Below are 230686 nucleotides of genomic sequence, written 5' to 3'. Positions count from 1 at the left end.
CTGGACATCATCGACGGTATCGAGCTGGAAGCACTGGTGCAGAAACGCACCTCCGGCATGATGCAGCCAAAACTGGCGAAGAAGATCGAGAAGCAGACCCGCGACGAGTTCGCCGACGGCATCGCCAGCTACGGCACCGACGCCCTGCGCTTCACCTTCTGCTCGTTGGCCTCGACCGGTCGCGACATCAAGTTCGACATGGGCCGCGTCGAAGGCTATCGCAACTTCTGCAACAAGATCTGGAACGCCGCGCGTTATGTTCTGGACAAGGGCGAAGACTGCGGCCAGAACGGCGAAGCCTACGAGCTGTCGCTGGCGGATCGCTGGATCATCTCGCAACTGCAGCGCACCGAAGCCGAAGTGACCCGTCAACTGGATCAGTTCCGTTTCGACCTCGCCGCGCAAGCGCTGTACGAGTTCATCTGGAACCAATACTGCGACTGGTACCTGGAACTGTCCAAGCCAGTGCTGTGGGACGAAAACGCGCCGGTCGAGCGTCAGCGCGGCACCCGTCGCACGCTGGTGCGCGTACTGGAAGTGGCGCTGCGTCTGGCGCATCCGTTCATGCCGTTCATCACTGAAGAAATCTGGCAGCGCATCGCGCCGCTGGCCGGCATTCAGGGCAAGACGATCATGCTGCAGCCTTGGCCGGTGGCCAACGAGGAACGCATCGATCCAGCCGCCGAAGACGACATCGAGTGGCTCAAGGGCCTGATGCTCGGCACACGTAACATCCGTGGCGAAATGAACATCGGCCCGGGCAAACCGCTACCGATCTACCTGAAGAACGTCAGCGCTGAAGATCAGCGTCGCCTGACAGAGAACGAGGCGCTGCTGAAGAAACTGGCGCGTCTGGAATCGATCACCGTTCTGGCGGCTGGCGAAGAAGCGCCGCTGTCCGCCACCGCGCTGGTCGGCGAGATGGAAGTGCTGGTGCCGATGGCCGGCCTGATCGACAAGGGCGCCGAGCTGGCACGTCTGGACAAGGAAATCCTGCGTCTGCAGGGCGAAGTCCAGCGGGTTGGTGGCAAGTTGTCCAACGCCGGTTTCGTCGACAAGGCCCCGGCCGAAGTCATCGAGAAGGAACGCGCCAAACTGGCCGAGGCTGAACAGGCCCTGGGCAAACTGGCCGAGCAGCACGCGCGGATTTCCAGCCTGTAAGGGCAGGGCAAGCCGAAATGAAAAAGGGAGGCCCGCAAAGGCCTCCCTTTTTTATTCAAGAATCGCTACAAATCCCCTGTGGGAGCGGGCTTGCTCGCGAAGGCGGTGTGTCATTCAACCTATGTGTTGGTGGACACACCACTTTCGCGAGCAAGCCCGCTCCCACAGTTTGAACGGTGTTGCCTTTAGATGTGGGACAATACCCGCCACTTTCAGCCATACCCGAATCGATCACACCCATGAACGCCCCCCGCACACCCAAACCAGCGCGCAAGAAGCCTGATGCCGCGACCCCGGCCAAAGCCGTCGAGCCGCGTGAAAAGGCCAGCCTGCACCCGCGCAATCGCCACCAGGGTCGCTACGACTTCCCGGCGCTGATCAAGACCACGCCGGAACTGGCGAAATTCGTGATCACCAACCCGTACGGCAAGGAAAGCATCGACTTCGCCAGCCCCGACGCGGTGCGCGTGTTCAACCGGGCGCTGCTCAAGGCGTTCTATGGCATCGAGCATTGGGACATTCCGGCGGACTACCTGTGCCCACCGGTCCCGGGCCGTGCCGATTACGTGCATTTCCTCGCCGACCTGCTGGCGAGCATGAACGACGGCAAGGTGCCGCGCGGTGCGATCGTCAACGTGCTGGACATCGGCATGGGTGCCAACTGTGTGTATCCGCTGATCGGTAACAGCGAATACCGCTGGCACTTCCTCGGTTCGGAAATCGACCCGACCGCCGTGGCTGCCGCCCGAGCCATCGTCCAGTCCAACGGGCTGAACAAAGTGATCCAGCTGCGCCAGCAGGAAAACCGCAAGCACATCCTGATCGGCTTGCTGGAGCCGGGCGAGCGCTTCGACCTGACCATGTGCAACCCGCCGTTCCACGCTTCGATGGAAGAGGCGACCAAGGGCAGCGAGCGCAAATGGCGCGCACTGGGCAAGGCCGACCCGAAACGCAAACTGCCGGTGCTGAACTTCGGTGGTCAGTCCGCCGAACTGTGGTGTGAGGGCGGTGAAGCGCGTTTCGTGACACAACTGATCGCCGAAAGCGCGCACTTCCAGCACAAGGTGCTGTGGTTCAGCACGCTGGTGTCGAAAGCCTCGAACCTGCCCGCCATCGAAACCGCGCTGAAGAAGGCCGGCGTGCTGGAAAGCCAGGTGGTGGAGATGTCGCAAGGGCAGAAACAGAGCCGCTTTGTGGCGTGGACCTTCCAGACCAAGTCCGAGCAGCAGATCTGGCGGCGCGAGCGCTGGACGCGCTGAGACACTGCTGATCACCTGTGGGAGCGAGCCTGCTCGCGAAGGCGGCGTGTCAGTTAACTTCATTATTGACTGACACAGCGCTTTCGCGAGCAGGCTCGCTCCCACATTGGATTGCGTGGCGCCGCCAAATCGCAGACACAAAAAAACCGTGCCCGGATCGCTCCGGTGCACGGTTTTTTTATCGCTGCGTCTTACTTGTTCACAGCGTCGGTCAGGCCTTTGGCCACAACCAGCTTGATCACTTTCTTGGCAGGGATTTCGATGGCAGCGCCAGTCGAAGGGTTACGGCCAGTGCGGGCAGGACGCTCGGTCACTTTCAGCTTGCCGATACCTGGCAAGGTGATTTCGCCGCCGTTTTCCAGCTGATCGGCAACGATTTGGCCCAGTTGGTCCAGAGCGTTACGCGCGGTGGTTTTCGGCGCGTCGATAGCTTCAGCGATGTCGGCGATCAGTTGGTCTTTAGTAAGAGCCATGTAGTGTTCCTTCCCTATCAAATTCATATGGATTGCAGAGTGCAGTGTCAGCCATCGAGCCCGATCTTCTGGATCTGGCACCCTCGGCGATAACCACGACGAGTCGGGTTATAGATGCCGAAATCAGGGTTTGGTTCGACCTGACAAATGCTGATTGCACGCTTAACGCAGTGACTTCGCGTAAGACCGGGCAAAACTAGCACAGAGACGGGGAAATATCCGCCTCTAGCTACCCATTTGGTCAGGTTTATTGCTCTAAATCGGTAAAAAACTGCATAAGGGCACCCACCCGCCCTGGATTTGCCCTTCACCCCGCGCCAAAACCAGTGGTTGCGGTACACTGGGCGCTTTTTCGGGGGAGCCTGCCCTCCTCCCTTCCACCAGCCGAGAAGCCCATGCCGATCCGTCATTGCATCGTCCACCTGATCGACAAAAAACCCGACGGCACGCCCGCAGTTCTGCACGCCCGTGACTCTGAACTGGCTGAGTCCGCGGCCATCGAGAACATGCTCGCCGACCTCAACGAGAGCTACAACGCCAAACAGGGCAAAGCCTGGGGCCTGTTCCACCCGGAATCCGGTGCGTTCCCGTTCAGCGGCTGGCTGAAGGAATACATGGAAGGCGGCAAGGACTTCGCCGCGTTCAGCAAAGTCGCGGTCGAGCATCTGCAGAAGTTGATGGAAGAGTCGAACCTGTCGGTCGGCGGCCACGTGCTGTTCGCCCACTATCAGCAAGGCATGACCGACTACCTGGCGATTGCCCTGCTGCACCACAGCGAAGGCGTGGCGGTGACCGATGAGCTGGACGTGACGCCGTCGCGTCACCTCGACCTCGGCCAGCTGCACCTGGCGGCGCGGATCAACGTCTCCGAGTGGCAGAACAACAAGCAGTCCAAGCAGTACATCTCGTTTATCAAGGGCAAGAACGGCAAGAAGGTTTCGGAATACTTCCGCGACTTCATCGGCTGCCAGGAAGGTGTCGATGGCCCGGGCGAGACACGCACGCTGCTCAAGGCCTTCAGCGACTTCGTCGAGAGCGAAGACCTGCCGGAAGACTCCGCCCGCGAAAAAACCAAGACCCTGGTCGATTACGCCAGCAGTCAGGCCAAGCTCGGCGAGCCGATGGGCCTGGAAGAGCTGTCGGAGCTGATCGACGAAGAACGGCCGAAAGCCTTCTACGATCACATCCGCAACAAGGACTATGGCCTGTCGCCGGAGATTCCGGCGGACAAACGCACCCTTAACCAGTTCCGCCGCTTCACCGGCCGCGCCGAAGGCCTGTCGATCAGCTTTGAAGCGCACCTGCTGGGTTCGAAGATCGAGTACGACGAAGAGGCTGGCACCCTGATCATCAAGGGCCTGCCAACCTCGCTCACCGATCAGCTCAAGCGCCGCAACTGATGCTCGGCAATGTGCTGAAGAAGGTTGCGCTGGTTCTGCTGGTGGTGGTGATCTATCAGAACTGGGGCAAGATCGAGCGGGTGTTCAACCCGTCGCAGATGGTCTCTGAACAGGTTCGCGCCAACGCCCATGTCGTGCTGTATGCCACCGACTGGTGCGGCTACTGCAAGCAGACCAAGCGCTTTCTCGACAGCAAGGGGATTCCTTTCAGGGAATTTGATATCGAGAAGAACGCCGAGGCGCGCAAGGCGTATGAGGCGCTGGGTGGGCGCGGGATTCCGCTGATCGACGTGAATGGCACGTTGATTCGCGGGTTCGACCCGGACGAGATCCTCGCCGCCCTGAAATAACACAACTCCTCTGTGGTGAGGGGATTTATCCCCGATCGGCGGCGAAGCCGTCGCAAAATCTGCTTGGTAGGGCGTGCAGTTTTTTGGGGGCGCTTCGCGCCCCATCGGGGATAAATCCCCTCACCACAATTGCCCCCCAAGCAAAGGCCGCTTGCTGATCAGCGAGCTTCGATGCGGAAACCAAAGCGCGGGAAGTGCACATGCACCACGCCGCCACGCGGGTCTTCACGGCGCAGGATCAGCTCTTCGCGGCCAGCAAACAGCAACTCACCCACCACCGGATCAACCCCGTAATCTGTCGCGGCAATCGCCACCTGCTGCCCGGCCTTGAAACCGTTCGGATCGACAAACTGCTCATCCGGCAGCGCCGCCGGCGTCGAACTGCGCGCCACTTCCAGCGCCTCCTCGGCAGTCATTTCGCTCGCGGCACCATGACCAAAGCCCAGCACACGGCCCAGCCAGGCAGTCACGGCCGGATATTCATCGACCAACGGCGCAGTGACGTGCGTCGCCTTGAGGAACCACAGTGGATGCGCCAGGGCGAAGTCGGCAATCGACGGCTCACCGAACAGGAAGTCGCCCTGCTCGCGCTGCAACTGCTGCTCAAGCCGCTCCATGAGCGTTGGCCATTGGTGCTTGGCCTGTTCGGCCGACAGCCGCGTGGCGCTGCCGCCACTGAACAGCCCGGCACGGTCAGCGATAAAGGCCTTGATCGCTTCCGGCGGCAACTTGCCGAAGCGCACCGCGACCGATTCCGGCTGGGACACCAGGCTGACCGCATGCTGGAACACCACCGAATCGGCCCAAGCGGCGAAGCTGGCGCTGGTCATTTCCTGGCCTTCCGGGAAAAACGCCGGCAGGGCTTTTTCCTGCTCCAGACGACGGGCAATCAACGATGTGTCGCAATAGATGTCGGCGCCGATCTGCAACACCGGGGTCTTGCGGTAGCCGCCAGTCAGCGCGGTCAGATCCGGCTTGGGCATCACCGGCGAAATGTGCACCGAGCGCCACGACAAGCCTTTGAAGCCCAACAGCAGACGAGCCTTTTCGGCAAATGGAGAGGTCGGGTAATGATGCAGAATCAACTCGGACATGCTCGGCTCCGCCGCACAGAAAGTGAGTCCGCAGCTTAGCGTGCATTTGATTAGCAGCCTACAGATCTGCCTGATGAGAACCAATCAGTCAGATTGATAAGACGCGACCAGGCATTCCTTGGCGCTCTTGCGCAGTTTTTTGATCAGCCGTTCCTGACGCAACGCGTCGCTCTTGTCGCGGCAACGCTCGGTGTAGACCAGCGCCATCGCCGGGCTGGACAGGAAGAAGCGTGCGCCCTTGCCGCTTTGATGCTTGGCGAAGCGGCGCACCGGGTCGTCGCTGATCCCGCAGTACAGCGAACCGTTGGCCGCGCGCACGAGGTAGACGAACCAGGCCTTGCTCACTGGCTCGACGACTTCAACCGGTTTTTCGCTGAGGCTGGTCACTTCGGGATCTGGACGTGTAGGAAACAGGCCGCGATCTTATCAGCGAGTAGCCTGAAATGCCTTCAGACCTTTAAGCGCCTGCGCCCGGACCGCGTTGCGCACCAGCGGAGTCCAGCCGAGCAGCAGGCCTTTGAAGCCCAACGCCTGCCGCGACCAGCGCCACAGGTCGAAGTGATCGTGGTGCTCGCAGATCTTGCCGTCGCGAAAGACGAAGCGCGCCTGGATATCGTTGATCACCACGTTGCCAGTCTGGCTGAACAGGTAAGTGGCCACCCAGTGCGCGCCGCCGCTGCGCTCGTCGGCGCGGACATTGTCGAAGGTCAGGGAGAAGTCCTTGGCGCGGGTGGTGAGCATGCGCCACATGTCGCCGGCATCGCGCCCGCGCAGTTCACCGAAGGCCGGATCGCTGAACACCACATCGTCGGTATAGCAGGCGGCCATGGCCTCGGCGTCGAGGCGCTGGAAGGCCTGGTAGAAGCGGGTGATCAGGGCGGCGTGGGCTTCGCTCATGGGCAAACTCCGGAAATGGACAGATTGCCAGCACGATAAGCTGCAAATCGCAGAAACACTATCGGCATTCGCAAAGCGAATACCATGCAAGATTTAAAGCACCGCAAAAACTGTGGGAGCGAGCCTGCTCGCGAAGAGGCCGGCACATTCAACACGATCGGTGCCTGAACCACTGTCTTCGCGAGCAGGCTCGCTCCCACATGAGATATCACTGGCCCAAAAAAAGGGTTACGCGTCAGATCTTTTCGCTTTGCACTTGCACGTACAGCGCCCGGCCGGCACCAAGGCCGGCAATGATCGCACCGGTGCCAATGATGCCGAAGATCCAGCCCACCGCATTCCAGCCGCCGGTCCAGTCATGCACCACGCCGACCGCGAACGGCCCCATCGACGCCAGGGTGTAGCCGAAGCCCTGGGACATGCTCGACAGGTTCGCCGCCACATGCGAATCCCGCGAGCGCAGCACGATCAGGGTCAGCGCCAGACTGAACGTACCGCCCTGCCCCAGCCCCAGCAGAATCGCCCAGCCCCAGAGCCCTTCAATCGGCGCATACAGGCAACCGAACAGACCACCGAGGGTCAGCGCCATCACCACCACGATCGCCAGCCGCTGATCCTTGCCACGGGTCGCCAGCCACGGCGCAGCCAGCGAACTGGCGAGCTGGATGATCACCGAACCGGACAGCACCAGGCCGGCCTGGGTCGGAGTCAGGCCGCGGCCGATCAGAATCGACGGCAACCAGCCGAACACGATGTACGCCAGCGACGATTGCAGGCCCATGTACAAGGTCACTTGCCACGCCAGCGGATCAAGCAGCAGACCTTTCACCCGATAGGCGACGTTGTGCGCGCCGTGTTTCTGCCCGACCTGCGGCAGCCAGAACAACGCCGCCACCAGCGCCGGGATTACCCAGAAGCCCAGGCCCAGTGCCCAGCTGTGGTCGAAGTGTTCGCTCAACGGCACGGTGGAACCCGCGGCCATTGCCGCGCCCAGGCACAGGGCCATGGTGTACACGCCGGTCATGGTCCCGGCGTGTCTGGCGAAGTCGCGTTTGACGATGCCCGGCAGCAGCACGCCGATAATGCCGATGCTCGCACCGCCAAGCACGCTACCTGCAAACAGCCCGATCTCACCGAAGTTGCTGCGCACAATGATGCCGGCGGCCAAGGTCAGCAGAATCCCCAGCACCACCCGTTCAGCGCCGAAACGCCGCGCCAGTATCGGCGCCAGCGGTGCGAACAGGCCCAGGCACAGCACCGGCAACGTGGTCAGCAAACCGGCCTGAGCCGCAGACAGGCCAAGGCTTTTCGACACTTCGCTGAGCAGCGGCGCCATGCTCGACAGCGCCGGGCGCAGGTTCAGCGCCACCAGAATCAGCCCCAGCAGCAACAGCCACGGCCGGCGCACCAGCGGATGGCTTTGCTGTACTTGTTCGTCGTCGGCCTCGGCGTCGATCAGCAGCTCTTCGAGTTCTGCCGTGCGCTTGGGGGTTGAAAAGTTTTTCTCGCTTTCAAGGTTCATTGATCAACTGCCTCGATATGGCTTTGGCCCGTTCCGGGTCGCGTTGTTCGACGGCATCGAGCAACTCGATGTGCAGGTCGAACACTTCCTGACGGCGCGGGACGATGTTCAGCGTCTGGCGCAATTGCGCGCCGACGATACTGGAGAAATAGCGATACAACTCGCTGAGGGTGGGGTTGTGCGCGGCGTCCACCAGACGGCGGTGGAACACCAGATCGCAGGCAATGTAAGTGTCGAGATCGCCGTGGTAGTGGCTGCCGCTGGTGCCGAGCGCTTCGCGCAGTGCGAGCAGGTCTTCATCGGTGCGGCGCAGCGCGGCCAGGCCAATCGCCTCAACTTCGAGGATGTGCCGGGTCTCGCGCGCCTGCTCCAGCGAGCAACGGGACAACGCCTTGAGCGTGTCCATCGGATCGACCACTGCGCGCAGATAACTGCCGTCGCCCTGCCGGATTTCGATCAACCCGGAAAACGCCAGCACGCGCATGGCTTCGCGCACCGTGTTGCGGCTGATGCCCAGTTCGGCGCACAACTCAGGCTCAGTCGGCAGCCGTTCGCCGACGTGCCACACGCCATCGCTGATGCGCTGACGCAACTGATCCAGAGCCTGATCGACCAGGGATCGCTTGATCAAAGGTGAGATGTCTGTCATGAAATTCGCCCTTTCATCCAATCATAGGATGAATTTTCTGACATGGTAGTCAGGCAGCCGAATCGGCACAAGGGGCAAATCGCGGGCAAAAAAAACCCGGAACAGGTCCGGGTTTATTTCACTGGCTGATTTCGATCAATGCAGGATCTGGCTCAGGAACAGCTTGGTGCGGTCATTCTGCGGGTTGTCGAAGAAGTCGTTCGGCGCCGCCTGTTCGACGATTTCGCCCTTGTCCATGAAGATCACACGGTTGGCCACGGTGCGGGCGAAGCCCATTTCGTGGGTCACGCAGAGCATGGTCATGCCGTCTTCGGCGAGACCGATCATGGTGTCCAGCACCTCTTTGACCATCTCCGGGTCGAGGGCCGAAGTTGGTTCGTCGAACAGCATGATTTTCGGTTTCATGCACAGCGCGCGGGCAATCGCCACACGCTGTTGCTGACCGCCGGACAGTTGCCCCGGGAATTTATGCGCCTGCTCCGGAATGCGTACGCGCTCCAGATAATGCATGGCGATTTCCTCGGCCTTGCGCTTGGGCATCTTGCGCACCCACATCGGCGCCAGCGTGCAGTTCTGCAGGATGGTCAGGTGCGGGAACAGGTTGAAGTGCTGGAACACCATGCCGACTTCGCGACGGATCGCTTCGATCTGCTTGAGGTCGTTGGTCAGCTCCACGCCGTCGACAACGATGCGCCCCTGCTGGTGCTCTTCCAGACGGTTGAGGCAGCGGATGGTGGTCGATTTGCCGGAACCCGACGGGCCGCACAGGACGATGCGCTCGCCCTGTTTGACGTTGAGGTTGATGTCTTTCAGCACGTGGAACTGGCCGTACCACTTGTTCACGCCCTGCATCTGGATAATGCCTTCAGGGCCGACAGGCTTTTTGATTGCTTCGCTCATTTACAGAGAACTCCTAACGCTTGTGGCCAGTGTCGAGCTTGCGTTCCAGATGCATGGAATAGCGCGACATACCAAAACAGAAAATCCAGAACACCAGGGCGGCGAATACGTAGCCTTCGGTGGCCATGCCCAGCCATTTCGGGTCGGCAGCGGCTTGCTTGACGCTGTTGAGCAGGTCGAACAGGCCGATGATGATCACCAGGCTGGTGTCCTTGAACAGCGCAATAAACGTGTTGACGATGCCGGGGATTACCAGCTTCAAGGCTTGCGGCAGAATCACCAGGCCCATGGCGCGCCAGTAACCGAGGCCCATCGCCGCTGCCGCTTCGTACTGACCTTTGGGGATCGCTTGCAGACCGCCGCGCACCACTTCGGCAACGTAGGCCGACTGGAACAGGATCACCCCGATCAGCGCCCGCAGCAGCTTGTCGAAGTTCATGCCTTCGGGCAGGAACAGCGGCAGCATCACCGAGGACATGAACAGCACCGTGATCAACGGCACGCCGCGCCAGAACTCGATGAAGGTCACGCAGACCACACGAATCGCCGGCATGTTCGAGCGCCGGCCCAGCGCCAGAATGATCCCCAGCGGCAAGGCGCCGGCGATACCCACGGTGGCGATGACCAGGGTCAGCATCAGACCGCCCCACTGGCTGGTCGCCACGGCGTCGAGGCCGAACACGCCACCGTGCAGCAGGCACCAGGCGACAATCGGGTAGATCACCAGGAAGCTCAGGCCGTACACAGCTTTGTGTGCCACGCGTTTGATGAACAGCGGTGCCACGCCGATCACCGCCAGCCACACGGTCAGGTCAACGCGCCAGCGCAGTTCCGCCGGGTAATAGCCGTACATGAACTGGCCGAAACGCTGCTGAATGAACACCCAGCAGGCGCCGTCCTTGGTGCAGTCGGCGCGGGTGGTGCCGACCCAGTTGGCATCGAGAATCGCCCAACTGAGGATCGGTGGTACCACGAGGTAGATCAGATAAAACGCAAACAGGGTCAGCAGGGTGTTGAGCCAGCTGGAAAACATGTTCGCGCGTATCCATGCCATCGGGCCGAAGACCTTGGCCGGCGGTGGCATGTCGGGTTTGAAAGTATGGGTTGTCATGCGCGTTTCCTCACCGCTCGATCAGCGCAATGCGCTTGTTGTACCAGTTCATCAGCAGGGAAATGCTGATACTGATCGCCAGGTACACGCTCATGGTGATGGCAATGACTTCGATCGCCTGACCGGTCTGGTTGAGCACGGTGCCGGCGAACAGCGAAACCATTTCCGGATAACCGATACCGGCAGCCAGCGACGAGTTCTTCGCCAGGTTCAGGTATTGGCTGGTCAGCGGCGGAATGATCACTCGCAGGGCTTGCGGAATGATCACCTTGCGCAGGGTCGGGCCGTTGCGCAGGCCGAGCGAACGCGCCGCTTCGGTCTGGCCATGGCTGACCGACTTGATCCCGGAACGGACGATCTCGGCGATAAACGCTGCGGTGTACACGGTCAGGGCGAGGGTCAGCGCCAGCAGTTCCGGGATCAGCACCCAGCCGCCGACGAAGTTGAAACCCTTGAGTTGCGGCATTTCCCAGTGCAGGGGTGCGCCGAAGATCAGCGCGCACAAGGTCGGGATCACCAGCAGGATCGCCAGACCGGTCCAGAACTTGTGGAACGGGACGCCGGTGTCTTCGAAACGCTTGTTGGCCCAGCGGCACATCAGCACGATGGCGACAATGGCCAGCACCACGCTGATGAAGAACGCCCAGAAGCCGTCAGCCATTTGCGCGGCCGGCATGTTCAGGCCACGGCTGCTGACGAAGAAGGTGTCGCCGAAGTTGTGGCTGTTGCGCGGTCCCGGCATGGTCAGGAATACCGCGAAGTACCAGAACAGGATCTGCAGCAGCGGCGGAATGTTGCGGAACACTTCCACGTACACGGTCGCCAGTTTGCTGATGATCCAGTTCGGCGACAGCCGCGCCACACCGATGATGAAGCCCAGCAGGGTCGCCAGGATCACGCCGATGAAGGTCACCAACAGGGTGTTGAGCAGGCCGATCACGAACACCCGAGCGTAACTGTCCGCTTCGGTGTAGGAGATCAGGTGCTGAGCGATGCCGAACCCGGCACTGCGCTCCAGAAAGCTGAAACCGGAAGTGATGCCCCGGTGCTGCAGGTTGGTCTGGGTGTTGTCGAACAGATACCAGCCCATGGCGACCACCGCCACGACGGTGATGATCTGAAACAGCCACGCACGCACTCGCGGATCGCTGAGGCTGAGCCTCTGCTTTGGTGCGCCGATTGAATTTTGCATGAAGTGCCCCGGAAGAAATGGAACAGAACATCACCCGGCGGTTGGCCCGCCGGGTGATAGAACCATTAGCGCACTGGTGGTGCGTACTGAATGCCGCCGTTGGTCCACAGCGCGTTCAGGCCACGGTCGATTTCCAGCGGAGTGCTCTTGCCGAGGTTTTTCTCGAAGATTTCACCGTAGTTACCGACCTGCGAAACGATTTTCACAACCCAGTCCTTCGGCAGTTTCAGGTCTTTGCCGTATTCACCGTCAGCACCCAGCAGACGAGCGACGTCCGGGTTCTTGGTGGATTTGGCTTCTTCCAACACGTTTTTCGAGGTCACGCCGGCTTCTTCAGTGTTCAGCAGCGCGTAGCCAACCCAGCGAACGATCGCCAGCCACTCGTCGTCGCCGTTACGTACGACCGGGCCCAGTGGTTCTTTGGAGATGGTTTCCGGCAGCACCACGTAGTCTTTTGGCGAAGCCAGTTTGCTGCGCTGTGCGTACAGCTGCGACTTGTCGGAGGTCAGCACGTCGCAACGACCGGATTCCAGCGACTTGGCGCTTTCATCGGAGGTATCGAAAGTGATCGGGGTGTACTTCAGGCCGTTGGCGCGGAAGTAGTCGGACACGTTCAGTTCGGTGGTGGTACCGGCCTGGATGCAGATGGTTGCACCGTCCAGTTCCTTGGCACTTTTCACGCCCAGCTTGTTGTTGGCCAGGAAGCCCACGCCGTCGTAGTAAGTGATGAAGCCCGGGAATTTCAGGCCCATGCCGGCGTCACGCGAGCTGGTCATGGTGGTGTTGCGCGAGAGCAGATCGATTTCGCCGGACTGCAACGCGGTGAAGCGCTCCTTGGCGTTCAACTGGCTGAACTTGACCTTGTTGGCGTCGCCGAATACGGCAGCGGCCACAGCGCGGCAGACGTCAGCGTCGATCCCGAGGATCTTGCCCGAAGCGTCCGGCACCGAGAAACCCGGCAGACCGTCGCTCACGCCACATTGCACGAAACCTTTCTTCTGCACGGCATCCAGGGTTGCACCCGCCTGAGCGAACCCGCTGACGCCGAGTACTGCTGCTGCAGTCACGACCGCCAGAGTGGATTTCAACATCTTCATTCAAACCTCCAGTTTTGCTCTTGTTGTGTCGGAGCTTGAGTCCAGTCGCACCCTTTTGAGGCGTTGTTGACCCGTGTTGGCTTTTTTTGGGGTCAACCGACGTAAGACCTTCGCTATGAGTCTAGTAGGAGAAAATCCACATCATGGACAACTCACTTCTCACCAATCGGCCGAACGGGCTGTAGCCCTTTCACGTTCGCTTTGCCCGTAGCGGCCATTGGCGAACATCCATCACCGGATTCTTTGCAATCCCGTCGCAAGACGTACACTGATAGTGTTACCGCAAGGCGTAGGACGCTTCGTACAGAATCCTCCATAGCAAAGCCCGTACCACACCGCTTGCTGAAGCGATTGCGCGACAGGTCAATAGCAAAACTTGTAGCCTTGCGACATCTTCTTAACGGATCGACCGGACGCGCACCTCAATCACGCACTTATTGAGAGCGCCCGCACATTTTTGGAGCAGCCATGACCGAGCCCCTGATTCTTCAACCCGTAAAGCCTGCAGACGCCTGCGTGATCTGGCTGCACGGCCTCGGCGCGGACCGCTATGACTTCTTGCCGGTCGCCGAAGCGCTGCAGGAAAGCCTGCTGAGTACGCGCTTCGTATTGCCGCAAGCGCCTACCCTGCCCGTCACCATCAATGGTGGTTACGAGATGCCGAGCTGGTACGACATAAAGGCCATGAGCCCGGCGCGGTCGATTGATCGTGAGCAGTTGGAAGCGTCGGCGGATCGCATCATTGAATTGATCGAAAAGGAGCGCGCCAGCGGAATAGACGCTTCGCGGATTTTTCTCGCCGGGTTTTCCCAAGGCGGCGCCGTCGTTCTGCACACCGCTTATATAAAGTGGCAAGGCCCGTTGGGTGGCGTACTTGCCCTCTCCACCTATGCCCCGACCTTCACTGACGAGATGGAGCTTTCAGCCAGTCAGCAGCGTATTCCCGCGCTGTGCCTGCACGGCCAGTTCGACGGCGTGGTGCAGAACTCGATGGGGCGCAGCGCCTATGAGCATTTGGTGAAGCATGGTGTCACCGTGACATGGCAGGAATACCCAATGGAGCACGAAGTGTTACCCGAAGAAATTCGCGACATCGGCGTCTGGCTGGCTGAACGCCTGCGTTGATCGTTTCAGCTGCATCGCCCCTTTGATCATCCCACTACGCCGCGCCCGTTTCTTGCATTACACTGGCCGGCGTACATTCCTTAACCAATTGATGAGATGACCGTGCTCAAAGCACTCAAGAAAATGTTCGGTAAAAGCGAGGCTGAGCAGCTCGCGCCAGTCCCCAGTGCGCCGTCGCACGCCCCCGGCCCTCGCAGCGATGCGCCCAAGGCTGAACGTCCGGCTCCGGTAGCGACACCCCAGCCTGAGCCGCAACCTGCCGTCGCCACCGAACCGGTCCGCGCCGAAGCGCCGAAACCACCCCGGCCGCGCCGCGAACCGAAGCCCAAGGCACCGGTCATTCCCTGGAAACTCGAAGATTTCGTTGTCGAACCCCAGGAAGGCAAAACCCGCTTTCACGATTTCAAGCTCGCTCCGGAACTGATGCACGCCATCCAGGACCTGGGCTTCCCGTACTGCACGCCGATCCAGGCGCAGGTGCTGGGTTTCACCCTCGCCGGCAAAGATGCCATCGGCCGCGCGCAGACCGGTACCGGCAAGACCGCCGCGTTCCTGATCTCGATCATCACTCAGTTGCTGCAGACGCCGCCGCCGAAAGAACGCTACATGGGTGAACCCCGTGCGCTGATCATCGCGCCGACCCGCGAGCTGGTGGTGCAGATCGCCAAGGATGCTGCAGACCTGACCAAGTACACCGGCCTCAACGTGATGACGTTCGTTGGCGGCATGGACTTCGACAAGCAGCTCAAGCACCTCGAAGCGCGCCACTGCGACATCCTCGTCGCCACCCCGGGCCGTCTGCTCGACTTCAACCAGCGCGGCGACGTGCATCTGGACATGGTCGAAGTGATGGTGCTGGACGAAGCCGACCGCATGCTCGACATGGGCTTCATCCCGCAAGTGCGGCAGATCATTCGCCAGACCCCGCCGAAGTCCGAGCGTCAGACCCTGCTGTTCTCCGCGACCTTCACCGAAGACGTGATGAACCTGGCCAAGCAATGGACCACCGATCCGGCAATCGTTGAAATCGAAGTCACCAACGTGGCCAACGAAAACGTCGAGCAGCACATCTATGCCGTGGCCGCGGCTGACAAATACAAACTGCTCTACAACCTGGTCAACGACAACGGTTGGGAACGCGTGATCGTCTTCGCCAACCGCAAGGACGAAGTGCGCCGCATCGAAGAGCGCCTGGTGCGCGACGGCATCAACGCCGCGCAACTGTCCGGCGACGTGCCGCAGCACAAGCGCATCAAGACCCTTGAAGGCTTCCGCGAAGGCAAGATCCGCGTGCTGGTGGCCACCGATGTCGCCGGTCGCGGCATCCACATCGACGGCATCAGCCACGTGATCAACTTCACCCTGCCGGAAGTGCCGGACGACTACGTACACCGCATCGGCCGTACCGGTCGCGCGGGCGCCGACGGTGTATCGATCAGCTTCGCCGGCGAGGACGACTCCTACCAGTTGCCGTCGATCGAAGAAAAACTCGGTCGCAAGATCAGCTGCGAAACACCGCCGACGCACCTGTTGCGCGCTGTTGAACGCAAGCGTCCGCAGCCGCAGTAAACGCCCCGTAACGCAAAAAGCGCAGCCGGCAACGGACTGCGCTTTTTTTTGCCCGGCGTTTTCAACAGGCGCTTGCGGTAGATAACTAAAAGTCCATAATGGACAAATTAGTTTACATCCAGACCGTGGAGCCTGACATGACCAGTACACCCTACGTGATCGACCATACCCAGGCCCGCGAGCTGCTGGCGCGCATCGACGTGCCGCAGATCCTGCGCAAACTGTTCCGCGACCTCGCCGCCGGCCACGCCGTGCAACCGGCGCAGCAGTTGGTGGAGTTTCCGCAGGGCGCCGGCGACTTCATCAATTATCTGGGGGTGCTGGCCGAGGACGGCGTGTACGGGGTCAAGACCTCGCCGTACATCGTCCGCGAGCAAGGGCCACTGGTGACAGCGTGGACCCTATTAATGTCGATGAAAACCGGCCAACCGCTGCTGCTTTGCGATGCCGGCGAGCTGACCACCGCACGCACTGCAGCGACCACCGCCGTTGCAGTCGATGCCCTCGCCCCGCTGAATGCCCAACGACTGGCGATCATCGGCAGCGGCAAGGTTGCCCAGGCTCATTTGCATTACGTGAAAGGTCTGCGCGACTGGCAGAACATCAGCGTGTATTCGCCGAGCCTGTCTGAAGACGCTGAAACCCGGGCGCTGCTGAAAGAGATCTACCCGGGGGTGAAGATTGCCGACAGCCGCGATGTCGCCCTCACAGACGCGGACGTGATCATGCTCTGCACCTCGTCCGCCGGCCCGGTCATCGACCCGGCCAGCTTGAGCAAACCGGCGCTGATCACCTCGATCAGCACCAACGCGCCACGCGCCCATGAGGTGCCGCCGCAGAGCCTGGGCGACATGCAAGTGTTCTGTGACTATCGGCTGACCACGCCGGGCTCGGCCGGTGAGATGTTGATCGCGACCGAGCAGCATGGCTGGGACAAGTCTGCGATTGTCGGTGACCTCGCCGACCTGCTCAGCGAGAAAGTGCCGCGCCCTGATTACGACCGTCACGTATTTTTCCGTTCAATTGGCCTGGGCCTGGAAGACATTGCGCTGGCGAATGCGGTTTATCAATTAAATAACTGACACCACACATCCCATTGTGGGAGCGAGCCTGCTCGCGAATGCGGTCTGACATTCACCGAAGATGTCGACTGATACACCGCTTTCGCGAGCAGGCTCGCTCCCACAGTGGACTAGTGAACGCCTTGATATTGCGTAAACACCGGAGACCTTTCATGAGCCAGGCAGACTTCATCATCATCGGCGGCGGGATTGCCGGTGCTTCCACCGGTTTCTGGCTGTCGCCCCACGCCAAAGTGATCGTGCTCGAACGTGAATCGCACCCGGCCTATCACTCCACCGGGCGTTCTGCCGCGCTGTACACCGCCGCCTACGGTACGCCGCAGGTGCGCGCGCTGACGCTGGCCAGCCGCGAGTTTTTCGACCATCCGCCAAGCGGCTTCTGCGAGCATCCATTGCTCACGCCGCGTGGCGAAATGACCGTGGACTTCAGCGGTGACGCCGCCGAGCTGAACAACCAGTACCTCAGCGCCAAAGCCACAGTGCCAGAAATGCAGCTGCTCAGCGCCGACGAAGCCTGCGCCCGTCTGCCGATCCTGCGTCGGGAAAAAGTCCACGGCGCGATCTACGATCCGACCGCCAGCGACATCGACACCGACGCCCTGCATCAGGGCTACCTGCGCGGTATCCGCCGCAACAACGGCCAAGTGCACACCGATTGCGAAGTGCTGGGCCTGACGCGCGACGCCGCTGGCCTCTGGCAGGTGCAAACCAACGGTCAGACCTTCAGCGCGCCGGTCATCATCAACGCCGCCGGCGCCTGGGCCGACCAGATCGGCGCACTGGCTGGCGCCCAGGCGCTGGGCTTGCAACCCAAGCGCCGCGCAGCGTTCATTTTCGCCGGCCCCGAGGGCGTGGACATTCATCACTGGCCGATGTTGGTCAGCCTCGACGAATCGTTCTACATGAAGCCCGACGCCGGGATGTTCCTCGGCTCGCCGGCCAACGCCGACCCGGTCGAACCGCATGACGTGCAACCGGAAGAGCTGGACATCGCCATGGGCATCTATCAGATCGAAGAGGCTACGACCCTGACCATTCGCCGCCCGACCCGCACCTGGGCCGGACTGCGCAGCTTCGTCGCCGACGGTGATCTGCTCAGCGGTTTCGATCCGCAGGTGCCGGGGCTGTTCTGGGTCGCGGCCCAGGGCGGTTACGGTATTCAGACTTCACCGGCCATGGGCCAGGCCAGCGCGGCATTGGTGCGTGGTCAGCCGTTGCCTGAGTCGTTGCAGCAGTTCGGCCTGAGCAGCGCCATGCTCTCCCCTTCACGACTGCGCTGATACCCCTTGCGGATGACGCGCCCAACGGATTGCGGCACACTCGCAGCGCCCCCGTGCACGGGGGCGCTGACGCCGCCTGGAGCTCCACAATCATGACCGCCCCCGAATTCGATCCGGCACTGGATAACTTCCGTGCCATCGCCGACGCCATCGCCACGCTGTTCTTTCCCCACGCCGAAGTGGTGCTGCACGACCTGCGCACACAGAAGGTCGACTACATCGCCAACAACCTGTCCAAGCGCGAGATCGGCGACGATTCATCGCTTGAAGACATGCTCAGCGAGGAAGTGAGTGAGCGCAACATCGGCCCGTACGAAAAGCTTAATTGGGACGGCCAGAAAATCCGCAGCCTGAGCACCGTGCTGCGCGACGGTGAAGACCGGCCGCTGGCGGTGCTGTGCATCAACCTGAATATTTCGTTATTCGAGAATGCCAAGGCCGCGCTGGATCTGTTCCTGTCGCCGAGCAAACTGATCCCGCAGCCGGATTCACTGTTTCGCGATGACTGGCAGGAACGCATCAACACCTTCCTCCACGCCTGGCTGCGCGAGCGCCAGCTGAGCCTGAATCTGCTGACCCGCGATCACAAGCGCGAACTGGTGCTGGCGCTGCACGCCGAAGGCGCGTTCAAGGGCAAGAGCGCCTCGAACTATGTGGCCAATGTGCTGAACATGGGGCGGGCGACGGTGTACAAGCATTTGAAGGAATTGAAGGGCTGAAGATCTGCATTGGCATTTCCGGCCCCATCGCTGGCAAGCCAGCTCCCACAGTTTTTTTGGTGTACACAAAATCTGTGCACGACTCGGTCACTGTGGGAGCTGGCTTGCCAGCGATAGCGGGCTGTCAGTCGCCGTAAATGTCAGACTTGAAGTACTTCTGGGAAATCTTCTGATACTCGCCACTCGCCCGAATCCCGTCGATGGCCGTGTTCAACTCGCTGACCAGCTCGGTATTTCCCTTGCGCACCGCGATCCCCGCGCCCTCGCCCACGTACTTCGGATCCTTCAGCTCCGGCCCGACAAACGCATAGCCCTTGCCGCGTGGCATCGACAGGAAATCGTTCAGCGGGATGGTGTCGGCGAAAATCGCATCGAGCCGCCCGGCCGCCAGGTCCATGTAGATTTCTTCGTTATTGCCGTAGCGCTTGACGTTGATGCCCTTCGGTTCGAACACCTCGGTAGCATAACGATCGGTGGTGGTGGCGCGCTGCACGCCGACGGTCTTGCCCTTGAGGCTGGCGTATTGGTCATCGACCGTGGCGCCTTCCTTCATCACCAGTCGCGACGACGTGAAGTAGTACTTGTGGGTGAAATCCACCGACTTCTTGCGGTCTTCGTTGATGGTCATCGACGACAGCGCCATGTCGATTTTCTTCACTTTCAGCGAAGGGATCAGGCCATCGAACTCACCCTCGACCCACACGCATTTGACCTTCATCTGTGCGCACAGGGCGTTGCCGATGTCGTAGTCGAAACCGACGATTTCACCCTTGTCGGTTTTCGAAGCGAACGGTGGATAAGCGGCCTCGATGCCGATGCGCAAGGTTTTCTCGGCGGCAAACGAGCTGGTGCACGCCAACAGGCTCAGGGCCAGACCGGTAATCAGGGGGAGTTTCTTCATGTTCGTTCTCTCGCGGGTTGTTGTTGGTTTGGCAAGACGAAGAAGAGCAGCAGGGAGCAGGGAGCTACGAGCGGCAAGATTGACGTTTTTTTGTACTTATAAATCCATGTTGGACTTATATGTACATTCCGTCAATTGGGCGAAGAAAGAGGATTTTGGTGATGCAGGTGACGCCTTCGCGAGCAGGCTCGCTCCCACAGGGGATCTGTAGCGAACACAATATCTGCGTTCATGAAGATCCAATGTGGGAGCGAGCCTGCTCGCGAAGACGGACTTGAAGGCGCTATAAAAACTATTTTTTCCAGCGATCCGCAGCGGCATGATCACTGTCACGCCCCTCAACCCAGCGCGGGCCGTCACTGGTGTTCTCTTTCTTCCAGAACGGCGCGCGGGTTTTCAGGTAGTCCATGACGAAGGCGCAGGCGTCGAACGCCGCCTGGCGATGGGCGCTGGCCGCGCCGACAAACACGATCGGCTCGCCCGGCTCCAGCGCGCCGATGCGGTGCAGCACTTCCAGCTTCAGCAGCGGCCAGCGCTGCTCGGCCTCGACGGCGATCTTGCCGAGGGCTTTTTCGGTCATGCCCGGATAATGCTCAAGGAACATCCCCGCCACATCCAGCCCATCATTGAAGTCGCGCACGTAGCCGACAAAACTTACCACCGCGCCGACACCGACATTTGCCGCGTGCATCGCGTTGACTTCAGCGCCGGGATCGAACGCCGTGGACTGCACCCGAATCGCCATGCCTCAGCCTCCGGTCACGGTGGGGAAAAACGCCACTTCGTCGCCATCGCTCACCGGCTCGTCGAGCTGGCACAGGTCTTCGTTGCGTGCGCACATCAGGTTCTGTTCGCTCAGCACTTCGGCGCCCTCGCGTTGCGCGAGCAGCGCACGCACAGCGTCGACCGTGGCGAAATCGCCTTCGACCTCGACCGAGTCCACGCCCAGCGCTTCACGATAACGGGCAAAGAATTTAACCGTCAGCTTCATGGCTGCTCCGCCTGAAAATGCCCGCTCTTGCCGCCGACCTTCTCCAGCAGACGCACGCTTTCGATGATCATGCCGCGATCCACCGCTTTGCACATGTCATAGATGGTCAGTGCGGCGACGCTGGCAGCGGTCAGTGCTTCCATCTCTACGCCGGTCTGCCCTGACAGCTTGCAGCGGGCGACGATGCGCACGCTGTCGTCACCTTCAGCGCTGAGTTCGACCTTGACCCCGGTGAGCATCAGCGGATGGCACAGCGGGATCAGATCACTGGTTTTCTTCGCCGCCTGAATGCCGGCAATGCGCGCCACGGCAAACACGTCGCCCTTGGGATGGCCGCCGCTGACGATCATCTGCAGGGTTTCGGGGAGCATGCGCACCAGCGCTTGGGCCGTCGCCTCACGGAACGTCACGGCTTTTTCGGTGACGTCGACCATGTTGGCGCGACCTTGGGAATCGAGATGAGTCAGCACGGGATTACTCCTGATCAGGAGCAGGGATTGTAAACCTGTGGGTCAAATTTCCGCATCACTGATTATGAATTCACCACTGTCCCCTGTGGGAGCGAGCCTGCTCGCGAAAGCGGATTCAGATTCACTATAGATGTCGACTGATACACCGCATTCGCGAGCAGGCTCGCTCCCACAGGGGATATGCATTTATCAATAAAAAACCGGGCGGCTTTTGAGCCGCCCGGTTTTGTTGGAAGGGTTACAAATGCGATTCGGCGTATTCGGCCAGAATCGAGCGCGGCACCCCTTGCAGGGTGATGTGCACCCCGTTGGGGAAATCCTTGAAGCGTTCGGTCAGGTAGGTCAGCCCGGAGCTGGTCGCGGACAGGTAAGGGGTATCGATCTGTGCCAGGTTGCCCAGGCACACCACTTTGGAACCGGCGCCGGCCCGGGTGATGATGGTTTTCATCTGATGCGGCGTAAGGTTCTGGCATTCGTCGATCAGGATCAGGCTCTGCTGGAAGCTGCGACCACGAATGTAGTTGAGCGATTTGAACTGCAACGGCACTTTGCTGAGGATGTAATCGACGCTGCCATGGGTGTTTTCGTCATCCATGTGCAAGGCTTCGAGGTTGTCGGTGATGGCGCCCAGCCAAGGCTCCATTTTTTCCGCTTCAGTACCCGGCAGGAAGCCGATTTCCTGGTCCAGGCCCTGCACGCTGCGGGTCGCAATGATCCGGCGATAGCGCTTGCTGACCATGGTCTGCTCGATCGCCGCAGCCAGCGCCAGAATGGTTTTACCGGAACCCGCTGCACCCGACAGGTTGACCAAGTGAATGTCCGGATCCAGCAACGCATACAGCGCCAGGCTCTGGTAGATATCGCGCGGTTTGAGACCCCAGGCTTCCTGGTGCAGCAGCGGTTCCTGATGCAAGTCGAGGATCAGCAGCTTGTCTTCCTGGATTTCCTTGATCCAGCCGACAAAGCCTTGTTCGTCAATGATGAACTCGTTGATGTGCACCGCCGGCAGGTTATCGATCAACTGCACCTGATGCCAGGTGCGGCCGTGATCCTGACGGGTTTCGACCTTGCTCACGCGGTCCCAGAAGGAGCCCGTCATGTTGTGGTAGCCGTTGGGCAGCAGGGACACGTCATCGACCAACTGGTCGGTGCTGTAGTCCTCGGCATCGATCCCGCAGGCGCGCGCCTTGAGGCGCATGTTGATGTCTTTGGTGACCAGCACCACGGCCTTCTTCGGATCACGGGTGTGCAGGTCGATCAACTGGTTGATGATTTTGTTGTCGTTCAGATGCTCGGGCAGAATCAGGTTCGATTCGGCCTGTTTGCTCATCAGAATTGACAGCAAGCCCTTTGGCCCGCCCTTGCCGCGCTGGATCGGCACACCCAGTTCAACGTCCTCGGGGGAGGCATCGCCCAGGGTCTTGTCGATCAGCCGGATCGCCTGGCGGCATTCGGCAGCAACGCTGTGATGGCCGCTCTTGAGCTTGTCCAGCTCTTCGAGCACGGTCATCGGGATCGCGACGTGGTGTTCTTCGAAATTCAGCAGGGCATTTGGATCGTGAATCAATACGTTGGTATCGAGTACATAAAGGATTGGCTGGTTGGAAGAAGGGCTACGTCCGTGATCATCCATACTCGGTCACCTTTGTGGGAGCCATTCGACGCAATACCTGGGCGGTGCTGCGCCTCGAAGTGACTGCCGAATTCATCCACGAGGGCCTGGATGAACTGCACACAAAAGGAGTCTTGGAAGACGCCACCTGTGTTGCAGGTTTCGGCGGTCTGTCTTCGTAATACTCCAAAACCCATGACATAAAAAAGCACTTTGACGGTTTTTTTAAGTTTATTTTGCAGAGTGACGAAAAGCCCTTGGCGGACCGTCCAGACCCCGCTAAAGTCGGAAGTCCGCCTGCATCGAATTCTCTAGAAAAATCGCCCCAAGCCCAATGTTTCCGGGCTTTTTCCGTTTATCAGCGAAACCCGTCCTGACAGTCTTCAAAGCCGATGCCGCTTTGCGCAGTTTGCGTGATCAGCCACGGCAACGCGGTCTTCACCGCATCCTGTTTCATGTTGAAATTGATCACCCCGTGACGCCACAGCAGCATCAGGGTCAGCACCCGCTGCGCACTCTGCGCGCCCTTGAGCTTGCCGGCGCCGTCCTGGGCATCGATGTCCCACAGCGCCACTTGCAGGCCCTGATTGCGGAAGAAGCTGCCGGCATCACTGCGGCGCTGTCCCTCCGGCGGACGGAACAGCGGCACATAGTTCTCCGGCAACTTGTTCTTCACCAGATCAGCGCTGCGGCGCACCGAGTCCTGCCAGTCCTGCCAATAGCTGTGGGAACGGAACTCCCAACCCTGCACGCCCACACACTGTTTCGAGAACTCCGATTGCAGGTTGCTCACCGAGCGATCGGCCAGACGCGCCTGCACATCCTTGCCCAACAGGAAGAACGTGCCGCTGAGATTGGATTTGCGCAAGTAGTCGGCAATCCAGTCGGTGTTGTCCGGCTGCAGATTGGCGGCGCTGTCGAAGCTCAGCAGAAACAGTCGATCGTGCATCTCGTCGCCGTTGCGCTCGTAGTCGCCGAATTGATCGACTTCGCTGCTGGTTTGCGGCGACAGCGCGGCCTTGCGCATCAGCTCGTCCAGATACTGCAGATGAAACAACCGGCTCGGCTCGGCCCACTTGGTGTAATAGCTGTCGTCGCTGACCACGAACTTGGCGGCCTGCTCGCGCAGGGTCGGCAGGTCTTCGACGAGGAAGCAGAACGAGGCATCCTGATCGCAGCTCTGCTGGGCGAAGTTGTAGTTGGCCAACAGACGTTCCCAGAGCCGCTGGCGCAGGCGGCTGATCGCGTCGACGTTGACCGTGCGCAGCCCAAGGCGCTGGGCCAGCGTGGCCTCGTCCAGCGCCTCGGTGCCGAGCAGGCCCCGGGCGAACATGAGGATTTCCGCGCGCGAGGCGACGTCGAACAGCGTCGGGCTGCTCAGTTGCTCCGGCCAGGTGCTGCGATCCAGCGTCGCCACATCGCCCGGCGCCGCCATGGCCCCGAAGCTCAACAGCCACGCGGTGAATAAAAGAACAATGCGCAAAGGGGTGTCTCCATAACCAAACCCGCGCGGCACTATAGCTGATCCCGCACGATTCCCCTCAGCCACTCCGATTCCCTGTGGGAGGGGGCTTGCTCCCGAATGCGGTGTGTCATCCAACAGATGGGCAGGCTGATACGGCCTCTTCGGGAGCAAGCCCCCTCCCACAGGGAAATGTGGCGAGCCGTCGATCACCTATGGGCTTGATAGCTGGAGTCAACCCGGCCAACCCCCTAGAATCGCCCCCACGATTAAAGGAGACGACTTCATGCTGATGGTGATTTCCCCCGCCAAGACCCTCGATTACGAAACACCGCCGGCGACCCAGCGCTTTACCCAGCCGCAATACCTCGATCACTCTCAGGAGCTGATCCAGCAGCTGCGCGAACTGAGCCCGGCACAGATCAGCGAACTGATGCACGTGTCCGACAAGATCGGCGGCCTGAATGCCGCGCGTTTCGGCAGCTGGACGCCCGCCTTCACCCCGGAAAACGCCAAGCAGGCGCTGCTCGCGTTCAAGGGTGACGTGTACACCGGCCTCGACGCGCAATCGTTCAGCGAAGCTCAGTTCGACTATGCGCAAAAGCACTTGCGCATGCTCTCCGGTCTCTATGGCCTGCTGCGTCCGCTGGACTTGATGCAGCCGTATCGTCTGGAAATGGGCACCAAACTGGCCAACGCCCGTGGCAAGGACCTGTACGCGTTCTGGGGTACGCGCATCAGCGAATGGCTCAACGAAGCGCTGGGCGATCAGGGCGACGATGTGCTGCTGAACCTGGCCTCCAACGAGTACTTTTCGGCGGTCAAACGCAGCGCCCTGAACGCGCGGATCATCAACACCGATTTCAAGGACCTGAAGAACGGCCAGTACAAGATCATCAGCTTCTACGCGAAGAAGGCCCGCGGCCTGATGAGCCGTTTCGTGATTCAGGAAAAAATCAATGATCCCGCCCTGCTCAAGCAGTTCGATGTGCAGGGTTATCGCTACAGCGCCGAGCAATCGAAACCGGACAATCTGGTGTTTTTGCGCGACCACGCCCCGGAATAAAGCATGCCCATTGCACGACTCTGTCTATAAAGAGTCGTGCAGCTCGCACGACGTCAAAAATCCCTCGCAGCATTTCGCCGTTTTATTGGCGCCATAAAATCGTCCTGCCCAATTCTAATTTTAGTTTCACTCGACAGCCTCACTTTTTTTCAGTAGTGGCACGTAAATTTTTTTACGGTAGTGGCACAAAACTATCTAGCTCGATTACGCACCGATTAACAAAGGCCCAAATCGAAAGTGCTATCAAATTGAGACCAGTGCCATCTTTGGCAATATTTCAAAAAATTTCAGATTTCGCGATGAGCGGGTAGGAACTATGTCCAAATGCATAGCTCATACCACCGGTAACGATTCTCGCCGAGTTTGTACGAGATAACTTACGCAGAGCGGAGAACCATGTAACCAAGTTGTCACAGCAACTTGCCTAGATGGTTCACTCATCTGATCAACTAACGATGGATAGGTGATACGCACCATAAACATCCTCTACAAGGCCAAGGCTGCGCCCCTGTAATTGTGCTCGCCTGAGCACCCAACCGCTTGATCTACGGGCCTTTCGTCCGACATCAGGTGGACTGAACACATGCACAAGAGTCTTCCAGCAAGAAGATCCGCTGCATAACAGGGCAAGTCATAACAACTAAGGCCTAGTTGCGCACATCTTGAGTGCACTTATTTAGACACTCGGAACTTAGTATGCCTGCACACGGCATTGTGGCGCCTGTATGCCGCACTTTCGAGTGCACTATGACCGCTGAACACCATTAACTCCGGCCATCTAATGGCTTGATAAAACACAGAGGTAATTGCGATGCGCATCAGCATATTTGGTTTGGGTTACGTTGGCGCAGTGTGTGCCGGTTGCCTGTCTGCACGGGGCCATGACGTGGTTGGCGTCGATGTTGCCAAAGACAAGATCGACATGATCAACGCCGGCAAGTCGCCGATTGTGGAACCGGGTCTGGGCGAACTTCTGGCTCAGGGTATCGAGACCGGTCGTCTGCGCGGTACGACCAACTTCGCCGAAGCGATTCGTGACACCGACCTGTCGATGATCTGCGTCGGTACGCCGAGCAAGAAGAACGGCGACCTGGAACTGAACTACATCGAGGCGGTGTGCCGCGAGATCGGTTTCGTACTGCGTGAAAAAACCACCCGCCACACCATCGTGGTACGCAGCACCGTGCTGCCGGGCACCGTCGCCAACGTGGTGATCCCGATCCTCGAAGACTGCTCGGGCAAGAAGGCCGGTGTCGACTTCGGTGTCGCGGTCAACCCGGAATTCCTGCGTGAATCCACCGCGATCAAGGACTACGACCTGCCACCGATGACCGTCATCGGCGAGTTCGACAAAGCCTCGGGCGACGTTCTGCAATCGCTGTACGAAGAACTCGACGCGCCGATCATCCGCAAGGACATCGCGGTCGCCGAGATGATCAAGTACACCTGCAACGTCTGGCACGCGACCAAAGTGACCTTCGCCAACGAGATCGGCAACATCGCCAAAGCGGTCGGCGTCGATGGTCGTGAAGTGATGGACGTGGTCTGCCAGGACAAGACCCTCAACCTGTCCCAGTACTACATGCGCCCGGGCTTCGCCTTCGGTGGTTCGTGCCTGCCGAAAGACGTGCGCGCCCTGACCTACCGCGCAGGTTCGCTGGACGTCGAAGCACCGCTGCTCAACTCGCTGATGCGCAGTAACGAATCGCAAGTGCAGAACGCCTTCGACATCGTTGAAAGCCACGACAAACGCAAAGTCGCCCTGCTCGGTCTGAGCTTCAAGGCCGGTACCGATGACCTGCGCGAAAGTCCGCTGGTGGAACTGGCCGAAATGCTGATCGGCAAGGGCTACGACCTGAGCATCTACGACAGCAACGTCGAGTACGCCCGTGTTCACGGCGCGAACAAGGACTACATCGAGTCGAAGATCCCGCACGTGTCGTCCCTGCTCAACTCGGACTTCGATTCGGTGATCGACAACTCCGACGTGATCATCCTCGGCAACCGCGACGAGAAATTCCGCTCGCTGGCCCAGGAAGCACCGCAAGGCAAACAGGTCATCGACCTGGTCGGCTTCATGGCCAAAGCCACCAACCCGGGTACTCGCACCGAAGGTATCTGCTGGTAAGTCAGCCTTCCGGCCGGGGGATTTGAACCCTCGGCCGGTTCTTCGCCTGCCTTAACCCCATCGGGCCACCCGACAGGCTCGCCCGAGATAGAGACGGATGCAGATTATGCACAGGCTAAAGCACGGCCTACTTCAGGCCGCCGGTTGGCTGTTTTACCTCAGTTTGTTGTTGGGCCTGGCCTTGATGCTGCCCACGTCCACATTCGACTCCGAGTCGAAGGACTTTATTTTCCTGATTGGCGCCGTGGGTATCTGGCGCTACTCGATGGGTGCAACGCACTTTGTGCGCGGCATGATTTTTCTCTACATCGTTTACCCGCATCTGCGCCGCAAAGTGCGCAAGCTGGGTAAAGCGGCGGATCCGTCGCATGTGTTTCTGATGGTCACCAGTTTCCGTATCGACGCGCTGACCACCGCGCAGGTCTACAGCTCGGTGATCCGCGAAGCCATCGACTGCGACCTGCCGACCACCGTGGTCTGCTCGATCGTCGAAATGTCCGATGAGCTGCTGGTTAAAGCGCTGTGGGCGCGGATGAATCCGCCAGACCGCGTGAAGCTCGACTTCGTGCGCATTCCCGGCACCGGCAAGCGCGATGGCCTGGCCTACGGTTTCCGCGCGATCTCCCGTCACCTGCCGGACGACCGCGCCGTGGTGGCCGTGATCGACGGCGACACCGTGCTCGGCGAAGGCACCGTACGCAAGACCGTGCCGTGGTTCCAGCTGTTCGGCAACGTCGGTGGCCTGACCACCAACGAATTCTGCGAAGTACGTGGCGGCTACATCATGAGCGAATGGCACAAGCTGCGTTTCGCCCAGCGCCACATCAACATGTGCTCGATGGCCCTGTCCAAGCGCGTGCTGACCATGACCGGGCGTATGTCGGTGTTCCGCGCCACCGTGGTGACCGATCCGGAATTCATCGCCGATGTCGAAAGCGACTCGCTGCAACACTGGCGCCTGGGTCGTTTCAAGTTTCTCACCGGCGACGACAAGTCGAGCTGGTTCAGCCTGATGCGCCTGGGTTACGACACCTTTTACGTGCCGGACGCCGCGATCAACACCGTTGAGCATCCGCCGGAAAAGAGCTTCATCAAGGCCAGCCGCAAACTGATGTTCCGCTGGTACGGCAACAACCTGCGCCAGAACTCGCGAGCGCTGGGCCTGGGTGTGAAACGCCTCGGCGCCTTCACCTCGGTGGTGCTGTTCGATCAGCGCGTATCGATGTGGACGTCGTTGCTGGGCCTGACCGTGGCGATCATCGCCAGCTTCAAGTACGGCGGCGCGTTCATCCTCGCCTACCTGCTGTGGATCGGTATCACCCGCCTGATTCTGACCCTGCTGCTGTCGTGCTCCGGTCACCGGATCGGCCCGGCCTATCCCGTGATTCTGTATTACAACCAGATCGTCGGTGCGCTGGTGAAGATCTACGTGTTCTTCCGCCTCGACCAGCAATCCTGGACGCGCCAACCCACTTCCCTGACCCGTGATCTCGCCAGCTTTCAACGTTGGTTCAACACCTGGTCGTCTCGGACCATGACCTTCTCCGCCGGCAGCATTTTCGTCGCCGTGCTGCTGATGATGGTCTGACCTGCCCCTATTGAATTAACAAGGAAATCGCCCCCATGAATACCGCCGTCAACGCCAACGTAGTGCATGAATCCGAAGCCCAGCGTCAGCACGCCCGAGTGAAAATCCCGGCCAAACTGCGTTTCTTCGGCCCAGACCGGACGCCGGTCGAAGCGCGGGTCCTCGACCTGTCCGCCGGCGGTCTGGCGTTCAACGCCGGGCAACTGCCGCTGACCATCGGCGAGGTGTACAAGGCACGCCTGCAATTCGTCATCGACAACCTCGGCCTGGCCATGGACGTCGAACTGCAAGTGCGCTCCTACGACCGCCAGAGCGGCCGCGCCGGTTGCCAGTTCCAGAATCTGGAACCGCAGGACATCTCGACCCTGCGTCACCTGATCACTTCGCACCTGGCCGGCGACATCGTCAGCATGGGTGAAGTACTGGCGACCCTGCAGCGCGACAACTTCACCAAGGCGCGCAAGGTCAAGGACGGCGGGAGCGGCATGACCCCGTTCGGGCGTCTGAAAGCCGTGACTTTCAGCGCCGGCATTTTCGCCATCGGTCTGGTCGCTTTCGGTTTCGTCTTCAAGTCGGTGTACGGAATGTACTTCGTCAGCCACGCGCAAGCAGGTCTGGTCAGCGTGCCGGGAATGAACATCACCATGCCGCGTGACGGCACGGTGCAGAGCCTGGTCAAGTCCGACGGCGTCGCCGCCAAAGGCGCGCCGCTGGCGACCTTCAGCACCAGCATGCTCGACGTGCTCAAGGGCCATCTGGACGAAGACCAGTTGCAACCGGCCAAGGTTGAAGAACTGTTCGGCAAGCAAATGACCGGCACCCTGACCTCGCCGTGCGATTGCACCGTGGCCCAGCAACTGGTGGCTGACGGTCAGTACGCAAGCAAAGGCGACGTGATTTTCACCCTGGTACCGCGCAACACCCAGGCCACCGTCGATGCGCGCTTCTCCTATCGCCAGTTCGGCGACGTGCGTCCGGGGACGCCAGTGAGCTTCCAGATCGCCGGCGAAGACCAGACCCGCACCGGCAAGATCGTCAGCAGCACCAGCCTGAAAAGCGCCGACCTGTCCTCCGACATCCGCGTGCAGATCCAGCCAGACGAACCACTGGACAGCAGCTTCGCCGGGCGCCCGGTGGAAGTGAACAGCGATCGTGGTCCGAACCTGAACTGGCTGATCGACAAAGCCATGGCTGCCGGTCTTTAAGTCGAGGACATGCCTGTGACTACTCCTATCTTGAACACACCGCCGAACCTGTGGGAGCGAGCCTGCTCGCGAAAGGATCAGCGCGGTTTGTCTGAAGTACCGAGTCGACTGCTTCGCGAGCAGGCTCGCTCCCACATGGGTTTGATGGTGTGCTCGCTGGCATTGGCGGTAAGTCTCGCCGGTTGCGCCGGCCTGCCCGACCAACGCCTGGCCAACGAAGCGCTCAAGCGTGGCGACACTGCCACCGCCGCGCAGAACTACCGCGCATTGGCGGATCTGGGTTACAGCGAGGCGCAAGTCGGCCTCGCCGATATCCAGGTCGACAGCCGCGACCCCGAGCAGATCAAACAGGCCGAAGCGACCTACCGCGCCGCCGCCGACGTGTCGCCTCGGGCTCAGGCCCGTCTCGGTCGCCTGCTGGTGGCCAAACCGGGCTCCACCGAGGCCGAGCACCACGAAGCCGAAAGCCTGTTGAAAAAAGCCGCCGCCAATGGCGAAGGCAACACGTTGATCCCGCTGGCGATGCTGTACCTGCAATTCCCGCACAGCTTCCCGAACATCAACGCACAGCAGCAGATCGATCAGTGGCGCAAATCCGGCTACCCGGAAGCCGGTCTGGCGCAGGTGCTGCTGTATCGCACCCAAGGCACTTACGACCAGCATCTGGATGACGTGGAAAAAATCTGCAAAGCCGCGCTCAACACCACCGACATCTGCTACGTCGAACTGGCCACGGTCTATCAGAAACGGGCCCAGCCGGAGCAACAGGCCGAGCTGATCAAGCAGATGCAGGCCGGTTACAGCCGTGGCACAGTCAGCGCGCAGCGCGTCGATTCGGTGGCCCGCGTGCTGGCCGATTCGACCCTGGGCAAGACCGACGAGAAGACCGCGCAGTCGCTGCTCGAACCGATCGCACCGGGCTACCCGGCATCGTGGGTGACCCTCGCGCAACTGCTCTACGACTTCCCGGAACTGGGCGACGTCGATCAGATGATGAAGTACCTGGACAACGGCCGCGCCGCCGACCAGCCGCGCGCCGAACTGTTGCTGGGCAAGCTCTACTACGAAGGCAAACTGGTGCCGGCCGACGCCAAAGTCGCCGAAGAACACTTCCAGAAAGCCGTCGGCCGCGAAGTCGCCGCCGACTACTACCTCGGCCAGATCTATCGCCGTGGTTACCTGGGCAAGGTCTACCCACAGAAGGCCCTCGACCACCTGCTGACCGCTGCGCGCAATGGCCAGAACAGCGCCGATTTCGCCATTGCCCAACTGTTTTCCCAAGGCAAGGGCACCAAGCCCGACCCGCTCAACGCCTACGTATTCAGCCAATTGGCCAAGGCGCAGAACACCCCGCAAGCCGATGAACTGGCGACCACCCTGGCCGCGCAATTGCCGCCCGAGCGTCTGGCCGAAGCCCAGCGCCTGCTGCAACAGGAACAGGCCAGCCGTGGCGCCCTGAACCAGAACACGCTGCAACTGCACGCCCTGCAAGAAGAAGACGGCGAGGAATCCCTATGAAGTTGAATCCCTTTGTGAAGGCTGGCATTGGCCTCACGTTCGCGCTGATCTGGTCTTGCCCGACACTGGCCGCGATCACTGAAACCAAGAACTTCGGCCTGGAAGTGAAAATCACCGGCCAGTCCGAAGACGACCGCGACCTCGGCACCGCCAGCGGCGGCGACGTCAACGGTGTGGGCCTGGACCTGCGTCCTTGGATCTACGGCGAAAGCGGCGCGTGGAGTGCCTACGCCATGGGCCAGGCCGTGACCTCGACCGACATCATCGAGACCGACACCTTGCAGCAGTCGGACGGTGAGCAAACCACCGACAACAGTGATCGCAAAACCAAGAAAAACTACTTGGCGATGCGCGAGTTCTGGGTCGGCTACAGCGGCCTGACGCCGTACCCCGGCGAGATGCTCAAGCTCGGTCGCCAGCGCCTGCGCAATGACGACGGCCAATGGCGCGACACCAACATCGAAGCGCTGAACTGGACCTTCGACACCACCCTGTTGCGCGCCAACGTCGGTGTCGCCGAACGCTTCAGCGAATACCGCACTGACCTCAAAGAGCTGGCGCCGAAAGACAAGGATCGCCTGCACGCCTACGCCGATGCCGCCTACCAGTGGACACCGGGTAACTGGGTCGGCATTCGCGGTCATCACACCCACGACAACGGCAAGCTCGATTACGCCGAACCGGGCGTGCCCCGCGACACCCTCGACAAAACCCAGAACGGCGACATCAGCTGGCTCGGTCTGACCGCCGACAGCGACGCCTACAACTGGCGCAACACCAACACCGTCAACTACTGGGGCAGCATCACCGGCATGAGCGGCGACCTTGATTCGGTCAACCCGCTGAACGCCGATGGCAGCCGTCCGGCCCAAGCCAAGCGCAGTGATGACATCAACGGCTGGGCCACCGATCTGGGCGTGCGTCTGCGCCTCGATCCGCAGTGGCAGGTCGGTGCGGCCTACGCCCGCGCCAGCGCCGATTACCAGCAGAACGGTCTGGAAAGCAACCGCTCCAACTACACCGGTACCCGCTCGCGCGTGCACCGTTTCGGCGAAGCATTCCGTGGCGAAATGAACAACATGCAGACCGCGACCCTGTTCGGTTCGTGGATGCTCAACGACCAGTACGACGCCAGCCTGATCTACCACAAGTTCTGGCGCGTGGACGGCAACAAGCCGGTGGGCAGCAACGGCATCAACGCCGTGGAAAACAACACCGACGACGTCACCGGCGCGATCCTCTCCAGCACCTCGCTGCCGCTGCAGGATGGCAACAAGGATCTGGGTCAGGAAATGGACCTGGTGGTGACCAAGTACTTCAAGCAAGGCTTGCTGCCGGCGGCGTTGAGCCAGTCGATCGACGAGCCGTCGGCGCTGGTGCGCTTCCGTGGCGGTGTGTTCAAGCCCGGTGATGCCTATGGCAGCCAGGTCGATTCGTACATGCACCGCGCGTTCATCGACGTGATCTGGCGCTTCTGATGCAAACCGCCAAGGGAGTGCCCGACATGCACCATGCAAGGAAAGGCTCGCTCAGCCTGTTGGCCGGCGCCATGCTGCTGGCCTCCGCTGGCGCGTTCGCCACGGTGGAACCGGCTGTGCCTCAACAGGGCAAACCGGTGACCACCGCCAAAGAGCTGCAACAAGCCAAGACCTACACCGTCAGCAGCGCGCCGACCGAGGCGCTGGAACTGGCCAAGCCGAAACTGCCCGACCTGTCCGGCTTCACCGCCGAAGCCGCTGCCGCGAAGATCAATCGCAGCAAACCGGGCAAGATCAGCGTGCGCCGGATGATGCAGGAAGACGCCCTGAAGGACTTCATCGGCGGCGACAACAAGATGGCCGAATGGGTGGTGCGTCAGCACGGCATCCCGCAGGCGATCTTCGTCGACGACGGCTACCTGAACCTCAAGGATCTGGCGCAGAAACTGCCCAAGCAGTACTTCAGCGAGACCTCGCCGGGCGTGTACCTGGCGAAGCTGCCGATCGTGGTAGGCCGTAAAGGCATCCTTGAAATCGACGGCCAGACCCAGGAGTTGCGCCTGTCGCAAGAGGCCGGTTCGTTCCTGGTCAACGACGGTCAGCTGTTCGTGCGTGACACCAAAGTCACCGGCTGGCGCGAGAAAGACAACGGCCCGGCCACCTTCCGTTCGCCGAAGGAATTCCGGCCGTTTCTGCTGGCCTGGGGTGGCACCGAGACCTACATCGTCAACAGCAAGATGGCCAGTTTCGGCTACGCCAACAGTAAGTCGTACGGGGTGAGTATTTCCCAGTACACGCCGAACATGGCCAAGGTGCTCAAACGCCCTGAACCGACCGGCTGGATCGTCGGCTCCGAGTTCTCCGACATGTGGTACGGCTTCTACTGCTACGAAACCCGCGACTTCGTGGTCAAGGGCAACACCTACAAGGACAACATCGTCTACGGCATCGACCCGCACGACCGTTCCCACGGTCTGATCATTGCCGAGAACACCGTCCACGGTACGAAGAAGAAGCACGGCATCATCATTTCCCGTGAAGTGAACGACAGCTTCATCTTCAACAACAAGAGCTACGACAACCACCTCTCGGGCCTGGTGATCGACCGTAACAGCGTCAACAACATCATCGCCTACAACGAGATCTACAAGAACCACACGGACGGCATCACCCTCTACGAGTCCGCCGACAACCTGCTGTGGGGCAACAAGGTCATCAGCAACAAACGTCACGGCATCCGCATTCGTAACAGCGTGAACATCCGCCTCTACGAAAACGTCGCCATGGCCAACGGTCTGACCGGCGTCTACGGCCACATCAAGGACCTGACCGACACCGACCGTGACATCAAGCTCGACCCGTTCGACGCGCAAGTCTCGCTGATCGTGGTCGGCGGTGAACTGGCGGCCAACGGCAGCGGCCCGATGGCCATCGACTCGCCGTTGAGCGTCGAGCTATATCGCGTATCGATGCTGGCGCCGACCAAATCCAGCGGCATCAGCTTCAACGGCATCCTCGGCGAGCGCCAGGATGAAATTCTCGACCTGCTGGTACGCCAGCAGAAAGCCGTGCTGATCGACCCTGTCGAACGCCAGACCGAATTGCAGGACTGAGGATAATTTTATGCACCCACACTTGATCAAATTACTCAGCCTGTCGGCCCTGACCGTGGGCATTCTGGCGGCCAGCAACGCTGCCCGCGCCGATGACACGGCGGGCGCCACCCCGCCAAAATTCAGCGCCGAACCGTGCTGCAACCTGTGCCCGGCCGCCCATGACGCGAAGAACTACACCACGCGCTACCAGCAGAACTTCACCACCCTGGTGCAGGCGCAGGGCGACTGGCTGTTCCGTACCCAGGAAGATTTGCGCACCGAGTTCAACACCACTCCGGCCGGCTACAAACGCCTGCAACAGCTGCACGATGCGTTCAAGGCCAAAGGCGTCGAACTGGTGATCGTCTATCAGCCGACCCGTGGCCTGGTGAACCGCAACAAGCTCAATCCGCAGGAAAAAGCCGCGTTCGATTACGAGAAAGCGCTGGGCAACTACAAGACCATGCTCGGCCGTTTCGCGCAGATGGGTTACGTGGTACCGGACCTGTCGCCGCTGACCAACGAATCGCTGCCGGACACCCTGCCCGCCCACGATTTCTACTTCCGCGGCGACCAGCACTGGACCCCATACGGTGCCCAGCGCACAGCGAAAATCGTCGCCGAGAAGGTCAAGCAGATCCCGGCCTTCGCCGACATTCCCAAGCGTGAATTCGAAACCAAACGCACCGGGCGCATGGGCAAGACCGGCACCCTGCACAACATGGCCGGGCAACTGTGCGGCACCAGTTACGCGATCCAGTACATGGACCAGTTCACCACCGAGCCGAAAGGCGAAGCCGGTGACGGCGACCTGTTCGGTGACTCCGGCAACCCGCAAATCACCCTCGTGGGTACCTCGCACAGCGGCAAGAACTACAACTTCGCCGGCTTCCTCGAAGAGGCCATTGGCGCCGACATTCTCAACGTCGCCTTCCCCGGCGGTGGTCTCGAAGGTTCGATGCTGCAGTACCTCGGTAGCGACGAATTCCAGAAGACCCCGCCGAAGATTCTGATCTGGGAATTCTCGCCGCTGTACCGCCTCGACCAGGAAACCATCTATCGCCAGATGATGTCGCTGCTCGACAACGGCTGCGAAGGCAAAGACGCGCAAATGTCCGCCAGCACCACGCTCAAGCCTGGCGGCAAACAGGAACTGCTGGTCAACAGCAAAAACCTGAACCTGCAAAACAGCAGCCATCAGGTCGACATCCGCTTCGCCGACCCCTCGGTGAAAACCCTGCAAGCCACCCTCTGGTACATGAACGGTCGCCACGAGGACATCAAGATCGAGAAACCGGAAACCTCCGACACCGACGGTCGTTTCGCCTTTGAGCTGCGCACGGACGAAGACTGGGCCTCGCAAAATCTGCTGGCAGTCGAAGTCCAGGGCCCGGAAGCGGGTACCGCGCCGCAAAAAGTCGAAGCGAAAATCTGCAAACGCAACGTATTCCCGGGCGCTGGGCCACAAACCGCTCAGCTCGGGCAATGAGGTCTGCTATGCGAAATCGAACGATCAAACACTTGCTTGCGCCATCCCTGCTGACCCTGGCGATGTTCGCCGGGGCCACTCAGGCCGCCGCACCACTGCGTCCGCCACAGGGCTACTTTGCGCCGGTGGATAAATTCAAGAGCGGCGACAACAGCGAAGGCTGCGACGCGATGCCGGCGCCGTACACCGGGCCGCTGCAATTTCGCAGTAAGTACGAAGGCTCGGACAAGGCTCGCGCGACGCTGAACGTGCAGTCGGAAAAAGCCTTCCGCGACACCACCAAGGACATCACCACGCTGGAGCGCGGCACCGCCAAACGGGTGATGCAGTTCATGCGCGACGGTCGTCCGGAGCAGCTCGACTGCACGCTGAACTGGCTGACCGCGTGGGCCAAGGCCGATGCGTTGATGTCGAAAGACTTCAACCACACCGGCAAATCAATGCGCAAATGGGCGCTGGGCAGCATGGCCTCTTCGTACATTCGCCTGAAGTTCTCCGACTCGCATCCGCTGGCCACGCATCAGCAAGAAGCGCAGCAGATCGAGGCGTGGTTCAGCAAGATGGCCGATCAGGTGGTCAGCGACTGGGACAACCTGCCGCTGGAAAAAACCAACAACCACTCGTACTGGGCCGCGTGGTCGGTGATGGCGACCTCGATCGCCACCAACCGTCGCGACCTGTTCGATTGGGCAGTGAAGGAATACAAGGTCGGGGTCAATCAAGTCGATGCCGACGGCTTCCTGCCTAACGAGCTCAAGCGCCAGCAACGCGCCCTCGCCTATCACAACTACGCCCTGCCGCCACTGGCGATGATCGCCAGCTTCGCCCAGGTCAACGGTGTCGATCTGCGTCAGGAAAACAACAGCGCGCTCAAGCGTCTGGGTGATCGGGTGCTGGCCGGGGTGAAAGACCCGGACCAGTTCGAGAAGAAGAACGGCAAAGAGCAGGACATGACCGACTTGAAAGAGGACATGAAATTCGCCTGGCTCGAACCGTTCTGCACCCTCTACACCTGCCCGGCGGATGTGATCGAGAAGAAGCACGGCATGCAGCCGTTCAAGACCTTCCGCCTCGGCGGCGACCTGACCAAGGTCTACGACCCGTCGCATGAGAAGGGCAACAAGGGTTCGTAAGAGTGAATGCAATCCCCTGTGGGAGCGGGCTTGCTCGCGAATGCCGTCTGACATTCAAAACTGATGTCGACTGACACACCGCCTTCGCGAGCAAGCCCGCTCCCACAGTGAAGTGATGTCGCCCCCTGAATTTTCACGGGGGGTTTGGGGGGGCTTTGGCCCTTGACTGTTGGTTCAAACATGGAGAGATCGGGATGGTATTTTCATCCAACGTGTTCCTGTTTCTGTTCTTGCCGATCTTTCTCGGCTTGTACTACTTGAGCGGGCAACGCTATCGCAACCTGTTGCTGCTGATCGCCAGCTACGTGTTCTACGCGTGGTGGCGGGTGGACTTCCTGGCGCTGTTCGCCGGCGTCACCCTGTGGAACTACTGGATCGGCCTGAAAGTCGGTGCCGCCGGCGTGCGCAGCAAACCGGCACAGCGCTGGCTGCTGCTCGGCGTGGCGGTCGACCTGTGCATCCTCGGCTACTTCAAGTACGCCAACTTCGGCGTGGACAGCATCAACGCGATCATGACCTCGTTCGGTCTGGAACCGTTCATCCTGACCCACGTGCTGCTGCCGATCGGTATCTCGTTCTACATCTTCGAATCGATCAGCTACATCATCGACGTGTATCGCGGCGACACCCCGGCCACCCGCAACCTGATCGACTTCGCGGCGTTCGTGGCGATCTTCCCGCACCTGATTGCCGGCCCGGTCCTGCGCTTTCGCGACCTCGCCGACCAGTTCAACAACCGCACCCACACCCTCGACAAGTTCTCCGAAGGTTGCACGCGGTTCATGCAGGGTTTCATCAAGAAGGTCTTCATCGCCGACACCCTCGCCGTGGTTGCCGATCATTGCTTCGCCCTGCAAAACCCGACCACCGGGGATGCCTGGCTTGGCGCGCTGGCGTACACCGCGCAGCTGTATTTCGACTTCTCCGGTTACAGCGACATGGCCATCGGTCTGGGTCTGATGATGGGTTTCCGCTTCATGGAAAACTTCAAGCAGCCGTACATCAGCCAGTCGATCACCGAGTTCTGGCGCCGCTGGCACATCAGCCTGTCGACCTGGCTGCGTGACTACCTGTACATCACCCTCGGCGGTAACCGTAAAGGCACGCTGATGACCTATCGCAACCTGTTCCTGACCATGCTCCTGGGTGGTCTGTGGCACGGCGCGAACATCACTTACATCGTCTGGGGCGCCTGGCACGGCATGTGGCTGGCGATCGAAAAAATGCTCGGCATCAACACCTCGCCGCGCAGCCTCAACCCGATCCGCTGGGCGCTGACCTTCCTGCTGGTGGTGATGGGCTGGGTGATCTTCCGTGCCGAAAACCTGCACGTCGCCGGGCGCATGTACGGCGCGATGTTCAGCTTCAGCGACTGGTCGCTGTCGGAACTCAACCGCGCCAGCCTCACCGGTCTGCAAGTGGCGACCCTGGTGGTGGCGTACGCAACCCTGGCGTTCTTCGGCCTGCGTGATCTGTACACCAACCAGCCTCCGGTGAAGAGCAAACCTGAAGTCAACGTCGAGGCCAACGGCCCTGCCACCGCGACCCCGGGCATGATCAAGGCAGCCCCCGGCGAGAACCCGGCGAGCATCCATGAGCCTGGCTACACCGTCGGCGTCGAGGCGCAGGTGCAACCGGCCTACTGGACGGCGGACTGGTCACGCTACGTGATGCGCGGGCTGATCCTGCTGCTGTTCATCGCCTCGATTCTCAAACTCTCGGCGCAAAGCTTCTCGCCGTTCCTTTACTTCCAGTTCTGAGGGATCTGACATGACCCGCTCATTACGCATCTTCTACATCGCGCTGTTTCTGGTGACCCTGCTGGTGCTCGGTCTGTGGTCGGTGCGCAGCTTCTTCGGCTTCAGCACCAACGCCGATGCGACCGTGCTTAACGGTCGCTGGACCAAAGCCGTGGAAACCCACTACGACGATCAGTTTCCGATCAAGCGTCTGGGCACCAACCTCTGGGCGGCGCTGGATTTCAAACTGTTCAACGAAGGTCGTCCAGGCGTAGTGCTCGGTCGCGATCAGTGGCTATACAGCGACGAGGAATTCAACCCGATCGTCAACGAAGAACTGAACCTGCAAGGCAACTACGCGCTGGTCGAAGGCGTGCGCCAGACCCTGAAAGAGAAAGGCGTGAAACTGGTGATGGCCATCGTGCCGGCCAAGGTGCGTCTGTACCCGGAACACCTGGGTGAAGTGAAACCGGCGAGCATCCACGCCAACCTCTATCAGGACTTCCACGCCCGTGTCGCCGCAGACAAGATCCTCGCCCCGGACCTGCTTGGCCCACTGCAAAAAGCCAAGCAGAACGGTCAGCAAGTGTTCCTGCGCACCGACACCCACTGGACCCCGGAAGGCGCTGAAATCGCCGCCAACACCCTGGCCAAGACTATCGCCGACAAGTTCCCGCTCAGCGGCGAGCCACAGCGCTTTGTCACCACGCCAGCGGAGAAGGTCACGCACAAGGGCGACCTGCGTCTGTTCCTGCCACTGGATCCGCTGTTTGAAAACCTGATGCCGGCACAAGAGCCGCTGCAGAAGCGCAACACCGTGGCCGCCGAGCAGCCTGCCGGTGACGACGCGCTGTTCGCCAGCAGCGAAGTACCGGTCGCACTGATCGGTACCAGCTACAGCGCCAACCCCAACTGGAACTTCGTCGGTGCGCTGAAACAAGCGCTGCACAGCGACGTGGTCAATTACGCCGAGGACGGCCACGGCCCGATCCTGCCGATGCTCAGCTACCTGAAAAGCGATGACTTCAAGAACAGCCCGCCACAGGTGCTGATCTGGGAGTTTCCTGAACGATATCTGCCTGTGAACAACGAAATCGGCGACGCCGACCCACAGTGGGTCGCAGAGCTCAAACAAGCCGGTGCTCGCCAACAAAACGTAGCCATCAACACTAAATCCGAGACGCCCGATCGGGCGCAAAACTGAAAGAGAGGTAACACCATGACTTTCACTACTACTCCTCGTCGTCTCGCCAAACGCTTCGCATTGGTTGCGGGTCTGAGCGTGCTGTCGGTCCAGGCCTTTGCCGGTGGTGACGCCGCGCTGTACGGCCCGACCGCGCCGAAAGGCTCGACCTTCGTGCGCGTCTACAACGCCAGCAACGCCGAAGTCAGCGCCACCGTCGGCAGCACCAACCTGAGCGACGTTGCGCCACTGGCCAGCAGCGACTTCAGCTTCATGCCGGGCGGCGACTACAGCGCCAAGGTCGGCAGCCAGACCCTGCCGGTCAAACTCGCCGGCGACCACTACTACACCCTGGTCAACAACGCGTCCGGCGCGCCGCAACTGATCGAAGAACCACCGTTCAAGAACAAGCAGAAATCCCTGGTGCGCGTGCAGAACCTCAGCGACAAGCCGCTGACCCTGAAGACCGCCGACGGCAAGACCGACGTGGTGCCGAACGTGGCTGCCAAGGGCCGTGGCGAACGTGAAATCAACCCGGTGAAAGTCAGCCTGGCGCTGTACGAAGGCGACAAGAAAGTCGGCGACGTGAAACCGGTCGCCCTGGAGCGCGGTGAGGCAGCGGTGCTGTACGTCACCGGTTCCGGCAGCAGCCTGTCGCCAGTCTGGGTGAAACGCCCGGTGTCGACTCGCTAACCAATTTCATGAACTGACGCAGTAACCCTGTGGGAGCGAGCCTGCTCGCGAATACGGTCCGACATCCAACATCAATGTCGACTGATGTACCGCTTTCGCGAGCAGGCTCGCTCCCACAGGGCCTCTAACCAATCGATTTTTATGGAGTAAACAACATGATTCCGGTGATCTTGTCAGGTGGTAGCGGTTCACGTCTTTGGCCGCTTTCGCGTAAGCAATTCCCTAAACAATTCCTGGCCCTGACCGGTGAACACACGCTGTTCCAGCAAACTCTGGAACGTCTGGTGTTCGAAGGCATGGACACGCCGATCGTGGTCTGCAACAAGGATCACCGCTTCATCGTCAACGAACAGCTGGCCAACCGTAACCTCGAATGCCAGCGCATCCTGATGGAGCCGTTCGGCCGCAACACCGCGCCGGCGGTAGCGCTGACCGCGATGATGCTGGTCAACGAAGGTCGTGACGAACTCATGCTGGTGCTGCCGGCCGACCACGTACTGGAAGACCAGAAAGCCCTGCAACGCGCCCTCGCCCTGGCCACTGTCGCCGCCGAAAACGGCGAAATGGTGCTGTTCGGCGTGCCGGCAACCAAGCCGGAAACCGGTTACGGCTACATCAAGTCCACTGGCGATTCGCTGCTGCCGGAAGGCGTCAGCCGCGTCTCGCACTTCGTCGAAAAACCCGACGTCAAACGCGCCACCGAATACGTCGAATCCGGCGGCTACTACTGGAACAGCGGCATGTTCCTGTTCCGCGCCAGCCGCTTCCTCGAAGAGCTGAAAAAGCACGATCCGGACATCTACGACACCTGCCTGCTGACCCTCGAGCGCAGCCAGCAGGACGCCGACACCGTTACCCTGGACGAAGCCACCTTCGCCTGCTGCCCGGACAACTCCATCGACTACTCGGTGATGGAAAAAACCCAACGCGCCTGCGTGGTGCCGCTGTCCGCTGGCTGGAGCGATGTCGGTTGCTGGTCGTCGCTGTGGGAAGTCAACGAGAAAGACGCCAACGGCAACGTCAGCAAAGGCGATGTGGTCATCCAGGACAGCAAGAACTGCATGATCCACGGCAACGGCAAACTGGTGTCGGTGATCGGTCTGGAAAACATCGTCGTGGTCGAAACCAAGGACGCGATGATGATCGCCCACAAGGACAAGGTTCAGGGCGTCAAGCAGATGGTTAACACCCTCAACGAGCAGGGTCGCAGCGAAACCCAGAACCACTGCGAGGTCTACCGTCCGTGGGGCTCGTATGACTCGGTGGACATGGGTGGCCGCTTCCAGGTCAAGCACATCTCGGTCAAACCGGGCGCGTGCCTGTCGCTGCAGATGCACCACCACCGCGCCGAGCACTGGATTGTGGTCAGCGGCACTGCTGAAGTGACCTGCGATGACAACGTGTTCCTGCTCTGCGAAAACCAGTCGACCTACATCCCGATCGCCTCGGTGCATCGCCTGCGCAACCCGGGCAAGATCCCGCTGGAAATCATCGAAGTGCAATCGGGCAGCTACCTGGGCGAAGACGATATCGAACGCTTCGAAGATATCTACGGTCGCTCCACCCCGATCGAACGTGGCGTGTCGGTGAAAACCATCGCGCAGTGATCGCCCGGCAATGAGAAGCCCCCGTCCAGCCCGCTGCGTCCCCTATCCGCAGTGGGTTGGGCGGGGGCTTTTTTTCAACTCAACGAATGTTGTCGAGTCAGCCTTGGCCGGGAATGTCCCCCCAGCGATTGCTGCCTTCCCGCGTAGGGAGCCGGTGCGAGCAGTCCGATAAAGTCCTGGGTCCGCCGCAGGCTCTGCAGCGTACTGGACGTTTGCATCGACAAGTCGGAGACCGCTTCGAAAAGCTCCGGATCCGCGCTGCCGGTGGTTGCCAGCTCGGTAAGGATGGCCTGCGTCCTGAACTCGACCATGTCGATGTTTGCCGAAAGATGTTCATAAGTGTTGCTTAACGCCTCAGCATTCAGTCCCTGCGCTGCATGGATGAATTCCCGCCCCGTCTGGAACAGCCCCCGAGTTTCTGGTCCCAGTTTTTCAGAGACTGCCTCGATCACTTTGCCCTCGACCTTGGCGCGCGCCATTTGGGTCAAGCGTGATCGACCGTCGGCTGTGCGCGGATCATGCGCTGCCAATTGCAGTTTCACTGTGGCAAGACTCAGCTTCTTTTTCGGCTCGACGCTTTCAACCAGAACCTTGGGATTCAATTCGCTGCCCTTGAAATGGATAGGTCGGTTCAACTGATAGGTGTCCACCACCTTGTCGATGGCTGTACCCGCCAACTTATCGGCGACCTTCGTGCCAATCTTGCCCCCAAGCGAACCGGCTACCGGTCCGAACACGGTGCCCATTGCAGTGCCAATCGTGCCCCCTGCGGCTTGAGCGCCTGCGCTGAACATGCTGCTGGCCAGTTGCGTCCCGACGCGCCTGGCCAAGGCCTGAAACCGGTGTCGCGCCTGAGTGTGATTGAGCAATGAGTTTCTGACGTCCGCTGCCGCCGAGGTCATCGTGCTCATTAATGCCTGCTGCTTTTGCACACTGTCAGCCAACTCAGATGTGGCGGTCTTCCCGCCCCCATCGGTGTCGACATGGTTCATGGGCGAGTTACCCACCATCTGATACAGGTTCGGCCCGTCGATAAAGCCTTTCGGGTCAGGATTCAACCAGCGCTGCAACCACGGCATGTAATAGCGATAGCCGTAATAATAGAGACCTGTGGCATCGCGCTCCTTGCCCGAATAACGCAGGGTTTTGTAACTGGCCTCGGTGTCCTTGCTCCACGCCGTTTCACCGAACGGGAAGAAAGTTTCTTGACTGATGAGCCGGGCATCCTCGCCCAGTTCCAGGCAGGTCGATCCGAGATGATCCGTCAGCGTGTACCGATAATGGTCATTGGAACCGGTGGGCGGAGCACTTTCCCAGTGCAGCACGTGTACACGGCTGATGTGGCCCTCGACGGAAATCACTTGCAGTTGTTCACCGGTGGCCGTGTCGGTACGTAGCTCCAGCCCAGGCAAATAGCGCACCTGGGCCGAGACGCCGCGGGCATTCGTCTGTAACGAGCGAATCTTGCGCACACGTTGGCCGGCACCGTCGTAGCAATAGTGTTCACGGTCATTGGGGCCGCTGGCACGTTCGACCGGCGTGACCGCTTGCAACTGATTACGCAGATTCCACGTCAATGAACTCCCCGCGTACAGCGCTCGCAAATTGCCACGGGCATCGAACGCCGCGGCAATCTCCTCTTCCGTCGGTGGCACGCCATTACGGTAAGGCAAACAGCGATTACTTGATCGCGCAGCTTTGAGCTCGCGGCCATTGCGCGCGCCAACATGCGTCAGCAGCAGCAGATTGCCGGATTCATCGTAGTCGAAGGTCTGTCGATAATTGCTCACTGCTGCCGGATCGTCACGTCCGATGGACGCCGGACCTTGAGTAGCAGCACCTGCTTCCCAACCGGTGGCCACATGCAACTGGTAGAAGCTGTCATAGTCGAAACGCCTGACAGGATCGATACGCTGGTTGGCGAAATACCGGATCGGCAGTGCCTTGTCCTCGATGCTCAGCAAGTTGCCCATCGGGTCATAGTCGTAGATCAGATGTTGCAATACCTCGCCCCCGACTTTCCTCGCATGGCGGGTTCGCAAACGACCGTCCTCGGGCTGATAGGTCAGCGTCGTCAGCACACCATTGCCCGCCAGTTCCTGAGTGACTTGCCCATCAGCGTTGTAACGAATGTCGCTCACCAGCGTTTGCGCTTTGGTCTGGTGCCGCAATTGCAGATGGCAGGCGCGCAACTGACCGTCCAGCGTCAACTCGCGGTCCTGTCGATTATCACGTGCATCGACTTGTTCGAGTACCTGCCCCAGCGGCCCGAAGCGCCAGCGGGTCGTTGCACCGTCACCAGGCTCCAGCAAGCGCTGGCGGTCATCAACGTTTTGCGGCCAATCGGGGACGCTGGGGTCGAGGGTGAAGTGCCGCGTGCTTTCAATGCATTGCCCACTGATTGCAAAGCTTTGCGAGCACACACTACCCGCCGGATCATCGTGCCGAATCAACTGGCCCAGCTGATTCCGGGAGGGATCACCCGCGCCGGGCTGACCGTAAGTGAGACGTTCGACGCACCGCCTAGGCTCGGATGCGCCTTCTTCGAACACGGCAATCGGACGCAGCAGCGGGTCGTGTTGCACCTCGCGCCAGGTCTCTCGACTGTCCCAGTCGTACAGCGTCTCGGCACCCAGCCCGTACAACGCCAGCTGCGTACCGGCATCGACGCTGTCGGAGCGCAGCGTTTGCCCGATCAACGAATAAAGGGTGCGCAGATTCGCTGGCGTCAGCGGCTCGGTCGTTTGCAGTGCCCACAGGCGCGGATCCCACTGTTCCACAACACTTCCGGCAGCGTCACGCACCGTGCGATTGACGCGGGTTTGAGCTGGGCAAAGGTCGTCGGCACGCCAATAACCAACCGTCCGAACCTGCAGTCCGCGCGGGTCGCTTACTGAAAGCGTCGGTGTTTTGCCATGCTTGTTCATCAGCTTGCTCCCGGCACTAGCGTTATCCATGCTTCAGGGCATCAGAGCATCCGCGCTTTGCGATTTTCAACTGTCAGAAATTACAGTACCGACTGACGGTACATTCGGAATACGCGCGAATGTCCATTGCGCCGGCCCTCCGGTAGGATGGTACTCACGAACCAAGGAGCCTTCCCTCATGTTCATCGGCATCCTGCTGATCATCACCTGGTTGATTCTGCTGCTGCGCTATCCCGCCAAGGCTGTGCCGGTCTCAGTGGCCGCGGCTATTGGTCTGGGACTGGTGGCCATGTGGGTGGTGTGGCTGGACAACCGCGAGCTCAAGCAACTGGCGCGTCTTGAGATGCGCATCAGCTATGCACCGGAGCAATGCCCGGCAGATCGGCCGCTGCAATTGAAAATGAAGAACGGCAACGACGTGCCGCTGACTGAACTGCGCTGGCGCATCGCAGCTTACGCGCCGGGCGACACGGTCAATCTGGCCGACAACCAATACACCGCCCCGCGCTATCGCGGCCCCGGCGAACTGCAGGCCGGCGGCGACTGGGAAGACTGCCTGCCGATGCCACCGCTGCGCCCCGGTTATCGCCCACAAACCCTGGAGTTTCGTGCCGAGCGCTTGCAGGGCAGTTTCTCCGACTGATCCCCCTCCCCACTTTTTGCACAAGGAATGCGCCATGCCCGTTGCGTTGATTACCGGTTGCTCCAGCGGCATTGGCCGCGCCCTCGCTGACGCGTTCAAAGCCGCCGGTTACGAGGTCTGGGCCAGTGCGCGCAAGGCTGAAGACGTCGCGGCCCTCGCCGCTGCCGGGTTCAGCGCAATCGCACTGGACGTCAATGACAGTGTGGCGCTGGAACAACTCGCTGAGCGCATCAACCAGCAACACGGCGGCCTCGACGTGCTGATCAACAACGCCGGTTATGGCGCGATGGGGCCGCTGCTCGACGGTGGCGTGCCGGCCATGCAGCGCCAGTTCGAAACCAATGTGTTCTCGATTGTCGGCGTTACCCGCGCCCTGTTTCCGGTACTGCGCCGGACCAAGGGGCTGGTGGTGAACATCGGCAGTGTCTCAGGGGTACTGGTCACGCCGTTCGCCGGCGCCTACTGCGCCTCGAAGGCCGCGGTGCATGCGCTGAGCGATGCGCTGCGCATGGAGCTGGCGCCGTTCGGCATCCGCGTGATGGAAGTGCAACCGGGAGCGATTCAGTCGAGCTTCGCCAAGAATGCCGGGCATGAAGCGGAGCAACTGATCAACGAGCAATCACCGTGGTATCCGTTGCGTGAGGGAATTCGTGCGCGGGCCAAGGCCTCGCAGGACAAGCCGACCCCGGCCAGTGAGTTTGCGGCTGAGTTGCTCAAGGCTGTGCAGCAGAGCACGCCGCCACGCTTGATCCGTATTGGTAATGGCAGCCGCGCGTTGCCATTGCTGGCGACGTTATTGCCCAAGGGATTGCTGGAGTCGACGTTGATGAAGCGGTTCGGGTTGCGCGGCCAGCTCTGAGACCGGGTTGACGCTTTCGCGAGCAGGCTCGCTCCCACAGGAGAATGCATTCCAAATGTGGGAGGACAAGCCGACCCCGGCCAGTGAGTTTGCGGCTGAGTTGCTCAAGGCGGTGCAGCAGAACACGCCGCCACGCTTGATCCGCATTGGTAATGGCAGCCGCGCGTTGCCATTGCTGGCGACGTTATTGCCCAAGGGGTTGCTGGAATCGACGTTGATGAAGCGGTTCGGCTTGCGTGGGAAGCTCTGAGACCGGGTTGACGCTTTCGCGAGCAAGCCCGCTCCCACAGGAGAATGCATTCCAAATGTGGGAGCGGGCTTGCTCGCGAAGGGGCCAGATCAGCCAACACTCAACCCCAACCCTTCATGAAATCTATAAACGCCCGCACCTTCAGCGGCAAATGCCGGGTATCCGGATACAGCGCGTAGACACCCTGCGGGGCAAAGCGGTAATCGGCCAGCAACCGCACCAATCGCCCGGCCTGCAGATCCTCCTGAATCAGCCACTGCGGCAAAATCGCCACGCCTTGGCCAGTCAGCGCAAACGCCCTGAGCGTCGCCGAGTTGTCGGCGACGATGGCGGTGGTCCCCGGTTTTGGCTGGTAGACATGCTCGCTGCCGGCCGGGTCGGTCACGGTCATTTCCGGAACTCGGCCATGGCCCAGCGTCGGCATCGACTCCAGCGTCGCCAGCGTGGCGACCGGCGCGAAGCGCTCGACCAGTTGCGGCGCCGCCACCGCAAACACTTCGAACCTCGACAACTGCACCGCGCGCAGATTGGAGTCGTGCATGCGCCCCAGACGAATCGCCATATCGAAGCGTTCGGAGATCAGATCGGCGTGGGTCGAGGATGTCGACAAGTGAATGTTCAGTTGCGGCTGTTGCTGGCGAAACACCTCCAGCGCCGGCACCACTTGGGCCAGGGCGAATTCCACGGTGGTAGTGATGCGCAACGTGCCCTTGAGTTGCGAATGCTCGGAGCGCGCCTCCTCGATCGCCAGTCGCGCTTCGTCGAGGGTGCGCAGGCAGCGCCGATAGAAGCGCTCGCCGGCATCGGTCAGGGCCAGTTGCCGGGTGTTGCGCGTAAGCAAGGTGACGCCCAGTTCCTCTTCCAGGCGCTTGAGATTGAAGCTCACCACCGCACGGGTCTGGCCCAAGGTATCGGCAGCCGCGGTCAACGACCCGGCCTCGACCACAGCTTTGAAAGTGTCAAAACGGTCCAGGCTGACCATACCCAGCGCGCTCCCTGTCAAAATTATTTTGACAAACTAGCAGGCAAACCAGCGTTTTCCTAACGCCTGAAGCGCACTACCCTGCGCGTCTCATTACAGGGAAGCTGCCATGGCCTATCGCTCGAAAGTCGCGCTGGTGTATCTGTTCGGGTTCGCCCTCGACCTGCTGAACATGTTCGCCGCGAGCATCGCCTACCCGGACATCGCCCGGGAATTACAGGCCTCGGTAACGCAACTGGCGTGGATCACCAACGCCTACATGCTCGGGCTGACACTGATCATTCCGCTGAGCGTGTGGCTGGCGGCGCGGCTGGGCGAGCGGCGGCTGATTCTCGGCTCGTTGCTGCTGTTCGGAATCGCTTCCGGTCTGGTGGCCCAGGCCGGGTCGATTGAAAACCTGATCGGCTGGCGTTTGCTGCAAGGGCTCGGTGGCGGGTTGTTGCTGCCGATCGGTCAGGCCTTGGCTTATCGGCAGTATCCATCGACACAACGCGCGCACCTGACCGGCGTGGTGCTGATGGTCGCGCTGATGGTGCCAGCCCTGTCGCCGGCGGCGGGCGGCCTGATCGTCGAGGCGTTGTCGTGGCGCTGGATTTTCTACCTGAACATGCCGCTGGCGCTGCTCGCGTTCGGCCTGGGTCTGCTGTGGTTGCAAGCGGATCAACCCGGCACGGAACGCCCGACACTGGATCTGCGCGGCCTGCTGCTGGCGGTGGCAGCCCTGACACTGTTGTTGATTGCCGTGAGCCTGGCGAGCGCCGCCGCTACCCGACACCTCGCCGGCGGAGTTTTGCTGCTCGGCGTCCTGACCTTATGGCTGTACCTGCGTGATGGCTGGCACAAACCTGACGCGGTGCTCGACCTGCAACTGCTCAAGAGTCCGTCGTTGCGCCTGGCGATGTTGATCTACCTGTTCGTGCCCGGGGTGTTTACCGGCACCAACATGATTGCCGTGTTGTACCTGCACGACCTCGGTTTCGGCGCCGCGCAGACCGGTGCGCTGATGCTGTCCTGGGCGGCCGCATCGGGGGTGGCGATCATGCTCGGCAAACGCAGTTTCAACCGCATTGGCCCCAAACCGCTGCTGATCACCGGGATGCTTTTGCAGTGCCTGGGGATTGTCCTGCTGATGCGCATCGAACAACCCGCCGCCACGCCGCTGATCATTGCCTATGCCTTGATGGGACTGGGCGGCAGCCTGTGCAGCGTCACCGCGCAGAGCCTGGCATTTGTCGGCATCGCGCCGGAAAAAATGGGCCACTCCAGCGCTCTGTGGAACATCAATCGCCAGCTCGGTTTCTGTCTTGGCGCCGCGTTGCTCAGTTCGCTGTTGGGCGCACTGGGCGGCAACGGATTCAAATACTGCTTTGTCGCGGCGGCCTTGCTCACCTTGTTGCCCATGATCGCCGTGCTGCGTTTCGACGCCTCCACAGTGCTCGCCCTGCTGAGCCCACCTCCCCTTCAGGAAAAATCCACATGACTGACTACAACGAATATTTTGATGAAGTGATCCAGGCCCACTTGGTCATCGAACGCTGGTTTGCCGTGGAGCAGGATTCAGCCGAAATGGAGCGCTTGCTGAGCCGGTTCTCGGCGGATTTTTCCATGGTCACGCCGCTGGGCGTGGCGCTGGATATCGAAGCCTTGCGTGCGCTGTTTCACGCGGCGGGCGGGAACAAGCCCGGGTTCAGGATCGAGCTCAGTGAGCTGCGCGGGATTGCGCTGCATGCGCATGGCGGGACGCTGAGTTATCGCGAGCAGCAGAGCGATGCGAGCGGGTTGCGCACCGATCGCCGCTCGACGGTGGTGTTTGAAAAGACCGAGGCCGGGCGGGTGCTGTGGCGGCATTTGCAGGAGACGTTTTGCGCTGAATGATTACTCGGTTTTGGTCTGAAAGACCGGGTTGTCCTTATCGCGAGCAGGCTCGCTCCCACACTGGATCTGTGGCACATCGAAGATCCCTTGTGGGAGCGAGCCTGCTCGCGAATGGCCGCGACGCGGTCTGTCAGTTGTCCACCGACTCTTGCTTCACCACCACCGTGCAAGTAATCCCCGCCGCCAACAACACCCCCTCCGGCACTTCATCGATGTGAATGCGCACCGGCACCCGCTGCGCCAGGCGTACCCAGTTGAACGTCGGGTTGACGTCGGCGATCAGCTCGCGGCTTTCCGGGTTGTCGCGGTCGTAGATGCCGCGGGAAATGCTCTCGACATGGCCCTTCAACACTTCGCCGCTCATCAGTTGCATGTCGGCCTTGTCGCCTACGCGCACGTGCGGCAGTTTGGTCTCTTCAAAGAAGCCGTAGACCCAGAACGAGTTCATGTCGACCACGGCCATTTTCGCTTCGCCGATGCGCGCGTAGTCACCGCGATGCACGTTGAGGTTGGTCACGTAGCCGTCCACCGCCGCGCGCACTTCAGTGCGTTTGAGGTTGAGTTCGGCGGCTTCCAGTTGCGCTTGTGCGTGTTGGTAATCGGCGAGCGCGGCGTCGGCGATGTTGCTGGCGTCGTCGCGGTTTTCCTTGGAGATCACCAGGTTGTCGAGGTCGGCACGACGATGCGCGTTGACCTTGCGCATCTCCCAGGTCGACTTGCGCGAAGCGACCAGCGACTGCGCCTGCTTGACCGCGATGCGGTAGTGCTCCGGGTCGATCTGCATCAGCAGGTCGCCCTTCTTCACCAACTGGTTGTCGCGCACCGGTACGTCGACCACTTCCCCGGTGACGTCGGCCGCGACGTTGATGATGTCCGCCCGCACCCGGCCGTCGCGGGTCCACGGGGTGTTCATGTAGTGCTCCCACAGGGTCCGGCCGATCCACAGTGCCAGGGCCAGCACCAGCAGGGTCGCAAGCAGGCTGAAAAACTTTTTCATCAGAACGTTCTCAACGGTAGACAGTCAGCGCCATGGCGCCGAACAGACAGGTAAACAGACTCAGGCGCAAAAGCGCCGGGTGCCAGAAAAAGCGGTACAGGTCGAACCCCGAGAGGAACCGGTCCAGCGCCCAGGCCAGCGCCGCAGCGACAAAAAACATCAAGGTCATGGTCGGCATGTACACGCCGTGGAAGGCGATTTCACGAGGCATGGGCAAGTCCTTCGGGCTTGGCGACGGCATAGGCGGCGAGTGGTGATTGCGGGTCGAGCAACGAGGTGCGGATGAAGTGCAGATAGCTCTTCACCCGGCGTAACGCGGACGTGTCAAAGTGCGGCGCGAACGGCTCGTCGGTCGCGGCGACCCGGCTGATCGCATGATCGACCGCCACCAGTGCGCGCTCCAGATTGCTCGGGTTCGGTTGCAGAAACAGTCGCACCAGCGCCCGGCCCATCACGCGGATAGCCTGCCGCCACGGCTGCGATTCGGCATACGCCGGATGCACCGGGAGGATCGCCTGTTCCTTGCGCAACTCGATGATCGCGTGGCCGACTTCGAGTACCACGAACATCCAGCGCAGCAGATTCTTCTGCACCGTCGGCTGACCTGCCGCCAGGCCATAAGCCTGGTGCAGCAGGTCACGGGTACGACTCTCGAAACTCGATGCCAGGCCCTTGAGCTTGCCGCTGATCGCATAGACCACTTGCTCGCGCAGATCCTGCTCCAGGCGCTTCCACAACCAGCGGCTGTTCGGCGGCAGAATGATCGCGCCGGCAGCGGCACACACCAGCATGCCCATGACCATCGCGATGTAGTCGTTGATGAAGCTGTAGGGGTTGTAAATGGTCAGGTTGTCCGGCACCGAACCGGTGCTGAAGAAGATCAACAGACCCAGGCCGATCCCGGCATATTTCGGCCGCGAAGCGAGGAACGAGCCGAGCACGATGACTGGCGCGAGCATCACACACAGCAGCGGAAATCCGTCGATCCACGGGAAGATGAAAAACATCTCGACGAAGCCGATCAGCGCCCCGAGGAACGTACCGCAGGCCATTTGAAAAGCCATGCGTTTGGGGTTGGGCGTGGCGGCAGACAGGCCCACGGTCGCGGCAGCAATCAGGGTCATGGTCGCGCCGCTCGGCCACGCGGTGGCGACCCAGTAACTACCGAGCACAATCAGGATGAACGAGGCGCGAATCCCCGAAGCCGCAGCGGCCCACCAGTTGGTTTGCGGGGTGAACGGCTCGTCCCAGCGCTCACGCTCGTGACTGTGATCAGCCAGCGAGGCGTGGGTCTGTGCATAACTGTGCAGGTCGTCGACGAAGCGATAGAGCAGCTCGTATGCAGTGTGGAAATCCAGTTGCTCGGCTTCACTCGGACCGGTTTCCTGAAAGGCTGCACGCAGGCTGCGCACCCGCGCCGGCAGACCTTCCTTGTAGCTCGCCAGTGCCGTGACCAGACGTGCGGCGTCCGGGCTGGTCAAGGCACGACCACTGAAGCCGTCGAGCACTTCGGCCAGATCCTGCAGGCCCGGCCTGATCGCGGCCACCACGTGTTCTTCGTCATTCACACGCAAGCGTTCGAGCAACTGATGCAACGCGTTGAAGCGCGTGGTAATGCCCATGAACTCGCTGTTCAAACGGCTGAGGCGACCGTTGCGCCGACGCATGTGCGGGTCTTCGAATACGGTGACGCTGCGCAGCCCTTCCAGGCCCACGGCTTCGGCGATGAAACGCACGTTGCTCGCTTCGAACGATTCGGCTTTGCTGCGCCCGCGCAGGCCATCGGTGACGAACAACGCGAACACCCCGAAGCGCTGATACAGCGCGTTGCGCATCGCCGCGCTGGCTGTTTGCGGCAGGATCGCGGCGCTGACCACCGTCGAGCAGAGAATCCCCAGCGAGATCTCCAGCACCCGCCACACGGCGGCCATGAACGCACCGTCCGGATGCGCCAGCGCCGGCAGCCCGACCATCGCAGCGGTGTAGCCCGCAAGAACAAAACCGTAGGCGCGAAAGTTACGGCAACGCGCCGCACCGGCCGAGCAGATGCCGACCCAAATCGCCAGCGAACCGAGGAACAACTCAGTGTTTTGCGCGAACAGCGCAATCAGCGTGACCATCATCGCCGACCCGGCCAGGGTGCCAAGGAAACGATAGAAACTCTTGGCGAACACCTGGCCGCTCTGCGGCTGCATGACGATGAACACGGTGATCATCGCCGTGCGCGGTTGCGGCAACTCCAGGCGCATCGCCAGCCACAGCGTGAGGAACGCGGCGAGCAATACCTTGAAGATATACACCCAGGTCACGCCATCGCTGCGCGCCCAGTCAAACAAACCCCGACGCCATTCCAGGGAGTAGAGCCAGCGTAGAGGTGCGGGCAAGGGAGTCATTAAATTTTGCTCAAGAATTCAGTCGAACCGGAGAACCTGTGGGAGCGGGCTTGCTCTCGAATGCGGTGTGTCAGACACCTGATGCGCTGGCTGACACACCGCATTCGCGAGCAAGCCCGCTCCCACAAGGGTTGTGTGTTCACCGCAAGAGGGTCGGGGTTTTCGGGGCCTGGGTTTGCTCGGCAGTGGGCACATCATTGCCAGCCCCGAGGCCGCCACCCAGCGCCGTCACCAACTCAGCATGCGCACTCAAGCGCGCCGCCTGCACCTGCTGCTGCACTTGCTGCTGCTTGAACAGCAAGGTCTGCGCATTCAGCACGTTGAGGTAATCGGTGAGGCCACGCTGATAAGCGATCATCGCGATGTCGTAGGTCTTCTGCGCAGTAGCCACCGACTCGGCGGCGAAGGCTTGCTGCTTGTCCATCGACTCGCGGCGGATCAACTGGTCGGAGATGTTCTTCAGCGCATTGACCAGCGTCTGGTTGTAATGCGCAACGGCGATGTCATACCCGGCGGAGGCTTCACCCAATTCGCTGCGTAAACGCCCACCGTCGAAGATCGGCAGCGAGATTGCCGGGCCGACGTTGTAATTGAGTTTCTTGCCAGTCAAAAACTCCAGCGCTCCGCCGCCGGTGGCCATGTAGCCGAGGCTGCCGACCAGATCGACGTTGGGATAAAACCCGGCATGCGCGACATCGATGCCGCGTGCCTGCGCCGCCACTTGCCAGCGACTGGCGACCACATCCGGGCGCTGACCGAGCAACTCGGCGGGCAATGCCGATGGCAGTTTCAACGCAGCACCCAGCGCCAGCGTCGGCCGCTGCAACTGCGCCCCGGCGCCCGGGCCTTTGCCCGCCAGCGCGGCGATCTGGTTACGGCTCAGGGCGATTTCTTCGTCCAGCGCATCCAGTTGCCGATGGGTCTCCGGCAACGGCGTTTCCGCCTGACTGACTTCAAAGTGCGTGCCGATGCCGCCGTCCAGACGCTTCTGCGCCAGATCGAGAATCTGCTGTTGCTGCTTGAGGGTCGCGGCGACGATGTCGCGCTGGGCGTAATGCAGCGACAGCTCGATGTAGGCGCGCACGATGTTGTTCTGCAATTCCAGCTGCGCCAGCCGCGCTTCGGCGGCGCTCATGTGCGCCAGATCCACCGCGCGTTCGCTGGCATTGCTTTCCCGGCCCCAGAGGTCGAGGGCGTAGCTGAAACCCAGCGCGGCGTTGTTGTCCCAGGTGGTGGTGTTGGCCAGCTCGCCCGGGCCGTAGAACTGGTCGGTCGGCCAGTTGTGGCGCTTGAGCGTTGACTCGCCATTGATCTGCAACGACTCGGCGGCCTCGGCGACACCGGCCAGCGCCTTGGCCTGACGCACCCGCGCCGCGGCCATGGCCATGCTCGGGCTGCCCTGCACGGCGAGGTCGATCCAGTGATTGAGTTGCGGATCGCCGTAGGCTTGCCACCATTGTGCGGTGGGCCAGTGGGCGTCTTTGGCGGCGTGAGCAATCGCGTCGTCAGTGGCCAGTGCGTCGGCTTCCAATGCCTTGCTATGCGGGGCGATTCCTTGCGTTGAGATGCAGCCGCTGAGACCCAGGGTAAAAGCCAGAACACTGAGCGGCAAAAGCGCTCTGTTGATGCGACGCGGCACAGCTGCGAATTCCTGAAAGAGGATAAGGCGGGGATTTGTGCAGGGGCTGCCGCAGGCGGCGATCAGTTGATCCTGATCCCTTAAAACAAGATCAAAAGATCGCAGCCTTCGGCAGCTCCTACAGGGAACGGCGCAATTCTAGGTGGGCACTTTAGTGGCGATAAGCTGGGATTCCTGTGAATCTTTGTTACCGTTAACGAGATAATCCCTTGGTCGGGGGTCTCAGCCCCTGAAACTTCGTGTCACAATTTGCCATCTCCCTTGAGAGCACCCCATGGACACATTGCAAAACATGCGCGCCTTCAGTTGTGTGGCCGAAGCCGGCAGCTTCACCGCCGCTGCCGTGCAACTCGACACCACCACGGCCAACGTTTCGCGCGCGGTTTCCAACCTGGAAGCCCACCTGCAAACCCGCCTGCTCAATCGCACGACCCGGCGCATCGCCCTGACCGAGGCCGGCAAGCGCTACCTGCTGCGCTGCGAACAGATCCTGGCCTATGTCGAAGAAGCCGAAGCCGAGGCCAGCCAGGCCCACGCCCGCCCCGCCGGCCAGTTGAAAGTGCACACCATGACCGGCATCGGCCAGCACTTCGTGATCGACGCCATCGCCCGCTACCGCAAGACCCACCCGGACGTGACCTTCGACCTGACCATGGCCAACCGCGTGCCGGACCTGCTCGACGAGGGCTACGACGTGTCCATCGTGCTCGCCAGCGAACTGCCGGACTCGGGCTTCGTCTCGCAACGCCTGGGCATCACCTACAGCATCGTCTGCGCCTCCCCGGCCTATGTGAAAGCCAACGGCTGCGCGCAAAAGCCCGCAGACCTGCTGAACCACGCCTGCCTGCGCCTCGTCAGCCCGGTGATCCCCCTGGAAAAATGGGCCTTCAACGGCCCGGACGGCCAGGAAATGGTCACCATCAACAGCTCGCCGTTCCTGGTGAACTCCGCCGACGCGATGAAAGCCGCGATCATCAGCGGCATGGGCGTCGGCGTCCTGCCGGTCTACGCCGCCATCGAAGGCCTGCGCAACGGCACGCTGGTACGGATGATGCCGAACTACCGCTCGCAGGAACTCAACCTGTACGCGATCTACCCGTCGCGGCAATACCTGGATGCGAAGATCAAGACTTGGGTCGAGTATTTGCGCGGGTCACTGCCGGAGATATTGGCGGCGCATCAGGCGGAACTGGCGGCGTATGAGTTGAGTGGGAGCCTCGCCGGAGCCCGCGTCGCCAACTGATTTTCAACACACGGTGTTCACTGTAGGAGCTGCCGCAGGCTGCGATCTTTTGCCCTTGATGTTTAAAAATCAAAAGATCGCAGCCTACGGCAGCTCCTACAAAAGCGGTGATTTGAAGGGAGTTTTCCGACAGGTTTTGACGGTTGTGGCTCGGAAGTGGGGTGGATAGGCTCAGGGGGTCGTTGACGAATCAACGACCGGACTTGGTCGTCCGGGTTTAGAATGGCGCACTTTTTAAGCTTGCTTAATGGCGAGCTGTGCGTGGGAGGGCCTTGGCCCTGCCGGGTTTCCATTCCCTGGTCGACCAACCTGCGTACGGTTCGCCACCCTATTGCTTGGTCGCAGTACGTGGCGAACTCCACATCCCGAATGGAGTTCCACCATGATCAAACCCACACCCAATCCGCCCCAAGCCGAAAGCACCTCCCCCTACGAATCCCTCGATTCAAAAAAGCTCCACGACGCCGCCGAGCGTGCACTCGACCATTACCTGAAACCTTCCGCCGCCGCTGTGAGATTCCACAAATCCAGCAGCATGTTCCAGGTCGCCCCCGACATGGACAACGAAAGCCTGCTGGTTCACGCCTGCGAATCACTGGCCTCGGCCAGCATCATGACCAGCGACATTGCGGCCTATGTCGAAAGCCCGCAGCGACAGACGATACTGGCGATCCAGCAAATCATCATGCTGGCCGAGCTGGCGGTGAATCGGGTGCTGGACAACGTGGAAATCAGCCAACCTGCAGCACACAGCTGAGCCATTGTGGGAGCGGGCTTGCTCGCGAAGGCGTCAGCACATCCAACACTTTCGGTGACTGACACACCGCTTTCGCGAGCAAGCCCGCTCCCACAGGGGGATTGGGTCAGTCAGTTGGAAACTGGTCGGCTGTCAGACCGCCATCGCTGGCAAGCCAGCTCCCACAGGGATTGGGTGAGTCAGTTAGAGCCTGGTCGGCTGTCAGGCCGCCATCGCGAGCAGGCTCACTCCTACAGAAAGGCAAAGCAGTCCAGACAGACCGCATGCTCTTCACCACTCAATGGCCGAGTGTCAGCTCGCCGAAAGCTCTTGATCTTGCCGTGCCGGCCCCATCGGCAGGCTGAGTGGAGGGGTTTATCCGGGGGGAGGCGCGCAGCGCCATGCGGCGAAGCCGCATACATCGAGAGAAGGTGCAGCGAAGCAAACCGGAGGCGATTCCCCCGGATGAACCCCGCAACGAAGGAACCCGAGCCACGGCGAGGGCCGTACGCCGGGGCCAAGACCTTTGGTTACTTTGGGGCGTTTGCCAAAGTGACTCGCCGTAAGGGCGAAACCGCCAGCAGCAGCACCCGAAGCAACGGATATGTCCCCCATCAACCCAAAGCATGGTCGGCCCAGAGGCCGCCAAGACAACCCAAAACAGAAATGTTAGCTTGCTTGGCAATAAAGCCCAGAAGCCGAGCCCATAGCGATGAAAAAAACAGTCCTGGCCTTCAGCCGCATCACCCCACCCATGATCGAACGCCTGCAACAAGAGTTCGACGTCATCGTCCCCAACCCGAAGAACGGCGACATCAACGCCCAATTCAACGAAGCCCTCCCCCACGCCCACGGCCTGATCGGCGTCGGCCGCAAACTCGGCAAGGCCCAACTCGAAACAGCCACAAAACTCGAAGTAGTCTCCAGCGTCTCCGTCGGCTACGACAACTACGACCTCGACTACTTCAATGAACGCGGGATCATGCTCACCAACACCCCGGACGTGCTCACCGAAAGCACCGCCGACCTCGCCTTCGCCCTGATCATGAGCAGCGCCCGCCGCGTCGCCGAACTCGACGCCTGGACCAAGGCCGGCCAATGGCAGGCCAGCGTCGGCGCACCGTTGTTCGGCTGTGACGTCCACGGCAAAACCCTGGGCATCGTCGGCATGGGCAATATCGGCGCCGCCGTCGCCCGCCGTGGCCATTTCGGCTTCAACATGCCGATTATCTACAGCGGCAACAGCCGCAAGACCGAACTGGAACAGCAACTCGGCGCGCAATTCCGCAGCCTTGACCAACTGCTGGCCGAAGCCGACTTCGTCTGCCTGGTGGTGCCGCTCAGCGACAAGACCCGCCACCTGATCAGCCATCGCGAATTGGCGTTGATGAAGCCGGGGGCGATTCTGGTCAACATCTCCCGTGGCCCGGTGGTCGACGAGCCGGCGCTGATCGAAGCCCTGCAAAACAATCGCATCCGTGGCGCAGGACTGGACGTCTACGAGAAAGAACCGCTGGCCGAGTCGCCGCTGTTCCAGTTGAAAAATGCTGTGACATTGCCGCACATCGGCTCCGCCACGAATGAAACGCGCGAAGCCATGGCCAATCGTGCACTGGCCAATCTGCGCAGCGCGCTGCTCGGCGAACGCCCGCAGGACCTGGTCAATCCGCAAGTCTGGCGCGGATAAAAAATGACGGGCAAGTGCAGAACCGCACTTGCCCGTTAGTTGCCGCCCTACACAACTTGAAATTGAACAACAAAGCCAACTTAACAACAGCATTATAAGCTCTGCCTGGCAATCGAATGATCGACCACTGCTATGGAGAGCTAATCCTGTGAACAACCTGACAACCGATAAAGTTATTCGCTACAGCAAAGTTATATTGATGGCTTACATCAGCTTCTTTGGTGTATTGGTGATGATTCACAACTTTACCGACTATGACTCGAACTACACGTACGTGGCTCATATCCTGAGCATGGACACTACCACCGCCAATGAGTCCATAAAGTACCGAGCCGTCGATTCACCGATGATTCATCACCGGATCTACTGGTTCATCATCACGCTGGAAGTGACGTATACGACGTTATGCCTGATAGGCACCTATCAACTCTATCGGCACATCAATGCGCCTGCAGAGGTATTCCACGAGGCAAAAAAGTTCTCGATCATGGGCATACTGACGGCAATTTTCATTTATTACGTGTGCCTGCAAACCGTGGGTGTGGAATGGTTTGACATGGACACCTCACAATCATGGAATGCCAAGGACTGGGCCCGGCATATCATTGACTTCATATTCCCGGTGATGATTTACATCACCTTGAAAGTCGAGCGCTGATGTTCAGTGATCGTTTGTTTCATACCAACTTCCCCTGCACCGGCGCCACCAGCGTTTTCGGCTTACGAAACACCAAGACATTACCCAGCATCACCAACACCAGCCCGAGCAACGCCGGTGCCGTCCACTGATAACCTTCAGCAAACGCTGACACGTTCAGTGCCACCACCGGGAACAGCACGGTGCAATACGCCGCACGCTCCGGCCCCATACGTCCGACCAGCGTCAGGTACGCGGTGAAGCCGATCACCGAACCGGGGATCACCAGATACAGTAACGCCCCGACGTAACGTGGCGACCACTCCATGTCGAACGCAATGCCATTGACCAGACACCACACCGACAACATCGCCGCCCCGTAGGCCATGCCCCAGGCATTGGTGGTCAAGGGTTTCAAGCCTGCCTTCTGCTGCAGACTCGACAACATATTGCCCGCCGAAAAACACAAGGTGCCACACAGCGCCAAGCCAAGACCAAGCAACGTTTCGGGGCTGGCGTGATGGCCGGCCAGTTCCGGCCAGAACAACATTCCCAGACCGAACAAACCCAGCGCCCCGCCCATCAACACGTTGCGCGCAATGCGCTGACCGAAGAACACGCGTGCATTGAGCGCATTCCACAAAGTGGCCGTGGAAAACACCACCGCCACCAGCCCGCTGGGAATCCACTGGCTGGCGGTCAGAAAGCACATGAAGTTGACGCAGAACAGGCACAGCCCCTGCGCCACACAGATCAGATGTCCGCGCCGATTCATCGGTTGCAGCCGCCGACTGAGCAGCAACAACACGAACAGCACCAGCGCGGCGAGACCGAAGCGATAAACGATCGACACCGGAATCGCCACCACGCCCAGTTGCCATTTCAGGGCAATCCAGGTGGTGCCCCAGATCAGCACGGTCAGCAGATACAGCGAAAGGTTCATGACGAAACTCCTGAGAACACCGGGCACTCTGTGGCAAGCGAGCTTGCTCGCGCTTGAGTGCGCAGCACTCACTGATGGGTCCGCTGCGCAGCCCGGCGGGAGCAAGCGCCCTCGCCACAGGGTTGTGTTGTATGGAGGTTCAGGGTGCGACAGCAACGATCGGGGCGCTTGCAGATTCTTGCGCTTTTGTCGCTCGACAGGCTGGCAGCACGAAAGCTACGGAGTAGGATGCAAGGCGTTGGAGAGAACCGAATATGGCCGCTATCGATACCCTGCAAGTCTTCCAAGCCCTCAACCGCTCGCCGAATGCACGCCTGTTGCACAGCGCCGATCTCGGTGACGGCTTGTCTGCGGCCCTGTGGACCAACCACCACGATGCCCAGGAATACGAAACGCCGAGCCACCACACGCTTTCCTGCTACATCGCCGGGGGCACGGGCACCTTTCGCCGTGGCCAACCGGGGCGCAAGGGCGGACCGGACAAGTTGTGCATCCTGCCCGCCGATCACCAATCGGGCTGGGTGATCAACGGCGATCTGCGTCTCGCTCATCTGTATTTCAGCGCCGAACAATTTGCCTTGGGTTGCGTCACGCTGCTGGATCGCGAGCCGCGAGAGATGCAGTTGCGCGAGCAGACCTTTCTGGAAGATCCGCAGCAGGCCCGACGCTTTCGTCAGTTACTGACACTGAATTGGGACGAACCGGCCGAACGCCTGCTGACCAGCAGCATTGCGCATGAATTGATCAGCCATACCCTGCTCAGCCAGGTCGGCGCCCGGCAGGGTGTGCGCCTCAAGGGCGGACTGGCGCCCCATCAGCGGCGGCAACTGGTCGAGTTCATCGACAATCAGTTGGCCGAGCCGATCAGCCTCGGGCAACTGGCCGGATTGTGTGCGCTGTCGGAATACCACTTTGCGCGGATGTTTCGCGTGAGTTTCGGCCTGCCGCCGCATCAGTACGTGCTGGCGCGGCGCTTGAACCGGGCGCGGGAATTGTTGCGTGGCACGGCGTTGCCGCTGGGGGAGATTGCATTGGCGTGCGGGTTTGCCAGTGCCAGTCATTTCACCAACCGGTTTCGGCAGGTGTTGGGTGGGACGCCTGGGGAATATCGGCAGGCGTTTTTGCGTTAGATCCGGGGTTTTTATTGCCTGATCGGGCCGCTTCGCGAGCAAGCCCGCTCCCACAGGGTTCAGAGTGAACTCAGATTGTTTGAATAACACCATCCAATGTGGGAGCGGGCTTGCTCGCGAAGAACGATGACGCGGTCCTGGATCAGAACTCCAGCGTACTGGAGAGCGAAATCTGCCGCGAATCGCCCATCGACACAAAGAACCGGCTCGCCGCCGAGGTGTAGTAGGTGCGGTCGAACAGGTTCTTCACGTTGAGCTGGAACTTGACCTTCTGCCCTTCGAGTCTGGTGTCGTAAGTGGCAAACGCATCGGCCACGGTGTAGCTCGGCAGGTCGAAATCATTCACCGCATTGCCCGCGCGTTCGCCGACATACCGCGCCCCGGCACCGACCCGCAGTTGGTCGCCACCAATCACGCTGCCGAAGTCATACACCGCCGACAATGAACCGCTGTTCTTCGCCACGTTTTGCAAGCGATTGCCTTTGTAGTCCGGGTCTTCGGTGACCTCGGCATCGGTGTAGGCATAGGCGCCGATCAGGCTCCAGCGATCGGTCAACTGCCCAGTCAGATCCAGTTCCAGACCACGGGAACGCACTTCGCCTGCGGCGCTGTAAATGGTGGTCGGGCCTTCAGAATTGGAGACCAGCACGTTGCGCTTCTTGATGTCGAACAGTGCGATATTGCCTGTGATGCGCCCCGGCATATCCAGACGCGCACCCAGTTCCCACGACTTGGCCTCTTCCGGCGCAATGCTGCCGTCGAGCACGGTGCTGCTGCCGCTGAGCGGGGCGATGGTCGAGTTGGGTTTGAACGATTCGGTGTAGCTGCCGTAGAACGATAATTCGTCGGTGTAGCGATACACCAGACCGGCGCGCGGTACGAATTTCTGCCCGTTGCTGTCGGTGTTGGCCTTGAACGGCACGCCTTTGCCGGCGTACTGGTCGTACTCCTGGAAGCGTCCGCCGGCGACCAGAATCCACTGGTCGTTGAGGTGTATCGAGTCCTGCAGAAACACCGAATCGCTGCGCAGCAGATCGGTCTGCGCACTGTCCGCCGGGCTGACCGTGGTGCCTTCGACTTCACGGCCATACACCGGATTGACATAGCTGAAGGTGCTCAGGCTTTTCTGGCGGATCAGGTCAGCGCGGTAGATCTTGCGGTACTCATCGTCAACGCCGAACACCAGATCATGTTGCATGCCCAGCAGGTTGACTTTGCCTTCGAGGCTGGCGGTGGTGAAACGGTCAGTGCTGATCGCGCCTTGCGTGCCGTCCATGCTGCGGGTCAGCGTGCCTTTTTTGGTGTCGATGGCGGTCACGCGTACCTGGCTCGCGTCGTAGGTTTCGCGGTTCCAGCTGTAGCCAAAATGGGCTTTCCAGTCGTCGTTGAGTTCGTGGTCGGCTTCGAAGTGGTACAGGTCGGAACGGCCTTCCATGTCGTTGAATGGCTCGTCCAGACGCTCGTTGCGCGAGATGTCCAGCGGATGGTTGGTGCGCGGATCGATTACCGTGCCCCGGTCGAACGGGGTGAGAAACTCGCGGTGTTCATAGCCGAACGACAGCTTGGTACGCTCGCCGAACCAGGCCAGCGACGGCGCGATCAGCGTCTCGCGGTGGGTGCCGTAGTTGCGCCAGTAATCTTCGTCTTCATGATCCAGCACCAGCCGATAGGCCAGCCCGGATTCGCCCAGCGCCCCGGTGCTGTCGAAGGTGCCACCGCTGCCATTCTTGCCGTCGCCGTAGGTGGAACCGCGCAGGGTCAGCGCGTTGTATTGAGTCAGTTCCGGCTTCTTGCTGACCAGGTTGACCACGCCGCCCGGATCCTGAATGCCGTAGAGCAACGAGGCCGGGCCCTTGAGCACTTCGACCCGATCGACCGTCGCGTTCATGCCACGGCCCTGCACGATCGGCATGCCGTCGCGCATGATCGAGCCGTTGCGGTTGTCGCCGAAACCGCGGGTCATTACCGAATCCTGGGTGCTGCCCAAGGTGTTGCCCTGGGTGATGCCGCTGACGTTGGCCAACGCATCGTCGAGATTGCGCGGGGACTGATCGCGAATGACCTGGGCCGGAATCACGTTGACGGTCTGAGGAATCTCCTGCAGCGAAGCCGAGGAGCGCATCACCGAACTGGTCTGCGGCGGCTGATAGCTCATCGACTCGTCACGCATCGACGTGATGGTGGTCGCGCCAAGATTGAGTGCGCCTGCGGTGGGTTGCGGTTCCAGCGCCAGGGTGTGGCTGTCGGTACGGCGAAAGGTCATGCCGGAACCACTGAGCAGGCGTTGCAGCGCCTGTTCGGCGCTCATCTGGCCGCTGACGGCCGGGGCGTTAATGCCGTACGGTGCCTCATCGGTGTAGACCACGCTTTGCCCGGTGACGCGGCTGAAGTCGCTCAGAGCCTGGGGCAGTGGTTTGGCGCTCAGGGAGAAACTGAACTGTTTCTGTGTCGGGCTGCTGACGGTTTCAGCGGCCAGCGCCACACTCAGCGGCAACAGCGCCAACGCCGAAAAACTCAATGCCGAAACACCCAACCACTGTTTGACCGAACCCGATTTTGCCCTGGACTTCATTGCTCAATGACCTGTGTAGAACCGCAACGGATGCGAATGACTCGCAGTTTCAGTCACTACACGGATGGGGCTGTGGTTTACCTCACCACAAATTTGAAAATATTTTTTGCTGTCTGAAAGAACGCTATCGCGAGCAGGCTCAGCGCAAAATAATCAGATGCCCCAGCACCTGATGCTGCTCAAACCCCATCACCCCTTGCAGGGAACTCAACACAACCTGCGGATCCTTGCTCGGAAAACTGCCGCTGACCTTGCGCGCAGCCAACTCATCGTTGAGCACAACAATCCGCCCCGGGTAATAGCGCCGCAGATCCTCCACCACATCGGCCAGCGACGCCTTGTAGTAATTCAGCCAGCCCTGACGCCAAGCCAGTTGCGCCTCGCTGTCCACCGCGTGCAGTTTTTCTGCACTGCCCTGCCCGTAAGCCACTTGCTGGCCGGCGGTCAGAATCTGCTGTTGCGCGTTGCGATCCGCCGTCACGCCAACGCGCCCGGACAGCACCGTGACCTGCGCACCTGCGGGCTGCAGACGCACTTCGAATTGCGTGCCGAGCACCCGCGACTCGCCCTTCTCCGCCGCGACCACAAACGGATCCCCCGTATGCGTGACACTGAAGAAACCAGCGCCGCGACGTAACTGCACACGCCGCTCGCCATGACTGAAATCCACCGCGATGGCGCTGTCGGCATCCAGCGTGACTTGCGATTGATCGGCCAGGGTCACGGTGCGGATCTCGCCCGGTGCCGAAACGTAATCGGCACCGAGATCATCGATCCAGCGCTGCGGCTGCCAACCCGTGCCAAGGCTGATCATCAGCATCAGACACGCGGCCATCGCCAGCGCGCCCGACCAGCGCAGCAGCGTTGAACGACGCGGACGATCCATCGCATTGAGGTAGCCCTGCAACGCCAACGCCTCTTCATCGGCCAAGGTACGCGCCGGACTTTCGCTCAACTCCCAGAGCACTTGCGCCTGGGCGTAAGCCTCGGCGTGGGCCGGGTCGGCGCGCAGCCAGTGGCTGAAGGTCAGTTGATCGCCGGTGCTTGGCCGGTCGTGCAGCAGACTCAGCCAGGCGAGCGCGGCCTGTTCCTGAGCGGGCGTCGGGATGACGCGGTCGTTGGATTTCACGGTGCTTTCCCTGGCAGGCGTGGCGCGGGTTCGCGCAGGCTGGCCTTGCAGGCCTCGAGGGCGCGCATCATATGTTTTTCCACGGCACTTTGGGACAGGCCCATGGCTTTGGCGATGTCTGCGTATTTGCGGCCGTGGATGCGATTGAGCAAAAAGATCTGCCGAGTGCGCTCGGGCAAGGCGCGCAACGCCGCTTCGACATGGCGCAGATCATTGCCCGCTTCGAGCGCGGCTTGCGGTTCGCTGCCGTGACTGTCCGGCGCATCCGGTTGCCAGCCCTCATTGACCCGCACCCGCGTGCCTTCGCTGCGCAAGTGATCGATGGCGATGTTGCCGGCGCAGCGCAAAAGGTAGGTGCTGAGTTCTTCGACCTGCACCAGCGGCCGTCGCCAGAAACGCAGGAACAGATCCTGCACCAGATCCGCCGCCGTGGCCCGGCAGCCGACGCGCCGGTTGACCAGCGCTTCCATCTGCGAGCGCTGCGACAGGAACACCTGAAGAAAATGCGCACGCGCACCGTGCGGTTCGTCGTCGCGGGATTCCGGGGGATGATCGATCAGCATGTCAGACCTGCGCCCAGGCAGCGACCGGACTGGCCAGCAGGCTCAACCCGGCCAGTGCGAGGGCCAGACGTGGGCGATACGGCAGCAACAGCACCAACGCCAAGGCGCTGAGCATGAGCACCGCGAACCAGTCGACCAGACCGAAACTCCAGCCGTGTGCAGCGACTGCCGCCCAAAGCGACAGCCCGAGCAACAGCCAACCGGCGAGTTTCAGACCTCGTGCACGTCGGGCAGAGGGTTTGTTGCCGAGCAGTTCATCGTGGTGCCGAGGCATCGACAGACACAACGCGCTGAACCCGGCGTAGCACAGCAACAACGCCAGCAACATCAGCTGACCTCCTGCTCAAGCGCGATCGGTCGCGGCTTTTCGCGGGATGTTTTTTTCACGCTGACGGCGCCGCCGGCACGCTGCATTTTCCATGCGGCCCAGCCGAGGAACAGGCCTGCGCCCAGGCACGTCAGATCAAAACCCGCCAGCGTCCAGTCACCTTGCGCCAGCGTTACCCCGAGATTCCACGGTGTGGTCAGATTGATCAGCGGCACCGCGATAAACAGCACGGCAGCCAGCGCGAGCTGTTCGACCCAGGCCTTGCGCCCTTTGCGCAGCAACGCATGCACCACACTCAAAGCCCAGGCGATAAAAAACGCATTCACTTCCTGATCGGCGCGCCCGAGCAGATCTGTCGGCAACAGACGATTGGCCAAAAAGAACACCGCCACCGCCAACACCAACCCGGCCATGCTGGCGATGTTCAGCACTTCCACCAAGCGCAATTCGAACGGCATCACGCCGCTCTTGGCGTGTTTGAGCTGGCGCTTGCCAAGCCAGATCACCAGCCCGGTGCCGATCATCGCGGTACTCGCCAGACCACAGATGAAATACAGCCAGCGCAATGTCGACCCGGCAAAGTGGCCCATGTGCAAACCGTAGAACGTGCCGCCGACCGCCATCGCCACGGGCTGCTCCGGCGTGCTGCCGAGGCGCTCGCCGGTGACGCCGTTGAACGTCACCGCGCGCCCGAAATCGTGGACGACGCGGTCGCCACGGCGCGACAGCACCACCGAGGCATTCGCGTCCCCCGGATTGTTCACCGTCAGCCGCGCGGTGCTGCCTCCCGCCCACTGCTCGCTGGCCTTGGCCAGAAGTGGAGCCATCGGGCTCAGCGGCGCCGCCCGGTTGGCTCGCTCAGGGGTCTTCGATGCCGGAAAAACTTCGTCGTAAAAGGTGCGCACGTCGCCGTTATAGGATGCCAGAATGCTCGCCGGCATGACCATCGCCATGAAAATCACCAGGCTGCTGTAGGTGATCATCAAGTGAAACGGCAACACCAGCACGCCGACCGCGTTATGCCCGTCGAGCCATGAACGCTGGCCTTTGCGCGGGCGAAAGGTGAAGAAGTCCTTGAAGATTTTCTTGTGGGTGATGATGCCGGTGATCAGCCCGACGAACATCACCATCGCCGCCATCGTCGCCAGCCAGCGGCCCCATGGATAAGGCATTTGCAGCTGGAAATGGAAGCGATAGAAGAACTCGCCGCCCAGGCTTTCGCGGGCCTGGACTTCACTGCCGGTCTGCGCGTCGAGTGTTCTGGATTCGAACTTGCCGCGCTCGCCCGGTGTGTTCGGAGCCTGTTGCCAGCGCACCGTCAGGCCGGGATCGCGGGCGTCGGGCAAGTCGATCAGCCAGCGCGAGGCGCCGGCGGCGTGTTGCTGCAGGTAACTTTGCGCCAGGGTCAGGCTCGCTTCGGCATTAATCGGCCGCGCGGGAATTTCCGGCTGCATCCAGTGGCTGATCTCATCCTTGAAATAGGCCAGCGTCCCGGTCAGAAAAATCGCAAACAGCAGCCAGCCGAACACCAGCCCCGTCCAGGTGTGCAGCCAGGCCATCGACTGACGAAAGCCCTCTTTCATGCGTAACCCAAGCCCCGCGCGGCACCCGACACCGTCGCCAGAATCACGCTGGGCACCAGCAAACCGACCCACGCCGACCACGCCGTGCGGCAAGCGAAGCACCACAGCACCGCGACCAGATAGACCAGAAAGGAAATGGTCATACCGGTCACCACCGCTTCGGCGCGGCTCAACGGCAGCCACATCGTCAGCGCGACACTGGCCAGCGCCGCGACCAGATAGCCGCCGAACACCGCCGCCAGCACCCGCGAGGTGACGGCCAGACGATAGGACATGGGAAGTGAGGCGAGTTTGCCTTTCATGTTTCGACCCTGAAACGAAAAAACGTCCGGCCAACGAGCCGAACCAACAGGCGAGCAATATTAATGATAAATATTCTCATACGCAAAAGCATCTGATTGCCGGACACCCTCGCCCGCCCCTACAATGCGAACAGTTCTTGTTCTCTAACGCATCCAACGTGCGCCCGGAGTAATACCCTTGTCGTCCGCCCATCCCGTCGAATCGCTCTACCACGACCACCACAGCTGGCTCACCGGCTGGTTGCGGCGCAGACTCGGCTGCCCGGACAGCGCGGCGGATCTGGCGCAAGACACCTTCATCCGCGTGCTCAGCTCTCGCGAACCCGCAGTGATCATCGAGCCGCGCGCCTTCCTCACCACCCTCGCCAAACGCGTGCTGTTCAATCATTACCGTCGTCAGGATCTGGAACGCGCCTACCTCGACACGCTGGCGCAGATGCCGGAAATGGTTGCGCCATCGGAAGAAGACAAAGCGATCATCCTGCAAACCCTGATCGAGCTGGACCAGCTGCTCGATGGCTTGCCGCGTCTGGTCAAGCGCGCCTTTTTGCTGGCGCAGGTCGATGGCCTGACTTATCCGCAAATCGCCGCCGAGCTGAGCATCTCGGTGGCCACGGTCAAACGTCATCTGCACAAAGCCGCCCTGCGCTGCTATTTCGCCCTATGAACCGCGCTCCGGATTTCTCTGCGCAAGTGGCCGAACAGGCCGTGCACTGGCTGATGGAAATGCAGCAAGGCACGCTCTCCCCGCGTCAGCAACAAGCCTGGCAACAATGGCTGGACGCCCACAGCGAACATCGTCGCGCGTGGGAGCACATGCAGCGGGTCAACCAACGCTTGCGCGGCGTGGCGTCGCCATTGGTCCACGCCGCGTTGAACGGGCAGAAGTCTTCCAGTCGCCGTCAGGCGCTCAAATTGCTGCTGCTTCTCGGTGCCGGTTCTGCCGTCACCTGGGGCATGCGCGAGCACAATCCGCTGCCGACCCTGCTCGCCGACTACCGCAGCCCGCTGGGCGAGCGACGCAAGGTGACGCTGGGTGCGGGCAGTCAGCTGCAGCTCAATACCGCGAGCGCCGCGGACGTGGATGGCGCGCAGCGGCTGATCCGTTTGCTGGAGGGCGAGATCCTTCTGAGCACCGCACAAGCGTTCGAAGTGCACACGGCACAAGGGCTGTTGAAAACCAGTGCTGCCCGGATCAACGTCCGTCAATTTGCCGATCGCACACAAGTTGCGCTGTTCGAAGGCCAGGTCGAATTGATCCGCCACGGGCACGCGCCGATGGGGCTGCCCGTCGCTCGTCAGCTGAGTTTCAGCGCCACTTCCGTCAGCGAAGCCAAGCCACTGGACGCCAACAGCGGCGCCTGGACCGACGGCATGCTGATCGCCGCACACATGCGCCTGGGCGATTTTCTTGAAGAGCTCGGCCGCTACCGTCGTGGCCAGTTGCATTGCGATGCGAAAGTGGCCGACCTGCTGATCTCCGGGACCTATCCACTGGACGACAGCGAGCGGATTCTTGATCTGCTGCAAATCAGTCTGCCGGTGAAAGTGCGGCGGTTTACTCGTTATTGGGTGAGCGTCGAGGCCCGGGTTTAAAACAAAACAGTGGCGAGGGGGCTTGCTCCCTAGCCACAAAAGCAGTCATTCAAAAAATATTCGTAAACCGTGAGCCGTTTTTCAGATCTGGCGTGACAGAGAAGGAAAGCCCCCTTGATTCAACCTTCTCAGGATCAACCTTCATGCACCCCACCCGTCTCACGCCACTGGCCCGCCGCCTGCGCAACCTCTTACTGGGCGCCAGCCTGAGCTTCAGCGCTCTGCCGGTCATGGCTGCCGAAACCAAGGTTTACCACATCGCTCCGGCGTCGCTGGAAAACGCCCTCAACCAGTTTGGTCGTGAAGCCGGCGTGCTGATTTCCTTTGGCTCGCAAGTCACCAGCGGTGTGCAAAGCCGTGGCCTCGAAGGCAGCTACAGCGCTGCACAAGGTCTCGATGCGCTGCTCGAAGGCACCGGCCTGCAAGCTCGCGCCGAGGGCGACAATGCCTTCAGCCTGCAACCGGTCGGCGACACGGCGCTGGAGCTGGACACCTCGAAAGTCGTCGGTGACTGGCTCGGTGAAGCGGCGCAGGTCAACGTGTTCGAACACCCCGGCGCCCGCGATGTGATCCGCCGCGAAGATTTTGAACGGCAGGGCGCGACTCAGGCGCGCGATGTGCTCAACCGCATCCCCGGGGTCAATGCCCCGGAAAACAACGGCACCGGCAGCCACGACATGGCGCTGAACTTCGGCATTCGCGGTCTCAATCCGCGCCTGGCCGCGCGCTCGACCGTACTGATGGACGGCATTCCCGTGCCGTTCGCACCGTACGGCCAACCGCAGTTGTCGTTTGCGCCGATCAGCATGGGCAACATGGATGCCGTGGACGTGGTGCGTGGCGGCGGCGCCGTGCGTTACGGCCCGCAGAACGTCGGCGGGGTGGTCAACTTCGTGACCCGTGCCATTCCCGACGCGCCGACGGTCAAGGGTGGCTTCCAGACGGAGACCAGTCCGTCGTCGAGCCATGACGGCTTCAAGACCAGCGCCAACCTGCTGGCCGGTGGCACCAACGAAAATGGTCTGGGCGGCGCGCTGCTTTACTCCGGCACCCGTGGCGGTGACTGGCGTGAACACAGCGACAGCGAAATCGACGACCTGATCCTCAAGGGCAAATACCAGCTCGACGAGGCCAACAGCTTCAACGCCATGGCCCAGTATTACGAAGGCAAGGCCGACATGCCCGGCGGCCTCAGCGTCGCCGATTACGACGCCGATCCGTATCAGTCGACGCGCCTGAAAGACCAGTTCTGGGGTCGCCGCACAATGTTCAACTTCGGCTATCGCTATCAGGAAGATCGCCGCGAATTCACCGCCAACACCTTCTTCACCAAGACCCTGCGCAGCGGTTATCTGGATCAGGGCAGTTTCCTCTCGCTGTCACCGCGCGAATATTGGGTACGCGGTTTCGAAACACGTTTCGCCCAAGGCTTCGACCTCGGCCCGACCAGCCATGAAGTCGGCGTCGGTTACCGCTACATCAACGAGGCTGGCCACGAATTGCGCTATCGCACGCCGATCAGCAGCAACCAATACCCGACCACCGACAGCCGCAACGACCGTGACACCCGCGGTGGCACCGAAGCCAATGCGTTGTTCGTTGACGACCGCATCGACATCGGCAAATGGACCATCACCCCGGGTGTGCGCTACGAGATGATCGAGTCGCAGCAGACCAACAACCTGACCGACGTCAAATACAAGGGCGACTACAACACCGCGCTGCCGGCGCTGAACGTGCTGTATCACCTGAGCGACAGCTGGAATCTGTACGCCAACACCGAAGGTTCGTTCGGCAGCGTGCAATACAGCCAGATGCCCAACCGTGTGAGCAGCGGCGAAGTCAAACCGGAGAAGGCCCGCACCTGGGAACTCGGAACCCGTTATGACAACGGCACCCTGCGCGCGGAAATCGGTGCGTTCCTGATCAACTTCGACAACCAGTACGAAAGCAACCAGACCAACGATTCGGTGATCGCCCGGGGCGAGACCCGCCATCAGGGCATCGAGACCAGCGTCAACTACGCGCTGGATGACTTGAGCCCGGCACTGGCCGGTTTCGATGTGTACGCCACTTATGCCTACGTCGACGCGACCATCCGTGAGGACGGGCCAAATAAGGGCAATCGCGTGCCGTTTTCCTCGAAACACAAAGGCACGATTGGCGTCGGTTACACCGAAGGCCCGTGGAAACTCAATGTCGACAGCAGCTTCCAGAGCGACCAGTTCGCCGACAATGCCAACACCTCCAAGGAAAGCGCCGACGGCAGCACCGGCAAGATCCCCGGCTACATGCTGTTCAGCAGCCGCGCCGGTTATGACTTCGGCCCGCAATTGTCGGATCTGAACGTGGCGGTGGGGGTGAAGAACATTTTCAACACCCAGTATTTCACCCGCTCGTTTGATGACAACAATAAAGGCAAGTACGTGGGTGAACCGCGCACGGTGTATGTGCAAACTTCTGTAGCTTTCTAATAAAACTGTGGCGAGGGAGCTTGCTCCCGCTCGGCTACGGAGCAGCCGTAAATCCTGCTGATACAGTCTGGCTGTTGAACGCCGTGCAGGTATTGGGGCCGCTTCGCAGCCCAGCGGGAGCAAGCTCCCTCGCCACACTGTTCAGCAACACAAACAAAAACGGGCCTGCTTGCGCAGGCCCGTTCTCATTGGGTGGCTTGAAAAATCAGCGCATCAACTGTTGATCGCTGCCTGTTCGTTCTCGAGAAACTCTTCTTCCAGCAGTGCGTCATTCGCCTTGCTGAATGGCACGATGGCGGCGCGGGGCTTGCCTCGCAGTTTGCCAAACAGGTGCTCCAGCGCGTGTTCCAGTTTTTCGGCTGCACCGTCGATCGCCTGTTCCAGCGAATCGGCTTTGTGGGTGACGGAAATCGGTTGATGGCCTTTTGGCCGCGCTTCCAGTTGGCAGCGCAAGTCATGGGGACCTGGTTTGTCGCCGTTCTCGTCGCTCAGGTGGACTTCGACACGGGTCAGGTCTTCTTCATAACGTTCGAGCGTGCTCTCAATAGTTGTACGTACCCACTCCTCCAGTCGCTTACTGCTTTGAATATGGTTATCGCTGTTGACTTGGATTTGCATAGTTCATCCCTTATTTCAGCTAGCTCGCCAGAGGCCTTGAATTGGATTTCCTGACCTCCTGGTTACAACAATCGGCCCGACCGGCGAACATTTCAACCCCTGAAAAAAGATAAATATTCATTCGCAAAAAAAGCCGGACAACCGGGCAAGTCACTGGTAAGGTCGGGAGTTGGGTCGCTTCGCAACCCTGCAAAATCTGCTCACAATTGCCCGTCGTTCAACGGGTGCAAGCTACGGAAAATTCCCGCCTCCTCCACCAGCCAGTCATGCACCGCGCGCACGCCCGGATGGCTCAAGGCCCCCGGCGCATACAGCAGCACGTAGCGTTTGTGGTTGGGCACCGACAGGCCGAACGGCACAATCAACGTCCCGCGCTCCAGTTCATCGTTGAGCAACGTGCGTCGGGCAATCGCCACGCCCATGCCGGCAATTGCCGCTTCGATGGTCAGGTGATTGCGATTGAACGTGTGCCCACGCCGAACGTCGGCGCCTTCAAAGCCAATCGCGTTCAGATAAAACTCCCATTCCGCATATTCATAACTGCCGCGCCACGCGGTGATGTCGTGCAACAACGGGAAATACACCAGATCCGCCGGCCCGTGTAGCGGCGGGCGTCCGCGCAACAAACTCGGCGCGCAGACCGGGAAAATCTGCTCATCGAGCAAGGCTGTGGATAACAGTCCCGGGTAGCTGCCGTCGTTCAAATCAATTGCCAGATCAAAGTCGCCCTCGTGCAACGGCACGCTGCTGTCCTCGGCCACTAGGCGCAACTGGATATCCGGATAACGCTGTTGCAGACGCGGCAAACGCGGGGTCAGCCATTTGCTGAGAAATGACGGAATCGAGCGCACCCGCAGAATTCCGCTGATCATCCCCGCATCCAGTCGACGCAGTTCAGCATCGATGCTGCCGTAGGCCTCATTGACCGTGATGGCCAGCCGCTGGCCTTCCGCACTCAACTCGACACCCCGCGCCCGGCGATGAAACAGGCGAAAACCGAGACGCTCTTCGAGTTGGCGAATCTGCTGGCTGACCGCCCCCGGGGTGATGTGCAGCTCTTCCGCGCAACGGGTGAACGACAGGTGCCGCGCGGCACAGGAAAACACCTGCAGCCAGACGTAGGTCTGGGCATGCAATTGACGACTCATCGTTTAGTCCTGCTAAAGGCTTTCTTAGGAAGTTTCGTTGGTCACGTAGATCTGACGTAGGCAGTATCGCCGACATTGCGCTTGTCCTACAAAAAATGGCAGCGATTCCTACTCCATTGCTTGTAAGGGTTTAGCATGGCTATCAGTGTTTTCGATCTATTCAAAGTCGGCATCGGCCCGTCCAGCTCCCACACCGTTGGCCCGATGCGAGCCGCCGCGACCTTCGCCCAGGCGCTGATCGATCAACGGTTGCTCAACGATGTGCGCCGCGTGGAAATCCGTTTGTACGGTTCGCTGTCGGCCACCGGTGTCGGCCACGCCACCGACCGCGCGACGGTCATGGGCCTGATGGGCGAATGGCCGGACAGCATTGATCCGGCGACCATCGATCCACGCATCCGGCAAATGCGCGAAAGCGGCCTGTTGCTGCTGGCCGGCCAGAGAGAAATTTCCTTCAACTGGCAGCACGATCTCCTGCTGCTCGACGAAAGCCTGCCCTACCACCCCAACGCCATGTCGCTGACAGCCTTTGGCGAAAGCGCCGAGCTGTTCACGCAAACGTACTACTCGATTGGCGGCGGTTTCATCATCGAAGCGGCGGAAGCCGAGTCCGGTGTGGCGCCGGCCGGCGACGTGGTGTTGCCGTACGATTTTTCCAGCGCCGCCGAACTGCTGAGCCTGTGTAAAACCCACAACCTGCGAGTCTCAGAGCTGATGATGGCCAACGAACGGGCCTGGCGCAGCGACGCTGAAATCCGTAACGGCTTGCTGCACATCTGGTCGGTGATGCGCGAGTGCGTTGAGCAGGGCCTGCGCCACGAAGGCATCCTGCCCGGTGGTCTGAACGTACCGCGCCGCGCGGCGAAACTGCACCGCAGCCTGCTGGAAATCGGCAAGCCGAACGTGATCAGTTCGACGCTGTCGGCGATGGAGTGGGTCAATCTGTTCGCCCTCGCGGTCAACGAGGAGAACGCTGCCGGCGGGCGCATGGTCACCGCGCCGACCAATGGCGCGGCCGGGATCATCCCGGCGGTGCTGCACTACTACATGAAATTCAATCCGGACGCGTCTGACGATGACGTGGTCGCTTTCTTCATGGGCGCCGCCGCCGTCGGCATTCTGTGTAAGAAAAATGCCTCGATCTCCGGCGCCGAAGTCGGCTGCCAGGGCGAAGTCGGTTCGGCCTGCGCCATGGCCGCGGCGGGCCTCGCTGAAGTGCTCGGCGCAACCCCGGAGCAACTGGAAAACGCCGCTGAAATCGGCCTGGAACACAACCTCGGCCTGACCTGCGACCCGGTCGGCGGCCTGGTGCAGGTGCCGTGTATCGAACGCAATGCCATCGCCGCCGTGAAGGCGATCAACGCCACGCAAATGGCCCTGCGCGGCGACGGCAAACACTTCATTTCCCTCGACCGGGTAATCCGCACCATGCGCGATACCGGCGCCGACATGCACGACAAATACAAAGAGACTTCACGGGGCGGCCTGGCTGTGAACTGGGTGGAATGCTGACGCGCGTTCCCTGACCGTCCCGGCGGGCCGCAACTTGCGGCCCGCCAACCGTGAGCCCGAGCAAAAATAATAACGAGGCAAAAACGATGACCGATGTACGTACACCTGCTGCCGAAAATCCCGCTGTAGATCGCACACGCAACACCGAAATAGCCCACAAGGGCTGGAGCAAATCCGACACCACCTGGATGCTCGGTCTGTATGGCACCGCCATCGGTGCCGGCACTTTGTTTCTGCCGATCAACGCCGGTGTCGGCGGCTTCTGGCCATTGTTGATTCTGGCGTTGCTGGCGTTCCCGATGACCTTCTTCGCCCACCGGGGCCTGACCCGCTTCGTCTTGTCCGGGCGTTCGGGCGACATCACCGAAGTCGTTGAAGAACACTTCGGCATCGGTGCCGGCAAGCTGATCACCCTGCTGTACTTCTTCGCGATCTTCCCGATCCTGCTGGTGTACAGCGTTGCACTGACCAACACCCTGAGCAGTTTTCTCGAACATCAATTGCACATCGCGCCGCCACCTCGGGCAATCCTGTCGCTGGTGCTGATCCTCGGCCTGATGGCGATCGTGCGCTGCGGGCAGAACGTGATCGTCAAAGCCATGAGCGTGCTGGTCTATCCGTTCGTCGCCGCGCTGCTGTTGCTCGGCCTGAGCCTTATCCCCAACTGGAACGGCGCGTTCTTCGCCAGCGCCAGGGAAGCGATGCCGCTGTCGACGTTCCTCAAGACCCTGTGGCTGGCGATCCCGGTGATGGTGTTCTCGTTCAACCACTCGCCGATCATCTCCGCCTTCGCGGTTGACCAGAAGCAGCGCTACGGCGCCGAGGCCGAACGCAAGAGCAGCGGCATCCTCGCCATGGCCCACGGGATGATGGTGGTGACGGTGATGTTCTTCTGCTTCAGCTGTGTGCTGGCGCTGTCGCCGGCCGATCTGGCCGCGGCCAAGGCGCAGAACATTTCGATCCTGTCGTACCTGGCCAACCACTTCCAGACCCCGGTCATTGCTTACGCCGCGCCGCTGATCGCGCTGGTGGCGATCACCAAATCCTTCCTCGGCCACTACATCGGCGCCAGCGAAGGCTTTCAGGGCATGATCGTCAAGAGCCTGCGCGGCCGTGGCAAGGTGATGTCGGCGAGCTGGCTGAACCGTGCGACCGCGCTGTTCATGATCCTCAGCTGCTGGGCCGTGGCGACGTTCAACCCGAGCATCCTCGGCATGATCGAAACCCTCGGCGGGCCAGTGATTGCCTGCCTGCTGTTCCTGATGCCGATGTACGCCATCCGCCGTGTGCCAGCCTTGCGCCAGTATTCGGGACAGGCGTCCAACGTGTTCGTGGTGCTGATCGGCCTGATTGCACTGTCGGCGATCATCTACTCGGTTCTGCCCTGAAACGGGCCACAAATGACAAAGGCGAGCCATGGGCTCGCCTTTTTTATGCCGTATCCATTGTCCAACAATTTTCCCGGCACAGCCCTTGCTATGACCTGTGCAGGAGCTGTGTAGGAGCTGTCGAGTGCAACGAGGCTGCGATCTTTTGATCTTCATGACCGAAGTCAAAACAGCGCAGAGCAAAAGATCGCAGCCTTCGGCAGCTCCTACAAAACGCAACAACACAGGCCACGGAATCGCCGATGATCAGGTATTGCGAACCAACCCGATCACGGCCGGTCAACAACTGCACGTTCAATCAGGCGGTGACGCATCATGGACAACCCTTTTCAGATCATTACCGATGCCTTCGCGCCGGACTATCAGATCAACCTGAGCATTCAGGGGCTGGACGGCAGCATCATGCTGACCCTGTCGAACAGCGGCCGAATCGTCGCCAAACGGATGATCAGCGCCGAACAGCGCAACGATCCGGTACGGCTCAAGCGGCTGGTGCAAAGCATTCAGTTCGGCATCGCCATCGAACAGGGCCACAGCGCCATGGCGATCCTTGAAGCGATGACCAGCGGCGACGGGCTGCCTCCGCCACCGCAGCAGAGCAACGGCCAGCCTCGGCCGTCGATGGGGCTTTAAAGCTCGCCCTTCTCGATCTCGGGGTGTTCACCGGAGCCGGCGCCGAGCTTGCGTTGCGGCTTTTCGATCTTCACCGACGGAAATTGCGACGAGGCGTAACGCACCACCAGGATCGAGAACGCCAGCAGCAGAATGCCGCCGCACAGGTAGATGATGCCCATGTCCGGCGGGTTGTGGTGCGAGACGTTGGAGATCAGCAGGCGGGTCAGCGCAGTGATCGCCACGTAGATCAGGAAGCGCACCGGCATGTGGTTGGTCTTGAAGTAAATCCCGACCATCGCCCCCAGTTCCAGATAGATGAACAGCAACAGAATGTCATCGATCTTGATGTGGCCTTCTTCGAGCATGCCGAGAAATTCCATCACCGCCGCCCATGCGGTCACCGCACCAATGGCGAACAGCGCCAGGTAGTGGAAGGTCTCGACGAACAGGTTGCCCAGGGACTCGGCCAGTTGATGCACGTTTTGCCGCAGTTTCTCGGCCCAGTTGATTTTCACGATGATGTTCCTTAGCCCGATGCGAGCGGATGATGCCGGTTGGACGTGACGGTTTTCTGTATGCGCTATGCGCCATGCAGAAACGAGGCCACGCATCATGGCGAGCCGGCATGAAACCTGCGCCGTGGCGTTTGGTCGCACCGTTGAACAGGCACCGTCGCCAGGAATGTTTGTGACGCTATAACTGAAGTTTCTTGATGAATTCGTTACGCTTGAAAAGGCATTAGCTTATAAATGAAATATTATTAATCGGGAAAATCTGTGAACTCGCGCACAAACACTCCGGTTATTCACCAGTTAGTTATCCAATAAATTATCAGGGTAATTATTTCCACAGCAGGCCCATCAGCGAAGCTTTAACTGCAGCGGCGATCTTGTTTTGGCAACCGAGTTTTTTCAGGCAATGGTTAATATGGAAGTTTACTGTCCTTTTGCTGATACCGAGGATCACCGAAACATCGTCCGATGACTTTCCGTCAGCGGTCCATTGCAGGATTTCCTTTTCTCTCTGCGACAGTTCTATCGGCACCGGGAGCACCGAATCGGCGCCGCGCATCTGCAGGCGCGTCAGCCCCAGGTGAGTAATCTGGGCCAGCCAGGACAGCTGCGCCTGTTTGGTTTCGAGTTCCTGCGCGGTGATCGTCCCGCTGCCCCGGGCAAAGGTCACCAGCCCTTGAGTTTCGCTGTTGAGCAGCGTCTGCCCCCAGCCCTCCGAGAGCCCGTGAGCCTGCGCATCCTGCCAGAATTCGGGCATCTGAGCCTTGAGTTCAGCGTCCCACAGCACCGGTTTCACGCTGCGCATTGCGCGCTGGACGTAAGGATCGATGTCCAGGTAACGATTGGCGGAATAGGCAGCTTGCCAGGCGGGCGAATAATTATTGGCGAGAAAAAGACAAGGTTTGGTGATGGGGAAAAGTCGGCGTGACCCGTAAGCCACATAATCAAACTCCAACTGCCTGGCGACGGTCTTGATACTGTCGAACAACAACTCGACATCCGTTGCAGACATGGCGTTTTCCAACAGTTCAGCCTGCCAATATGACATAGAGATTCCTTTCCCACAGTTAATGCTGTCGGCCTCTTGCCAACATGCCTAGCATATTTCCAAATGTTTCCGCTAGCTGTCAAGGGTGACAGGTAGTATGCGAGCGCAGTGTGCACTTTAATCGCCACCCAACCAATCACTAAACGGAATCTGTGATGGATTACTTGTCAGGACGTTATGACGAGTTGACGACACTAAAGCGTCAACGCTTGGCTCAATATCGCTATCAGGTGTTCGTCGAACGCCTCGGCTGGCAATTATCCACGCCGGACGATTTCGAGTTCGACCAATTTGATCACAGCGGCACTCACTACATCGTCGCCGAAGAACACGACGGCAACATCAAGGGATGCGCCCGCCTGCTGCCCACCACCCAGCCGTATCTGCTGAGTGAAGTATTCACTTCGTTGCTCGGCGACAAGCCTGCCCCGTGCGGCGATGACATCTGGGAGCTGTCGCGCTTCACCTCACTGGACCTCGATGCCGAGGGCGGCAAAAACGAACAGATGATGTCCGACGAAAACACCGTTGGCCTGTTCATGGCCACGCTGGAGTACGCCCGAACCTGCGGCGTTTCACATCTGGTGTCAGTGTCCCCGGTTGCCATCGGACGCCTGCTCAGACGTGGTGGCATCGACTACAAATGGCTGGCGCCGCTGCAGGTTCTGGACAACCGAACCCTGGGCGCCTGCTACATCACGGTGCAGTAACCCTGCCCGACACTCGATAACAAGAAAACAAGAAAACACATCAACTGAAGCTGCTGACACGCGTCGAGCAGCACCTTTCGGTGTGGGTCGATTTCACGCCATGGATAGCAACTGCCTTACAACCAACGTTCAACACAGAGGGATGATCATGATCGACATGCACAGGAAAGTTGCCAAAGACATCGTCCACAAGGGCCACGATGACGACGTGCTGATTTACGACGCTCACCACTTGCTGCCGGCCTGGCTGCCGGCCGCCATCGTGCAACGGGCGAACCTTGATCCAATGGATCTGGAGATCGTCAATCAGGCCTATCGGCTCGACAGCGAACGTCTGGTGCTGCGCTCGCTGCCAACCATCATTGACCTGGAAGAGCTCGAACAGGCAGGCCTGTCGGACTGTCTGCCGGAACTGCTGACGAATTACGAAAAGGCCACCGACCACCTGATCCTCAGCGGCATCTGGGTGCTGGAAAGCACCGAAGCCAAACTGGCTCGACTGCCCGGTTGCGGCAACGGCCTGAGCCTCGATCAGCGCCGGCAGGTACATGATGTCCTGAAAAACCTGGACGGCTGCCCGCAGCAGGGTCTGCTCTATTTCACCCTGTTCAACGACACCGCCAATTACTTTTTCTACCGCAAGCACCACGAACACGTGCCCGGCCTGATGCTGATCGAAGCGGCACGCCAGGCGATGTACGCGCAGTTCTACGAGCACAGCGGTTATGCCCGCGGTGAGGTGTCGATTTCCATCGTTGATCTGCTGTCGAGTTTTCCCCGTTACACCGAGTCTTCGTTTCAGGTGGATGTGCTGGTTGGCGACTACGAAGGCATGGCCCAGCCGCGGGCGCGCAAGGTCGACAAGCGTGCGCGATTCTTCCAGCGTGGCGAGCTGGTGGCCGACATTCGCCTGCACGGTGAAGTGATCAAGATGCCGGTGTTCAAGCGCATGCGGAATATCAACATCGACCCCGCCTGCTGGTTCCGTCCGCTCAAGGGCATACGTCATGAAGTGCTGGTGCGCCTGGATTCAGGTCGTCACCTCTCCGCCCGCCTTGAGCTGCTGTCGATGGCCGGCCTGCAAGTGCAATGCGACAGCCCGCTCGAGGCTTCCGAGCGCGGACACGTCTACCTGTACCTGGAAAACGAAGGGATGATCAGCCTGCCGTTGCAATCGCTGCACGCCAGCGACGCGACAAAGGCCGGCACGCTCAAACTGCACCTGGCAGAGCTGGATTCGCCGTTGCGCTTCAAGTGGCGCGAAGTGCTCAAACAGTTCGCTTACTTCTCCCACGAAGAAACCGCCCCGGTTCCGGCGCCCGTCCTCGGCCAACCGTTGTGGATGACCTTCGATCAAGCTTCGGCGATGCCCGAACAAAGGAAGGAAGCATGATGCCGCGCTATCCCCACGTGCTGGAGCCACTGCGGCTGGCCGGCGGGCTGGAGTTGCGCAATCGGCTGTTCTTCGCGTCGATGGGCGTGGACCTGGCCGATCACAGCGGATGCGTGACGCCCGCCATGATCGAGTTCTATCAGGGCATCATGGAGGGCGGCTGCTCCATGGCGTTTCTGTGCAACGCCACGGTCTCGCCGCAGTCGCGCCTGCAGAGCACCGGGCTCGGCCTGTTCGAACAGCAGCAGGGCGAATCGCTCAAGGCGATGTTCGCCATGGCCGAGCAGGTCAACACGCCGGTGGGTGTGCAATTGCAGCATTACGGCGGTCAGGGCACCACCACCCACACCGGCGTTGCCGTGCTGACCCCGAGCGGCGTGCCCTGCCCGCGCGTGTCGAAACTTGATCCGGATTATCGCGTGCGGATCATGGACGAAAGCGACATCGCCCTGGTGATTGAGCAGTTCGCCCATTCCGCCTGGCTGGCCTGGACCAACGGCGCACGTCTGGTGCAATTGCAGGCGTCCAACGGCTACCTGCTGAGCAGTTTTCTTTCGCCGCACACCAACAAGCGCACTGACCGATATGGCGGCAGCGAAGAGAACCGTGCGCGACTGTTGCTCGACGTGGTCAAGGCCATCCGCGAGCGCACCCAGGGCCAACTGATCGTCACTATTCGTCTGGGCATCGACGACCGTCTGGGTGCTGAAGGGCTGCAATATCCGGACCTCAAGGAAACCGTGCAGGCGCTCTGTCAGGCCGGCGTTGCCGCGCTGGAATGTTCGATGTGCATGGGCGCGACCTTCGGCCAGTTGATCGTGCATTCCGAGACCATGGACCATTACCTGCAAGCCGGAGTACGGGCGATCAAGTCGGTGTCGACAGTACCGGTGGGTTACGCCGGTTTCATCGACGGTCTGGACAAGGCCGAGCAGTTGCTCGCCGACGGCGTATGCGATTGGGTGGGTATGTCGCGGGCGCTGTTTGCCGACAACGACCTGATCAATAAAACCCTGCAGGGCCGCTCCGCCGACATCCACAAATGCCGATGGGACAGCCAGTGCTTCAGTGACAAAAGCAATCCGCGACTGGATCGGGTGTATTGCTGCGTGAACCCGAAATATTTACGCCCCGCGTTGGCATAAGGAGATGCGACATATGTACGATTTTCTGGGAAAAGTCTGCCTGGTCACCGGCGGCACCAGCGGCATTGGCGAGACCGTCAGCGAACGCCTGATCAAGGCCGGCGCCGATGTGATCGTGTTCGGTCGGGACGAAGAAAAAGGCGCGGCGCTGGCCGATCGGCTGGGTGAACACTGCCGCTTTATCGCCTGCGATGTCGGTGATCCGGAGCAGGTCGAGCAGGCGTTCGCGACCATTCGTTCGGCCTATGGCCGCCTCGATTGCGCGTTCAACAATGCCGGCGTGACTGCCAAGTACGGAGCACTCGCGCAATCGTGCCCGGACGACTGGATGAAGGTGATGAACATCAACGTCAACGGCACCTACCACTGCATGCGCCATGAACTGCAACTGATGCTCACCCGCGGCACCGGGGCCATCGTCAATACCTCGTCCTGCGCCGGTGTGGTACCGATTGGCGGCCAGGTCGCCTATGTCGCCAGCAAGCAGGCGATCAACGGCATGACCCAGGTGGCGTCGATCGAGAATGCGCGGCTGGAAGACGGCGGCTGCATTCGCGTCAATGCGGTCGCCCCCGGGCCGATCCTCGGCGGCATGAATAGCGAGGCACGCCTGAAAGCCGCACCGGAAAACACCCAGCGTAAAATCAACGTGACGTCGATGAAGCGCTTCGGCACGGCGGACGAAGTGGCCAACGCGGTGCTCTGGCTGCTCAGCGATCAATCCGCATACGTCACGGGTGTGATCATGCCTATCGATGGTGGTTACGCCAGCGGCAAGTTCTGAAATCAAAAAAACCAACGACCCGCCGTGTGCGGGTCGTTTTATTTGAGGCGCGCGCATCAGGAAAAACCCCGAATCCGGTCTACATTGAAAAGCCACTACCCAAAGCGCAGGGATTCGCTTATCCTTTCGCTGTATATAAATACAGTAGTCGCTAAGACAACTAAATGTGAAGGCATGTGAGGTGGTGAATGGCCGTCGAAGTGGTATACCGCAGCAGCCGAGATCTGGAGCGCTTGTTCATGGATAAAGCCGAAGCTGACCGTCATGACAAAATGCTCGAACTGGCCGAGATGCTGTCCGAAGTGTTGCAAAAAGCCGTGCCGTCGCTGAACGAGCAACAGGTTGAAGAAGTCGGGATCTACATGGCGAAGAACCGCGATGTGTTCGCCAAGGCCTTCAAGAGCCAGCCTGATGCACTGTCGGAGCTGATCAATGCACCGGCAGAAGTAGTCGAAAAAGACGCAGCGGCTGAGCCGGAAGAAGCTCCAGTGAAGCCGGTTAAAGCGGCGAAAGCTGCCAAGTAACCACGTTTGAATCGAAAAGATCGCAGCCTGCGGCAGCTCCTACAGGGAATACGCATTCCATATGTAGGAGCTGCCGCAGGCTGCGATCTTTTGCTTTTCAGCGATACAAGACTTTCTCCGCCAACTCATCCGCCACCCGCGCCGGCGAGCGCTTCTCGGCCTGCGCATGGGCAAACACTTCGGTCAGCCGCGAACTGATCTTCGACAGGTGCGCAGTAATCGTCCCCAGCTCTTCGCCGCGATGCTTGAGCGAGACATAAATCAACCCGCCCGCGTTGATCACATAATCCGGCGCATACAGAATCCCGCGTCGCTCCAGTTGATCAGCCACATCCAGATGCGTCAGTTGATTGTTCGCCGAACCGGCCACCGCCGAGCAGCGCAGTTGCGTCACCGTGTGACTGTTGAGCACCCCACCGAGGCCGCACGGCGCAAGGATGTCGCAGGGTGTACTGAGCAAGGCGTCGTTGGCGATCGGATGCGCGTTGAGCTGTTCCATCGCCAGTTGCACCTTGCCGTGGTCGATGTCGCTGACCAGCAATTCGGCGCCTGCCGCGTGCAACTGCTCGGCCAGTGCATAACCAACGTTTCCCAAGCCCTGAATCGCCACGCGCAAGCCTTCAAGATTGTCGCTGCCCAGCCGCGCCATGGCGGTAGCGCGAATCCCGGTGAACACGCCCATCGCCGCATGCGGCGCCGGGTCGCCGGCCGAGGTGGTGCTGGTGACATGCTGGGTCTGCTGGGCAATGCAATCCATGTCCGCCACCGAAGTGCCGCTGTCGATGGCGGTGATGTAGCGACCGTCGAGCTGCTCGACGCAGCGGCCAAACGCTTCGAACAGCGCGGCGCGGTTTTCCACATGCGCCGGGCGCACGATCACCGCCACCCCGCCGCCCTGATCGAGCCCGGCCAGTGCCGCCTTGTAGCTCATGCCCTGCGCGAGGCGTATGGCATCCTCGACTGCGGATTCGTCGTTGGGATAGGCAAGATAACGGCAACCGCCCAGGGCAGGCCCGAGGCGACTGTTATGAATGGCAATGACCGCCTTCAACCCGGTGACCGGGTCAACGCTGAGGTGCAGCGATTCCAGGCGAGTGCTTTGCATGAGAGCGAACATCGGCAGGCTCCCGAATCACTTCTGGTAGACGCCAGTATAGGCTTGCGCCCAAAAATTGCTGAAGCGCACCGGAATAAGCGCCCGCTTCGACGGCGACTTTGCGGCATAACCTGGCCGGTACTGGACGAATGGCGCGGACGGGGCTAAAACGAGGCATTCCCCGGAGATTTCGATGAGTCCGCGCCAACGTTTTTTCGAGTGTCTGCACCGTTCACCGCCCGCGCTGTTCGAAGCGGCGCTGTGGATGGCTGCCGAGCACGAAAAAGGCCTCGATGTAGAAGCGCTGCAGCAGGACTTCAAGGAGCTGCAACAGCGCGTCAGCTACGGCTTGCCGATGCTGCCAGTCAGCGAACTGGCGCAACCGTTGCTGCGGCGGTTGAATGATCTGGGCTTCTCTCAGGACGATTTTCTGCCGCTACGCCCACAGGTCGCGTTGTTGCACAAAGTGTTGCAGACCCGTCGCGGCCAGCCGCTGACCCTGTCCCTGATTGCTCTGGAACTGGCCCGTGGTCTGGAGATTCCGCTGGTCGGGGTGAACTTCCCCGGGCATTTCCTGCTGCGGGTACCCGGTGCTGATCACCTGCTGGATCCCTGCGGCGGTCGGCGGCTGTACCCCAATGACTGTCGCGAGTTGTTGCAACGTCAGTACGGCGCGCACCTCAAACTCAACGCCGACCATCTGGCCACCGCCAGCCCAGAGCAGATGCTCCAGCGCCTGTCACGCAACCTGCGGCAGTTGCATCTGGCGCATGAGGATTACATCGCCGCGCTGATCGATGCCGAGCGCGTGCTGGAACTGGGCGGTGCCAGCGCCGCCGATTATCTGGCCCGCGCCAGCCTGTATCAACGGCTCGACTGTCCGAACGCCGAGCGCTTCGATCTGGAACATGCGTTGCTGCTTAGTGACGACCCGATCCAGCGCCTGCGTCTGACTGAACGCCTCGGCCACCTGCCACCCAATTCCGTTGTGCACTAAACGCTTTTTGTAGGAGTGAGCCTGCTCGCGAAGCGTCGTGTCAGCGATGAATGCATCGAAACCTGGATCGCCTTCGCGAGCAAGCCCGCTCCCACAGGGTTCAGCGTGGCCCCATTCTTCTGCATCACAACGATCCCTTGTTGGAGCGTGGCTTGCCCGCGAAGCAGGCGCCACCGTTGTTCCTGTCAGACTGCGTTATCGTTCTTCGCGAGCAAGCTCGCTCCCACATTGGATTGCGGGATATCTGAAGGCGAGCGCACCTGGATGATTAGCAGCGCCGCAATGACCGCCGGTATCGCGCAGAAGAAGAAAATCTGCGTCACCGGAATGTGCATCGCCAGCAGCATACTGCCGAACAGCGGCCCGAGGATCGAACCGAAGCGCCCGACTCCCAACGCCCAGCCAGTGCCCGTGGCGCGTACATGCGCCGGGTAGAAGTTGCTGGCGAAGGCGTTCAACGTCAGTTGCCCACCGATGATGCAGAATCCCGCGGCAAACACGCAGGCCACCAGATAGCGTGGATTGTCGTGGTTCAAGCCCAGCAGAATCGTGCACAGCGCCGCCCCGGCCAACACCGCGCAGAGCAGCCGCACCTTGCGTTTCAAACGGTCGGCGAACCAGGCCATGCACACCGCGCCCAAGGTACCGGCGAACAGGAACATCGAGGTCACCAGGTTGGCTTCATTGAGTTTCAGACCGCTTTCCAGCAACAGCGTCGGCAGCCAGCTGATCATGAAATACAGCAGAATCAGGCTGACAAAAAACGTTGCCCAGATCAGCAGGGTCGGTCGCGCATAACCGTTGCGGAACAGCTCGACCACGGTCAATTTGCTGCCCTGCTCGCGCTCGTTCTGTTCGACGGACGCGGCCGGCGGTTGCCAGTCGGGCAGCATTCGCGCGGTGACTTTGCGCAGGCGCACATAGGGTGGTGCATCGCGCAGCAGACGCGGCAACGATTCCGGCAGCATCCACCACAGGAACGGGAACAGCAGCAATGGCGTGACACCACCGGCGAGGAACACCGCTTGCCAGCCAAAGCGATCGATGAAGCCCGCAGCAACAAAACCACCCGCTGCACCACCAAATGAAAACCCACAAGCGGCCAGCGTGACCATCAAGGTGCGCAGACGCGGCGGTGAATATTCCGACATCAAGGCCATGGCACTGGGCATCGCCCCGCCCATGCCGATACCGCAGATGAAGCGCGCGATCATCAGAGTATTCAGCGAGTCGGCGAACACCATCAACACCGTCAGGCTGGCGTAGATCAACACGCAGGCGAGCAGGATCCGCCGTACGCCGAAGCGATCGGCCAGCGGCGTCACCGCGAGCGAACCAAGGGTCAGGCCCAACAGGTTGGCACTGAAAACCGGCCCGAATGCGGCTTTCTCCAGCCCCCAGTCCTGAGCCAGAGCCGGCACCACGTAACCGAGCACCTGGGCGTCATAGCCGTCGGTGACCAGCAGCAAGGCGAGCAGGATCAGCAATAACCACTGATAGCGGGACACAGGACGGGCGTCGAGTGCCGCGCGAAAGCTGGCAATCTGGTTATGCATCGCAAGGTACCTGTTTTGTTTTTATGATTTTTTTGACGGGCGCCGAATCTCCCACATTGGGGCAAGGTGAAGCTTTAAGGGGTATCCGGCTGGTTAGCCGGATGCGCCTTGATGAACGCCGGATGCTCAGCCGCCAACACCGCCACCCGACAAATCCGCGGATAAGCCTCCAGCGAAACACCGAAGCGCTCCGCCGCATACAACTGCGGAATCAGATAAACATCCGCCACACACGGCCACTCGCCGAAACAGAAACCGCTGTCACCGATCAATTGCTCGACGGTCGCCAGCCCCTGACTGATCCAGTGCGCGATCCACTCCACCACCTGCGGCTCTTCGTGGCCCAACTGACGCAGGCGATTGAGCACGCTGACGTTGTGCAACGGATGCACGTCGCAGCCGATCACCGCCGCCACACCGCGCACATGGGCACGCGCGGCAAGGTCTTCAGGCAGCAGTGGCAGCTGTGGATAACGCTCTTCCAGGTACTCGATGATCGCCGGCGACTGAATCAGCAGCTCGCCGTCATCGGTGCGCAGGGCCGGCACCCGGCCCTGCGGATTGATCGCCAGATACGCCGCCTGGCGGTGCTCGCCCCCCGGCGGCGCGATCAGGTTGACCGGCAGCGCGGTGTAGTCGAGCCCTTTCAGCGCCAACGCGATACGCACCCGATAAGACGAGGTCGAGCGGTAATAGGTGTAGAGATCCATGATCCGCTCCTGTCAGCGCGCCGCCAGCACTTTGCCGCGGCATTCGCCGAAGCCGATCGAGGCAAAACCGTCACGGGCGCAGCGCGCACGCAGAATGATTTCGTCGCCGTCTTCGAGGAATTTGCGCACTTCGCCGGAGGCCAGTTCGATCGGCTTTTTACCGCCCTCGGTGATTTCCAGCAGGCTGCCGAACTGACCGTTTTGCGGGCCGGACAAAGTCCCCGAACCGAACAGGTCACCCGCCTGCAACTGGCAGCCGTTGACGCTGTGGTGCGCGACCATTTGTGCGACGGTCCAGTACATGTAGCGAGTGTTACTCAGGGTCAGCCGATGGGCTGGCAGATTCTGTTCGCGCATGGCTTCGGTGAGCAGCAGCACTTCCAGTTCGATGTCGAAGGCGCCGCCATCTTGATCACGTTTGTCGAACAGGTATGGCAGCGGCTGCGGATCACCTTCCGGGCGCGCAGGTTGCGCCATGCGGAATGGCTCCAGCGCTTCGGCGGTCACCACCCATGGCGAAACACTGGTGATAAAACTCTTGGAGAGGAACGGGCCCAGCGGCTGGTATTCCCAGGCCTGGATATCGCGGGCCGACCAGTCGTTGAGCAGGCAGAAACCGGCGATGTGTTCGGCGGCGTCACCAATGGCAATCGGCTCGCCCATGTCGTTGCCCTGACCGATCCAGATGCCCAGTTCCAGCTCGTAGTCCAGTCGTGCGCACGGGCCGAAGGTCGGCTCGCTCGCACCGGCCGGCAGGGTCTGGCCTTTCGGGCGGCGCACGTCGGTACCAGAAGCGCGCACGGTGGAGGCGCGACCGTGATAGCCGATCGGCACGTGCTTGTAGTTGGGCAGCAGCGGGTTGTCCGGGCGGAACAGTTTGCCGACGTTCTGCGCGTGCTCGATGCCGACGTAGAAGTCGGTGTAATCGCTGATGCGCGCCGGCAAATGCATCTGGCAATCGGCAGCCAGTGGCAACAGTTTTGCGCCTTGGGCTTCGATGGCGCCGCGATGGCTGCTGCCCTCGCTGAACAATTCCAGCAAGCGGCTGCGCAAGGCTACGCGGGCTTCGCGACCGAGGTCGAAGAAGGCGTTCAGCAGACCGCCGTGCATGGCTTCGACCGCGCTGCGTGCCGGGCCGTCGAACAGGCCGGCTTCAAGCGCCACCTGCAGATCGAAAATATGTTCACCGATCGCCACGCCCGCGCGCGGCGCCGAGCCGCCAGTGCTGAACACGCCCAGCGGCAGGTTCTGCAGCGGGAAATCCGCGTGGCCATTGGCCGAAGCAACCCAGCTGCGGGTGATGGAAGTCTGAGTCATGGGTTATCTCCGGGTCGGGTCGAACGTGGCGGGCAGCGTGGCCCAGCAGGCGTCGTAAGTGGATTGCAGTTGCGGGCAGTCGAGGGCGAAGCGGCTTGGGCGCAGCACCTGACTGGTCTCGAACATGAAGGCCATGGTGTTATCGATCTTCGCCGGTTTGAGTTCCGCGTTGATCGCTTTGGTGCAGGTTTCGCCATCCGGGCCGTGGGCGCTCATGCAGCTGTGCAGCGAGGCACCGCCGGGCACGAAGCCTTCAGCCTTGGCGTCGTATTCGCCGTGGATCAGGCCCATGAATTCGTTCATCAGGTTGCGATGGAACCACGGCGGACGGAAGGTGTTCTCGGCGACCATCCAGCGTGGCGGGAAGATCACGAAGTCGAGGTTGGCCAGACCGTGCACGCTGGTCGGCGAGGTCAGCACGGTGAAGATCGACGGATCCGGGTGATCGAAGCTCACGGTGCCGATGGTGTTGAAACGGCGCAGATCATATTTGTACGGCACGTTGTTGCCGTGCCAGGCGACCACGTTCAGCGGCGAATGATCGAGCTCGGTGCCCCACAACTGGCCGAGGAATTTCTGCACCAGCGTCGTCGGCTGCTGCAGGTTTTCATAAGACGCGACCGGCGCGAGGAAATCCCGTGGATTGGCCAGGCCGTTGCTGCCGATTGGCCCCAGGTCCGGCAGGCGCAGCGGCGCGCCGTGGTTCTCGGCAACGTAACCGCGCGCCTGCGGATCAAGCAGCTCGACGCGGAATTTCAGGCCACGCGGCAGCACAGCAATTTCCAGCGGCGCGACTTCGAGCACGCCGAGTTCAGTGGCAATTCGCAGCCGCCCCAGTTGCGGCACCAGCAGCAGTTCGCCGTCGGCGTTGTAAAACACCCGCTCCATCGAACGGTTGGCGGTGTAGTTATAGATGCTGATGCCGGCTGGTTTTTCCGCCGCCGAATTGGCCACCATGCCGACCAGACCGTCGATGAAATCAGTCGGCTCGCCCGGGATATCCAGAGGATTCCAGCGCAGGCGATTGGGCGTCACTTCACCCAACGGGCCGCCGGCCAGTTGCCGCTCCAGTTTGACGAACGCCGGGTGATTGGCCGACGGCTGGATCCGGTACATCCAGGTACGCCGGGCTTCACTGCGGGTCATGGTAAACGCAGTGCCGGAGAGCAATTCGGTATAGAGGCCGTACGGGGCTTTTTGCGGGGAGTTCTGGCCGATGGGCAAGGCGCCGGGCAACGCTTCACTGCTGAATTCGTTGCCGAAACCGGACTGGTACGCCAGCTCCGACGCGTTTGAATCGAGGTTCATGGAGCCTCCTGAACAGGGAGTCGGCAGTGGCCCATCGCTCTGGCTCAGAGCTTTGCGCACGCCGGGGTTGTTATTATCGTAATTCGATTACGCATAACGTAATTTGCTCGCTATCCAGCGTCAAGCTATAAAGACGCCCATTCGTTTTCGGATCCCGGCCGCACCATGGAAAAAACCAGCGACAGCAACGGCAAACAGAAAGTCCGCTCCGCCGAGGTCGGCACCGACATCCTCAAGGCGTTGGCCGAGTTGTCGCCCTCTACCTCACTATCGCGTCTGGCCGAACATGTGCAGATGCCCGCGAGCAAGGTGCACCGTTATCTTCAGGCACTGATCGCCAGCGGTTTTGCCGAGCAGAATGCCGCCACCAACCACTACGGCCTCGGCCGTGAAGCGTTGCGTGTAGGCTTGGCAGCCCTGAACAGTATGGACGTGTTGAAAGTCGCCGCCCTGCCCCTGTCCGAGTTGCGCGATGAACTGAACGAAACCTGTTTTCTGGCGGTGTGGGGCAATCAGGGCGCGACCGTGGTGCACATCGAACCGGCGGTGCGCGCGGTGACGGTGGTGACGCAACTGGGTTCGGTGTTGCCGTTACTCAGCTCGTCCACCGGGCTGGTGTTCAGTGCCTTTCTGCCGCATCGGGAAACCGATGAGTTGCGCGAGCAGGAAATCGCCGTCGCCGGCCATCCACTGGCCGATCAAAATGCCTACAGCGGTTTGTGCGAGCAGATCCGCGAACGCGGTCTGCATCATGTGCACGGCTTGTTGATGCCAGGTGTGGACGCGTTGTCAGCCCCGGTGTTCAACGCAGTCGGGCAGATCGCCGCGGTGCTGACCATCGTCGGCCCGACTTCACTGTTCCACGCTGATGAAGACGGCCCGGCGGCGCAGCGGTTACTGGCGGCGTCGCGGGCCGTGAGCTGGCGAATGGGGTATGAGCAAGCCGGTTGAGTCAGGCGATCTCCAGGCGCCAGCCCGGGGATCAGCGCACGATGGTCTGGCTGATGCCGGTTACCCGATCCTTCATCAATTCAGTGAAGAAATCGATCAACTGTTGATCTGCCGCTTTATGACCCGCCGCCTCGGCGACGAATTGCGCCGCCGACCGTGCATCATCGACCAGACCGAGAAACGATCGTTGAACGTTGGTCACCTGCTTGATCACCTCTGCGCTCGCACCGGCTGTGGCCGCCTGGCCGAGCGTAAATAGTCCGATCAACGCGTCCGCGCCGAATCCCAGAGCCGCCGAGTAGTCACCTCGCCGTTGCGCCTGGGCTCCGTCGTAAACACTTTTCATCATCTGCACCGCAACGGCCACGGAGCCAATAGGCGGCACGGCGAGACTAATGACATTCACCACTTTGATCAGGCCATCGTAAACCAGTCCCGCGATAACCTCCTTCAAACTGGTGGTTCGCTCATCGATATCGCTCAATGCGCGACGCACTCTCCGATCATGGAACGTGAAGAGGTTGTTCAACTTGGCGCGTTCTTGCGTCTTGACCGGAGGCAGGGGTTTCCCGCTTGCGGCAAGATCGTCAAAATAATCATTGATTACTTTTTGATCGATGATCGCAACCCGGTCAAAGTAGTAATCGCGCATAGGTCCATATTGGAAACGAATCGATGGAATGAAATCGTTGATGGGTCGATAGGCAACGCCATCCGGCGCATCGGGCGTATATAACCAGTCGTGGAACTGGCCGAGAACGTTCATCCGCAGGATGTAGACACCCGCAACCGTACGATCCCTCGACTTGGTCAAGCCTGTTTTCCCGATATTGAATTCGTAAAGACCTTCATCACCTTCTGCGGACGAATCATTGATCGGGTAGTGATAGACATCCTCTTCAAATTCCCGACAACCCGTTGTAGCGCTAAAAAAATGTCAGACCCAAACCTGCCATCGATGTAGTTGGAGAGCAGATCGTAATGCATCTGACAGCGAATTTTTTTTGCGTGAACGGCGCGCTTGAATGCATAGCCAGGATGCTTCCCGTCCAGATAGTCGCTATTGAGCATTTCCGTATACCTGTCGCCAGGACGGAATGTTTTCGATAACGAGGAAAGATCGCGAATATCCAGCTGATCGACTGCCGGATGGCCACCCGTCAAAAAATACCTCGGGTCATACTTGCTCGGATATGCCGGATTGGCAGCTTCAAACGACAGCCCTTCGATGAGCAGATCCGTTACGCTTTTCTGAAAATCGTCAGTCTGGACAATAATCTGATCGGGATTGATCTCGACATTTCGTCCTCGCGAACGCAACAGACTTTCAAGGTTCTGCTTTACCGCATCGTGGGTAAAGCGTTCGAAAGAAGGGAACGCATTGTCCCTTGCCTCTACGGTGGAGAGCGCTTTCAGTTCGGTATTCAATCGAGCGTAACGTTTGCGCGGCTCAATCCCGAGGTAGCGGTAAGGCGCAGGCGCAATGGTCCTGTGTAACGCCAGTTCAGACTGAAAAGCGAGATTGACGTCATTGAGCAACGGCGCTGTGCCATTGGGGAAAAGGTCCGAGTACTGGGTATCCAGCTTGTACAGATAATGGGTGGAGTGACGGCTGATACCGCGCAAGGATCCGGCATCGTGCAAATAGTCCGGATGAATCAATGACGCCGCGTATTCACGATCAGCGGTCATGGCCGATTCAAACCATTTGTTCAGAGCGAGTACATCCGCAAACGCCATGAAAACGGATTTGCCTGCAGGTGTTATCAGATAAACAAGATAGTTCCGAGTCTCCGGTGCCCGAAAAACCATCACACCTTTCAAGGCGGGCCCTGGAATCTGCAGGCTCAGTTTCAATCCGCGGATAGACACCGACGAGTCACCTGCCAACGCCCTTTCAATGACCTTCGCTTCGGTTTCACTGAAAGCGCCCGAATGGCGCGCAACGAAAAGCGCGAACTCGATGTTGCTGTGCAAGTGGTCGCGATACGCCTGTGCAAACTCCGGCGATGGATCAGTTGGAAGACTGGATACAAACTGCGAGCGCAAGTTGATGTTGTTCAACCATTGCTCAAGTGCAGCAGCGGACAGCCTGCTGCCGGACGGCAACCCGGTGAGGCTGATTTCGGCTTTATACCCCTCGTCATGCAGACCGAAGATGATGAATTCCGTCAGGGTCCGACTGTCGACCTGCTCGAGGGTGCGGCCGCCCAGTTGCATCTTGTGGACGCTGCGCACCTTTATCGTCTCGGCTTCCAGTTGCTCACCCAACGCGCTCATCGCCCACTCGGAAAAACAACGCAAGACATAATCTTTAAAAGAGAAACACCTGTCGAAAACCACCCGGTAGTCAGAGTGATATTTCTCCATCGAGTGCTCAAGCTCGACGTAACGCTGCTGAAGAGCGTTACCACCGTTCTTCAGCCAGAGTGGCCATTCGGTCCGCTTGAGTTCTGCCTGCACTTGATCGAATCGACGACCGATGTCAGCACGCATCACCGACAACATCTGATTGTCCTGCAATACACGGCTGAACGCTCGAGTCTGGCCCTTGCAATCGCGCATCAGACTTGCAAGCGTCTCAAGTTGTCCCTTCAAGTAAGCGTCGACACAATGAGCAGACACACTTTGCGTGGCTTTAGGGAAAGCGATTTTGCTACCGGACGCCGATACACGCGCCAGCAGCGTTGCGTGCGCGTCGATATTCCTGGCGAAGTATTCAAAGCCGTTGCCTGGCGTGTGAATGACATAACCGGTGGACTCATTGAGCAGTTTCATTTGCGGATCCGCCCGCATCGCATTATCGAGGACAAACCCCGGAACAAGCGAAGTGCGAGAGTCGGATTCAGGACTCACCACAACGCTATAAGCGCCGGCGCCGTTTTCCAGGTTCAACAAATAGTAATAGCGCGTCGCCATGCCATGATCCAGAAATCCCGCCATGGCTTTTAAAGAAAGCTCCGCTGTCAGCACAACGTTATAAGCCTGCTGCAAGGCCTGTTTATTTGTCAGTCCGGTATTTTCAGTTGTTGCGACTTTTACGGGGGCCGCCCAATATTTGCCTATCTCCGAACGCAGGCTGCTCTCCATGTTTCGCAGCGTATAAGTAATAGCCTCCTCAGCCTCGATAATACTGAAGCCCTTGACTCTCATCTCTTCGCCAACGGTATCGGGCAGGTGAAAGACACCGTCCCCGCCGCCAGCCAGATAGCTCGGCGCCACATTATTATCAAGACAATGAAGCAATACCTCAGACAGTTTCCCCGAAGGACGACGTTCAATCTCATTGGACTGATCGGTAATATTTATATAAACATTATCGATATTGATATTCTTCTGCCGCTGCTGCAATTCTTGCTGCAATGCCTGCCGAGCAATCTGCCGAACTGTCGGGATCGCCTCAACAATAGCGAACAAATCATTCTGCGCGGCAGCGGCCTTTGCCCACTCAGCCCTCCAGGTTACTTCTGCACCTTCAGAACCTCGCATCAAGCTTTTGTATAACTTATCCATATTCAAGTCCTACCTTTCAAGTTCAGTGAACGCAACCCCGCATCACTGCGATAGCGAAAGATAGTTTTATTTTCGACAAACAAGAAGCGCCAGTTCATTTCAACAAATATAGATTACAAGGTATTAACCGAAATAAAAAAACCACCTGTAAAAAATGACAAATTCACAAACAAACAATCCGCACAAAACTTTATACAAAGTAACTAACTCAACCATCCAGAATAGACAGCGAAGCGATATATTTCCGGGCGCGAACACTTTGCGCAGTCCGTGCAGGATCCTGTGGCGCGATCAAGACTGTTGCACGCCCCGTAACAGTGCATGTCCGGAATCGCTATTTTTCCTTCGGGTTCAAATGCTTATTCTGAGCGGGCTTTCAGGCAGACGCCGCAAAGCACCAAGCCTTGGCTGCTGAGCAACTCGCGCCAGCGCTGACCGATTTCAGATGAGTCGATGCTTCGATTGATCGCCCCGGTGTTCACTGACGTTGATTTGTAGCTCCTTGATCCAACGTCTTACCTTGGCCGCTGCGTTTGCAGCGGCCTTTTTTATGGGCGAAGGCTTTACCGGCGGGATCGGTATTTGCGGGGCGTGGCAACGTTACAGCGAATACTTCTGCAAATTCGCCATCATTTCCTTCAGCGCTTCAATGTTGTCCTTCGGATGCGCCGCGCCTTCGAAGTCGCAGATCTGCTGCCAGTGCGCCGCGACATCTTCCGGCGAGAAACCGCTGCGGGGATCGAAGCCAGCACCGAGGCTGCGTTCCCAGCGCACCTTGCCCATCCAGCCGCCACCGACTTCAAACAGGCCGGACGTTTCCTGGCACTGCTCACTGGCCAGGTACACCACCAGCGGGCTGACCAGCTCCGGTTTGAGCTGTTCGAACACTTGCGGCGGGATCAGGCCTTCGGTCATGCGCGTGCCGCCGGTAGGCGCGATGGCATTGACCAGAATATTGTTCTTGCGACCTTCGATGGCCAGGGTACGGGTCAGGCCGTAGAGGCCGAGTTTGGCCATGCCGTAGTTGGACTGGCCGAAGTTGCCGTAGATGCCCGAGGTCGAAGCGGTGAAGATCACCCTTCCGTAGTTTTGCTCGCGCAAGTGCGGCCACGCGGCGCGGGTCACTTTGTAGGCGCCTTCGACGTGGACGCGGTAAACCAGATCCCAGTCGGCGTCGTCCATCTTGTGAAAGGTCTTGTCGCGCAGAATCCCGGCGTTGTTCACCACCACGTCGACACGGCCAAAGGCGTCGAGGGCGTTTTGCACCAGTTTGTCGCCGTCGGTGACCGAGTCATGGTTGGCCTCGGCGATGCCGCCGGCTTCGCGAATTTCCGCCACCACACGGTCGGCGGCGGAGGCGTTGGCCCCTTCGCCCTGGGTCGAGCCGCCGAGGTCGTTGACCAGCACTTTGGCACCGTGCCGGGCGAACAGCAAAGCGTGCGCTCGCCCCAGGCCACCACCGGCGCCGGTGACGATCACGACTTTATCTTCGAAACGTACGGACTCATTCATCGCAGGAACTCCAGCAGGCCAGTATTGAGTCCGAGTGTCAGGCACAGGGCTTTGGGTCACAACGAATACGGCTGAGGCTGAATGGTGCGCGATAAGGGTGAGGGATGATGAGGGCGTCAAAAGATCAAAAGATCGCAGCCTGCGGCAGCTCCTACAGAAGATCGGTATAGGAGCTGCCGCAGGCTGCGATCTTTTGATCTTTCAGGAGCATGCGACCTTGCGCGGCGGCAACTCCAGGCGCTCACGAAACGCCAGGTAATGCTTGAGCACCTGCACCGGCGCTTCGATCTGCGGATAGTGGCCAATGCCCGGCAACAGCACCGTATCGGCGTCGGCAATCAGCTCGCGGTAACGCTCGACCATGTGCGCACCGGAGATCGGGTCGACCTCACCGTCAATAACTCGCAGCGACACCTCGCCGCGTTGCATCGCCGTCACCCAGCGGTCGCGCTGCACACGGCGCTCGGGGATGTAGCCGATCAGTTTGTGCAGGATGCGCGGCCCGCGATGGGTCTCGATCAGGCTCCAGAAATCATCCAGTTCACTTTCACTGGGGCCGGTCTGCGGGCCGAAAATCTGTCGGAAGCTTTTCACCAGCGCATCACGGGTAAATGCACGGCCGATCATCCAGCCCAAGGGGCTGAGCAGCAGCTTTTGCATCAAGACCGGGCGATGGGTTTCCGGAAACAGCCCGCCATTGAGAAAGACGCAACTGGCGACCTCGATCCGGTTTTCGTAATGCCGGGCGAGCAACTCCTGGGCAACGCTGTCGCCGTAATCGTGGGCCAGCACATGCACCGCTTGCTCGACCTGAAGATGCGCCAGCAGCGCCTGTTGCAGGTCGGCCTGTTCCAGCAGGCTGTAGCGGTGATGCAATGGTTTGGCCGAATCCCCAAAACCGAGCATGTCACAGGCGATCACCCGGTAGCGCTGGGCCAGTGGCTGCCACAGGTAGTGCCAGTCCCAACTGGCCGTCGGGAAACCGTGGATCAGCAGCAGCGGCTCACCCTGCCCCGCCGTCCAGTAACGGATCGACAGGCCGCGAAAGACAAACGTCCGGCTGCGTTTGCGCCAGACACACAGAGGGATCTCGGCAAGAGGCATCAGAGTTTATATCCGGGGTCTTGTTTATCGAGTTTGCGCAGCAACGCCGGCCAGGCCAGCGCGCCGCCCATGCCTTGAGCACTTTTGGTGACGCCGGCGATCATCGCTTTGGCGCCCGCCAGGATCTGCGGTTCGATGGCGATCAGTTCAGCAGCGCCGGTCTGCGCCATGACCTGAATATCGCAGGCGCGCTGGAAGGTGAACATCATCAGAAAGGTGTCGGCGATGGTGCCGCCACAGGTCAACAGACCGTGGTTGTGCAGCATCAGGAAATTGTTCTCGCCCAGGTCGGCCTGCAAGCGCGCCTTCTCTTCATGATTCAGCGCCACGCCTTCATAGGCGTGATAGGCCAGGCTCGACAGCACGAACAGCGATTGCTGGCTGATCGGCAACACACCCTGTTTTTGCGCTGAAACGGCCACACCGGAGGCGGTGTGGGTGTGCAGCACGCAAACCACATCGTGCCGCACTTCGTGCACGGCGCTGTGGATGGTGTAACCGGCGGGATTGATTTCGTAGGGACTGTCCATGAGCTTGTTGCCGGCCTGATCGACTTTGACCAGGCTCGACGCGGTGATCTCATGGAACATCAACCCGAACGGGTTGATCAGGAAGTCTTCGGTGCCCGGCACCTTGGCGGAAATATGGGTGAAGATCAGGTCGTCCCAGCCATGCAACGCTACCAGCCGATAACAGGCGGCGAGATCGACCCGGGTCTGCCATTCCGCGGCACTGACCTGGTCTTTGACATCAAGGGACAATTGGACGGGGGCTACGCTCACTGTATGCACCTCTGCGTTCTTATTGTTCTGCACGTACGAGCAGTCTAGTCAGGCGCAGAGGATCGCGTAGTTGCATTGCCAGCCAGCTTGATGACTGAGCGGGTCAGCCAGGCAAACACCTTGGATCCATGTCAAAGCAACGACGCCAACAAAGGTGCGGCGAACAGATTGAGCAGCCCGGTCAGCACCATCACCAGCCCCGCAACCGAGCCTTCCTCACCACCCACTTCATGCGCCCGACTGACGCCTGCGCCGTGCGCGCCAACCCCGAACAACGCGCCGCGCGCCAACGCACTGCGCAACGGCAGCCACTTGAGCAATACGCCGCCGAGCATCGCGCCGAACACACCGGTAAACATCACGAACACGGCAGTCAGTTCCGGCACGCCACCGAGATCCTGCGCCAGCGGCATGGCGAACGGCGTGGTGATCGAGCGCGGTACCAGCGACATCGTCACCGAGCTATCCAGCGCCAACGCCTTGGCCAGGCCGAACGACGTAGCGATCGACGCCGCGCTGCCGGCGAGCATACCCAACAGCAGCGCTGACCAGTGCCGCACCAGCAGACGCCGCTGCTGCCAGATCGGCACGGCGAAGGCGACCGTCACCGGCCCGAGCACCAGCATCAACCAATGGGTGTTGCTGGCGTATTCGGCATAGGCGGTGTGCAGCGGCACGGCGAGCGCCAGCAGCAGTGCCGGCACCAGAATCAGCGGCGACAGCAAGTAACGCCCGGTGCGCCGATAAATCCAGCGACTGAACAGGTACGCCAACAGGGTAAAGGCGAGCCAGAACATCGGCATCCATTCAAGCTTCATGGGACCGCCTCAGGCGCACGGCCAGCTCCACGGTGAAGGCTGTCACCAGCATCACCATCAGGGTGCTGGCGCCGATCACCAGCAAAATCCGCCAGCCGTCATCGCGCAACAGCGCGCCGTAGTCGAGCAGACTCATCAGCGCCGGAATAAAGAACAGCAGCATCTCGGCCATCAGCAATCCGGCACCCAGTTGCAGCGCCGCCGGTTTGACCCAACCAAACGCAAACGCCAGCAGCAACAGGGCCATGCCGATCACGCCGCCGGGAATCGGCCAGGCCAGCCACGCGGCGATCTGGCAGCCGAGCAGGTAGAGACCGAGCAACACGGCCAGTTCTGCGAATAGACGGGACAGGTATTTGAGGGATGCGGCGTTCATGATGGGCTCCTTACAGGGGCTTATTTTACGAAGCGGCCTATCATCCCAGAAGCGAATTGTTAGACTCAGTCCTATTCCACAATGGAATCGGAAGATGGAATTCAAACAGCTGCGCAGTTTTGTCGAAGTCATGCATCAGGGCGGCTTCACCCAGGCGGCGAAAACCCTGCACATCAGCCAGTCGGCGGTGAGCAAGCAAGTCGCGCAACTGGAGCAGAGCCTCGGCACGCCGCTGCTCGAACGACTCGGCTCGCAATTGCGCCTGACCGCCGCGGGCAGCGTGGTGCTGCAGCGCGCCGAGGGCATGTTGCGCCTGCGCAATGAATTGCTCAGCGAACTGGATGATCTGAGCCAACTGGCACGCGGCGAATTGCGCCTCGGTCTGCCGCTGCTGGGCAGTGATGCACTGTTCGCCGGGTTGTTCGCCGAGTATCGCCGGCGCTATCCGAACATCAGCATTCAATTGCTTGAAGGCGGCAGCCGCAATGTCGAGCAAGCGGTGCTCAGCGGCGAACTGGAGTTAGGCGGGAGCCTGCTGCCGAAAGATCCGCAGTTCGATTTCCAGCCGTTCTGCGATGAGAAACTCGATGCGTTATTGCCGGTGGATCATCCGTTGGCGGGGCGCGGCGAGATTGGCCTTGAGGAATTGGCCGACACGCCGTTCCTGTTGTATCAGCGCAGCTTCGTGCTCAATGACCGTTTACTGCAGGCCTGCCAGCAACTGGGCTTTACCCCGAAAGAAGGCGGGCGCAGCGGGCAGGCGGATTTTCTCGTGGCACTGGTGGCCGCCGGGCAAGGCGTGGTGCTGCTGCCCAGCGTGGTGGCCCGGGCACTGGAGCGTCCGGGCGTGGTGCGCCTGACCTTGCGCGCGCCAGATTATTTGCGCTGGGACATCGCCTTCATCTGGCGCCGAGGCGCCTATCTGTCGAAAGCCGCGCAGGCCTGGATGGCTCTGCTGCGTGAGCGCGCGATCAGCCCTTGAGCGTGGCGATCAATTGCGCCAGCCATGGCTCAGCGTCAGTTTCCGGGGTCACGCTTTCGCTGGCGTCCAGACGCAGCATCTCCTGCACTTCGCGCACGCCCAGTTCGGCGAACAACTCACGCATCAGTTCGCCGCCGCCACAGAACGTATCGCCGTAACTGGCATCCCCCAAACCGATCACCGCACCCGGCAAACCGCGCCACGCGGCTGGCAACTGATCGCGAAGGCTGAAATACAGCGGCTGCAGGTTATCCGGCAATTCGCCCATGCCGGTGGTAGACGTCACCGCGAGAAACGCTTCAGGTGCGAACGCCTGGATATTCGCCAGGCTGGCGCGCGGGTTGTAGAAGGTTTCAAAACCGGCGTCTTTCAGCAGGTTCTGCGCGTGACGGGCGACTTCTTCGGCCGTGCCGTAAACCGAGCCGGAGAGGATGGCGACTTTCATCAATCTGATCCTGAAGCTGAAAAAAAGAGCGGCGATAGTAGCAGTCCGACGCAAAAGCCGCGATCCAGCCCCGATTCGCCGTGATAGCCAGTAGACAGCGGCGTTGGAACTTCTAGAATGCCAGCCATTATCGACACTGAAAGGATTCATTGATGATCAACGCCAGTCTGCTGCAAATGGTGATCAACGCGTCGAACGATGGAATCGTGGTGGCCGAAAAGGAAGGCGAGCAGGACAACATCCTGATTTACGTGAACCCGGCCTTCGAACGCCTGACCGGTTACAGCAGCGAAGAGATACTTTATCAGGACTGCCGCTTTCTGCAGTCAGGAGACCGCGATCAAGCCGGTCTGTCGCTGATTCGCGACACCTTGCACAACGGCGGGGCGTGCCGGGAAATCCTGCGCAACTACCGCAAGGACGGCACCCCGTTCTGGAACGAACTGTCGCTTTCGACGGTGAAAAACGCTGATGACGGCCAGACTTATTTCGTCGGTGTGCAGAAAGATGTCACGGTTCAGGTCAAGGCGCAGCAACGCGTTGCACAACTGGAAGCACAAGTTGCCGCCTTGCAAGCCGAACTCGCCGCCCTGAAAGCGACGAACGGCGCAAACAAAACTGCGAACTAAGTGTCAGTAACTACAATCACCAATGACTTTGTAACTATTTCTTTCGAGCCAGGCCATGCAACGCGACGCACTCCTGACCCAGGATGAGCTGGATTTCATCCAGACCATGCAGCACAACCCGCAGCTCAATGTGCGGGATGCGACGTCGAGCCTGTTGGTCAATGGAGGTTCGCAGATCCGTGACCTGCTCACACGCCTGGCGGCTCACGAGCAAGTGACCATTCAGGCCAATTTCGAAAATCAGCAAATGACCTTTCCGCTGCACCTGGTGGAAGACGAATTCCACGCGTTGCACCTGCGCCTGGGCGTGCCGAGCATTTACGAAGACGGGCCGATGATTCGCCCATGGCGCCTGACTCTCGAAGAGCCGGTCGCGCTGGAAAATGCCAAAGGGCAACCGGGCATGATGTGGGTGCACGAGGTGTCGCACAAAGGCGTGCTGCTGGAAATGCGCAACAAGACCAAACCGCCCAAGCATTTCGCGCTGTGGTTCAGCCCTTCAGGTTACGAGCGGATTTCCCTGCGCGGCAACTTCGAGCGCGAAACCGAGCACGGCTTCTACGCCTACGAGCTGAGCCAGACCGACGCCGATGAAACCGAACGGCTGCGCCAGTTCATCCTGCAACAACACCGTCTGACCCACCCCGCCCTGCACACCTGATATTCAGGTATCCAGCGTACCTGCGAGAAATTGCGTCATGCGCTGACGCATCGTCGCTCCTTCATTGCCCAGACAACCGATCGACGATCCGGCCAGACTGTCCTGTGCCAGATCGGCAGCGTCGCCGGCGAGCATTACCTGACAGTCGAGACTCAAGGCCAGTCGATTCAGACGGCGCGGCAAATCCGCGGTGGGGGCATGGTTGGAAAACAGCACCAGCGCCTGCGGCTTGATCCGCTCGCACACCAGCGCCAACTCATCGAATGGCTGACCGGTGGTCAGCACCCGCACGCCCGCATCATTGCCACTGAGAAACAACGCGGCAACCAGTAGCTCGAGTTCACGACACTGACCGGCGAGCGCACTGACAATCACTTTGCGCGGCTGGGTGCCGCGCAGCGCGACGATCCGCTGCAACACCCGCGCCCGCAGGAACCCGTCGAAAAACAGCCACTCGCTGGTCTGCCCGAAAGCATCCTGGCGCTGCAACATCTGCAGCCACAAAGGCATGAGAATGTTCGGAAACACCACCGGCAGCGAGTAGGACGAGAAGATCTGGTTGTAAACCTGATCCAGCGCGCGGTCGTCGAACGAACTGACGGCCAATTGCACCTGCTGCTGCCATTGCGCGTAATCGGCCTGGACCAGATCATCGGGGATGATATGGGCCAAGGCTTTCAGCGGCTCGGTCCTCGCCAGGATCTTGCCGACCTTGCTCACGGCAACGCCGCGATCAATCCAGTCGACAATGCTGCGCACGCGCTCGATTTCGGTCATCGAATACAACCGGTGCCCGCTTTCGGTGCGCGTCGGCTGGATCAAACCGTAGCGGCGCTCCCATGCACGCAGCGTTACCGGGTTGACGCCGGTCAGCCGCGACACCTCCCGAATAGGGAACAACTCTTCGCGCTCAAGTGCGACAGAAGCCTGCGAGGCAGGGTTAGCGTCCGTGATAACAGCCATGGTGCTGGTGTGTCCGCTCGGTAAATTTGGATCCCATTCTACATCCGATGCCCTCTGTCGGTTCAACCCAATAAACAGAGACGAAAGTCTCTGAAACTGTCATCAAAATCGGGAATAATCCTTGCTTGTTGAAAAGCACAGACCCCTACCCCGGTTTGCGCAATGCGAAACCTCCTACCCGGAGCGCCGCACTCGAAATATGGAGATACACAATGTCTACTTCCCCCGTCACGCTGATGGTTGCGCGTCGCGTCGCCGACGGCCGCTATCAGGACCTGATTGCCTGGCTGCGCGAAGGCGAACAACTGGCCACTGACTTTCCCGGTTACCTGGGTTCCGGCGTGCTCGCTCCGCCACCCGGTGACAACGAATTCCAGATCATTTTCCGCTTCGTCGACGAGCAGACCCTGCACGCCTGGGAGCACTCGGTCTCGCGGACCGCGTGGCTGGCGCGGGGCAGCGATCTGTTCGAGCATCCCAAGGAGCATCGGGTCAGCGGCATCGAAGGCTGGTTCGGCGCTGCCGGTCAACGGCCACCACGCTGGAAACAGGCCGTGGCGATCTGGCTGGCGTTCTTCCCGGTGTCGCTGCTGTTCAACTTTGTCCTCGGACCGCTGCTCGGCGAGATGAGCCTGCTGCCGCGGGTATTGATCAGCACGGCGTGCCTGACGCCGTTGATGGTGTATTTCTTTATTCCGTTGTCGACGCGGTTGCTGGCCAACTGGTTGAACGCTGTGCCTGCGCGACCTTTGCCTGCAACACCCTCTACGCAGAATCGATGATCTCTGTGTGGGAGCGAGCCCGCTCGCGAATACGGACTGACATTCAACATTGATGTCGACTGAGACACCGCATTCGCGAGCAGGCTCGCTCCCACAGGTATTGGTAAGGCCGACAATAGGTGCATGGCTCATGTCGCTGTTATAGTTTTTGCTCCAACCGCGACGCGAGCCGTTCATGTCCAAATCCTCCGCCCCGATCCTCATCACCGGTGCCGGCCAGCGTGTCGGTCTGCACTGCGCACAGCGTTTGCTTGAAGACGGCCATCGGGTCATCTTCACCTACCGCAGCGAACGTCCGGGCGTACAAGCCCTGCGTGATCTGGGCGCTGTCGCGGTGTTCGCGGACTTCTCCAGCGAAGCCACCATCCTCGCCTTCATCGATGAACTGAAAACCCACACCGACTGCCTGCGCGCCATCGTCCACAACGCCTCCGAATGGCTGGCGGAAACCCCGGGCAGTGAAGCCGAGGCCTTCTCGCGCATGCTCAACGTGCACATGCTCGCGCCGTATCTGATCAACCTGCACTGCGCCGACCTGCTCAAAGGCTCGACCCCGGCCGACATCATCCACATCAGCGACGACGTCACGCGCAAGGGCAGCAGCAAACACATCGGTTATTGCGCCAGCAAAGCCGGGCTCGACAGCCTGACCCTGTCCTTCGCCGCGCGCTACGCGCCGGCAATCAAAGTCAACGGCATCGCGCCGGCCCTGCTATTGTTCAATCCCGACGACGACGCGGCGTACCGCGCCAGGGCGCTGGCCAAATCCGCGCTGGGCATCGAACCCGGCAGCGAAGTGATCTACCAGAGCCTGCGCTATCTGCTCGACAACCCCTATGTCACCGGCACGACCCTGACCGTCAACGGCGGACGGCACGTCAAATAAGCTGCTACGCGAGGATCACCCATGAGCCGTTCCCTGCCCGAGAATTACCGCGAGATCCTCATCGGCCTCGGCGAAGACCCCGACCGCGAAGGCTTGCTCGACACCCCGTTGCGCGCGGCCAAGGCCATGCAATACCTGTGTCACGGCTATGAACAGAGTGTGGATCAGATCGTCAACGGCGCGCTGTTTGCCTCCGACAGCGACGAGATGATCATCGTCGCCGACATCGAGCTCTACTCGTTGTGCGAACATCACCTGCTGCCCTTCATCGGCAAGGCCCATGTGGCTTACATTCCGACAGGCAAGGTGCTGGGGCTGTCGAAGATCGCGCGGCTGGTGGACATGTTCGCCCGGCGCCTGCAGATTCAGGAAAACCTCACCCGGCAGATTGCCGATGCGGTGCAACAGGTCACCGATGCCGCCGGCGTCGCGGTGGTCATCGAGGCCCGGCACATGTGCATGATGATGCGCGGTGTCGAGAAACAGAATTCGACCATGAACACCTCGGTCATGCTCGGCGCCTTTCGCGACTCGAGCAACACCCGCCAGGAGTTCCTGCAATTGATTGGACGGAGCAAGTAAATGTCACAACTTCAACCGGGAATGGCGCGCATCCGGGTCAAGGATCTGCGCTTGCGCACCTTTATCGGGATCAACGAGGACGAGATCCTCAACAAGCAGGATGTGCTGATCAATCTCACGATCCTGTACGCGGCGCAGGAAGCGGTGCGCGACAACGACATCGATCACGCGCTGAATTACCGCACCATCACCAAGGCGATCATCGCCCACGTCGAGGGCAATCGGTTTGCGCTGCTCGAACGCCTGACCCAGGAACTGCTGGATCTGGTGATGACTCATGCTGCAGTGCTGTACGCCGAAGTCGAAGTCGACAAGCCGCATGCGCTGCGTTTTGCCGAGTCGGTGTCAATAACGCTTGCAGCGAGCCGCTGAGCGTGTCTGGCGCATTGGTCGCCAGACTTTTATCATCCGCGCCACGAATAGCCTGCACAGAGCCCATCATGACCGAGCAACAACGCCTCGAACTCGAAGCCGCCGCCTTCCGCCGGCTGGTCGCCCACCTGGACAGCCGTAAGGACGTGCAGAACATCGACCTGATGAACCTCGCCGGGTTCTGCCGCAACTGCCTGTCCAAGTGGTACAAGGCTGCCGCCGATGACCGTCAGATCGAGGTCAGCCTCGACGACGCCCGTGAAGTGGTTTACGGCATGCCTTACGCCGAGTGGAAAGCCCAATACCAGCAAGAAGCCAGCGCCGAACAACAGGCGGCGTTCGCCAAAGGAAAACCCAATGAGTGATCTGAACACCCTGCGCGCCAGCCTCAAAAGCGGCGAACACGCTTTCGCCGACACCCTGGCTTTCATCGCCGCCGGTTACGACTACCAGCCTCAGGCGTTCAACAACGGTGGCGTGGAAAACGCCGCCGGGCAGAACGAAGGTTCGTGCAAGACCCTGGGTCTGGCGCTACTGGAAGGCTTGAGCGATGAAGAAGCGCTGCTGGCATTCGGCGAGCATTACCGCTCGGTGGTGGCGACGCCTGAAGGCAGCGACCACGGCAATATTCGCGCGCTGATCAAGCACGGTCTGGCGGGTGTGAAGTTCAAAACGCAGCCGCTGACCCGTCGCTGATATCAGATCCAACACCAGTCCCTGTGGGAGCGAGCCTGCTCGCGAAAGCGGTGTATCAGACATCCAGAATGTTGCCTGACATGACGCCTTCGCGAGCAGGCTCGCTCCCACATTTGTTGAGTGGTGGCTGTGAATAACGGGCACAAAAAAAACCGGCCGAAGCCGGTTTTTTTGTGTCTGCGATTTAGAACGAAGCGTTCTGCAGACCGTCCAGGTAACGCTCGGTGTCCAGTGCCGCCATGCAGCCGGCGCCGGCCGAGGTGATGGCCTGACGGTAAACGTGGTCAGCCACGTCACCGGCAGCAAAGATGCCTTCAACGCTGGTGGCAGTGGCGTTGCCGTCACGACCGCCCTGCACAACCAGGTAACCGTCCTTCAGGGTCAACTGGCCTTCGAACAGCGAAGTGTTCGGAGTGTGGCCGATGGCGATGAACACGCCGTCGACTTTGATCTCGTCGAAGCTGCCGTCGTTGTTCTTGAGGCGCGCACCGGTCACGCCCATGTTGTCGCCCAGCACTTCGTCGAGGTTGGCGTTCAACTTGAGGATGATCTTGCCTTCGGCCACGCGGGCGTTGAGCTTGTCGATCAGGATCTTCTCGGCGCGGAAGGTTTCGCGACGGTGGATCAGAGTCACGGTGCTGGCGATGTTGGCCAGGTACAGTGCCTCTTCAACAGCGGTGTTGCCGCCACCGACCACAGCCACTGGCTTGTTGCGGTAGAAGAAACCGTCGCAGGTCGCGCAGGCCGAAACGCCTTTGCCCATGAACGCTTCTTCCGACGGCAGGCCCAGGTAGCGAGCGCTGGCACCGGTGGCGATGATCAGGGCGTCGCAGGTGTAAGTCGCGCTGTCGCCGGTCAGGGTGTACGGCTTGGCAGCGAAGTCCACGGCGTTGATGTGATCGAAAACGATCTCGGTTTCAAAACGCTCGGCGTGCTCGCGCATCCGCTCCATCAGGGCCGGACCGGTCAGGCCGTGCACGTCACCTGGCCAGTTGTCGACTTCGGTGGTGGTGGTCAGTTGACCGCCAGCCTGCATGCCGGTGATCAGCAGTGGCTTGAGGTTGGCACGGGCGGCGTAGACCGCAGCGCTGTAACCGGCAGGGCCGGAACCGAGAATAATCACTCGCGAATGACGGACTTCAGACATGACCTGCTCCTGTTGACCGGGCCGAAACACTGGCGCGGAACGCCGGACTGCCGGCGGGAATAAAAAAGGACTGTGGATAACCTTGGGGAAGGCATGAGCTCGACAGTCCTGTAAAAAGTTGGGTGCAGCGTATCGAGGGGGGCAAGATTAAGGAAATACGGATTAACAATCCAGCTCATAGGTGGTCTCTATACGCAGACTCCGACCAGATCGACGTCTTTGTTACAGTGAATGTCGATCGCTCTGCCGCGCTTTCGCACCTGTTGCAAAGTCGGTAAGGTCGGCGCGTTTTCCCTTGCTCGGAGCACCTTATGCCCGCCCCTGTTCTGTCCGGCCCGCAATACCTGCGCGAAGGCCTCAAACTGGTTCTCAGCCCGGGCCTGCGCCTGTTCGTGTTGCTGCCGCTGGCGATCAACCTGGTGCTGTTCGTCGGATTGATCTATCTGGCCGGCCATCAGTTCAGCCTGTGGGTCGACAGCCTGATGCCGTCGCTGCCCGACTGGCTGAGTTTCCTCAGCTACATTCTCTGGCCGCTGTTCGTGGTGCTGGTGGCGTTGATGGTGTTTTTCACCTTTACCATGCTCGCCAACGTGATCGCTGCGCCGTTCAACGGCTTCCTCGCGGAAAAAGTCGAAGTGGTGGTACGCGGCACCGATGATTTCCCGGCCTTCAGCTGGGGCGAACTGATTGCGATGATCCCGCGCACCCTCGCCCGGGAAATGCGCAAACTCGGCTATTTCCTGCCGCGGGCGATCGGCCTGTTCATCCTCTCGTTCATCCCGGTAGTGAACATCGTCGCCGCCCCGCTGTGGCTGCTGTTCGGCGTGTGGATGATGGCGATCCAGTACATCGACTACCCGGCGGACAACCACAAACTGGGCTGGAACGAGATGCTCGCCTGGCTGCGGCAGAAACGCTGGCAGAGCATGAGTTTCGGCGGGATCGTCTATCTGGCGCTGCTGATTCCGGTGGTCAACATTCTGATGATGCCGGCGGCGGTAGCGGGAGCGACGTTGTTCTGGGTGCGTGAGCGCGGTGCCGAGATGCTGGCTCAGGAAAAAGTCTGAGCCTCCAGGCATCAATCCTTCTGGCAACTCAGGGGTAAACGCCGCCTAGAAGCAGCCCTACCAATACCCACGCCGCAGCGCCTGGCAAGATAATCAGCAAGTTCCAGGCGTTGAGGCGATTGTTACTCAGGCCTTGAGGATCGCTGGCGGCCAAATTGATCAGTTGTTGCCCTTGGCTTGCGACATAAACTCTTATCGGCAGCATGATCAAGGCGACAAGGCCAAGAAAACTCAGATCTGGAATCTGCTTGGGAAGCTTTTCGAATATGTGCGCGACTACGGTCAGTACAACAAAGACTGTCGCCCATTGCTCAAGATCCCAATCGGACTTTCCACCTCTGTCATGGATTCGTTTTTTGGCTTGCCGATAAAGCTGATGCACGAAAAACAAATAGAAAAACGCTCGCGCCCACGGCCATAGTTCCTGTCGAGTACTGCGCTTGTACTGACTCCAGTTTTTGTAAATCCAGAAGTAGAAATACAGGCCAAAACTGAGGATCGCCAGCAGAATGAACTTCCACCGTGCAACAACATAAAACTCTGGTGTTTGTTCATCCGCAACCAAAAGTTCCGCCTCAGGCGGTGCATAAGCATTCTCGGACACAGCCATATTTCCTGGAAAGAGTTCAAGTCAAGGCTAACGACCGGGCAGGCAAAAGGTTTAGGCACACGGTAAGCAGCTGTCATCAATCGATCATCAACTCGACACAATGACGACATCGCCTCAATCGACACTGAGGTCATGACGACAGCTCTGCATATCACCCTGATCAGCGAAACCTTCCCACCGGAAATCAACGGGGTGGCCAATACCCTTGGTCGCTTGTGCGATGGCTTGCGCGCGCGTGGGCATCAGGTGGAACTGGTGCGACCGCGCCAGGCGGGAGATCCGCAGCGCGTCGAGGACGATGCCTTGCTGTTGTGTCGAGGCTGGCCGTTGCCGGGTTATCCCGGTCTGCAATGGGGACAGTCGTCGATGCACAAGCTGCTGCGGCGCTGGAAGCGTCATCGCCCGGACGTTTTGTACATCGCCACCGAAGGCCCGCTCGGTTTGTCGGCGTTGCGTGCGGCGCGACGCCTGGGGATCTCGGTGGTCAGCGGCTTTCACACCAATTTTCAGCAGTACACCAACCAGTACGGACTGAGTTTGCTGACGCGCTTGCTCACGCATTATCTGCGCTGGTTTCACAACCGCTCGGCGATGACCCTAGTGCCCAGTGTCAGTCAGCGCCTGGAACTGGAGCGTCGGCATTTCGACCGCCTCGCCCTGCTCTCCCGCGGCGTGGACAGCCAGTTGTTTCACCCGTCCAAGCGCCTGAACGGCTTGCGTGAGCAATGGGGCCTGAGCGAGCAGGACATCGCGGTGATTCACGTCGGCCGGCTGGCCCCGGAAAAGAACCTCGGCCTGCTCAAGCGCTGCTTCGACACCCTGTGCGGCACTTATCCACAGCGCAAGCTGAAGCTGATCGTGGTCGGCGACGGGCCGCAACGGCCTGCGCTGGAAAAGGAGCTGCCCGAGGCGATCTTCTGTGGTTCACAGCGCGGCGAAGCACTGGCGGCGCACTATGCGTCCGGCGATATCTTCCTGTTCCCAAGCATGACCGAAACCTTCGGCAATGTGGTGCTGGAAGCACTGGCGTCAGGGCTGGGGGTGGTGGCGTACGATCAGGCTGCGGCAGCGCAGCACATTCGCCACGGTTACAACGGCGTGTTGGCGATGCCCGGAGATGAGGATGCGTTCTGCGATGCGGCGGCGTGGTTGCTGGAGGAGGATGAGACCTTGCGTTGCGTGCGCCTGAATGCGCGCCAGCATGCCAGTCGCCAAGGGTGGGCGGCGATCATCGAGCAGTTTGAAAAGCATTTGCGTGGCGCGTGTCTGCGGGAGCAGGTGTTGCCAAATGCGCAGACATTACCTTAGATCTTTGCTGATTTTGAACCTGCCTTCGCGAGCAGGCTCGCTCCCACAAGGGATCTTCAGTGAACACAGATTCTGTGAACCCAGAGAAACCTGTGGGAGCGAGCCTGCTCGCGAAGGGGTCGGTAATGGCGACGCTTAAACCAGCGTCATCAACGCCTCACGGCTGAACGGCAGAATATCCTGCTCACGCCCTTCACGGACTTTCAGCGCCCAGTCCGGATCCACCAGCAGCGCACGGCCCACTGCCACCAGATCGAACTCGTCGTTGTTCAGACGCTCCAGCAGTTTCTCCAGGCTTGCCGGTTGCGCGACCTTGTCGGTGTTGACCATGAACTGCAGGAACTCGCCGTCCAGACCGACGCTGCCTACGGTGATGGTCGGTTTGCCAGTCAGTTTGCGCGTCCAGCCGGCCAGGTTCAGCTCGGAACCGTCAAATTCAGGCTCCCAGAAACGCCGCGTCGAGCAGTGGAAAATGTCCACCCCGGCGTCGGCCAACGGCTTGAGGAATTCGCCCAGCGCCTCCGGGGTCTGCACCAGACGCGCGGTGTAATCCTGCTGCTTCCACTGCGAAAAACGGAAGATGATCGGGAAGCCTTCACCGACTGCCGCACGCACCGCTTGAATCAACTCGATGGCGAACCGCGAACGGTTGGCCAGGCTGCCGCCGTATTCGTCGGTGCGCTGGTTGCTGCCTTCCCAGAAGAACTGGTCGATCAGATAGCCGTGGGCGCCGTGGATTTCCACGCCGTCCATGCCGATGCTTTGCGCATCCTTCGCCGCTTGGGCGAAAGCACCGATCACGTCCTGAATGTCCTGTTTGGTCATGCCGTGCACCACGACCTGGCCATCCTTGAGTTTTTCCGTCGGGCCGTAAGCCGGGACGCTGGCGTCCGGCTCGGTGCCGATGCGGCGCACGCTGCCGACATGCCACAGTTGCGGAACAATCTTCCCACCCTCGGCATGCACCGCGTCGACGACTTTTTTCCAGCCGGCCAATGGCGCTTCGCCGAAGAACTGCGGCACATTCGGGTAACCGTTGGAAGCCTTGTGACCGACGGTGGTGCCTTCGGTGATGATCAGACCAACACCGGCCGCAGCGCGGCGACGGTAGTACTCGATCACTTTGGAATTGGGTACGCCACCCGGGGAAAACGAGCGGGTCATCGGCGCCATCACCACGCGGGTCGGCAGTTCGAGGGCACCGAGGTGGAACGGTTTGAACAGGGCTTGCACCGGCATTGGAAGGCTCCACAGGGAATGACTTTATGACGGCGATAATATGAACAGTCAGCGCCTTTTAACAGCACTATTGATTTGAATGATTAAGGGTCAAAAGTCAGGCAAAAAAAATCGCAGCTCGATGGCTGCGATTTTTGTGTTTCAGCCCAGCGCTTTTTCAATCGCGTGGACAATGGTCGGATCATCCGGCGGCGTGCGCGGCGAGAATCGCGCCAATACCCGGCCATCCTTGCCGAGCAGGAATTTCTCGAAGTTCCAGGTGATATCCCCCGGAAACTCCGCACCCTCGCCCGCCAGCAAGCGGTACAGCTGATGACGATCATGGCCGTTGACTTCAAGCTTGCTCGACAACGGGAACGTCACGCCATAGTTCAGGCTGCAGAACTCCTGGATTTGCTGTTCGGTACCTGGCTCCTGACCGGCAAACTGATTGCACGGCAGGCCCAGCACACTGAAGCCCTTGCCCTTGAATTGCTGGTAGAGGTTTTCCAGCGCCGCGTACTGTGGGGTCAAGCCGCATTTGGAGGCGACGTTGACCACCAGCACGACTTGGCCTTTGAATGGCGCCAGCGGTAGCTCCTGACCATCCAGGGCTGTCAACTTAAGGTCGTGAAAAGCACTCATGACGGACTCCAGATTCCCGTGTTCTACTCGAAACAGCCACTTGGCGAGAGCACCAAGGACAGCCGCGGACTAAAAAGGCGCCCGCAGGCGCCTCTCCAGTACTCGAAGCTTAGCGCAGAAAATCAGTGGTGATGGCCACCTTCGCCATGGACGTGGCCATGAGCGACTTCTTCCTGGCTGGCGTCACGGATAGCAACGACCTTCACTTTGAAGTTCAGGCGCTGACCGGCCAGTGGGTGGTTGCCGTCGACGGTGACGTCGTCGCCGTCCAGGTCACGGATGGTCACGATCTGCATCTGGCCGTCCGGCGCCGAAGCGTGGAACTGCATGCCGACTTCCAGCTCATCAACGCCTTCGAACATGCTGCGGCTCAGGGTGCTGACCAGTTCGGCAGCGTATTCGCCGTAAGCGTCTTCCGGCTCAACGGACACTTCCAGCTCGTCACCAACAGCCTTGCCTTCCAGAGCTTTTTCCAGGCCCGGGATGATGTTGCCTGCGCCTTGCAGGTAGACCAGCGGAGCGCCGCCGGCGGAGCTGTCGATGACCTCACCAGCGTCGTTGGTCAGGGTATAGTCGATGGAGACAGCCTTATTGGCGGCGATCAGCATGGGGCGAGACCTTTTGCAGAAGAATATAGAAAGGCCAAGTTTAGCGAAGCAATCGCGCGAAAGCGAACACAACCCGGACAAACGGGATTCGACAATCGCCGGCTTCCATCAGGATGAAGACGGTCACTGGGTGGCCGAGCTTTCCTGTGGCCACACCCAGCACCTGCGTCACCAGCCGCCGTGGCAATCGCGGCCATGGGTCCTGGACCCGGCGCAACGTATTGAAAAAATAGGCCAACCCTTTGCCTGCGGTTGGTGCGCACAAGGCTCGGTTAGCGATAACCTTGGCGACTGAATTGCGGTAGGCGGTCACGTATAGATCGCCACCATTGCCATGCACCTTTAGAGAATCCGCATGCAAACTTTTTTTATCGCGCCCACCGATTTTGGCGTGGGTCTGACCTCCATCAGCCTCGGGCTGGTGCGTACCCTGGAGCGGGCCGGACTGAAAGTCGGCTTCTTCAAACCGATTGCCCAGCCGCATCCGGGCGACACTGGTCCTGAGCGTTCCACCGAACTGGTGGCGCGCACCCACGGCCTGAAACCGCCGCAGCCACTGGGCCTGGCCCACGTCGAGCGGATGCTCGGCGACGGTCAGCTCGATGAGTTGCTCGAAGAAATCATCGCCTTGTATCAGCAAGCTGCCATCGGCAAAGACGTGCTGGTAGTCGAAGGCATGGTGCCGACCCGCAGCGCCAGCTACGCCGCGCGGGTCAATTTGCACCTGGCGAAAAGCCTGGATGCCGAGGTGATTCTGGTCTCGGCCCCGGAAAACGAAGTGCTTGCCGAACTCTCCGGCCGCGTGGAATTGCAGGCGCAATTGTTCGGCGGCCCGAAAGATCCAAAAGTCCTCGGCGTAATCCTCAACAAGGTCAAGACCGACGAGAGCATGGACGCCTTCGCCACGCGCCTCAAAGAGCATTCGCCGTTGTTGCGCAGCGGTGATTTCCGCCTGCTCGGCTGCATTCCGTTTCAGCCCGAACTCAATGCACCGCGTACCCGCGACGTCGCCGACCTGATGGGCGCACAGGTGCTGAACGCCGGCGATTACGAAACCCGGCGCATGACCAAAATCATCATCTGCGCACGGACCATGCGCAACACCGTGGAGCTGCTCAAGCCCGGCGTGCTGGTGGTGACCCCGGGTGATCGCGACGACATCATCCTCGCGGTCAGCCTCGCGGCACTCAATGGCGTACCGCTGGCCGGGCTGTTGCTGACCAGCGACACCCTGCCCGATCCACGCATCATGGACCTATGCCGTGGCGCGTTGCAGGCCGGTCTGCCGGTGCTGTCGGTGAGCACTGGCTCCTACGACACCGCCAACCTGCTCAATGGCCTGAACAAGGAAATCCCCATCGATGACCGCGAACGTGCGGAGATCATCACTGACTTCGTCGCCAGCCATCTCGACGCCAAATGGCTGCATCAACGCTGCGGCACACCACGGGAAATGCGTCTGTCGCCAGCGGTATTCCGCTACCAACTGATTCAACGGGCGCAGTCGGCGAACAAACGCATCGTGCTGCCCGAAGGCAGCGAGCCGCTCACCGTGCAAGCGGCGGCGATCTGCCAGGAGCGCGGCATCGCCCGTTGCGTGCTGCTGGCCAAACCCGAAGACGTCGAAGCCGTGGCCCGTGCGCAAGGTATCGAGTTGCCGCCGGGGCTGGAGATCCTCGATCCGGACTTGATTCGCGAGCGCTACATCGAGCCGATGGTCGCGCTGCGCAAAAGCAAAAGCCTCAACGCGCCGATGGCCGAACAGCAACTGGAAGACACCGTGGTGATCGGCACCATGATGCTCGCGCTGGATGAGGTCGACGGCCTGGTCTCGGGCGTGATCAACACCACCGCCAACACCATCCGCCCGGCCCTGCAACTGATCAAGACCGCACCGGGCTGTACGCTGGTGTCGTCGGTGTTTTTCATGCTGTTCCCCGAAGAAGTGCTGGTCTACGGCGACTGCGTGATGAACCCGCACCCGAGCGCCGCCGAACTGGCGGAGATCGCCCTGCAAAGCGCTGATTCCGCAGCAGCATTCGGCATCACCCCGCGCGTGGCGATGATCAGTTACTCCAGCGGCGAATCGGCCAGCGGCGAAGAAGTCGAGAAAGTCCGCGAAGCCACCCTGCTCGCCCACGAGCAACAGCACTCGCTGCTGATCGACGGCCCGCTGCAATACGACGCCGCTGCCAACGCAGACGTTGCCCGGCAACTGGCGCCGAACAGCCAGGTGGCCGGTCGCGCCACGGTGTTCGTGTTCCCCGACCTGAACACCGGCAACACCACCCACAAAGCCGTGCAGCGCAGCGCCGACTGCGTCAGCCTCGGCCCGATGCTGCAAGGCCTGCGCAAACCGGTGAACGACCTGCCGCGCGGCGCGCAGGTCGACGACATCGTCTACACCATCGCCCTGACCGCGATTCAAGCCGCCAACCGACCTATGGATGTGTAAATGCTGGACTTTCTGCCCGCCCCGATTCGCGGCGTGATCGCCGCGCTGCTGTTGGCGCTCAATACGATTCTGCTGTGCTCGTTCCTGTTCTGCGTCGCGCTGATCAAAGTGCTGCCCTTCGACCTCGCCCGCCGCGCCTCACTGTGGCTGATGAGCCACACCCACGAAGCCTGGATCAGCAACAACAAAGGCTGGATGAACCTGGTGCGCCGCACCCGCTGGCACATCAGCGGCCTGCAAGGTCTGGACTACCAACACTCATACCTGATCACCAGCAACCACCAGAGTTGGGTCGACATCCTGGTGCTGCAATACGTGCTCAACCGCCGCATCCAGCCGCTGAAATTCTTCCTCAAGCAGGAGCTGATCTGGGTTCCGGTGATCGGTCTGGCCTGGTGGGCGCTGGGCTTCCCGTTCATGAAGCGCTACTCCAAGGCCTATCTGGAAAAACACCCGGAGAAGAAAGGCAAAGACCTGGAAACCACGCGCAAGACCTGCGCGAAATTCCGCAACAACCCGGTGGGGATTTTCAACTTCGTCGAAGGCACGCGCTTCACCGAAGGCAAACATGCGCAACAGCAGTCACCGTTCAAATACCTGCTCAAACCCAAGGCTGGCGGCATCGCCTTCGTGCTGGACGCGATGGGTGAGCAACTGGAGTCGATCGTCAACGTGACCATCCACTATCCGGGCGGGCGTCCGGGTTTCTGGGATCTGCTGTGCGGCAACGTGCGCGACGTGGTGGTGCACTTTGAAGAACTGAAAATCCCGCCGGCCTTCATCGGCAAGAACTACGACCAGGACGGCGAATATCGCCTGCAATTCCAGGGCTGGATCAACCAGTTGTGGCAGGACAAGGATGCGCTGCTGGAGCAGATGCACCGCGAATTCGCAGACAAACGCTAATCCCCTGTAGGAGCGAGCCTGCTCGCGATAGCGGTGGAACAGCCACTCCCAATGTTGAATGACACACCGCTATCGCGAGCAGGCTCACTCCCACAGTTGGATGGAGTGCATTCAGGATGGAGTGCATTCAGTTAGAGCTTGGTCGGCTGTGAGGCCGCCTTCGCGAGCAAGCCCGCTCCCACAGTTTGAACACGGTGTATTCAGGTAGAGATTAGTCGGCTGTCAGGCCGCCTTCGCGAGCAAGCCCGCTCCCACAGTTTGCACACGGTGTATTCAGGTAGAGATTGATCGGCTGTGAGGCCGCCATCGCTGGCAAGCCAACTCCCACAGGAAAAGCTAAAGCCAGGCGCACGCTTTTCACCACTCAAATGGCCGAGTGTCAGCTCGCCGAAAGCTCTTGATCTTGATCCACGGGCGACGTCGGAAGGCTGAGTGTAGGGATTTATCCGGGGGTGGGAGCGCAGCGACCGTTTGGCGCAGCCAAACACAGCGAGAGGAGGTGCAGCGAAGCAAACCGGAGGCGCTGCGCCCGGATCGATCCCGGAGCGAAGGAACCCCGAGCCCCAGCGAGCGGGCCGCACGTAGGAGCAAGCCTTTTGGGTTACCTTTTCGGCGTTTGGAAAAGGTGACTCGCCGTAAGGGCGAAACCCTAAGCCGCCGTTACCGCAGCAACGGATATACCCCCAAAACCCCAAGAGCATGGCCGGCCCAAAAGCCGCCACCGCCGAAAACCAAATGACCCACAATAAAAAAGCCCGCCGATGATCACTCATCCGCGGGCCTTTCATTTCCGGCTAAAGCTTAAATCGCGCCACGCTTGCGCAGCAGATCCAACACCTGCTTGACGCTCTCTTCCAACGACAGCGACTGCGTGTCGATCACCAGATCAGCATTCAGCGGCACGTCATACGGAAAGGACTCACCCGGAATATTATCGCCACCCGCAGCATACAAGCCCTGCGGATCACGCTCGGCACACACCGCCGGCGAAGCCTGCACATAAACCGTGAGCAGACGCTCCTTGCCGATCAGATCCTTGGCCTGCTCGCGACCCTCCGCGCTCGGCGCAACAAACGCCGCCAGGGTCAACAGACCCGCCTCGTTGAACTGACGCGCGACATGCGCAGCACGCCGCCAGTTCTCGGTACGACCGGCACGATCCTGCGGCAGCCCTTTGTTCAAGTCGTGACGCAGATTCTGACCATCGAGCACAAACACCGCACGGCCCATGTCGAACAGCTTGCGCTCGACCGCGTAGGCCAGCGTGCTCTTGCCCGCGCCCGACAGGCCGCTGAACAGCACGGTCGCTGGCTGCTGGCCGAAACGCTGGGAACGTTCCTCAGTGGCAACGTGAGCCAGTTTGCCGTGGTGCGAGGCAGTCCCATGAGCCACTGGCTGAGCGACGATCATGCCGGCGCCGACGGTGCCGTTGGTCAAACGGTCGATGACGATGAACGCGCCGGTGGTGCGGTTGCTGTCGTAACCGTCGAGGGCGATCGGCGCGTCGAGCGCGATCTTCACCTTGCCGATTTCGTTGAGCTGCAACGCGCTCGCCGGGCCTTCTTCGAGGGTGTTCACGTCGACCTTGTTGACGATGCTGGCAATCGAGCCCGGCACGTAACTGGTGGCGCGCTTGATGTCGTATTTCTTGCCCGGCAGCATCGGCTCTTCAGCCATCCACACCAGCATCGCTTCGAAGCTGTCGGTGACCGGCGGCACGTTGTCGGCATGCACCAGCAGGTCGCCACGGGAGATGTCGATTTCGTCTTCCATGGTCAGCGTCACCGCTTGACCCGGGCCGGCCTGCTCCAGCTCACCTTCGAAGGTGACGATGGATTTGACGCGGCTGCTCTTGCCCGACGGCAGAACCACCACTTCGTCGCCCTTGTGCACGATGCCGCTGGCGAGGGTGCCAGCGAAACCGCGGAAGTTCAGGTTCGGACGGTTGACGTACTGCACCGGGAAACGCAAATCGGTGAAGTTGCGGTCACCCGCCACTTCCACGGTCTCGAGGATTTCCATCAGCGACTGGCCTTTGTACCAAGGCGAGCGCTCGGACTTGTTCACCACGTTGTCGCCCTTGAGGGCAGACATCGGCACGAAGTGCATGCTGGTAGGCTTCATCTTCAAGCCTTCGGCGAACTTCAGGTAGTCGGCCTTGATCGACTCGAACACGCCTTCATCGAAGTCTTTCAGGTCCATCTTGTTGATGGCGACGACGATGTGCTTGATGCCCAGCAACGAGGCAATGAAGCTGTGGCGACGGGTCTGGGTCTGCACGCCGTAACGGGCGTCGACCAGGATGATCGCCAGATCACAGGTGGAGGCACCGGTGGCCATGTTGCGGGTGTACTGCTCATGGCCAGGGGTGTCGGCGATGATGAATTTGCGTTTGGCGGTGGAGAAATAGCGGTAGGCGACATCGATGGTGATGCCCTGCTCACGCTCGGCCTGCAGGCCGTCGACCAGCAACGCCAGGTCGATGTCGTCACCGGTGGTGCCGACTTTCTTCGAATCACGGGTGATCGCTTCCAGGTGATCTTCGTAGATCATCTTGGAGTCGTGCAGCAGGCGCCCGATCAGGGTGCTCTTGCCGTCATCGACGTTACCGCAGGTCAAAAAGCGCAGCAGCTCTTTACGTTCGTGCTGGCCCAGGTAGGCGAGGATGTCCTCGCTGATCAAATCAGATGCGTGCGACATGACAACCCCTTAGAAATAACCCTGACGTTTCTTGTCTTCCATCGAGCCTGCGCCATCGTGGTCGATGACCCGGCCCTGGCGCTCGGAAGTTCGCGTCAGGAGCATTTCCTGAATGATGTCCGTGAGGGTTTCAGCCTCGGACTCCACCGCGCCCGTCAACGGGTAGCAGCCAAGGGTACGGAAACGCACTTTCTTTTTGACGATGCGTGCCTTGTCCTCGTCAGACAGGTGTTCGAGGATACGGTCGTCGTCGATCATGATCAGCGTGCCGTTCTTCTCGATCACTTCGCGCTCGGCGGCGAAGTACAGCGGCACGATCGGGATGCCTTCGAGGTAGATGTACTGCCAGATGTCCAGTTCGGTCCAGTTCGACAACGGGAACACCCGAATGGATTCGCCCTTGTTGACCTTGCCGTTGTAGACGTTCCACAGCTCAGGGCGCTGGTTTTTCGGGTCCCAGCGGTGCTTGCTGTCGCGGAACGAGTACACGCGCTCTTTGGCACGGGACTTCTCTTCATCGCGACGGGCGCCGCCGAACGCGGCGTCGAAACCATGCTTGTCGAGTGCCTGTTTCAGGCCCTCGGTCTTCATGATGTCGGTGTGTTTGGCGCTGCCGTGGGTGAACGGGTTGATGTTCTGCGCCACGCCATCGGGGTTGATGTGGGTGATCAGGTCCAGGCCCAGCTCTTCGACCATCTTGTCGCGGAACTTGTACATCTCCTGGAATTTCCAGCGAGTGTCGACGTGCATCACCGGAAACGGCAGTTTGCCCGGGAAGAACGCCTTGCGTGCCAGATGCAGCATCACGGCGGAGTCTTTACCGATGGAGTACAGCATCACCGGGTTGTCGAACTCGGCGGCCACCTCGCGGATGATGTGGATGCTTTCCGCCTCCAGCTGTTTCAGATGCGTCAGTTTGTCGACCATGGCTACTCACGAAAGCTTTCTTATGAACGGCCAGCGGGCCGTGTTCGAGCGGGGAATCCTAGCACAGCGACCTCTTCTAATCAGGACGCCTACTAGATCGAAAGGGCATATGAATATGCCTGCCGGTTCGGCCGAGCAGTTCCCTTGTGGGAGCGAGCCTGCTCGCGAAAGCGGTATGCCAGACACCTTTGTATTGAAAGTCTGACGCCTTCGCGAGCAGGCTCGCTCCCACAGGTATTTGTGGTGGATTCAGATAGGGTTCGGACAATCGATGAAGATGTGTTCGAGGGCGAAGCGCTTCGCCAGATAGTCACCCAACGCCTGCACGCCATAGCGCTCGGTGGCGTGGTGACCGGCGGCGATGAAGCTGATGTCGTTTTCCCGCGCGCTGTGGAAGGTCTGCTCGGAGGCTTCACCGCTGAGAAACAGATCGACACCCGCCGCCACGCCCTGATCGATATAGCCCTGCCCGCCACCAGTGCACCAGCCAACTCGACGAATCATCCCACTGCCCTCGACCAGCAGCGGCTCGCGGCCCATGACGTCTTTAACCTTGCGGGCGAAATCCCTTGGGGTCATTGGCTCGCTCAACGACCCGACCAGTCCGACAATTTTGAGGTTGTCCGGATCCAGTGGCCCTTCAACGGTAATGTCCAGCTGACGCGCCAGTTGCACGTTGTTGCCGACCTCCGGATGCAGGTCCAATGGCAAGTGGTAGGCGAGCAGACTGATGTCGTGCTTGAGTAAAGTCTTCAAGCGCCGCTGCTTCATGCCGGTGATGCACGGGTTCTCGCCTTTCCAGAAATAACCGTGATGCACCAGCACCAGATCCGCTTCGGCTTCCACCGCAGCATCGAGCAAGGCCTGACTGGCGGTGACGCCACTGACGATGCGCATCACTTGCGGACGGCCTTCGACCTGCAGGCCGTTCGGGCAATAATCAGCGATTTTTGCACTGCCAAGGTAACGGTCGGCTTCTTCGACGAGGGTGCTGAGGGCGACGGCCATGAAAGACTCCTGAAAATCCCGTTCAGAGGCGCGCGCGGCCTCGTATAATGCGCGACATTATGGGCGGTCTGACCCCGCCTGCAACTTTTCCAGGACGTGCTTAATGCTCAAGGCGCTGCGTTTTTTCGGCTGGCCGCTGTTGGCCGGTGTGCTTATCGCTCTGTTGATTATTCAGCGTTACCCGCAGTGGGTCGGGCTGCCGAGCCTCGACGTCAACCTGCAACAGGCTCCGCAGACCACCAGCGTGCAGCAGGGACCGGTGTCCTATGCCGACGCAGTGACCATCGCCGCACCCTCGGTAGTCAACCTTTACACCACCAAGGTCATCAACAAACCGGCGCACCCGCTGTTTGAAGACCCGCAGTTCCGGCGTTTTTTCGGTGACAACTCGCCGAAGCAGAAACGCATGGAATCGAGCCTCGGTTCCGGGGTGATCATGAGCCCGGAAGGCTACATTCTGACCAACAACCACGTGACCACCGGCGCCGACCAGATCGTGGTGGCACTCAAGGACGGTCGCGAAACCCTCGCCCGGGTGATCGGCAGCGATCCGGAAACCGACCTCGCGGTGCTGAAGATCGACCTGAAAAACCTGCCGGCGATCACCGTCGGCCGCTCCGACAGCATCCGCATCGGCGATGTCGCGCTGGCCATCGGCAACCCGTTCGGCGTCGGCCAGACCGTGACCATGGGCATCATCAGCGCCACCGGGCGTAACCAGTTGGGCCTGAACAACTACGAAGACTTCATCCAGACCGACGCGGCGATCAACCCGGGCAACTCCGGCGGCGCGCTGGTCGATGCCAACGGCAACCTCACCGGCATCAATACGGCGATCTTCTCCAAGTCCGGCGGCTCGCAGGGCATCGGTTTTGCAATCCCGGTGAAACTGGCGATGGAAGTAATGAAATCGATCATCGAGCACGGTCAGGTGATTCGTGGCTGGCTCGGTATTGAAGTGCAGCCGCTGACCCAGGAACTGGCCGAGTCGTTTGGCCTGTCCGGGCGTCCGGGGATTGTCGTGGCGGGGATCTTCCGCGATGGCCCGGCACAGAAGGCCGGCCTGCAACTGGGTGACGTGATTCTGAGTATCGACGGCGAACCGGCCGGTGATGGCCGCAAGTCCATGAACCAGGTGGCGCGGATCAAGCCGACTGACAAAGTGACCATTCAGGTCATGCGCAACGGCAAAGAACTGAAGCTCACCGCTGAAATCGGCCTGCGTCCGCCGCCTGCACCGGTGAAAGAACAAGAGTAAAACTTTATTCGCGCCGAGTGCGCGAATGAAAGACACTCTCAACAGGCATGTTATATTGTTTCAATTTAACGATTGGAACAACATAACATGTCGTCTCGAAAAAAGGCTTCGCTGCTTGGCCTGACCCTGGGCCTGCTGGGCGATCCGGTATTCGCCGAAGATCCGCAACCCCTCGAACTCGACGCCATCAGCGTCACTTCCGATTACGAGTCCGCCAGCGGGCCGGTCAGCGGCTACCGCGCGACGCGCTCCGCCAGCGCAACCAAAACCGACACCGCCATCCGCGACATTCCCCAAACGATCAGCGTAGTGCCCGCCAGCGTGCTCAAAGATCTGGGCAGCACCAGTGTCGAACGCGCACTGGATTTTGCCGGCGGCGTGTCGAAGCAGAACAATTTTGGCGGCCTGACGCTGTACGAATACAGCGTACGCGGCTTCATCACCTCGGAGTTCTACAAGGACGGTTTCAGCGCCAATCGCGGCTATCCGAGCACGCCGGACGCGGCCAATGTCGAGCGCATCGAAGTCCTCAAAGGTCCGGCCGCGAGCCTGTATGGCCGTGGCGATCCTGGCGGCACGGTGAACATCGTCACCAAAAAGCCGCAGCCCGAAGCGTTCACCACCCTGCAGACCAGCGCTGGCAGCTGGGATCGTTATCGCACGGCACTGGACGTCAATACGCCGCTCGACGAGCAGGGGGACGTGCTCTCGCGGATCAACCTCGCGGTCGAAGACAACCACAGCTTCCGTGATCACGTCGACAGCCAGCGGGTCTTCGTCGCACCTTCGATCAGTTGGCAACTGAGCCCGGACACTTCGTTGTTGGTGGAAAGCGAAATCGTCCGGCACAACTCCACGTTCGACCGAGGAATCGTCGCGCCGAACAACAAATGGAGCGGCGTTTCGCGCTCGACCTTCCTCGGCGAACCGAACGACGGCAACATCGACAACCACAACAACCTGCTCCAGGCCACCCTCGAACATCACCTCAACGACAGCTGGAAACTGCGTCTGGCCAGCCACTACAAGGAAGGCAAACTGTGGGGCGACGCGTCTGAAAGTCGTGCGCTGAACGCCGATGGTCACACGGTCAACCGACGCTACCGCGAACGGGACACTAACTGGCACGACAGCATCACCCAATTGGAGCTGCGCGGTCTGTTCGACCTCGGCCCATGGCAGCACGAACTGCTGATCGGCACCGAATACGAGAACTTCCGCAAGAACGAACGCGTCACTACCATCGCTGGCGGTCCCTACGCCATCGACATCTACAAGCCGATCTACGGCCAACCGAAACCCAACGGCCCACGCTCGGGTACTGACTTCTTCGAACACGTCGAAAGCCACGCACTGAACCTGCAGGATCAAATCATCTTCACCGACAAACTGCGCGGGATGATCGGCGCACGCTTCGAACACTTTGATCAACGCATCGACGATCACACCCGCGATGCCAAAAGCCAGCAGACTCACGACGCCCTCACCCAACGCGCCGGCCTGCTCTATCAGTTGACGCCGAACACCGGCCTGTTCGCCAACACCTCGACCTCGTTCAAACCGAATAACGGCCTCGACGCCTCCGGCAAATCCTTCGATCCCGAAGAAGGTGTCGGCTACGAAATCGGGATCAAGAACGAACTGTTCGACGAGCGCCTGAGCAGCACCCTCGCCTTCTTCCACATCGATAAGGAAAACGTCCTCGCCCTCGATCCGAACACCGATACCAGCCGCGCGATGGGCAAGGCGCGCAGTCGCGGTTTCGACTGGCAAGTGACCGGGCAAGTGACCGATGCCGTGCGGGTGATGGGTGCCTTCGCTTACATCGACGCTGAAGTGACCAAGGGCGACGCGGCAATCCCGACCGGCAGCCGCATCCTTGGCGTGGCCAAGCGCAGTGGCAGCCTGCTCGGTGTGTACGAATTTCAGGACGGCCATTTGCGCGGCTCGGACGTCGGCGCGGCGTTCACCTATGTCGGCGATCGCTCCGGTGAAGCCGGCGGTGATTTTGAAATGCCGGCCTATCACACCGTCGATCTGCTGGCCCATTACAAGGCCAGCGACAACGTCACGGTTGGCCTGAACCTGAACAATCTCTTCGACGAAAAATATTACGAGCGCTCCTACAGCAATTATTGGGTCAACCCCGGCGAGCCGCGCAATTTCACCGTCAGCCTGACACTCAACCTGTAAAAGGACGTCACTATGCAATGCCGCAAAACCCTGCTGATCATCGCCGCCCTGTTCGCCACTCAGGCCTCGGCCCACGGCCTGTGGACCGAACAACGGCGCGGCAACATCGAAGTGATCTACGGCCACGGCGCCGAGGACAATGCCTTCAAGGCGCAGAAAATCAGCGGCGCCTGGGCCTATGACACAAGCGGCAAAATGATCCCGGTGAGCGTCGAACGCCTGTCCGATCACGCGCGCCTGAAGCCGCTAAAAACACCGGCGGTCATGGCCGTCGCACTGAATAACGGCATGTGGTCGCAAACCGCCGACAGAAAATGGATCAACGAAGGCCGCAGCAAAGTGCCGGGTGCTGTCGAAGCCACCGAGACGTTCAAGTACAGCCTGGCGATTTATCAGCCGGGAGCAAAGTTGCCCAGGCTTGAGCAGATCAAGTTGCTGATTTTGCCGGAGGTCGACCCGCTGGCCGTCGGCCCGGGCAAATCACTGCCGGTACGGGTGCTGCTCGATGGCAAACCGGCAGCGGGCGTGAAGCTGATTGGCGACTATCGCAATGCACCGAACACCCTGAGCACTGAAACGGACAAGGACGGTCGTGCGCAAGTGCTGGTGCGTAATGAAGGGTTGAATGTGATTGCGGCGCAGGTGGAAGTGCCGGTGAAGGACAGCGCGGATGTGAACAGTCGCGGGCTGTTCAGTTCGCTGACGTTCCTTGGCGAACCGCATCACGAATAACCAACACAAAACCAATGTGGGAGCGAGCCTGCTCGCGAAGGGGGCAAAACATTCAGCAAGGATGTTGAATGAAAAACCGCTTTCGCGAGCAGGCTCGCTCCCACAGGTTCAGCGGCGGGTCAGAGGTTGCCGAGACCGTCGATCAGCGCCTGATTCTGCTCCGGCGTACCGATCGAAATCCGCAGGAACTGGGCAATCCGCTCCTGCTTGAAGTGACGCACGATCACACCCTGCTCGCGCAGTTTGGCTGCCAGCCCTGCTGCATCGTGTTGCGGGTGACGGGCGAAGATGAAGTTCGCCGCCGAAGGCAGCACTTCAAAGCCTTTGGCCTGCAATTGCGCGATCACCCATTCACGGCTCTCGATCACCAGACGGCAGGTCTTGTCGAAATACTCGCGATCCTCGAACGCTGCCGCCGCCCCGACAATCGCCAGGCGATCCAGCGGATAGGAGTTGAAGCTGTTCTTGATCCGCTCCAGCGCTTCGATCAGATCCGGATGACCCACCGCCAGACCAACGCGCAGGCCGGCCAGCGAGCGCGACTTGGACAGGGTCTGGGTCACCAGCAGGTTCGGATAACGATCCACCAGGCTGATCGCGGTTTCGCCACCGAAGTCGATGTACGCCTCATCCACGACCACTACCGAATCCGGGCTGGCCTTGAGGATCTGCTCGACCGCCTCCAGCGCCAACAGGCAACCGGTCGGTGCGTTCGGATTGGGGAAAATGATCCCGCCGTTCGGTTTGGCGTAGTCCGCCGGGTTGATCTGGAACTGCGCGTCCAGCGGCACGGCATCGAACTGGATGCCGTACAGACCGCAATACACCGGATAGAAGCTGTAGCTGATGTCCGGGAACAGCAGCGGCTGCTCGTGTTGCAGCAGACCGTGAAAGATGTGCGCGAGCACTTCGTCCGAACCGTTGCCGAGAAACACTTGATTGCTCTGCACGCCGTAGTAGTTAGCGACGGCGTTTTTCAGCAGATCGCTGTTCGGGTCCGGGTACAGGCGCAGGTTGTCGTTGAGTTCGGTCTGCATCGCCGCCAGGGCTTTTGGCGACGGGCCGTAGGGGTTTTCGTTGGTGTTGAGCTTGACCAGTTTGGTCAGCTTTGGCTGCTCGCCCGGCACATACGGCACCAGATCCTTGACGAACGGGCTCCAGAATTTACTCATGATCAGTTCCCCTTCTGCTCAGCTTTGATGCGGTATTCGGCGCTGCGTGCGTGCGCACTCAGGGATTCGCCACGGGCCAGCACCGAAGCGGTCTTGCCCAGCTCGGAAGCACCGGCCTCGGAGCAGAAGATGATCGACGAACGTTTCTGGAAGTCGTACACACCCAGCGGCGAGGAGAAACGCGCAGTGCCGGACGTTGGCAGCACGTGGTTCGGGCCGGCGCAATAATCACCCAGCGCTTCTGAGGTGTGGCGGCCCATGAAGATCGCGCCGGCGTGACGGATCTGCGGCAGCCAGGCTTGCGGATCAGCGACCGACAGCTCCAGGTGTTCCGGGGCGATGCGGTTGGCGACTTCGATGGCTTGCGCCATGTCGCGCACATGAATCAGTGCACCGCGACCATTGATCGAGGTTTCGATAATGGTTGCGCGGTCCATGGTCGGCAGCAGTTTGTCGATGCTCGCAGCGACCTTGTCGAGGAATTCGGCGTCCGGGCTGACTAGAATTGCCTGCGCGTCTTCGTCGTGCTCGGCCTGGGAGAACAGATCCATGGCGATCCAGTCCGGATCGGTCTGGCCGTCGCACACCACAAGGATTTCCGACGGGCCGGCGATCATGTCGATGCCGACCTGACCGAACACGTGACGCTTGGCGGTGGCCACATAGATGTTACCCGGGCCGACGACCTTGTCCACCTGTGGCACGCTTTCGGTGCCGTAAGCCAGCGCGGCAACCGCTTGTGCGCCGCCGATGGTGAACACCCGGTCAACGCCGGCAATGCACGCCGCCGCCAGCACCAGTTCATTGAGCTCACCGCGCGGGGTCGGCACGACCATGACCACTTCGGTCACGCCGGCGACCTTGGCCGGAATCGCGTTCATCAACACCGACGATGGATACGACGCCTTGCCGCCCGGCACATACAGACCGGCCCGATCCAGCGGTGTGACCTTCTGCCCGAGTACGGTGCCGTCGGCCTCGGTATAGCTCCAGGAATCCTGTTTCTGTTTTTCGTGGTAGCTGCGCACCCGCGCCGCGGCTTTTTCCAGCGCTTCGCGCTGTGCCACGGTGATGCGGGTCAGCGCCAGTTCCAGACGCTCGCGCGGCAGAATCAGGTCAGCCATCGACGCCACTTCGAGGCCGTCGAACTTCTGGGTGAATTCGACCAGCGCCGCGTCACCGCGCTCGCGCACCGCCTTGATGATGTCCAGCACGCGCTGATTGACCGAGTCGTCAGACACACTTTCCCAGCTCAGCAGATGATCCAGATGATGCGCGAAATCCGGGTCAGCAGCGTTGAGTCGGCGAATTGCAGTCGGTGCGGTCATAGCGAGAGCCTCATAGGAATGGCGAAAAACTCAGGCGCCCGAAACTATCATTCGATCCGCTTGGGCACCTGAGAATTCTGGCTATGAGGCGGATAGACGGCGCGACCAGGGGTCGCGCAGGTACATCAGCCGCGGTGTCGCGATTCCACTGCGTTGCGCAGGGTATCGATCAACGCCTGGATTCGGGCGTGTTGCATCTTCATCGAAGCCTTGTTGACCACCAGGCGCGAGCTGATCGTGGCGATCAGTTCCTGAGGTTCCAGGCCGTTGGCGCGCAGGGTGTTGCCGGTGTCGACCACGTCGATGATCTTGTCGGCCAGACCGATCAGCGGCGCCAGCTCCATCGAGCCGTAGAGCTTGATGATGTCGACCTGACGACCCTGTTCGGCGTAGTAACGCTTGGCAACGTTGACGAATTTGGTCGCCACGCGCAGACGGCCCTTGGGCTCGGCCGCGCCGATCTTGCCGGCGGTCATCAGCTTGCACTGGGCAATCTGCAGATCCAGCGGCTCGTACAGGCCCTGGCCGGTGTATTCCATCAACACGTCTTTACCGGCGACGCCGAGGTCGGCCGCGCCATGCTCGACATAGGTCGGCACGTCGGTGGCACGCACGATCAACAGACGTACGTCATCCTGAGTGGTGGGGATGATCAGCTTGCGGCTCTTGTCCGGATTCTCGGTCGGCACGATGCCGGCTTCAGCGAGAAGCGGCAGGGTGTCGTCAAGGATGCGGCCCTTGGACAGTGCGATGGTCAACATGGGAAACGTCAGTCCTTATCAAGGTACTCATGCCCGGTCGCAATCGGCGCCGGACACACATCGAGCCGGATACCGGCTCGACTCGAAACAAATTCAGTGGACACGTCCCTGTGTCCGCATGCAGCAATCAGCCCGGAACGCGACGGATCTTGGCGCCCAGCATCTGCAGTTTTTCTTCGATGCACTCGTAACCACGGTCTATGTGGTAGATGCGATCGATCAGGGTGTCGCCTTCGGCCACCAGTGCCGAGATCACCAGGCTGGCCGAAGCACGCAGGTCGGTGGCCATCACTGGCGCGCCCTTCAGGACTTCAGTACCGGTGACGATCGCGGTGTTGCCTTCGACCTGGATCCTGGCGCCCATGCGGTGCAGTTCGTACACGTGCATGAAACGGTTTTCGAAGATCGTCTCGATCACTGCACCGGTGCCTTCGGCAATGGCGTTGAGCGAGATGAACTGCGCCTGCATGTCGGTCGGGAACGCCGGGTACGGCGCGGTACGCACGTTGACCGCTTTCGGGCGCTTGCCGTGCATGTTCAGCTCGATCCAGTCTTCACCGCAGGTGATTTCCGCACCGGACTCACGGAGCTTTTCCAGGACCGCTTCAAGAATGGTCGGATCAGTGTCCTTGACCTTCACGCGGCCACCGGTGACCGCAGCGGCCACCAGGTAGGTGCCGGTTTCGATACGGTCAGGCATGACTTTGTAGAAGCACGAACCCAGACGCTCGACGCCATCGATGGTGATGGTGTCGGTACCGGCGCCGGATACCTTGGCGCCCATGGCGTTGAGGAAGTTCGCCAGGTCAACCACTTCAGGCTCACGCGCAGCGTTCTGCAGCACGCTGCGACCCTTGGCCAGGGCGGCTGCCATCATGATGTTTTCGGTACCGGTCACGCTGACGGTATCGAAGAAGAAGTGCGCACCGCGCAGACCGCCTTCAGGCGCCTTGGCCTTGATGTAGCCGCCTTCGACGTCGATCACCGCGCCCATGGCTTCGAGGCCACGAATGTGCAAGTCAACCGGACGCGAACCGATGGCGCAACCGCCAGGCAGGGCGACTTCGGCTTCACCGAAACGCGCAACCATCGGGCCCAGTACCAGGATCGAGGCACGCATGGTTTTCACCAGTTCGTACGGCGCGATCAGGGTCTTGATGGTGCGTGGGTCGATTTCGACGCTGAGTTTCTCGTCGATCACCGGCTCGATGCCCATGCGACCGAACAGCTCGATCATGGTGGTGATGTCGTGCAGGTGCGGCAGGTTGCCAACGGTCACCGGGCCATCGCACAGCAGGGTGGCAGCCAGAATCGGCAGGGCGGAGTTCTTCGCCCCGGAGATACGGATTTCGCCATCAAGACGAACGCCACCGGTAATAATCAATTTATCCATAAGAATCTCGACGCCCTAGGGCTCAGGTGCGCTCGGCCCAGGCCGCGCTGCTGAAAAATTTCATAGTGACCGCGTGGATGCTGCCATCGGCGATCCAAGGGTTCAAATGGGCATAGATGCTTTGCTGACGCTTGACCGGGCTCAACGCCGCCAGTTCATCACTAATCACGTTCAGCTGGAAGTTGCAGCCTTCGCCTTCAACTTCCACCTGCGTTCCTGGCAGCTTTCCTTCAAGGAAGCTCTTCACTTCTACGGCCTGCATGCTCAACCTCAATCGGCGCCCTGTGCGCACGGGTCGGACATCATACAAAAAAGCCCCGCGCCTGCGAACCCCGCATTGGCAGGACTCTGACGGGGGGCTTGTTTATCGATGCGGGTTCAGGGGTGCGCGAGCAACTCGGTCAGTTCACTGACCTGAGCGATTTCGCGCATGTCTTCCGGCATCGCACGGATGCTGACGGCCTTGCCGGCCGCCTGGGCATCGCGCATGAAGCACAGCAGCAAGGACAAGCCGACGCTGCTGGACTTCTTCACTGCCGAGCAATCGATGACCAGCGATGCCGCCTTGCTGGACTTGATCAGCGCCTGGCCTTCCTTGCGCAGGTCGGGACCTGTGCGATAGTCCAGCACTCCGCTGAGCAATAGCTCGTCGACATCACTCATACGAACTGCCGCCTCATTCATTGCGCTGGCTTCTCGGCAGCTTTCTCGGTGGTTTCCTTGGCCTTGGCCACTTCGCCAGCCCAATTGTTGATGGTCTTGTCCAGATCGTTGCCATTGCGCTGCATCGCGTCGGCGAACTGATCACGGAACAGCTTGCCGATGTTGATGCCGTTGATGATCACATTGCGCAGTTTCCACTCGCCATTGATCTTCTCCAGCGTGTACTGCACAGGGTAGATCGCGCCGTTGTTGCCCTTGACGGTCATGCCGACGCTGGTGCGATCGCCGGACTCATCCTTGGCCGGATCAACCGTGATGCCCTGGTTGTTGTATTCGAGCAAGGCATTGCCATAGAACTGGAACAGGCCGCGCTTGAAGTTTTCCTGGAAGGTCTGCATCTGCGCCGGCGTGGCCTTGCGCGAATACTTGACCGTCATGATGCTCTTGGAAATGCCTTCGGCATCCACCACAGGTCCGACGATGGTGTTCAGCGCCGTGTAGAAGTCCTGCGGATCCTTCTTGTACTTCTCTTTATTGGCCGACAGGTCGGCCAGCATCCGGTTCGTGGTGTCCTGAATCAGGTCGTGCGCCGACTGTCCGGGCGCAGCGCTAGCCAGCATCGGCAGTGCCGCAAGCAACACCAACAGGCCACGTCGCAAGGTAGAGATCATTCAAAAGCTCCTCATTTGGCGTCTTTGCTAACGGTATTGAGCAGGAATTTACCGATCAGGTCTTCCAGTACCAGAGACGACTGGGTGTCGTGGATGGTTCCACCATCCTTCAGACGGGTGTCTTCGCCGCCCACGCTGATACCGATGTACTTCTCGCCCAACAGGCCAGCGGTCAGGATAGACGCTGTGGAGTCGGTCGGCAGGTTGTCGACCTTTTTATCCACTTGCAGGGTTACCCGACCGGTGAAGCTGTCGCGATCCAGATCGATGGCCGTGACCTTGCCGATGGTTACGCCAGCCATGGTCACTTTGGCTCTGACCGTCAAACCGGCGATATTGTCGAAGTAGGCATACAGTTTATAGGTGTCGGTGGTCGAAGTCGGAGACAGGCCACTGACCCGCAGAGCCAGTAGCAACAAAGCCAGGATCCCTGCCAGCAGGAACAGGCCGACACCGATTTCCAGGGTGCGGTTTTGCATCAGAAATCTCCAAACATCAAAGCGGTCAGAATAAAGTCCAGGCCCAGTACCGCCAGCGAGGCGAATACCACGGTCTTGGTGGTGGCGCGACTGATGCCCTCGGAAGTGGGCTCACAGTCATAGCCTTGGAATACGGCGATCCAGGTCACGACGAAGGCGAAAACGACACTTTTGATGACGCCGTTGAGCACATCGCTGGTGAAGTTCACGCTGTTCTGCATGTTCGCCCAGTAGGAGCCTTCATACACGCCAAGCCAGTCGACAGCCACCCACGAACCGCCCCAGATTCCCACCACGCTGAAAATCATCGCCAGCACCGGCAGGGAAATGAAACCGGCCCACAGACGCGGGGCAATAATGTATTTGAGCGGATCGACACCGATCATTTCCAGGCTGGAAAGCTGTTCGGTGGACTTCATGTTGCCAATTTCTGCGGTCAGCGCCGAACCGGCACGCCCGGCAAACAGCAACGCCGTCACGACTGGCCCCAGTTCACGCAGCAACGTCAGGGCCACCATCTGCCCTACCGCCTGCTCCGAACCGTAGCTCGACAGAATACTGAAGCCCTGCAGCGCCAGCACCATGCCGATGAAGATCCCTGACACGACGATGATCACCAGCGACATCACGCCGACCGAATGCAACTGCTTGACCAGCAGGCCGAAACCGCCGCTGATACCGCCACGACCGAGCAGGGCGTGAAACAGGAACAGGGTCGCGCGGCCAAACACCGCGACGGCGTCGATCGCCGCCTCGCCGAAGCGGCGTACGCGTTCTATTAATGAAATTCTGCGCATCAGCGCTTCCCCAGAAGATCTGCGCGGTAATCCGTCGCTGGAAAATGGTACGGCACCGGGCCATCGGGATTGCCGGTCATGAACTGGCGAATACGCGGCTCCTCCGAATTCATCAATTCGTCCGGCGTGCCCTGCCCCAGCACCTGACCATCACCCACTACATAGATGTAGTCAGCGATGCTCGCGGTTTCGGCCAGATCGTGGGAGACCACGATGCTGGTGATCCCCAGCGCATCGTTGAGCAGACGGATCAGGCGTACCAGCACGCCCATGGCGATCGGATCCTGACCGACGAAAGGCTCGTCATACATGAGAATCTGCGGATCGAGCGCAATTGCCCGGGCCAAGGCGACCCGACGCTTCATGCCGCCGGACAGCTCGTCAGGCATCAGTTCGATCGCACCGCGCAAACCGACCGCCTGCAATTTGAGCAGGACGATGTCGCGGATCATTTCATCCGGCAATTGGGTATGAACGCGCAGGGGGAAAGCGACGTTCTCGAAGACATCGAGATCGGTGAACAGCGCGCCGCTTTGAAACAGCACGCCCATGTGCTTGCGCGCATCGAACAGATCACTGCGCGACAGCGTCGGCAGGTTCTGGCCGTTGACCCAGACTTCGCCGCTGGATGGACGCAACTGCGCACCCATCAAGCGCAACAAAGTGGTCTTGCCGCACCCGGAAGGTCCCATGATGCCGGTAACCTTGCCACGCGGGATGCGAATATCGACGTTATTGAAAATGCTGCGCGCACCGCGCTTGAAGGAGACTCCCTTCAGCTCGACCGCGTAGGCGTTATCGGCACTCATCTAAACTCCTTGCGATGCAGCCTCACACTCGGACGCCTGGCTTTCCGCAGAAAGCACATACCTCCCGGGCAGGCCGAACTGGCGGCGAACTATATCACTGCAAACGCCAAGCGCCCAAGGCCCCGCCCCTCCGCGTTCAACGATATGACAGGCCTGATGGCACTTTTTCGGGGTTTTGCTGACGCGGAATGACAAAGCACGACGAACTTGCGTGAGGCTTTTCAACATAACCGCTATAATCGCCGCCTTTTCATCGGGCTATACGATTTCTGACATGAGCCAATCCAGCGACCTGATTCAATCGGCACAACGCACCATCCGCCTCGAAGTGGAAGCCGTACAAGGCTTGTTGCCCCATATCGACGCCGATTTCGTACGCGCTTGCGAGATGATTCTGGCCAGCAAAGGCCGTGTGGTCGTGGTCGGCATGGGCAAATCCGGGCACGTCGGCAACAAGATTGCCGCGACCCTGGCCAGCACCGGCACCCCGGCATTTTTCGTCCACCCGGCCGAAGCCAGCCATGGCGACATGGGCATGATCACCCGCGACGACGTGATCCTCGCCCTCTCCAACTCCGGCTCGACCAACGAAATCGTCACCCTGCTGCCATTGATCAAGCGCCTCGGCATCCAGTTGATCAGTCTCACCGGCAATCCGCAGTCGCCGCTGGCCAAAGCTGCCGAAGTCAATCTCAACGTTCATGTCGAACACGAAGCCTGCCCGCTGAACCTGGCACCGACTTCCTCTACCACCGCCGCGCTGGTCATGGGCGATGCCCTGGCCGTGGCGCTGCTGGAAGCGCGTGGTTTCACCGCCGAAGATTTTGCCTTTTCACACCCGGGCGGCGCTCTGGGTCGACGCCTGCTGCTGAAAGTGGAAAACGTCATGCATGCCGGGCAAGAGCTGCCGCAAGTGCAGCGCGGCACCCTGCTCAAGGACGCGCTCATGGAAATGACCCGCAAGGGTCTGGGCATGACCGCGATCGTTGAAGCCGATGGCAAACTGGCCGGAATCTTCACCGACGGCGATTTGCGCCGCACGCTGGACCGCAGCATCGACATCCGCAGCGCCACCATCGACCAGGTCATGACCGCACACGGCAAGACCGCACGGCCGGAGATGCTCGCCGCCGAAGCCCTGAAAATCATGGAAGACCACCGAATCAACGCACTGGTGGTCGTAGATGAAGAAGATCGCCCGATCGGCGCCTTCAACCTCTCCGATCTGCTGCGTGCAGGAGTGATGTAATGACCACCGATCTGCTGCAACGCGGCAAAGCGATCAAACTGGCGGTGTTCGACGTCGACGGCGTCCTCACCGACGGGCGCCTGTACTTCCTCGAAGACGGCAGCGAATTCAAGACCTTCAACACCCTCGATGGCCAGGGCATCAAGATGCTGATGAATGCCGGTGTCGAGACCGCCATCATCAGTGGCCGCAAGACCCCGGTGGTTGAACGCCGGGCGAAGAACCTCGGCATCCCGCACCTGTTTCAGGGCCGTGAAGACAAATTGGTGGTTCTGGACGGCCTGCTGGCGCAACTGGGCCTAAGCTATGAACAGGTCGCCTACCTGGGTGACGACCTGCCTGACTTGCCGGTGATCCGCCGCGTAGGCCTGGGCATGGCCGTTGCCAATGCTGCCGACTTCGTGCGCGAACACGCCCATGGCGTCACTCGGGCCCGCGGTGGCGAAGGTGCCGCTCGTGAATTCTGCGAATTGATCCTGCGCGCCCAGGGCCGCCTCGATGCGGCCAACGCCGCGTACCTGTGAGCCAAATCATGTTTAGCAAAAAATTTCGCAACTTCCTGCTGTTCGGCTGCATCGCTGCGATGTTTGCGGCGGTCGGCTACTGGAACATCAGTCCGGAACGTTTCCTCGACAAGCCTGTGGCCAAGGTCGAAGACACTGCCATCGACTGGTACGCCACCAATACGCATACCCTGCAATATCTGCCGGACGGCAAAGTGCAGTACGAAATGACGTCGGACAAGGCCGAACACCTGAAAGCGACGGATGTGACTCTGGTTACCAAACCCGACCTCAACATGTATCGCGGCACCGAGTTTCCGTGGCACGTGACCAGCGAGCGAGGCGAAGTGAATCCGGACGGAACGCAGGTAGAATTGATCGACTCGGTACGCATCAAGCGCACCGATGAAAAGAAACGCGACACCCTGATCACCAGCACACGCATGACGGTGTTCCCTCAGCAGCAATATGCGCAGACCGAGCAACCCGTTAGAATCGACGGCGCTGGCGGTGTATCGACCGGCGTGGGAATGAAGGCGTATTTGAAGGAAAGCAGGATACACCTGCAATCGAACGTAAGAGGACAGTATGAGGCTCGTTAAAACCCTCCCTATTTTGCTCAGTCTGGGCGCAGCACTGGGAAGCGTGAGCGCCTGGGCTCTGCCGAACGATCAGCAGCAACCTATCCGCATTCAGGCCGACGACGCCCAGCTGGACGACAAGAACGGCATCGCCACCTATAAAGGTGATGTGATCATCACCCAGGGCTCGATGATCGTTAAGGGCAATACGGTGACCATCACCCGTACTCCGAACGGCGATATCGACGTGGTGACCTCGGTGGGCAACCTTGCCTACTTCGAGCAGTTGCAAACCCAGGGTGACGCCAAGCCTGTTCAGGGCTGGGGCGTGACGATTCAGTACCACGCCGCGCAAAACCGCGTCGTGCTGATCGACAAGGCCAAGGTTGTCGACAAGGACAACAACACCACTCAGGGCGAGAAAATCGTCTATGACACGGTGAAGAAACTGGCCAGTGCCGGTCGCGCTACCGGCAGCAAAGTCACCGAAGCGCGTCCGCGTATCGACATGGTGATCCAGCCGAAGAAGAAAACCGACGAGAAAACCCAGTAATGGCAACTCTGAAAGCTCAACACCTGGCCAAGGCCTATAAAAGCCGCCAGGTTGTGCGCGACGTCAGCCTGTCGATCGACAGCGGCCAGATCGTTGGCCTGCTCGGCCCGAACGGCGCCGGCAAGACCACCTGCTTCTACATGATCGTCGGTCTGGTGCAGGCCGATCAGGGTCGCGTACTGATCGATGATCTGGACGTCAGCCATCAGCCGATGCACGGCCGTGCCAAGGCCGGTATCGGCTATCTGCCGCAAGAAGCGTCGATCTTCCGCAAACTGTCGGTGGCCGATAACATCATGGCCATCCTCGAAACCCGCACGGAACTCGACAAGGCCGGTCGTCGCAAGGAACTGGAAAGCCTGCTGCAGGAATTCCACATCAGCCACATCCGCGACAACCTCGGCATGAGCCTGTCCGGTGGTGAACGCCGCCGGGTGGAAATCGCCCGCGCCCTGGCGACCGCACCGAAATTCATCCTGCTCGACGAACCGTTCGCCGGTGTCGACCCGATTTCGGTCGGCGACATCAAGCAGATCATCCATCACCTCAAGGCCAAGGGCATCGGTGTTCTTATCACCGACCACAACGTGCGTGAGACCCTGGATATCTGCGAAACCGCCTACATCGTCAACGACGGTCAACTGATCGCGGAAGGCGATGCGGCGACCATCCTTGCCAACGATCTGGTGAAGGAAGTGTATCTGGGCCACGAGTTCCGCCTCTAAAGCGCGATCGCATTCGGCCAGCCGTTTGGGCGCTGTAACGTTGAAGCTGATTTTTTATACGCTTTTATTGTTACAGCGCTCTAGGCAAACACGACAGTTTCAGGCATATAATTTGCTTAAGTTTGGCGCTCCGGCGCCCTGTAGTGGATGGCGCATGCGCGCCGGCGAATAAGGTGTTAAGCCCCTGCCATGAAACCATCGCTAGTCTTGAGAATGGGCCAGCAGCTGACGATGACACCGCAGCTGCAACAGGCCATCCGCCTGCTCCAATTGTCGACCCTGGACCTGCAACAGGAAATCCAGGAGGCCCTGGAATCCAATCCGATGCTCGAACGCCAGGAAGAAGGCGACGACTTCGACAATACCGATCCTTTGGCCGACAACGCCGAACAAAAACCCAACACCGACATTCAGGAACCGTCCTATCAGGAAGCCGCCCCGACGGTGGACAATCTGGAAGATGGCGAATGGAACGAGCGCATTCCTAACGAACTGCCAGTCGATACCGCCTGGGAAGACGTCTACCAGACCAGCGCCAGCAGCCTGCCCAGCAGCGATGACGACGAGTGGGACTTCACCACCCGCACGTCCGCCGGCGAAAGCCTGCAAAGCCATCTGCTGTGGCAATTGAACCTGGCGCCGATGTCCGACACCGACCGCCTGATCGCCGTGACCCTGATCGATTGCATCAACAATCAGGGCTACCTCGACGAAACCCTCGAAGAAATTCTCGACGCCTTTGATCCGGAGCTCGACATCGAGCTGGACGAGATCGAAGCCGTTCTGCACCGCATTCAGCAGTTCGAACCGGCCGGTATCGGGGCGCGCAACCTCGGCGAATGCCTGCTGCTGCAACTGCGTCAGCTCCCGGCCAAGACCCCGTGGCTCAACGAAGCCAAACGTCTGGTCAGCGATTACATCGATCTGCTCGGCAGTCGCGACTACAGCCAGTTGATGCGGCGTATGAAGCTCAAGGAAGACGAGTTGCGTCAGGTCATCGAACTGGTGCAAAGCCTCAATCCGCGTCCGGGCTCGCAGATCGAATCGACCGAAGCCGAGTACGTGGTGCCCGACGTCATTGTGCGCAAGGATAACGAACGCTGGCTGGTTGAGCTGAATCAGGAGTCAGTGCCCCGTCTGCGGGTCAACGCGCAGTACGCCGGTTTCGTCCGTCGCGCCGACACCAGCGCCGACAACACCTTCATGCGCAACCAGTTGCAAGAGGCACGCTGGTTCATCAAGAGCCTGCAAAGCCGCAACGAAACCCTGATGAAGGTGGCCACCCAGATCGTCGAGCATCAGCGCGGCTTCCTGGAATACGGCGATGAAGCCATGAAACCGTTGGTCCTGCATGACATCGCCGAGGCGGTCGGCATGCACGAATCGACGATTTCCCGGGTTACCACGCAGAAATTCATGCATACCCCGCGCGGTATTTATGAACTGAAATACTTTTTCTCCAGCCACGTCAGCACCTCCGAAGGCGGTGAATGCTCGTCGACGGCGATCCGCGCGATCATCAAAAAACTGGTTGCGGCGGAAAATCAGAAAAAGCCGTTGAGTGACAGCAAGATCGCTGGTTTACTGGAGGCACAAGGCATTCAGGTGGCTCGCCGCACCGTCGCCAAGTACCGCGAATCCCTCGGGATCGCGCCTTCGAGCGAACGCAAGCGGTTGATGTAAGCCACGTTACAGCGTTCCAGTGGCAGGCTTTTCGGCCTGCCGCTTTATGCACTGGCAACGAAGGAGAAGCTGTATGCAAGTCAACATCAGTGGACACCAACTGGAAGTGACCGAACCTCTGCGCACCTACATCAACGAGAAACTCGAACGATTGGAGCGCCATTTCGACAAGATCACCAACGTGCAAGTCACGATGTGCGTCGAAAAGCTCAAGCAGAAAATCGAAGCCACCTTGCATATACCCGGCAGCGAAGTGGTCGCCAACGCAGAAGATACCGACATGTACGCTGCGATCGACTCACTGACCGACAAGCTGGATCGCCAACTCAAAAAGCATAAGGAAAAGACCCAGAGCCTCCTTCAGGGCGCGACAGGTCGTTAACACTCCCAACCCATGATCCGACTTGAAAGTATCCTGACCCCCGGCCGTTCCCTGGTGAACGTGCCGGGCGGCAGTAAAAAGAAAGCCCTCGAACAGATTGCCAACCTCATCCATAAAGAAGTGCCGGATCTGGCCATGCAGGATGTTTTCGAGAGCCTGGTAGCCCGTGAGAAACTCGGATCCACCGGTTTCGGCAACGGCATCGCCATTCCCCACTGCCGCCTCAAAGGCTGCGAAGCGCCTATCAGCGCGTTGATGCACCTTGATGCCCCCATCGATTTCGATGCCATCGATGGCGCACCGGTCGACCTGCTGTTTGTACTGCTGGTCCCGGAAGCGGCCACCGATGCCCACCTGGAATTACTGCGCCAGATCGCCAGCATGCTCGATCGCAAGGAAGTGCGCGAAAAACTGCGCAGCGCACCGAGCAACGAAGCCTTGTATCAGGTCGTCCTGAGCGAGCAGAACGGTCATTAATCATGCGCTTGATCATCGTCAGCGGCCGCTCCGGCTCGGGTAAAAGTACCGCCCTGAATGTCCTTGAGGACAACGGCTACTACTGCATCGACAACCTGCCGGCCGGTCTGCTGCCGGAGCTCGCCGAACGCGCCCTGATTCACACCGAACTGGCCCAGCCGCTGGTGGCCGTGTCGATCGATGCACGCAATCTGCCGAGCCACCTGTCGCGTTTCCCCGAACTGCTTGAAGAAGTCCGTGCCCGGCACATCCAGTGCGATGTGCTGTATCTGGATGCCGACGAAGAAACCCTGCTCAAGCGCTTCTCGGAAACCCGCCGGCGCCATCCATTGAGCACTGCCAACCGCTCGCTGGCCGAAGCGATCGAAGATGAAACCGCCCTGCTCGGCCCGATCGCCGACCTGGCCGACCTCAAGGTCAACACCACCAATCTGAATCTGTACCAGTTGCGTGACACCATCAAACTGCGCCTGCTGAACCAGCCGGAGCCGGGTACGGCGTTTCTGGTCGAGTCGTTCGGCTTCAAGCGCGGCATGCCGGTGGACGCGGATCTGGTGTTTGATGTGCGCTGCCTGCCCAATCCTTACTGGAAACCGGAACTGCGTGCACAATCGGGTCTCGACGCACCGGTCGCCGAGTACCTGGCTGCACAACCGGAGGTTGAGGAGATGTTTCAAGACATCTACGGCTACCTGTACAAATGGCTGCCGCGTTTTGCCGCGAGCAACCGCGCCTACGTCACCATTGCCATTGGCTGCACCGGCGGGCATCACCGCTCCGTTTACCTGACCGAACGCCTGGGTCAGGCCCTGCAGAAAACCCTGAAGAACGTCCAGGTTCGCCACCGCGACCTCACTTAAAGGATTCACACCGCGATGCCTGCTCGTGAAATCGAAATCATCAACAAATTGGGTCTGCATGCCCGGGCATCGGCCAAATTCGTCGGCGTGGCCGGCAAGTTTCCGGAGACCACGATAAGAGTCGGTCGCACACCCGAGACAGCAGTAGACGGCAAAAGCATCATGGCGATGATGATGCTCGCGGCCGGCAAGGGCACCAAGATCCATTTGAGCACCGAAGGCGAACAGGCTGAGGAGGCCATGGTTGCTTTGGTGGAGCTGATCAACAACTACTTCGATGAAGGGGGCTGACAGCCCAGCACCGAAGATCGCTGCCTTGGCAACAGCTGCCGCAGGCTGCGATCTTTTGATATTCAACCCAACGCCGTATCCATCACCATCATCAGACAAAACCCGATCAGCAAGCCAAGACTGGCCAGCTTGTCATGACCATTGCGGCGCGATTCCGGAATGACTTCGTGCGTCACCACCAGCAACATCGCCCCCGCCGCCAGCGCCAGCCCCAACGGCAATAACAGCTCCGCCAGACTGACCAGCCAGGCACAGAGCAGTGCAAACACCGGTTCGACCAGTCCTGACGCCGCGCCGATCAAGAATGCCTTGACCCGCGACATTCCCGCCCCCGCCAGTACCAGCGCAATCACCAATCCCTCTGGCACATCCTGCAAGGCGATGCCCATCGCCAGACTGTCGGCATCCGGCATGCCCCCGCCAGCGGACACCCCCACCGCCATGCCTTCCGGGATGTTGTGAGCAATGATGGCGAAGACGAACAGCCAGATGCGCGGCGGAATCACCGGGTGCTCGGGGGTACCGACGAGCATTTCCGGTGAGGCGCCGGACAGTTTCAGATCCACCAGATACAGAGCGAACGCACCGAGCATGATGCCGAAGCAGATCAACCCGCTGGCGGCCCACGGTGTCAGGCCCAGACTTTCGGCGGCGGCTATGCCCGGCACGATCAGCGAAAACGCGGTCGCCGCCAACATCACGCCGGCGCCGAAACCCAGTAGCGTATCGCTGAGCCTCTGCGGCATACGCCGGATCACCAGCACCGGCACCGCGCCGAGCGCCGTGCCGAGGGCGCAGATCGCGCCGCCCTGCAATGCGCGTGACAATCGCGGCTGCAGATCCAGCCATTCCAGCCCGTGCACGGCCAGCAGGGTCATGCCCGCCAGCAGCAACAGCGACCCGACCGCGTAACGAAACATGCGCCCACCGCCAATCGCCAGTGTTTCAGTGCCCATAGTCAGCCCTGGATTGTTTTTATAGAAGACTTAAACCAGTGCAGCCTGGTAGCGCACAGCAACTTCCGGCCAGTTGATCACGTTGTAGAACGCGTTGATGTATTCCGGGCGGCGGTTCTGGTAACGCAAGTAGTAGGCGTGTTCCCAAACATCCAGACCGAGAATCGGCGTGTTGCCGTTCATCAACGGGCTGTCCTGATTGCCGCTACTTTCCACGACCAGTTTTTTCTCCGGGGTCACGCTGAGCCAGGCCCAGCCGCTGCCGAAACGGGTCAGTGCGGCTTTGGTGAAGGCTTCCTTGAAGCTGTCGATACCGCCCAGTTGCTCCTCGATCGCCTTGGCCAGCGCGCCGTCAGGCTTGCCGCCACCGTTGGGCACCATGACTTCCCAGAACAACGAATGGTTGGCATGCCCGCCCCCCTGATTGATCACGGCCGCGCGGAGTTTTTCCGGCAACTGCTGAACGCTGGCGACCAGTTTTTCCACCGGCCATTCGGCGTACTCGGTGCCTTCGACGGCGGCATTGAGGTTGTTGATGTAGGTCTGGTGGTGCTTGGTGTAGTGAATCTCCATGGTTTGCGCATCGATGTGCGGTTCCAGGGCGTCGTAGGCGTACGGCAAGGCAGGCAAGGTAAAAGCCATTTCAGTGGACTCCATGATGATGTGAGGCTGACGCGCGGCGTGCGTTGCCGGTGTCCGGGTGCAGCAGGCGCTGGGTGCGCGGGTATTCGCCGTGCTCGCTGATGAAATTCAGCAGTTCGACGTAGGTCTTGCTGCTCTGGCGCAACGCCGCTTCCCGCAGAGCGGGACGCAGGCGCTCGTCCTGCATGGTCTGCAACAGCCGCTGATGAATCGCACAGAGGTACTCGGCGCTCTCCTCCGGCTGATTCAGGCGCAAGTGCAGATCCGCCAGGTTGTGGTGGGAGATGACGCAGGCCGCCACCGCTTCATCGGCATCTGCCCAGCGCTCGAACAATACTTGCGCCAGCGCCAGGGCTTGCAGGTAAGCCTCGCGGGCATCAATCAGCTCGCCCAGCATGAAGCAGCGATTGGCCCGTTCGATCGTGCGTTTCCAGTGCTCCATGGTGAGCCTCCAAAGCGGTTGCGGGGTTTACACGCCGCCGGCGGTGAGTTTCTCGGGGTTGAGCAACTCTTCCAGTTGGCTGCGGGACAGATCGGTATGTTCCAGCGCGACGTCGATCACCGGGCGCCCTTGTCTGTAGGCCTGCTTGGCGATTTCGGCGGCTTTCTGGTAGCCGATGATCGGGTTGAGCGCGGTGACCAGAATCGGGTTGCGCGACAGCGCTTCCTTGAGCCGCGACTCATTGACCTTGAAGCTGGCGATGGCCTTGTCGCCGAGCAGACGACTGGCATTGGCCAGCAGTTCGATGCTGCTCAGCAGGTTCTGGGCGATGATCGGCAGCATCACGTTCAGTTCGAAATTGCCCGACTGGCCGGCGATGGTGATCACCGAGTCGTTGCCGATCACTTGTGCGGCGACCATGGCGGTGGCTTCCGGGATCACCGGATTAACCTTGCCCGGCATGATCGACGAACCCGGTTGCAGGGCTTCCAGCTCGATCTCGCCAAGGCCGGCGAGCGGACCAGAGTTCATCCAGCGCAGGTCATTGGCAATTTTCATCAGCGACACGGCGGTGGCCTTGAGCTGACCAGAGACGGCGACGGCGGTGTCCTGCGAGCCGATCAGGGCGAACAGATCCTTGCCCGGAGTGAATTGCACATTCGTCAGTTGGCTGAGCTGGCGACTGAAACGCTTGGCAAACTCCGGATGCGCGTTGATCCCGGTGCCGACCGCCGTACCGCCCTGCGCCAGCGATTGCAGGCTCGGCAGCAAGTCCTGCAGATGACCGATGTTGGCCTTGAGCTGCTGCGCCCAGCCATTGAGCACCTGACTCATGCGCACCGGCATCGCATCCATCAAGTGCGTGCGGCCGGTTTTGACGTGGTGGTGCACCTGTTCGGCTTTGTTTTCGATGACCTGCACCAAATGCAACAGCGCCGGCAGCAGTTGTTCGTGCAACGCCAGGGCGGCGCTGACGTGGATGGTGGTCGGAATGATGTCGTTGCTGCTCTGGCCGCAGTTGACGTGATCGTTCGGGTTGACCGGCTCGCCGAGCAGGCGGCTGGCGAGGGTCGCGATCACTTCGTTGGCGTTCATGTTGGAGCTGGTGCCGGAGCCGGTCTGGAAGATATCCACCGGGAAATGCTGCATGAAATCGCCTTCGAGCAGGCCTTGCGCGGCATCGCTGATAGCTTTGCCCTGGCCGGCGCTGAGCTGGTTGAGCTCGACGTTGGCCCGCGCGGCGGCGGCTTTGGCGAGGATCAGCGCACGGATGAATTGCGTTGGCATCGGCTTGCCGCTGATCGGGAAGTTATCCACTGCGCGCTGGGTCTGCGCGCCGTAGAGAGCGTCCACCGGCACCTGCAATTCGCCCATGCTGTCGCGCTCAATACGAGTCTTGGTCATCGGTAAATCCTTGGACTAATTCAATGAGAGGAATCGAGGGAAGCAACTCGCAGGTCGCCAGTTGCCAGGTGTAGCGCTGCCAGCGCTGGAGCCGGCAGTTGCACAGCGACAGGCGCTCCATTTCACGCAACGGACGCCAGGCTTGATCGAGACACAGGCTGCGCCAGTGCCACGGCAACGCGATGTCGGTGGCTGTGTCGAGCAGCAGACGGAAGGAGGTTTCAGCGATGGTCCACGGGGAAGTCGCCGTACAGCAGGCCAGATAACGGCCTTCGGCCAGGTAATGTTCGATCAGGCGCGGCTCGTCAGGATCCATCGCGCAACGGATCTGGCGACTCATCCAGCGCCAGCTTTCGAGGTACGGCTGCTCGTGCAAGGCAGAACTCATGATCCGGGGCTCGTTCGGAGATGAGATTTATTATTAGATGATAATGAGAACCAAAACAAGAGCACCTGGTTACACAGACTCCATTGTAGGAGCGAGCCTGCTCGCGAAGGCGTCGTGTCAGTCACCGCTGCAGTAGGCTGCTATCGCTTTCGCGAGCAGGCTCGCTCCCACAAGGTTTTGTGCGGAGCCAAGAAAAAAGGCGCGCCACCCGATGAGGTGGCGCGCCTTTCTTGTCTGACCGCTGGGGCTTAGCTGCCCGCGACAGTCATCCGCTCGATCAGCACCGAACCCGTGCGAATATTGCTACGCAACTCCAGGTCATTACCGACTGCAACGATCTGCTTGAACATGTCGCGCATGTTGCCGGCGATGGTCACTTCCTGCACCGCGAACTGGATTTCGCCGTTCTCGACCCAGAACCCCGCCGCCCCACGCGAATAGTCGCCGGTGACCATGTTCAAGCCATGGCCCATCAACTCGGTAACCAACAGGCCACGGCCCATGCGCTTCAACAGCGCCGCCTGGTCTTCATCACCGTGAGTGACGAACAGGTTGTGCACGCCACCCGCGTTGGCGGTGCTCGGCATGCCGAGTTTGCGCCCGGAGTACGTGCCGAGGATGTACGACACCAACTCGCCCTTCTCGACGAACGGTTTGGCGTAGGTGGCCAGACCATCACCGTCGTAGGACGCACTGCCCATGGCGCGCATCAGGTGCGGACGCTCATCGATGGTCAGCCATTCGGGGAACAGCTTCTGCCCCAGCGTGCCTTCGAGGAACGACGATTTGCGATACAGACTGCCGCCAGACACCGCCGACAGGAAGCTGCCGAACAAGCCGCCCGCCAGCTCGGCGGAAAACAGCACCGGCACTTCGCAGGTGGGTACCGGACGCGCGCCCAGACGGCTCGCGGCACGTTGCGCGGCACGCTGGCCGATGCTCACCGGATCCGCCAGCAAACTGCCCTGACGATTGACGTCATACCAGTAATCGCGCTGCATCTGGCCGTCGGCTTCGGCGATCATCACGCAGCTCAGGCTGTGCCGGGTCGACGCGTAACCGCCGATGAAACCGTGGCTGTTGCCATACACACGGCAGCCCTGATGGGTGCTGAGGGTGGTGCCGTCGGCGTTCTTGATTCGCGCATCGGCGTCGAACGCCGCCGCTTCACAGAGCAACGCCTTCTCGATCGCCTGCTCCGGGGTGATGTCCCATTCGTGGAACAGGTCGAAATCCTGCACATCCCTGGCCATCAGCGCGGCATCGGCGAGGCCCGAGGCTTCGTCTTCAGAGGTATGTTTGGCGATCGCCAGTGCAGCGGCAACAGTTTCACGAATCGCGTCCGGCCCGGTGGCGGACGTGCTGGCCGAGCCTTTGCGCTGGCCGACGTACAGGGTGATGCCAAAGCCCTGGTCGCGATTGAATTCGACCGTCTCGACCTCACGCTGGCGCACCGACGTCGACAAACCCTGCTCCAGCGACACCGCGACTTCGCAGGCACTGGCGCCCTGACGCTTGGCTTCGGCGATGATCTGCTCGACCTGTTCCTGCAGTGCCGGCAATGCTTGCGGGCCGACGCTTTGAACTGCACTCATGCTCATCTCCACTCAAATTCTGCTTTCGGCTGGGGTCATCGAGCGACCGGGCCGGACAAGCGGCCCCCGACTGGTTATCATGGCGGCGTTTCTTTGCGGACTGCCACCATGGTTGATTCTTACGACGACTCCCTCGATACGGGAGAAAAAAGCAAATCACAGGTCAAACGCGAGCTGCATGCTCTGGTTGACCTTGGCGAGCGCCTTACAACACTCAAGCCCGACTTGCAGGCAAAACTGCCATTGACCGACGCCTTGCGCCGGGCCCTGGCTGATGCGCCGAAGCACACCGCGAACATCGCGCGTAAACGGCACCTGCAGTTCATCGGCAAACTGATGCGCGATCAGGACACTGACGCGATTCTGGTCCTGCTCGATCAACTCGATGCCTCCACCCGTCAGTACAACGAGCGTTTCCACAACCTCGAACGCTGGCGTGACCGCCTGATCGCCGGTGACGATGCCGTGCTGGAGAAATTCGTCGTCGAATACCCCGACGCCGATCGCCAGCAACTGCGTTCCCTGATCCGTCAGGCTCAGCACGAGGTGGCACACAACAAACCTCCTGCTTCCAGCCGCAAGATCTTCAAGTACATCCGTGAGCTGGACGATACCCAACGCGGCCTGCGTTGATACTCGCCATCGGGTGGCCGCCCTGCGCGCCACCCGCAGCTCCACCTCTTTTTATGCGCCCGTGCCACCCACGGTAATCGCATCGATCTTCAGCGTCGGCTGACCGACACCCACCGGCACCGACTGCCCGTCCTTGCCGCACGTGCCCACACCGCTGTCCAGCGCCAGATCGTTACCGACCATCGACACCCGGCTCATCGCCTCGGGGCCGTTGCCGATCAACGTCGCGCCCTTGACCGGCGCGGTGATCTTGCCGTCCTCGATCAGGTACGCCTCACTGGTGGAGAACACGAACTTGCCGCTGGTGATGTCGACCTGACCGCCGCCAAGGTTGGCGCAGTAGATGCCCTTCTTCACCGAAGCGATGATTTCCGCCGGATCGCTCTCGCCTCCGAGCATGTAGGTGTTGGTCATGCGCGGCATCGGCAGATGCGCGTAGGACTCGCGACGACCGTTGCCGGTACGGGCCACGCCCATCAGACGCGCATTGAGCTTGTCCTGCATGTAGCCCTTGAGCACGCCGTTTTCGATCAGCGTGGTGCACTCGGTCGGAGTGCCTTCGTCGTCGACGCTCAGCGAGCCGCGACGACCGCTCAACGTGCCGTCATCGACAATGGTGCAGAGCTTGGAGGCAACCATTTCGCCCATGCGCCCGCTGTAGGCCGAACTGCCCTTGCGGTTGAAGTCGCCTTCCAGACCGTGACCGACCGCTTCGTGCAGCAGCACACCGGACCAGCCCGAACCGAGGACGACAGGCAAGGTGCCGGCCGGTGCCGGAATCGCTTCCAGATTCACCAGCGCCTGACGCAGTGCTTCACGGGCATAGCCCATGGCACGGTCTTCGGCGAGGAAGTAACGATAGTCGGTTCGCCCGCCGCCGCCATGTCCGCCGCGTTCGCGACGGCCATTCTGCTCGACGATCACGCTGACGTTGAAACGCACCAGCGGACGCACGTCAGCGGCCAGGCCACCGTCGGTGGACGCCACCAGAATCCGTTCCCAGACCCCGGCCATGCTCACGCTGACCTGCTGAATCCGTGGATCGAGGGCGCGGGTAGCGACGTCGATGCGCTTGAGCAGCTCGACTTTCTCGGCGCGGCTCAGCACTTCCAGCGGGTTGTCCGGCGCATACAACTGCGCGACATCCTGAGTGCTGAACGCCTGCACCGTGCCGTTCTGCCCGGCGCGGGAGATCGAGCGGGCGGCACGGGCCGCAGCGCCCAGGGCTTCGAGGGTGATCGCGTTGCTGTAGGCAAAACCGGTTTTCTCGCCGGACTGCGCACGCACGCCAACACCTTGGTCGAGGTTGAAGCTGCCTTCCTTGACGATACCGTCTTCCAGCGACCACGACTCAGAGATCTGGCCTTGGAAATACAGATCGGCAGCATCGATGCCCGGGCCGGCCAGATCGCCGAGCACACCTTGCAGGCTCTCGATGGTCACGCCGCCGGGCGCCAACAGGTGATCACTGACTGAGGACAACAACTCGCTCATAGGTTTACGCCTTAAATTCATGTTCTGAAGCAGGCCGCTGGGCGCCCTGCGAGAAAAACCGCCGATGACTCGTCACCGGCATTCGCGCCCTGATAGACGCTTGTTCATCACTGTCGCGTGCGGCCAACAATACCGCCTCGCCTTGATCCTGATGCGCCAGCACACGGCCCCACGGGTCGACAATCGCCGCATGACCGAAGGTTTCACGCGGTCCCGGGTGAGTCCCGCCCTGCGCTGCCGCCAATACATAGCACTGCGTCTCGATGGCCCGGGCGCGAATCAGCACATCCCAATGCGCCGCACCGGTCACTGCGGTGAACGCCGACGGGGCGGTAATCAATTCGGCACCGGCGGCGCGCAATTCGCTGTACAGCTCCGGAAAGCGCAGGTCGTAACACACGGTCAGGCCGACTCGGCCAACCGGCGTGTCTGCGACCACCACGCCACTGCCATAAGCATAGTCATCGGACTCGCGATACCGCCCGCGATTGTCCGCCACATCAACATCGAACAGGTGCAACTTGTCATACCGTGCCACGGTTTCACCCTGATCGTTGACCAGCAGCGAACAGGCATGCGACTTGGCGTCCGGTTGCCCAAGCGGCGGCAACGGCAAGGTGCCGGCCACTATCCATAACTTGAGGTCGCGGGCGGTCTGTTTCAACCATGGCAGGATCGGACCTTCGCCAAGCGCTTCGGCACGGCCGATGTCGGCGATGTCGCGACGGCCCATGGCGGCGAAGTTTTCCGGCAGCACCGCCAGCTTCGCGCCGCCGGCCGCGGCCTGTTCGAGCAGGCGTCGAGCCTGCGCCAGATTGGCCAGCACATCACTCTGGCTGACCATTTGAATCACCGCTAAAGGCATGGCGCACTCCGTAACAGGTATGCGGCCATGCTACTCCATAGGCCTGGGATGTGGCTGTTCAAAAAGGCTTGTCGAAGGTGATTTTCGGCTCTTTCCACGGGCCTTTGACGGTGTACTTGACGCTGGCGAAGCGCGCCACGCGGTCGCCGATCAGCTTGTCGATCAGGAACAGCGCCCCGCCGACCGCCGGTGCGCCGACGATCAACGCAGCAATCGGCAGGTTGTTGGTCACCGGCAAGGTCACCAGCAATTTCGCGTCGACCTGATCGCCGACCAGATCCAGCGTACCGTCCAGCTCAAGATTGCTCGAAGGACCGGTCAGACGAATCGGCTCGCGGGTGACATACACGCCGTTATTTGCCACCAACAGGCCCTTGACCCGATCGTAGCTCAAGCCTTTGCCAAACAAGTCGGAGAAGTCCAAACGCAGACGACGGCCGATGGAGTTGAAGTTGAGCAGACCGAACACCCGCAACGCCTGCGCGCCGCCCTCCACTTCAACGAACTGACCTTTATTGAGCGAGGCATCCAGCGTGCCGGAGAAGCGCTTGGTTGCCAGCCATGCCGGCGAGCCCGGCCAGCGGCCATCGACATCCATGTGGAACTCTTCACTGGTCACGCTCGGCGCAAAGCCCCAGCCCTTGAGCACATCGGCAAGGTTTTTGCCGCTGATCCGGCCCTTGAACCAGCTGTTGGTCGAACCCGGCGCCCCTTCCCAGCCGCCATTGCCCTGCAACAGGATGCCCTTGAGGCCCATATCGAGATTGTTCAGGGCAATGCCTTTGGCCGTCGGTCGAACCTTGAGCGACCAGCCGCCCACCAGATCCTGGCCCAGAAACAACTGATTGATGGTGATATCCAGCGCGGGAATCTTCGTCGGGTCGACCGAAACCAGCGGATCAGGCGAATTCTCGTCAGCCTGCACCGTCGGATCCGGCGCCGGCAGACGTACGTATTGCAGATTGACCGCGATCGGCGCGCCCTTGGCATCGGGCAGGCTGGCCGAACCCTTGGCCTGCTGGCTGTCGAGCGCCAGATTCCACGCCCATGGCTTGCGATTGACCTGTACAGCAGCCTGATCCAGCGTGGTGCCGAAGGCGGTGAGCTTGCCCACCTTGAAGTCGGCACTGTTGAGCAATTGTTTGGCACTGCCGCCCGGATCGTTGCCGGCGTATTTGCTGACCAGATCCTGCCACGGCGCGACGTCCAGCTCCGACAGCACCCCGCGAATGCGCAAGCCCTTGGCCTCCGGCAGTACGGCGTCGCCCGTACCGAGGAACAGCTCACCGCGACCATCGGCGATATTGCTCGGCGGCGCGGCGAAGGTGAAGCTCGCCAGTTGATCGTAGTTGACCCAGTAACGCCGCTCCGCACCTTGCAACGTCATGCGGAACACCGTGTCACGACCCTGCTCGGCCGACATGCCGAACGGTGCCGGCAGATCCACTGCCACACCTTTCATGCTGGAGCTGACAGTGAGCTGACTGTCAGTGCCGTCAAGGTTGACCTGCAACTGATACGGAAGGGTCCCGGAAACCGGCAACGGCTGAGTCACGCCCAGCCAGTCAGTGAGCTTCTTGACCTCGACCTGCCCGGAAGCCGCGACCCGAGTCTTGAGCTTGTTCGGGCTGCCATCAGCGAAAATCTGCGCGGTCACCGGCTTGTCGAAGGCCCTGGCGGCGATGTTCTGCCCGCTCAGCCCCTTGGCGCTGTCAAAACGGAAATCGCCCTTGAGCTGGCTCAGTTCCAGCTTCGGCTCGGCCAGTTTCAGGCGCGCATTGGCGGTTTTGAAATCGACGAGGATCTTCGGCAGATCGCCCTTTTCCAGCGGAATGTCGAGTTTGACCTTGCCCTGCAAATCGCCCTCGCCTTCCCAGCCAGCAAAGGTTTCGCCGGTACCGATCGGCGCGGTCTGCAGAATCTTCAAGCCATCGCCCAGCCCGCCGACAAATCCGCCGTCGAGCAACAGATGGGTGGGCTGCCCGGCCGGCACATGGGGAATGTTGACGAAAACGTCGCTGACCTGGGTGTCGAGCAACTGGCCCTTGTCGGCCACGATGCGCACGCCGCTGTCCTCGATGAACACATCGCCGCTGACCTTGCTCACGTGCGGCCAGCCCGGCTGGAACGCCAGCTCGGCGTCATGCACCTTGAAGAACAGGCTGATGCTGCGATCCACGTCCTTGGCGTTTTTGCTCAGCGAACCCTGGTACTGGAAGAAGCCCTGATCCACGGCGCCCTTGAGGATCGCTGTACGCAGCCACTCGTCGAGGGCCGGGCTCAAGACTTCGGGCAGGTATTTGGCGGTGTAGCGACCATCGCCATCGACCAGCCCGACGCGCAGGTCCATGTAGTCTTCCTGGCTATGGTCGAAGTGCAGGCGGATCAGGAAGTCGCCGGCAATTTTGCCCTCTTCGCCCAGCACTTTCAGGTACGGCGCGATCAGGGTGAAACCTTCTTTATCGAGCTTCCAGGTCAGTCGGGCATTGGCCTGGATGTATTGCCATGGCTTGGCGAAGATCGGATCGAGGTGCAGGACGAAATCCTTGCTGTCCAGGCGTAACTCGCCACCGTCGAGGTTGCCGCTGAGGCTGCCACTGACGTTTCGCGCCGCCGGGGCACCGTGATAGGCATCGAAACCGACATTATCGAGGTTGGCCGCAAAGCCGAATTTCGAGCCGTCGGTGGCATTGGGACGAAAATCCAGCAGCACGTTGCGCAGTCCACCCGTCACCTTCAGGTGGTCGACGACCGTAGCGACGTTTTCGGGCAACGGCCCCAGCGCATTGAGCAACGGCGTGATCGGTGTCAGGTCGAGGCGGTCGGCCTGCAAGTGCCACAACTCATCGGTTTTATCGGTGGCCAGCGTCTGCTTGAGCTGCACATGGGATTCCCAGCGGGTCTCGCCGAAGTTCATCGCCAGCGAATCGAGAGTGACAATCGCGCCCTCGTCATCGCGCTGGTAATAGCCGTTGAGCGCCAGATTGCTGATCTTGATCGGCTTGCGCTCGGCATAAGCGCCGGTCACCTGTGGTGCGTTCAAACGGATGGCGGCGCTTTGCAGAGCGCCGTCGTTCCAGTTCACCCACAGCTCGCCGCCCGCTTTGATCTCGGAAAAATTCCACTGTTGAGTCACACGCTCAGGCAGCCACTTCGACCAATCGCTTTGCGGCAGGCTGACATAACCTTCCACCGAACTGTTCGGCAATTGAGAGGGGCGAATCCGTGTACGCAGGCTCATCGCCACTGGTTGCCCATCGGGCAAGGTCAGACGAGCATCGAGACGCTGACGGCTGCTGCCGGTTTTCAGATTCAGTCCGACGTAGGTAAAGGTCATCGGCGCCTGATCCAGTGGCTGCACCGTCACCTGACTGTCGAGCACCGACAGTTGCTGAATCATCTGCGAGCGCTTGAACAATTGCTCGGGATCCAGCGGCTGATCGTTCTGCACCGGCAGGCCTTCCAGCGCCCAGGTGCCGTCCTGTGCTTCCTTGACGCTGATCTTCAGGCCGTTCAATTCCAGGTGGGCGATGCGGACTTCGCGCGCCAGCAGACTGGCCCAGAGGTCAGGCACCACGCGCACCCGATCCAGACGCAAGGCATTGGCGCCGTCACCGACCATCACATCGTGGGCCAGCAGAATCGGCGCGAAACCGCTCCAGTTACCTTCCAGCTCGCCGATCTGCAACGGCATGCCGAGCGCAGCCGTGGCCTTGTCTTCGATATCGGTGCGGTATTCCGCCACCAGTGGCGTCAGTTCCCGACCGAGGCTGACGTACAACGCCATCAACACCAGAACCAACGCGCACAGGCCCAGCCCCCAGCGGGTCAGTGCGGCCAAAATGCGTGTCAGACGCTCCATGTCAGTTGGCTCCCATGGCAAAAAAACTACTGAAAGCTGAGGCCAGCCGTTGTGGATTAAATGTGCTGCAGGGGTTCAGAGCAGCACCACGTCATATTGTTCCTGGGAATACATGGTTTCGACCTGAAAGCGTATGGTGCGGCCGATAAACCCTTCAAGCTCGGCGACGTTACCGGATTCTTCATCGAGCAAACGGTCCACCACTTTCTGGTTCGCCAGCACCCGGTAACCTTCGGCCTGATAGGCGCGGGCTTCGCGCAGAATCTCGCGGAAAATCTCGTAACAGATGGTTTCCGGGGTCTTCAACTTGCCCCGGCCCTGGCAACTGCTGCACGGCTCGCACAGCACTTGTTCAAGACTTTCGCGGGTGCGCTTGCGGGTCATCTGCACCAGGCCCAACTCGGTGATGCCGATGATGTTGGTCTTGGCGTGATCACGTTCGAGCTGTTTTTCCAGGGTGCGCAGCACCTGGCGCTGATGCTCTTCATCTTCCATGTCGATGAAGTCGATGATGATGATCCCGCCCAGATTGCGCAGGCGCATCTGCCGGGCAATCGCGGTGGCGGCTTCGAGGTTGGTCTTGAAGATGGTTTCTTCAAGGTTGCGATGGCCTACAAACGCGCCGGTGTTGACGTCGATGGTGGTCATGGCTTCCGCCGGATCGACCACCAGATAACCACCGGACTTGAGCGGCACTTTGCGCTCGAGGGCTTTCTGGATTTCGTCTTCGACGCCATACAGATCGAAAATCGGCCGCTCGCCCGGATAGTGTTCCAGACGATCGGCGATTTCCGGCATCAGTTCGGCGACGAACTGCGTGGTTTTCTGGAAGGTTTCCCGGGAGTCGATACGGATCTTCTCGATCTTCGGGCTGACCAGATCGCGCAAGGTGCGCAGGGCCAGACCGAGGTCTTCGTAGATCACACTTGGCGCGCCGATGGTCTGGATCTGCGCATTGATCTGATCCCACAGGCGGCGCAGGTAGCGGATGTCCATGAGGATCTCATCGGCCCCGGCACCTTCGGCGGCGGTACGCAGGATGAAGCCACCGGCCTCCTTGATTCCTTCTTTGGCCACACAATCGCTGACCACCTGCTTGAGGCGCTCGCGCTCGGCTTCGTCTTCGATTTTCAGGGAAATGCCGACGTGGGCGGTGCGCGGCATGTACACCAGATAACGCGACGGAATCGACAGCTGCGTGGTCAGGCGCGCGCCCTTGGAACCGATCGGGTCCTTGGTCACCTGTACCACCAGGCTCTGCCCTTCGTGCACCAGCGCGCTGATGCTTTCCACCGCCGGGCCTTCGCGAAGGGAGATTTCCGAGGCGTGGATGAATGCCGCACGATCCAGACCGATGTCGACGAATGCCGCCTGCATGCCCGGCAGCACCCGGACAATCTTGCCCTTATAGATGTTGCCGACGATCCCGCGTTTTTGCGTGCGCTCGACATGGACTTCTTGCAGCACACCGTTTTCGACCACCGCCACGCGCGATTCCATCGGCGTGATGTTGATCAGAATCTCTTCACTCATGGCAGGGTCTCGTTCAGGCATGTTCACGATAATGGCCGCATCTTGATTCGTACGACGCTCATTGCGCGTTCAGGTTTTGCCAACAGGGTATGCCGAAATGGCCCAACAGTTCTGCGGTTTCGCAAACCGGCAGCCCGACCACCGCCGAATAGCTGCCATTGAGCCCGGCGACAAACACCGCGCCGAGGCCCTGAATGCCATAACCGCCGGCCTTGTCCCGGGGTTCGCCACTGGCCCAGTAGGCCGCCGCCTCTTCGCGGCTGATCAGGCGGAACCGCACCAGACTGCGCACCACGCGCGACTCACAGCGCTCGCCTTCGAGCACGGCGATGGCGGTCAGCACTTCATGCTCCTTGCCGGACAACATCATCAGCATGGCGCATGCGTCGGCTTCGTCCACCGGTTTGCCAAGAATTTTGCCGTCCAGCACCACGGCGGTGTCCGCGCCCAGAACGCAAAACGCCGCGTCGGCCGCCAGCGTGCGTCGGCCGGCCTCGGCCTTGCCACGCGCCAGGCGTTCGACATAGGCCGAGGGCGATTCTTCGGGGATCGGGGTTTCATCGATGTCCGCACTGATGGCGGAGAACGGCACGCCGATCTGCGTGAGCAACTCACGCCGACGCGGCGAACCAGAGGCGAGGTAAAGCGGCTTCATCAAGACATCTCCCTTGTCGAGGTGCGGGCACATGCCTGACCGAATCAGTTGATTTTGTAGCGCCGGCGCAATCCACGCAAAGCGAAGCTGACCCAAGGCCAGAGCAAGGCACTGACCAGTGCCGGCAGTACCAGCGCCAGGGTGGGCTGACGATTGCCGGTCAAGGCGCTGAGCCACAGTTGAACCAGTTGAGCGAGGCCGAAGATCACCAGGATCACCAGGCATTGCTGCCACATCGGGAACATCCGCAGACGCTGCTGCAACGACAGCACGAGGAAGGTGATCAGCGTCAGGATCAAGGCATTCTGGCCAAGCAGATCGCCCTGCAGCACGTCTTCGGCCAGCCCCAGGCAGAACGCGGTGACCATGCCGACCGTATGCGGCATGTACAACGCCCAGAAAGTCAGCAGCAAGGCCAGCCAGAGGGGACGCAGGATTTCCATGAACATCGGCAGCGGTGAAACACTGAGCAGGATGCCGACGACAAACGTCAGCCAGACAATCCAGCCGTTACGCGAAGCGGTAGCGCCGACCATTATTCTTGTCTCCCTGTGTTGCCCGGCGCAGTGGCGGGCGGTTTCGCCGCCGGACGCGCAGCAGGCTGGGAAGCTGGCGGCTTGCTTGCCGCCGCTGGCTTGGCCGCAGGTTTGGCCGGCGTGGTGCTGGCCGCAGCAGCGGGCGCTGGAGCGGTCGACGCAGCTGGCGTTGCCGCCGCTGCCGGTGTGTTGACGACTTTCGGCACCGTGGCCGGAAGCATCGGGCCACCGCCCTGCGCATCGAGATTTTCCTGGGCCTGCGCAGCATCGTTGGCGCGCTCTTCGGCGGTGCGGTTGTCACTGAACACCAGCAGCAGATAACGGCTGCGGTTCAACGCAGCGGTTGGCACCGCGCGGACAATCGCGAACGGCTGGCCGGAGTCGTGGATGACTTCCTTGACCGTCGCCACCGGATAACCGGCCGGGAAGCGCTGACCGAGACCGGAGCTGACCAGCAGATCGCCTTCCTTGATGTCAGCGGTATCGGCAACATGCCGCAGTTCCAGACGTTCCGGGTTGCCGGTGCCGCTGGCAATCGCTCGCAGACCGTTACGGTTCACCTGCACAGGAATGCTGTGAGTGGTGTCGGTCAGCAGCAGCACCCGGGAGGTGTACGGCATCAACTCGACCACCTGGCCCATCAGACCGCGTGCATCGAGCACCGGCTGACCGAGCACCACGCCATCGCGCTCACCTTTATTGATGATGATGCGATGGGTGAAGGGATTGGGGTCCATGCCGATCAACTCGGCCACTTCGACCTTTTCGTTGACCAGTGCGGAGGAATTGAGCAACTCGCGCAGCCGCACGTTCTGCTCGGTAAGGGCGGCAAGCTTCTGCATGCGCCCCTGCAACAGCAGGTTCTCGGTCTTGAGTTTTTCGTTTTCGGCGACCAGCTCGGTGCGGCTGCCGAACTGACTGGCGATCCCTTCCCACAGGCGTCCGGGCAGGTCGGTGATCCAGTAGGCGTCCATCAACACCAGCGACGCTTGTTTGCGCGCGGGTTTGAGCAGGTCGAAGCGGGCATCGACCACCATCAGCGCGACCGACAGCACGGCCAGCACCAACAGGCGCACACCCAACGAAGGGCCTTTGGCGAAAAGCGGTTTAATAAGCCGCTCCTCCCAGGCAAATGTTCTGTTTATTCATACGGCATCAAACCGGCCTGGATGAAGACTGACAGAAGATAAACGCCAACAGGCAGCACTGCAAAGTGCTGCCTGTGCGCTCACCCACGTATTGCAAACCGGCGCTTATTCGCTGGAGAGCAGGTCCATGGTGTGCTTGTCCATCATTTCCAATGCACGGCCACCGCCGCGAGCAACACAGGTCAGCGGATCTTCGGCAACAATCACCGGCAGACCGGTTTCCTGAGCCAGCAACTTGTCGAGGTCACGCAGCAGTGCGCCACCGCCGGTCAGCACCAGGCCGCGCTCGGCGATGTCGGAAGCCAGTTCCGGCGGCGATTGCTCCAGGGCGCTTTTCACAGCCTGAACGATAGTGGCCAGGGACTCTTGCAGAGCTTCCAGCACTTCGTTGGAGTTCAGGGTGAATGCACGTGGAACGCCTTCGGCCAGGTTGCGACCGCGAACGTCGACTTCGCGAACTTCGCCGCCCGGGTAGGCCGTACCGATTTCCTGCTTGATGCGCTCGGCAGTCGATTCACCGATCAGGCTGCCGTAGTTGCGGCGCACGTAGGTGATGATCGCTTCGTCGAAGCGGTCGCCGCCCACGCGGACGGATTCGGCGTAGACCACACCGTTCAGGGAGATCAGCGCGATTTCAGTGGTACCACCACCAATATCGACGACCATCGAACCGCGTGCTTCTTCAACCGGCAGGCCGGCACCGATCGCAGCAGCCATCGGCTCTTCAATCAGGAACACTTCACGGGCACCGGCACCGAGGGCCGATTCACGGATGGCCCGACGCTCAACCTGGGTGGATTTGCATGGAACGCAGATCAGCACACGAGGGCTGGGCTGCAGAAAGCTGTTTTCGTGAACCTTGTTGATAAAGTATTGCAGCATCTTTTCGCAGACGCTGAAGTCGGCGATCACGCCGTCCTTCATCGGACGAATGGCAGCAATGTTGCCCGGCGTACGGCCGAGCATGCGCTTGGCTTCGGTGCCGACAGCAACGACACTTTTCTGGTTACCGTGTGTCCGAATGGCCACAACCGATGGCTCATTCAGGACGATACCGCGCTCGCGCACGTAAATAAGGGTGTTGGCAGTGCCCAGGTCAATGGAAAGATCGCTGGAAAACATGCCACGCAGTTTCTTGAACATGGGAAAGGGACCCTAGGCAACGCGTGGGTAAAAAAGTGCGGCAAACTCTAACAACGACAGGGATTTTGGGCAAGGCGCCAATATGTTAAATTGGCCGCTTTTCTGTGCACCAAGCCCCACAATCGCGGCCTTATGACCGTAGAAGTGCGGTAGTGTTCCGACAATCTAACACACGGACGCCGTCCGTTCTGTTTTCCACTGGAGAATCCCGATGGCGCTAGAACGCTCCGACGTGGAAAAAATCGCACATCTGGCCTGCCTTGGCCTGAATGATGCCGATCTTCCGCACATTACTTCCGCCCTCAACAGCATTCTCGGGCTGGTCGACGAAATGCAGGCCGTCGATACCGACGGTATCGAGCCTTTGGCCCACCCGCTGGAAGCCAGTCAGCGCCTGCGCGCCGACGTCGTGACCGAGACCAATCACCGCGAGGCCTATCAGTCCATCGCACCAGCGGTCGAAAACGGCCTGTATCTGGTTCCGAAAGTCATCGACTAAAGGGAAAGAGCCTGCAATGCATCAAATGACTCTGGCCGAGATCGCCCGCGGTCTCGCCGATAAAAAGTTTTCCTCCGAAGAGCTGACCAAAGTCCTGCTGGCGCGTATTACCCAGCTCGATCCGCAGCTCAACAGTTTCATCAGCCTCACCGAAGAGCTGGCACTCGAGCAGGCGAAAGCCGCCGATGCACGCCGGGCCAGCGGTGAGCGCGGCGCCCTGCTCGGTGCGCCGATCGCCCACAAGGACCTGTTCTGCACTCAAGGCATCCGCACCAGCTGCGGTTCGAAGATGCTCGACAACTTCAAGGCCCCGTACGACGCCACCGTGGTCGCGAAACTGGCCGCTGCCGGCGCCGTGACCCTGGGCAAGACCAACATGGACGAATTCGCCATGGGTTCGGCCAACGAGTCGAGCTGGTACGGTGCGGTGAAAAACCCGTGGAATCTGGAACACGTGCCGGGTGGTTCGTCCGGTGGTTCGGCGGCGGCGGTTGCCGCTCGTCTGTTGCCGGCGGCCACGGCCACCGATACCGGTGGTTCGATCCGTCAGCCCGCTGCATTCACCAACCTCACAGGCCTGAAACCGACGTACGGTCGTGTTTCGCGCTGGGGCATGATCGCTTACGCCTCCAGCCTCGATCAGGGTGGCCCGTTGGCGCGTACGGCCGAAGACTGCGCGATTTTGTTGCAAGGTATGGCCGGGTTCGACCAGAACGACTCCACCAGCATCGATGAGCCGGTTCCGGATTACTCCGCCAGCCTCAACACTTCGATGCAGGGCCTGCGCATCGGCGTGCCGAAGGAATACTTCAGCGTCGGTCTCGACCCGCGCATCGCCGAACTGATCCAGAACAGCATCAAAGAGCTGCAGAAGCTCGGTGCCGTGATCAAGGAAATCAGCCTGCCGAACATGCAGCACGCGATTCCTGCGTACTACGTGATCGCGCCAGCCGAGGCCTCCTCGAACCTGTCGCGTTTCGACGGCGTGCGTTTCGGCCATCGCTGCGAGAACCCGGAAAACCTGATCGACCTGTACAAGCGCTCCCGCGGCGAAGGCTTCGGGCCGGAAGTGCAGCGCCGGATCATGGTCGGTGCCTACGCGCTGTCCGCCGGTTACTACGACGCCTACTACCTGAAAGCGCAGAAGATCCGTCGTCTGGTGAAAAACGACTTCATGGCGGCCTTTAATGAAGTCGACATCATCCTCGGCCCGACCACGCCGAACCCGGCCTGGAAGCTCGGCGCGAAGAACAGCGACCCGGTCGCTGCCTATCTGGAAGACGTCTACACCATCACCGCCAACCTCGCGGGCCTGCCGGGCCTGTCGATGCCGGCCGGTTTTGTCGACGGTCTGCCGGTGGGCGTGCAGTTGCTTGCGCCGTATTTCCAGGAAGGCCGTTTGCTCAACGTTGCGCACCAGTATCAGTTGAACACTGACTGGCACACCCGCACCCCAACCGGCTTCTGAGGAGACACACATGCAATGGGAAGTCGTGATCGGGCTGGAGATTCACACTCAGCTCACTACCCGGTCGAAAATCTTTTCCGGTAGTTCCACCCAGTTCGGCTCCGAGCCGAACACCCAGGCCAGCCTGATCGACCTGGGCATGCCCGGCGTATTGCCGGTGCTGAACCAGGAAGCGGTGCGCATGGCGGTGATGTTCGGTCTGGCGATTGACGCCGAGATCGGTCAGCACAACGTGTTCGCCCGCAAGAACTACTTCTACCCGGACCTGCCGAAGGGCTACCAGATCAGCCAGATGGAATTGCCGATCGTCGGCAAGGGCCACCTGGACATCGCGCTGGAAGACGGCACCGTCAAACGTGTCGGCATCACCCGCGCGCACCTGGAAGAAGACGCCGGCAAGAGCCTGCACGAAGAATTCAACGGTGCCACCGGCATCGACCTGAACCGTGCCGGCACGCCGCTGCTGGAAATCGTTTCCGAGCCGGACATGCGCAGCGCCAAGGAAGCCGTGGCGTACGTCAAGGCGATCCATGCGCTGGTGCGTTACCTGGGCATCTGTGACGGCAACATGGCCGAAGGTTCGCTGCGTTGCGACTGCAACGTCTCGGTACGCCCGAAAGGCCAGGTCGAGTTCGGTACCCGCTGCGAGATCAAGAACGTCAACTCGTTCCGCTTCATCGAGAAGGCGATCAACTCCGAGATCCAGCGGCAGATCGAGCTGATCGAAGACGGCGGCAAAGTGATCCAGCAGACCCGTCTGTACGATCCGAACAAGGACGAGACCCGTCCGATGCGCTCCAAAGAGGAAGCCAACGACTATCGTTACTTCCCCGACCCGGACCTGCTGCCAGTAGTCATCGAAGAGTCGTTCCTCGGCGAGGTGCGCGCCACCCTGCCGGAACTGCCACCGCAAAAACGCGAGCGCTTCCAGAGCCAGTTCGGTCTGTCGGCCTACGACGCCAACGTGCTGGCCACCAGCCGTGAGCAAGCGGACTACTTCGAGAAGGTCGCAGCCATCGGCGGCGACGCCAAACTGGCGGCGAACTGGGTGATGGTCGAGTTGGGCAGCCTGCTCAACAAGCAAGGCCTGGACATCGACGAATCGCCGGTTTCCGCTGAACTGTTGGGCGGCATGCTGCAGCGCATCAAGGACAACACCATCTCCGGCAAGATCGCCAAAGTGGTGTTCGAAGCGATGGCCAACGGCGAAGGCACGGCGGACGAGATCATCGACAAGCGCGGTCTGAAGCAAGTGACCGACAGCGGCGCGATCTCCGCGGTGCTGGACGAAATGCTCGCGGCCAACGCCGAGCAGGTCGAACAATACCGTGCGGCAGACGAAGCCAAACGCGGCAAGATGTTCGGCTTCTTCGTCGGTCAGGCCATGAAGGCTTCGAAAGGCAAAGCCAACCCGCAGCAAGTGAACGAACTGCTGAAAAGCAAGCTCGAAGGCTGATCCAAATGGGGCCAGACCTGAAGCCTGGCTCCATCCCCTGTGGGAACAATCCATGGCTGAAGGGGGTTTGTGGTGAGGGGATTTATCCCCTCACCACAGAAGCTGATCTTCACATTGGGTTGTTTCCACATTTGTTTTGTGGAGCCTTTGAATGAAACGTCTGCTCGGCGCCTGCGCCCTGCTCTCCTTGCTCGCCGGTTGCGCCAGCAACGACATCATCGACCCGCACGGGTACGACCAGACCGGCGTCGCCTCCTATTACGGTGCCAAGCACCACGGTAAACGCACCGCCAGTGGCGAGCCGTTCAACCAGCATTCCCTGACCGCCGCCCACCGCCAATTGCCATTCGGCACCCGGGTGAAGGTCACCAACCTGAAAAACGACAAATCCTGCGTTGTGCGCATCAACGATCGTGGCCCGCACACCCGTGGCCGCTTGATCGATGTCTCGCGTGAAGCCGCCGAACGCCTCGGCATGCTCGGTAGCGGCACCGCACGGGTGCGCATACAGGCCCTCGACGACTGATGGAGCGCTGACCATTTTTGCTCTAGCCGACCTACCACTGATCAAGGTGATCGAGCTGCTCAGCGGCCTGATCCTGCTGATCCTCGGCGCCGAACTGATGGTGCGCGCCGCGGTGCGTCTCGCCGCGCGCCTGCATGTGCGACCGCTGATCATCGGCCTGACCATCGTCGCCCTCGGCAGCAGCGCCCCACAGATGGCGGTCAGCTTGCAAGCGACCCTGGCGCACAACCCCGACATTGCCGTCGGCAGCGTGATCGGCAGCAGCATCTTCAACATCCTCGTGACCCTTGGTCTGTCGGCGCTGATCATTCCGCTGCGAGTCTCGCGGCAACTGGTGCGCCTGGACATTCCGCTGATGATCGGCGCCAGCCTGCTGGTGTTCGTCCTCGCTTGGAATGAACAGATCGGCCGCTTCGACGGCGTGCTGTTGCTCGCGGCACTGGCGCTGTACCTGGGCTTGCTGCTGCGCCAGTCGCGGCACTCGGCGCGCCCGCATTCGGAATTGCCGCAAGCCCCGCAGGCACCGTGGTTCAGCAGTCTGCTGATGATCGTTGTCGGCCTGGCGCTGTTGGTGTTCGCCGGGCATTTGCTGCTCGGCGCAGCGGTGGCGGTGGCGACCGATCTGGGCTTCTCCGAACGGGTGATCGGTCTGACGGTGGTTGCGGTCGGCACCTCGTTGCCGGAACTCGCCACCTCGCTGATCGCGGCATTGCGCGGACAACGCGATATCGCCGTGGGCAACGTGATTGGCGCCAACCTGTTCAACCTGCTCGGGGTGCTCGGGGTCACTGCGTTGATTGCGCCGACGCCGTTGTCGGTCTCGCCGAACGCGCTGGATTTCGACTTGCCGGTGATGCTCGGCGTCGCCGCGCTGTGCCTGCCGGTGTTCTATTCCGGCTACCGCGTGACCCGCGCCGAAGGTTTGTTGTTGCTCGGTTTGTACGCGGCTTACGGGCTGCACGTGGTGTCGTTCACCACCGGCATGCCGCTGGCCGGCAAACTGGAAAAACTGATGCTGTTCTACGTGCTGCCGACGCTGCTGGCGTTTCTGTTGTTCACGTCCGTACGCGCCTGGCGCCGCCAACACCACAAGAGGGATGTGCCATGACCGATTCGCAGAAAACCGGGGTTGAGATCCGCCGTCAGGTAATGGGCGATGCGTTCGTTGATCGCGCGCTGGGCAACGCCACCGAATTCACTCAGCCGTTGCAGGATTTCGTCAATGAACACGCCTGGGGCGGCGTGTGGAATCGCGAAGGTCTGCCGCTGAAAACCCGCAGCCTGATTACCCTTGCAGCGCTGACCGCATTGAAGTGCCCGCAGGAATTGAAGGGCCACGTGCGCGGTGCGCTGAACAACGGCTGCACGGTCGAAGAGATTCGCGAGGCGCTGCTGCATTGCGCGGTGTACGCCGGGGTGCCGGCGGCGATTGATGCGTTTCGTGCGGCGCAGGAAGTGATCGATACCTATCAGAAACCTGAATGATCGAACTGACGCCTTCGCGAGCAAGCCCGCTCCCACATTGGGAATGCATTTCCCTGTGAGAGCGAGCCTGCTCGCGAAGAGGCCCTGTCAGCCACTGAAGATCTGTCAGTCAGATCCACCCACCCCACTGCAACAGAAAGATCCCGATATTGGTGGTCACCGCCGCCATCAGCGTGGTCAGCACAATGATCGCCGCTGCCAGCTCATGATTGCCCTGCGCCGCCCGGGCCATGACGAAACTGGCCGCCGCCGTCGGGCTGCCGAAGTACAGAAACAGAATCCCCAGCTCTGCGCCACGAAAGCCCCACAACCACGCCCCCAGCGTCGCCAGCACCGGCAGGCCGATCATCTTCACCAGACTCGAACTCAGCGCCATGCTGCCGCTCTTGCGCAGCGCCGCCAGTGACAGCGTGCCACCAATGCAGATCAGCGCCAGCGGCAAAGTGGTTTGCGCCAGATACTGGCCGGAGGCTTCCAGCCAGCCCGGCAGGCTGATCTGGAAATAGGCGAACGGCGCGGCGGCAATCACGCTGATGATCAGCGGGTTGCTGAACACGCTTTTGCAAATGCTCCACGGATCGGACTTGATCACCGGGCTGTACACCGCGAGCACGATGGTCGACAGCGTGTTGTAAAACAGGATCACCAGCGCCGCGAGAATCGCCCCGAGGGAAATCCCGTAGTCGCCGTACATGCTCGCCGCCAGCGCCAGACCGATCACCCCGTTGTTGCCGCGAAACGCACCCTGGGTGTAGATGCCGCGATCCTCACGCGGGCACTTGATGATCGCCCAGCCCCAGGCCAGGGCAAAACTCACCAGCGTCGCGATCGCAAAATAGATCAGCAGCGCCGGTTGCAGTGCGGCGTGCAGATCCGCATGCAGAATCCCGAGAAACAGCAGCGCCGGCATGCTGACGTTGAACACCAGCGCCGAGGCGGTGTGGATGAAGTTGTCGTTGATCCAGTCGATGCGCTTGAGCAACACCCCGAGGAACAGCATGGCGAACACCGGCGCGGTGATGTTCAGGGTTTCGAGGAAGATTGCCAGCATGCCGGGGGAGCCTTTGGGTGAGCGTCGTCAGGGCTTAATGATAAGCCACCCGATCCTTTGGCGTCTGTTGGATCGCTTTCGCGAGCAGGCTCGCTCCCACAGGGGAATGCATTTCAAATGTGGGAGCGAGCCTGCTCGCGAAGAACGATGACGCGGTATCAGGTAATCGGCGCCGGATTGAACAGGGTAATGTCGTTATGCAGCTTGTGCTTCTCCGCCCAGGTCTGCTGCTTGCCGCTCGCCACATCCAGGTAGTAGTGGAACAACTCCCAGCCCAATTCCTCGATGGTCGCGCGCCCGGTGGCAATCCGACCGGCATCGATGTCGATCAGGTCCGGCCAGCGCTGCGCCAGCTCGGTGCGGGTCGAAACCTTGACCACCGGCGCCATGGCCAAGCCATACGGCGTGCCCCGCCCGGTGGTGAACACATGCAGGTTCATTCCCGCTGCCAACTGCAAGGTGCCGCAGACAAAATCGCTCGCCGGCGTGGCGCAGAAAATCAAACCCTTCTGCTTGAAACGCTCGCCCGGGCCGAGCACGCCGTTGATCGCGCTGCTGCCGGATTTGACGATCGAACCCAGCGACTTCTCGACAATGTTCGACAACCCGCCCTTCTTGTTGCCCGGCGTGGTGTTGGCACTGCGATCCGCTTCACCTTTGGCCAGATAACGGTCGTACCAATCCATCTCGCGCACCAGTTCCTGCGCCACGGTCTTGGTTTCGGCACGGGAAGTCAGCAGATAAATCGCATCGCGTACTTCGGTGACTTCGGAAAACATCACCGTCGCCCCTGCGCGCAGCAGCAAGTCCGAGGCATAACCCAGCGCCGGGTTGGCGGTAATGCCGGAGAACGCATCGCTGCCGCCGCACTGCATACCGAGGATCAGCTCGGAGGCCGGCACGGTTTCGCGGCGGCGCTGGTCGAGCTTCTTCAAACGGACTTCGGCCAGCGCCATGATCTGCTCAATCATCTCGGTGAAACCGTGACTGGAATCCTGCAGGCGATACAGCCATGGCTCGCTGAGATCGACCGAGGCATCGTCCTCGTGCATCACCTGCCCGGCCTGCAATTTCTCGCAGCCTAGGCTGATCACCAGCGCTTCGCCACCGAGGTTCGGGTTACGCGCCAGATTGCGAACGGTGCGGATCGGTATATAGGCGTCAGTGGCGGTTATCGCCACGCCGCAGCCGTAACTGTGGGTCAGCGCCACCACGTCATCGACGTGCGGATACTTCGGCAGCAACTCGTCCTTGATGCGTTTCACCGCGTGATCGAGCACGCCAGTCACGCACTGCACTGTGGTGGTGATCCCGAGAATATTGCGCGTACCGACGGTGCCGTCGGCGTTGCGATAACCCTCGAACGTGAAGCCTTCCAGCGGGGCCTGTGCGGCAGGCACCTCGGTGGACAGCGGCAGGCTGTCCAGCGGCGGCGCGGTCGGCATGCGCAGTTGATCTTCCTTGACCCAGCTGCCACGCGGGATCGGCTGCAACGCGTAGCCGATGGTCTGGCCGTAGCGAATCACCTGGCCGCCCTCGGGAATGTCCTCGAGGGTGACCTTGTGGCTCTGCGGCACAAAGTCCACGGTCACCAGACCGTCCGGGAACTCGGTGCCGGCCGGTACGCCCTGGTCGTTGACCACAATCACTACGTTGTCCCGCTCGTGCAGGCGGATGTAGCGCGGCGAGTCGGAATGTTCAATCAACTGCATGACGCCGCTCCTCAGGAATGCGCTTGAGACAATTTGCCGGTGATTTCAGAACCACCGTTGGTTGGCGGCTCTTTGAGCACCACACGTTTGATCGGACCGACGATCACCAGGTAGCTGAACACCGCAACCAGTGCGTTGGCACCGACAAACACCAGCGCCCACTTGAACGAACCGGTGGAGCTGATGATGTAGCCAATCACGATCGGCGTAGTAATCGAGGCGATGTTGCCGAAGGTATTGAACAGGCCACCGCTCAGACCGGCGATCTGTTTTGGCGAAGTGTCGGACACCACTGCCCAACCTAGCGCGCCCACGCCTTTGCCGAAGAATGCCAAAGCCATGAAGCCAACCACCATCCACTCCACATCAACATAGTTGCAAGCGACGATGCTGCTGGACACCAGCAGACCGGCGATGATCGGTGCCTTGCGCGCGAAGGTCAGCGAATGCCCTTTGCGCAGCAAGTAATCGGAAATCACCCCGCCAAGCACGCCACCAATGAAACCGCAGATCGCCGGTAACGAGGCGATAAAACCGGCCTTGAGGATGGTCATGCCACGCTCCTGCACCAGGTACACCGGGAACCAGGTCAGGAAGAAATAGGTGATGCCGTTGATGCAGTACTGACCCAGATATACACCGAGCATCATGCGGTTGGTCAGCAACTGACGGATGTAATCCCACTTCGGACCGTCGGATTTTTTGCCTTGCTTGACGTCCATGTCGACCATGCCGCCGTTGTCGGCGATGAACTGCACTTCGGCTTCGTTGGCCAGCGGATGTTGACGCGGGCTGTGGATAACCTTGAGCCAGACCAGCGAGAAGATGATACCGAGGATGCCCATGACGATGAACACGTGCTCCCAGCCGAAGCGATACACGATCCAGCCCATCAGCGGTGCAAACAGCACGGTGGCGAAATATTGCGCCGAGTTGAAGATCGCCGAGGCGGTACCGCGTTCTGCAGTCGGGAACCAGGCCGCGACAATGCGCGCGTTGCCGGGAAAGGATGGCGCCTCGGCCAGGCCCACCAGAAAGCGCAGCATGAACAGCGCAACGATCGCCGTGGACATGCCGAATTCACCGACAAAGCCTTGCAGCACGGTGAACAGCGACCAGGTGAAAATGCTCAGGGCATAGACTTTTTTCGAGCCGAAGCGATCGAGCAGCCAGCCACCGGGAATCTGCCCGGCGACGTAGGCCCAACCGAAAGCGGAGAAAATATAACCGAGGGTGACCGCGTCGATGCCGAGGTCTTTTTGCAGGCTGGAACCGGCGATGGCGATGGTCGCGCGGTCGGCGTAGTTGATCGTGGTCACCAGAAACAGCATGAGCAGGATCAAATAGCGGACGTGAGTCGGCTTGGACGATTGCATGTAGATGTACTCCCACTGATTATTTTTATGCGCGGGTGAATCTTCTTTGGTGTTGCTTTTGTGGGAGCTGGCTTGCCAGCGATGGCATCACCGCGGTACGAGGGCATATCGCGTCGTCCGCATCGCTGGCAAGCCAGCTCCCACAGGTATTGCGTGTATCAGGAACCGATGTAGGCGGTTTTCACCACGGTGTAGAACTCTTGCGCATAGCGCCCTTGCTCACGTGAGCCATAGGATGAACCCTTACGGCCACCGAACGGAACGTGATAATCGACACCGGCGGTCGGCAGGTTGACCATCACCATCCCGGCCTGCGAATGGCGCTTGAAGTGGTTGGCGTACTTCAGCGACGTGGTGGCAATACCGGCCGACAGACCGAACTCGGTGTCGTTGGCCATCGCCAGCGCCGCCTCGTAATCGGCCACGCGAACGACGTTGGCCACCGGGCCGAAGATCTCTTCACGGCTGATGCGCATCGACGCTTCGCTGTCGGCAAACAGCGTTGGCGCGAGGAAGTAGCCTTCGGTGTCGCAGGTCACCAGACCACCGCCGCTGACCAGACGTGCACCTTCGGACTGGCCGATGTCGATGTACTTCATGTCCTGTTCAAGCTGCGCCTGGGAAACCACCGGACCGATATCGGTGCCGGATTTCAGCGCGTGGCCGACCTTGATCGACTGCATGCGCTCGGCCATGGCCTCGACGAATTTGTCGTGAATCCCGGCGGTGACGATCAGGCGGCTCGACGCCGTGCAACGCTGGCCGGTGGAATAGAACGCGCTCTGCACCGAGAGCTCGACCGCTTGTTTGAGGTCGGCGTCGTCGAGAATGATCTGCGGGTTCTTGCCGCCCATTTCCAGTTGCACCTTGGCCTGGCGCGACACGCAATTAACAGCGATCTGCCGACCCACGCCCACCGAACCGGTGAAGCTGATGCCATCGACTTTCGGGCTGTTGACCAGTGCTTCGCCGACCACCCGACCGCTGCCCATCACCAGGTTGAACACACCAGCCGGGAAGCCTGCGCGGGAGATGATTTCCGCCAGCGCCCAGGCACAACCCGGCACCAGATCCGCCGGTTTCAGCACCACGCAGTTGCCGTAGGCCAGCGCCGGAGCAATCTTCCATGCCGGGATGGCAATCGGGAAGTTCCACGGGGTGATCAGGCCGACCACGCCAAGGGCCTCGCGGGTCACTTCGACATTGACGCCCGGGCGCACCGACGGCACGTAGTCGCCGGACAGACGCAGGCATTCACCGGCGAAAAACTTGAAGATGTTGCCGGCGCGGGTCACTTCGCCGATGGCTTCGGGCAGGGTCTTGCCCTCTTCCCGGGCCAGCAGGGTGCCGAGTTCTTCGCGACGGGCGAGGATTTCCGTGCCGACTTTATCCAGAGCATCGTGACGGGCCTGAATGCCCGAAGTCGACCACGCCGGGAACGCGGCGCGGGCCGCATCAATGGCGGCGTTAACCTGAGTCAGGTCAGCCTTGGCGTAGTCGCCGATGGTGTCGCTCAACTCGGACGGGTTGATGTTGGCCGAGTAATCGGCACCGGCAACCCATTCACCGTTGATGTAGTTGTCGTAACGCTTGGAATCAGCCACAGAAAATTCTCCTCTCTACGCAAAAGCCGCTGATTGCTCAGCGGCCTTGTGGGTCGGTGTTTATTGCGCGCCTTGCTTGTCGATCAGCGCAGCGAGCATTTCGTACTCTTCGCCGGTCAGGTCGGTCAGCGGCGCCCGCACCGGGCCTGCGTCATAGCCGGCGATCTTGGCGCCTGCCTTGACGATGCTCACGGCATAACCGGCTTTGCGGTTGCGGATGTCGAGGTACGGCAGGAAGAAGTCGTCGATGATCTTGCCGACGGTGGCGTGATCTTCGCGAGCAATCGCGTGGTAGAAATCCATCGCGGTTTTCGGGATGAAGTTGAACACCGCCGAGGAGTAAACCGGGACGCCCAGCGCCTTGTAGGCAGCGGCGTAGACTTCAGCGGTCGGCAAGCCACCGAGGTAGCTGAAGCGATCACCGAGGCGGCGACGGATCGACACCATCAACTCGATATCGCCCAGACCGTCCTTGTAGCCGATCAGGTTCGGGCAGCGCTCGGCCAGACGTTCCAGCAGTGGCGCGGTCAGGCGGCAGACGTTGCGGTTGTAGACCACCACACCGATGTTCACCGATTTGCACACCGCTTCAACGTGGGCGGCGACGCCGTCCTGGCTGGCTTCGGTCAGGTAATGCGGCAGCAGCAACAGACCTTTGGCGCCCAGACGCTCGGCTTCCTGGGCGTACTCGATGGCTTGGCGGGTCGAGCCGCCGACACCGGCCAGAATCGGCACGCTGCTGGCGCAGGTATCGACCGCGGTCTTGATGATTTCCGAGTATTCGCTGGCTGCCAGGGAGAAGAACTCACCGGTGCCGCCGGCGGCGAACAGTGCCGACGCGCCGTACGGGGCCAGCCATTCCAGACGTTTGATGTAGCCAGCGCGGTTGAAATCGCCCTGGGCATTGAAATCGGTGACCGGGAACGACAGCAGACCGGCGGAGAGGATGGACTTCAGTTCTTGTGGATTCATTTTTCGAACACCCTGGGTAGCAACATTTTTTTGTGAGTTTTATGGTTCAGCCAGCGCTGAAGTTGTAGGTCATCGTACAACTTAAAAGATAACCGTCAACTGCATTTCATCGTCGCTTCACTCTTTTTGTCGGACAAGATTCGTTCTTGACGTAGGAAAAATCTGGGCTAGGATCGATTTAACTGTATATCCATACAGCTAAAAATAAATCCACCGACGACATATCAAGGAGCCAGAAATGTCCGGACTGCATGCAAAACCACAGGAAAGACCCACACTGGTCATCGCCCGATTCGAAGATCTTTTCACTGTAAACGGCATCCACTTCAGCACCGACAATCCGCGTCTGCTGCTGCACATCGCCGACGCCCACAGCGATGTCGAACCGGCCACCGCCCTCCCCGGCAAAGCGTTGAACATTCGACCGCCACTGCGCTTTGAAGGCGCTGAACACACGGCCATCGGCGACAACACCCTGCTGCGCTTCAGCGAAACCGCCGAACCGATCCGCGCGCAAACCAAGCCCTTACACTTGCCCAACGGCCTCGCACTGACCTACGGCCAGGTGGTGGCGCTGGCTGGAGATTTCTACGGCGTGGTCGACCGACCGATCAACGAAGGCGCGACCCCTGCCGATCGCCTGAATCGCTTCAGCGCGGCATTCGACACTCTCGCCGTGATGCCGGCCTCCCGCGCCGAGGCCACGCAGATTCTCGCGGTCATGCAAAAGGAGATCGACGCGGTCAAACAGGCGATCAAGGACGGCAAAGCACCGCACGAAGCCTACGACGCGCTCGGAGATACGTTGTCCGAAGAGTGGAACAAGATCACCGGTGGCGGCAGTTTTGTCTCCGCGCTGTTCCCGCTCGGACGTTATCTGAAACTGGCGGCGAACAACGCCGACCACTTCGGCGAATGGGCCAGACTGGCCTACATCGCTGGCCACACCGCCGCCCTGCAAACCGCAGTCGCGGCCCGCGCCACTCACGATGAACAACGATTGGAACGGGCCTACGCGATGAACGCATTTGCCGACCACTTCCTCACTGACCTGTTCTCTGCCGGCCATCTGCGGGTGCCGCGCAAGGAGATGGCGGCGGTGGTCACGCCGAGCGATCTCGGCTCGCTGGTGACCCGTTTCATGCACGACGAAGACAGCAAATTCGGCCTCAAAGTGCGCAACGCCCATGGCGATCAATGGCGCGCGTACGGCGACAAGCGCTACTTCGAAACCAGCGACGCGGACAACCGCACCCAGGTCAATCTAACGGTGCAGGCCTCGGCGGATGAAGTCTTCGCCGCTTACCTCAGCGGCAACGTGCCCGCCCCTTCGACGTTTGCCGCGCTGCAACGCCTGCCGGATCTGACGGCGGTGCTGAATCTTTCGAATAACTTCTCGCCGCTGTTCCGCGTCGAGGGCGGCAAGGTGCTGCGGCGCAAAGATGTGAACAACCTCAACGACACCGCCACCATCGATGACTGGTGGGGCTGGAGCACCTACCTGCTGCTCAAGGACTATCACCCGAGCGGCAACGTCAATTAAGGAGAATGGGCATGACGATCAGATTGAAACTGGAACTGGCGTCGGGACAGTCGCTGCAAGGTGCACCGCTGGAGTTGCTGGCAGATGGCAAGCCAATTGCGCGGGGGGTTGTGGATCAATCAGGCGAGGTGGCGTTTGCTGCCAAGCCGGGTAAAGCGAAACTGGCGGTGAGGGTGGATCGCTCGATATTGCCGCGCTGAAGTCAGCGGCCCATTCGCGAGCAAGCCCGCTCCCACATTGGAATGCATTTCAAGTGTGGGAACGGGTTTGCTCGCGAAAGCGCTTTGTCGTTGCATGAATCAGCGGCTTACCGTTCGTCGAGACTGGTATTTCTTACAGGTGCTTTGCTTTCGTGATCAAGACATTAATCAGGTCGTGCCGATATCGGCCTGGACGACCAAAAGGATCTTGAACATGAAAGACAAAAGCTTCGCTGTAACAATGCTGCCGGCTCCTTCGCTTAAAGAAGCGGTCAATGGGGTGCTCTACGTTCATAACCTGATTGATTCCGCCCATGGGGAAGTGCGCGAGCTTCCAAACGCAGCCTCTGGGGACACGATCAAACTGACAGTGAGTAACTCGGACGGCTCCCTGGAATGGGATACAGAGACCGTACTGACTGATATCACCGTCGGAAAGCCGATTGTATTGCCAATCCCGAAAGCGACGTTTGAAAAAATGCTCAATGCTGAAACGAACGCCGTATTGCAGTACTCCCTCGAAAGTGGGGGCAACCAAAAGCTTTCAATGCAACTGTCAGTCGAGCTTAAAGACTGATTCAACCTCACCCCTGCGCCTGCGCCTCTTCATGGGCCTGGCGCAGTCTTTCGCGGCTGTTGGTCAAATGCAGGCGCATTGCCGCTCGCGCCGCATCGGAATCCTGACGGGCAATCGCATCGTAGATTTCCTCGTGCTCGCGGCTCAGGCGGTTCATGTAGTGCTGCTGATCATCATGGGCCAGGCGCGCCGAATTCAGCCGCGTACGCGGAATGATGCTGGTGCCCAGGTGGGTCATGATGTCGGTGAAGTAGCGGTTGCCGGTGGACAGGGCGATTTCCAGGTGGAAAGCGAAGTCCGAGGCCACCGCATCGCTGGCGTGGGCCACGCTGTCGTTCAGCGCATCGAGGGCGGCGCGCATGGTCGCCAGTTGTTCGGGACTGCGGCGTTGCGCGGCGAGGCCGGCGGACTCCACTTCCAGGCTGATGCGCAATTCGAGAATCGCCAGCACGTCACGCAGGGTGACGACCGTGGCCGGGTCGATGCGAAAACCGCTGGGGCTCGGCGTGTCGAGCACGAAGGTGCCGATGCCGTGGCGGGTTTCCACCTGGCCGGCGGCCTGCAAACGGGAGATCGCCTCGCGCACCACGGTGCGGCTGACGCCGTGCTCCTGCATGATCGCCGACTCGGTGGGCAATTTGTCGCCGCGCTTGAGCAGACCGTCGCGGATCTGCTCGGTCAGCACCGTCACCAGCTCCTGAGCCAGGCTGCGGCGCTTGCGTGGGAGGCGTGGAGTGTCGATCGGGTTTTCCATGGTCAACGTCTGGTCTCGAAAATTCGGCTTGGTGGGCATCATAGCGCAGGCGGGTTGTACGATCACATCCCGCCTCACAATACCCCATGTGGGAGCGGGCTTGCTCGCGAAGGCGGTGTGTCAGGCAACCGATTTGTCGACTGAAGAGACGCCTTCGCGAGCAAGCCCACTCCCACAGGGGGTTGTGGTGATCAAGCGGTCACGGCCTGCTCCACCAGATGCCCGCTGTCGATCCGCACATGTCTAGGGTGGAAACGCTTCAGGCTGCTGCGATGGCCGACGCTGACGATGCTCAGGCCCGGCAACTGATCGATCAGCGCCTGATACAACGTTGCCTCATCCTCTTCATCCATCGCCGACGTCGCTTCGTCCATGTACAGCCATTGCGGTGCATAAAGCATGGCGCGGGCGAAAGCCAGGCGTTGCTGCTCACCCGGCGACAGCATGCGCTGCCAGTGATTGGCTTCGTCCAGACGCGCAACCAGATGCGGCAACCGGCAGATTTCCAGCACCTGCGCGTAACGTTCTGGCGCGTAGGTATCGCCCGGTTGTGGATAACTCAAGGCCTCGCGCAAGGTGCCGATCGGCAGATACGGTTTCTGCGGCAGGAACAGGTAGCGCGCCGCTGGCAGCCGGATGTTGCCGTGGCCCGCCGGCCACAGATGCCCCATCGCTCGCAGCAACGTCGACTTGCCGCTGCCGGATCGGCCGCTGAGCATCACCCGCTCGCCCGGCTCCACCGTCATGTCGGCATTGGTCAGCAGGTGACGACCATCAGCCAAGTCCAGGCCGAGATTGTGCACTTTGAGTTCGCTGCCCTGATTCTGCACATCGATGGCCGGGGTGCGCTGTTCGTTATCGGTCATGGCCTGACGGAAACTCAGCAGACGATCACAGGTGGCACGCCAGGACGCGAGGCTCTGATACGCACTGATAAACCAGCTGAAACTCTCCTGGACGTTGCCGAATGCCGAGCTGATCTGCATCAGCTCACCCAGTTCGATCTTGCCGGCGAGGTAACGCGGCGACGCAACGATAAACGGGAAAATGATCGCAGCCTGGCTGTAACCGGCAGTGAAAAATGTCAGGCGCTTGGACACTTTCATGATGTCCCAGAAGTTATGCCAGACCATGCCGAAACGGTTGCTCAAGCGGCGATTCTCGTTCGGCTCGCCGTTGTACAACGCGATGCTCTCGGCATTCTCGCGAATCCGCACCATGGAAAAACGCAGGTCGGCTTCGAAGCGTTGTTGTTGGTTGTTCAGGCCGATCAGGCGACGACCGATCAAATGCGTCAGCCAGCTGCCCACCACGGCGTAGACCAGCACGCACCAGAACATGTAGCCGGGAATGGTGATGCCGTAGACTTCGATGCTGCCCGACACGCCCCACAAAATGATCGAGAACGACACCAGGCTGACAATATTGCGCAGCAGGCCGATCCCCAACTCAAGGGTGTTGGAAGTGAAGTTGTTGAGGTCTTCGGAAATCCGCTGGTCCGGGTTATCGGTGTAACCACCCTGCTCCAGCTGGTAGTAATTCTTGTCGGCGAGCCAACGGGAGAAATGCTTTTCGGTGAGCCACGCCCGCCAGCGAATCGTCAGCATCTGGGTCAGATACAGCCGGTACACGGCACCGACAATCGCCACCGCCGCAATGCCGCAGAAATACAGAATCAAGCGCCAGAACGCCGCTTCGTCCTTCTTTTGCAGGGCGTTGTAGAAATCCTTGTACCAGGTGTTGAACCACACCGAGATACCCACACTCAGCAGCGAGAGTGCGATCACCGCAATCAGCAACGTCCAGGCCTTGCCCTTCTCTTCGCTGCGCCAGTAAGGCGTGATGATCGCCCACACCTTGCGAAAAAACTGCCCGCGCACAGCATCGTTGACCGCGGAATATTCAGCGTTCTGATTCATGGAAAAGGCTCGATAAAGAAAAGAACAGACACGCACCGATCATAGTTGATCGGTTCGTTTTATCGCCAGAGTGGGACTGGCTCATTCAGGGATTGTTCAGATTCATGGGGGTTTCAGTATCGCAGCGAGCGCACGTACCGTTCATCGGGACTGTCAGAGTTGACAGTAGAGGGGGGCGATTCAGGCTGATCAACTGGGCTGGCCTCCTGCAAGGAATTCGCTGTGAATCAGGAGAGCAGGTTACCCCTCTGACAACGAAAGGAATTGGTCATGAACAAAGAAGAAAACCCGCTTAATGCTCCAACCAGCGATTCGATCAAGAATGGCAAACTGTCTATCAGTGAGGTGAGTGATTCGGGGATTACAGTCAAATTCAGTTCCGATAACCCCAAGGTTGATATCCATCTTGCCTGGATCGGATATGCCTCCGAAAAGAAATCCGAACAGAAAGGCGGTAAAAACAACGAGCTCATTCTCCCGGTATCAAAAGCTACCGTGAAAAGCTGGTTGGGGCTGGATCTCTACGCGCAATGCGAAGCGACTCTGGGTGGAAAAAAATACTCATCGCCAAAAATGTTCTTCACGGTCGTAGCTTGAACCCAGGCGCTACCCGAATGCAGGGTAGCGCCTGTTTCATTCAATCCAGCTCATTTGGCCAGAAAACCTTTCAACGACGAACCGGGCGCTTCTGCAGTTTGCGCTGCAGGGTGCGGCGGTGCATGCCCAGGGCGCGGGCAGTCGCAGAGATGTTGCCTTCGTGTTCGGTCAGCACGCGCTGGATGTGTTCCCACTGCAGGCGATCGACCGACATCGGGTTTTCCGGCACCAGACTGTCGAGGTCGGCGTGCTCGGAGAGCAGCGCGGCCAGTACGTCATCGGCGTCGGCCGGTTTGCACAGGTAGTTGCAGGCGCCGCGCTTGATCGCTTCGACCGCGGTGGCAATGCTCGAATAACCGGTGAGGATCACCACGCGCATTTCCGGGTCCAGCTCCAGCAGCTTGGGCAGCAGCACCAGGCCGGAGTCGCCGTCCATTTTCAGGTCCAGCGCGGCGTAGTCCGGCAGGTCAGCCTGGGCGATGGTCAGGCCTTCTTCGGCGGAACCTGCGGTGCTGACGCGAAAGCCACGACGAGCCATGGCACGGGCCATTACTCGGGTGAACGTTGCGTCGTCGTCGACCAGCAGCAAATGCGGCAGTTCTTCGCCTTCGACTTGGATTTCGTCACTCATGTTGGTCTCCTCGGGCGCCGTGGGGCAGGCGCAGCTCGGTGAGCGTGCCGCCTTCCTCATGACTATAGAGTTTCACTGAGCCGCCGGCGCGTGTCACGCTGGCCTTGCTCAAAAACAGGCCCAGGCCGAAACCTTTGCCCTTGGTGGTAAAAAACGGTTTGCCGATCTGCTCGGCGATGGCCAGCGGCACACCGGCGCCGTGGTCACGAATGCTGATGGTCACGGTTTCCGCATCCCAGTCCAGCGTCACCTGAAGGTTTTCCGGGCAGGCGTCGGCGGCGTTGTTCAGCAGATTGAGCAGCGCCTGGGTCAGGTCCGGCGGCGGTGCCATGCGCGGCACGGTGCCTTGGCCGAGACGCTGGAAGCGATAACTGGCTTCCGGACGCATCAGGTGCCAGCGGTTCAGCGCTTCGTCGAGCCATTGGGTGACGTCCTGCATCTCCACGGCCATACGGCGGTTGGCTTCGGCGGCACGCACCAGTTGCTGCAGGGTTTCTTTGCAGAGTTTGACCTGATCCTGCAGCACCTTCAGATCGTCTTGCAGCATCGCGTCGGGGTGATCCTGCTGCATCTCCTTGAGCAGTACGCTCATGGTCGCCAGCGGCGTGCCGAGTTCATGCGCGGCGCCGGCCGCCTGAGTGGCGACGGCGAGCAATTGCTGATCGCGCAAGCCTTCTTCACGACGAATCGCCCGCAACTCTTCCTGACGACGCAGCTCTTCCGCCATGCGCGCAGCGAAAAACGTGATGACCGCAGCGGCCAGCGCGAAGCTCAGCCACATGCCGTAGATCTGCAGGTTCTCGCGGGCCACCGGCAGGGTTTCCAGCGGATAGAAACGCGTGAGCATCACGGTGTACAGCGCCAGCGCGATACCCGACAGAATCACCGAATAACGCCACGGCAGCGTCACCGCCGCGATGGTCAGCGGCACCAGGTAGTAGGAAACGAACGGGTTGGTCGAACCGCCGGAAAAATACAGCAGCGCACTGTGGATCACCAGATCGCAGGCCAGTTGCAGGGCGTATTCGAGCTCGGTCACCGGCCATGAAGTGCGCAGGCGCACGGCGGTGAACACGCACAGCAGAATCGAGCAGCCGAGGGTCATCGCCAGTTGCACCCACGGCAACGGCAGCAGTTGCAGCCAGTAGGCCAGGCCTACAGAACCGGCCTGCGCGGCGAGCACCAGGGTGCGAATGAAGGTCAGCCGCCAGAGGTTCTGGCGAGTGGCGGAAGTCAGTTGTACGGGGGCGAGCATGAGCTCTCCTGATGAGCGCTCCAGGCGGATCGCACGGAGTATAACCAAGCCGCGCCTTTGAGAGGCGAAAGTGCGGCAAATGACCACATGGCGAAAACATTTTCGGCGGCTATAAGGGCGCCTTCGCGAGCAGGCTCGCTCCCACAGAGGAATGCATTTCAAAAGTGGGAGCGAGCCTGCTCGCGAATGGCCGCGCAGCGGCCCGCTGCATCTGTATAGAAGTTGTAACTGGGCGAACCGGATCGCAGAAGCTAGAGTCTGATGGTTTCACGCAGGGACGAACCAACACCTGCGCATTATTCAAGGAGCCTTCATGCACACCTTTCGCCGCAGCGCCGCCCTTCTCGCCCTGACCGTCGGCAGCATCGCCAGCCTTCCGGCGCTGGCCGCCGATGAGCTGCACTACAACCAGATCTCCCTGCGCGCCGAAGTCAGCCAGGAAGTGGCCCGCGACCTGATGATCGTGACGCTCTACACCGAAGCGCAAAACACCGACCCGGCCAAACTCGCCGCCGACGTCAGCACCACCATGAACAAGGCACTGGCCCAGGCCAAGCAAGTCAAAGACATCACCCTGCGCCAGGGCAGCCGCAACAGCTACCCGATCTACGACACCAAGGGCCAGAAAATCACCGGTTGGCGTGAACGCGCCGAACTGCGCCTGGAAAGCGCCGACTTCGCCGCCCTGTCCAAACTCACCGGCGAACTGCTGACCGACCTGAAAATGGGCGGCATGGACTTCGCCATCGCCGAGCCGACCCGCAAAGCCAGCGAGGACAAGTTGCTGAAAGAAGCCGTCAGCGCCTTCAAGGCCCGCGCCCAACTGGCCACCGATGCACTGGGCGGCAAGGGGTACAAAATCGTCAACCTGAACCTTAACAGCAACGGTTATCCACAACCGTACATGCGCGCCCCGATGATGATGAAAGCCGCCGGCATGGCGGATTCGGCACCGGTCACGCCGGAAGTAGAAGCCGGCACCAGCCAGGTCAGCCTGACCGCCGATGGCTCGATTGAAGTGCTGATGCAGTGAATTGATGTGGGCTGAATGAGAAACCGGCGATCAGTGAATGATCGCCGGTTTTTTTGTGCCTGGATTTTGTGGTGAATGTTCCGCCGCCATCGCGAGCAGGCTCACTCCTACAATTTGGAATGCGTTCCCCTGTAGGAGTGAGCCTGCTCGCGATGAACGATAACGCGGTCTCAGGTCTGCGGATCCACCCGATCCAGCGCGCGATTCACCGCCAACTCGGCCAGCATGATGATCTGCTGAATCGCCAGCGCCGTATTGCGCTGCGGGCGACTGAGCTGATCGGCGAAATCACTGGCCATGGTGTTGGCCGAGGCCAGGGACTCACAGGCGTGGGCTAGCAGACTTTCGGTGTCGATGCCCGGATGGACGAGGAACATCGAACTCGGGGGGCGCGGTTTTGTAGCTTCGGGGCTGAGGTAGAAATCGAGGGCGCGTTTGATCGCTTCGCGGTTTTTTGCGAGGTCTTCGGCTTGGAGGGCTTCGGCGAGTGGGGTTGTGGGTTCGAGCGGTGGATCTGGGACGGGTTTGGACATGCATTTCACCTATGACGTTGGGCCACCTCAAGCCGTTTCTCACACGACGAAGAGGTGGCAGCTGTGTGCGGGGTGAGAAACCGGTCATAGGCACCCGGCCAGACAAAAGTCTGCCCGCACAGAGCCGCCATAACGTAATTGCATACAGCGTATTGGCTGGCGGCAATTATGCGGGTATGGGCACTGAATGACTATGAACTGCCGGGTTCTCACACCCGATCGCTGAATCTTCAGCGACAGTTCAAGGCTAGAGAGCTGACGTCCGAGGGACAACCTGAAAACCTTGTGGGAAGGTTCTGGTTATTTGAAACGACTTTAAACAAACCAATTTTATCAGGTGACTGGACGGGCCTCTTCGCGAGCAAGCCCGCTCCCACAGTGGATGGCGTGCAGACCGTTAGAGATTGGTCGGCTGTCAGGCCGCCATCACTTAGCCAGTCGCCGCACCCGCTTTTCACCACTCACACGATGAGCGTTAGCTCGAGTACCGCTTTTGATCTTGATCCACGGGCGACGTCGGAAGGCTGAGTGGAGGGATTTATCCGGGGGTGGGAGCGCAGCGACCGTTTGGCGGAGCCAAACACAGCGAGAGGAGGTGCAGCGAAGCAAACCGGAGGCGCTGCGCCCGGATCGATCCCGCAGCGAAGGAACCCCGAGCCCCAGCGAGCGGGCCGAACGCAGGAGCAAGCCTTTTTGGTTACTTTTTCGGCGTCTGGAAAAAGTGACCCGCCGTAAGGGCGGAACCCCAAGCCGCCGTTACCGCAGCAACGGATATGCACCCAAAAGCCCCAGATATACCGAGATAGACACCCCAACAAGAAAAACGATATTTCCGAACACACCCAAATCCCCGCTAACCTGAAAAAACAACCACCTCCAAATCCCGGGGACTCCATGGAAAGATTCACCCTAAAACCACTACTAATCACCCTCGCACTAACAGCCATAGCCCCGATCGCAAACGCAGCCACCACCCTGGTCTACTGCTCCGAAGCCAGCCCGGCAGGCTTCGACCCCAGCCAATACACCAGCGGCACCGACTTCGACGCCTCAGCCGAAACCGTCTTCAACCGCCTCACCCAATTCCAGCGCGGCGGCACCGAAGTCGAACCCGGCCTGGCAATCAACTGGGACGTAAGCCCGGACGGCCTCCAGTACACCTTCCACCTACGGCAAGGCGTGAAATTCCACACAACGGAATATTTCACCCCGACCCGCGACTTCAACGCCGACGACGTACTGTTCACCTTCCAGCGCCTGCTCGACCCCGACAACGCCTTTCGCAAGGCCTACCCCGCCGAGTCCCCGTACTTCACCGACATGGGCCTGAACACCACGATCAAATCGGTAGAAAAAATCGACGATCAGACCGTGCGCTTCAACCTGAACAATGTCGACGCCGCGTTCGTGCAAAACCTCGCCATGAGCTTCGCCTCGGTGCAATCGGCCGAATACGCCGCGCAACTGCTAAAGGAAGGCAAAGCCGCCGACCTCAACCAAAAACCGGTGGGCACCGGCCCGTTCGTATTCAAGCGCTACCAGAAAGATTCGCAGATCCGCTACGCCGCCAACCCGGCCTACTGGAAACCTGAAGACGTGAAGATCGACAACCTGATCTTCTCGATCACCCCCGACGCCGCCGTACGCCTGCAGAAACTCAAGGCCGGCGAATGCCAGGTCAGCGGCTACCCGCGCCCGGCCGACATCGAAGTGATGCAACAAGACCCGAACCTGCGCGTGCTCAAGCAGCCCGGTTTCAACCTCGGCTTCCTTGCCTACAACACCACTCACCCGCCATTGGACCAGCTCAAGGTCCGTCAGGCACTGGACATGGCCATCGACAAACCGGCAATCATCAAAGCGGTTTACCAGAGTGCCGGCCAACTGGCGCAGAACGCCTTGCCGCCGGCGCAATGGTCGTATGACCCGAACATCAAGGACGCGCCGTACGACCCGGTGAAGGCCAAGGCGCTACTCAAGGAAGCCGGGGTTGCGCCGGGTACCACCATCAACCTGTGGGCGATGACGGTGCAGCGCGCCTCAAACCCGAATGCACGCATGTCGGCGCAGATGATCCAGCAGGATTGGGAGAAAATCGGCATCAAGGCCAACATCGTCAGCTACGAATGGGGCGAGTACATCAAGCGTGCGAAAAATGGCGAACACGACGCGATGATCTATGGTTGGACAGGTGACAACGGCGACCCGGACAACTGGCTCGGCGTGCTCTACAGCTGCGCCGCGGTCAAGGGCAGCAACTACGCCAAGTGGTGCGACCCGGCCTACGACAAACTGGTGCAGCAGGCCAAGGTGACCACCGACAAGGCGCAACGGGTAAAACTGTATCAACAGGCGCAACTGATCCTTAAACAGCAGGTGCCGATCACCCCGATCGCCAACTCCACGGTGTTCCAGCCGCTGCGCAAGGAAGTGACCGACTTCAAGATCAGTCCGTTTGGCCTTACGCCCTTCTACGGCGTGGGTATAAATAAGTAACACCGAGCCCCAATGCGGCGCGCACAACGTGACCGGCGCACCGTTTTGGGGCTTCGTTTGCACCGTAAAATCCACCCGCAAACGGTCAAATGCGTCAAAAGTTATACAGATGCGACATTAAGGTACGTACGTGCCACCGTTTAACGCTCGCTCACACTCTGGATCTTGCATTGGGTATGGCCCCTGCATAAGTATCCGCAGGCACGACTCACGAGGTCGTACCTCAATATTAAAAAATGACAACAAATCATGAGGCCAACATGCTTAAACACGCGGTCATTCCGTTTTTAGTCGGCGCAGGCTTGTTAGCCTCCGCACCTTTCGCATCCGCTGCGACTAACCTGGTGTTCTGCTCCGAAGGGAGCCCGGCCGGTTTTGATCCAGGCCAGTACACCACCGGAACCGACTTCGACGCCTCAGCCGAAACCATGTTCAACCGCCTGAGCCAGTTCGAGCGTGGCGGCACCGCCGTTATCCCGGGCCTGGCCACCAGCTGGGACATTTCCCCGGACGGCCTGACTTACACCTTCCACTTGCGTGAAGGCGTCAAGTTCCACACCACCCCGTATTTCAAGCCGACTCGTGAGTTCAACGCCGACGACGTGCTGTTCACCTTCAATCGCATGATTAACAAGGATGACCCGTTCCGTAAGGCGTACCCGACCGAATTCCCGTACTTCACCGACATGGGGATGGACACCAACATCACCAAGATCGATAAAGTCGACGACCACACCGTCAAGTTCACGCTGAAAGAAGTCGACGCCGCGTTCATCCAGAACATGGCCATGAGCTTCGCCTCGATCCAGTCCGCCGAGTACGCAGCCCAGCTGCTCAAGGAAGGCAAGGCTGCCGACATCAACCAGAAGCCGATCGGCACTGGTCCGTTCGTGTTCAAGAGCTACCAGAAAGACTCGAACATCCGCTACACCGGCAACAAGGATTACTGGAAACCTGAGGACGTGAAGATCGACAACCTGATCTTCGCCATCACCACCGACCCGTCGGTACGTATCCAGAAACTGAAAAAGAACGAGTGCCAGGTCACCCTGTTCCCGCGTCCGGCGGATCTCGCGGCGCTGAAGGCCGACAAAACCCTGAAGATGCCTGACCAGGCCGGTTTCAACCTGGGCTACATCGCCTACAACGTGATGGACAAGGTCAAGGGCAGCAACGAGGCTAACCCGCTGGCTGACCTGCGCGTACGTCAGGCGCTGGACATGGCGGTGAACAAGCCGCAGATCATCGATTCGGTTTACCAGGGCGCCGGCCAACTGGCCGTCAACGCCATGCCGCCGACCCAGTGGTCCTACGACACCACCATCAAGGACGCCAAGTACGATCCTGAAAAAGCCAAGCAACTGCTCAAGGAAGCTGGCGTCAAGGAAGGTACCGAGATCGTTCTGTGGGCGATGCCGGTGCAGCGTCCGTACAACCCGAACGCCAAGCTGATGGCTGAAATGCTCCAGTCCGACTGGAAGAAGATCGGCCTGAACGTGAAGATCACCAGCTACGAGTGGGGCGAGTACATCAAGCGTTCCAAAGGTGGCGAGAACCAGGCCATGATCATTGGCTGGAGCGGTGACAATGGTGACCCGGACAACTGGCTGAACGTGCTGTTCGGCTGCGACTCGCTCAGCGGCAACAACTTCTCCAAGTGGTGCGACAAGAAGTTCGACGGCCTCGTCAAGGAAGCCAAGCGCACGACCGACCAGGCCAAGCGCACCGAACTGTACAAACAGGCGCAACACGTCCTCAAAGATGCAGTCCCAATGACACCTATCGCTCACTCGACGGTGTATCAACCCATGCGCGCCAACGTGCAGGACTTCAAGATCAGCCCATTCGGCTTGAACTCCTTCTACGGCGTCAGCGTCAGCAATTAAAAGAAACAGCGGCGACGTTTAAAGCGGCGCCGCTGTTTTTTTCTGCCGACTAGCCAGGAATTTGCCTACAGCCATTTCCACCTTGCTCTAACAGGGTGGTACATGACGTGTTGCCTTTTCCTACGAGTCTTTAGGACTCAGCGCATTTACTGCCAGACCCACGGCACCTACCGTCGGGTTCTGACCAGTTTCTGCGTGGGCCACCGGCTTGCTGTACGTACTGGATTGAGCTCAATGCCACCTCAGCGTCCCTGGACGGGATCGCGGTGCATTGAACAACACTACAAAAAAGAGGGAGCGTCATGCGCCATACCTTGGTTTTTTCCGCACTGCTGGGCGCCGGCCTGTTGGCCGCCACGTCCGCCAGTTACGCCGCCAGCAACAGCCTGGTGTTCTGCTCCGAAGGCAGCCCGGCGGGTTTTGATACCGCGCAATACACGACGGCCACCGATAACGATGCCGCCGAGCCGCTGTACAACCGCCTGGTCGAGTTTGAAAAAGGCGCGACCAACGTCGTACCGGGACTGGCAACCAAGTGGGATATTTCCGAGGATGGTCTCAAGTACACCTTTCACCTGCGTGAAGGTGTGAAATTTCATACAACGCCGTACTTCAAACCGACGCGCGATTTCAACGCCGACGACGTGCTGTTCACGTTTAACCGCATGCTCGATCCGCAACAGCCATTCCGTAAGGCTTATCCGACCGAATTCCCGTATTTCAACGGGATGAGCCTGAACAAGAACATTGCCAAGGTCGAAAAGACCGGGCCGCTGACCGTGGAATTCACGCTCAACAGCGTCGACGCCGCGTTCATCCAGAACATCGCCATGAGCTTCGCTGCCATCCTGTCCGCCGAATACGCCGACAAACTGCTGGCCGAAGGCAAGCCGAGCGACATCAACCAGAAGCCGGTCGGCACCGGGCCGTTCGTGTTCAAGAGCTATCAGAAAGACTCGAATATCCGTTACACCGGTAACGAGCACTACTGGGATCCGAGCCGGGTCAAGCTGAAGAACCTGATCTTCGCGATCAACACCGACGCTTCGGTACGCGTGCAGAAGCTCAAGGCCGGCGAATGCCAGATCACCCTGCATCCACGCCCTGCCGATGTCGAAGCACTGAAGGTCGACCCGAAACTGCAGCTGATTTCCAAGCCGGGTTTCAACCTCGGCTACATCGCCTACAACGTGCGCCACAAGCCCTTCGACCAGCTCGAAGTACGTCAGGCGCTGGACATGGCGGTGAATAAACAGGGGATTCTCAACGCTGTTTATCAAGGCGCCGGGCAACTGGCGGTCAACGCCATGCCACCGACCCAGTGGTCCTACGACGACAGCATCAAAGACGCCGCCTACAACCCGGAAAAAGCCCGCGAGCTGCTCAAGGCTGCCGGCGTGAAAGAAGGCACCGAGATCACCCTGTGGGCGATGCCGGTACAGCGTCCATACAACCCGAACGCCAAACTGATGGCCGAAATGCTCCAGGCAGACTGGGCGAAAATCGGTCTGAAAGTGAAGATCGTCAGCTACGAATGGGGCGAGTACATCAAGCGCACCAAGAATGGCGAGCACGATATCAGCCTGATCGGCTGGACCGGCGACAACGGGGACCCGGACAACTGGCTGGGCACCCTGTACAGCTGCGACGCGATTGGCGGCAACAACTATTCCATGTGGTGCGATCCGGCGTACGACAAGCTGATCAAAGAGGCCAAGGTCGTCACCGATCGCGACCAGCGCACCACGCTCTACAAACAGGCGCAGCAGTTGCTCAAGCAGCAAGTGCCGATCACGCCTGTCGCCCACTCGACGGTCAACCAGCCGTTAAGCGCCCGGGTTGAAGGCTTCAAGGTCAGCCCCTTCGGTCGCAATGTGTTCTCGGGCGTCAGTATCGATTAACCCAACCGATTAGCCGCAACGCTGAGGGGACCGTCTATCCCCTCACGCAAGCGCTTTGCCGAAATTCGCCGATCCGGCCTTTTGCAAACGTTTGCGATGTGTGAAATGAGTTCTAAACCAATAACCGGCCCACCCAAAAAAGCCGGCATAAAAAGAAAGTAAAGGAGCTTCACCCATGAAACTGAGCAGCACCGCGATACTGGCCCTGGCCATCAGCAGCGTCACCGCTACGGCTTATGCGGAAACCCAAAGCCAGGCGTTCACCCCGGTGACCGTCAACACCAAGAGCGCCCAGGCTGAAGCGACCGGCTTCGTCGAAGGACAGTCGATTACCGGTACGACGCGTAACTGGTACGCCAATGAGCAATTGAAACGTGGTGCCAAGTTCAAGTACCAAAAAAACGGTACAACCGAACTTACTGATCGCCGGATCAACTGGGTACAAGGCACGATTCTCAAGTACAACTCGGGGTTCACCGAAGGTACTGTCGGCATCAGCACTGAAGTGGCGGTCTATAACGCTGTAGCTCTTGAGCGTGACCGCAAAAACCTCGCTGCAAACGTCGGTGGGGCGCCGATTCCTAACGTCGCCTCCGGTAACAACCGGACCCTGACCCGAGATGGTGGCGATGCGGAGGGACAGTGGAGCAAACTGGGTCTGGCCAACATCAAGGCGCGGGTTTCAAATACCACTCTGACCGCCGGCCGCCAAAACTTCAGCAGCCCGATGGTCGATGTGATCGGCAACCGCGCTCTTCCTTCGAGCTTCCAAGGTGTCAGCCTGCACAGCGAAGAGTTGGAAAACCTGACCTTCGACATCGCTACGTTCGACAAGAACTCGCCACGTATGGAAGAAAGCCAGCGCAAGTTCCGCTCCGAATATGCTGACACGCTCATTGAAATTGATCACGTCAACACCGCTGGTATTTCCTACCAGCCGTTTGCCAGTCTGAAAACCAGCCTGTGGGCAACTCAGGCTGAAGATATGTGGAAACAGTATTACTTCGGCGCCACCCACGAGCTGGGCGATAGCCAGATCCTCAGCCTGACCACCGGTCTGAACTACTACAAGACCGTCGATGAAGGCAAAAAGAAGCTGGGCGAAATCGACAACGATACCTACTCGCTGTCGCTGGGTCTGACTCACCAGGCCCATAGCCTGACCTTCTCGTACCAGGAAATTAACGGTAACGAGTACTTCGACTATCTGCACGAAACCAACGGTATTTACCTGGCCAACTCCCTGCTCTCGGACTTCAACGGCCCGAACGAGAAATCCTTCCAGGTCGCTTACGGTCTGAACATGGCTGAATATGGCGTGCCAGGCCTGAAGTTCAACATCTACAGCGCTCGTGGTTGGGGCATCGACGGCACTCACTACAAAGGCGGCGCTTACGACAGCGTGCTGGCGATGGATGGCGAACACCACTACGAATACGGGATCGGTGCTGCATACGCCGTGCAAAGCGGGCCGCTCAAGGCTACCGCAATACGCGCAACCTACACCGCACACCGTGCCAGTGAAAACCAGCTGGATGGCAGCATCAACGAGTTCCGTCTCGTGACCACCATCCCGTTCAACATCCTGTAAAAAACGCCAACCGACGGCTGACTCATGACGAGTCGGCCGTTCGGTTTTTTGTCTTCAACCGATTGCAGAGGGTTATCGATGAAAATGCTTCCCCTACGTGCGGCCGTCGCTGCCGCGTTGTTGAGCGCCGCCATCGGCGTCTCGGCCAAACCCTTGGTGGTCTGCACCGAAGCCAGTCCGGAAGGCTTCGATATGGTCCAGTACACAACTGCAGTCACTGCCGATGCGGTGGCCGAAACGATCTTCAACCGCCTGGCCGACTTCAAGCCCGGCACCACCGAAGTGATTCCGGCACTGGCCGAATCCTGGGACATCAGTGAAGACGGCCTGACCTATACGTTCCACCTGCGCAAAGGCGTCAAGTTTCACACCACCGAATACTTCAAGCCGACCCGCGACATGAACGCCGACGATGTGGTCTGGAGCTTCCAGCGTCAGCTGGACCCGAATCACCCATGGCACAAACTGTCGAGCGTGGGCTTCCCGTACTTTGAAAGCATGGGCTTCAAGGAACTGCTCAAAAGCGTAGAGAAAGTCGACGACAACACGGTCAAGTTCACCCTGACCCGCCGCGAAGCGCCGTTCCTGGCCGACATCGCCATGGCGTTCTCCTCGATCTACCCGGCCGAATACGCCGACCAGTTGCTCAAGTCCGGCAAGACCGGCGACCTCAACAACAAGCCAGTCGGCACCGGCCCGTTCATCTTCCAGCGTTATGCCAAGGATGCGCAGGTGCGCTTCAAGGCCAACCCGGACTACTTCCGCGGCAAGGCCCCGGCCGACGCGCTGATCCTGGCGATCGCCACCGACAACAACGTGCGCCTGCAGAAGCTCAAGGCCAACGAGTGCCAGATCGCGCTGTATCCGAAACCGGATGACATCCCGAGCATCAAGAAAGACAGCAACCTGAAAGTCGACGAGATGGACGCGATGACCGTCTCGTACATCGCCATGAACACCCAGCACAAATACATGAGCGACGTGCGCGTGCGTAAGGCCATCGACATCGCCTTCGACAAGGAAGCCTACGTCAACGCGCTGTTCGGCAAAGGCAACGCCAGCGTGGCGGTCAACCCGTACCCGCCGACGCTGCTGGGTTACAACCACGACCTGAAGAACCCGCCACGCGATCTGGACAAGGCGCGTGCCCTGCTCAAGGAAGCCGGGGTTCCGGAAGGCACCGTGTTTACCCTGTTTACCCGTAACGGCGGCGGCCCGACCAACCCGAATCCGATGCTCGGCGCGCAGATGATGCAGGCTGACCTGGCGAAAGTCGGAATCAAGATCGACATCCGCGTCATGGAATGGGGCGAAATGCTCAAACGCGCCAAGGCCGGCGAGCACGACATGGTTTCGGCCGGATGGGCGGGCGACAACGGCGACCCGGATAACTTCCTGACGCCTATGCTCAGTTGCGAAGCAGCCAAGAACGGCGAAAACTACGCGCGCTGGTGCAACGAGAAATTCCAGGCACTGCTCGACGAAGCACGGGCTAAAGTAGATCCGGCCGAACGCGCGAAGCTCTACGAACAGGCCCAGGTGCTGTTTAATCAGGACCAACCGTGGATCAGCATGGCCCACACCCGGATGTTTACCGCAATGCGCAACAACGTAGAGGGTTATCACATCAGCCCTCTCACAACCAATAACTTCGCCACTACCCAGGTGAAGTAGATAAGAAACTCCCGGCCTCCCTGACCCCAGGGTCGCCGGGCACGCCTAACCGGCTGATGAGGTACCACACAAGATGTTTAGTTTTATTGCCCGCCGACTGGGGTTGTTGATCCCCACGTTTTTCGGCATCACCTTGCTGACTTTCGCGTTGATTCGCATGATTCCGGGCGACCCCGTGGAAGTGATGATGGGCGAACGTCGGGTCGACCCCGAAATGCACGCTCAGGCAATGGAACGCCTAGGTCTGAACAAACCGCTGTATGCCCAGTACCTGGACTACATCGGCAAACTGGCCCACGGCGATCTCGGCGAATCCCTGCGTACGCGTGAGAGCGTATGGACCGAGTTCACCTCCCTCTTCCCGGCGACACTGGAACTGTCCATGGCCGCCCTGCTGTTCGCCGGCATCCTCGGTCTTCTGGCCGGGGTGATTGCGGCTCTAAAGCGAGGATCCCTGTTCGACCATGGGGTGATGGGCATCTCCCTGGCGGGGTATTCGATGCCGATCTTCTGGTGGGGCCTGATCCTGATCATGTTCTTCTCGGTGAGCCTGGGCTGGACCCCGGTGTCCGGACGGATCGACCTGCTTTACGACATCGAGCCGCGCACCGGTTTCATGCTGATCGACACGCTGCTGGCCGATGACATGGGCGCATTCCTCGATGCGCTGCATCACCTGATCCTGCCGGCCATCGTGCTCGGCACCATTCCGCTGGCGGTGATCGCGCGGATGACCCGTTCGTCGATGCTCGAAGTGCTGCGCGAAGACTACATCCGCACCGCCAAGGCCAAAGGCCTGTCGCCCTCGCGCGTGGTGTTCGTGCACGGCCTGCGCAACGCGCTGATTCCGGTGCTGACCGTGGTCGGCCTGCAAGTCGGCACCCTGCTGGCCGGTGCAGTCCTGACCGAAACCATTTTCTCCTGGCCCGGCATCGGTAAATGGCTGATCGAAGCCATCGGCGCCCGGGACTACCCGGTTGTGCAAAACGGCATCCTGTTAATCGCCTGCCTGGTGATTCTGGTCAACTTCGTAGTGGACATCCTCTACGGCTTTGCCAACCCACGCATCCGTCATCAGCGCTGAGGTCCATACCATGAGCACTCCAACATCCTCAGTAGCCACTTCCGCCCCAAGCGCGGATCAAAGCCTGCTGTACCCGTCACCGTACAAAGAATTCTGGCAAGCCTTCTCCAAGAACAAGGGCGCGGTTGCCGGCCTGCTGTTCATGCTGCTGATCATCTTCTGCGCGATCTTCGCGCCGTGGGTCGCGCCGCATAACCCAAGCGAGCAATACCGTGACTTCCTGCTGACGCCACCGGCGTGGCTCGAAGGCGGGCAGATGCAATTCCTGCTCGGCACCGATGAACTGGGTCGCGACCTGCTGTCACGGCTGATTCAGGGTTCGCGCCTGTCGCTGCTGATCGGTCTGTCGTCGGTGGTGATGTCGCTGATCCCGGGGATCCTGCTGGGTCTGTTCGCCGGTTTCTTCCCGAAAATGATCGGCCCGACCATCATGCGTCTGATGGACATCATGCTGGCCCTGCCGTCCCTGCTGCTGGCTGTGGCGATCGTCGCCATCCTCGGCCCTGGCCTGATCAACACCGTGATCGCCATTGCTGTGGTATCGCTGCCGTCCTACGTGCGTCTGACCCGTGCTGCGGTGATGGGCGAACTGAACCGCGACTACGTGACCGCCGCGCGCCTGGCCGGTGCCGGTCTGCCACGTCTGATGTTCATCACCGTGCTGCCGAACTGCATGGCGCCGCTGATCGTGCAGGCGACCCTGAGTTTCTCCTCGGCGATTCTCGATGCCGCCGCCCTGGGCTTCCTCGGCCTTGGCGTACAACCGCCAACCCCTGAGTGGGGCACCATGCTGGCCTCGGCCCGCGACTACATCGAACGCGCCTGGTGGGTCGTGAGTCTGCCTGGTTTGACCATTTTGCTCAGCGTGCTGGCAATCAACTTGATGGGCGACGGTCTGCGCGATGCGCTGGACCCGAAACTCAAGAACGCCGCCTGAGGAGATTCCCATGTCACTGCTAGAAATCAAGAATCTCAACGTTCGCTTCGGCGACAAAACCGCGACACCCGTTGTCGATGGCCTCGACCTGAAAGTCGACAAAGGCGAAGTCCTGGCAATCGTTGGCGAATCGGGTTCGGGTAAATCCGTGACCATGATGGCGCTGATGGGCCTGATCGAGCATCCCGGCATCGTCACCGCCGATTCGCTCAGCTTTGACGGCAAAGACATGCTCAAGCTGAGCAATCGTCAACGTCGGCAAATCGTCGGCAAAGACCTGTCGATGGTGTTCCAGGACCCGATGACCGCGCTGAATCCGAGCTACACCGTCGGTTTCCAGATCGAAGAAGTGCTGCGTCTGCACCTGAAAATGTCCGGCAAGCAAGCGCGCAAACGCGCCATCGAACTGCTGGAAAAAGTGGAGATCCCGGGCGCCGCCAGCCGTATGGACGCCTACCCGCACCAACTGTCCGGCGGTATGAGCCAGCGTGTCGCGATTGCCATGGCGATTGCCGGCGAACCGAAACTGTTGATCGCCGACGAACCGACCACGGCACTCGACGTAACCATTCAGGCACAGATCATGGATCTGCTGCTGGCGTTGCAGAAAGAACAGAACATGGGCCTGGTGCTGATCACTCACGACCTCGCGGTCGTGGCCGAAACCGCTCAGCGCGTCTGTGTGATGTACGCCGGCCAGGCTGTTGAAGTCGGTCAGGTGCCGCAACTGTTCGACATCCCGGCGCACCCTTACAGCGAAGCGTTGCTCAAGGCGATTCCGGAACACAGCCAGGGCGCCGAGCGTCTGGCGACACTGCCGGGCATCGTCCCGGGCCGTTATGACCGTCCGCAGGGCTGCCTGCTGTCGCCGCGCTGCCCGTACGTGCAGGACACCTGCCGCGCGCAGCGTCCGGCCCTTGATCCGAAAAGCCACAGCCTCGCCCGCTGCTTCTTCCCGCTGAACCAGGAGGTGGCGTAATGGCCGTCGTACTTACCGCCCGCGACCTGACCCGTCACTACGAAGTCTCCCGTGGCCTGTTCAAGGGGCACGCCACCGTGCGCGCGCTCAACGGCGTGTCGTTCGAACTGGAAGCCGGCAAGACCCTCGCCGTGGTCGGCGAATCGGGCTGCGGCAAATCCACCCTCGCCCGCGCCCTGACCCTGATTGAAGAGCCGTCGTCCGGTTCGCTGAAAATCGCCGGTCAGGAAGTGGCTGGCGCCGACAAGGCCCAGCGCAAACAACTGCGCAAAGACGTGCAGATGGTATTCCAGAGCCCGTACGCGTCGTTGAACCCACGGCAGAAAGTCGGTGACCAACTCGGCGAGCCGCTGCTGATCAACACCAACCTGTCCGCCGCTGAACGCCGCGAAAAAGTCCAGGCGATGATGAAGCAGGTCGGCTTGCGTCCCGAGCACTACCAGCGCTATCCGCACATGTTCTCCGGCGGTCAGCGCCAGCGGATCGCCCTCGCCCGGGCGATGATGCTGCAACCGAAAGTGCTGGTGGCGGATGAGCCTACCTCGGCACTGGACGTGTCGATTCAGGCCCAGGTGCTGAACCTGTTCATGGATCTGCAGCAAGAGTTCAACACGGCGTACGTGTTCATTTCGCACAACCTGGCGGTGGTGCAACATGTGGCCGATGACGTGATGGTGATGTACCTCGGTCGCCCGGTGGAAATGGGCCCGAAAGACGCTATCTACGAACGTCCCCTGCACCCATACACCCAGGCGTTGCTGTCGGCGACCCCGACCATTCACCCGGACCCGAACAAGCCGAAAATCAAGATCGTCGGCGAATTGCCCAACCCGCTGAACCCGCCACCGGGTTGCGCGTTCCACAAGCGCTGCCCATACGCGACCGAGCGTTGCAGCACTGAAGAGCCGTTGTTGCGTGAATTGGATAATCGCCAGGTGGCCTGCCACTACGCCGAGCAATTCCTCGACGGCGCCGCCTGATTAACGGCGGACGAAAGTGTGGGAGCGGGCTTGCTCGCGAATGCGGTGTGACAGTCACTGATAATGGTGACTGACACACCGCTTTCGGGAGCAAGCCACCTCCCACAGGGAACTTGAGTTGTCGCTAAAGCGTTAACCAAACCCCTTCTCCCCCGATTGCGCATCAGTCGGGGAAGAAGGGGTTTTCTTTTATTTGCGATTTACGTCTGGCTGTCGCCTTCGTCGTCCGGATCATCAGAGTCCGGTTCATCAGTAGTCGAGTCATCGTCATCGGCGCTGCCACCCTGCCCCTGATCACCTGGCTCTGATTCGGACTTGGCGAGCATCAGGCCGCTGTGTCCGACCTGGCCGTTAAAGGCCTGGGAATCGTGATCCTCGCACTCCGCCCAGGCCGTCGCGGTGCCGAGGGACAGCATGACCATCACTTTCAATAGCAATAAAAACCGTAGCAACCTGCTTTTCATAGCTGACTCCATCCACTTTCAGGTGAGACATGGGTGCCTGACTGGCGCTGTGTGAAATCTAGTTCCGATCCGTCGGGTTCACCAGATAGGACGCTAACGAGCAGACAGAAATGCCCTCCACAGACAGACAGGTTTCGAATAACACCTATCGCGGAATCAGCTAAGCGGACGGGTCGCTTGCCACGTCAAGGGAATTGACATCAACACCAGTACGGCGCTACCCAGCCAGACGCTATGGCCACCGAAATTGCCGTACAACTGACCGCTGAGCACCGGCGACAACAGCGCACTGGCGCTCCAGCTCATAAAGAACAGACCAAAGTACTGGCCGCTTTTGCCGCGCTGGGCAAATTGCATCGCCAGCACATTCAGCGGCGGCATGAACAACGCCTCGCCCAAGGTCCAGATCACCGTCGACAGGCAGACGAACGCCAGCCCGGATCCGAACGGCAACATGCCCAATCCGCCGGCCAGCAACAAACTCCCCGCGAGCATTTGCCGCCGCGTGCCCCAACGCTCGCCGCAGTGTGACAAGGGAATCTGCAAGGCGATCACCAGCAACGCATTGAGCCCGAACTGCCAGCCGATCGCCTCGGTGCTCAAGTGGTAGTAATCACGCAGATAATTGCCCAGCGTGCTGTAGACCGTGTCGAATGCAATGCCAAGCACGGCCGTCGCCGCGAGCAACCACAGGAACGCTTTATCGTAAAACGGCGCAACGGATCCACCGGCGCCGTTTGTAGAGGGGGCGTCATTGATCAGTACCGGCCGACGCCACGTAGTGCGAACAAACCACAGCAAGGCCAACAGCGTCATCGCCGCGCTGCCGAAAAACACCCAGCGAAAATCCGTCTGCGCCAACACCCCGCCCGCCACACCTGCGGCGGCCATGCCAAGGTTGCGCGCCACCCGGCTCAAGGCCTGCGCGCGCGAGCGTTGAGCAACTTCGCAGTACTCCATGATCAGGCGCTGGTGCAGGGTGCGAATGGCCCCATCGATCGTCCCGCTGAGCAACAGCAATGCCGCAAGCAACGGTACTTGCGTGACCAGCCCCAGCAGGATCAACACCCACACCGAAACAAAGAACAACGTCGCCGTCAGCCGCGCCGTGCGCACATGATCACTGAGCAGCCCACCGAGCATCGAACCGACCAACAACCCGGCACCATAGGCCGACAGCAACCAGCCGACGGTTTCAATCGCCAGCCCCAGCTCCTGGCGCAGATACAGCGCCATGAACAACTTGACCATGCTGCTCAGACGATTGATGAACAGCAACGCCGCAAGCACCCAGGCCATCAGACTGAAATAGCCATTGGGGCGCAGCAGATGGATGAGGTTGCGCGTCATTCCATTGACCTCTCAAAGCGACCGGCATGACCTTGAACACTAACGTCCAGCGCGCCGGTTGTCGCGCTCAAGAACCTCGAGATCTCAAAATACGGATTCGTCCTACAGTCCCTGCAAGGAGCTTCCTTCAGTCGCTCAATTGGATTAGAAAAAATGGTCTGCTGTCAGATCGTCATCGCCAGCGGGCTGGCTCCTACAGTGGGAATGGGTGCGCTCAGCTGGAGACTGGTCGGCTGTCAGGCCGCCTTCGCGAGCAAGCTCGCTCCCACAGTTTGAAACCGGTGTATTCAGGTAGAAATTGGTCGGCTGTCAGGCCGCCTTCGCGAGCAAGCTCGCTCCCACAGTTTGAAACCGGTGTATTCAGGTAGAAATTGGTCGGCTGTCAGGCCGCCTTCGCGAGCAAGCCCGCTCCCACAGTTTGGACCCGGTGCATTCAGGTAGAGCTTGGTCGGCTGTCAGGCCGCCTTCGCTGGCAAGCCAGGCTCCCACAGTTTGAAACCGGTGTATTCAGGTAGAAATTGGTCGGCTGTCAGGCCGCCATCGCTGGCAAGCCAGCTCCCACAGAAAAAGCTAAAGCCAGGCGCATGCTTTTCACCACTCAAATGGCCGAGTGTCAGCTCGCCGAAAGCTTTTGATCTTGATCCACGGGCGACGTCGGAAGGCTGAGTGGAGGGATTGATCCGGGGGTGGGAGCGCAGCGACCGTTTGGCGAAGCCAAACACAGCGAGAGGAGGTGCAGCGAAGCAAACCGTAGGCGCTGCGCCCGGATCAATCCCGCAGCGAAGGGACCCCGAGCCCCAGCGAGCGGGCCGAACGCAGGAGCAAGCGTTTTTGGTTACTTTTGAGGCGTTTGTCAAAAGTGACCCGCCGTAAGGGCGGAACCCTAATCCGCCATCACCTAAAAAACGGATATGTACACAAAAAAACCAAGAACCTGGTCGGCCCAAAGGCCGCCAAGACCAAAGCCCCAAAAAAAGCCCCCAAGGCCTACACCTCAGGGGCTCCAGACAACCCAGCTCAGCGCTTAATGATGCTCACGCGTCGCACGGAATTTCACATCCGGCCACCGCTCTTCCATCAACGCCAGGTTAACCCGCGTCGGCGCCAGGTAGGTCAGGTGCCCACCGCCATCCAGTGCGAGGTTCTCCACCGCCTTGTTGGAAAACTCCTCAAGCTTCTTCTTGTCGCTGCATTCAATCCAGCGTGCGGAATACACAGTGATCGGCTCGTAAGAGCACTCAACCTTGTATTCCTCCTTCAGACGGCTAGCGACCACATCAAACTGCAGCACACCCACGGCGCCAAGAATGATGTCGTTGCTGCGCTCCGGGAAGAACACTTGGGTCGCGCCCTCTTCAGCCAACTGCTGCAGCCCCTGACGCAATTGCTTGGACTTCAGCGGATCACGCAGACGCACACGACGGAACAGTTCCGGAGCGAAGTGCGGGATACCGGTGAAACCGAGGACTTCACCTTCGCTGAAGGTGTCGCCAATCTGGATGGTGCCGTGGTTATGCAGACCGATGATGTCGCCGGCGTAAGCCTCTTCCAGCTGTTCACGCTCGGAGGAGAAGAACGTCAGGGCGTCGCCGATGCGCACGTCCTTGCCGGTACGCACGTGGCGCATCTTCATGCCTTTCTCGTACTTGCCGGAGCAGATACGCATGAAGGCGATGCGGTCGCGGTGTTTCGGGTCCATGTTCGCCTGGATCTTGAAGATGAAGCCCGAGAACTTCTCTTCCACCGGCTCCACGGTACGTTCGTTGGCGACACGGGCCAACGGACGCGGTGCCCAGTCAACTACGGCGTCGAGCACGTGGTCGACACCGAAGTTGCCCAATGCCGTACCGAAGAACACCGGGGTCAGTTGACCGTCGAGGAACTCCTGCTGGTTGAACTCGTGGCAGGCGCCCTGCACCAGTTCCAGCTGTTCGAGGAAGCGATCGTACTCGTCGCCCAAGTGCGCGCGCGCCTCGTCGGAGTCGAGCTTCTCGATGATCTTGGTTTCGGTGCGTTCGTGACCGTGACCGGCGGTGTAGACAATGATGTAGTCGTCGGCCAGGTGGTACACGCCCTTGAAGTCGCGGTAGCAACCGATCGGCCAGGTGATCGGCGCTGCCTTGATCTTCAGAACGGCTTCGATTTCGTCGAGCAGTTCGATCGGGTCGCGGATGTCACGGTCGAGTTTGTTGATGAAGCTGACGATCGGCGTGTCACGCAGACGGCAGACGTCCATCAGGGCGATGGTCCGTGGCTCAACGCCTTTACCGCCGTCGAGGACCATCAATGCCGAGTCGACCGCCGTCAGGGTGCGGTAGGTGTCTTCGGAGAAGTCTTCGTGGCCCGGGGTGTCGAGCAGGTTGATCATGTGTTCGCGATAGGGGAACTGCATGACCGACGTGGTAATGGAAATACCCCGCTGCTTCTCCATCTCCATCCAGTCGGATGTCGCATGGCGGTCGGATTTACGGGATTTCACCGTACCGGCCACTGCAATCGCCTTGCCCATCAACAGGAGCTTTTCGGTGATCGTGGTTTTACCGGCATCGGGGTGGGAAATAATGGCGAAAGTGCGGCGTTTCGCGACTTCGGCGGCCTGGTTGGTCATGGGAAATCGCCTGGCGGTGATTCAAAAAAGGGCCGCGATTATAGCCCAACTCGATGCAATAACCGAACCGTTGAGCACATTAAGGGTGGCCAAATGCTGCCCCAGATGGGAACCTTTTAAAGCACGGAGACGTCCATCCCCTGTTACGACATTTCGTCAGGGGCTGAAAAATCAGCAAGTTAGCCTGACGAGGCTGCGCTCATGGCTCGCTTTCAGACCGCTTGTTGCCGGTGCTGAAGGAGCTGCTTCTCGCGAACGTTTATTCCCGGCAGCCAAGGCTTGGCATGCCACACGGGAGAGCGTTCGCCGACTACAAGAAAAGGAGTCCGCCTGTGGCTATCCGCTATGGCAAAGGGCTGATGGGAGGTGCGGTGGTTATCGCGCTCCTGGCCCTGCTGATCCACTGGATCGGCATCAACACGATCGAACACTACCGCGACGATTTGTTGTTTTACCTGCAAGCTCATCTGATTCTCGTCCTCGCTTCAATGCTGGCCGCCCTGGTCGTGGGCATCCCCGCCGGTATCTTCCTCAGTCGCCCGACCATGGTCGGCCGCGCTGAACGCTTCATGCAGATCTTCAATATCGGCAACACCGTGCCACCGCTGGCTGTACTGGCGATTGCCCTGGGGGTTCTCGGCATCGGCAGTGGTCCGGCGATCTTCGCTTTGTTCCTCGCGTCCCTGTTGCCGATCGTGCGCAACACCTACGAAGGCCTGAAAAACGTTCAGGGTTCGCTGAAGGAAGCCGCCGTCGGCATCGGCATGACCCCGCGCCAGGTGCTGTGGAAAGTCGAATTGCCCAACGCCGTGCCGATCATCATCGGTGGCGTGCGCGTGGCACTGGCGATCAACGTCGGCACCGCGCCGCTGGCATTCCTGATCGGCGCCAACAGCCTCGGCAGCCTGATCTTCCCTGGCATCGCCCTGAACAATCAGCCGCAACTGCTGCTCGGCGCCGCGTGCACCGCGCTGCTGGCCCTGCTGCTCGATGGCGTGGTCACCCTCGCCAGCCGTCTCTGGCTGGAACGCGGTTTGCGCCCGTCTTAAGGCTTTTGCGAAGGAATACTTATGAAACGATTTAGCTTGATCTTAGGCTGCATCATGCTGTTCGCAGGATTTGCCCAGGCGGCGGAAAAACCGCTCATTCGCCTCGGCGCCCGGGTGTTCACCGAGCAGACCCTGCTCGCGGAAATCACCGCGCAATACCTGCGCAGCAAAGGCTACGACGCGCAGATCACCGGCGGTCTGGGCAGCAACCTCGCCCGCAGCGCCCATGAAAGCGGACAACTGGACATGCTCTGGGAATACACCGGCGTGTCGCTGGTGGCCTACAACCATGTCACCGAGAAACTCGACAGCGAACAGTCCTACGCCCGAGTGAAAGAACTCGACGCGAAAAAAGGCCTGGTCTGGCTGACCCCGTCGAAATTCAGCAACACCTACGCCCTCGCCCTGCCGAAAAAAGTCGCCGAGGAGTACCCGCAGATCAACACCATCAGCGACCTGAACAAGGTGCTGCGCGATGAAGCCAAGACCAATCACCTGGTGGCGCTGGACACCGAGTTCGCCAACCGCTCCGACGGTCTGGACGGCATGGTCAAGCTCTACGACATGAACCTGACCCGCAAGAACATCCGGCAGATGGACGCCGGGCTGGTCTACACCGCGCTGCGCAACGGCCAGGTGTTTGCCGGTCTGGTCTACACCACCGACGGCCGCCTCAACGCCTTCGGCTTGAAGCTGCTGGAAGACGACAAGCATTACTTCCCCGACTACACCGCCGCGCCGGTGGTGCGTCAGGCGTATCTGGACAAGCACCCGCAACTGGCCGAGCAACTCAAGCCGCTGGCGCAACTGTTCGACGACGAAACCATGCGCCAGCTCAACGCGCGGGTCGATGTCGATCACGAAAGCCCATCGAAAGTGGCCGCGGATTTCCTGCGCCAGCACCCACTCAACTAAGGAGGAAAAGTCATGGAATTTCTCAACGCCTTTTCCCACCTCGACTGGCAGCAGGTGATGCACCTGACCTGGCAGCACATCACCCTGGTCGGCATCGCGGTAACGCTGGCGATTCTCATCGGTGTGCCGCTGGGCATTCTGATGACGCGCTTCCCGAGCCTCGCCGGTCCCTTGCAGGCCAGCGCCACGGTGCTGCTGACCGTGCCGTCGATTGCTCTGTTCGGCCTGCTGCTGCCGTTCTACTCCAAATTCGGCCAGGGCCTGGGGCCGATGCCGGCGATCACCGCAGTGTTCCTCTATTCGCTGCTACCGATCATGCGCAACACCTATCTCGCCCTGACCGGCGTCGAGCCGGGCATTCGTGAAGCTGCACGCGGCATCGGCATGACCTTCGGCCAGCGCCTGCGCATGGTTGAGTTGCCAATTGCAGTGCCGGTGATCCTCGCCGGGGTGCGCACCGCCGTGGTGATGAACATCGGCGTGATGACCATCGCCGCGACCATCGGCGCCGGTGGCCTTGGCGTGCTGATCCTCGCCTCCATCAGCCGCAGCGACATGTCGATGCTGATCGTCGGCGCGCTGCTGGTCAGTCTTCTGGCGATCTTCGCCGACCTTCTCCTGCAGTGGCTGCAACGTACGCTGACTCCAAAAGGACTCCTCAAATGATCGAACTTCAAAACCTCAGCAAGACCTTCCAGAGCAACGGCAAAGATGTCAAAGCCGTGGACTCGGTAAGCCTGACCGTCAATGAAGGCGAAATCTGTGTGTTCCTCGGGCCATCGGGTTGCGGCAAAAGCACCACGCTGAAAATGATCAACCGTCTGATCAAGCCGACCTCGGGCAAGATCCTGATCAACGGCGAAGACACCACCGACCTCGACGAAGTCACCCTGCGCCGCAACATCGGCTACGTGATCCAGCAGATCGGCCTGTTCCCGAACATGACCATCGAAGAGAACATCGTCGTGGTGCCGAAACTGCTCGGCTGGGACAAACAGAAATGCCACGACCGCGCTCGCGAACTGATGAGCATGATCAAACTGGAACCCAAGCAGTATCTGCATCGCTATCCGCGTGAACTGTCCGGCGGCCAGCAGCAGCGCATAGGTGTGATCCGCGCACTGGCGGCGGATGCGCCGCTGTTGCTGATGGACGAGCCGTTTGGTGCGGTCGACCCGATCAATCGCGAGATGATCCAGAACGAGTTCTTCGAGATGCAGCGGGCGCTGAACAAGACCGTGATCATGGTCAGCCACGATATCGACGAGGCAATCAAACTTGGCGACAAGATCGCGATCTTCCGCGCCGGCAAACTGCTGCAGATCGATCACCCGGACACCCTGCTCGCACACCCAGCGGACGACTTTGTCAGCAATTTCGTCGGCCAGGACAGCACCCTCAAGCGTCTGTTGCTGGTGAAGGCCGAAGACGCCGCCGACAATGCGCCATCGGTCAGCCCGGAAACTCCGGTAGCCGATGCGCTGGAATTGATGGACGAGCATGACCGACGCTATGTGGTGGTCACCTGTGCCGAGAACAAGGCGCTGGGCTATGTGCGTCGTCGCGACCTGCACCGCCAGACCGGCACCTGCGCGCAGTATCTGCGTGAGTTCAACGCCACCGCGGCGTACGACGAACATCTGCGCATCCTGTTGTCGCGGATGTACGAGTTCAATCGTTCGTGGTTACCGGTGATGGATGCCGAGCGGGTGTTCCTCGGTGAGGTGACGCAGGAGTCGATTGCGGCTTACCTGAGCTCGGGGCGTTCGCGCGGGATGAAGACCAATATCGTCTCGCCGGCTGAGGCTGTAATCGCGTAAAAACTCCAAACCTGTGGGAGCGGGCTTGCTCGCGAATGCGTAGTGGCCGTCGGCGGTGATGTCGGCTGTGAAAATGTCTTCGCGAGCAAGCCCGCTCCCACAGGACTCGTGCAATTTCCTGATGATTCGCAGGGCGGAAAAGAATCTCAACAGCTGCGTTCACAGAACCTCTGCAAACACCCGCTCCCAAACGGCCAAAATCCCCCTCACATCCACCTCTCGCCGCCAACGTCGCCGATGTTGCGCCGATTACACTTCCTGGCTAATTAGCCGACAAAAGCCGCGAACGTGCAGGTATTTTTAACACATGAAAATTCCCGGGGAACATCTGTCCGTCATCTCGGTCGGCTACAAAGAGTGATATCCGCGACGTACGTCAGAAGCGTGCAAAAACGCGACATTTTTAGTTGATCTCAGGCCCCTCACGCCCTAAAGTTCGCGCCGAACGTCCATGCTGGAAACGATCCATCCGGCTCAAGTACTGACGACGAGACAGCAAGGCCAAGGGCAGATACGCCCGTGGCCTTTTTGCTTTCGGCGACATGCCTTGGGAAGTAGGCGAACCAAAGTGGGGATACGGAGGGCGTTCATTTGCACCCATTGTTTTTTACGAGTTTGCCCATAGGAGCTCCCAGCATGTCGATCCAGGTCGAAGACTATTTCGCGCGCGAAACCTTTCAGAAAATGAAGGCCTTCGCCGACAAACAGGAAACACCGTTCGTGGTGATCGACACCGCGATGATCAGCCAGGCCTACGACGACCTGCGCGCCGGTTTCGAATTCGCCAAGGTCTACTACGCGGTCAAGGCCAACCCGGCTGTCGAGATCATCGACCTGCTCAAAGAGAAAGGCTCGAGCTTCGACATTGCCTCCATCTATGAGCTGGACAAAGTGCTGAGCCGTGGCGTCAGCCCGGACCAGATCAGCTACGGCAATACCATCAAAAAGTCCAAGGACATCCGCTACTTCTACGAGAAGGGTGTGCGCCTGTTCGCCACCGACTCCGAAGCCGACCTGCGCAACATTGCCAAGGCTGCGCCGGGTGCAAAAGTCTATGTACGTATCCTCACCGAAGGCTCGACCACCGCTGACTGGCCACTGTCGCGCAAGTTCGGCTGCCAGACCGACATGGCCATGGACCTGCTGATCCTCGCCCGCGACCTGGGCCTGGTGCCGTACGGCATCTCGTTCCACGTCGGTTCGCAACAGCGTGACATCAGTGTCTGGGACGCGGCGATCGCCAAGGTCAAAGTGATCTTCGAGCGCCTGAAAGAAGAAGACGGCATTCACTTGAAGCTGATCAACATGGGTGGCGGCTTCCCGGCCAACTACATCACCCGCACCAACAGCCTGGAAACCTACGCCGAAGAGATCATCCGCTTCCTGAAAGAAGACTTCGGCGATGACCTGCCGGAAATCATTCTGGAGCCGGGCCGTTCGTTGATCGCCAACGCCGGCATTCTGGTCAGCGAAGTCGTGCTGGTTGCACGTAAATCCCGCACCGCCGTTGAGCGTTGGGTGTATACCGATGTGGGCAAGTTCTCCGGCCTGATCGAAACCATGGACGAAGCGATCAAGTTCCCGATCTGGACCGAGAAGAAAGGCGAGATGGAAGAAGTGGTCATCGCCGGCCCGACCTGCGACAGCGCCGACATCATGTACGAGAACTACAAGTACGGTCTGCCGCTGAACCTGGCCATCGGTGATCGTCTGTACTGGCTGTCGACCGGTGCTTACACCACCAGCTACAGCGCCGTCGAATTCAATGGCTTCCCGCCGCTGAAATCGTTCTACGTGTAATACGTAGCGATTGAGAAAAAGGCCCATGAGCAATCATGGGCCTTTTTTTATGGGCGCAGCCACGCCTCAAGATGATCGAGCATTGCCATGCACTCATTGGCGTTCTCGGTCATCGCGGCGAGTTTGAAATTCAGCTCACTCAGTTTCACCGCAGACTTCGCCTGCAAGAGTTGATTGCACACGTTGTCGAGGCGCTGATAAAGCGCTTCGATGAATAGCCCCATCTGCGTATTCACCGACACGAATCCATTGAATAACGCCGCGATATCAGCCTGGTATTCAGCCGCCCTGATGGCCGGATCGGTCGATGCATAAGCCAGATCCCAGACAGGCGTCGTCAATGAATCGCCAAACAACCCTTCGGCAACGGTTGGCGTCGCATGACACAGGCAGGAGCGGTGATCCATAGCGCCGAGAAACACTGACTTCAAGCCAAATGACTCGTCGTACACTTCCACGACCGTGTATTTCAGCTGCCGTATCTCGACCTGCAGCGCATAGAAACGCAGTGCCAGTTCGTGGATCAGGTCAGGCACATCCTCTGCTGGGAACAACTGCCAGCTGGTCGACCGCGAAAGGCTGAACAACCGAAAGTCCACCTGGCTGACAGGCTCGTGTCTGGAGGTGTTGCCTGTGATATCCAGTGCTTCGCGGGTAAACACTTGCAGATCCCCTAGATACCCTGCGCCAAGACGCCTCGACGCTTCGGTACGCGCCAAGAAATCCTGCAGATAGCGCTGATTGAACCGGGCGTTCTCCAGACGTGAGTCTTTGGCCAGGACGGCCAATTGATGCCCTGCCTTTCTCCGGCGCTCGAAGACCAGCGGTATCGCATTGAATGTCGTCGGCAGGGTGCCGAGAAATCGCCCGTAACGGTCCAGTACACGCCGTTGCATCGCTGAAAATTCATAAGTCAAAGCATTCATGCCGTTTCAGGAAAGGCAGGCTATTCGCCCACCTTTCCAGCTCCTTGTTATTGATGAATGCTCTGTAGATGCCTGACGACTTCGGCGACTCGATCAATCGCTGCTTGCGCCCGGGTTTCAACGGGAAGCGCAGTGTTCTGTCTGAAATCATTGGCGAAGCGGGTAAAGTCATCGATCAGAACGCTGAACTCCCCAGCGTAAGCCGCACGGCCGTCGTCCAGTTGATCCAGGGTTTCGACCAGCTCAATCCGGCCTTCAATGCGCGCGAGGTCTTTGCTGTATTTGTTGATCTGTGTGCGCAGATCACCTGCCTGTTCATTCAGCCGGTTGTACGCTGCAAGCATATTGAGAAAGGAAACGGCCTCGCCAATGCCGGAAATCAGTTTCTTCAGCGTCTCGATAGCCAGCAGGGCAACTTGCACCTGAGGGGGCGCCAGTCCCAAGGCCTTGAGGTTTTCCAGAGACAACTGCGCTTGTTCGCCAATTTTCTCGATGCCAGCCTTGGCGATCAGATCAATACCCTCGGAAACAGACTTCATTTCGGTCGTCAGGTCTGCGAGTTTTTTGTCGGATCTGGCCTTGAGCTCGATCGTGGTGACACGCTCGGCCTTGAGCGTCACGATCCACTCGGCCGAGGCGCTGCGATCGTAATAAGCGCTGATGCTCTTGTGCACAGCTTTCAGATCTTCGTTCTGCACCGCCACCTTGTTGAAGATATTCTTCAGCTCGACCTCCATATCCTCGCGAACTTCGTCCGCGTCGTCCGGATACTCCAGCTCAGCTTGATAGCTGCGCAGTTTTTTATCGGCGCGTTCCAGGTAAATGCTGGTGGCCTGTGCCTGACTCCGCAGATCGTAGGTGGCCTTGTTGATGGCGAGCGCCAGATTGTTCATGGCCCCGACAGTTCCAGGCATGTAATCGAATTGCTCGAAGAGCATCTGAGCCGTGGTATTAAGACCCTGCACACCCGCATTATGCTCACGCAGGCGGGGCATGTTGAATGCGGGTACAGCCGAACTAACCGATAGCAAAGACATCATTGACCCACTCCGAACAACCAGCCCACTTCTTTCATATTCCCTGTCAGCCTCTTCAAACACTTTCAGCAACTGATCAGAGCTGACTTTTATCTGCTCCCAGGGATCGATGATACTCAGTAATTGAATCTTGAAACGGCGTAGCGAAGTCGCTTCGAAAATACCGTCAACTTCCTTGAACGACGCCTCGACGTAATCACTGAGGGCATTCCATACCAGCATCAGGTTCTGAGTCGCGACCTCGGCTTCAATCGCCACGTAACTCAAATTCTGCAAATCATCTCGAACCTTGTTCAACGAACTCAGCGTCTGGTTCTTGCTTGCCATACTCTGGTTATCGACCTGCTGCAGTTGCTTCAGGCGATTACGTTCAGAGCGGATTTTCTCGGCCTTGACGCCTTGGTAAATGCCAAGAATCAATCCGCCAATATTCAGGGTGGCCGCCGACTTGATCGCTTCCTGCACCAGTTGATCGTACTGTTTGTTCAGTTCATCAATTTCTTTTGCGCGCTGATCAATGACTTCCTGCAGCGCCTTGGTATCGTTCTGATAAGTGTTCCTGGAGACGAACTGCAGTCGCAAGGCAATTTCCGGCAGCACCTTTTCACGCATATCGGCGCCAAAACTGTCCAGCAGGGCCCGAACGCGCTCGGCTTCCTGATGACAATGCGCAACTTTAGCCAACAGGTCATTGAGATACGCCTTGATATCCAGGATATCTTCCGAAGACAGGTCGAGATCAGGCAGACCCGGAATCTGCCGTTGCAGATTCAGGTATTCCTCAGGCGTATTGATGTTGTGCTCTTCGAGATACCTCGAGGCCTTGAGATCCTCATACACTTCAACAATGGCGTTACCCGTGCGGATAATACTGCCAGCAAAGATTCTCAGATCGTTACCGGTCAACATGATCTTTTCGCGCAATGGCGACCAGCGTTTGGCGTGATCATAGGTCATGCTGAAGGTGCGCAGGAAATCTCCCGCTTTCAGGCCCACGCCGCCTTCATCACCCGCACCATAGTTCAGATAGGCAATAACATCTTGCAACCGGACGGGCAGCGAGAGGCCGAGAACTTCATACTTCCTGAGACTGATAATTTGCTCTTTGGTCAGTTGTATACCGGTACCCCGGTTATATTCCTCACCCACGCCCAGCGAGGCATTTACAAATGCCAGAGGCGCTTTCGCGGCGGCCTCGACCACCTTGTCATTTAACTTGAGTTCCATCAAAGACTCCTTGTCTTCCGTGGATATTAATAACGGCTAATTTATTTTCGATGCCGACAAGAAACTTCCAATCACTTGAACAACATCGAACCCGACAGTAGGCAGATACAACTAACTCGCCAAGTTATTAACTATTAAAATTAAATACAAGAAGCAGAAAATCCAACTAACCAATGGCCAACCGAAAGACTTTTTAATGACTCAAGCGACGAGCAATTCCCCAAGCCGCTGCCGATAAGCATCGGCCATCTGGCGAATCGACGGATGACGGGCGCTCGATAATGAACCCATGCTCACCCGCAGAAAATTCACGTTCCCTGTAGCCAGTGCCTTGCGCAACCAGCCCAGTGCGTCCTCGATCAATCCAGCATCAGCCAGCATTGCGGCATAACTGAACTGCCCACGAAAATCTCCGCCCTCGGCCGAGCGTCGGTACCAGTCGCGCGCGGCGACCGGGTCGGCCCGACAGACCAGCCCTTCTTCCAGATAACGCCCCAGCAGGTTCATCGACTTGGCGTGGCCTGCTTCAGCGGCGCGCTGATACAACCCCAGGGCCTGAGCATGATCCAACGTCACTCCGCGCCCGGTACCCAGCAGGTTGGCCAGGTTGTACATCGCCCAATCCAGCCCCGCGTCAGCGGCGATTCGATAATGCTGCGCGGCAATCGCGGCATTCGCCACACACCCCCAGCCATGTTCATGACAACGCCCCAGCATGTTGCGCGCCATCAAGTGCCCTTGCCCGGCAGCGATACCAAACCAGCGCAGTGCCAAGGGTTGATCCTGGGCGATGCCACGGCCATCGAGCAGGATCTGCCCGAGCAGCGCCTGCGCTTCAACAATGCCCTGGCCGGCCGCGAGCAGAATCGCCTGCGCCGCACGCGCCGGGCTTTCTTCAAGCATGGCGTTGAGCTGGGCGCCGTCGAGTACTTCTTCGCGTCGCAGTTGAAAACTCATACCTCGACCCAGCGCCGCAACAGATTGTGATAGGTGCCGGTGAGGCGGATCAGCGACGGGTGATCGGGCATGTCTTGAGTGAGCTGCTGGATCGCCCCGTCCATCTCGAACAGCAGAGCGCGCTGGCTGTCTTCACGCACCAGACTTTGCGTCCAGAAGAACGACGCATAACGCGCGCCGCGGGTGACGGCATTGACCTTGTGCAGGCTGGTGCCGGGGTACAGCACCATATCGCCGGCGGGCAGTTTCACCCGTTGCGTGCCGAAAGTGTCCTGGATCTCCAGCTCGCCGCCGTCGTAATCCTCGGGTTCGCTGAAAAACAGTGTGGCCGACAGATCGGTGCGCACCCGCTCGATGCTGCCTTTGGGCTGACGCACGGCGTTGTCGATGTGAAAGTCGAAACTGCCGCCCGCCGTGTAGCAGTTGAGTAACGGCGGGAATACTTTGTGCGGCAGCGCGGCCGACATGAACAGCGGATTTTTCCACAGCCGCTCGAGCATCGCTGCACCGATTTCCTTGGCCAGCGGATGGCCTTCCGGGAGCTGCAGATTGTGCTTGGCCTTCGCCGACTGATAGCCGGCGGTGATCTTGCCATCGGCCCAATCCGCCTGTTCCAGCGCCTCGCGGATGCGCTGCACTTCTGCTTTGGCGAACAGGCCGGGGATGTGCAGCAGCATGGCGATCGTACCTGATGGTAAAGGGATGCCAATGGTATTGATTCTTATTGGCTGTGTAAAACCCGCACGACGGATGAATCGGCAAAAACCGTAAGGTTAAATTGTAAAGAATGTAAATTCGTCGCGAATAACAATGTTTCGCAATTGATACGAATACCTGTTTACCCTATATTCCGCGACCTCAAATCCTTGGGGAGGGGAATAAAAATGTCACGTCAACAGGTTCAATTGCCGGTCAGTTCACCACGTTTGCTTGCTTCGGCCATTGGTGTTGCCATCACCGCCGGCTCTGCTGGGCACATGGTCTTCGCCGCGGAAAAGACCGACAGCAAAGCTTCCGGCAATGCCATCGCTCTGGACGCTACCGCCATCACCGGCGAAGCGCAGGACTCGACGTCCTACCAGGTCGAAAAAGCCTCCTCGCCCAAGTACACCGCGCCGCTAGTCGACACGCCGCGCTCGGTCACCGTCATTCCGCAACAAGTCCTGAAAGATACCGGCGCCCTGAACATGCAGGACGCGCTGCGCACCGTGCCGGGCATCACCTTCGGTGCCGGTGAAGGCGGCAACCCGCAGGGCGATCGCCCGTTCATTCGTGGTTTCGATGCCCAGGGCGACACCTACCTCGACGGCGTGCGCGACACCGGTTCGCAAAGTCGCGAAATCTTTGCCGTGGAAAACATCGAAGTCAGCAAGGGCCCGAACTCCGCCATCGGCGGTCGCGGCGCGGCTGGCGGCAGCATCAACCTGGTGAGCAAGAAAGCGCACCTGGGCAATTCGTTCGACGGCGGCTTCACCTGGGGTTCCGACCAGACCCAGCGTTACACCCTGGACGGCAACTACCAGTTCAGCGACACCGCTGCCGGCCGCCTGAACCTGATGAGCCACGAGAGCAACGTCGCCGGTCGCGACAAGGTCGACTACGATCGCTGGGGCATCGCGCCGTCCCTGGCGTTTGGCCTGGGCACCGACACCCGCGTCAACCTCGACTACTACCATCTGGAAAGCAACGACACTCCGGACTCGGGCATTCCCTACACCATTCCGGCCGGCGGTTCGGCGGCACGCACCAAGTCCAACCCGGACAAGCCGTACGCCGGTGGTGATCACAGCAACTTCTACGGTCTGGATCGCGACTTTCGCAAGGGCCGCACCGACACCGCGACTTTCGCCATCGAGCATGACCTGAGCGACTCGCTGACCATCAAGAACACCCTGCGCCACGGCACCAGCATGCAGGATTACATCCTGACTCAGCCGGACGACAGCAAGGGCAACGTCAACAATGGCAGCGTCTGGCGCCGTGCCAACACGCGGGTCAGCAACACCGAGACCACCACCAACCAGACTGATCTGTTCGGCAATTTCTACGTCGCCGGTTTCAAGAACAGCTTCTCCACCGGTGTCGAATACACCCGCGAGGAAGGCCAGAAGTCCTCGTACAACGTCAACACTGACACCACGCCGCGCACCAGCGCTGCGACCACCAATTGCACCCCGTCGATGATTGGCGCATCGAGCGGCTACAACTGCACCTCGCTGTCGAACCCGAACCCGAACGATCCGTGGAACGGCGCGATCTCGCGCAACTACGCCGGCACCGACACCAAGGCCAACACTTACGCGCTGTATGCGTTCGACACCCTGGAGTTGTCCGAGCAGTGGCTGGTGAACATGGGCCTGCGTTACGACCACTTCGACACCGACTACAAGACCTACAACAACGCCGGCACCACCACCTCCAAGGGTGATGACACCAGCGAATTCGTCACCGGTCAGTTCGGCGTGGTCTACAAACCGGCACCGAACGGCAGCATCTACGCCTCCTACGCGACCTCCGCGACGCCACCGGGCAACACCCTCGGTGAAGGCCAGGAAGGCAACCCTCTGGGCGGCACCCCGGATCGCAACGGCAACCTGCTCAAGAGCGACATGGAGCCGGAAACCACCAAGAACTACGAAATCGGCACCAAGTGGGATCTGTTGAACGATCGCCTGTCGCTGACCGCTGACATCTTCCGCACCGAGAAAGAAAACGCTCGCGTACAAGTCGACACCACCTCCTACGAGAACGCCGGCAAGACCCGCGTGCAAGGTATCGAGCTGTCGGCCAGCGGCAAGATCACTGACAAGTGGCAAGTGTTCGCCGGCTACGCCTACATGGACAGCGAACAGGTGGACGGCGGTGACCTGCCAGCCAACAAAATCAACAACGGTAACGAGTTGCCCAACACGCCGAAAAACAGCGCCAGCCTGTGGACCACTTATCAGGTCACACCGAAGCTGACCCTCGGTGGCGGCGCGTTCTACGTCGACGACGTTTACGGCAGCGTGGCCAACACCACCATGGTCGATTCCTATGTACGTTACGACGCGATGGCCGCCTACAAGCTGAGCAAGCACGTCGACCTGCAACTCAACGTGCAAAACCTGACCAATGAAACCTACTACGACAAAGCCTTCTCGACCCACTTCGCCAACCAGGCGGCGGGCCGTACGGCGCTGTTGAGCACCAACTTCCACTTCTGATTGATGCGGTAAATGTGGGAGCGGGCTTGCTCGCGAAGGCGATGTGTCAGTGAAATAGATATCGACTGACACGACGCATTCGGGAGCAAGCCCCCTCCCACAGTTAATGCAATCAGCAGATCCGGCCCCGTTCATTAGATTGAACGGGGCCTTTGTGCGTAATCAAAGAAGCTCTCGACAACCCACGGCATAATGCGCGCCGTGATGACAATTTTCGAACGGACAAGGCGAGCGACGTGTTGAAGAAAACCCTGTTCCAGTTGCACTGGTTTTTCGGCATCACTGCCGGGCTGGTGCTGGCCCTGATGGGCATTACCGGTGCCGCCTACTCGTTCCAGGACGAAATCCTGCGGGCACTGAACCCGTCGGTGTTGCAGGTGGAAAAACAGGTCGCTGGCGTCCTGCCCCCCGTCGAGCTGGTGGAACACATCGAAGCGAACTCCGGCAAGAAAGTCGGGATGCTCTGGGTCGAGACCGACAGCGGCAACGCTGCACGCGTCTACTTCACCCCGCCCAAAGGCGAACGTCGTGGCGAGATGCGCTACTTCGACCCGTACACCGGCGAGTTCATGGGCGACGCCGTGGGCCAAGACTTCTTCGGCCTGATGTTGCAATTGCACCGCTTCCTCGCCATGGGCGATACCGGGCGCAACATCACCGGCGCCTGCACCCTGATCCTGGTGTTCTTCTGCCTCTCCGGGCTGTACCTGCGCTGGCCACGCCAGTGGAACAGCTGGCGCGTGTGGCTGACCCTCGACTGGAAGAAAAAGGGCCGCAGCTTCAACTGGGATCTGCACTCGGTGGCCGGCACCTGGTGTTTGCTGGTGTATCTGCTGCTGGCGTTGACCGGGTTGTCCTGGTCTTACGAGTGGTACAACAAGGGCCTGACCAGACTGCTTTCCGACGCGCCGCAAAACGAGCGTGTGCGCGGCGGTCGCGGGCCGGCGCCGGAAGGTCCGGCACCGACCGCCGACTATGCGGCGATGTGGAGCAGCATCTACAGCGCCGCCGGCCCGGGCCTGTCGGCCTACAACATCCGCATGCCGCCTGTGGCCGGGCAACCAGCGACCGTGTTCTACCTGCTCGACAGCTCGCCGCATGATCGCGCGCTGAACCAGATCACCCTCGACCCGGCCACCGGCGTGGTCAAACGTGTCGACCGCTACGCTGACAAGAGCTTCAAGGCGCAGCTGTTGACCAGCATTTACGCGCTGCACGTCGGCAGCTATTTCGGCCTCGTCGGACGGATCATCGTCACTCTCGCGGCGGTGTGCATGCCGCTGTTTTTCATCACCGGATGGCTGCTGTATCTGGATCGCCGTCGCAAGAAAAAGCAGATTCAGGACGCACGCAAAGGTCTTCAGGCACCGAACGCAGATACACCGGCATGGCTGGTGGGTTTCGCCAGCCAGAGCGGTTTTGCCGAGCAACTGGCGTGGCAGACCGCCGGGCAATTGCAAGCCGCCGGGTTGCCGGTGAAGGTGCAGCCGCTGGCGAACGTCAGCGCGCAGGATCTGCGTGAATCGAATAACGCTCTGTTCGTGGTCAGCACCTTCGGCGACGGCGAAGCACCGGACAGCGCGCGTGGTTTCGAGCGCAAAGTGCTGAGCAACGCTGCAAGCTTCGACGGCCTGAACTATGCGGTGTTGGGCCTCGGCGACCGCCAGTACCAGAATTTCTGCGGCTTCGCCCGACGCCTGCATCAGTGGCTGGGCGAGCACGGCGGCAAGACCCTGTTTGCCCCGGTCGAAGTCGACAGCGGCGACCCCTACGCCCTGCGTCACTGGCAAACCCAGCTCGGACAGTTGACCGGGCAAGCGCCGGTCGACACCTGGCAAGCGCCGAGCTACGACAACTGGACGCTGGTCAGCCGCGAGCTGATGAACCCCGACAGCAGCGGCGCGCCGGTGTACCTGCTGGGCCTGAGGGCGCCGAGCACCAGCAGCTGGCTGGCCGGTGATCTGGTGGAAGTGCTGCCGCGCAACTGCCCGTGGGCTATCGAACACTTCCTCGACGGCCTCGGCATTCGTGGCGAAACCACGGTGAAGATCAACGGCCTCGAAGAGCCACTGGAAGTCGCCCTCGCCAGCCGCCAGTTGCCCGAGCATCGCGCGCATCTGGTCGGCCTGCATGCACAAGCGCTGGTGGATGCGATGGTGCCGCTGGCCATGCGCGAATACTCGATTGCCTCGATTGCCGCCGACGGCGTGCTGGAACTGATCGTGCGTCAGGAACAACACAGCGACGGCAGCCTCGGCATCGGCTCCGGCTGGCTGACCGAACATGCGCCCGTGGGCGGCAGCATCAGCCTGCGCGTGCGGCGCAACAGTGGCTTCCACTTGCCGAACCAACCGGTGCCGATGATTCTGCTGGGCAACGGCACGGGGCTGGCCGGGCTGCGCAGTCTGCTCAAAGCACGCATCGCCGACGGTCAGCAGCGTCACTGGCTGCTGTTCGGCGAGCGCAATCGTCAGCACGATTTCCTTTGCCGTGCAGAGCTGGAAGAGTGGTTGATCAATGGCGATCTGGCACGGCTGGACCTGGCGTTTTCGCGGGATCAGGCGCAAAAGATTTACGTGCAGGATCGTCTGCGCGAATCCGCTGACGAACTGAAGAAATGGCTGACTGACGGTGCGGTGATCTACATCTGCGGCAGCCTGCAGGGCATGGCCGCCGGCGTCGATCAGGCACTCAACGACATCCTCGGTACCACCGAAGTCGAACGTCTGATCGAACAGGGCCGCTACCGCCGCGACGTGTACTGACACCCATCATTACCCGGTGGGAGCGGGCTTGCTCGCGAAGGCGCCGTGCCAGTCGATATCGACTTCGCTGACACACCGTCTTCGCGAGCAAGCCCGCTCCCACAGGTTCTCAGCGTCTAAACGGGCTGCAATTTCTGCTCGAAAACCGCTACCCCATTCAAATCCCGCAACACCACACTCATCTCCCCGCTCTGCCCTTCGATGTTCACCTCGCCAAAGAACTGAAAGCCGGCAAACGGTGAAGCGTTCTGCGTGGGTGGGGCCTTCTGGAACACCACTTCCGGGCCGAAGGTCTTGTCCAGCGGATTAGGACCGAAACTCCCGGCATTCAGCGGCCCGGCGACAAATTCCCAGAATGGTTCAAAATCCTGAAACGCCGCGCGCTCCGGGTGGTAGTGATGCGCCGCGCAGTAATGCACGTCCGCCGTGAGAAACACGAAATTACGCACCTGCTGCGCGCGCAGAAAACCGAGCAACTCGGCGACTTCCAGCTCACGTCCCTGCGCCGGGCCGGGATCACCGTTGGCCACGGCCTCCCAGCGCGCCACGCCCGGGCTGACTTCACCGTCGGGCACGCCGAGGCCGATCGGCATGTCGGCGGCGATCACCTTCCACTGCGCCTTGGAGTGCTTCAAGCCACGCTTGAGCCAGTCCAGTTGCTCACGCCCGAGGAACGGTTTGGCCGCGCCGAGGTTATCGTCGTTGGCGCCGCGATAACTGCGCATGTCGAGCACGAACACATCGAGCATCGGCCCGTAACCGAGCTTGCGATAAATCCGTCCGCCGCCATCGGCCGCTTGCAGTCGCATCGGCGAATATTCCAGCCAGGCCTTGCGCGCGCGGCCGACCAGGGTGTGGATATCTTTTTCCTGATAACGCTCGTCGAGCTGCTTGCCCGGCGACCAGTTGTTGACCACTTCGTGGTCGTCCCACTGCCAGATCTGCGGGACTTCGGCGTTGAAACGGCGGATGTTTTCGTCCATCAGGTTGTAGCGATAATTGCCGCGATAATCGTCAAGGGTCTGCGCGACTTTGCTCTTGGCCTCGGTGGTGAGGTTGCGCCAGATCCGCCCGCCCTCTGTGGTCAGTTGCGCCGGCACCGGGCCGTCGGCGTAGATGGTGTCGCCGCTGTGGATAAAGAAGTCCGGCAGGCGCAGGCGCATGGATTCGTAGATGCGCATGCCGCCGATGTCCGGATTGATGCCGAAGCCCTGGCCGACGGTGTCGCCACTCCAGACGAAACGGATATTGCGCCGCGCCTTCGGAGCGCTGCGCAAATGGCCGAGCCACGGTTCGCTGGCGACGCCAGATTGCGCGTCCTTGAAATACACCCGATAGAAAACCGCCTGATCGGCGGGCAGCCCGGTGAGTTCGACACGGGCGGTGAAGTCAGTGCGCGCATCGGCCAGTGGCGAGACTACCCGGCGCGGGTGACGAAACTGGCTGCGGGTGTCCCACTCGACCACCATCCGCGCCGGACGATCAGTACGGCTCCAGATCATCGCGCGGTCGCCTTGCAGGTCGCCGGACTGCACGCCGTCGGTGAGTTGCGGCCGATCCTTGACCGACGCGATCACCGCCGGCGCCAGCCCCGGCATCAGCAGCCCGGCACCGACAACCTGCATGACCCGTCGACGCCCCGGATTGAAATCGCTCATGCGTGTTCTCCCTGAAAAAAGGAAAACTTAAGCACGGCTATATGAACTCGCCATGACACCACTAACCATTGTGGGAGCGAGCCTGCTCGCGAAAGCGGTGTACCAGTCAACATACATGTCGCTGGCAGATTGCATTCGCGAGCAGGCTCGCTTCCACAGGGGATCTGCGTTGCCCGTCAGGCCTTCGCCGGTTCCAGCGCCAACTCAACAGCTTCCGGACGCTTGACCGTCGCATAGACAACGGCCGTCAACAGACTCCCCGCGACAATCGCCAGCAGATACAGCAACGCATGATTGATCGCATTCGGGATCGCCAGCACAAACAAGCCACCGTGCGGTGCCATCAGTTTGCAGCCGAAGTACATCGACAACGCGCCGGTCAACGCACCGCCGGCGATGCTCGCCGGAATCACTCGCAGCGGGTCTTTCGCGGCAAACGGAATCGCCCCTTCGGAGATGAAGCACAGCCCCAGCACCAGCGCCGCTTTACCGGCCTCGCGCTCGGTCTGGGCAAACTTGCGGCGAGCAATGAAAGTGGCAATGCCCAGCCCAATTGGCGGCACCATGCCGGCGGCCATGGTCGCGGCCATCGGTGCATAACTCTGCGAAGCCAGCAGCCCCACCGAAAACGCATACGCGGCTTTGTTGATCGGCCCGCCGAGGTCGACGCACATCATGCCGCCGAGCAATACACCGAGCAGAATCGCGTTGGTGGTGCCCATGCTGTCGAGAAAATGCGTCAGCGCCGCGAGCATCCCGGCAACCGGTTTGCCGACCACGTAGATCATCACCAGCCCGGTGAACAGGCTGGCGAACAACGGAATGATCAGAATCGGTTTCAGCGCTTCGAGGCTCTGCGGCAATGCCAAATAACGACTGATGGCCTTGGCCGCATAACCGGCGATAAACCCGGCGACGATCCCGCCGATAAACCCGGCGCCCAGCGTGCTGGCGAGCAAGCCACCAATCATCCCCGGCGCCAGGCCCGGGCGGTCGGCGATCGAGTAGGCAATGTACCCGGCGAGCAGCGGCACCATCAGCTTGAACGCGGTTTCGCCGCCGATCTGCATCAGCGCTGCCGCCAGCGTGCCTTCTTCCTTGAACGCGGTGATGCCGAAGACGAACGACAGCGCGATCATCAGACCACCGGCCACCACCATCGGCAGCATGAACGAGACACCGGTCAGCAGGTGTTTGTAAACCCCGGTTTTCTCTTGCTTGGCCGGCGCCTTGCCGTCGCTCGCAGCGCTCTCGACCTGAGCTTCGGCGAGGGCTTTTTTCAGTGTCGCTTCGGATTGCTTGAGGGCAATGCCGGTGCCGCAACGGTAGATTTTCTTGCCGGCGAAACGCTCGGTGGCGACTTCGATGTCGGCCGCCAGCAACACCACGTCAGCCTCGGCAATGGCCGTCGCACTGAGCGGGGTTTTCGCGCCGACCGAGCCTTGGGTTTCGACGTGCAGTTCATAGCCCAGACGCTTGGCCGTCTGCTGCAACGCCTCGGCCGCCATGAAGGTGTGGGCAACACCCGTCGGGCACGCAGTGATGGCGACGATGCGTGGCGCACGTGGCGCAGCGGCAACCGGGACGGCTTCGCTGGCGAGGTAAACTTCGGCCTCTTGCGCACCACGGCGCAGCACCGCTTCGACATCCTGCAGCGCTTGCGCCGGGGCGATGCGGAACACGCGCTTGCCGACGAAACGGCGCATGTCGACATCACCGGTGGCGACCAGCAACACCCACTCCGCCGCCTCAATGGTGGCGGCCGACAATTCGCGTTCCGGGTGCGCCGCATCGACCACTTCAACGCTGGTGCTCCAGCCCTGACGCTGGGCCGCCGCGTCCAGCAGACGGGCGCACAGCACACTGGTGACCATGCCGTTCGGGCAGGCCGTGACAATGGCTAATTTCATGACAAACCCTCTTATTGTTCTGTCAGGGGACGCACGCGTACGCCCTGTTCGAGCTGCGCCAGTTGCGCCGCATCGTTGATGCCGAAACCGATCTGCGTCACCGCCATCGCGGCAATCGCCGTGGCCGTGCGCAGGGTCTGCTCGGGCGTATCGGCACTGAGCAGACCGTGGAGCATGCCGGCCAGCAACGAGTCACCGGCCCCTACCGTGCTGGCAACAGTCACCTTCGGCGGCGTGGCATGCAGCGCCGAGCCGACGCTGAACCAGTTCACACCGTCGGCGCCATGGGAGATCACCACGTGCTCGATACCCTTGGCGTGCAGGCACGCCGCAGCCTGAGCTTCGGCGGCGTGCGAAACCACATCGCAATCGAGCGCATCGGCGAGTTCTTCAGTATTCGGCTTGATCAGCCACGGACGCCCTTCAATGGCCGCGCGCAAAGCTTCGCCACTGCTGTCGAGGGCGACTTTCAGGCCGAGACCGTTCAGGCGTTCGATCAACTCACGCAACCACTGCGCGCTGACGCCACGCGGCAGACTGCCGGCGACCACCACCGCGTCATGCCCCGGAGCGATCTGCAGCAGACGCTCAAGCAACGCCTGCTGCGCCGTCGCGTCGACCACCGGCCCCGGGCCGTTGATGTCGGTGATGCGCCCGTCGTGCTCGGCGACCTTGATGTTGCTGCGCGTCTCCCCCGGCACGCGAATGAACGCATCGACAAAGCCGCGCTTGGCGAACAGGGTTTCGAAGGCTTGCAGATTGTCTTCGCCGAGAAAGCCGCTGACCGTCAGTTGATGCCCGAGGTCTGCGAGTACCTGGGCGACGTTCACGCCCTTGCCGGCGGCATGGGTGTGCATCTCGTCGCTGCGGTTGACCTGACCGGCCTCCAGGCGTGGCAGCTCAACCGTGAGGTCCAGCGCCGGGTTGAGGGTCAGGGTGAGAATCTTGGCCATTACAGGGCCTCCACTAATGCACGCACTTCGTTCGCGCTGCCCACGGTGAGGGCTTGTTGAGCAAGGGTTTGCGCCTGGTTCAGGCTGAGTTCGCGGATGCGCGCCTTGACCTCGGCGATGCTGCGACCGGACACGCTCAGCTCATCGACACCGAGGCCGACCAGCACCGGCACCGCCAGCGGATCCGCCGCCAGCTCGCCGCACACGCCGACCCATTTGCCATGGGTATGTGCGGCGCGCACGGTGATGTCGATCAGTTGCAGCACCGCCGGGTGCAGGCCGTCAGCCTGGGCCGAGAGTGTCGGGTGACCACGGTCGATGGCCAGGGTGTATTGCGTCAGGTCGTTGGTACCGACGCTGAAGAAGTCGACTTCCTTGGCCAATACCGGCGCCAGCAAGGCCGCTGACGGTACTTCGATCATGATCCCCAGTTGCAGATCAGCGACCGGGATTTCCAGGCGCAAGCGCTCGGTCATGTCGCGGGCCTGACGCCATTCTTCGACGCTGCCGACCATCGGGAACATGATCCGCAGCGGCCGGTTATCCGCCGAACGCAGCAAGGCGCGCAATTGCGCTTCCATGACCTGTGGACGCTGCAAGGTCAGGCGAATGCCGCGCACGCCGAGGAACGGGTTTTCCTCCTTGGCGATCGGCCAATATGGCAGCGGTTTGTCGCCGCCGACATCAAGGGTGCGCACCACCAGCGGTCGCCCGGCGAGGCCGTCGAGAACGCGGCGGTATTCGGCTTCCTGAGTGGCTTCGTCCGGCGCCTGCGGGTGGGCCATGAAAATCAGTTCGGTGCGCAGCAGGCCAATACCTTCGGCGCCCTGCTCGACCGCAGCGGTAACGCCGGCGCTTTCACCGATGTTGGCGAACACTTCCACGGCGTGACCGTCAGTGGTGTGCGCCGGTTGATGGCGTTGTTCGGCGGCAGCCTTGAGACGCTGCTCACGGGTGTCGCGTTCTTCAGCGGCACGTTGCAAGGTCGCGGCATCGGCGTCGACGTGCAGGCGACCGCGCTGGCCGTCGAGCAGCAACGGCGTGCCCGGTTCCAGCAGCAACACCGCAGCGCCAGCTCCGACCAGCGCAGGAATACCGAGAGCACGGGCGACGATTGCACTGTGCGCGGTGGCGCCGCCGCGCGCGGTGAGAATCCCTGCAACTCGGGCCGGATCGAGCCGCGCCACGTCGGATGGGCCGACTTCGTCCATCACCAAAATGTATGGCTGCTCCGGCTCGTTCGGCGTCTGCACACCGCAAAGTTGCGCCAGCACCCGGCGCCCGATGTCACGCAGGTCCGCCGCCCGCTCGGCGAGCAACGCGTCCTGCAGCGATTCCTGTTGTTTGGCCGCTGCTTCAATCACCGCCATCCACGCCGCTTCGGCGCTCTCGCCTTGCTTGAGACGGGTGTCGACTTCGTCGGTCAGTTCCGGGTCGTCGAGCATTTCCTGGTGGGTGATGAAAATCTCGCGAATCGCCTTGGCCTTGCTGCGTTCGATCAGGCCCTGGATGTCACTGCGCACATCGCTCAACGCTTGCTTGAGGCGCTCGCGCTCGATGGCGGCGGACTCGCCGCGCAACGGGTAATCGATAGCCTGCTGCACCTGAATGTGCGCAGGCCCAATGGCGATGCCCGGTGCCGCCGGGATCGCCTGCAACTGCGCGCCGGACGCCGGGGCGATCAGCACTTCGGCGATATCGGCGATGGCTTCGCGTTGCTGGCTCACGGCCGGCAGCGGTTCGACTTCTTCACCAAGGCCTTCTTCGATAGCGGCCAGCAGCGCCGGAAGGGCATCGGCGGCGATGCTCGGTTCGGCGATCAACTCCAGCACCTGACCACGACGGGCGCCGAGACTCAGCAGCTTGCTCAAGCTTTTTACCGACACGGCGCTGTCCGCGCTGTCGACGATGCGCACGCGGATTTCACCGTCAAAACTCTTCGCCAGTTGCGCAAGAATCTTCGCCGGACGTGCATGCAAACCGTGGGCGTTGGCCAGGGCAATACGTGCGCTCGGCCAATCGGCGGGCAGTTCGCCGCCGAGCACTTCAAGGACTTTGCGGCTGCTGGTGGCGCGGCCCAATTCATGACCGCGTCCTTCGATGAGCAGCGCACACAGACGTTCGAGCAGCGCCTGATGCGCCTCACCCAGACTGGCCAGACAGAACAGACCGCTGAGCGGCTGCCCGAGGTAGCGCATCGGTTTGTCCGGGGTGACGAACGCCAAACCAGGGCGCTTCACAGTTTGCTCGCTGTGCAGCCACCACAGGCCATCGCCCAGCGGCAGCGCCTCGACCTGCTGCAACACACCGGCAAAACCGTTGCTCACGCAATCGGCCTGCCGCAGCAGACGCGCACCACGCCAGACCAGTTCTTCGAAATCGTCAGCCGACACGCCGAGGCCGATCATCTGCGCATCCAGCGCCAGTTCCTGTGGCGCGCCTTGCAGCAGTTTCAGCAACGCTTCCGGCGAGCTGGCGCGGCGCAGGGCCTGGCCCAGATCGGTCTCGCCGAGGGCGCGGGTCAGCAGCTGCAGCAGGCGCAGGTGTTCGTCGGATTTGGCGGCGATGCCGATCGCCAGGTAAACGATCTGGCCATCGCCCCAATCCACGCCCTCGGGAAACTGCATCAGCCGGACGCCGGTGGCGAACACCTGATCGCGGGTCTCCGGGGTGCCGTGGGGGATGGCGATACCCTGGCCGAGAAAGGTCGAGCCCTGGGCTTCCCGGGCCTGCAATCCAGCGAGGTAGCCATCGGCGACCAGGCCATCGGCCACCAGATGATGGGCAAGTAATTGCAGGGCGGCGGGTTTATCCACAGCCGATTGGCCCATGGATATCTGCTCTATAGTGAGCTCGAGCATGCGATCTCCTTTTTGGCACATGGATGCGCCAGGATATTGTTTTGAATGGTCACAGCTTAGGCGCTGGTCAGCCTGCTTTTCAGCGGCAGTTTTGGCGGTTTCACGGCAGAACCGGCCAAACGCGTCTAAAACGTAGAAAATACGCTTGCTGAAACGTTTAATCTAGATGGATCGGCACGTTACTCGATAATGTCTCATCCTTGAAGTCCAACTTGTCGGATGCGCTGCGACAATAGTCGTCTGCCCGAATCGGGTAGGATTGGCGAAAATGTGGCGGCAAGCTCGAAAAAACAAGGAAATCCCGGGTTGAAACTCAGTGATATCGCGCGGTTGGCCGGAGTGTCCGTGACCACCGCCAGCTACGTCATCAACGGCAAGGCCGAACAGCAACGCATCAGCAACGCCACGGTCGAGCGGGTGCGTGCGGTCGTCGAACAGCACGGCTTCACCCCCAACCCGCAAGCGGCCGGTTTGCGCAGTCGGCACACCCGCACGTTGGGTTTTATTCTGCCGGATCTGGAAAACCCCAGTTACGCGCGGATCGCCAAACTGCTGGAGCAAGGCGCGCGGGCGCGGGGTTATCAGTTGCTGATCGCCAGCTCCGACGATGCGCCAGACAGCGAGCGCCAGTTGCTGCAACTGTTCAAGGCGCGCCGCTGCGATGCGCTGATCGTCGCCAGTTGCCTGCCGGCCGGTGACGACAGCTATCGCCAATTGCAGGCCAAGGGCTTGCCGATCATCGCCATCGACCGGGTCATGGAACCCGAGCACTTCTGCTCGGTGATCAGTGATGACCGCGAAGCCAGCCTGCACCTGACCCAGAGCCTGCTCGATCCGCAGCCGAAACAGATCGTGCTGCTCGGCGCGCGTCCGGAGCTGAGCATCAGTCAGGAACGTGCGGCCGGCTTCAAGCAGGCGCTGGTCGAGTTCAAAGGCGAAGTGCTGATCGAGCACGCCGAGTCCTTCAGCCGTGAATGCGGCAAGCAACTGATGGAAGAACTCCTGCAACGCCTGGGGCATTTGCCGGATGCGCTGGTGACCACGTCCTACGTGCTGTTGCAGGGCGTGTTCGATGCGCTGCATGATTTCCCGCTCAAATCCCGGCCGCTGCGCCTGGGCACCTTCGGTGACACGCAATTGCTGGACTTCCTGCCGCTGCCGGTCAACGCCATGGCCCAGCAGCACCAGTTGATCGCCGACAAGGCGCTGGAACTGGCGCTGGCCGCCGTCGAGCAATCGCAATACAAGCCTGGCGTGCAGGCCATCGCCCGTACCTTCAAGCAGCGTATTCATCGGGACTGAACCGTGGAGCTGATCGACAGCCACACCCACCTCGACTTCCCCGACTTCGACGCCGATCGCTCGGCGTTGCTCGCCGAAAGCCGCGCCCTCGGGGTGCGGCGGATGGTGGTGCTGGGGGTTTATCAGGGCAATTGGCAGCGGGTATGGGAGCTGGTGCAGAGCGATGCGGATCTGTACGCAGCATTTGGTCTGCACCCGGTGTACCTCGATCAGCATCAACCCGAAGATCTACGCGCACTCGGCGACTGGCTGACGCGGCTACGCGGCCATCGGCAACTGTGTGCGGTGGGCGAGATCGGCCTGGATTACTTCATCGAAACCCTCGACCGCGAACGCCAGCAGGCGCTGTTCGACGCGCAGCTGCAACTGGCGGCAGATTTCGAACTGCCGGCGCTGATCCACGTGCGCCGCAGCCACGCCGCGGTGATCGCCACGCTCAAGCGCTTTAAGCTCAAGCGCGCGGGGATCATCCACGCGTTCGCCGGCAGCCGCGAAGAAGCACGCGAATACGTCAAGCTCGGTTTCAAACTGGGTCTGGGCGGAGCACCGACCTGGCCGCAGGCGTTGCGCATGCATCGGGTACTGGCGGATCTGCCGCTGGATTCGATCGTGCTGGAGACCGACTCTCCGGACATGGCGCCGGCGATGTTTCCCGGAGTACGCAATACACCGGCGCACTTGCCGGCGATCTGTGCGGCGCTCGCCGAACTGATGAAGATCAGCCCGGAACAATTGGCCGCCGCCAGCACCGCCAACAGCTGCGAAGTGTTCGGTTGGTAATCAGTCGCCGTGGACCTTGGCCGCTTCGAGAATCAAGGTCATGTGCTGACGTTGACGGACAAAGCGTGCCAGTGCGAAGTAGATAAAAATCACGATCAACGACGCATTCAACTGTTCAGTCACGCTGAGCAGCCCGATCCATTCCATGACCAACGCCACCAGCAGCGCAGTGCACACGGTTACCGAGGCGCTGAAGCGCAGCAATCCCAGCGAATCGAGGGACTTGAAGCGTTTGATCTGTTTGGGGCAGCGCAGCTCCACAGCGTTCTGGCAGTGCGCGCAAGTGAACGGTTCATTGATTGCGATGGCGTTGAGTTGCCAGGGTTTGAGTACCTGTAGGGTCTGGCAATGAGCACAACGGCCCTGGACTCCCAGGGTTGCAACGGACATGAGCGGCCTCCTCGACGCAATCAGCGGAACTCGGATACTGGCTCATTAATGACGAAAAGCCAGCCGCCGGAAGAAAACAGGAATTGGCTTACAAGCGTAAGTATCAATGCATTACAAAATGTTCTGACATTACCGCCCTTGTAGGAGTGAGCCTGCTCGCGATAGCGGTGTATTAGCCAACCATTGAGTTGACTGACACACCGCTATCGCGAGCAGGCTCACTCCTACAGAATTCGCGCTCGATCAGACGCGGAACGCGCTGATCAGTTGTTTCAGCTCCACTACCTGCGCCGACAGTGCCCGGCTGGCGTCCTCCGTCTGGTGCGCCCCCTGGGCCGTGCGCTCGCCAGCACGGTTGATCTCGACGATGTTCTGGTCGATGTCATGGGCCACGGCGGTCTGTTGCTCCACGGCGGCGGCGATCTGCTGGTTCTGATCGACGATCATGCCGACCGCGCCGAGGATGTTTTCCAGCGCCTGCTGGACCTTTTCCGACTGCCCGACCGTGCCGTTGGCCATCTGATGGCTAACGCCCATGGCCTTCACCGCAGCGCCGACGCCGCCATGCAGCTTGGCGATCATCTGCTCGATTTCTTCGGTCGATTGCTGGGTGCGCTTGGCCAACGTACGCACTTCGTCCGCCACCACCGCAAATCCCCGGCCCTGCTCGCCGGCGCGGGCGGCTTCGATGGCGGCGTTGAGCGCCAGCAAGTTGGTCTGCTCGGCAATGCTCTTGATCACTTCCAGCACGCGGCTGATCGACTGGCTGTCGCTGGCCAACTGGTTGATCACCAGCACCGATTGATCGATCTCGCTGGCCAGCGCAGCAATGCTGCCCTGCTGCGACTCCACCAGTGTGCGACCGCTGACGGTTTCATCGTTGACGCTGTGCGCGCTGCTCACCGCTGCCGCTGCGCTGCGTGCAACTTCCAGCGAGGTCGCCGACATCTGGTTCATCGCGGTCGCCACTTGCTCGATCTGCGTGCGCTGCCCGGCCACCGCCTGATTGCTTTGCGCGGAAACAGTTTCCACCTGCCCGGCCTGGCGCTCGACCTCAGCCACGGTCTGCCCGACTCGCTCGATCAGGTCATGGATTTTCCTCACGGTGCCGTTGAACACCTCACCCAGCTCGCCGAGTTCATCGCGACTGTTGGCCTTGAAATTGACCGTCATGTCACCGGCCGCGACCTTGTCCATCATCGCGCCCAGGCGCTTGAGCGTGGTGCGAGTCGAGGCGTAGAACCCGCCGTAGAGATAGAAAATCAGCACGAACACCACCGCCAGCGCCACCGCCTGCAACACCATGTGCGTGCGGTTTTGCGCCAGGCGCTGCTGCAGTTGGGTATCGAGAAATTTCAGGGTCGCGTCATTAAGCTGGTAGGTCTGCGCCATCAGCCCGGTGACCTGATCGTAGAACGCCTGCCACGGGGTATCGAGGGTCTCGGCCACCACGACTTTCGCCTCAAACAGTTCACTGGCCTGTTTGAGCGAAGCCTTGCTGCTGTCGGCCGGCGCGCTGAGGCTGACGCGCGCGGCCTGGCTGGAGTCGAGGGCGTCCTGCAGTTTCAACGCGTATTCAGCCTGGAGCTTTTCGATCTGCGCCAGCAACTCGTCGAAACGGCTGCTCGACGAACTGTTGAGAAAGCCCTGCCCCAACGAATACGAACCGATGGCCCGACCTTCGCCGAGAGTCTGGGTCACGGCCGGAGTGATATTGGTGAGCAGCTCGCTGAGCTGGCGGATGTCGCTCTGGTTGTCGCGGCTCAGACCGGCCTGACTGGTGACGATCTGGCTGAAGATCTGCGCATTGCCGAGCAGTTTGCCGATCATCGCGCTTTTGCTTTGCAGGGAGCTTTCCGCCTGTTGAGCCTTGAACGCGCTGATCATTTCATCGCGTTTGCCGTCGAACAGTTTGATCTGCTCGGAATCGTCGGTCATCGCCTGCAAACCTTGCAGGCGCGCCAGCACGGATTGCTCCAGGCTGCGGATCTGCGCTTCGAGGTTGTCGGCTTTGCCGGACTGGCCGAGGGTGACGTTGATCTGCACCAGATTGTTCAGCGTTTCCAGATCCCGGCGCAGGCTCAGGCTGCTGCCCAGCAGATCGAGGCTCTGCAATTCGACCCGGGTGCCCTGGAATTCGCGATAGGAATCGCGCACCAGATAAAAATTGGTCACCAGCATCGGCACCAGGAACAGCACGCTGATCAAGCTGAACTTCATGCCGAAGCTCAGACGGTTCATCAGCGAGACGGCGGGATAGAGCAAGCTCTTCACTGGAAGTCTCCCTTGGTTTTTCTTGTTTTTATTGGCAGGCGCGGGGCGACAGCAGATAGCCACTATCGGGCGCTGTCTCTGTATAGCTCAAATCGGGGGGAGGTTTTGTAACTTAAGGTTAACGACTACTCTGCGCCGGTCACTGACCTGTGGCGAGGGGATTTATCCCCGATGGGCTGCGCAGCAGCCCCATTAAGATATTGGGGCCGCTGCGCGCCCCATCGGGGATAAATCCCCTCACCACAATGAATTTCACGGGCGAGTATCAGTGAATCAACACTGTCCACAAGGCAAACCCGGCATACCACAGCACCGCCGCGCGCAGCAGCAGTTCCCACAGGCAGTCGAGAGTGTTGATGCCTTCAGGCCCGACTACCGGCGGCGGGATCTCACCCGCTGCCAGCCCGACCTTGTTGATCAGCTGCGCGGCGCTGATGTTCCAGTTCAGCAGCTCATGCAACATCACCCGGCTGACCGCGACGAAATTGCCGACCAGAGCCAGACTGGCGGCGAGCAAGCGCACTGGCAACCAGTCAAAGGCGTGACGTAACTGTCCGGCACGTTCGGCGAGCGCCGGGTTCTGGCTGTGTTCTTCCGCCAATGCGAGCAAGCGATAAGCCAGCGCCGCGACCGGACCGAGCACGAAGTACCAGAAGATCACCGCGAAGAAGCTCTGATAGGCCTGCCACAACAGGTGACCCTGAACCCGGTCCAGCAATTGCTCGCCACTGTCGGCGCAGATATCCAGATCACGCTTGGCCACATGCGCGGCCGCTTGCAGGTCTTCACGGCGCCAGGCGTCACGAAACGGCCCGAGGCCGCCAAGCAGATCACCGCGCCCCAGCGCGTAAATCACCACCAGCAAATGCACCGGCAAGGCCAGCAAGCCGTACGCGACGGGTTCCAGTACTACCAGCAACAAGCCGAGCAGCGCCACCGGCAGCAACACCAGAATCGTCAGCACCAGCCATGGTCGCTGGACCAGGCGCGCGCTGGTTTCGAGTTTGTGCAGTTCGCGGATCCATCCGCCATCGCGTTGAACCCGATGGCGCAGGGCCGAGAATTTCTCGATCCAGACCGCCAGCAGTAACACCAGAAAACTCATTGTCCTTCCTCTTGTGCCAGGGCTGCGCGGTAACGCGCCCAGTCGAATGCCGGGCCAGGATCGGTCTTGCGCCCGGGTGCGATGTCGCTGTGCCCGCAGATACGGGCGCCGGTGATAGCCGGAAATGCTGTTTGCAGCTGACGCGTCAACGTGATCAGGGCCTGATACTGCGCATCGGAAAAGGGCAGATCATCAGTGCCTTCGAGCTCGATGCCCACGGAAAAATCGTTACAGGTTTCCCGGCCTTCGAACATCGACACGCCAGCATGCCACGCCCGCTCAAGACAGGAGACAAACTGGGTGACGCTGCCGTCACGTTCGATCAGAAAATGCGCCGAGACGCGCAGGTCGGCAATCCCTGCAAAATAGGGATGCTCGGTGACATCCAGACGATTCTGGAAAAATTCCTGCACCTTGCCGGTGGCGAACTGCGCCGGCGGCAGGCTGATGTTGTGGATCACCAACAGGGAGATTTCGCCCGCAGGGCGTTCATTGAAGTTGGGCGATGGGCAGACCTGTACCCCGTGACACCACCCGCTAGCGGGATCCAACTGCATACCGATTCCTTCAACGCCGACTGTGTTGGCGCCCAGTATGCCGTGATCGGCCCCCGGCGCGCGATCACTTGCCGCGATTGAGTCGCCGCAGATTGCCGAGCACCGATTCCAGCGCCCGATCGAACAGCAAGGTGTCATCCAGCGCCCGCACCGCGCCACGGCGGAACTCGAGGGCCAGCTCGACGCGGCTGCGCTCCAGCACTTTCATCCCGGTGCGGTCGACAAACACGTATTTGCCGGTGGCTTCGATGATCGCTGCCAGTTTGCAGCGCAGGCTGTGCTCGTCGTCTTCCTGGAACGCCACCCAACTGCCCAGGCGCAGTTGCTCCAACTGACGCAGCCCCGGGTCGTCATGCGCCAGGCCGCTGGCATTCACGCCGATCGCGCCCTCGTCGGCGCTACGCAGGGTGATGTGCTGCGACACCTCCACCAACGCCGGCGCATCGGCCGGCGGCTGCTCGGTGAGCGGTTCAAGCACACGCACATGCAGCGCTTCCAGCTCGCTGAAAAATTCGCTGGTGGCGAACGGATCAAACGCCGAGCTGCTCAGGCCATCACGCAATGATTTGAGCAACCCTGGCACCAGCGCCAGCAACTGCAGACCGGCGTCCGCCTCGTCGTGACGCTGCACGCTCCAGATCAATTGCTCCATGGTCTGCACATCGGCCTGCCATTCAGCGCAGTGGTCGCCATGTTTGAGGCAGGTCAGCAGCAGCACTTTGCTCCACGCATCACGCACAAAGGTCACCACCGACGGCGGCAGGACTTTACCCAGCAACGCCTGGTTCAGCACATGCTCGACTCGCTGCCGAGCCAGTTCGGTTTTCGCCCGTCCTTCCTCGGCATCGCGCAAACGCTGCTCCAGCAACTCGCTGCGCCGCCGCTCATCACTGGTGAAGGCGAGGAAATCGGCGAGCAACTCGGAGAAAATTGCCGGGTCGTCGACGAAGTCGCTCAGCAGGCGCTGCACCACTTGTTCGATGCGCAGATACAGGCTGTCACGCGCCTCGCCATTGCAATCGCCCCAACCCATGGCGGCATCGGCGATTTCATTGAGCAGGCGCCGCGCCGGGTGGCTGCTGCGGCTGAAGAAACTTTTGTCGAGTACTGCCACCTTGAGCATCGGAATCTGCAAACGCGCGATCAACGCCTTGAGCGAATCCGGCAGGTTACGGTCTTCGAGGATGCAATCGAAGACCATGGCGATCAGGTTGATCACGTCTTCATCCGCGCCGTCGACGATGCGTGATTTGCCGCTCCTCACGCTGACCCGCGTCAGCAGCTGCTCAAGCTGATTGCGCAGATCGAAATCGTCCTGCGCCGCCAGCGCCGGGACGTATTGCTGCAAGTGTGAAAGCAGGCGCAGTAGATCACGGGTGCTGATCGGTTGCGCCGCCGCACTCGGCTCCAGGGTCGGCGCGACACTGCCGCGCACGTGCAGCAGCAGTTCCTGCAACGCGGCGAAGACTTCCTGCACGCCTTCGTCGGCGGGCGCGGGTTCGTCACTCTCTTCGCTGCTGATGCTTGCTGCCGCACGCTCGATTGCGCGGCGTGCGGGGGCCGGTTTCAACTCAGGCAACACGCCGGTGGCGACCAGCAATTGATTGGCTTCGGCATACAACTGCTCGGTATCGGCCAGCACATAGCGTTCGAACAGTTTGAGCAGGATCAGCTTGACCTTGATCTCCACGCCCAGGTTACGTCCGGCCTGCAGAAAGAACTCGCAGAGCATCGCCGGGCCGAGCGGGTTGTGTTGGTTATCGAAATCCTTGCCCAGCAACACGTTGAGGCGTGCGGTTAGTTGATCAAGAGCAAAGCCATCACGCTTGAGCACCCGCCCGACCATGGTCTCGACCGCCACGCTGCGCTCCATGTCATCGGTACGCGGTGCCGAATCCTCGAATATCAGCGTGCCGGGCAACGCGGGTTGCACGACTTCGTATTGAATCAGCGCGACAAAGGCTTCGAAGAATTGCTCGAGAAAACCCCGTTCGATGTTTTTGCGCTTGAGGCGCAGGTCGCGCATGGCTTCGAAAAAGATGTTCTGTTCGACGTCATTACGCGCCCGGTCAGCCATTTCGAACAGGGTGTCGTCTGCGTTATCGAACAATTCCTGCAAACCGTGGCGCAGTTGCTGGGCGGCCTTGTCGCGGACCTGAAGCAGAATCACAGGCAGGCGGGCGAGCGGCGAATGATTCGCCTGATCGGTAGCGGCCTTGTGCAAGGGCACTACATTCCCGTCGTTGTGCATCCAAGCCTCCTGAAACGGTGATTTCACTGGTCAGTTACAACACAGGTCCCTGTGGGAGCGGGAGACGTCAAAGCTATGACGTCAAATGCAAGGCGGATTATCTTGCAAAACTTGTCACCGGCGCTATAGCCGTCAGGGTTTCCCCTATGCCCGCGACACCTTCCAGTGACCACGAAAAACGGCGCTTTGCTCACAGAAAATCGACCAATTGCAGTCAGGCACGCGCGTTCTCGCCTTGGGTTGGCTCTCGCCATGCCCCTATAATCGGCGCACTTAGTTTGTGGAGCCCGTTATGCCGAATCTACGTCTCGCCGATCTGACCGCCGAAATCGAAGCCAACGTGCGCCGTGCGTTGCTCGAAGATGTCGGCAGCGGCGACATCACCGCACAACTGATCCCGGCCGAACGTCTGGCCAAAGCCACCATCATCACTCGCGACGAGGCGGTTATCTGCGGCACGGCGTGGGTCGACACGGTGTTTCGCCAGCTCGATCCGCGCGTCGCGGTGCACTGGCAGGTACGGGACGGTGAACGGGTCAAACCCAATCAGCCGTTGTTTCATCTGGAGGGCCCGGCCCGTTCGTTGCTGACTGGCGAACGCAGCGCGCTGAACTTCCTGCAACTGCTGTCCGGCGTGGCCACGCGTGCGCAATATCTGGCGGACTTCGTGGCGCAAACCCAGGTCAAGCTGCTGGATACCCGCAAGACCCTGCCGGGCCTGCGTCTGGCGCAGAAATACGCAGTGACCTGCGGTGGTTGCCACAACCACCGCATCGGCCTCTACGACGCGTTCCTGATCAAGGAAAACCACATCGCTGCCAGCGGCGGCATCGCGCAGGCCATCGCCGCCGCGCACAAGATCGCGCCGGGCAAACCGGTGGAAGTCGAAGTGGAGAGCCTGGAAGAACTGAAGGAGGCGCTGACTGCCGGCGCCGACATCATCATGCTCGACGAACTGAGCCTGGATGACATGCGCGAAGCCGTGCGCCTGAATGGCGGCAAGGCCAAACTGGAAGCCAGCGGCGGCATCAACGAAAGCACGCTGCTGCCGATCGCCGAAACCGGCGTGGATTACATCTCGATCGGGGCGATGACCAAGGACGTGAAGGCGGTGGACCTGTCGATGCGTCTGAGCCTCTGAGGCTGTCACGCAATAAAAAACGCCAGCCCGGTTGAGGCTGGCGTTTTTGTTTCAGACCACCAGATTGTTCATCTCGCAGTACTCGTCCCACTCGACGCCCAACACCTCGGCCGCCTCCTTGTGCAGCTCCAGGCGCTTGGCCTCAAACTCTTCAGGGGTGCTGGTGTACTTGAGCGTCAGCTCCCACGGCTGCAAGCCCTGGGCTTCGGCTTCGTCCTCGAACGCCCACTGGATCTGGTCTTTCTGATCATCAGGACTCAGGTCCTTGATCTCTTCTTTCAGGTCCGGGACGTCCTGAATGTATTTTTCCAGCGCTAGTGCGTGACGTTGCTCTTGAGTTAATTCGGTCATGGCGTTCTCGCTGATCGTAAGAATGGAGGATGGATCTGGATCATCAAGGATCTCTCTGACGCGGATTGTCCGGCCTTCGGAACCATTCGGGATCATCTGAAAACTGCTAAGCGATGCTCATGCAGGCACCGAATATAGGACGTTTGCATGACGAATTACACGGCTCTTTACATCTCTCGCACAAAAACTTTGAC

The 230686-nt window shown here is 60.3% G+C and carries 207 protein-coding genes and 2 pseudogenes (1 of these 209 running past the window's edge); 103 read left to right on the top strand and 106 right to left on the bottom strand.

The features are described 5' to 3' along the window. Positions 1–1161, top strand: the final stretch of a protein-coding gene (locus tag H043_RS0104975) for a valine--tRNA ligase (protein WP_007965170.1). It extends 1686 nt beyond the left edge of the window; only the last 1161 of its 2847 coding nucleotides appear in the window; its start codon lies beyond the left edge, outside the window; its stop codon occupies positions 1159–1161. Positions 1162–1400: 239 nt separating this feature from the next. Continuing rightward, positions 1401–2420: a 23S rRNA (adenine(1618)-N(6))-methyltransferase RlmF gene (gene rlmF / locus H043_RS0104970; RefSeq protein WP_027610949.1), complete on the top strand. Its 1020-nt coding sequence runs from the start codon at positions 1401–1403 to the stop codon at positions 2418–2420. A 191-nt stretch (positions 2421–2611) separates the two neighbouring features. Here the strand turns inward: rlmF and H043_RS0104965 are convergent, their stop codons facing one another. Further along, the gene (locus H043_RS0104965) at positions 2612–2893 is read right to left on the bottom strand and encodes an HU family DNA-binding protein (protein ID WP_003221909.1); all 282 of its coding nucleotides are present in this window, start codon (positions 2891–2893) and stop codon (positions 2612–2614) included. A gap of 395 nt (positions 2894–3288) precedes the next feature. Here H043_RS0104965 and yejK point away from each other — a divergent pair, with 395 nt between their 5' ends. Both yejK and H043_RS0104955 read left to right on the top strand, forming a co-directional pair. Further along, entirely contained in the window at positions 3289–4293 is a 1005-nt protein-coding gene (gene yejK, locus H043_RS0104960; RefSeq protein ID WP_027610948.1) for a nucleoid-associated protein YejK, read from the top strand. Then, positions 4293–4643, top strand: a complete 351-nt coding sequence (locus tag H043_RS0104955; protein ID WP_027610947.1) for a glutaredoxin family protein — start codon at positions 4293–4295, stop codon at positions 4641–4643. The genes yejK and H043_RS0104955 overlap by 1 nt, the downstream gene beginning before the upstream one ends. A 158-nt stretch (positions 4644–4801) precedes the next feature. Here the strand turns inward: H043_RS0104955 and H043_RS0104950 are convergent, their stop codons facing one another. The 9 genes from H043_RS0104950 to H043_RS0104910 all read right to left on the bottom strand — a co-directional run bounded on the left by H043_RS0104950 (position 4802) and on the right by H043_RS0104910 (position 13105). Beyond that, on the bottom strand, positions 4802–5737 hold the full coding sequence (locus H043_RS0104950) for a glutathione S-transferase family protein (RefSeq protein WP_027610946.1): 936 nt from the start codon (positions 5735–5737) through the stop codon (positions 4802–4804). 84 nt (positions 5738–5821) lie between these two features. Continuing rightward, positions 5822–6124, bottom strand: a complete 303-nt coding sequence (locus tag H043_RS0104945; protein ID WP_027610945.1) for a GIY-YIG nuclease family protein — start codon at positions 6122–6124, stop codon at positions 5822–5824. A 39-nt stretch (positions 6125–6163) separates the two neighbouring features. Next, positions 6164–6634 carry a nuclear transport factor 2 family protein gene (locus H043_RS0104940; RefSeq protein WP_027610944.1) on the bottom strand — a complete coding sequence of 157 codons (471 nt, stop codon included), beginning with the start codon at positions 6632–6634 and terminating at the stop codon, positions 6164–6166. A gap of 235 nt (positions 6635–6869) precedes the next feature. Next, positions 6870–8156: a CynX/NimT family MFS transporter gene (locus H043_RS0104935; protein WP_027610943.1), complete on the bottom strand. Its 1287-nt coding sequence runs from the start codon at positions 8154–8156 to the stop codon at positions 6870–6872. After that, on the bottom strand, positions 8146–8805 hold the full coding sequence (locus H043_RS0104930; protein ID WP_027610942.1) for a FadR/GntR family transcriptional regulator: 660 nt from the start codon (positions 8803–8805) through the stop codon (positions 8146–8148). The genes H043_RS0104935 and H043_RS0104930 overlap by 11 nt, the downstream gene beginning before the upstream one ends. A 135-nt stretch (positions 8806–8940) precedes the next feature. Continuing rightward, entirely contained in the window at positions 8941–9705 is a 765-nt protein-coding gene (locus H043_RS0104925; protein WP_003221897.1) for an amino acid ABC transporter ATP-binding protein, read from the bottom strand. 13 nt (positions 9706–9718) lie between these two features. Beyond that, positions 9719–10816 carry an amino acid ABC transporter permease gene (locus H043_RS0104920; protein ID WP_027610941.1) on the bottom strand — a complete coding sequence of 366 codons (1098 nt, stop codon included), beginning with the start codon at positions 10814–10816 and terminating at the stop codon, positions 9719–9721. 10 nt (positions 10817–10826) lie between these two features. Continuing rightward, positions 10827–12008 carry an amino acid ABC transporter permease gene (locus H043_RS0104915; RefSeq protein WP_027610940.1) on the bottom strand — a complete coding sequence of 394 codons (1182 nt, stop codon included), beginning with the start codon at positions 12006–12008 and terminating at the stop codon, positions 10827–10829. A 65-nt stretch (positions 12009–12073) separates the two neighbouring features. Then, positions 12074–13105: an amino acid ABC transporter substrate-binding protein gene (locus H043_RS0104910; protein ID WP_007965188.1), complete on the bottom strand. Its 1032-nt coding sequence runs from the start codon at positions 13103–13105 to the stop codon at positions 12074–12076. Positions 13106–13573: 468 nt separating this feature from the next. On the opposite strand from H043_RS0104910, the gene H043_RS0104905 reads away from it, so the two are divergent. The 5 genes from H043_RS0104905 (at position 13574) to H043_RS0104885 (ending at position 18880) form a co-directional block, all read left to right on the top strand. After that, complete coding sequence (locus H043_RS0104905; protein ID WP_027610939.1) at positions 13574–14230, top strand: alpha/beta hydrolase; 657 nt, start codon at positions 13574–13576, stop codon at positions 14228–14230. Between the two features lie 96 nt (positions 14231–14326). Further along, positions 14327–15799 carry an ATP-dependent RNA helicase RhlB gene (gene rhlB, locus H043_RS0104900; protein WP_027610938.1) on the top strand — a complete coding sequence of 491 codons (1473 nt, stop codon included), beginning with the start codon at positions 14327–14329 and terminating at the stop codon, positions 15797–15799. A 137-nt stretch (positions 15800–15936) separates the two neighbouring features. Further along, positions 15937–16881 carry an ornithine cyclodeaminase family protein gene (locus tag H043_RS0104895; protein WP_027610937.1) on the top strand — a complete coding sequence of 315 codons (945 nt, stop codon included), beginning with the start codon at positions 15937–15939 and terminating at the stop codon, positions 16879–16881. Between the two features lie 152 nt (positions 16882–17033). Further along, positions 17034–18161, top strand: a complete 1128-nt coding sequence (locus tag H043_RS0104890) for an FAD-binding oxidoreductase (RefSeq protein WP_027610936.1) — start codon at positions 17034–17036, stop codon at positions 18159–18161. Positions 18162–18253: 92 nt separating this feature from the next. After that, on the top strand, positions 18254–18880 hold the full coding sequence (locus H043_RS0104885) for a transcriptional regulator (protein WP_027610935.1): 627 nt from the start codon (positions 18254–18256) through the stop codon (positions 18878–18880). A 124-nt stretch (positions 18881–19004) separates the two neighbouring features. Here H043_RS0104885 and H043_RS0104880 read toward each other — a convergent pair whose 3' ends face one another. From H043_RS0104880 to H043_RS0104850, 6 genes are all read right to left on the bottom strand, one after another. After that, positions 19005–19781, bottom strand: coding sequence for an ABC transporter substrate-binding protein (locus H043_RS0104880; RefSeq protein ID WP_027610934.1), 777 nt, complete (start codon positions 19779–19781; stop codon positions 19005–19007). Positions 19782–20073: 292 nt separating this feature from the next. Beyond that, positions 20074–20526 carry a molybdopterin synthase catalytic subunit MoaE gene (moaE, locus tag H043_RS0104875; RefSeq protein ID WP_007965204.1) on the bottom strand — a complete coding sequence of 151 codons (453 nt, stop codon included), beginning with the start codon at positions 20524–20526 and terminating at the stop codon, positions 20074–20076. A gap of 3 nt (positions 20527–20529) precedes the next feature. Next, a complete protein-coding gene (gene moaD, locus H043_RS0104870; RefSeq protein ID WP_027610933.1) occupies positions 20530–20772 on the bottom strand; it encodes a molybdopterin converting factor subunit 1 in 243 nt (80 codons plus the stop codon). Continuing rightward, complete coding sequence (gene moaC / locus H043_RS0104865) at positions 20769–21242, bottom strand: cyclic pyranopterin monophosphate synthase MoaC (RefSeq protein ID WP_027610932.1); 474 nt, start codon at positions 21240–21242, stop codon at positions 20769–20771. The genes moaD and moaC overlap by 4 nt, the downstream gene beginning before the upstream one ends. 238 nt (positions 21243–21480) lie before the next feature. Then, a complete protein-coding gene (locus tag H043_RS0104860) occupies positions 21481–22875 on the bottom strand; it encodes a PhoH family protein (protein ID WP_027610931.1) in 1395 nt (464 codons plus the stop codon). Positions 22876–23212: 337 nt separating this feature from the next. Then, the gene (locus H043_RS0104850) at positions 23213–24337 is read right to left on the bottom strand and encodes a polysaccharide deacetylase family protein (RefSeq protein ID WP_027610930.1); all 1125 of its coding nucleotides are present in this window, start codon (positions 24335–24337) and stop codon (positions 23213–23215) included. A 265-nt stretch (positions 24338–24602) separates the two neighbouring features. Between H043_RS0104850 and yaaA the strand changes: the two genes are divergently transcribed. The 13 genes from yaaA to H043_RS0104785 all read left to right on the top strand — a co-directional run bounded on the left by yaaA (position 24603) and on the right by H043_RS0104785 (position 42738). Then, positions 24603–25382, top strand: a complete 780-nt coding sequence (gene yaaA / locus H043_RS0104845; RefSeq protein ID WP_027610929.1) for a peroxide stress protein YaaA — start codon at positions 24603–24605, stop codon at positions 25380–25382. An 811-nt stretch (positions 25383–26193) separates the two neighbouring features. Beyond that, positions 26194–27510, top strand: a complete 1317-nt coding sequence (locus H043_RS0104840) for a nucleotide sugar dehydrogenase (RefSeq protein WP_007965217.1) — start codon at positions 26194–26196, stop codon at positions 27508–27510. 103 nt (positions 27511–27613) lie between these two features. Beyond that, a complete protein-coding gene (gene alg8, locus H043_RS0104835) occupies positions 27614–29098 on the top strand; it encodes a mannuronan synthase (protein ID WP_177325606.1) in 1485 nt (494 codons plus the stop codon). A gap of 35 nt (positions 29099–29133) precedes the next feature. After that, positions 29134–30303 (top strand): alginate biosynthesis protein Alg44, encoded by a 1170-nt coding sequence (locus tag H043_RS0104830; protein ID WP_027610927.1) that lies wholly within the window; start codon positions 29134–29136, stop codon positions 30301–30303. Between the two features lie 9 nt (positions 30304–30312). Continuing rightward, positions 30313–31821 carry an alginate biosynthesis TPR repeat lipoprotein AlgK gene (gene algK, locus H043_RS0104825; protein WP_256214127.1) on the top strand — a complete coding sequence of 503 codons (1509 nt, stop codon included), beginning with the start codon at positions 30313–30315 and terminating at the stop codon, positions 31819–31821. Next, positions 31818–33299 (top strand): alginate export family protein, encoded by a 1482-nt coding sequence (locus H043_RS0104820; RefSeq protein WP_027610925.1) that lies wholly within the window; start codon positions 31818–31820, stop codon positions 33297–33299. The genes algK and H043_RS0104820 overlap by 4 nt, the downstream gene beginning before the upstream one ends. 26 nt (positions 33300–33325) lie before the next feature. Next, a complete protein-coding gene (gene algG, locus H043_RS0104815) occupies positions 33326–34912 on the top strand; it encodes a mannuronan 5-epimerase AlgG (RefSeq protein WP_027610924.1) in 1587 nt (528 codons plus the stop codon). Between the two features lie 10 nt (positions 34913–34922). Beyond that, positions 34923–36383 (top strand): alginate O-acetyltransferase, encoded by a 1461-nt coding sequence (locus H043_RS0104810; RefSeq protein ID WP_027610923.1) that lies wholly within the window; start codon positions 34923–34925, stop codon positions 36381–36383. Between the two features lie 8 nt (positions 36384–36391). Then, the gene (locus H043_RS0104805; protein WP_027610922.1) at positions 36392–37516 is read left to right on the top strand and encodes a mannuronate-specific alginate lyase; all 1125 of its coding nucleotides are present in this window, start codon (positions 36392–36394) and stop codon (positions 37514–37516) included. A gap of 194 nt (positions 37517–37710) precedes the next feature. Beyond that, a complete protein-coding gene (locus tag H043_RS0104800) occupies positions 37711–39276 on the top strand; it encodes an MBOAT family protein (RefSeq protein ID WP_027610921.1) in 1566 nt (521 codons plus the stop codon). Between the two features lie 10 nt (positions 39277–39286). Beyond that, positions 39287–40459 carry an alginate O-acetyltransferase gene (locus tag H043_RS0104795; protein WP_027610920.1) on the top strand — a complete coding sequence of 391 codons (1173 nt, stop codon included), beginning with the start codon at positions 39287–39289 and terminating at the stop codon, positions 40457–40459. A gap of 15 nt (positions 40460–40474) precedes the next feature. Further along, entirely contained in the window at positions 40475–41131 is a 657-nt protein-coding gene (locus H043_RS0104790) for an alginate O-acetyltransferase AlgF (RefSeq protein ID WP_007969549.1), read from the top strand. A 155-nt stretch (positions 41132–41286) separates the two neighbouring features. Further along, on the top strand, positions 41287–42738 hold the full coding sequence (locus H043_RS0104785; protein ID WP_003221833.1) for a mannose-1-phosphate guanylyltransferase/mannose-6-phosphate isomerase: 1452 nt from the start codon (positions 41287–41289) through the stop codon (positions 42736–42738). Between the two features lie 74 nt (positions 42739–42812). Here H043_RS0104785 and H043_RS0104780 read toward each other — a convergent pair whose 3' ends face one another. Continuing rightward, positions 42813–45665, bottom strand: coding sequence for an RHS repeat domain-containing protein (locus H043_RS0104780; protein ID WP_027610919.1), 2853 nt, complete (start codon positions 45663–45665; stop codon positions 42813–42815). Between the two features lie 178 nt (positions 45666–45843). Between H043_RS0104780 and H043_RS0104775 the strand changes: the two genes are divergently transcribed. The 3 genes and pseudogenes from H043_RS0104775 to H043_RS0104765 all read left to right on the top strand — a co-directional run. Next, the gene (locus H043_RS0104775; RefSeq protein WP_027610918.1) at positions 45844–46308 is read left to right on the top strand and encodes a hypothetical protein; all 465 of its coding nucleotides are present in this window, start codon (positions 45844–45846) and stop codon (positions 46306–46308) included. A 34-nt stretch (positions 46309–46342) separates the two neighbouring features. Beyond that, positions 46343–47167, top strand: a complete 825-nt coding sequence (locus tag H043_RS0104770) for an SDR family oxidoreductase (protein ID WP_027610917.1) — start codon at positions 46343–46345, stop codon at positions 47165–47167. Positions 47168–47231: 64 nt separating this feature from the next. Continuing rightward, a pseudogene (locus H043_RS0104765) lies at positions 47232–47417 on the top strand (short-chain dehydrogenase); the annotation flags it as partial. A gap of 100 nt (positions 47418–47517) precedes the next feature. Here H043_RS0104765 and H043_RS0104760 read toward each other — a convergent pair. After that, positions 47518–48399, bottom strand: a complete 882-nt coding sequence (locus H043_RS0104760) for a LysR family transcriptional regulator (RefSeq protein WP_027610915.1) — start codon at positions 48397–48399, stop codon at positions 47518–47520. Between the two features lie 109 nt (positions 48400–48508). On the opposite strand from H043_RS0104760, the gene H043_RS0104755 reads away from it, so the two are divergent. Further along, positions 48509–49879 (top strand): MFS transporter, encoded by a 1371-nt coding sequence (locus tag H043_RS0104755; protein ID WP_027610914.1) that lies wholly within the window; start codon positions 48509–48511, stop codon positions 49877–49879. After that, positions 49876–50274: a hypothetical protein gene (locus H043_RS0104750; RefSeq protein ID WP_027610913.1), complete on the top strand. Its 399-nt coding sequence runs from the start codon at positions 49876–49878 to the stop codon at positions 50272–50274. The genes H043_RS0104755 and H043_RS0104750 overlap by 4 nt, the downstream gene beginning before the upstream one ends. A 130-nt stretch (positions 50275–50404) precedes the next feature. Here H043_RS0104750 and H043_RS0104745 read toward each other — a convergent pair whose 3' ends face one another. The 4 genes from H043_RS0104745 to H043_RS0104730 form a co-directional block, all read right to left on the bottom strand. Continuing rightward, entirely contained in the window at positions 50405–51271 is an 867-nt protein-coding gene (locus tag H043_RS0104745) for an HlyD family secretion protein (protein WP_027610912.1), read from the bottom strand. Between the two features lie 10 nt (positions 51272–51281). Further along, a complete protein-coding gene (locus H043_RS0104740; protein WP_003221811.1) occupies positions 51282–51482 on the bottom strand; it encodes a DUF1656 domain-containing protein in 201 nt (66 codons plus the stop codon). Beyond that, a complete protein-coding gene (locus H043_RS0104735) occupies positions 51472–53664 on the bottom strand; it encodes an FUSC family protein (RefSeq protein WP_027610911.1) in 2193 nt (730 codons plus the stop codon). The genes H043_RS0104740 and H043_RS0104735 overlap by 11 nt, the downstream gene beginning before the upstream one ends. A gap of 139 nt (positions 53665–53803) precedes the next feature. Then, complete coding sequence (locus H043_RS0104730; protein WP_027610910.1) at positions 53804–55303, bottom strand: efflux transporter outer membrane subunit; 1500 nt, start codon at positions 55301–55303, stop codon at positions 53804–53806. A 274-nt stretch (positions 55304–55577) separates the two neighbouring features. On the opposite strand from H043_RS0104730, the gene H043_RS0104725 reads away from it, so the two are divergent. The 4 genes from H043_RS0104725 (at position 55578) to H043_RS0104710 (ending at position 59627) form a co-directional block, all read left to right on the top strand. Next, on the top strand, positions 55578–56546 hold the full coding sequence (locus H043_RS0104725) for a LysR family transcriptional regulator (RefSeq protein ID WP_027610909.1): 969 nt from the start codon (positions 55578–55580) through the stop codon (positions 56544–56546). Between the two features lie 382 nt (positions 56547–56928). After that, positions 56929–57303, top strand: a complete 375-nt coding sequence (locus H043_RS0104720) for a DUF6124 family protein (RefSeq protein ID WP_027610908.1) — start codon at positions 56929–56931, stop codon at positions 57301–57303. Between the two features lie 691 nt (positions 57304–57994). Continuing rightward, positions 57995–58969, top strand: a complete 975-nt coding sequence (locus H043_RS0104715) for a D-glycerate dehydrogenase (RefSeq protein ID WP_027610907.1) — start codon at positions 57995–57997, stop codon at positions 58967–58969. Positions 58970–59117: 148 nt separating this feature from the next. Next, positions 59118–59627 carry a DUF2165 family protein gene (locus tag H043_RS0104710; protein WP_027610906.1) on the top strand — a complete coding sequence of 170 codons (510 nt, stop codon included), beginning with the start codon at positions 59118–59120 and terminating at the stop codon, positions 59625–59627. A gap of 19 nt (positions 59628–59646) precedes the next feature. On the opposite strand, the gene H043_RS0104705 is transcribed toward H043_RS0104710, so the two are convergent. After that, positions 59647–60549, bottom strand: a complete 903-nt coding sequence (locus tag H043_RS0104705; protein ID WP_027610905.1) for a DMT family transporter — start codon at positions 60547–60549, stop codon at positions 59647–59649. Between the two features lie 254 nt (positions 60550–60803). Here H043_RS0104705 and H043_RS0104700 point away from each other — a divergent pair, with 254 nt between their 5' ends. Beyond that, positions 60804–61679 (top strand): helix-turn-helix domain-containing protein, encoded by an 876-nt coding sequence (locus tag H043_RS0104700; RefSeq protein WP_027610904.1) that lies wholly within the window; start codon positions 60804–60806, stop codon positions 61677–61679. Between the two features lie 142 nt (positions 61680–61821). On the opposite strand, the gene H043_RS0104695 is transcribed toward H043_RS0104700, so the two are convergent. From H043_RS0104695 to H043_RS0104670, 6 genes are all read right to left on the bottom strand, one after another. After that, complete coding sequence (locus H043_RS0104695) at positions 61822–64251, bottom strand: TonB-dependent receptor (protein ID WP_027610903.1); 2430 nt, start codon at positions 64249–64251, stop codon at positions 61822–61824. Between the two features lie 139 nt (positions 64252–64390). Then, positions 64391–65380 (bottom strand): FecR family protein, encoded by a 990-nt coding sequence (locus H043_RS0104690; protein WP_027610902.1) that lies wholly within the window; start codon positions 65378–65380, stop codon positions 64391–64393. Further along, positions 65377–65943, bottom strand: coding sequence for an RNA polymerase sigma factor (locus tag H043_RS0104685; protein WP_027610901.1), 567 nt, complete (start codon positions 65941–65943; stop codon positions 65377–65379). The genes H043_RS0104690 and H043_RS0104685 overlap by 4 nt, the downstream gene beginning before the upstream one ends. Before the next feature lies 1 nt (position 65944). Next, entirely contained in the window at positions 65945–66271 is a 327-nt protein-coding gene (locus tag H043_RS0104680; protein WP_027610900.1) for a DUF3325 domain-containing protein, read from the bottom strand. Beyond that, positions 66271–67854, bottom strand: a complete 1584-nt coding sequence (locus H043_RS0104675) for a PepSY domain-containing protein (protein ID WP_027610899.1) — start codon at positions 67852–67854, stop codon at positions 66271–66273. The genes H043_RS0104680 and H043_RS0104675 overlap by 1 nt, the downstream gene beginning before the upstream one ends. Continuing rightward, on the bottom strand, positions 67851–68156 hold the full coding sequence (locus tag H043_RS0104670) for a DUF3649 domain-containing protein (protein ID WP_007967542.1): 306 nt from the start codon (positions 68154–68156) through the stop codon (positions 67851–67853). Before H043_RS0104670 ends, H043_RS0104675 begins: the two co-directional genes overlap by 4 nt. A 178-nt stretch (positions 68157–68334) precedes the next feature. Between H043_RS0104670 and H043_RS0104665 the strand changes: the two genes are divergently transcribed. From H043_RS0104665 to fecA, 3 genes are all read left to right on the top strand, one after another. Next, positions 68335–68823, top strand: a complete 489-nt coding sequence (locus tag H043_RS0104665) for a sigma-70 family RNA polymerase sigma factor (protein WP_027610898.1) — start codon at positions 68335–68337, stop codon at positions 68821–68823. Beyond that, a complete protein-coding gene (locus H043_RS0104660) occupies positions 68820–69752 on the top strand; it encodes a DUF4880 domain-containing protein (RefSeq protein WP_027610897.1) in 933 nt (310 codons plus the stop codon). Before H043_RS0104665 ends, H043_RS0104660 begins: the two co-directional genes overlap by 4 nt. A gap of 143 nt (positions 69753–69895) precedes the next feature. Beyond that, positions 69896–72226 (top strand): TonB-dependent Fe(3+) dicitrate receptor FecA, encoded by a 2331-nt coding sequence (gene fecA / locus H043_RS0104655; RefSeq protein WP_027610896.1) that lies wholly within the window; start codon positions 69896–69898, stop codon positions 72224–72226. Positions 72227–72439: 213 nt separating this feature from the next. On the opposite strand, the gene H043_RS0104650 is transcribed toward fecA, so the two are convergent. After that, entirely contained in the window at positions 72440–72844 is a 405-nt protein-coding gene (locus H043_RS0104650; RefSeq protein ID WP_027610895.1) for an HPF/RaiA family ribosome-associated protein, read from the bottom strand. A 200-nt stretch (positions 72845–73044) separates the two neighbouring features. Continuing rightward, positions 73045–73992, bottom strand: a complete 948-nt coding sequence (locus tag H043_RS0104645) for a LysR substrate-binding domain-containing protein (RefSeq protein ID WP_016986993.1) — start codon at positions 73990–73992, stop codon at positions 73045–73047. A gap of 135 nt (positions 73993–74127) precedes the next feature. Here H043_RS0104645 and H043_RS0104640 point away from each other — a divergent pair, with 135 nt between their 5' ends. The 3 genes from H043_RS0104640 to H043_RS0104630 all read left to right on the top strand — a co-directional run bounded on the left by H043_RS0104640 (position 74128) and on the right by H043_RS0104630 (position 77525). Next, positions 74128–75504: an L-serine ammonia-lyase gene (locus H043_RS0104640; protein WP_027610894.1), complete on the top strand. Its 1377-nt coding sequence runs from the start codon at positions 74128–74130 to the stop codon at positions 75502–75504. Positions 75505–75590: 86 nt separating this feature from the next. Then, the gene (locus H043_RS0104635; protein ID WP_027610893.1) at positions 75591–76892 is read left to right on the top strand and encodes an HAAAP family serine/threonine permease; all 1302 of its coding nucleotides are present in this window, start codon (positions 75591–75593) and stop codon (positions 76890–76892) included. 315 nt (positions 76893–77207) lie between these two features. Next, positions 77208–77525, top strand: coding sequence for a DUF3509 domain-containing protein (locus tag H043_RS0104630; protein WP_007968083.1), 318 nt, complete (start codon positions 77208–77210; stop codon positions 77523–77525). Here H043_RS0104630 and H043_RS0104625 read toward each other — a convergent pair. Then, positions 77522–78022: a phosphate-starvation-inducible protein PsiE gene (locus H043_RS0104625; protein ID WP_003221775.1), complete on the bottom strand. Its 501-nt coding sequence runs from the start codon at positions 78020–78022 to the stop codon at positions 77522–77524. The two genes, H043_RS0104630 and H043_RS0104625, sit on opposite strands and share 4 nt — an antisense overlap. Before the next feature lie 325 nt (positions 78023–78347). Next, the gene (locus H043_RS0104620; RefSeq protein WP_027610892.1) at positions 78348–79067 is read right to left on the bottom strand and encodes an autoinducer binding domain-containing protein; all 720 of its coding nucleotides are present in this window, start codon (positions 79065–79067) and stop codon (positions 78348–78350) included. A gap of 155 nt (positions 79068–79222) precedes the next feature. Here H043_RS0104620 and H043_RS0104615 point away from each other — a divergent pair, with 155 nt between their 5' ends. From H043_RS0104615 to H043_RS0104595, 5 genes and pseudogenes are all read left to right on the top strand, one after another. Next, entirely contained in the window at positions 79223–79777 is a 555-nt protein-coding gene (locus H043_RS0104615) for an acyl-homoserine-lactone synthase (RefSeq protein WP_027610891.1), read from the top strand. Between the two features lie 148 nt (positions 79778–79925). Continuing rightward, complete coding sequence (locus H043_RS0104610) at positions 79926–81170, top strand: AfsA-related hotdog domain-containing protein (protein WP_027610890.1); 1245 nt, start codon at positions 79926–79928, stop codon at positions 81168–81170. Next, a complete protein-coding gene (locus H043_RS0104605) occupies positions 81167–82315 on the top strand; it encodes an NADH:flavin oxidoreductase (RefSeq protein ID WP_027610889.1) in 1149 nt (382 codons plus the stop codon). The genes H043_RS0104610 and H043_RS0104605 overlap by 4 nt, the downstream gene beginning before the upstream one ends. Before the next feature lie 13 nt (positions 82316–82328). Then, entirely contained in the window at positions 82329–83099 is a 771-nt protein-coding gene (locus H043_RS0104600) for an SDR family NAD(P)-dependent oxidoreductase (RefSeq protein ID WP_027610888.1), read from the top strand. A 188-nt stretch (positions 83100–83287) separates the two neighbouring features. Continuing rightward, positions 83288–83527, top strand: a pseudogene (locus H043_RS0104595) (YebG family protein); the annotation flags it as partial. Positions 83528–83720: 193 nt separating this feature from the next. Here the strand turns inward: H043_RS0104595 and H043_RS0104590 are convergent. Then, entirely contained in the window at positions 83721–84740 is a 1020-nt protein-coding gene (locus H043_RS0104590; RefSeq protein ID WP_027610886.1) for a Glu/Leu/Phe/Val dehydrogenase dimerization domain-containing protein, read from the bottom strand. A 172-nt stretch (positions 84741–84912) separates the two neighbouring features. Between H043_RS0104590 and H043_RS0104585 the strand changes: the two genes are divergently transcribed. Then, the gene (locus tag H043_RS0104585; RefSeq protein ID WP_027610885.1) at positions 84913–85716 is read left to right on the top strand and encodes a SirB1 family protein; all 804 of its coding nucleotides are present in this window, start codon (positions 84913–84915) and stop codon (positions 85714–85716) included. Between the two features lie 185 nt (positions 85717–85901). Here H043_RS0104585 and H043_RS0104580 read toward each other — a convergent pair whose 3' ends face one another. From H043_RS0104580 to hmgA, 4 genes are all read right to left on the bottom strand, one after another. Beyond that, positions 85902–87272 (bottom strand): aromatic acid/H+ symport family MFS transporter, encoded by a 1371-nt coding sequence (locus tag H043_RS0104580; protein WP_027610884.1) that lies wholly within the window; start codon positions 87270–87272, stop codon positions 85902–85904. A 74-nt stretch (positions 87273–87346) separates the two neighbouring features. Next, on the bottom strand, positions 87347–87982 hold the full coding sequence (gene maiA, locus H043_RS0104575) for a maleylacetoacetate isomerase (RefSeq protein WP_027610883.1): 636 nt from the start codon (positions 87980–87982) through the stop codon (positions 87347–87349). Between the two features lie 12 nt (positions 87983–87994). Next, on the bottom strand, positions 87995–89299 hold the full coding sequence (gene fahA / locus H043_RS0104570; RefSeq protein WP_027610882.1) for a fumarylacetoacetase: 1305 nt from the start codon (positions 89297–89299) through the stop codon (positions 87995–87997). A gap of 3 nt (positions 89300–89302) precedes the next feature. After that, a complete protein-coding gene (gene hmgA, locus H043_RS0104565) occupies positions 89303–90607 on the bottom strand; it encodes a homogentisate 1,2-dioxygenase (protein ID WP_027610881.1) in 1305 nt (434 codons plus the stop codon). Positions 90608–90772: 165 nt separating this feature from the next. Between hmgA and H043_RS0104560 the strand changes: the two genes are divergently transcribed. Continuing rightward, positions 90773–91558: an IclR family transcriptional regulator gene (locus H043_RS0104560; RefSeq protein WP_027610880.1), complete on the top strand. Its 786-nt coding sequence runs from the start codon at positions 90773–90775 to the stop codon at positions 91556–91558. A 31-nt stretch (positions 91559–91589) separates the two neighbouring features. Here H043_RS0104560 and H043_RS30620 read toward each other — a convergent pair whose 3' ends face one another. From H043_RS30620 to H043_RS0104525, 7 genes are all read right to left on the bottom strand, one after another. After that, positions 91590–92372, bottom strand: coding sequence for a DUF6543 domain-containing protein (locus tag H043_RS30620; RefSeq protein ID WP_256214125.1), 783 nt, complete (start codon positions 92370–92372; stop codon positions 91590–91592). Beyond that, positions 92369–95071 carry a DUF6543 domain-containing protein gene (locus tag H043_RS0104555; protein WP_256214124.1) on the bottom strand — a complete coding sequence of 901 codons (2703 nt, stop codon included), beginning with the start codon at positions 95069–95071 and terminating at the stop codon, positions 92369–92371. Before H043_RS0104555 ends, H043_RS30620 begins: the two co-directional genes overlap by 4 nt. A 600-nt stretch (positions 95072–95671) precedes the next feature. Next, the gene (locus H043_RS0104545) at positions 95672–96583 is read right to left on the bottom strand and encodes an SDR family oxidoreductase (protein ID WP_007968066.1); all 912 of its coding nucleotides are present in this window, start codon (positions 96581–96583) and stop codon (positions 95672–95674) included. A gap of 201 nt (positions 96584–96784) precedes the next feature. After that, a complete protein-coding gene (locus H043_RS0104540; protein ID WP_027610879.1) occupies positions 96785–97687 on the bottom strand; it encodes an alpha/beta fold hydrolase in 903 nt (300 codons plus the stop codon). Then, positions 97687–98469, bottom strand: coding sequence for a class II aldolase/adducin family protein (locus H043_RS0104535; RefSeq protein ID WP_027610878.1), 783 nt, complete (start codon positions 98467–98469; stop codon positions 97687–97689). Before H043_RS0104535 ends, H043_RS0104540 begins: the two co-directional genes overlap by 1 nt. A gap of 131 nt (positions 98470–98600) precedes the next feature. Further along, a complete protein-coding gene (locus tag H043_RS0104530) occupies positions 98601–99287 on the bottom strand; it encodes an LrgB family protein (RefSeq protein WP_027610877.1) in 687 nt (228 codons plus the stop codon). Next, positions 99277–99663: a CidA/LrgA family protein gene (locus H043_RS0104525; RefSeq protein ID WP_027610876.1), complete on the bottom strand. Its 387-nt coding sequence runs from the start codon at positions 99661–99663 to the stop codon at positions 99277–99279. Before H043_RS0104525 ends, H043_RS0104530 begins: the two co-directional genes overlap by 11 nt. 94 nt (positions 99664–99757) lie before the next feature. Between H043_RS0104525 and H043_RS0104520 the strand changes: the two genes are divergently transcribed. After that, a complete protein-coding gene (locus H043_RS0104520; RefSeq protein ID WP_027610875.1) occupies positions 99758–100645 on the top strand; it encodes a LysR family transcriptional regulator in 888 nt (295 codons plus the stop codon). On the opposite strand, the gene H043_RS0104515 is transcribed toward H043_RS0104520, so the two are convergent. After that, on the bottom strand, positions 100635–101090 hold the full coding sequence (locus tag H043_RS0104515) for a flavodoxin (protein WP_027610874.1): 456 nt from the start codon (positions 101088–101090) through the stop codon (positions 100635–100637). The two genes, H043_RS0104520 and H043_RS0104515, sit on opposite strands and share 11 nt — an antisense overlap. 152 nt (positions 101091–101242) lie before the next feature. Between H043_RS0104515 and H043_RS0104510 the strand changes: the two genes are divergently transcribed. Together H043_RS0104510 and H043_RS0104505 are read left to right on the top strand one after the other, a co-directional pair. Continuing rightward, positions 101243–101719: a PAS domain-containing protein gene (locus H043_RS0104510; protein WP_027610873.1), complete on the top strand. Its 477-nt coding sequence runs from the start codon at positions 101243–101245 to the stop codon at positions 101717–101719. A gap of 55 nt (positions 101720–101774) precedes the next feature. Then, on the top strand, positions 101775–102380 hold the full coding sequence (locus tag H043_RS0104505; protein WP_027610872.1) for a hypothetical protein: 606 nt from the start codon (positions 101775–101777) through the stop codon (positions 102378–102380). A gap of 3 nt (positions 102381–102383) precedes the next feature. On the opposite strand, the gene H043_RS0104500 is transcribed toward H043_RS0104505, so the two are convergent. After that, a complete protein-coding gene (locus H043_RS0104500; RefSeq protein ID WP_027610871.1) occupies positions 102384–103343 on the bottom strand; it encodes a MerR family transcriptional regulator in 960 nt (319 codons plus the stop codon). A 212-nt stretch (positions 103344–103555) separates the two neighbouring features. Between H043_RS0104500 and H043_RS0104495 the strand changes: the two genes are divergently transcribed. From H043_RS0104495 to H043_RS0104470, 6 genes are all read left to right on the top strand, one after another. Continuing rightward, entirely contained in the window at positions 103556–104125 is a 570-nt protein-coding gene (locus H043_RS0104495; RefSeq protein WP_027610870.1) for an antibiotic biosynthesis monooxygenase, read from the top strand. Positions 104126–104300: 175 nt separating this feature from the next. Beyond that, complete coding sequence (gene folM, locus H043_RS0104490; protein ID WP_027610869.1) at positions 104301–105011, top strand: dihydromonapterin reductase; 711 nt, start codon at positions 104301–104303, stop codon at positions 105009–105011. Between the two features lie 21 nt (positions 105012–105032). Then, the gene (gene folE, locus H043_RS0104485; protein WP_027610868.1) at positions 105033–105593 is read left to right on the top strand and encodes a GTP cyclohydrolase I FolE; all 561 of its coding nucleotides are present in this window, start codon (positions 105033–105035) and stop codon (positions 105591–105593) included. Beyond that, on the top strand, positions 105594–105965 hold the full coding sequence (folX, locus tag H043_RS0104480; RefSeq protein WP_007968040.1) for a dihydroneopterin triphosphate 2'-epimerase: 372 nt from the start codon (positions 105594–105596) through the stop codon (positions 105963–105965). It begins immediately after the preceding gene. A gap of 68 nt (positions 105966–106033) precedes the next feature. Beyond that, entirely contained in the window at positions 106034–106330 is a 297-nt protein-coding gene (locus H043_RS0104475) for a DUF1244 domain-containing protein (protein ID WP_007968038.1), read from the top strand. Beyond that, the gene (locus H043_RS0104470) at positions 106323–106661 is read left to right on the top strand and encodes a HopJ type III effector protein (protein ID WP_027610867.1); all 339 of its coding nucleotides are present in this window, start codon (positions 106323–106325) and stop codon (positions 106659–106661) included. Before H043_RS0104475 ends, H043_RS0104470 begins: the two co-directional genes overlap by 8 nt. Before the next feature lie 184 nt (positions 106662–106845). Here H043_RS0104470 and trxB read toward each other — a convergent pair whose 3' ends face one another. After that, positions 106846–107808 (bottom strand): thioredoxin-disulfide reductase, encoded by a 963-nt coding sequence (trxB, locus tag H043_RS0104465; protein WP_003221727.1) that lies wholly within the window; start codon positions 107806–107808, stop codon positions 106846–106848. Positions 107809–108119: 311 nt separating this feature from the next. On the opposite strand from trxB, the gene cysZ reads away from it, so the two are divergent. Continuing rightward, positions 108120–108875 carry a sulfate transporter CysZ gene (gene cysZ / locus H043_RS0104460; protein WP_027610866.1) on the top strand — a complete coding sequence of 252 codons (756 nt, stop codon included), beginning with the start codon at positions 108120–108122 and terminating at the stop codon, positions 108873–108875. A 28-nt stretch (positions 108876–108903) separates the two neighbouring features. Here cysZ and H043_RS28940 read toward each other — a convergent pair whose 3' ends face one another. Further along, positions 108904–109479 (bottom strand): hypothetical protein, encoded by a 576-nt coding sequence (locus H043_RS28940; RefSeq protein WP_146038509.1) that lies wholly within the window; start codon positions 109477–109479, stop codon positions 108904–108906. Between the two features lie 114 nt (positions 109480–109593). On the opposite strand from H043_RS28940, the gene H043_RS0104450 reads away from it, so the two are divergent. Continuing rightward, entirely contained in the window at positions 109594–110793 is a 1200-nt protein-coding gene (locus H043_RS0104450; RefSeq protein WP_027610865.1) for a glycosyltransferase family 1 protein, read from the top strand. 135 nt (positions 110794–110928) lie between these two features. Here the strand turns inward: H043_RS0104450 and H043_RS0104445 are convergent, their stop codons facing one another. The 3 genes from H043_RS0104445 to H043_RS0104435 form a co-directional block, all read right to left on the bottom strand. Next, positions 110929–112032, bottom strand: coding sequence for an NADH:flavin oxidoreductase (locus tag H043_RS0104445; protein ID WP_003221722.1), 1104 nt, complete (start codon positions 112030–112032; stop codon positions 110929–110931). A gap of 141 nt (positions 112033–112173) precedes the next feature. Next, positions 112174–112656 carry a glutathione peroxidase gene (locus H043_RS0104440; protein ID WP_027610864.1) on the bottom strand — a complete coding sequence of 161 codons (483 nt, stop codon included), beginning with the start codon at positions 112654–112656 and terminating at the stop codon, positions 112174–112176. Positions 112657–112778: 122 nt separating this feature from the next. Continuing rightward, positions 112779–113264: a peptidylprolyl isomerase gene (locus H043_RS0104435; RefSeq protein WP_007968032.1), complete on the bottom strand. Its 486-nt coding sequence runs from the start codon at positions 113262–113264 to the stop codon at positions 112779–112781. Here H043_RS0104435 and H043_RS0104430 point away from each other — a divergent pair. The 3 genes from H043_RS0104430 to H043_RS0104420 are packed head-to-tail and all read left to right on the top strand — an operon-like array spanning position 113233 to position 116625. After that, complete coding sequence (locus tag H043_RS0104430) at positions 113233–113559, top strand: DUF3565 domain-containing protein (RefSeq protein ID WP_027611099.1); 327 nt, start codon at positions 113233–113235, stop codon at positions 113557–113559. The two genes, H043_RS0104435 and H043_RS0104430, sit on opposite strands and share 32 nt — an antisense overlap. 60 nt (positions 113560–113619) lie before the next feature. Next, positions 113620–115719, top strand: a complete 2100-nt coding sequence (gene pta / locus H043_RS0104425; protein ID WP_027610863.1) for a phosphate acetyltransferase — start codon at positions 113620–113622, stop codon at positions 115717–115719. Continuing rightward, entirely contained in the window at positions 115720–116625 is a 906-nt protein-coding gene (locus tag H043_RS0104420; RefSeq protein WP_027610862.1) for an acyltransferase, read from the top strand. Positions 116626–117426: 801 nt separating this feature from the next. Here H043_RS0104420 and cysN read toward each other — a convergent pair. The 3 genes from cysN to H043_RS0104405 form a co-directional block, all read right to left on the bottom strand. Then, positions 117427–119325: a sulfate adenylyltransferase subunit CysN gene (gene cysN, locus H043_RS0104415; RefSeq protein WP_027610861.1), complete on the bottom strand. Its 1899-nt coding sequence runs from the start codon at positions 119323–119325 to the stop codon at positions 117427–117429. 9 nt (positions 119326–119334) lie between these two features. Then, on the bottom strand, positions 119335–120252 hold the full coding sequence (gene cysD, locus H043_RS0104410; protein WP_003221715.1) for a sulfate adenylyltransferase subunit CysD: 918 nt from the start codon (positions 120250–120252) through the stop codon (positions 119335–119337). 249 nt (positions 120253–120501) lie between these two features. Next, positions 120502–121260 (bottom strand): Nif3-like dinuclear metal center hexameric protein, encoded by a 759-nt coding sequence (locus H043_RS0104405; RefSeq protein WP_027610860.1) that lies wholly within the window; start codon positions 121258–121260, stop codon positions 120502–120504. A 103-nt stretch (positions 121261–121363) separates the two neighbouring features. On the opposite strand from H043_RS0104405, the gene algW reads away from it, so the two are divergent. From algW to H043_RS0104390, 3 genes are all read left to right on the top strand, one after another. Then, positions 121364–122518, top strand: coding sequence for a Do family serine endopeptidase AlgW (algW, locus tag H043_RS0104400; protein ID WP_027610859.1), 1155 nt, complete (start codon positions 121364–121366; stop codon positions 122516–122518). Positions 122519–122605: 87 nt separating this feature from the next. Continuing rightward, positions 122606–124711 carry a TonB-dependent siderophore receptor gene (locus H043_RS0104395; RefSeq protein ID WP_027610858.1) on the top strand — a complete coding sequence of 702 codons (2106 nt, stop codon included), beginning with the start codon at positions 122606–122608 and terminating at the stop codon, positions 124709–124711. Between the two features lie 12 nt (positions 124712–124723). After that, on the top strand, positions 124724–125443 hold the full coding sequence (locus tag H043_RS0104390) for a DUF4198 domain-containing protein (RefSeq protein WP_027610857.1): 720 nt from the start codon (positions 124724–124726) through the stop codon (positions 125441–125443). Positions 125444–125562: 119 nt separating this feature from the next. Here the strand turns inward: H043_RS0104390 and hisC are convergent, their stop codons facing one another. The 10 genes from hisC to H043_RS0104340 form a co-directional block, all read right to left on the bottom strand. Then, positions 125563–126615 (bottom strand): histidinol-phosphate transaminase, encoded by a 1053-nt coding sequence (hisC, locus tag H043_RS0104385; protein WP_027610856.1) that lies wholly within the window; start codon positions 126613–126615, stop codon positions 125563–125565. A 2-nt stretch (positions 126616–126617) separates the two neighbouring features. Next, positions 126618–127943: a histidinol dehydrogenase gene (hisD, locus tag H043_RS0104380; protein WP_027610855.1), complete on the bottom strand. Its 1326-nt coding sequence runs from the start codon at positions 127941–127943 to the stop codon at positions 126618–126620. Between the two features lie 125 nt (positions 127944–128068). Continuing rightward, complete coding sequence (hisG, locus tag H043_RS0104375) at positions 128069–128704, bottom strand: ATP phosphoribosyltransferase (protein ID WP_007967226.1); 636 nt, start codon at positions 128702–128704, stop codon at positions 128069–128071. Positions 128705–128831: 127 nt separating this feature from the next. Beyond that, positions 128832–130097, bottom strand: a complete 1266-nt coding sequence (murA, locus tag H043_RS0104370; RefSeq protein WP_027610854.1) for a UDP-N-acetylglucosamine 1-carboxyvinyltransferase — start codon at positions 130095–130097, stop codon at positions 128832–128834. Between the two features lie 22 nt (positions 130098–130119). Further along, complete coding sequence (locus tag H043_RS0104365; RefSeq protein WP_007953556.1) at positions 130120–130359, bottom strand: BolA family protein; 240 nt, start codon at positions 130357–130359, stop codon at positions 130120–130122. A gap of 116 nt (positions 130360–130475) precedes the next feature. Beyond that, the gene (locus H043_RS0104360) at positions 130476–130781 is read right to left on the bottom strand and encodes a lipid asymmetry maintenance protein MlaB (RefSeq protein ID WP_027610853.1); all 306 of its coding nucleotides are present in this window, start codon (positions 130779–130781) and stop codon (positions 130476–130478) included. Continuing rightward, positions 130778–131431, bottom strand: coding sequence for a phospholipid-binding protein MlaC (locus H043_RS0104355; protein ID WP_027610852.1), 654 nt, complete (start codon positions 131429–131431; stop codon positions 130778–130780). Before H043_RS0104355 ends, H043_RS0104360 begins: the two co-directional genes overlap by 4 nt. Before the next feature lie 11 nt (positions 131432–131442). After that, positions 131443–131910, bottom strand: coding sequence for an outer membrane lipid asymmetry maintenance protein MlaD (gene mlaD, locus H043_RS0104350; RefSeq protein ID WP_007967220.1), 468 nt, complete (start codon positions 131908–131910; stop codon positions 131443–131445). Beyond that, positions 131910–132707 carry a lipid asymmetry maintenance ABC transporter permease subunit MlaE gene (gene mlaE / locus H043_RS0104345; protein ID WP_027610851.1) on the bottom strand — a complete coding sequence of 266 codons (798 nt, stop codon included), beginning with the start codon at positions 132705–132707 and terminating at the stop codon, positions 131910–131912. The genes mlaD and mlaE overlap by 1 nt, the downstream gene beginning before the upstream one ends. Next, positions 132707–133516, bottom strand: coding sequence for an ATP-binding cassette domain-containing protein (locus H043_RS0104340; protein ID WP_027610850.1), 810 nt, complete (start codon positions 133514–133516; stop codon positions 132707–132709). Before H043_RS0104340 ends, mlaE begins: the two co-directional genes overlap by 1 nt. Positions 133517–133790: 274 nt before the next feature. Between H043_RS0104340 and H043_RS0104335 the strand changes: the two genes are divergently transcribed. The 10 genes from H043_RS0104335 (at position 133791) to H043_RS0104290 (ending at position 140820) form a co-directional block, all read left to right on the top strand. Beyond that, positions 133791–134765 (top strand): KpsF/GutQ family sugar-phosphate isomerase, encoded by a 975-nt coding sequence (locus H043_RS0104335; RefSeq protein ID WP_027610849.1) that lies wholly within the window; start codon positions 133791–133793, stop codon positions 134763–134765. Next, positions 134765–135289 (top strand): HAD family hydrolase, encoded by a 525-nt coding sequence (locus tag H043_RS0104330; RefSeq protein ID WP_007967216.1) that lies wholly within the window; start codon positions 134765–134767, stop codon positions 135287–135289. Before H043_RS0104335 ends, H043_RS0104330 begins: the two co-directional genes overlap by 1 nt. Before the next feature lie 8 nt (positions 135290–135297). Further along, positions 135298–135870 carry an LPS export ABC transporter periplasmic protein LptC gene (gene lptC, locus H043_RS0104325; RefSeq protein ID WP_027610848.1) on the top strand — a complete coding sequence of 191 codons (573 nt, stop codon included), beginning with the start codon at positions 135298–135300 and terminating at the stop codon, positions 135868–135870. Further along, the gene (gene lptA, locus H043_RS0104320; RefSeq protein WP_027610847.1) at positions 135857–136402 is read left to right on the top strand and encodes a lipopolysaccharide transport periplasmic protein LptA; all 546 of its coding nucleotides are present in this window, start codon (positions 135857–135859) and stop codon (positions 136400–136402) included. Before lptC ends, lptA begins: the two co-directional genes overlap by 14 nt. Next, positions 136402–137127 (top strand): LPS export ABC transporter ATP-binding protein, encoded by a 726-nt coding sequence (lptB, locus tag H043_RS0104315; protein ID WP_007967211.1) that lies wholly within the window; start codon positions 136402–136404, stop codon positions 137125–137127. Before lptA ends, lptB begins: the two co-directional genes overlap by 1 nt. Before the next feature lie 189 nt (positions 137128–137316). Then, on the top strand, positions 137317–138810 hold the full coding sequence (locus tag H043_RS0104310) for an RNA polymerase factor sigma-54 (RefSeq protein WP_027610846.1): 1494 nt from the start codon (positions 137317–137319) through the stop codon (positions 138808–138810). A gap of 73 nt (positions 138811–138883) precedes the next feature. Next, entirely contained in the window at positions 138884–139192 is a 309-nt protein-coding gene (gene raiA / locus H043_RS0104305) for a ribosome-associated translation inhibitor RaiA (RefSeq protein ID WP_025109458.1), read from the top strand. 12 nt (positions 139193–139204) lie between these two features. After that, positions 139205–139669 carry a PTS IIA-like nitrogen regulatory protein PtsN gene (ptsN, locus tag H043_RS0104300; protein WP_027610845.1) on the top strand — a complete coding sequence of 155 codons (465 nt, stop codon included), beginning with the start codon at positions 139205–139207 and terminating at the stop codon, positions 139667–139669. A 2-nt stretch (positions 139670–139671) separates the two neighbouring features. Beyond that, positions 139672–140529: an RNase adapter RapZ gene (gene rapZ / locus H043_RS0104295; protein WP_027610844.1), complete on the top strand. Its 858-nt coding sequence runs from the start codon at positions 139672–139674 to the stop codon at positions 140527–140529. A 15-nt stretch (positions 140530–140544) separates the two neighbouring features. Next, a complete protein-coding gene (locus tag H043_RS0104290) occupies positions 140545–140820 on the top strand; it encodes an HPr family phosphocarrier protein (protein WP_027610843.1) in 276 nt (91 codons plus the stop codon). 62 nt (positions 140821–140882) lie between these two features. On the opposite strand, the gene H043_RS0104285 is transcribed toward H043_RS0104290, so the two are convergent. The 6 genes from H043_RS0104285 to pmbA all read right to left on the bottom strand — a co-directional run bounded on the left by H043_RS0104285 (position 140883) and on the right by pmbA (position 146253). Next, entirely contained in the window at positions 140883–141776 is an 894-nt protein-coding gene (locus H043_RS0104285; protein ID WP_027610842.1) for a ZIP family metal transporter, read from the bottom strand. A gap of 30 nt (positions 141777–141806) precedes the next feature. Beyond that, positions 141807–142418: a superoxide dismutase gene (locus tag H043_RS0104280; protein WP_027610841.1), complete on the bottom strand. Its 612-nt coding sequence runs from the start codon at positions 142416–142418 to the stop codon at positions 141807–141809. Position 142419: 1 nt separating this feature from the next. Then, the gene (locus tag H043_RS0104275; protein WP_007967199.1) at positions 142420–142860 is read right to left on the bottom strand and encodes a hypothetical protein; all 441 of its coding nucleotides are present in this window, start codon (positions 142858–142860) and stop codon (positions 142420–142422) included. 27 nt (positions 142861–142887) lie between these two features. Continuing rightward, positions 142888–144264, bottom strand: a complete 1377-nt coding sequence (locus H043_RS0104270) for an aspartate ammonia-lyase (protein WP_027610840.1) — start codon at positions 144262–144264, stop codon at positions 142888–142890. Next, positions 144245–144652, bottom strand: a complete 408-nt coding sequence (locus H043_RS0104265) for a hypothetical protein (RefSeq protein ID WP_027610839.1) — start codon at positions 144650–144652, stop codon at positions 144245–144247. The genes H043_RS0104270 and H043_RS0104265 overlap by 20 nt, the downstream gene beginning before the upstream one ends. Before the next feature lie 248 nt (positions 144653–144900). Next, the gene (pmbA, locus tag H043_RS0104260) at positions 144901–146253 is read right to left on the bottom strand and encodes a metalloprotease PmbA (protein WP_177325603.1); all 1353 of its coding nucleotides are present in this window, start codon (positions 146251–146253) and stop codon (positions 144901–144903) included. A 102-nt stretch (positions 146254–146355) separates the two neighbouring features. Between pmbA and yjgA the strand changes: the two genes are divergently transcribed. Further along, on the top strand, positions 146356–146880 hold the full coding sequence (gene yjgA / locus H043_RS0104255) for a ribosome biogenesis factor YjgA (protein ID WP_007961589.1): 525 nt from the start codon (positions 146356–146358) through the stop codon (positions 146878–146880). 51 nt (positions 146881–146931) lie between these two features. On the opposite strand, the gene tldD is transcribed toward yjgA, so the two are convergent. The 8 genes from tldD to mreB form a co-directional block, all read right to left on the bottom strand. Continuing rightward, positions 146932–148374 (bottom strand): metalloprotease TldD, encoded by a 1443-nt coding sequence (gene tldD / locus H043_RS0104250; RefSeq protein WP_007961588.1) that lies wholly within the window; start codon positions 148372–148374, stop codon positions 146932–146934. Between the two features lie 4 nt (positions 148375–148378). Further along, positions 148379–149239, bottom strand: a complete 861-nt coding sequence (locus H043_RS0104245; RefSeq protein ID WP_027610837.1) for a carbon-nitrogen hydrolase family protein — start codon at positions 149237–149239, stop codon at positions 148379–148381. A 58-nt stretch (positions 149240–149297) separates the two neighbouring features. Beyond that, entirely contained in the window at positions 149298–153101 is a 3804-nt protein-coding gene (locus tag H043_RS0104240; RefSeq protein ID WP_027610836.1) for a YhdP family protein, read from the bottom strand. A 75-nt stretch (positions 153102–153176) separates the two neighbouring features. Then, positions 153177–154634 (bottom strand): ribonuclease G, encoded by a 1458-nt coding sequence (gene rng, locus H043_RS0104235; protein WP_007961585.1) that lies wholly within the window; start codon positions 154632–154634, stop codon positions 153177–153179. Positions 154635–154692: 58 nt separating this feature from the next. After that, positions 154693–155289, bottom strand: coding sequence for a nucleoside triphosphate pyrophosphatase (locus tag H043_RS0104230; RefSeq protein WP_027610835.1), 597 nt, complete (start codon positions 155287–155289; stop codon positions 154693–154695). 44 nt (positions 155290–155333) lie between these two features. Beyond that, positions 155334–155825 (bottom strand): rod shape-determining protein MreD, encoded by a 492-nt coding sequence (mreD, locus tag H043_RS0104225; protein ID WP_007961576.1) that lies wholly within the window; start codon positions 155823–155825, stop codon positions 155334–155336. Beyond that, positions 155825–156937: a rod shape-determining protein MreC gene (mreC, locus tag H043_RS0104220; protein WP_081730183.1), complete on the bottom strand. Its 1113-nt coding sequence runs from the start codon at positions 156935–156937 to the stop codon at positions 155825–155827. Before mreC ends, mreD begins: the two co-directional genes overlap by 1 nt. A gap of 141 nt (positions 156938–157078) precedes the next feature. Then, on the bottom strand, positions 157079–158116 hold the full coding sequence (gene mreB / locus H043_RS0104215) for a rod shape-determining protein MreB (protein WP_002555108.1): 1038 nt from the start codon (positions 158114–158116) through the stop codon (positions 157079–157081). A gap of 211 nt (positions 158117–158327) precedes the next feature. On the opposite strand from mreB, the gene gatC reads away from it, so the two are divergent. The 6 genes from gatC (at position 158328) to H043_RS0104185 (ending at position 163550) form a co-directional block, all read left to right on the top strand. Continuing rightward, entirely contained in the window at positions 158328–158615 is a 288-nt protein-coding gene (gene gatC / locus H043_RS0104210; RefSeq protein ID WP_003221657.1) for an Asp-tRNA(Asn)/Glu-tRNA(Gln) amidotransferase subunit GatC, read from the top strand. Between the two features lie 16 nt (positions 158616–158631). Beyond that, complete coding sequence (gatA, locus tag H043_RS0104205) at positions 158632–160083, top strand: Asp-tRNA(Asn)/Glu-tRNA(Gln) amidotransferase subunit GatA (RefSeq protein WP_027610833.1); 1452 nt, start codon at positions 158632–158634, stop codon at positions 160081–160083. A 10-nt stretch (positions 160084–160093) separates the two neighbouring features. Beyond that, complete coding sequence (gatB, locus tag H043_RS0104200) at positions 160094–161539, top strand: Asp-tRNA(Asn)/Glu-tRNA(Gln) amidotransferase subunit GatB (RefSeq protein WP_007961565.1); 1446 nt, start codon at positions 160094–160096, stop codon at positions 161537–161539. Positions 161540–161690: 151 nt separating this feature from the next. Further along, positions 161691–162065, top strand: coding sequence for a septal ring lytic transglycosylase RlpA family protein (locus H043_RS0104195; protein ID WP_007966094.1), 375 nt, complete (start codon positions 161691–161693; stop codon positions 162063–162065). 46 nt (positions 162066–162111) lie between these two features. Continuing rightward, the gene (locus H043_RS0104190) at positions 162112–163173 is read left to right on the top strand and encodes a calcium/sodium antiporter (protein ID WP_027610832.1); all 1062 of its coding nucleotides are present in this window, start codon (positions 162112–162114) and stop codon (positions 163171–163173) included. Then, positions 163170–163550, top strand: a complete 381-nt coding sequence (locus tag H043_RS0104185) for a carboxymuconolactone decarboxylase family protein (RefSeq protein ID WP_027610831.1) — start codon at positions 163170–163172, stop codon at positions 163548–163550. Before H043_RS0104190 ends, H043_RS0104185 begins: the two co-directional genes overlap by 4 nt. A 109-nt stretch (positions 163551–163659) precedes the next feature. On the opposite strand, the gene H043_RS0104180 is transcribed toward H043_RS0104185, so the two are convergent. The 5 genes from H043_RS0104180 to kdgD form a co-directional block, all read right to left on the bottom strand. Next, positions 163660–164601, bottom strand: coding sequence for an AEC family transporter (locus H043_RS0104180; protein ID WP_027610830.1), 942 nt, complete (start codon positions 164599–164601; stop codon positions 163660–163662). A gap of 158 nt (positions 164602–164759) precedes the next feature. After that, positions 164760–166313, bottom strand: a complete 1554-nt coding sequence (gene garD / locus H043_RS0104175; RefSeq protein WP_027610829.1) for a galactarate dehydratase — start codon at positions 166311–166313, stop codon at positions 164760–164762. An 11-nt stretch (positions 166314–166324) separates the two neighbouring features. Next, entirely contained in the window at positions 166325–167689 is a 1365-nt protein-coding gene (locus tag H043_RS0104170) for an MFS transporter (RefSeq protein WP_027610828.1), read from the bottom strand. 158 nt (positions 167690–167847) lie between these two features. Continuing rightward, the gene (locus H043_RS0104165; protein WP_027610827.1) at positions 167848–169293 is read right to left on the bottom strand and encodes an aldehyde dehydrogenase family protein; all 1446 of its coding nucleotides are present in this window, start codon (positions 169291–169293) and stop codon (positions 167848–167850) included. A 60-nt stretch (positions 169294–169353) separates the two neighbouring features. Next, positions 169354–170265 (bottom strand): 5-dehydro-4-deoxyglucarate dehydratase, encoded by a 912-nt coding sequence (gene kdgD, locus H043_RS0104160; protein ID WP_011332448.1) that lies wholly within the window; start codon positions 170263–170265, stop codon positions 169354–169356. A 238-nt stretch (positions 170266–170503) separates the two neighbouring features. Here kdgD and H043_RS0104155 point away from each other — a divergent pair, with 238 nt between their 5' ends. The 3 genes from H043_RS0104155 to H043_RS0104145 all read left to right on the top strand — a co-directional run bounded on the left by H043_RS0104155 (position 170504) and on the right by H043_RS0104145 (position 172585). Further along, positions 170504–171808: a phosphatidylcholine-hydrolyzing phospholipase gene (locus H043_RS0104155; RefSeq protein WP_027610826.1), complete on the top strand. Its 1305-nt coding sequence runs from the start codon at positions 170504–170506 to the stop codon at positions 171806–171808. 11 nt (positions 171809–171819) lie between these two features. Further along, positions 171820–172008 carry a hypothetical protein gene (locus tag H043_RS0104150; protein ID WP_027610825.1) on the top strand — a complete coding sequence of 63 codons (189 nt, stop codon included), beginning with the start codon at positions 171820–171822 and terminating at the stop codon, positions 172006–172008. 214 nt (positions 172009–172222) lie between these two features. Then, positions 172223–172585 carry a hypothetical protein gene (locus tag H043_RS0104145; RefSeq protein WP_049827807.1) on the top strand — a complete coding sequence of 121 codons (363 nt, stop codon included), beginning with the start codon at positions 172223–172225 and terminating at the stop codon, positions 172583–172585. 7 nt (positions 172586–172592) lie between these two features. Here H043_RS0104145 and H043_RS0104140 read toward each other — a convergent pair whose 3' ends face one another. Both H043_RS0104140 and H043_RS0104135 read right to left on the bottom strand, forming a co-directional pair. Further along, positions 172593–173339 carry a FadR/GntR family transcriptional regulator gene (locus tag H043_RS0104140; protein WP_177325602.1) on the bottom strand — a complete coding sequence of 249 codons (747 nt, stop codon included), beginning with the start codon at positions 173337–173339 and terminating at the stop codon, positions 172593–172595. Positions 173340–173530: 191 nt separating this feature from the next. Further along, positions 173531–175258: an ABC transporter ATP-binding protein/permease gene (locus tag H043_RS0104135; protein WP_027610822.1), complete on the bottom strand. Its 1728-nt coding sequence runs from the start codon at positions 175256–175258 to the stop codon at positions 173531–173533. Between the two features lie 270 nt (positions 175259–175528). On the opposite strand from H043_RS0104135, the gene H043_RS0104130 reads away from it, so the two are divergent. Next, the gene (locus H043_RS0104130) at positions 175529–175855 is read left to right on the top strand and encodes a hypothetical protein (RefSeq protein ID WP_027610821.1); all 327 of its coding nucleotides are present in this window, start codon (positions 175529–175531) and stop codon (positions 175853–175855) included. A 70-nt stretch (positions 175856–175925) separates the two neighbouring features. Here H043_RS0104130 and H043_RS0104125 read toward each other — a convergent pair whose 3' ends face one another. Together H043_RS0104125 and H043_RS0104120 are read right to left on the bottom strand one after the other, a co-directional pair. Beyond that, positions 175926–176486 (bottom strand): response regulator transcription factor, encoded by a 561-nt coding sequence (locus H043_RS0104125; protein WP_003221630.1) that lies wholly within the window; start codon positions 176484–176486, stop codon positions 175926–175928. After that, a complete protein-coding gene (locus H043_RS0104120; RefSeq protein WP_027610820.1) occupies positions 176479–177741 on the bottom strand; it encodes an ATP-binding protein in 1263 nt (420 codons plus the stop codon). Before H043_RS0104120 ends, H043_RS0104125 begins: the two co-directional genes overlap by 8 nt. A 313-nt stretch (positions 177742–178054) precedes the next feature. Here H043_RS0104120 and H043_RS0104115 point away from each other — a divergent pair, with 313 nt between their 5' ends. After that, a complete protein-coding gene (locus tag H043_RS0104115) occupies positions 178055–178774 on the top strand; it encodes an SIMPL domain-containing protein (protein ID WP_027610819.1) in 720 nt (239 codons plus the stop codon). 170 nt (positions 178775–178944) lie between these two features. Here H043_RS0104115 and H043_RS0104110 read toward each other — a convergent pair whose 3' ends face one another. Then, positions 178945–179307: a DUF6124 family protein gene (locus H043_RS0104110; protein WP_027610818.1), complete on the bottom strand. Its 363-nt coding sequence runs from the start codon at positions 179305–179307 to the stop codon at positions 178945–178947. 894 nt (positions 179308–180201) lie between these two features. On the opposite strand from H043_RS0104110, the gene H043_RS0104105 reads away from it, so the two are divergent. The 9 genes from H043_RS0104105 (at position 180202) to H043_RS0104065 (ending at position 192835) form a co-directional block, all read left to right on the top strand. Beyond that, complete coding sequence (locus H043_RS0104105) at positions 180202–181803, top strand: ABC transporter substrate-binding protein (RefSeq protein ID WP_027610817.1); 1602 nt, start codon at positions 180202–180204, stop codon at positions 181801–181803. Between the two features lie 260 nt (positions 181804–182063). Further along, positions 182064–183689, top strand: a complete 1626-nt coding sequence (locus H043_RS0104100; RefSeq protein WP_027610816.1) for an ABC transporter substrate-binding protein — start codon at positions 182064–182066, stop codon at positions 183687–183689. A gap of 302 nt (positions 183690–183991) precedes the next feature. Further along, on the top strand, positions 183992–185590 hold the full coding sequence (locus H043_RS0104095) for an ABC transporter substrate-binding protein (protein ID WP_027610815.1): 1599 nt from the start codon (positions 183992–183994) through the stop codon (positions 185588–185590). Between the two features lie 175 nt (positions 185591–185765). Further along, positions 185766–187181 (top strand): OprD family porin, encoded by a 1416-nt coding sequence (locus tag H043_RS0104090; protein WP_027610814.1) that lies wholly within the window; start codon positions 185766–185768, stop codon positions 187179–187181. A gap of 78 nt (positions 187182–187259) precedes the next feature. Then, positions 187260–188855 (top strand): ABC transporter substrate-binding protein, encoded by a 1596-nt coding sequence (locus H043_RS0104085; RefSeq protein ID WP_027610813.1) that lies wholly within the window; start codon positions 187260–187262, stop codon positions 188853–188855. Between the two features lie 73 nt (positions 188856–188928). Then, a complete protein-coding gene (locus tag H043_RS0104080; RefSeq protein WP_007953665.1) occupies positions 188929–189939 on the top strand; it encodes an ABC transporter permease subunit in 1011 nt (336 codons plus the stop codon). A gap of 10 nt (positions 189940–189949) precedes the next feature. Next, the gene (locus tag H043_RS0104075) at positions 189950–190876 is read left to right on the top strand and encodes an ABC transporter permease subunit (protein ID WP_027610812.1); all 927 of its coding nucleotides are present in this window, start codon (positions 189950–189952) and stop codon (positions 190874–190876) included. Between the two features lie 10 nt (positions 190877–190886). After that, positions 190887–191855 (top strand): ABC transporter ATP-binding protein, encoded by a 969-nt coding sequence (locus H043_RS0104070; protein ID WP_027610811.1) that lies wholly within the window; start codon positions 190887–190889, stop codon positions 191853–191855. Continuing rightward, positions 191855–192835, top strand: a complete 981-nt coding sequence (locus H043_RS0104065) for a peptide ABC transporter ATP-binding protein (protein WP_027610810.1) — start codon at positions 191855–191857, stop codon at positions 192833–192835. The genes H043_RS0104070 and H043_RS0104065 overlap by 1 nt, the downstream gene beginning before the upstream one ends. A 200-nt stretch (positions 192836–193035) precedes the next feature. Here the strand turns inward: H043_RS0104065 and H043_RS0104060 are convergent, their stop codons facing one another. The 3 genes from H043_RS0104060 to H043_RS0104045 form a co-directional block, all read right to left on the bottom strand. Then, on the bottom strand, positions 193036–193299 hold the full coding sequence (locus H043_RS0104060) for a hypothetical protein (RefSeq protein ID WP_027610809.1): 264 nt from the start codon (positions 193297–193299) through the stop codon (positions 193036–193038). 156 nt (positions 193300–193455) lie between these two features. After that, a complete protein-coding gene (locus tag H043_RS0104055) occupies positions 193456–194649 on the bottom strand; it encodes an MFS transporter (protein WP_027610808.1) in 1194 nt (397 codons plus the stop codon). 1024 nt (positions 194650–195673) lie between these two features. Next, entirely contained in the window at positions 195674–197257 is a 1584-nt protein-coding gene (locus H043_RS0104045) for a peptide chain release factor 3 (RefSeq protein ID WP_027610807.1), read from the bottom strand. 359 nt (positions 197258–197616) lie between these two features. Here H043_RS0104045 and H043_RS0104040 point away from each other — a divergent pair, with 359 nt between their 5' ends. The 5 genes from H043_RS0104040 to H043_RS0104020 all read left to right on the top strand — a co-directional run bounded on the left by H043_RS0104040 (position 197617) and on the right by H043_RS0104020 (position 202841). Then, positions 197617–198306, top strand: a complete 690-nt coding sequence (locus H043_RS0104040; RefSeq protein ID WP_171061924.1) for an ABC transporter permease — start codon at positions 197617–197619, stop codon at positions 198304–198306. Positions 198307–198327: 21 nt separating this feature from the next. Further along, on the top strand, positions 198328–199221 hold the full coding sequence (locus H043_RS0104035) for a glycine betaine ABC transporter substrate-binding protein (RefSeq protein WP_027610805.1): 894 nt from the start codon (positions 198328–198330) through the stop codon (positions 199219–199221). A 12-nt stretch (positions 199222–199233) separates the two neighbouring features. Beyond that, a complete protein-coding gene (locus tag H043_RS0104030) occupies positions 199234–199887 on the top strand; it encodes an ABC transporter permease (protein ID WP_007965673.1) in 654 nt (217 codons plus the stop codon). Then, on the top strand, positions 199884–201041 hold the full coding sequence (locus H043_RS0104025) for a betaine/proline/choline family ABC transporter ATP-binding protein (RefSeq protein ID WP_027610804.1): 1158 nt from the start codon (positions 199884–199886) through the stop codon (positions 201039–201041). The genes H043_RS0104030 and H043_RS0104025 overlap by 4 nt, the downstream gene beginning before the upstream one ends. A 636-nt stretch (positions 201042–201677) precedes the next feature. Beyond that, on the top strand, positions 201678–202841 hold the full coding sequence (locus H043_RS0104020; RefSeq protein ID WP_027610803.1) for a type III PLP-dependent enzyme: 1164 nt from the start codon (positions 201678–201680) through the stop codon (positions 202839–202841). 47 nt (positions 202842–202888) lie between these two features. On the opposite strand, the gene H043_RS0104015 is transcribed toward H043_RS0104020, so the two are convergent. The 4 genes from H043_RS0104015 to H043_RS0104000 form a co-directional block, all read right to left on the bottom strand. Then, on the bottom strand, positions 202889–203767 hold the full coding sequence (locus H043_RS0104015; protein ID WP_027610802.1) for a hypothetical protein: 879 nt from the start codon (positions 203765–203767) through the stop codon (positions 202889–202891). Positions 203768–203814: 47 nt separating this feature from the next. Then, positions 203815–206031, bottom strand: a complete 2217-nt coding sequence (locus tag H043_RS0104010; RefSeq protein ID WP_027610801.1) for an alpha-xenorhabdolysin family binary toxin subunit A — start codon at positions 206029–206031, stop codon at positions 203815–203817. A gap of 201 nt (positions 206032–206232) precedes the next feature. Continuing rightward, positions 206233–206988, bottom strand: coding sequence for a tetratricopeptide repeat protein (locus tag H043_RS0104005; protein WP_027610800.1), 756 nt, complete (start codon positions 206986–206988; stop codon positions 206233–206235). Next, positions 206985–207665 carry a Fe2+-dependent dioxygenase gene (locus H043_RS0104000; RefSeq protein ID WP_027610799.1) on the bottom strand — a complete coding sequence of 227 codons (681 nt, stop codon included), beginning with the start codon at positions 207663–207665 and terminating at the stop codon, positions 206985–206987. The genes H043_RS0104005 and H043_RS0104000 overlap by 4 nt, the downstream gene beginning before the upstream one ends. A gap of 207 nt (positions 207666–207872) precedes the next feature. Between H043_RS0104000 and H043_RS0103995 the strand changes: the two genes are divergently transcribed. Both H043_RS0103995 and H043_RS0103990 read left to right on the top strand, forming a co-directional pair. Next, positions 207873–210194: a TonB-dependent siderophore receptor gene (locus tag H043_RS0103995; protein ID WP_027610798.1), complete on the top strand. Its 2322-nt coding sequence runs from the start codon at positions 207873–207875 to the stop codon at positions 210192–210194. A 236-nt stretch (positions 210195–210430) separates the two neighbouring features. Further along, positions 210431–212959, top strand: a complete 2529-nt coding sequence (locus H043_RS0103990; protein WP_027610797.1) for a sulfite reductase flavoprotein subunit alpha — start codon at positions 210431–210433, stop codon at positions 212957–212959. Between the two features lie 116 nt (positions 212960–213075). Here the strand turns inward: H043_RS0103990 and H043_RS0103985 are convergent, their stop codons facing one another. From H043_RS0103985 to ptsP, 4 genes are all read right to left on the bottom strand, one after another. Then, a complete protein-coding gene (locus H043_RS0103985; protein ID WP_027610796.1) occupies positions 213076–214617 on the bottom strand; it encodes an alkaline phosphatase in 1542 nt (513 codons plus the stop codon). A gap of 176 nt (positions 214618–214793) precedes the next feature. After that, on the bottom strand, positions 214794–216527 hold the full coding sequence (locus tag H043_RS0103980; protein ID WP_027610795.1) for a PTS fructose-like transporter subunit IIB: 1734 nt from the start codon (positions 216525–216527) through the stop codon (positions 214794–214796). Positions 216528–216538: 11 nt separating this feature from the next. Further along, positions 216539–217480 carry a 1-phosphofructokinase gene (pfkB, locus tag H043_RS0103975; protein ID WP_027610794.1) on the bottom strand — a complete coding sequence of 314 codons (942 nt, stop codon included), beginning with the start codon at positions 217478–217480 and terminating at the stop codon, positions 216539–216541. Continuing rightward, positions 217480–220341 carry a phosphoenolpyruvate--protein phosphotransferase gene (gene ptsP / locus H043_RS0103970; protein WP_027610793.1) on the bottom strand — a complete coding sequence of 954 codons (2862 nt, stop codon included), beginning with the start codon at positions 220339–220341 and terminating at the stop codon, positions 217480–217482. The genes pfkB and ptsP overlap by 1 nt, the downstream gene beginning before the upstream one ends. A gap of 306 nt (positions 220342–220647) precedes the next feature. Here ptsP and cra point away from each other — a divergent pair, with 306 nt between their 5' ends. Both cra and H043_RS0103960 read left to right on the top strand, forming a co-directional pair. After that, on the top strand, positions 220648–221643 hold the full coding sequence (cra, locus tag H043_RS0103965; protein WP_027610792.1) for a catabolite repressor/activator: 996 nt from the start codon (positions 220648–220650) through the stop codon (positions 221641–221643). Between the two features lie 3 nt (positions 221644–221646). Further along, on the top strand, positions 221647–222423 hold the full coding sequence (locus H043_RS0103960; protein WP_027610791.1) for a TatD family hydrolase: 777 nt from the start codon (positions 221647–221649) through the stop codon (positions 222421–222423). Here H043_RS0103960 and H043_RS0103955 read toward each other — a convergent pair whose 3' ends face one another. The 5 genes from H043_RS0103955 to H043_RS0103935 all read right to left on the bottom strand — a co-directional run bounded on the left by H043_RS0103955 (position 222424) and on the right by H043_RS0103935 (position 229000). Continuing rightward, the gene (locus H043_RS0103955) at positions 222424–222813 is read right to left on the bottom strand and encodes a hypothetical protein (protein WP_027610790.1); all 390 of its coding nucleotides are present in this window, start codon (positions 222811–222813) and stop codon (positions 222424–222426) included. Positions 222814–223056: 243 nt separating this feature from the next. After that, positions 223057–225087 (bottom strand): methyl-accepting chemotaxis protein, encoded by a 2031-nt coding sequence (locus H043_RS0103950; RefSeq protein WP_027610789.1) that lies wholly within the window; start codon positions 225085–225087, stop codon positions 223057–223059. A 265-nt stretch (positions 225088–225352) separates the two neighbouring features. Further along, positions 225353–226192, bottom strand: coding sequence for a regulatory signaling modulator protein AmpE (gene ampE / locus H043_RS0103945; RefSeq protein WP_027610788.1), 840 nt, complete (start codon positions 226190–226192; stop codon positions 225353–225355). Next, on the bottom strand, positions 226189–226749 hold the full coding sequence (gene ampD, locus H043_RS0103940; RefSeq protein ID WP_027610787.1) for a 1,6-anhydro-N-acetylmuramyl-L-alanine amidase AmpD: 561 nt from the start codon (positions 226747–226749) through the stop codon (positions 226189–226191). Before ampD ends, ampE begins: the two co-directional genes overlap by 4 nt. A 64-nt stretch (positions 226750–226813) precedes the next feature. Further along, positions 226814–229000 carry a DUF1631 domain-containing protein gene (locus H043_RS0103935; protein WP_027610786.1) on the bottom strand — a complete coding sequence of 729 codons (2187 nt, stop codon included), beginning with the start codon at positions 228998–229000 and terminating at the stop codon, positions 226814–226816. A 292-nt stretch (positions 229001–229292) separates the two neighbouring features. Here H043_RS0103935 and nadC point away from each other — a divergent pair, with 292 nt between their 5' ends. Then, positions 229293–230141: a carboxylating nicotinate-nucleotide diphosphorylase gene (gene nadC / locus H043_RS0103930; RefSeq protein WP_027610785.1), complete on the top strand. Its 849-nt coding sequence runs from the start codon at positions 229293–229295 to the stop codon at positions 230139–230141. 51 nt (positions 230142–230192) lie between these two features. Here nadC and H043_RS0103925 read toward each other — a convergent pair whose 3' ends face one another. Next, positions 230193–230492, bottom strand: a complete 300-nt coding sequence (locus H043_RS0103925; protein ID WP_027610784.1) for a DUF6388 family protein — start codon at positions 230490–230492, stop codon at positions 230193–230195. Between the last annotated feature and the right edge of the window lie 194 nt (positions 230493–230686).

Origin of the sequence: Pseudomonas sp. URIL14HWK12:I6, assembly GCF_000514195.1 — a bacterium.
Taxonomy (GTDB): Bacteria; Pseudomonadota; Gammaproteobacteria; order Pseudomonadales; family Pseudomonadaceae; genus Aquipseudomonas; species Aquipseudomonas putida_A.
The sequence above is the reverse complement of the archived record's forward strand: the minus strand, read 5'-3'. Positions and strand labels throughout refer to the sequence as shown.

Coding starts and splice junctions, on each gene's coding strand:
- H043_RS0104530 (WP_027610877.1), bottom strand. CDS start 99,287: ATGAAGCTTGAATGGATGCCGATGTTCTGGCTCGCCTTTACCCTGTTG.
- H043_RS0104150 (WP_027610825.1), top strand. CDS start 171,820: ATGACGATCAGATTGAAACTGGAACTGGCGTCGGGACAGTCGCTGCAA.
- H043_RS0104020 (WP_027610803.1), top strand. CDS start 201,678: ATGTCGATCCAGGTCGAAGACTATTTCGCGCGCGAAACCTTTCAGAAA.
- gatC (WP_003221657.1), top strand. CDS start 158,328: ATGGCGCTAGAACGCTCCGACGTGGAAAAAATCGCACATCTGGCCTGC.
- ampD (WP_027610787.1), bottom strand. CDS start 226,749: ATGCAGTTGGATCCCGCTAGCGGGTGGTGTCACGGGGTACAGGTCTGC.
- fecA (WP_027610896.1), top strand. CDS start 69,896: ATGCACCCCACCCGTCTCACGCCACTGGCCCGCCGCCTGCGCAACCTC.
- H043_RS0104265 (WP_027610839.1), bottom strand. CDS start 144,652: ATGAGTTCTGCCTTGCACGAGCAGCCGTACCTCGAAAGCTGGCGCTGG.
- H043_RS0103985 (WP_027610796.1), bottom strand. CDS start 214,617: ATGAGCGATTTCAATCCGGGGCGTCGACGGGTCATGCAGGTTGTCGGT.
- yaaA (WP_027610929.1), top strand. CDS start 24,603: ATGCTGATGGTGATTTCCCCCGCCAAGACCCTCGATTACGAAACACCG.
- fahA (WP_027610882.1), bottom strand. CDS start 89,299: ATGACTCAGACTTCCATCACCCGCAGCTGGGTTGCTTCGGCCAATGGC.
- H043_RS0104940 (WP_027610944.1), bottom strand. CDS start 6,634: ATGAGCGAAGCCCACGCCGCCCTGATCACCCGCTTCTACCAGGCCTTC.
- rng (WP_007961585.1), bottom strand. CDS start 154,634: ATGAGTGAAGAGATTCTGATCAACATCACGCCGATGGAATCGCGCGTG.
- H043_RS0104915 (WP_027610940.1), bottom strand. CDS start 12,008: ATGCAAAATTCAATCGGCGCACCAAAGCAGAGGCTCAGCCTCAGCGAT.
- H043_RS0104040 (WP_171061924.1), top strand. CDS start 197,617: ATGGGAGGTGCGGTGGTTATCGCGCTCCTGGCCCTGCTGATCCACTGG.
- H043_RS0104545 (WP_007968066.1), bottom strand. CDS start 96,583: ATGAATGAGTCCGTACGTTTCGAAGATAAAGTCGTGATCGTCACCGGC.
- H043_RS0104750 (WP_027610913.1), top strand. CDS start 49,876: ATGACTGACTACAACGAATATTTTGATGAAGTGATCCAGGCCCACTTG.
- H043_RS0104000 (WP_027610799.1), bottom strand. CDS start 207,665: ATGCTGCTGCACATCCCCGGCCTGTTCGCCAAAGCAGAAGTGCAGCGC.
- pfkB (WP_027610794.1), bottom strand. CDS start 217,480: ATGGCCAAGATTCTCACCCTGACCCTCAACCCGGCGCTGGACCTCACG.
- H043_RS0104630 (WP_007968083.1), top strand. CDS start 77,208: ATGGACAACCCTTTTCAGATCATTACCGATGCCTTCGCGCCGGACTAT.
- H043_RS0104435 (WP_007968032.1), bottom strand. CDS start 113,264: ATGCTGATCGCCGCCAATAAGGCTGTCTCCATCGACTATACCCTGACC.
- H043_RS0104785 (WP_003221833.1), top strand. CDS start 41,287: ATGATTCCGGTGATCTTGTCAGGTGGTAGCGGTTCACGTCTTTGGCCG.
- H043_RS0104125 (WP_003221630.1), bottom strand. CDS start 176,486: ATGAGTGACGAAATCCAAGTCGAAGGCGAAGAACTGCCGCATTTGCTG.
- H043_RS0104920 (WP_027610941.1), bottom strand. CDS start 10,816: ATGACAACCCATACTTTCAAACCCGACATGCCACCGCCGGCCAAGGTC.
- murA (WP_027610854.1), bottom strand. CDS start 130,097: ATGGATAAATTGATTATTACCGGTGGCGTTCGTCTTGATGGCGAAATC.
- yejK (WP_027610948.1), top strand. CDS start 3,289: ATGCCGATCCGTCATTGCATCGTCCACCTGATCGACAAAAAACCCGAC.
- H043_RS0104290 (WP_027610843.1), top strand. CDS start 140,545: ATGCCTGCTCGTGAAATCGAAATCATCAACAAATTGGGTCTGCATGCC.
- H043_RS0104090 (WP_027610814.1), top strand. CDS start 185,766: ATGAAACTGAGCAGCACCGCGATACTGGCCCTGGCCATCAGCAGCGTC.
- H043_RS0104800 (WP_027610921.1), top strand. CDS start 37,711: ATGGTATTTTCATCCAACGTGTTCCTGTTTCTGTTCTTGCCGATCTTT.
- ptsP (WP_027610793.1), bottom strand. CDS start 220,341: ATGCTCGAGCTCACTATAGAGCAGATATCCATGGGCCAATCGGCTGTG.
- lptC (WP_027610848.1), top strand. CDS start 135,298: ATGTTTAGCAAAAAATTTCGCAACTTCCTGCTGTTCGGCTGCATCGCT.
- H043_RS0104810 (WP_027610923.1), top strand. CDS start 34,923: ATGCACCCACACTTGATCAAATTACTCAGCCTGTCGGCCCTGACCGTG.
- H043_RS0104395 (WP_027610858.1), top strand. CDS start 122,606: ATGTCGTCTCGAAAAAAGGCTTCGCTGCTTGGCCTGACCCTGGGCCTG.
- cysZ (WP_027610866.1), top strand. CDS start 108,120: ATGCCCGCCCCTGTTCTGTCCGGCCCGCAATACCTGCGCGAAGGCCTC.
- cysD (WP_003221715.1), bottom strand. CDS start 120,252: ATGGTCGACAAACTGACGCATCTGAAACAGCTGGAGGCGGAAAGCATC.
- garD (WP_027610829.1), bottom strand. CDS start 166,313: ATGCAGTTGATTGAACATTCCGACTCGCCGCGCTACATCCGCCTGCAC.
- H043_RS0104795 (WP_027610920.1), top strand. CDS start 39,287: ATGACCCGCTCATTACGCATCTTCTACATCGCGCTGTTTCTGGTGACC.
- H043_RS0104725 (WP_027610909.1), top strand. CDS start 55,578: ATGGACACATTGCAAAACATGCGCGCCTTCAGTTGTGTGGCCGAAGCC.
- H043_RS0104145 (WP_049827807.1), top strand. CDS start 172,223: ATGAAAGACAAAAGCTTCGCTGTAACAATGCTGCCGGCTCCTTCGCTT.
- H043_RS0104240 (WP_027610836.1), bottom strand. CDS start 153,101: ATGGAGCGTCTGACACGCATTTTGGCCGCACTGACCCGCTGGGGGCTG.
- H043_RS0104715 (WP_027610907.1), top strand. CDS start 57,995: ATGAAAAAAACAGTCCTGGCCTTCAGCCGCATCACCCCACCCATGATC.
- H043_RS0104670 (WP_007967542.1), bottom strand. CDS start 68,156: ATGAAAGGCAAACTCGCCTCACTTCCCATGTCCTATCGTCTGGCCGTC.
- H043_RS0104775 (WP_027610918.1), top strand. CDS start 45,844: ATGTTCATCGGCATCCTGCTGATCATCACCTGGTTGATTCTGCTGCTG.
- gatA (WP_027610833.1), top strand. CDS start 158,632: ATGCATCAAATGACTCTGGCCGAGATCGCCCGCGGTCTCGCCGATAAA.
- H043_RS0104045 (WP_027610807.1), bottom strand. CDS start 197,257: ATGACCAACCAGGCCGCCGAAGTCGCGAAACGCCGCACTTTCGCCATT.
- H043_RS0104890 (WP_027610936.1), top strand. CDS start 17,034: ATGAGCCAGGCAGACTTCATCATCATCGGCGGCGGGATTGCCGGTGCT.
- H043_RS0104760 (WP_027610915.1), bottom strand. CDS start 48,399: ATGGTCAGCCTGGACCGTTTTGACACTTTCAAAGCTGTGGTCGAGGCC.
- H043_RS0104355 (WP_027610852.1), bottom strand. CDS start 131,431: ATGATCTCTACCTTGCGACGTGGCCTGTTGGTGTTGCTTGCGGCACTG.
- mreB (WP_002555108.1), bottom strand. CDS start 158,116: ATGTTCAAGAAACTGCGTGGCATGTTTTCCAGCGATCTTTCCATTGAC.
- H043_RS0104475 (WP_007968038.1), top strand. CDS start 106,034: ATGACCGAGCAACAACGCCTCGAACTCGAAGCCGCCGCCTTCCGCCGG.
- H043_RS0104895 (WP_027610937.1), top strand. CDS start 15,937: ATGACCAGTACACCCTACGTGATCGACCATACCCAGGCCCGCGAGCTG.
- mlaD (WP_007967220.1), bottom strand. CDS start 131,910: ATGCAAAACCGCACCCTGGAAATCGGTGTCGGCCTGTTCCTGCTGGCA.
- H043_RS0104430 (WP_027611099.1), top strand. CDS start 113,233: ATGGAGACAGCCTTATTGGCGGCGATCAGCATGGGGCGAGACCTTTTG.
- H043_RS0104675 (WP_027610899.1), bottom strand. CDS start 67,854: ATGAAAGAGGGCTTTCGTCAGTCGATGGCCTGGCTGCACACCTGGACG.
- H043_RS0104445 (WP_003221722.1), bottom strand. CDS start 112,032: ATGCCGGTGCAAGCCCTGTTCAAACCGTTCCACCTCGGTGCCCTCGAA.
- H043_RS0104950 (WP_027610946.1), bottom strand. CDS start 5,737: ATGTCCGAGTTGATTCTGCATCATTACCCGACCTCTCCATTTGCCGAA.
- H043_RS0104230 (WP_027610835.1), bottom strand. CDS start 155,289: ATGAAGCCGCTTTACCTCGCCTCTGGTTCGCCGCGTCGGCGTGAGTTG.
- rhlB (WP_027610938.1), top strand. CDS start 14,327: ATGACCGTGCTCAAAGCACTCAAGAAAATGTTCGGTAAAAGCGAGGCT.
- H043_RS0104280 (WP_027610841.1), bottom strand. CDS start 142,418: ATGGCTTTTACCTTGCCTGCCTTGCCGTACGCCTACGACGCCCTGGAA.
- H043_RS0104390 (WP_027610857.1), top strand. CDS start 124,724: ATGCAATGCCGCAAAACCCTGCTGATCATCGCCGCCCTGTTCGCCACT.
- hisG (WP_007967226.1), bottom strand. CDS start 128,704: ATGTTGACCATCGCACTGTCCAAGGGCCGCATCCTTGACGACACCCTG.
- H043_RS0104015 (WP_027610802.1), bottom strand. CDS start 203,767: ATGAATGCTTTGACTTATGAATTTTCAGCGATGCAACGGCGTGTACTG.
- H043_RS0104005 (WP_027610800.1), bottom strand. CDS start 206,988: ATGAGTTTTCAACTGCGACGCGAAGAAGTACTCGACGGCGCCCAGCTC.
- H043_RS0104935 (WP_027610943.1), bottom strand. CDS start 8,156: ATGAACCTTGAAAGCGAGAAAAACTTTTCAACCCCCAAGCGCACGGCA.
- nadC (WP_027610785.1), top strand. CDS start 229,293: ATGCCGAATCTACGTCTCGCCGATCTGACCGCCGAAATCGAAGCCAAC.
- algW (WP_027610859.1), top strand. CDS start 121,364: ATGCTCAAGGCGCTGCGTTTTTTCGGCTGGCCGCTGTTGGCCGGTGTG.
- H043_RS0104605 (WP_027610889.1), top strand. CDS start 81,167: ATGATGCCGCGCTATCCCCACGTGCTGGAGCCACTGCGGCTGGCCGGC.
- folX (WP_007968040.1), top strand. CDS start 105,594: ATGTCACAACTTCAACCGGGAATGGCGCGCATCCGGGTCAAGGATCTG.
- H043_RS0104930 (WP_027610942.1), bottom strand. CDS start 8,805: ATGACAGACATCTCACCTTTGATCAAGCGATCCCTGGTCGATCAGGCT.
- H043_RS0104925 (WP_003221897.1), bottom strand. CDS start 9,705: ATGAGCGAAGCAATCAAAAAGCCTGTCGGCCCTGAAGGCATTATCCAG.
- moaE (WP_007965204.1), bottom strand. CDS start 20,526: ATGGCGATTCGGGTGCAGTCCACGGCGTTCGATCCCGGCGCTGAAGTC.
- H043_RS0104510 (WP_027610873.1), top strand. CDS start 101,243: ATGATCAACGCCAGTCTGCTGCAAATGGTGATCAACGCGTCGAACGAT.
- maiA (WP_027610883.1), bottom strand. CDS start 87,982: ATGGATCTCTACACCTATTACCGCTCGACCTCGTCTTATCGGGTGCGT.
- H043_RS0104955 (WP_027610947.1), top strand. CDS start 4,293: ATGCTCGGCAATGTGCTGAAGAAGGTTGCGCTGGTTCTGCTGGTGGTG.
- pta (WP_027610863.1), top strand. CDS start 113,620: ATGCAAACTTTTTTTATCGCGCCCACCGATTTTGGCGTGGGTCTGACC.
- H043_RS0104640 (WP_027610894.1), top strand. CDS start 74,128: ATGGCTATCAGTGTTTTCGATCTATTCAAAGTCGGCATCGGCCCGTCC.
- H043_RS0104685 (WP_027610901.1), bottom strand. CDS start 65,943: ATGCTGATCGATCATCCCCCGGAATCCCGCGACGACGAACCGCACGGT.
- H043_RS0104075 (WP_027610812.1), top strand. CDS start 189,950: ATGAGCACTCCAACATCCTCAGTAGCCACTTCCGCCCCAAGCGCGGAT.
- H043_RS0104420 (WP_027610862.1), top strand. CDS start 115,720: ATGCTGGACTTTCTGCCCGCCCCGATTCGCGGCGTGATCGCCGCGCTG.
- H043_RS0104780 (WP_027610919.1), bottom strand. CDS start 45,665: ATGAACAAGCATGGCAAAACACCGACGCTTTCAGTAAGCGACCCGCGC.
- H043_RS0104885 (WP_027610935.1), top strand. CDS start 18,254: ATGACCGCCCCCGAATTCGATCCGGCACTGGATAACTTCCGTGCCATC.
- H043_RS0104705 (WP_027610905.1), bottom strand. CDS start 60,549: ATGAACCTTTCGCTGTATCTGCTGACCGTGCTGATCTGGGGCACCACC.
- ampE (WP_027610788.1), bottom strand. CDS start 226,192: ATGAGTTTTCTGGTGTTACTGCTGGCGGTCTGGATCGAGAAATTCTCG.
- H043_RS0104330 (WP_007967216.1), top strand. CDS start 134,765: ATGACCACCGATCTGCTGCAACGCGGCAAAGCGATCAAACTGGCGGTG.
- H043_RS0104080 (WP_007953665.1), top strand. CDS start 188,929: ATGTTTAGTTTTATTGCCCGCCGACTGGGGTTGTTGATCCCCACGTTT.
- H043_RS0104035 (WP_027610805.1), top strand. CDS start 198,328: ATGAAACGATTTAGCTTGATCTTAGGCTGCATCATGCTGTTCGCAGGA.
- H043_RS0104515 (WP_027610874.1), bottom strand. CDS start 101,090: ATGAAAGTCGCCATCCTCTCCGGCTCGGTTTACGGCACGGCCGAAGAA.
- H043_RS0104790 (WP_007969549.1), top strand. CDS start 40,475: ATGACTTTCACTACTACTCCTCGTCGTCTCGCCAAACGCTTCGCATTG.
- H043_RS0104745 (WP_027610912.1), bottom strand. CDS start 51,271: ATGAAAAAGTTTTTCAGCCTGCTTGCGACCCTGCTGGTGCTGGCCCTG.
- H043_RS0104130 (WP_027610821.1), top strand. CDS start 175,529: ATGAACAAAGAAGAAAACCCGCTTAATGCTCCAACCAGCGATTCGATC.
- H043_RS0104120 (WP_027610820.1), bottom strand. CDS start 177,741: ATGCTCGCCCCCGTACAACTGACTTCCGCCACTCGCCAGAACCTCTGG.
- yjgA (WP_007961589.1), top strand. CDS start 146,356: ATGGTTGATTCTTACGACGACTCCCTCGATACGGGAGAAAAAAGCAAA.
- H043_RS0104700 (WP_027610904.1), top strand. CDS start 60,804: ATGGCCGCTATCGATACCCTGCAAGTCTTCCAAGCCCTCAACCGCTCG.
- H043_RS0104275 (WP_007967199.1), bottom strand. CDS start 142,860: ATGGAGCACTGGAAACGCACGATCGAACGGGCCAATCGCTGCTTCATG.
- H043_RS0104065 (WP_027610810.1), top strand. CDS start 191,855: ATGGCCGTCGTACTTACCGCCCGCGACCTGACCCGTCACTACGAAGTC.
- pmbA (WP_177325603.1), bottom strand. CDS start 146,253: ATGAGCATGAGTGCAGTTCAAAGCGTCGGCCCGCAAGCATTGCCGGCA.
- H043_RS0104580 (WP_027610884.1), bottom strand. CDS start 87,272: ATGCATAACCAGATTGCCAGCTTTCGCGCGGCACTCGACGCCCGTCCT.
- H043_RS0104720 (WP_027610908.1), top strand. CDS start 56,929: ATGATCAAACCCACACCCAATCCGCCCCAAGCCGAAAGCACCTCCCCC.
- H043_RS0103995 (WP_027610798.1), top strand. CDS start 207,873: ATGTCACGTCAACAGGTTCAATTGCCGGTCAGTTCACCACGTTTGCTT.
- H043_RS0104285 (WP_027610842.1), bottom strand. CDS start 141,776: ATGGGCACTGAAACACTGGCGATTGGCGGTGGGCGCATGTTTCGTTAC.
- rapZ (WP_027610844.1), top strand. CDS start 139,672: ATGCGCTTGATCATCGTCAGCGGCCGCTCCGGCTCGGGTAAAAGTACC.
- H043_RS0104500 (WP_027610871.1), bottom strand. CDS start 103,343: ATGGCTGTTATCACGGACGCTAACCCTGCCTCGCAGGCTTCTGTCGCA.
- H043_RS0104755 (WP_027610914.1), top strand. CDS start 48,509: ATGGCCTATCGCTCGAAAGTCGCGCTGGTGTATCTGTTCGGGTTCGCC.
- H043_RS0104740 (WP_003221811.1), bottom strand. CDS start 51,482: ATGCCTCGTGAAATCGCCTTCCACGGCGTGTACATGCCGACCATGACC.
- hisD (WP_027610855.1), bottom strand. CDS start 127,943: ATGACCGCACCGACTGCAATTCGCCGACTCAACGCTGCTGACCCGGAT.
- H043_RS0104140 (WP_177325602.1), bottom strand. CDS start 173,339: ATGGAAAACCCGATCGACACTCCACGCCTCCCACGCAAGCGCCGCAGC.
- H043_RS0104880 (WP_027610934.1), bottom strand. CDS start 19,781: ATGAAGAAACTCCCCCTGATTACCGGTCTGGCCCTGAGCCTGTTGGCG.
- H043_RS0104540 (WP_027610879.1), bottom strand. CDS start 97,687: ATGCCTCTTGCCGAGATCCCTCTGTGTGTCTGGCGCAAACGCAGCCGG.
- H043_RS0104440 (WP_027610864.1), bottom strand. CDS start 112,656: ATGAGTGCTTTTCACGACCTTAAGTTGACAGCCCTGGATGGTCAGGAG.
- cysN (WP_027610861.1), bottom strand. CDS start 119,325: ATGTCGCACGCATCTGATTTGATCAGCGAGGACATCCTCGCCTACCTG.
- gatB (WP_007961565.1), top strand. CDS start 160,094: ATGCAATGGGAAGTCGTGATCGGGCTGGAGATTCACACTCAGCTCACT.
- H043_RS0104910 (WP_007965188.1), bottom strand. CDS start 13,105: ATGAAGATGTTGAAATCCACTCTGGCGGTCGTGACTGCAGCAGCAGTA.
- H043_RS0104405 (WP_027610860.1), bottom strand. CDS start 121,260: ATGGCCGTCGCCCTCAGCACCCTCGTCGAAGAAGCCGACCGTTACCTT.
- mlaE (WP_027610851.1), bottom strand. CDS start 132,707: ATGCGCAGAATTTCATTAATAGAACGCGTACGCCGCTTCGGCGAGGCG.
- folM (WP_027610869.1), top strand. CDS start 104,301: ATGTCCAAATCCTCCGCCCCGATCCTCATCACCGGTGCCGGCCAGCGT.
- H043_RS0104735 (WP_027610911.1), bottom strand. CDS start 53,664: ATGACTCCCTTGCCCGCACCTCTACGCTGGCTCTACTCCCTGGAATGG.
- H043_RS0104310 (WP_027610846.1), top strand. CDS start 137,317: ATGAAACCATCGCTAGTCTTGAGAATGGGCCAGCAGCTGACGATGACA.
- H043_RS0104805 (WP_027610922.1), top strand. CDS start 36,392: ATGCGAAATCGAACGATCAAACACTTGCTTGCGCCATCCCTGCTGACC.
- H043_RS0104340 (WP_027610850.1), bottom strand. CDS start 133,516: ATGAGTGCCGATAACGCCTACGCGGTCGAGCTGAAGGGAGTCTCCTTC.
- H043_RS0104590 (WP_027610886.1), bottom strand. CDS start 84,740: ATGTTCGCTCTCATGCAAAGCACTCGCCTGGAATCGCTGCACCTCAGC.
- H043_RS0104585 (WP_027610885.1), top strand. CDS start 84,913: ATGAGTCCGCGCCAACGTTTTTTCGAGTGTCTGCACCGTTCACCGCCC.
- H043_RS0104030 (WP_007965673.1), top strand. CDS start 199,234: ATGGAATTTCTCAACGCCTTTTCCCACCTCGACTGGCAGCAGGTGATG.
- H043_RS0104645 (WP_016986993.1), bottom strand. CDS start 73,992: ATGAGTCGTCAATTGCATGCCCAGACCTACGTCTGGCTGCAGGTGTTT.
- moaD (WP_027610933.1), bottom strand. CDS start 20,772: ATGAAGCTGACGGTTAAATTCTTTGCCCGTTATCGTGAAGCGCTGGGC.
- H043_RS0104270 (WP_027610840.1), bottom strand. CDS start 144,264: ATGACCAAGACTCGTATTGAGCGCGACAGCATGGGCGAATTGCAGGTG.
- H043_RS0104505 (WP_027610872.1), top strand. CDS start 101,775: ATGCAACGCGACGCACTCCTGACCCAGGATGAGCTGGATTTCATCCAG.
- H043_RS0104335 (WP_027610849.1), top strand. CDS start 133,791: ATGAGCCAATCCAGCGACCTGATTCAATCGGCACAACGCACCATCCGC.
- trxB (WP_003221727.1), bottom strand. CDS start 107,808: ATGTCTGAAGTCCGTCATTCGCGAGTGATTATTCTCGGTTCCGGCCCT.
- H043_RS0104820 (WP_027610925.1), top strand. CDS start 31,818: ATGAAGTTGAATCCCTTTGTGAAGGCTGGCATTGGCCTCACGTTCGCG.
- H043_RS0104360 (WP_027610853.1), bottom strand. CDS start 130,781: ATGAATGAGGCGGCAGTTCGTATGAGTGATGTCGACGAGCTATTGCTC.
- H043_RS0104600 (WP_027610888.1), top strand. CDS start 82,329: ATGTACGATTTTCTGGGAAAAGTCTGCCTGGTCACCGGCGGCACCAGC.
- H043_RS0104635 (WP_027610893.1), top strand. CDS start 75,591: ATGACCGATGTACGTACACCTGCTGCCGAAAATCCCGCTGTAGATCGC.
- lptB (WP_007967211.1), top strand. CDS start 136,402: ATGGCAACTCTGAAAGCTCAACACCTGGCCAAGGCCTATAAAAGCCGC.
- H043_RS0104010 (WP_027610801.1), bottom strand. CDS start 206,031: ATGGAACTCAAGTTAAATGACAAGGTGGTCGAGGCCGCCGCGAAAGCG.
- H043_RS0104105 (WP_027610817.1), top strand. CDS start 180,202: ATGGAAAGATTCACCCTAAAACCACTACTAATCACCCTCGCACTAACA.
- H043_RS0104860 (WP_027610931.1), bottom strand. CDS start 22,875: ATGGATGATCACGGACGTAGCCCTTCTTCCAACCAGCCAATCCTTTAT.
- H043_RS0104100 (WP_027610816.1), top strand. CDS start 182,064: ATGCTTAAACACGCGGTCATTCCGTTTTTAGTCGGCGCAGGCTTGTTA.
- H043_RS0104495 (WP_027610870.1), top strand. CDS start 103,556: ATGTCTACTTCCCCCGTCACGCTGATGGTTGCGCGTCGCGTCGCCGAC.
- H043_RS0104135 (WP_027610822.1), bottom strand. CDS start 175,258: ATGAATCAGAACGCTGAATATTCCGCGGTCAACGATGCTGTGCGCGGG.
- H043_RS0104055 (WP_027610808.1), bottom strand. CDS start 194,649: ATGACGCGCAACCTCATCCATCTGCTGCGCCCCAATGGCTATTTCAGT.
- H043_RS0103925 (WP_027610784.1), bottom strand. CDS start 230,492: ATGACCGAATTAACTCAAGAGCAACGTCACGCACTAGCGCTGGAAAAA.
- mreD (WP_007961576.1), bottom strand. CDS start 155,825: ATGGTCGGCGCTACCGCTTCGCGTAACGGCTGGATTGTCTGGCTGACG.
- H043_RS0104525 (WP_027610876.1), bottom strand. CDS start 99,663: ATGAACGCCGCATCCCTCAAATACCTGTCCCGTCTATTCGCAGAACTG.
- H043_RS0104155 (WP_027610826.1), top strand. CDS start 170,504: ATGTCCGGACTGCATGCAAAACCACAGGAAAGACCCACACTGGTCATC.
- H043_RS0104560 (WP_027610880.1), top strand. CDS start 90,773: ATGGAAAAAACCAGCGACAGCAACGGCAAACAGAAAGTCCGCTCCGCC.
- H043_RS0104245 (WP_027610837.1), bottom strand. CDS start 149,239: ATGCCTTTAGCGGTGATTCAAATGGTCAGCCAGAGTGATGTGCTGGCC.
- hisC (WP_027610856.1), bottom strand. CDS start 126,615: ATGAGTAAATTCTGGAGCCCGTTCGTCAAGGATCTGGTGCCGTATGTG.
- H043_RS0104365 (WP_007953556.1), bottom strand. CDS start 130,359: ATGCAGGCCGTAGAAGTGAAGAGCTTCCTTGAAGGAAAGCTGCCAGGA.
- H043_RS0104830 (WP_027610927.1), top strand. CDS start 29,134: ATGAATACCGCCGTCAACGCCAACGTAGTGCATGAATCCGAAGCCCAG.
- H043_RS0104650 (WP_027610895.1), bottom strand. CDS start 72,844: ATGCAAATCCAAGTCAACAGCGATAACCATATTCAAAGCAGTAAGCGA.
- H043_RS0104115 (WP_027610819.1), top strand. CDS start 178,055: ATGCACACCTTTCGCCGCAGCGCCGCCCTTCTCGCCCTGACCGTCGGC.
- H043_RS0104085 (WP_027610813.1), top strand. CDS start 187,260: ATGAAAATGCTTCCCCTACGTGCGGCCGTCGCTGCCGCGTTGTTGAGC.
- folE (WP_027610868.1), top strand. CDS start 105,033: ATGAGCCGTTCCCTGCCCGAGAATTACCGCGAGATCCTCATCGGCCTC.
- H043_RS0103980 (WP_027610795.1), bottom strand. CDS start 216,527: ATGAAATTAGCCATTGTCACGGCCTGCCCGAACGGCATGGTCACCAGT.
- H043_RS0103955 (WP_027610790.1), bottom strand. CDS start 222,813: ATGTCCGTTGCAACCCTGGGAGTCCAGGGCCGTTGTGCTCATTGCCAG.
- H043_RS0104905 (WP_027610939.1), top strand. CDS start 13,574: ATGACCGAGCCCCTGATTCTTCAACCCGTAAAGCCTGCAGACGCCTGC.
- H043_RS0104840 (WP_007965217.1), top strand. CDS start 26,194: ATGCGCATCAGCATATTTGGTTTGGGTTACGTTGGCGCAGTGTGTGCC.
- tldD (WP_007961588.1), bottom strand. CDS start 148,374: ATGAGCGAGTTGTTGTCCTCAGTCAGTGATCACCTGTTGGCGCCCGGC.
- H043_RS0104555 (WP_256214124.1), bottom strand. CDS start 95,071: ATGGATAAGTTATACAAAAGCTTGATGCGAGGTTCTGAAGGTGCAGAA.
- H043_RS0104660 (WP_027610897.1), top strand. CDS start 68,820: ATGAACCGCGCTCCGGATTTCTCTGCGCAAGTGGCCGAACAGGCCGTG.
- H043_RS0104695 (WP_027610903.1), bottom strand. CDS start 64,251: ATGAAGTCCAGGGCAAAATCGGGTTCGGTCAAACAGTGGTTGGGTGTT.
- H043_RS0104060 (WP_027610809.1), bottom strand. CDS start 193,299: ATGAAAAGCAGGTTGCTACGGTTTTTATTGCTATTGAAAGTGATGGTC.
- H043_RS0104965 (WP_003221909.1), bottom strand. CDS start 2,893: ATGGCTCTTACTAAAGACCAACTGATCGCCGACATCGCTGAAGCTATC.
- H043_RS0104620 (WP_027610892.1), bottom strand. CDS start 79,067: ATGTCATATTGGCAGGCTGAACTGTTGGAAAACGCCATGTCTGCAACG.
- H043_RS0104770 (WP_027610917.1), top strand. CDS start 46,343: ATGCCCGTTGCGTTGATTACCGGTTGCTCCAGCGGCATTGGCCGCGCC.
- H043_RS0104470 (WP_027610867.1), top strand. CDS start 106,323: ATGAGTGATCTGAACACCCTGCGCGCCAGCCTCAAAAGCGGCGAACAC.
- H043_RS0104025 (WP_027610804.1), top strand. CDS start 199,884: ATGATCGAACTTCAAAACCTCAGCAAGACCTTCCAGAGCAACGGCAAA.
- H043_RS0104680 (WP_027610900.1), bottom strand. CDS start 66,271: ATGTTGCTGGCGTTGTTGCTGTGCTACGCCGGGTTCAGCGCGTTGTGT.
- H043_RS0104615 (WP_027610891.1), top strand. CDS start 79,223: ATGGATTACTTGTCAGGACGTTATGACGAGTTGACGACACTAAAGCGT.
- rlmF (WP_027610949.1), top strand. CDS start 1,401: ATGAACGCCCCCCGCACACCCAAACCAGCGCGCAAGAAGCCTGATGCC.
- raiA (WP_025109458.1), top strand. CDS start 138,884: ATGCAAGTCAACATCAGTGGACACCAACTGGAAGTGACCGAACCTCTG.
- H043_RS0104185 (WP_027610831.1), top strand. CDS start 163,170: ATGACCGATTCGCAGAAAACCGGGGTTGAGATCCGCCGTCAGGTAATG.
- lptA (WP_027610847.1), top strand. CDS start 135,857: ATGAGGCTCGTTAAAACCCTCCCTATTTTGCTCAGTCTGGGCGCAGCA.
- H043_RS0104195 (WP_007966094.1), top strand. CDS start 161,691: ATGAAACGTCTGCTCGGCGCCTGCGCCCTGCTCTCCTTGCTCGCCGGT.
- H043_RS0104610 (WP_027610890.1), top strand. CDS start 79,926: ATGATCGACATGCACAGGAAAGTTGCCAAAGACATCGTCCACAAGGGC.
- H043_RS0104070 (WP_027610811.1), top strand. CDS start 190,887: ATGTCACTGCTAGAAATCAAGAATCTCAACGTTCGCTTCGGCGACAAA.
- H043_RS0104520 (WP_027610875.1), top strand. CDS start 99,758: ATGGAATTCAAACAGCTGCGCAGTTTTGTCGAAGTCATGCATCAGGGC.
- H043_RS0104180 (WP_027610830.1), bottom strand. CDS start 164,601: ATGCTGGCAATCTTCCTCGAAACCCTGAACATCACCGCGCCGGTGTTC.
- H043_RS0104110 (WP_027610818.1), bottom strand. CDS start 179,307: ATGTCCAAACCCGTCCCAGATCCACCGCTCGAACCCACAACCCCACTC.
- hmgA (WP_027610881.1), bottom strand. CDS start 90,607: ATGAACCTCGATTCAAACGCGTCGGAGCTGGCGTACCAGTCCGGTTTC.
- kdgD (WP_011332448.1), bottom strand. CDS start 170,265: ATGAATCCACAAGAACTGAAGTCCATCCTCTCCGCCGGTCTGCTGTCG.
- H043_RS0104095 (WP_027610815.1), top strand. CDS start 183,992: ATGCGCCATACCTTGGTTTTTTCCGCACTGCTGGGCGCCGGCCTGTTG.
- H043_RS0103935 (WP_027610786.1), bottom strand. CDS start 229,000: ATGCACAACGACGGGAATGTAGTGCCCTTGCACAAGGCCGCTACCGAT.
- algK (WP_256214127.1), top strand. CDS start 30,313: ATGCCTGTGACTACTCCTATCTTGAACACACCGCCGAACCTGTGGGAG.
- ptsN (WP_027610845.1), top strand. CDS start 139,205: ATGATCCGACTTGAAAGTATCCTGACCCCCGGCCGTTCCCTGGTGAAC.
- H043_RS0104170 (WP_027610828.1), bottom strand. CDS start 167,689: ATGCAATCGTCCAAGCCGACTCACGTCCGCTATTTGATCCTGCTCATG.
- algG (WP_027610924.1), top strand. CDS start 33,326: ATGCACCATGCAAGGAAAGGCTCGCTCAGCCTGTTGGCCGGCGCCATG.